188 protein-coding genes, 3 tRNA genes and 4 pseudogenes (1 of these 195 cut by a window edge) are annotated in these 230,686 nt (G+C 62.1%); 86 read left to right on the top strand and 109 right to left on the bottom strand.

Annotation, left to right across the window (positions count from 1 at the left end; all coding sequences use genetic code 11):
- Positions 1–28 precede the first annotated feature (28 nt).
- The 8 genes from F8N82_RS07305 (at position 29) to F8N82_RS07270 (ending at position 8,668) form a co-directional block, all read left to right on the top strand.
- Positions 29–991, top strand: a complete 963-nt coding sequence (locus tag F8N82_RS07305) for a bifunctional GNAT family N-acetyltransferase/nucleoside diphosphate kinase regulator (RefSeq protein WP_080764711.1) — start codon at positions 29–31, stop codon at positions 989–991.
- A gap of 208 nt (positions 992–1,199) precedes the next feature.
- On the top strand, positions 1,200–2,102 hold the full coding sequence (locus tag F8N82_RS07300; protein ID WP_052251418.1) for an HNH endonuclease: 903 nt from the start codon (positions 1,200–1,202) through the stop codon (positions 2,100–2,102).
- Between the two features lie 98 nt (positions 2,103–2,200).
- Positions 2,201–3,193 carry a restriction endonuclease gene (locus F8N82_RS07295; protein ID WP_038994587.1) on the top strand — a complete coding sequence of 331 codons (993 nt, stop codon included), beginning with the start codon at positions 2,201–2,203 and terminating at the stop codon, positions 3,191–3,193.
- 269 nt (positions 3,194–3,462) lie between these two features.
- Positions 3,463–4,719 carry an integrase domain-containing protein gene (locus F8N82_RS07290; RefSeq protein WP_150776913.1) on the top strand — a complete coding sequence of 419 codons (1,257 nt, stop codon included), beginning with the start codon at positions 3,463–3,465 and terminating at the stop codon, positions 4,717–4,719.
- 943 nt (positions 4,720–5,662) lie between these two features.
- The gene (locus F8N82_RS07285; RefSeq protein WP_150776914.1) at positions 5,663–6,643 is read left to right on the top strand and encodes an integrase domain-containing protein; all 981 of its coding nucleotides are present in this window, start codon (positions 5,663–5,665) and stop codon (positions 6,641–6,643) included.
- The gene (locus F8N82_RS07280) at positions 6,640–6,906 is read left to right on the top strand and encodes a hypothetical protein (RefSeq protein WP_103308917.1); all 267 of its coding nucleotides are present in this window, start codon (positions 6,640–6,642) and stop codon (positions 6,904–6,906) included. The genes F8N82_RS07285 and F8N82_RS07280 overlap by 4 nt, the downstream gene beginning before the upstream one ends.
- A gap of 106 nt (positions 6,907–7,012) precedes the next feature.
- Positions 7,013–7,948: a restriction endonuclease gene (locus F8N82_RS07275; protein WP_119371495.1), complete on the top strand. Its 936-nt coding sequence runs from the start codon at positions 7,013–7,015 to the stop codon at positions 7,946–7,948.
- Positions 7,949–8,056: 108 nt separating this feature from the next.
- Positions 8,057–8,668, top strand: coding sequence for a hypothetical protein (locus F8N82_RS07270; RefSeq protein ID WP_119371496.1), 612 nt, complete (start codon positions 8,057–8,059; stop codon positions 8,666–8,668).
- Positions 8,669–8,895: 227 nt separating this feature from the next.
- Here F8N82_RS07270 and F8N82_RS07265 read toward each other — a convergent pair whose 3' ends face one another.
- From F8N82_RS07265 to F8N82_RS07215, 11 genes are all read right to left on the bottom strand, one after another.
- Entirely contained in the window at positions 8,896–10,305 is a 1,410-nt protein-coding gene (locus F8N82_RS07265; RefSeq protein WP_224793777.1) for a serine/threonine-protein kinase, read from the bottom strand.
- Positions 10,306–10,364: 59 nt separating this feature from the next.
- Positions 10,365–10,943 carry a hypothetical protein gene (locus tag F8N82_RS07260; RefSeq protein WP_224793778.1) on the bottom strand — a complete coding sequence of 193 codons (579 nt, stop codon included), beginning with the start codon at positions 10,941–10,943 and terminating at the stop codon, positions 10,365–10,367.
- Complete coding sequence (locus F8N82_RS07255; RefSeq protein ID WP_150776916.1) at positions 10,936–12,621, bottom strand: ATP-binding protein; 1,686 nt, start codon at positions 12,619–12,621, stop codon at positions 10,936–10,938. The genes F8N82_RS07260 and F8N82_RS07255 overlap by 8 nt, the downstream gene beginning before the upstream one ends.
- On the bottom strand, positions 12,618–13,760 hold the full coding sequence (locus F8N82_RS07250) for a hypothetical protein (protein WP_150776917.1): 1,143 nt from the start codon (positions 13,758–13,760) through the stop codon (positions 12,618–12,620). The genes F8N82_RS07255 and F8N82_RS07250 overlap by 4 nt, the downstream gene beginning before the upstream one ends.
- 3 nt (positions 13,761–13,763) lie before the next feature.
- Complete coding sequence (locus F8N82_RS07245) at positions 13,764–14,591, bottom strand: hypothetical protein (RefSeq protein ID WP_338918665.1); 828 nt, start codon at positions 14,589–14,591, stop codon at positions 13,764–13,766.
- Positions 14,588–18,874, bottom strand: a complete 4,287-nt coding sequence (locus tag F8N82_RS07240; protein WP_150776918.1) for a hypothetical protein — start codon at positions 18,872–18,874, stop codon at positions 14,588–14,590. Before F8N82_RS07240 ends, F8N82_RS07245 begins: the two co-directional genes overlap by 4 nt.
- Positions 18,871–20,151 carry a hypothetical protein gene (locus F8N82_RS07235; RefSeq protein WP_150776919.1) on the bottom strand — a complete coding sequence of 427 codons (1,281 nt, stop codon included), beginning with the start codon at positions 20,149–20,151 and terminating at the stop codon, positions 18,871–18,873. The genes F8N82_RS07240 and F8N82_RS07235 overlap by 4 nt, the downstream gene beginning before the upstream one ends.
- 80 nt (positions 20,152–20,231) lie before the next feature.
- Positions 20,232–21,743, bottom strand: a complete 1,512-nt coding sequence (locus F8N82_RS07230) for a restriction endonuclease subunit S (protein WP_150776920.1) — start codon at positions 21,741–21,743, stop codon at positions 20,232–20,234.
- The gene (locus F8N82_RS07225; RefSeq protein ID WP_150776921.1) at positions 21,743–23,866 is read right to left on the bottom strand and encodes an HsdM family class I SAM-dependent methyltransferase; all 2,124 of its coding nucleotides are present in this window, start codon (positions 23,864–23,866) and stop codon (positions 21,743–21,745) included. The genes F8N82_RS07230 and F8N82_RS07225 overlap by 1 nt, the downstream gene beginning before the upstream one ends.
- Positions 23,867–23,890: 24 nt before the next feature.
- Positions 23,891–24,289 carry a hypothetical protein gene (locus F8N82_RS07220; protein WP_150776922.1) on the bottom strand — a complete coding sequence of 133 codons (399 nt, stop codon included), beginning with the start codon at positions 24,287–24,289 and terminating at the stop codon, positions 23,891–23,893.
- Complete coding sequence (locus tag F8N82_RS07215; protein WP_150776923.1) at positions 24,286–25,200, bottom strand: helix-turn-helix transcriptional regulator; 915 nt, start codon at positions 25,198–25,200, stop codon at positions 24,286–24,288. The genes F8N82_RS07220 and F8N82_RS07215 overlap by 4 nt, the downstream gene beginning before the upstream one ends.
- A 209-nt stretch (positions 25,201–25,409) precedes the next feature.
- Between F8N82_RS07215 and F8N82_RS07210 the strand changes: the two genes are divergently transcribed.
- The 8 genes and pseudogenes from F8N82_RS07210 (at position 25,410) to F8N82_RS07175 (ending at position 35,693) form a co-directional block, all read left to right on the top strand.
- Entirely contained in the window at positions 25,410–30,209 is a 4,800-nt protein-coding gene (locus F8N82_RS07210; RefSeq protein ID WP_224793779.1) for a DUF3883 domain-containing protein, read from the top strand.
- Positions 30,190–31,914 (top strand): DEAD/DEAH box helicase, encoded by a 1,725-nt coding sequence (locus tag F8N82_RS07205; protein WP_119371507.1) that lies wholly within the window; start codon positions 30,190–30,192, stop codon positions 31,912–31,914. The genes F8N82_RS07210 and F8N82_RS07205 overlap by 20 nt, the downstream gene beginning before the upstream one ends.
- A gap of 2 nt (positions 31,915–31,916) precedes the next feature.
- A pseudogene (locus F8N82_RS07200) lies at positions 31,917–32,102 on the top strand (DNA/RNA helicase domain-containing protein); the annotation flags it as partial.
- A 282-nt stretch (positions 32,103–32,384) separates the two neighbouring features.
- Positions 32,385–33,547, top strand: a protein-coding gene (locus F8N82_RS07195) for an IS3 family transposase (RefSeq protein WP_338918664.1) whose coding sequence is annotated in 2 segments (ribosomal slippage) — positions 32,385–32,640 and positions 32,640–33,547 — 1,164 coding nt in all. Because the reading frame shifts where the segments join, the coding sequence is not laid out codon by codon here.
- A gap of 26 nt (positions 33,548–33,573) precedes the next feature.
- The gene (locus tag F8N82_RS07190; protein WP_038994585.1) at positions 33,574–33,762 is read left to right on the top strand and encodes a hypothetical protein; all 189 of its coding nucleotides are present in this window, start codon (positions 33,574–33,576) and stop codon (positions 33,760–33,762) included.
- A gap of 52 nt (positions 33,763–33,814) precedes the next feature.
- Positions 33,815–34,195, top strand: coding sequence for a hypothetical protein (locus tag F8N82_RS07185; RefSeq protein ID WP_224793886.1), 381 nt, complete (start codon positions 33,815–33,817; stop codon positions 34,193–34,195).
- A gap of 44 nt (positions 34,196–34,239) precedes the next feature.
- Positions 34,240–34,644, top strand: coding sequence for a helix-turn-helix transcriptional regulator (locus F8N82_RS07180; protein ID WP_224793885.1), 405 nt, complete (start codon positions 34,240–34,242; stop codon positions 34,642–34,644).
- The gene (locus F8N82_RS07175) at positions 34,530–35,693 is read left to right on the top strand and encodes a tyrosine-type recombinase/integrase (RefSeq protein ID WP_224793887.1); all 1,164 of its coding nucleotides are present in this window, start codon (positions 34,530–34,532) and stop codon (positions 35,691–35,693) included. Before F8N82_RS07180 ends, F8N82_RS07175 begins: the two co-directional genes overlap by 115 nt.
- 79 nt (positions 35,694–35,772) lie before the next feature.
- Here the strand turns inward: F8N82_RS07175 and F8N82_RS07170 are convergent.
- The 9 genes from F8N82_RS07170 to thrS all read right to left on the bottom strand — a co-directional run bounded on the left by F8N82_RS07170 (position 35,773) and on the right by thrS (position 43,246).
- Positions 35,773–35,849, bottom strand: a tRNA-Pro gene (locus F8N82_RS07170).
- 106 nt (positions 35,850–35,955) lie between these two features.
- Positions 35,956–36,312 carry a MerR family transcriptional regulator gene (locus tag F8N82_RS07165; RefSeq protein WP_038994582.1) on the bottom strand — a complete coding sequence of 119 codons (357 nt, stop codon included), beginning with the start codon at positions 36,310–36,312 and terminating at the stop codon, positions 35,956–35,958.
- Entirely contained in the window at positions 36,293–36,595 is a 303-nt protein-coding gene (gene ihfA, locus F8N82_RS07160; protein ID WP_002553164.1) for an integration host factor subunit alpha, read from the bottom strand. The genes F8N82_RS07165 and ihfA overlap by 20 nt, the downstream gene beginning before the upstream one ends.
- 3 nt (positions 36,596–36,598) lie before the next feature.
- The gene (pheT, locus tag F8N82_RS07155; RefSeq protein WP_038994581.1) at positions 36,599–38,974 is read right to left on the bottom strand and encodes a phenylalanine--tRNA ligase subunit beta; all 2,376 of its coding nucleotides are present in this window, start codon (positions 38,972–38,974) and stop codon (positions 36,599–36,601) included.
- A gap of 36 nt (positions 38,975–39,010) precedes the next feature.
- The gene (pheS, locus tag F8N82_RS07150) at positions 39,011–40,027 is read right to left on the bottom strand and encodes a phenylalanine--tRNA ligase subunit alpha (protein ID WP_038994580.1); all 1,017 of its coding nucleotides are present in this window, start codon (positions 40,025–40,027) and stop codon (positions 39,011–39,013) included.
- Positions 40,028–40,131: 104 nt separating this feature from the next.
- On the bottom strand, positions 40,132–40,488 hold the full coding sequence (rplT, locus tag F8N82_RS07145) for a 50S ribosomal protein L20 (protein WP_010222414.1): 357 nt from the start codon (positions 40,486–40,488) through the stop codon (positions 40,132–40,134).
- 29 nt (positions 40,489–40,517) lie between these two features.
- A complete protein-coding gene (gene rpmI / locus F8N82_RS07140; protein WP_009394045.1) occupies positions 40,518–40,712 on the bottom strand; it encodes a 50S ribosomal protein L35 in 195 nt (64 codons plus the stop codon).
- A gap of 60 nt (positions 40,713–40,772) precedes the next feature.
- Positions 40,773–41,324, bottom strand: coding sequence for a translation initiation factor IF-3 (infC, locus tag F8N82_RS07135; RefSeq protein WP_174242331.1), 552 nt, complete (start codon positions 41,322–41,324; stop codon positions 40,773–40,775).
- Positions 41,324–43,246, bottom strand: coding sequence for a threonine--tRNA ligase (gene thrS / locus F8N82_RS07130; RefSeq protein ID WP_038994579.1), 1,923 nt, complete (start codon positions 43,244–43,246; stop codon positions 41,324–41,326). The genes infC and thrS overlap by 1 nt, the downstream gene beginning before the upstream one ends.
- Before the next feature lie 384 nt (positions 43,247–43,630).
- Here thrS and F8N82_RS07125 point away from each other — a divergent pair, with 384 nt between their 5' ends.
- On the top strand, positions 43,631–43,930 hold the full coding sequence (locus F8N82_RS07125; protein WP_038994578.1) for a hypothetical protein: 300 nt from the start codon (positions 43,631–43,633) through the stop codon (positions 43,928–43,930).
- A 160-nt stretch (positions 43,931–44,090) separates the two neighbouring features.
- The gene (locus F8N82_RS07120) at positions 44,091–44,303 is read left to right on the top strand and encodes a cold-shock protein (RefSeq protein ID WP_007956027.1); all 213 of its coding nucleotides are present in this window, start codon (positions 44,091–44,093) and stop codon (positions 44,301–44,303) included.
- A 170-nt stretch (positions 44,304–44,473) separates the two neighbouring features.
- Here the strand turns inward: F8N82_RS07120 and F8N82_RS07115 are convergent, their stop codons facing one another.
- Positions 44,474–44,791, bottom strand: coding sequence for an I78 family peptidase inhibitor (locus tag F8N82_RS07115; RefSeq protein WP_038994577.1), 318 nt, complete (start codon positions 44,789–44,791; stop codon positions 44,474–44,476).
- 130 nt (positions 44,792–44,921) lie between these two features.
- On the bottom strand, positions 44,922–45,224 hold the full coding sequence (locus F8N82_RS07110) for a hypothetical protein (protein ID WP_038994576.1): 303 nt from the start codon (positions 45,222–45,224) through the stop codon (positions 44,922–44,924).
- 191 nt (positions 45,225–45,415) lie between these two features.
- Here F8N82_RS07110 and F8N82_RS07105 point away from each other — a divergent pair, with 191 nt between their 5' ends.
- Entirely contained in the window at positions 45,416–45,628 is a 213-nt protein-coding gene (locus F8N82_RS07105) for a hypothetical protein (RefSeq protein ID WP_038994575.1), read from the top strand.
- Here the strand turns inward: F8N82_RS07105 and F8N82_RS07100 are convergent.
- From F8N82_RS07100 to F8N82_RS07070, 7 genes are all read right to left on the bottom strand, one after another.
- On the bottom strand, positions 45,600–46,571 hold the full coding sequence (locus tag F8N82_RS07100) for a nucleoside hydrolase (RefSeq protein WP_414602464.1): 972 nt from the start codon (positions 46,569–46,571) through the stop codon (positions 45,600–45,602). The two genes, F8N82_RS07105 and F8N82_RS07100, sit on opposite strands and share 29 nt — an antisense overlap.
- 72 nt (positions 46,572–46,643) lie before the next feature.
- Positions 46,644–47,048 (bottom strand): D-ribose pyranase, encoded by a 405-nt coding sequence (gene rbsD, locus F8N82_RS07095; protein WP_038994573.1) that lies wholly within the window; start codon positions 47,046–47,048, stop codon positions 46,644–46,646.
- A complete protein-coding gene (gene rbsK, locus F8N82_RS07090; RefSeq protein WP_038994572.1) occupies positions 47,045–47,953 on the bottom strand; it encodes a ribokinase in 909 nt (302 codons plus the stop codon). The genes rbsD and rbsK overlap by 4 nt, the downstream gene beginning before the upstream one ends.
- A gap of 14 nt (positions 47,954–47,967) precedes the next feature.
- Positions 47,968–48,990, bottom strand: a complete 1,023-nt coding sequence (locus F8N82_RS07085) for a LacI family DNA-binding transcriptional regulator (protein ID WP_038994571.1) — start codon at positions 48,988–48,990, stop codon at positions 47,968–47,970.
- A 4-nt stretch (positions 48,991–48,994) separates the two neighbouring features.
- Positions 48,995–49,987 (bottom strand): ABC transporter permease, encoded by a 993-nt coding sequence (locus F8N82_RS07080; protein WP_038994570.1) that lies wholly within the window; start codon positions 49,985–49,987, stop codon positions 48,995–48,997.
- A complete protein-coding gene (locus tag F8N82_RS07075; protein ID WP_038994569.1) occupies positions 49,984–51,534 on the bottom strand; it encodes a sugar ABC transporter ATP-binding protein in 1,551 nt (516 codons plus the stop codon). Before F8N82_RS07075 ends, F8N82_RS07080 begins: the two co-directional genes overlap by 4 nt.
- Before the next feature lie 18 nt (positions 51,535–51,552).
- Entirely contained in the window at positions 51,553–52,512 is a 960-nt protein-coding gene (locus F8N82_RS07070; RefSeq protein ID WP_038994568.1) for a sugar ABC transporter substrate-binding protein, read from the bottom strand.
- Positions 52,513–52,847: 335 nt separating this feature from the next.
- On the opposite strand from F8N82_RS07070, the gene F8N82_RS07065 reads away from it, so the two are divergent.
- The 3 genes from F8N82_RS07065 to F8N82_RS07055 all read left to right on the top strand — a co-directional run bounded on the left by F8N82_RS07065 (position 52,848) and on the right by F8N82_RS07055 (position 55,069).
- Positions 52,848–53,936 carry an asparaginase gene (locus F8N82_RS07065; RefSeq protein WP_038994567.1) on the top strand — a complete coding sequence of 363 codons (1,089 nt, stop codon included), beginning with the start codon at positions 52,848–52,850 and terminating at the stop codon, positions 53,934–53,936.
- 164 nt (positions 53,937–54,100) lie between these two features.
- Positions 54,101–54,370 carry a DUF1654 domain-containing protein gene (locus tag F8N82_RS07060; RefSeq protein WP_038994566.1) on the top strand — a complete coding sequence of 90 codons (270 nt, stop codon included), beginning with the start codon at positions 54,101–54,103 and terminating at the stop codon, positions 54,368–54,370.
- A gap of 6 nt (positions 54,371–54,376) precedes the next feature.
- Entirely contained in the window at positions 54,377–55,069 is a 693-nt protein-coding gene (locus tag F8N82_RS07055) for an endonuclease (protein WP_038994565.1), read from the top strand.
- A 3-nt stretch (positions 55,070–55,072) separates the two neighbouring features.
- On the opposite strand, the gene F8N82_RS07050 is transcribed toward F8N82_RS07055, so the two are convergent.
- From F8N82_RS07050 to F8N82_RS07030, 5 genes are all read right to left on the bottom strand, one after another.
- Positions 55,073–55,498, bottom strand: a complete 426-nt coding sequence (locus F8N82_RS07050) for a bifunctional (p)ppGpp synthetase/guanosine-3',5'-bis(diphosphate) 3'-pyrophosphohydrolase (protein ID WP_038994564.1) — start codon at positions 55,496–55,498, stop codon at positions 55,073–55,075.
- Between the two features lie 13 nt (positions 55,499–55,511).
- The gene (locus F8N82_RS07045) at positions 55,512–56,027 is read right to left on the bottom strand and encodes a GNAT family N-acetyltransferase (protein WP_038994563.1); all 516 of its coding nucleotides are present in this window, start codon (positions 56,025–56,027) and stop codon (positions 55,512–55,514) included.
- Between the two features lie 54 nt (positions 56,028–56,081).
- A complete protein-coding gene (locus F8N82_RS07040) occupies positions 56,082–56,654 on the bottom strand; it encodes an SPOR domain-containing protein (RefSeq protein WP_038994562.1) in 573 nt (190 codons plus the stop codon).
- A 226-nt stretch (positions 56,655–56,880) separates the two neighbouring features.
- Positions 56,881–56,957: transfer RNA gene (locus F8N82_RS07035), tRNA-Val, on the bottom strand.
- A 160-nt stretch (positions 56,958–57,117) separates the two neighbouring features.
- Positions 57,118–57,194, bottom strand: a tRNA-Val gene (locus F8N82_RS07030).
- A 186-nt stretch (positions 57,195–57,380) separates the two neighbouring features.
- Between F8N82_RS07030 and F8N82_RS07025 the strand changes: the two genes are divergently transcribed.
- Positions 57,381–58,664, top strand: coding sequence for an NAD(P)/FAD-dependent oxidoreductase (locus F8N82_RS07025; RefSeq protein WP_038994561.1), 1,284 nt, complete (start codon positions 57,381–57,383; stop codon positions 58,662–58,664).
- 22 nt (positions 58,665–58,686) lie between these two features.
- On the opposite strand, the gene F8N82_RS07020 is transcribed toward F8N82_RS07025, so the two are convergent.
- Entirely contained in the window at positions 58,687–59,370 is a 684-nt protein-coding gene (locus F8N82_RS07020; RefSeq protein WP_038994560.1) for a peptidase C39 family protein, read from the bottom strand.
- 217 nt (positions 59,371–59,587) lie between these two features.
- On the opposite strand from F8N82_RS07020, the gene F8N82_RS07015 reads away from it, so the two are divergent.
- Positions 59,588–59,764, top strand: coding sequence for a hypothetical protein (locus F8N82_RS07015; protein WP_167336587.1), 177 nt, complete (start codon positions 59,588–59,590; stop codon positions 59,762–59,764).
- A gap of 148 nt (positions 59,765–59,912) precedes the next feature.
- Here the strand turns inward: F8N82_RS07015 and F8N82_RS07010 are convergent, their stop codons facing one another.
- Together F8N82_RS07010 and F8N82_RS07005 are read right to left on the bottom strand one after the other, a co-directional pair.
- Complete coding sequence (locus F8N82_RS07010) at positions 59,913–60,812, bottom strand: DMT family transporter (protein ID WP_038994559.1); 900 nt, start codon at positions 60,810–60,812, stop codon at positions 59,913–59,915.
- 339 nt (positions 60,813–61,151) lie between these two features.
- Positions 61,152–62,222: an SDR family oxidoreductase gene (locus F8N82_RS07005; RefSeq protein WP_038994556.1), complete on the bottom strand. Its 1,071-nt coding sequence runs from the start codon at positions 62,220–62,222 to the stop codon at positions 61,152–61,154.
- 74 nt (positions 62,223–62,296) lie between these two features.
- On the opposite strand from F8N82_RS07005, the gene F8N82_RS07000 reads away from it, so the two are divergent.
- On the top strand, positions 62,297–62,686 hold the full coding sequence (locus tag F8N82_RS07000; protein ID WP_038994555.1) for a MerR family transcriptional regulator: 390 nt from the start codon (positions 62,297–62,299) through the stop codon (positions 62,684–62,686).
- A gap of 242 nt (positions 62,687–62,928) precedes the next feature.
- Here F8N82_RS07000 and F8N82_RS06995 read toward each other — a convergent pair.
- The 3 genes and pseudogenes from F8N82_RS06995 to F8N82_RS06985 all read right to left on the bottom strand — a co-directional run.
- Positions 62,929–63,120, bottom strand: a pseudogene (locus F8N82_RS06995) (bifunctional O-acetylhomoserine aminocarboxypropyltransferase/cysteine synthase); the annotation flags it as partial.
- 15 nt (positions 63,121–63,135) lie between these two features.
- Positions 63,136–63,885: a TerC family protein gene (locus F8N82_RS06990; protein WP_038994554.1), complete on the bottom strand. Its 750-nt coding sequence runs from the start codon at positions 63,883–63,885 to the stop codon at positions 63,136–63,138.
- A 31-nt stretch (positions 63,886–63,916) separates the two neighbouring features.
- Positions 63,917–64,159 carry a hypothetical protein gene (locus F8N82_RS06985; protein WP_038994553.1) on the bottom strand — a complete coding sequence of 81 codons (243 nt, stop codon included), beginning with the start codon at positions 64,157–64,159 and terminating at the stop codon, positions 63,917–63,919.
- Between the two features lie 135 nt (positions 64,160–64,294).
- On the opposite strand from F8N82_RS06985, the gene nhaR reads away from it, so the two are divergent.
- Positions 64,295–65,191 (top strand): transcriptional activator NhaR, encoded by an 897-nt coding sequence (gene nhaR / locus F8N82_RS06980; protein ID WP_038994552.1) that lies wholly within the window; start codon positions 64,295–64,297, stop codon positions 65,189–65,191.
- Here nhaR and F8N82_RS06975 read toward each other — a convergent pair.
- Positions 65,181–66,335 carry an MFS transporter gene (locus tag F8N82_RS06975; RefSeq protein ID WP_038994551.1) on the bottom strand — a complete coding sequence of 385 codons (1,155 nt, stop codon included), beginning with the start codon at positions 66,333–66,335 and terminating at the stop codon, positions 65,181–65,183. The two genes, nhaR and F8N82_RS06975, sit on opposite strands and share 11 nt — an antisense overlap.
- A gap of 215 nt (positions 66,336–66,550) precedes the next feature.
- On the opposite strand from F8N82_RS06975, the gene sstT reads away from it, so the two are divergent.
- Entirely contained in the window at positions 66,551–67,762 is a 1,212-nt protein-coding gene (gene sstT / locus F8N82_RS06970) for a serine/threonine transporter SstT (protein WP_095161754.1), read from the top strand.
- A gap of 96 nt (positions 67,763–67,858) precedes the next feature.
- Complete coding sequence (locus tag F8N82_RS06965) at positions 67,859–68,503, top strand: YceH family protein (protein ID WP_038994550.1); 645 nt, start codon at positions 67,859–67,861, stop codon at positions 68,501–68,503.
- An 89-nt stretch (positions 68,504–68,592) separates the two neighbouring features.
- Here F8N82_RS06965 and F8N82_RS06960 read toward each other — a convergent pair whose 3' ends face one another.
- Positions 68,593–69,411, bottom strand: a complete 819-nt coding sequence (locus F8N82_RS06960) for a shikimate 5-dehydrogenase (RefSeq protein WP_038994549.1) — start codon at positions 69,409–69,411, stop codon at positions 68,593–68,595.
- Positions 69,412–69,539: 128 nt separating this feature from the next.
- On the opposite strand from F8N82_RS06960, the gene F8N82_RS06955 reads away from it, so the two are divergent.
- The 3 genes from F8N82_RS06955 to pbpG all read left to right on the top strand — a co-directional run bounded on the left by F8N82_RS06955 (position 69,540) and on the right by pbpG (position 72,032).
- Positions 69,540–69,722, top strand: a complete 183-nt coding sequence (locus F8N82_RS06955) for a hypothetical protein (protein ID WP_038994548.1) — start codon at positions 69,540–69,542, stop codon at positions 69,720–69,722.
- Positions 69,723–69,869: 147 nt separating this feature from the next.
- Complete coding sequence (locus F8N82_RS06950; RefSeq protein WP_038994546.1) at positions 69,870–70,838, top strand: Gfo/Idh/MocA family protein; 969 nt, start codon at positions 69,870–69,872, stop codon at positions 70,836–70,838.
- A 270-nt stretch (positions 70,839–71,108) separates the two neighbouring features.
- Positions 71,109–72,032 carry a D-alanyl-D-alanine endopeptidase gene (gene pbpG, locus F8N82_RS06945; RefSeq protein ID WP_080764708.1) on the top strand — a complete coding sequence of 308 codons (924 nt, stop codon included), beginning with the start codon at positions 71,109–71,111 and terminating at the stop codon, positions 72,030–72,032.
- Positions 72,033–72,073: 41 nt separating this feature from the next.
- On the opposite strand, the gene F8N82_RS06940 is transcribed toward pbpG, so the two are convergent.
- Positions 72,074–72,523 carry a hypothetical protein gene (locus F8N82_RS06940; RefSeq protein WP_038994544.1) on the bottom strand — a complete coding sequence of 150 codons (450 nt, stop codon included), beginning with the start codon at positions 72,521–72,523 and terminating at the stop codon, positions 72,074–72,076.
- 186 nt (positions 72,524–72,709) lie between these two features.
- On the opposite strand from F8N82_RS06940, the gene pvdM reads away from it, so the two are divergent.
- From pvdM to F8N82_RS06910, 6 genes are all read left to right on the top strand, one after another.
- Positions 72,710–74,059, top strand: a complete 1,350-nt coding sequence (pvdM, locus tag F8N82_RS06935; RefSeq protein ID WP_038994543.1) for a pyoverdine-tailoring dipeptidase-like protein PvdM — start codon at positions 72,710–72,712, stop codon at positions 74,057–74,059.
- 16 nt (positions 74,060–74,075) lie between these two features.
- Positions 74,076–75,359 carry an aminotransferase class V-fold PLP-dependent enzyme gene (locus F8N82_RS06930; protein ID WP_038994542.1) on the top strand — a complete coding sequence of 428 codons (1,284 nt, stop codon included), beginning with the start codon at positions 74,076–74,078 and terminating at the stop codon, positions 75,357–75,359.
- 12 nt (positions 75,360–75,371) lie between these two features.
- Complete coding sequence (locus tag F8N82_RS06925; protein ID WP_038994541.1) at positions 75,372–76,235, top strand: formylglycine-generating enzyme family protein; 864 nt, start codon at positions 75,372–75,374, stop codon at positions 76,233–76,235.
- 113 nt (positions 76,236–76,348) lie between these two features.
- Entirely contained in the window at positions 76,349–77,692 is a 1,344-nt protein-coding gene (locus tag F8N82_RS06920; protein ID WP_038994540.1) for a lysine N(6)-hydroxylase/L-ornithine N(5)-oxygenase family protein, read from the top strand.
- 15 nt (positions 77,693–77,707) lie between these two features.
- Complete coding sequence (locus tag F8N82_RS06915) at positions 77,708–79,357, top strand: cyclic peptide export ABC transporter (RefSeq protein WP_038994539.1); 1,650 nt, start codon at positions 77,708–77,710, stop codon at positions 79,355–79,357.
- A 112-nt stretch (positions 79,358–79,469) separates the two neighbouring features.
- The gene (locus F8N82_RS06910) at positions 79,470–81,929 is read left to right on the top strand and encodes a TonB-dependent siderophore receptor (protein WP_052251417.1); all 2,460 of its coding nucleotides are present in this window, start codon (positions 79,470–79,472) and stop codon (positions 81,927–81,929) included.
- An 828-nt stretch (positions 81,930–82,757) separates the two neighbouring features.
- On the opposite strand, the gene F8N82_RS06905 is transcribed toward F8N82_RS06910, so the two are convergent.
- The 6 genes from F8N82_RS06905 to F8N82_RS06880 are packed head-to-tail and all read right to left on the bottom strand — an operon-like array spanning position 82,758 to position 121,323.
- The gene (locus tag F8N82_RS06905) at positions 82,758–83,720 is read right to left on the bottom strand and encodes an alpha/beta hydrolase (protein WP_038994537.1); all 963 of its coding nucleotides are present in this window, start codon (positions 83,718–83,720) and stop codon (positions 82,758–82,760) included.
- 56 nt (positions 83,721–83,776) lie between these two features.
- A complete protein-coding gene (locus F8N82_RS06900) occupies positions 83,777–99,964 on the bottom strand; it encodes a non-ribosomal peptide synthase/polyketide synthase (protein ID WP_338918662.1) in 16,188 nt (5,395 codons plus the stop codon).
- Between the two features lie 13 nt (positions 99,965–99,977).
- Positions 99,978–107,855, bottom strand: coding sequence for a non-ribosomal peptide synthetase (locus tag F8N82_RS06895; protein ID WP_052251416.1), 7,878 nt, complete (start codon positions 107,853–107,855; stop codon positions 99,978–99,980).
- Positions 107,852–110,914, bottom strand: a complete 3,063-nt coding sequence (locus F8N82_RS06890) for a non-ribosomal peptide synthetase (RefSeq protein ID WP_038994535.1) — start codon at positions 110,912–110,914, stop codon at positions 107,852–107,854. The genes F8N82_RS06895 and F8N82_RS06890 overlap by 4 nt, the downstream gene beginning before the upstream one ends.
- A 10-nt stretch (positions 110,915–110,924) precedes the next feature.
- Complete coding sequence (locus F8N82_RS06885) at positions 110,925–111,983, bottom strand: TauD/TfdA family dioxygenase (RefSeq protein ID WP_038994534.1); 1,059 nt, start codon at positions 111,981–111,983, stop codon at positions 110,925–110,927.
- Positions 111,984–112,041: 58 nt separating this feature from the next.
- Positions 112,042–121,323 carry a non-ribosomal peptide synthetase gene (locus tag F8N82_RS06880; protein WP_150777046.1) on the bottom strand — a complete coding sequence of 3,094 codons (9,282 nt, stop codon included), beginning with the start codon at positions 121,321–121,323 and terminating at the stop codon, positions 112,042–112,044.
- 224 nt (positions 121,324–121,547) lie between these two features.
- Between F8N82_RS06880 and F8N82_RS06875 the strand changes: the two genes are divergently transcribed.
- From F8N82_RS06875 to F8N82_RS06840, 8 genes are read left to right on the top strand one after another with little or no spacing between them, the layout of a single operon-like run.
- A complete protein-coding gene (locus tag F8N82_RS06875) occupies positions 121,548–122,750 on the top strand; it encodes a PepSY-associated TM helix domain-containing protein (RefSeq protein ID WP_038994531.1) in 1,203 nt (400 codons plus the stop codon).
- Entirely contained in the window at positions 122,747–123,283 is a 537-nt protein-coding gene (locus F8N82_RS06870) for a hypothetical protein (protein WP_038994530.1), read from the top strand. The genes F8N82_RS06875 and F8N82_RS06870 overlap by 4 nt, the downstream gene beginning before the upstream one ends.
- Positions 123,283–123,597: a hypothetical protein gene (locus F8N82_RS06865; RefSeq protein ID WP_038994528.1), complete on the top strand. Its 315-nt coding sequence runs from the start codon at positions 123,283–123,285 to the stop codon at positions 123,595–123,597. The genes F8N82_RS06870 and F8N82_RS06865 overlap by 1 nt, the downstream gene beginning before the upstream one ends.
- On the top strand, positions 123,594–124,163 hold the full coding sequence (locus F8N82_RS06860) for a DUF6162 family protein (RefSeq protein ID WP_038994527.1): 570 nt from the start codon (positions 123,594–123,596) through the stop codon (positions 124,161–124,163). The genes F8N82_RS06865 and F8N82_RS06860 overlap by 4 nt, the downstream gene beginning before the upstream one ends.
- A 14-nt stretch (positions 124,164–124,177) precedes the next feature.
- Complete coding sequence (locus tag F8N82_RS06855; RefSeq protein WP_038994526.1) at positions 124,178–125,095, top strand: metal ABC transporter substrate-binding protein; 918 nt, start codon at positions 124,178–124,180, stop codon at positions 125,093–125,095.
- Positions 125,092–125,841 (top strand): metal ABC transporter ATP-binding protein, encoded by a 750-nt coding sequence (locus F8N82_RS06850; RefSeq protein ID WP_038994525.1) that lies wholly within the window; start codon positions 125,092–125,094, stop codon positions 125,839–125,841. Before F8N82_RS06855 ends, F8N82_RS06850 begins: the two co-directional genes overlap by 4 nt.
- Complete coding sequence (locus F8N82_RS06845; protein ID WP_038994524.1) at positions 125,841–126,740, top strand: metal ABC transporter permease; 900 nt, start codon at positions 125,841–125,843, stop codon at positions 126,738–126,740. The genes F8N82_RS06850 and F8N82_RS06845 overlap by 1 nt, the downstream gene beginning before the upstream one ends.
- A complete protein-coding gene (locus F8N82_RS06840; RefSeq protein ID WP_038994523.1) occupies positions 126,737–127,654 on the top strand; it encodes a metal ABC transporter substrate-binding protein in 918 nt (305 codons plus the stop codon). The genes F8N82_RS06845 and F8N82_RS06840 overlap by 4 nt, the downstream gene beginning before the upstream one ends.
- A 62-nt stretch (positions 127,655–127,716) precedes the next feature.
- Here the strand turns inward: F8N82_RS06840 and F8N82_RS06835 are convergent, their stop codons facing one another.
- From F8N82_RS06835 to F8N82_RS06800, 8 genes are all read right to left on the bottom strand, one after another.
- Positions 127,717–128,796, bottom strand: coding sequence for a DUF1615 domain-containing protein (locus F8N82_RS06835; RefSeq protein WP_052251415.1), 1,080 nt, complete (start codon positions 128,794–128,796; stop codon positions 127,717–127,719).
- Between the two features lie 60 nt (positions 128,797–128,856).
- Entirely contained in the window at positions 128,857–129,525 is a 669-nt protein-coding gene (locus F8N82_RS06830) for a hypothetical protein (protein ID WP_038994522.1), read from the bottom strand.
- A gap of 83 nt (positions 129,526–129,608) precedes the next feature.
- Complete coding sequence (locus F8N82_RS06825; RefSeq protein ID WP_038994521.1) at positions 129,609–130,160, bottom strand: hydrolase; 552 nt, start codon at positions 130,158–130,160, stop codon at positions 129,609–129,611.
- Positions 130,161–130,223: 63 nt separating this feature from the next.
- Positions 130,224–130,943, bottom strand: a complete 720-nt coding sequence (locus tag F8N82_RS06820; protein ID WP_038994519.1) for a thioesterase II family protein — start codon at positions 130,941–130,943, stop codon at positions 130,224–130,226.
- A gap of 9 nt (positions 130,944–130,952) precedes the next feature.
- The gene (locus F8N82_RS06815; RefSeq protein ID WP_038994517.1) at positions 130,953–131,177 is read right to left on the bottom strand and encodes an MbtH family protein; all 225 of its coding nucleotides are present in this window, start codon (positions 131,175–131,177) and stop codon (positions 130,953–130,955) included.
- An 82-nt stretch (positions 131,178–131,259) separates the two neighbouring features.
- The gene (locus tag F8N82_RS06810; RefSeq protein WP_038994516.1) at positions 131,260–131,496 is read right to left on the bottom strand and encodes a Pathogenicity locus; all 237 of its coding nucleotides are present in this window, start codon (positions 131,494–131,496) and stop codon (positions 131,260–131,262) included.
- A gap of 77 nt (positions 131,497–131,573) precedes the next feature.
- Complete coding sequence (locus F8N82_RS06805; protein ID WP_038994515.1) at positions 131,574–132,662, bottom strand: polyamine ABC transporter substrate-binding protein; 1,089 nt, start codon at positions 132,660–132,662, stop codon at positions 131,574–131,576.
- A gap of 47 nt (positions 132,663–132,709) precedes the next feature.
- A complete protein-coding gene (locus tag F8N82_RS06800) occupies positions 132,710–134,011 on the bottom strand; it encodes an NAD(P)/FAD-dependent oxidoreductase (protein WP_095161724.1) in 1,302 nt (433 codons plus the stop codon).
- Positions 134,012–134,143: 132 nt separating this feature from the next.
- Between F8N82_RS06800 and F8N82_RS06795 the strand changes: the two genes are divergently transcribed.
- Positions 134,144–135,016, top strand: a complete 873-nt coding sequence (locus tag F8N82_RS06795) for a LysR substrate-binding domain-containing protein (RefSeq protein WP_038994513.1) — start codon at positions 134,144–134,146, stop codon at positions 135,014–135,016.
- A 43-nt stretch (positions 135,017–135,059) separates the two neighbouring features.
- Entirely contained in the window at positions 135,060–135,701 is a 642-nt protein-coding gene (locus tag F8N82_RS06790) for a LysE family translocator (RefSeq protein ID WP_038994512.1), read from the top strand.
- A gap of 155 nt (positions 135,702–135,856) precedes the next feature.
- Here F8N82_RS06790 and F8N82_RS06785 read toward each other — a convergent pair whose 3' ends face one another.
- Entirely contained in the window at positions 135,857–136,645 is a 789-nt protein-coding gene (locus tag F8N82_RS06785) for a suppressor of fused domain protein (RefSeq protein WP_038994511.1), read from the bottom strand.
- A gap of 127 nt (positions 136,646–136,772) precedes the next feature.
- On the opposite strand from F8N82_RS06785, the gene F8N82_RS06780 reads away from it, so the two are divergent.
- Positions 136,773–137,393 carry a hypothetical protein gene (locus F8N82_RS06780; RefSeq protein ID WP_052251414.1) on the top strand — a complete coding sequence of 207 codons (621 nt, stop codon included), beginning with the start codon at positions 136,773–136,775 and terminating at the stop codon, positions 137,391–137,393.
- 4 nt (positions 137,394–137,397) lie between these two features.
- Here F8N82_RS06780 and F8N82_RS06775 read toward each other — a convergent pair whose 3' ends face one another.
- Genes F8N82_RS06775 through F8N82_RS06765 form a run of 3 tightly spaced genes read right to left on the bottom strand, consistent with a single transcriptional unit; the run spans position 137,398 to position 139,157 of the window.
- A complete protein-coding gene (locus tag F8N82_RS06775; RefSeq protein ID WP_038994508.1) occupies positions 137,398–137,865 on the bottom strand; it encodes a GNAT family N-acetyltransferase in 468 nt (155 codons plus the stop codon).
- 24 nt (positions 137,866–137,889) lie between these two features.
- Positions 137,890–138,600, bottom strand: coding sequence for an NrtR DNA-binding winged helix domain-containing protein (locus F8N82_RS06770; RefSeq protein ID WP_038994507.1), 711 nt, complete (start codon positions 138,598–138,600; stop codon positions 137,890–137,892).
- Positions 138,597–139,157 carry an adenylyltransferase/cytidyltransferase family protein gene (locus F8N82_RS06765; RefSeq protein ID WP_038994506.1) on the bottom strand — a complete coding sequence of 187 codons (561 nt, stop codon included), beginning with the start codon at positions 139,155–139,157 and terminating at the stop codon, positions 138,597–138,599. Before F8N82_RS06765 ends, F8N82_RS06770 begins: the two co-directional genes overlap by 4 nt.
- Positions 139,158–139,256: 99 nt before the next feature.
- Here F8N82_RS06765 and F8N82_RS06760 point away from each other — a divergent pair, with 99 nt between their 5' ends.
- The 7 genes from F8N82_RS06760 (at position 139,257) to F8N82_RS06730 (ending at position 146,233) form a co-directional block, all read left to right on the top strand.
- Positions 139,257–139,901: a nicotinamidase gene (locus F8N82_RS06760; protein ID WP_038994505.1), complete on the top strand. Its 645-nt coding sequence runs from the start codon at positions 139,257–139,259 to the stop codon at positions 139,899–139,901.
- Between the two features lie 2 nt (positions 139,902–139,903).
- The gene (gene pncB / locus F8N82_RS06755; protein ID WP_038994504.1) at positions 139,904–141,109 is read left to right on the top strand and encodes a nicotinate phosphoribosyltransferase; all 1,206 of its coding nucleotides are present in this window, start codon (positions 139,904–139,906) and stop codon (positions 141,107–141,109) included.
- Positions 141,110–141,120: 11 nt separating this feature from the next.
- The gene (nadE, locus tag F8N82_RS06750) at positions 141,121–141,978 is read left to right on the top strand and encodes an ammonia-dependent NAD(+) synthetase (protein WP_038994503.1); all 858 of its coding nucleotides are present in this window, start codon (positions 141,121–141,123) and stop codon (positions 141,976–141,978) included.
- Between the two features lie 21 nt (positions 141,979–141,999).
- Positions 142,000–143,388, top strand: coding sequence for a hypothetical protein (locus F8N82_RS06745; protein ID WP_038999263.1), 1,389 nt, complete (start codon positions 142,000–142,002; stop codon positions 143,386–143,388).
- Between the two features lie 185 nt (positions 143,389–143,573).
- Positions 143,574–144,053 carry a hypothetical protein gene (locus tag F8N82_RS06740; RefSeq protein WP_038994502.1) on the top strand — a complete coding sequence of 160 codons (480 nt, stop codon included), beginning with the start codon at positions 143,574–143,576 and terminating at the stop codon, positions 144,051–144,053.
- A gap of 12 nt (positions 144,054–144,065) precedes the next feature.
- Positions 144,066–144,308 carry a hypothetical protein gene (locus tag F8N82_RS06735; RefSeq protein WP_038994501.1) on the top strand — a complete coding sequence of 81 codons (243 nt, stop codon included), beginning with the start codon at positions 144,066–144,068 and terminating at the stop codon, positions 144,306–144,308.
- Positions 144,309–144,625: 317 nt separating this feature from the next.
- Complete coding sequence (locus F8N82_RS06730; RefSeq protein WP_038994500.1) at positions 144,626–146,233, top strand: ABC-F family ATP-binding cassette domain-containing protein; 1,608 nt, start codon at positions 144,626–144,628, stop codon at positions 146,231–146,233.
- Here F8N82_RS06730 and F8N82_RS06725 read toward each other — a convergent pair.
- On the bottom strand, positions 146,210–146,740 hold the full coding sequence (locus F8N82_RS06725; RefSeq protein ID WP_371857224.1) for a cysteine hydrolase family protein: 531 nt from the start codon (positions 146,738–146,740) through the stop codon (positions 146,210–146,212). The genes F8N82_RS06730 and F8N82_RS06725 overlap by 24 nt on opposite strands.
- A gap of 354 nt (positions 146,741–147,094) precedes the next feature.
- Between F8N82_RS06725 and F8N82_RS06720 the strand changes: the two genes are divergently transcribed.
- From F8N82_RS06720 to F8N82_RS06710, 3 genes are all read left to right on the top strand, one after another.
- Complete coding sequence (locus F8N82_RS06720) at positions 147,095–148,114, top strand: branched-chain amino acid aminotransferase (protein WP_038994497.1); 1,020 nt, start codon at positions 147,095–147,097, stop codon at positions 148,112–148,114.
- A gap of 159 nt (positions 148,115–148,273) precedes the next feature.
- Positions 148,274–148,954 (top strand): response regulator transcription factor, encoded by a 681-nt coding sequence (locus F8N82_RS06715; RefSeq protein ID WP_095161721.1) that lies wholly within the window; start codon positions 148,274–148,276, stop codon positions 148,952–148,954.
- Positions 148,932–150,320, top strand: coding sequence for a sensor histidine kinase (locus F8N82_RS06710; RefSeq protein WP_095161719.1), 1,389 nt, complete (start codon positions 148,932–148,934; stop codon positions 150,318–150,320). The genes F8N82_RS06715 and F8N82_RS06710 overlap by 23 nt, the downstream gene beginning before the upstream one ends.
- A 75-nt stretch (positions 150,321–150,395) precedes the next feature.
- Here the strand turns inward: F8N82_RS06710 and cysS are convergent, their stop codons facing one another.
- On the bottom strand, positions 150,396–151,778 hold the full coding sequence (gene cysS, locus F8N82_RS06705; protein WP_038994494.1) for a cysteine--tRNA ligase: 1,383 nt from the start codon (positions 151,776–151,778) through the stop codon (positions 150,396–150,398).
- A 9-nt stretch (positions 151,779–151,787) separates the two neighbouring features.
- Positions 151,788–153,491, bottom strand: a complete 1,704-nt coding sequence (locus tag F8N82_RS06700) for a glutamine--tRNA ligase/YqeY domain fusion protein (protein ID WP_038994492.1) — start codon at positions 153,489–153,491, stop codon at positions 151,788–151,790.
- Positions 153,492–153,706: 215 nt separating this feature from the next.
- Here F8N82_RS06700 and F8N82_RS06695 point away from each other — a divergent pair, with 215 nt between their 5' ends.
- Together F8N82_RS06695 and lpxH are read left to right on the top strand one after the other, a co-directional pair.
- The gene (locus tag F8N82_RS06695; RefSeq protein ID WP_038994490.1) at positions 153,707–154,210 is read left to right on the top strand and encodes a peptidylprolyl isomerase; all 504 of its coding nucleotides are present in this window, start codon (positions 153,707–153,709) and stop codon (positions 154,208–154,210) included.
- Positions 154,207–154,929, top strand: a complete 723-nt coding sequence (gene lpxH, locus F8N82_RS06690) for a UDP-2,3-diacylglucosamine diphosphatase (protein ID WP_038994489.1) — start codon at positions 154,207–154,209, stop codon at positions 154,927–154,929. The genes F8N82_RS06695 and lpxH overlap by 4 nt, the downstream gene beginning before the upstream one ends.
- Positions 154,930–154,967: 38 nt before the next feature.
- On the opposite strand, the gene F8N82_RS06685 is transcribed toward lpxH, so the two are convergent.
- From F8N82_RS06685 to F8N82_RS06670, 4 genes are all read right to left on the bottom strand, one after another.
- Positions 154,968–156,500 carry a DHA2 family efflux MFS transporter permease subunit gene (locus F8N82_RS06685; protein WP_038994487.1) on the bottom strand — a complete coding sequence of 511 codons (1,533 nt, stop codon included), beginning with the start codon at positions 156,498–156,500 and terminating at the stop codon, positions 154,968–154,970.
- Positions 156,497–157,693, bottom strand: a complete 1,197-nt coding sequence (locus F8N82_RS06680; RefSeq protein WP_038994486.1) for an HlyD family efflux transporter periplasmic adaptor subunit — start codon at positions 157,691–157,693, stop codon at positions 156,497–156,499. The genes F8N82_RS06685 and F8N82_RS06680 overlap by 4 nt, the downstream gene beginning before the upstream one ends.
- A gap of 39 nt (positions 157,694–157,732) precedes the next feature.
- Positions 157,733–158,206: a MarR family winged helix-turn-helix transcriptional regulator gene (locus F8N82_RS06675; RefSeq protein ID WP_038994484.1), complete on the bottom strand. Its 474-nt coding sequence runs from the start codon at positions 158,204–158,206 to the stop codon at positions 157,733–157,735.
- Between the two features lie 161 nt (positions 158,207–158,367).
- Positions 158,368–158,973: a tRNA-(ms[2]io[6]A)-hydroxylase gene (locus F8N82_RS06670; RefSeq protein WP_038994483.1), complete on the bottom strand. Its 606-nt coding sequence runs from the start codon at positions 158,971–158,973 to the stop codon at positions 158,368–158,370.
- A 158-nt stretch (positions 158,974–159,131) separates the two neighbouring features.
- Between F8N82_RS06670 and F8N82_RS06665 the strand changes: the two genes are divergently transcribed.
- Positions 159,132–159,995: a universal stress protein gene (locus F8N82_RS06665; protein WP_038994482.1), complete on the top strand. Its 864-nt coding sequence runs from the start codon at positions 159,132–159,134 to the stop codon at positions 159,993–159,995.
- 65 nt (positions 159,996–160,060) lie between these two features.
- Here the strand turns inward: F8N82_RS06665 and F8N82_RS06660 are convergent, their stop codons facing one another.
- A complete protein-coding gene (locus F8N82_RS06660; RefSeq protein WP_038994480.1) occupies positions 160,061–160,528 on the bottom strand; it encodes a DUF1289 domain-containing protein in 468 nt (155 codons plus the stop codon).
- A gap of 406 nt (positions 160,529–160,934) precedes the next feature.
- Here F8N82_RS06660 and acnB point away from each other — a divergent pair, with 406 nt between their 5' ends.
- A complete protein-coding gene (gene acnB / locus F8N82_RS06655) occupies positions 160,935–163,544 on the top strand; it encodes a bifunctional aconitate hydratase 2/2-methylisocitrate dehydratase (protein WP_038994479.1) in 2,610 nt (869 codons plus the stop codon).
- An 89-nt stretch (positions 163,545–163,633) separates the two neighbouring features.
- Here the strand turns inward: acnB and prpD are convergent, their stop codons facing one another.
- The 6 genes from prpD to F8N82_RS06625 form a co-directional block, all read right to left on the bottom strand.
- A complete protein-coding gene (prpD, locus tag F8N82_RS06650) occupies positions 163,634–165,118 on the bottom strand; it encodes a 2-methylcitrate dehydratase (RefSeq protein ID WP_038994478.1) in 1,485 nt (494 codons plus the stop codon).
- Positions 165,119–165,169: 51 nt separating this feature from the next.
- On the bottom strand, positions 165,170–166,360 hold the full coding sequence (gene prpF / locus F8N82_RS06645; protein WP_038994477.1) for a 2-methylaconitate cis-trans isomerase PrpF: 1,191 nt from the start codon (positions 166,358–166,360) through the stop codon (positions 165,170–165,172).
- Between the two features lie 113 nt (positions 166,361–166,473).
- Positions 166,474–169,065: a Fe/S-dependent 2-methylisocitrate dehydratase AcnD gene (gene acnD, locus F8N82_RS06640; protein ID WP_038994476.1), complete on the bottom strand. Its 2,592-nt coding sequence runs from the start codon at positions 169,063–169,065 to the stop codon at positions 166,474–166,476.
- Positions 169,066–169,167: 102 nt separating this feature from the next.
- Positions 169,168–170,295 carry a bifunctional 2-methylcitrate synthase/citrate synthase gene (prpC, locus tag F8N82_RS06635; RefSeq protein WP_038994475.1) on the bottom strand — a complete coding sequence of 376 codons (1,128 nt, stop codon included), beginning with the start codon at positions 170,293–170,295 and terminating at the stop codon, positions 169,168–169,170.
- 74 nt (positions 170,296–170,369) lie between these two features.
- Positions 170,370–171,260 (bottom strand): methylisocitrate lyase, encoded by an 891-nt coding sequence (gene prpB, locus F8N82_RS06630; RefSeq protein ID WP_010222526.1) that lies wholly within the window; start codon positions 171,258–171,260, stop codon positions 170,370–170,372.
- Positions 171,257–171,967, bottom strand: coding sequence for a GntR family transcriptional regulator (locus tag F8N82_RS06625; RefSeq protein ID WP_038994474.1), 711 nt, complete (start codon positions 171,965–171,967; stop codon positions 171,257–171,259). The genes prpB and F8N82_RS06625 overlap by 4 nt, the downstream gene beginning before the upstream one ends.
- Positions 171,968–172,260: 293 nt before the next feature.
- On the opposite strand from F8N82_RS06625, the gene F8N82_RS06620 reads away from it, so the two are divergent.
- The 4 genes from F8N82_RS06620 to pabB all read left to right on the top strand — a co-directional run bounded on the left by F8N82_RS06620 (position 172,261) and on the right by pabB (position 176,783).
- The gene (locus F8N82_RS06620) at positions 172,261–172,797 is read left to right on the top strand and encodes an ATP-dependent zinc protease family protein (protein ID WP_026001282.1); all 537 of its coding nucleotides are present in this window, start codon (positions 172,261–172,263) and stop codon (positions 172,795–172,797) included.
- A 5-nt stretch (positions 172,798–172,802) separates the two neighbouring features.
- A complete protein-coding gene (locus F8N82_RS06615; RefSeq protein ID WP_038994473.1) occupies positions 172,803–174,335 on the top strand; it encodes an inactive transglutaminase family protein in 1,533 nt (510 codons plus the stop codon).
- Positions 174,335–175,312 carry an alpha-L-glutamate ligase-like protein gene (locus F8N82_RS06610; protein WP_038994472.1) on the top strand — a complete coding sequence of 326 codons (978 nt, stop codon included), beginning with the start codon at positions 174,335–174,337 and terminating at the stop codon, positions 175,310–175,312. The genes F8N82_RS06615 and F8N82_RS06610 overlap by 1 nt, the downstream gene beginning before the upstream one ends.
- Positions 175,313–175,439: 127 nt before the next feature.
- The gene (gene pabB, locus F8N82_RS06605) at positions 175,440–176,783 is read left to right on the top strand and encodes an aminodeoxychorismate synthase component I (RefSeq protein ID WP_038994471.1); all 1,344 of its coding nucleotides are present in this window, start codon (positions 175,440–175,442) and stop codon (positions 176,781–176,783) included.
- Positions 176,784–176,827: 44 nt separating this feature from the next.
- On the opposite strand, the gene thrH is transcribed toward pabB, so the two are convergent.
- Positions 176,828–177,445, bottom strand: coding sequence for a bifunctional phosphoserine phosphatase/homoserine phosphotransferase ThrH (gene thrH / locus F8N82_RS06600; RefSeq protein WP_038994468.1), 618 nt, complete (start codon positions 177,443–177,445; stop codon positions 176,828–176,830).
- Between the two features lie 129 nt (positions 177,446–177,574).
- On the opposite strand from thrH, the gene F8N82_RS06595 reads away from it, so the two are divergent.
- On the top strand, positions 177,575–178,309 hold the full coding sequence (locus tag F8N82_RS06595) for a phosphoadenylyl-sulfate reductase (protein WP_038999262.1): 735 nt from the start codon (positions 177,575–177,577) through the stop codon (positions 178,307–178,309).
- Here F8N82_RS06595 and F8N82_RS06590 read toward each other — a convergent pair.
- The 10 genes from F8N82_RS06590 to F8N82_RS06545 form a co-directional block, all read right to left on the bottom strand.
- On the bottom strand, positions 178,296–180,182 hold the full coding sequence (locus F8N82_RS06590; RefSeq protein WP_162195910.1) for an ATP-binding protein: 1,887 nt from the start codon (positions 180,180–180,182) through the stop codon (positions 178,296–178,298). The two genes, F8N82_RS06595 and F8N82_RS06590, sit on opposite strands and share 14 nt — an antisense overlap.
- A gap of 13 nt (positions 180,183–180,195) precedes the next feature.
- Positions 180,196–180,822 (bottom strand): response regulator transcription factor, encoded by a 627-nt coding sequence (locus F8N82_RS06585; RefSeq protein ID WP_038994466.1) that lies wholly within the window; start codon positions 180,820–180,822, stop codon positions 180,196–180,198.
- A 37-nt stretch (positions 180,823–180,859) separates the two neighbouring features.
- On the bottom strand, positions 180,860–181,594 hold the full coding sequence (locus F8N82_RS06580) for a pilus assembly protein (RefSeq protein ID WP_038994464.1): 735 nt from the start codon (positions 181,592–181,594) through the stop codon (positions 180,860–180,862).
- Between the two features lie 131 nt (positions 181,595–181,725).
- Positions 181,726–182,940: a hypothetical protein gene (locus tag F8N82_RS06575; RefSeq protein ID WP_141231032.1), complete on the bottom strand. Its 1,215-nt coding sequence runs from the start codon at positions 182,938–182,940 to the stop codon at positions 181,726–181,728.
- A complete protein-coding gene (locus F8N82_RS06570) occupies positions 182,940–185,471 on the bottom strand; it encodes a CS1-pili formation C-terminal domain-containing protein (protein ID WP_038999258.1) in 2,532 nt (843 codons plus the stop codon). Before F8N82_RS06570 ends, F8N82_RS06575 begins: the two co-directional genes overlap by 1 nt.
- Positions 185,472–185,566: 95 nt before the next feature.
- On the bottom strand, positions 185,567–186,046 hold the full coding sequence (locus F8N82_RS06565) for a CS1 type fimbrial major subunit (protein ID WP_038994460.1): 480 nt from the start codon (positions 186,044–186,046) through the stop codon (positions 185,567–185,569).
- A 503-nt stretch (positions 186,047–186,549) separates the two neighbouring features.
- Positions 186,550–187,524 (bottom strand): HTH-type transcriptional regulator CysB, encoded by a 975-nt coding sequence (gene cysB, locus F8N82_RS06560; RefSeq protein WP_010222540.1) that lies wholly within the window; start codon positions 187,522–187,524, stop codon positions 186,550–186,552.
- Positions 187,525–187,648: 124 nt separating this feature from the next.
- A complete protein-coding gene (locus F8N82_RS06555; protein WP_010222541.1) occupies positions 187,649–188,146 on the bottom strand; it encodes a universal stress protein in 498 nt (165 codons plus the stop codon).
- Between the two features lie 92 nt (positions 188,147–188,238).
- Entirely contained in the window at positions 188,239–189,147 is a 909-nt protein-coding gene (locus F8N82_RS06550; protein ID WP_038994458.1) for a 5'-nucleotidase, read from the bottom strand.
- 72 nt (positions 189,148–189,219) lie between these two features.
- Positions 189,220–190,173 (bottom strand): putative 2-dehydropantoate 2-reductase, encoded by a 954-nt coding sequence (locus F8N82_RS06545; protein WP_038994456.1) that lies wholly within the window; start codon positions 190,171–190,173, stop codon positions 189,220–189,222.
- Between the two features lie 116 nt (positions 190,174–190,289).
- On the opposite strand from F8N82_RS06545, the gene F8N82_RS06540 reads away from it, so the two are divergent.
- Positions 190,290–190,742, top strand: a complete 453-nt coding sequence (locus F8N82_RS06540; protein WP_038994455.1) for a PilZ domain-containing protein — start codon at positions 190,290–190,292, stop codon at positions 190,740–190,742.
- A 164-nt stretch (positions 190,743–190,906) separates the two neighbouring features.
- Positions 190,907–191,983, top strand: a complete 1,077-nt coding sequence (locus tag F8N82_RS06535; RefSeq protein WP_010222545.1) for a 3-deoxy-7-phosphoheptulonate synthase — start codon at positions 190,907–190,909, stop codon at positions 191,981–191,983.
- A gap of 86 nt (positions 191,984–192,069) precedes the next feature.
- Here the strand turns inward: F8N82_RS06535 and F8N82_RS06530 are convergent, their stop codons facing one another.
- Complete coding sequence (locus F8N82_RS06530; RefSeq protein ID WP_038994454.1) at positions 192,070–192,354, bottom strand: GNAT family N-acetyltransferase; 285 nt, start codon at positions 192,352–192,354, stop codon at positions 192,070–192,072.
- A gap of 505 nt (positions 192,355–192,859) precedes the next feature.
- Here F8N82_RS06530 and oprI point away from each other — a divergent pair.
- A complete protein-coding gene (gene oprI / locus F8N82_RS06525) occupies positions 192,860–193,111 on the top strand; it encodes an outer membrane lipoprotei OprI (protein ID WP_003259780.1) in 252 nt (83 codons plus the stop codon).
- Positions 193,112–193,240: 129 nt separating this feature from the next.
- On the opposite strand, the gene F8N82_RS06520 is transcribed toward oprI, so the two are convergent.
- The 3 genes from F8N82_RS06520 to F8N82_RS06510 form a co-directional block, all read right to left on the bottom strand.
- Positions 193,241–194,218, bottom strand: a complete 978-nt coding sequence (locus tag F8N82_RS06520; RefSeq protein WP_038994450.1) for a L,D-transpeptidase family protein — start codon at positions 194,216–194,218, stop codon at positions 193,241–193,243.
- 121 nt (positions 194,219–194,339) lie between these two features.
- Entirely contained in the window at positions 194,340–194,621 is a 282-nt protein-coding gene (locus F8N82_RS06515) for a hypothetical protein (RefSeq protein WP_038994449.1), read from the bottom strand.
- 56 nt (positions 194,622–194,677) lie between these two features.
- Positions 194,678–195,283, bottom strand: coding sequence for an arylesterase (locus F8N82_RS06510; protein WP_038994448.1), 606 nt, complete (start codon positions 195,281–195,283; stop codon positions 194,678–194,680).
- 10 nt (positions 195,284–195,293) lie between these two features.
- On the opposite strand from F8N82_RS06510, the gene F8N82_RS06505 reads away from it, so the two are divergent.
- Both F8N82_RS06505 and F8N82_RS06500 read left to right on the top strand, forming a co-directional pair.
- Positions 195,294–195,977: an ABC transporter ATP-binding protein gene (locus F8N82_RS06505; RefSeq protein WP_010222550.1), complete on the top strand. Its 684-nt coding sequence runs from the start codon at positions 195,294–195,296 to the stop codon at positions 195,975–195,977.
- Positions 195,977–198,475 (top strand): ABC transporter permease, encoded by a 2,499-nt coding sequence (locus F8N82_RS06500; RefSeq protein WP_038994447.1) that lies wholly within the window; start codon positions 195,977–195,979, stop codon positions 198,473–198,475. The genes F8N82_RS06505 and F8N82_RS06500 overlap by 1 nt, the downstream gene beginning before the upstream one ends.
- Here the strand turns inward: F8N82_RS06500 and greB are convergent, their stop codons facing one another.
- Positions 198,476–198,952 carry a transcription elongation factor GreB gene (gene greB / locus F8N82_RS06495; RefSeq protein WP_038999256.1) on the bottom strand — a complete coding sequence of 159 codons (477 nt, stop codon included), beginning with the start codon at positions 198,950–198,952 and terminating at the stop codon, positions 198,476–198,478.
- A gap of 152 nt (positions 198,953–199,104) precedes the next feature.
- On the opposite strand from greB, the gene F8N82_RS06490 reads away from it, so the two are divergent.
- On the top strand, positions 199,105–200,322 hold the full coding sequence (locus F8N82_RS06490) for a DUF3422 domain-containing protein (RefSeq protein ID WP_038994446.1): 1,218 nt from the start codon (positions 199,105–199,107) through the stop codon (positions 200,320–200,322).
- Positions 200,323–200,340: 18 nt separating this feature from the next.
- On the opposite strand, the gene F8N82_RS06485 is transcribed toward F8N82_RS06490, so the two are convergent.
- Both F8N82_RS06485 and F8N82_RS06480 read right to left on the bottom strand, forming a co-directional pair.
- A complete protein-coding gene (locus F8N82_RS06485; protein WP_038994444.1) occupies positions 200,341–200,649 on the bottom strand; it encodes a hypothetical protein in 309 nt (102 codons plus the stop codon).
- Positions 200,650–200,999: 350 nt separating this feature from the next.
- Complete coding sequence (locus tag F8N82_RS06480) at positions 201,000–202,424, bottom strand: transglycosylase SLT domain-containing protein (protein ID WP_038994443.1); 1,425 nt, start codon at positions 202,422–202,424, stop codon at positions 201,000–201,002.
- A 158-nt stretch (positions 202,425–202,582) separates the two neighbouring features.
- On the opposite strand from F8N82_RS06480, the gene F8N82_RS06475 reads away from it, so the two are divergent.
- The 3 genes from F8N82_RS06475 (at position 202,583) to F8N82_RS06465 (ending at position 205,393) form a co-directional block, all read left to right on the top strand.
- The gene (locus F8N82_RS06475) at positions 202,583–203,389 is read left to right on the top strand and encodes a TatD family hydrolase (RefSeq protein ID WP_038994442.1); all 807 of its coding nucleotides are present in this window, start codon (positions 202,583–202,585) and stop codon (positions 203,387–203,389) included.
- 86 nt (positions 203,390–203,475) lie between these two features.
- Positions 203,476–204,954, top strand: a complete 1,479-nt coding sequence (locus tag F8N82_RS06470) for a methyl-accepting chemotaxis protein (protein WP_038994440.1) — start codon at positions 203,476–203,478, stop codon at positions 204,952–204,954.
- Between the two features lie 76 nt (positions 204,955–205,030).
- Positions 205,031–205,393, top strand: a complete 363-nt coding sequence (locus F8N82_RS06465) for an Mpo1-like protein (RefSeq protein ID WP_038994438.1) — start codon at positions 205,031–205,033, stop codon at positions 205,391–205,393.
- Here F8N82_RS06465 and F8N82_RS06460 read toward each other — a convergent pair.
- The 3 genes from F8N82_RS06460 to F8N82_RS06450 form a co-directional block, all read right to left on the bottom strand.
- Entirely contained in the window at positions 205,390–206,190 is an 801-nt protein-coding gene (locus F8N82_RS06460; protein WP_038994437.1) for an acyl-CoA thioesterase, read from the bottom strand. The genes F8N82_RS06465 and F8N82_RS06460 overlap by 4 nt on opposite strands.
- Before the next feature lie 82 nt (positions 206,191–206,272).
- Positions 206,273–207,043, bottom strand: a complete 771-nt coding sequence (locus F8N82_RS06455) for a CHAD domain-containing protein (protein WP_080764706.1) — start codon at positions 207,041–207,043, stop codon at positions 206,273–206,275.
- A gap of 15 nt (positions 207,044–207,058) precedes the next feature.
- Complete coding sequence (locus F8N82_RS06450; RefSeq protein WP_028941416.1) at positions 207,059–207,337, bottom strand: hypothetical protein; 279 nt, start codon at positions 207,335–207,337, stop codon at positions 207,059–207,061.
- 159 nt (positions 207,338–207,496) lie between these two features.
- Here F8N82_RS06450 and F8N82_RS06445 point away from each other — a divergent pair, with 159 nt between their 5' ends.
- Entirely contained in the window at positions 207,497–208,537 is a 1,041-nt protein-coding gene (locus F8N82_RS06445) for a patatin-like phospholipase family protein (protein ID WP_038994436.1), read from the top strand.
- Positions 208,538–208,616: 79 nt separating this feature from the next.
- Here F8N82_RS06445 and F8N82_RS06440 read toward each other — a convergent pair whose 3' ends face one another.
- The 9 genes and pseudogenes from F8N82_RS06440 to F8N82_RS27550 form a co-directional block, all read right to left on the bottom strand.
- The gene (locus tag F8N82_RS06440; protein WP_038994434.1) at positions 208,617–209,309 is read right to left on the bottom strand and encodes a response regulator; all 693 of its coding nucleotides are present in this window, start codon (positions 209,307–209,309) and stop codon (positions 208,617–208,619) included.
- Positions 209,306–211,960, bottom strand: coding sequence for a sensor histidine kinase (locus F8N82_RS06435; protein WP_038994432.1), 2,655 nt, complete (start codon positions 211,958–211,960; stop codon positions 209,306–209,308). The genes F8N82_RS06440 and F8N82_RS06435 overlap by 4 nt, the downstream gene beginning before the upstream one ends.
- A gap of 15 nt (positions 211,961–211,975) precedes the next feature.
- Positions 211,976–212,536: a potassium-transporting ATPase subunit KdpC gene (gene kdpC, locus F8N82_RS06430; RefSeq protein ID WP_038994430.1), complete on the bottom strand. Its 561-nt coding sequence runs from the start codon at positions 212,534–212,536 to the stop codon at positions 211,976–211,978.
- A gap of 15 nt (positions 212,537–212,551) precedes the next feature.
- Positions 212,552–214,606, bottom strand: a complete 2,055-nt coding sequence (gene kdpB / locus F8N82_RS06425) for a potassium-transporting ATPase subunit KdpB (protein ID WP_038994427.1) — start codon at positions 214,604–214,606, stop codon at positions 212,552–212,554.
- 10 nt (positions 214,607–214,616) lie between these two features.
- Entirely contained in the window at positions 214,617–216,311 is a 1,695-nt protein-coding gene (gene kdpA, locus F8N82_RS06420) for a potassium-transporting ATPase subunit KdpA (protein ID WP_038994425.1), read from the bottom strand.
- A gap of 8 nt (positions 216,312–216,319) precedes the next feature.
- Positions 216,320–216,409 carry a K(+)-transporting ATPase subunit F gene (kdpF, locus tag F8N82_RS06415; protein WP_036996387.1) on the bottom strand — a complete coding sequence of 30 codons (90 nt, stop codon included), beginning with the start codon at positions 216,407–216,409 and terminating at the stop codon, positions 216,320–216,322.
- A 171-nt stretch (positions 216,410–216,580) separates the two neighbouring features.
- Entirely contained in the window at positions 216,581–218,269 is a 1,689-nt protein-coding gene (locus F8N82_RS06410) for a putative bifunctional diguanylate cyclase/phosphodiesterase (RefSeq protein WP_038994423.1), read from the bottom strand.
- 22 nt (positions 218,270–218,291) lie between these two features.
- Positions 218,292–219,401 carry a methyl-accepting chemotaxis protein gene (locus F8N82_RS06405; RefSeq protein ID WP_414602487.1) on the bottom strand — a complete coding sequence of 370 codons (1,110 nt, stop codon included), beginning with the start codon at positions 219,399–219,401 and terminating at the stop codon, positions 218,292–218,294.
- Positions 219,402–219,575: 174 nt separating this feature from the next.
- Positions 219,576–219,740 (bottom strand): annotated as a pseudogene (locus F8N82_RS27550) (PAS domain-containing protein); the annotation flags it as partial.
- 383 nt (positions 219,741–220,123) lie between these two features.
- Between F8N82_RS27550 and F8N82_RS06400 the strand changes: the two are divergent.
- From F8N82_RS06400 to F8N82_RS06375, 6 genes are all read left to right on the top strand, one after another.
- Entirely contained in the window at positions 220,124–220,438 is a 315-nt protein-coding gene (locus F8N82_RS06400) for a helix-turn-helix domain-containing protein (protein ID WP_038994420.1), read from the top strand.
- A 245-nt stretch (positions 220,439–220,683) separates the two neighbouring features.
- Positions 220,684–221,994: a C4-dicarboxylate transporter DctA gene (locus tag F8N82_RS06395; RefSeq protein ID WP_038994418.1), complete on the top strand. Its 1,311-nt coding sequence runs from the start codon at positions 220,684–220,686 to the stop codon at positions 221,992–221,994.
- A gap of 69 nt (positions 221,995–222,063) precedes the next feature.
- Positions 222,064–222,768, top strand: a complete 705-nt coding sequence (locus F8N82_RS06390; RefSeq protein ID WP_038994416.1) for a FadR/GntR family transcriptional regulator — start codon at positions 222,064–222,066, stop codon at positions 222,766–222,768.
- A gap of 16 nt (positions 222,769–222,784) precedes the next feature.
- Positions 222,785–223,471 (top strand): GntR family transcriptional regulator, encoded by a 687-nt coding sequence (locus tag F8N82_RS06385; protein ID WP_038994414.1) that lies wholly within the window; start codon positions 222,785–222,787, stop codon positions 223,469–223,471.
- Between the two features lie 109 nt (positions 223,472–223,580).
- Entirely contained in the window at positions 223,581–224,000 is a 420-nt protein-coding gene (locus F8N82_RS06380) for a DUF7079 family protein (RefSeq protein WP_052251409.1), read from the top strand.
- A 63-nt stretch (positions 224,001–224,063) separates the two neighbouring features.
- Positions 224,064–225,110, top strand: a complete 1,047-nt coding sequence (locus tag F8N82_RS06375; protein ID WP_052251643.1) for a hypothetical protein — start codon at positions 224,064–224,066, stop codon at positions 225,108–225,110.
- A 10-nt stretch (positions 225,111–225,120) separates the two neighbouring features.
- Here F8N82_RS06375 and F8N82_RS06370 read toward each other — a convergent pair whose 3' ends face one another.
- On the bottom strand, positions 225,121–225,567 hold the full coding sequence (locus F8N82_RS06370) for a PACE efflux transporter (protein ID WP_038994412.1): 447 nt from the start codon (positions 225,565–225,567) through the stop codon (positions 225,121–225,123).
- A 122-nt stretch (positions 225,568–225,689) separates the two neighbouring features.
- Between F8N82_RS06370 and F8N82_RS06365 the strand changes: the two genes are divergently transcribed.
- The 3 genes and pseudogenes from F8N82_RS06365 to F8N82_RS27540 all read left to right on the top strand — a co-directional run bounded on the left by F8N82_RS06365 (position 225,690) and on the right by F8N82_RS27540 (position 228,636).
- Complete coding sequence (locus tag F8N82_RS06365) at positions 225,690–226,574, top strand: LysR family transcriptional regulator (RefSeq protein ID WP_038994410.1); 885 nt, start codon at positions 225,690–225,692, stop codon at positions 226,572–226,574.
- 175 nt (positions 226,575–226,749) lie between these two features.
- Positions 226,750–227,733 (top strand): annotated as a pseudogene (locus F8N82_RS27545) (cache domain-containing protein); the annotation flags it as partial.
- A 117-nt stretch (positions 227,734–227,850) separates the two neighbouring features.
- On the top strand, positions 227,851–228,636 hold the full coding sequence (locus F8N82_RS27540; RefSeq protein WP_371857234.1) for a methyl-accepting chemotaxis protein: 786 nt from the start codon (positions 227,851–227,853) through the stop codon (positions 228,634–228,636).
- Between the two features lie 53 nt (positions 228,637–228,689).
- Here the strand turns inward: F8N82_RS27540 and F8N82_RS06355 are convergent, their stop codons facing one another.
- The 3 genes from F8N82_RS06355 to F8N82_RS06345 form a co-directional block, all read right to left on the bottom strand.
- Positions 228,690–229,754, bottom strand: coding sequence for a YkvI family membrane protein (locus tag F8N82_RS06355; protein WP_038994408.1), 1,065 nt, complete (start codon positions 229,752–229,754; stop codon positions 228,690–228,692).
- 69 nt (positions 229,755–229,823) lie between these two features.
- Positions 229,824–230,201, bottom strand: a complete 378-nt coding sequence (locus F8N82_RS06350) for a RidA family protein (protein ID WP_038994407.1) — start codon at positions 230,199–230,201, stop codon at positions 229,824–229,826.
- A 19-nt stretch (positions 230,202–230,220) separates the two neighbouring features.
- Positions 230,221–230,686, bottom strand: the 3' end of a protein-coding gene (locus F8N82_RS06345) for an NAD(P)/FAD-dependent oxidoreductase (RefSeq protein WP_038994406.1). The gene runs 665 nt beyond the window's last position; the window shows 466 of its 1,131 coding nt (coding positions 666–1,131); its start codon lies off the right edge, out of view; the stop codon is at positions 230,221–230,223.

Genomic DNA, 230,686 nt, shown 5'->3' with positions numbered 1-230,686 from the left:
AAAATGGCCGGTTGCCGAAAGAACCGTCATGGCCATAGCCATGAAGGGCTTTCATTCTTTACAAATAACTGTGGTGAAGATGAACAAGCCTTTCATTTCGCTGTGCCCGGAAATTACTCGGGCACACGCACTGACGCTCATGGATTGGTTGGAAGATGAGCGCGTTACCTGCTACTTGAGCGATTCGCGTCATGTCTCCCGCTCCATCGAGCAAGTCATCGATCGGACCCAATTGCCGATCCTGACCCATCTATTCAACCGGGGCGGCCGCTTCTTCATGGCCTACGACCGGCATGACGCCCCGGTGGGCTTTGTCCGCCTGATCAAGACCGGCTCCAATTGCGAGATCGTCCTGGTCATTGGAGACAGCGACAAATGGGGCCGAAACCTTGGTGCGCGCACGATCCGCGAAGGCATGAAACTGGCCTTCCTCGACATGCGCGCCGAGAAGCTCATCGCCAAGATCCACCCGGATAACACCCGCTCGCTGAAAGCCTTTGTGCGCAGCGGTTTTCTGCTTGAAAGCGAAACGCCGACATTAAAGTCATTTTCCATGACGGCGGCGCGCTATCTGCAGTTCTTGCGCGAAGGTGCCGTTGCCGACTCCACTGAGATCTACATCACCGAAATCGACAAGGCCAGGCTCGAGAGCCTGATCGCGCTCGAGCAAGGCCCGGCCGTTGTTGAACTCGAACATGAGCTTGAGCGAGCCATTGTCGTCACGCCGCAGCAGGTGGCACGCAATGTCGTCACGATGAACTCCAGGGCCTTGCTGCAGTTGGACGACGAAGAGATCGAAGTGGCCCTGGTCTACCCTGAAGACGCGGACAGCAGCGCCGGAAAGTATTCCGTGTGTTCCGACATCGGCGCCGCCATTCTGGGCTATCAGGAGGGGGACGCCATCGACTGGCGAGTTTCTGACCGCACCCGCCGGATCGGGATCAGGAAAGTGCTTTACCAGCCCGAGGCTGCGGGCGATTTCCACCTGTAGTTGAGCCTTTGGCTAAGTGCTCCATCAGGCACGAAGATCCCCCAGCGATTTCCGTGCCTGATGCAGACATGGTGGACAAGGTCAGGGCTTGGCCAGAGGACCTCCTTCCTGCGCTCAATTTGGTAAAAGCAAGTAGGACCAATCCTTCTTTTTCGTAGGATCTCGCGGTATGGTTGCTGGCGATATGCCAGACCGTTAAGGACGCGAGATGCAATTTTTCTGGGTGAACCTAGGTACGACGCACAAGGAGGCCAGGGCCGGCAATTTTCTCTGGGCCCCGCTGAGTTCGCGTACACAATCCGGCAAGGTGCAAACCCGTCGCCACTGGGACAACGTTGGTAAGGTTAAAGCCGGAGACTTGATCTTCTGTTACCACGACAACTACCTACGCGCGATTGCCAAAGCCGAGCGCGATGCCTACCAAGCCGAACGCCCTCCAACTCGCTCGTTCAACGAGTGGAGCAACCAAGGGTATCGAGTCGATATCAGCCTCACCGACCTCAAGCACCTCTTGCGCAGCGACGACATTGCACCCACCTACCAGGCGCAATTCGATGCCCGCACAGAGCCATCGTTGTTCAACAACAAAGGTAGTGTGAATCAGATCTACATGGCGCAGTTGCCTGCCGATGCTGCGCTGTATTTGTTGGAACAAGCCGAGGTTGTTGCTGACTACGAAGACCAGCTCGTAGATGCCGGATCGCCAGGAAAAAGCCCTTCCGTTACGACTCGAGAAGCGCTCGTAAAGGCTCGAGTTGGCCAGGGCGCGTTTCGAACAGGGCTGCTCAAACGCTGGGAGAAAAAATGCGCGTTGACCGGGCTAAAAAATCCCAACCTCCTCGTCGCCTCGCACATTCAAGCTTGGGCCTTAACCGACAACAAAGCCAGGTTGGATACAGACAACGGATTGCTGCTGGCCACCCACATTGATCGACTCTTCGACTGTGGATTGATTTCTTTTGGTGAGGATGGGCAACTGCTGATCAGCGACGAGTTGGCAGCGGAGGAACACAAAATTCTAGGGCTGGACCAGTACACATCGATTCCCACCTTGAGTGAGGGCAATCGCCGCTACCTTGAGAAGCACCGCAAGCGATTTAGTTTTGCGTAGGGGGGTGTTTTCCAGATCGAGTAAACTCCGCTCCATAGACTTCGGACCTACACGGCCCCATTGACCCGACATCAAAATCAACTGACAAGGCAAATGATATGACACGGATGTGGATGGTTCGCGGCGAAGGGGGAAGCTTGTACGACGCTTTTCGCGAAAGAGAAGTAGCGGCCATCGGATGGGTCCAGTTAGCGCCACATGCCAAACCAGGCGTCGGCCGCAAACAGTTAATGTCCTTGTATCAGTCAATTGAACCTCAGATGAAACAAGGCACCATTGTCTCAGGGGCATCTCAGGTTTGGCGTTTCGTGAACGAAATCCAAAGTGGTGATTGGGTCATAACCTACTCTCCTGCAAACCGGCTCTACCAGGTGGGCACATTTACCGGCGCGGCAGAACACCATCCGGAGTGGGCAGAACAAGGCATGGCGCTGGCTCGAAAAGTTCGATGGCAACCGCTAGAACTGTCACGCGAGAAACTGGGTGTAACCACCAAAAACAGCCTGGGTTCTACCCTGACCGTTTTCGAAGTGCCAGCCCAAGCTGCTGCAGAAGTCTTGGCTGCGTTAAAAGGTGGCCCAGCCCCTGAGCCCGATGACGTCACCGATGAGGCCATTGCCGACCCACTCGCTGACATTGAATCTCAAGCCATCGAGCGAATCAAAGACCGAGTGAGCGAGATTGATTGGGACGAAATGCAGCATCTGGTTGCGGGGATTCTGCGGGCGATGGGCTACAAAACTCAGGTTTCACCACCGGGTTCAGACCGTGGGAAAGATATCGTTGCTTCACCAGACGGATTTGGCTTTGAGAACCCTCGAATCGTTGTCGAGGTGAAACACCGCAAGGGACAGATGGGTAGTCAGGATATCCGTAGCTTCCTCGGTGGCCGGCATAAAGACGATCGAGGCTTGTACGTCAGTACAGGTGGTTTCAGTAAGGACGCACTTTACGAAGCGGATCGTGCTTCGATTCCTCTATCGCTGTGGACGCTGGATCATGTGGTTAGAGCGTTGATCGAGCACTACGATGCTACGGATGCTGAGACGAAGAGGATTGTTCCTTTGAAGAGGCTTTATTGGCCTGCATAAGCTCTGTGCGAGGAGTGGTTTGCTTGGGCTCTCGTATAGTAATTAGCTGAAGACGGGGGTTCAAATCCCCCCGGCTCCACCAAATGATCAAAAAAAGACGTCCACGGACGTCTTTTTTTGTGCCTGCAACCCAGAAAATACGCGGCTTCCAGCGCTTTTGCGGTCTTTTGAGGTTTTTTGAGTTCCAGCCGTTCGGGTATTCCAGACGGTATTCCAGTCCACCCGGTGCTAATCTTTGGAATACCGAATCAGTGCCTGAGGACAATCTCATGCCTGCTCAAAACCTCCGCCTCTCCGATCGACAGCTCAAGGGAGTCAAACCCGCGTCCAAGGATTATGTCCTCACGGACGGTGACGGTTTGCAGCTCCGAGTACGCAGCAATGGCTCGTTGCTGTGGAATTTCAACTACCGCGAACCGGTGACCAAGAAACGCATCAATATCGGCTTCGGGACCTACCCCGAACTGTCACTGGCGAATGCACGAAAGATGGCAGTCGATGCCCGCGAGCTGCTCGCCCAAGGCATCGATCCGAAGGTGCAGCGTAATACGCTGAATGAAGCCAAGCGTGCAGAAACGGAACATACCTTCGAGAACGTGGCCACCGCCTGGTTCGAGCTCAAGAAAGACTCGGTGACCCCGGCCTACGCCGAGGACATTTGGCGGTCGCTCACGCTGCACGTGTTCCCCGATTTGAAGACGACGCCACTGACGAAAATCACCGCGCCGATGGTGATCGCATTGCTTCGTCCAATCGAAGCGAAAGGCAGCCTGGAGACGGTCAAACGTCTTAGCCAGCGGCTAAACGAGATCATGACCTACGGCGTAAACTCCGGGCTGATATTCGCCAACCCGCTCAGCGGGATCAGGGCAGTCTTCAAGAAGCCCAAGAAAGAGAACATGGCTGCGCTTCCGCCCGAAGAGCTACCCGAGCTCATGATGGAGATCGCGAACGCCAGCATCAAACGCACTACCCGCTGCCTGATTGAATGGCAGTTGCACACGATGACGCGCCCTGCCGAGGCGGCAACTACTCGCTGGGCAGACATCGATTTTGAAAGGCGTGTCTGGACTATCCCTGCGGAGCGTATGAAGAAGCGCCGCCCACACAGCATTCCGTTGAGTGATCACGCTGTCGCGTTGTTGGAGTCACTGAAGACTCACAGCGGCCATCGCGAATACGTCTTCCCGGCTGACAGAAACCCGCGTACTCATGCCAATAGCCAAACGGCCAACATGGCATTGAAGCGCATGGGGTTCCAGGATCGGTTGGTTAGTCACGGCATGCGCTCAATGGCGAGCACCATCTTGAATGAACATGGGTGGGACCCGGAGCTCATCGAAGTGGCACTGGCGCACGTCGACAAAGATGAGGTGCGAAGCGCCTACAACCGAGCCGACTACATCGAACGCAGGCGACCGATGATGGCCTGGTGGAGCGAGTACATCCAGAAAGCCGCCACCGGCAGCCTGCTTGCCTCAGCCTACGGCCAAGTCAGAGACAAAAATGTGGTGCCGATTCGTTAGCACTGTGCAGGCGCAAGAATTGCGGTAACAACTGAACGTTCGTGACTCGGGGCAAGCAGCCTCGCTTATCCGCTTCTCAGCGCGGGTCCATCCAGACAGGGCTGCAAAGCCGCCCTGTTTGGATGGACCTTATTTTGAAGAGCTAAAAGCCACGACCGTGTCCAGGATTTACCACGGAATTCCACCGGTGGATAACCGCTTTTCACGCCCCCAAGAGCGCTGAGTTTCGGACCTTGACCGGGTTTATCCACAGGCGTAGAACTGCTCGTGCAAGCGCTGTCGATGACAGCAACCCAGGTGGCCCGAACCTTGAAGGTCACGCCGCTCCCGCGGTGGTTCAGCCCAAGTACGATTCGCATCCGGCAGCTCGTACGGTCACTACCCAGGTGATGGATGCTCTTACACATATAGCGCTCGTGCGCCAGATACACCGTACCTCGCTGCCCTGCAGCAACCTATCCGCTTGGCCGAATACTGCGCCAACCTGTGCCCGTCTCTTTCTTCTGGAAAGAGACGGGCACTTCTACCACTGCTGCAGCCCTGATCGCATAGGGCTTTGCGGCATTCCCCCTCGTGACAATCGGCGTGACAAACGCCGATGTCACCAGCAACAGCGCTGTAGATGATGGTGCCGCAGACCAAGGAATGGACTGCACCTGACTGACAGTCAGGTATGCCCCGGTCATCGCATTGCTGCTTGCACATGGCTCAGGATCTTCAGGCGCTGATCTCGTCAGCCAGTGCTGCCTCCACCCGCCCACCGGTAACGGTGCTCAGGAGGCCAGATCATGAGATGCCCTTGCTCCCGGTTGTAAGGAGCCGCCAGTCCCGCGTAGTGGACATTCCCCACAGGTCGCAGGGGCCTTGAACCCTGATAACACTCAGCATTCTTGGCGGGATGACGTGGGGCGAGGGTCGGAGATCGGAAGATGAGGTGACTGACATGGCATTGGTAGGTAAGCGGGATGGACGCAATTTTGGGTACGGCAGGCAACTGAGCTACGCAGGGCCACAAGCGCTGAAAGACATGTTCGGCGGTGGCCACTACGGCACGGTCAAGGCGCACTGTGATCGGTGGCAGGCATTCGCAAAGTGGTGCCGCTCCGAACAGGGGCCGGGTATCAATGATGCGCGGCAGATTGATCGTAAGGTGTTGGCCTATTACGCAGCGTATCTGCGCGACATGGTTAAGCGCGGTGATCTCGCCGTCAGCACCGCACAAAACCGGCTATCCAGCGTCAACAGGACCATGGCAGCGCTTCGCGGTGATCAGTACGTGAAATTGCCCAGCCCGAGCAAGGCGTTGGGAATGCAGCACACCAGGGTTCGGCAGTCGGTGCCGCAGGGTCAAGACCGCGATCAGGTTAAAGAGATCGTCAATGCGCTTTGCCGAAATCATCAACAACGGGCCGCCGCGATCGTTCTGTTGGCGCGAGCCACCGGCATGCGCTTGCGCGAGGCCATCTTGGCTGACCTGCCACGGTTAAGCCGTGAAGCTAACGATCTAGGTAGGGTTAACATTCAGGATGGCGCCAAGGGCGGCCGCGCTGGGGCCTCGGCGCCACGTTGGATTTCGATGGATGAGCATGCTCTGGGCGCACTTAGATTTGCACAGCAGGTGTCGCCTGCGGGCAGCCGCAACCTGATTGCTCCGCACGAAAGGTACCTTGACGTTCTCCAGGACATCGTCCGCCCGGCACGGGAGATCCTGCATGCACACAACCTTAAAGGCTTCCACGAGCTACGAGCGGCGTACGCATGTGACCGCTACGAGCAGATCACCCAACACCCCGCGCCAATCAACGGCGGCCAATGTTGCCAGGTAGACAGGAATCTTGATCGTGAGGCCCGAAGGCAAATCAGCTATGAGCTGGGGCACGGCCGGATCGACGTGGTCGCTGCCTACATTGGAGGGTGCGCATGAGCAAGTCATTCGACATGGAGCTGTTCTTGTCTGCGGTGTTGACGGGCTCGCACGCAACTCGACAACGCCATGTACGACAGGCGAAAATCATCCAGGCTGAGATTGCAGAGCGCTGGCAGCGAGAGACGCCTTGGACTTGGCAGCGGAAGCATGTGATTTGGTTTCTCGAAAAGCGTCTAGCCCGGCGCAGCAATGCAACGCGGTATTACTACCTCCTAACCCTGCGACTGCTCGCTCGTCGCTTAGAAAAGTCATGGGTATGAATATGGTAGGCAGCGCGTTGAGATCAGCAATTTGGCTCACTAAGACAAAGCGCAGTCGCTGAGCTGCTACGTTGGACTAAGCCTCTAATCAGGAATAGAAAGAGCCATGTCAGTCCCGACCTACGACCAGTTCATAGAGCCCATCCTACGTTTTCTCGCCACACATCCTGACGGTTCCACCGCGAGCGAGGCTCACGAAGCCGCCGCCATGTCTCTTGGCCTGAGCGAGTCACAGCGGCAGGAGACCATCGCAAGTGGTCAGGCCACCTACAAGAATCGATCAGGCTGGGCGCATGATCGGCTAAAGCGTGCTGGCTACTCCAGCAGCGCCAAGCGTGGCTATTGGCAGCTGACCGACACTGGCCGCGCGTTTGCCCAAGCCAACCCGAACCCGTTGAGCCCAGAGCAAGTCGAGCACCTGGCTGTGAACTTCATGAGTGTGAAGCTGAAGACAGCGCCGGATGCCGCCTCGCTGGATGGAAGCAGCGACACGTCAGAGCCTGTTGCCAAGACCGACCTCGCCACTAGCAGCCCGCAGGAGCGCCTAAATCAAGCCATCCTCGAGCTGCGCACCAGCGTCGCGGGTGACTTGCTGGACAACTTGCTGCAAGCCAGCCCGACGCGCTTCGAGCACATCGTTCTCGACGTGCTGCACAGTCTGGGCTACGGCGCGAACCGGCAGGCTCTGCAACAAGTCGGCGGCAGTGGCGACGGCGGCATCGACGGCGTGATCTCGCTGGACGCACTGGGGCTGGAAAAGGTTTACGTGCAGGCCAAGCGCTGGCAGAACACCGTCGGGCGTCCTGACCTGCAAGCGTTTTATGGCGCCCTGGCCGGGCAGAAAGCCAAACGCGGTGTATTCATCACTACCTCCGGCTTCACCGCCCAGGCAGTTGATTTCGCTCGCTCGGTCGAGGGACTGGTACTGGTCGACGGTAAACGCCTTGTAAACCTGATGCTCGACCACGAGGTGGGTGTCAGCTCGCAGCTTTACAAAGTGCCCAGGCTCGACAGTGACTACTTCGACGAATCGCTCGGCTGATCCGACGCTCGACAGCCCAATTCCATTTAGCCACTATGGCCTCGACAAGCCCGCAGGCCGTCGGCGCCCTGCGCCTTTCGAACGCCCATCCAATGCCAGTGAGGCCCTATGAACGCCCGAGAAGCCAACCTCATCGCCAAACGCTACCAAGCACGTAAACAAGCGTTCGACGATTTACACGTGCTATTGCTGCCTTTCTTCCGCCGCACCTACCTGGCGGACAGCATGAAAGAGATCAGTGGGTGCGTCTCCGAAGCCCGGCATGCCAATACCTTGTGCGGCTGGCTGTCGGATTACGGCGACTTCGATGAGCTGGATGCTCTGATTGGCGAGATACGTCGGGACGGAGGACGCAAGCGTTTTACCAGCCTGAACGACATCCCCGCCTCCCTGCGGGAGCACTTCGACGAGACCGACGCGGACTTTATCGAATTCGCCAACGAAATGCGCGAAGAGTGCCGCGAGGGTTATGACTCATTGCTCGAACAGCAAGAAATGCTAGACGAACAGTTTGAGTTCGCCCGATTCGATGAGGTGTTCGCGTTCAATGAAGATTACCTGGAAGTTGAAACCATAAGGCTGTTTAACCAGGTGTTCGACCACCTGCACACTCAATGGGTTGCATACGAAAAGCTGGCTCGCAGTCTAGTCGGCATGGCCCACCTCATCGATGAACCGGACCCTGACAAGGGGCTAACCGAGGCGCTACTGTTCGATTAGCCTCGTGTCACACTAACGACCTAGGCAGGATTAACATTCAGGATGGCACCAAAGGCGGTCGCCTCGGCCTTGGCACCACGTTGGACTGCGGTGGACTTGCATGTTCGAGGTGCATTTGAGTTTGCACGGCAAGTGTCGCCTGTGGGTCGCCGCGATCCTCTCACCAAAACGCCAACGTACTTATCGCTCCCTAGCAGCGCATACACAGCATCATGTCTAACGAATTTTCACCATAGTCCTAGCCCCTGGTAACGCTGTCGTTTCGCCACCAACTCGACAGAGTTATTTGATATGCGCAATGCGTGCTTTAAATACCCTACCGCGGCAGGGTAGTCACGCGCTTGCTCACAAACCTGAATCAAGCGAATTAAAACGTGAGGCTTACTTGGGCACTTTCTATTGATTCTCTCAAGCGCTTCGCGTGCCTCGGAAAAGTTAGCCTCCAAGCCAAATAAGGTCGCACGCAAAAAATCAAGCTCTAACGATTCTCCATCCTGTCTCTCGGCATCTTGAATGAGATCTTTCGCAAAACTTGTCTTACGAAGCGTCAGGCATGCCTTAATCCCAAGCAACCGGATCAGCCTTTGATCGTCGTCATGCAAGTCGCCCTTGTACTCTCGATGGAATACTTCTTCAAACTCGAAAAGCCTGTTTGCGCGATAGAGGGCATTAAGCTGTTGCAGCAACGCAGCGGAATCGTGGGTACGAGCGAACTCCTCTTCCGCAACTCTTGCCGCCTTTAGGTAGTCTTTTTTCTCCAGAGACTCGACAACTGCCGTCGACCAATCAACCGAAGCCTGCCCGCGAAATGGCGTTATGGAATATTGAGGCGCGTCTAATTGTTGCTGCCTCGCCAGCTCAAAAGCACTGCGAAGCGAAGCAATATCGTGATATCGAGCGGAGGGGACCCTTTCCATGCACCTAAGGATTAGGGCGTCAACCATGGGTACGATGTTGGCGTTGATTTCGCTGGGGCGCTTAAATGGCGCATGACGTCGCACTTGAGATGGCGTGTCGTGAGGGAGCTGTCCCGTTAGCAGTTGGTACAAGAGAACGCCGAGACTATAGATGTCGCCTCTCAGCAAGTCATCAAAAGTTCCCTTACGTGAGACACTGTCGGAAAATTCTGGCGCAGCGTACAGAACAGTGCCGCCGTTTTCCCTAGTTCGAACATAAATTTCTTCGGGCAGAGCGGAGCTCCCGAAGTCAGTCAACTTCACCAAATCTCCCACACCCACGAGAATATTGTGCGGCTTGATATCGCCGTGTGAAATAGGTGTCGGCAAGGTCGCCAAAAAACCAACAGCGTCGAGCACCTGCGCGTAGATGGCAAACAGGCGCTCAAACGTGTTTCCGAAATTCTGACCTCTCTGCTCAAGTTTTTGGGCAAGACTTTGGCTCGGGAAGTATTCCATTTCGATGAAGAACCATTCGTTCTCCGGCGGAATTCTCCCCATATCGCAAATCCGAACAATATTGGGATGTGGGTCTATTGTCAGTAGCTCTTTCCCTTCGGCCAGCAGACGATCATCCTTTGTCAGATCTTTAGGAATCTTCACTGCGACGATGGTACTGTCCGATAGCCTCTCCGCCCGCCATACCCAACCATGACTGCCGTCACCGAGGCATTCAAGCAAGAGATACCTATCCCCTAAGCGCTTATTAGTTCCCGGCAGAAAGTGTGCGGATTTTATATTCACAACAACCTCTCACAGCGCATTTGTTTGAGAAGCAGCGTTCCACTGCACTCAATCTCAAAAATAAACCGACTGAAAAGAACCGCTGTATTTCGAAGTGAAGGCACCTGCGCACCAACCGACGATTTGAAACCTTGCCGACATCGCAGTGCAAACACTTCTTTATTTGGCGCGGAGACAACTCCTTTGTTCCATGCCGAAAGGATTAGCACAGAGGGGGCATCGCCCCATCTCATCGATGCCTCCAGTAAATTACAAAGCTTCTCGTCAAGCTTCTTTTGTCCCCGGTCGGTACCATCGAACCGTTCAAACTCAATCAAGACATCAGGTGTGCGTTGCGTTCGACTAAACCAGGTTGAGTCGGCCCGAATGTCTGCCCCATGCGTCATCGGCACCGGACATTCCGCCACCGCCATATAGCCAAGCTCAGATCCAAGCTCATTCCAGGCACTGCAACCCAAGCTGTGCACCAATACATCCTCGTCACGAACGCCCCAGCTCGACAGCATGGGATAGCTGCGATCGACAAACTCCAGAGTGGACATTGCGGAACAAATTTGCGCTGGAAGGTCAGTCACCAAAACTCCCCCAAACGCGCAGCACTTCAGGCGACTCACCACCGTGTATCAGTGCCTTGCCACCAACTTTAACTAGTAACGATGCAGGAATAGATCGGCCACAGACCAAGGCCTCACCCGTTGATAAGTTTGGCAACTCATCCAGGTCGGCCTTACTTACCATGTCAGATGCTTTTGCAATAAATCGCTGGTCGTCCGGGTTCTTCAGGCGCATGGTGATCAAGGTATTGCACTGCGACGTCACGTCAGCATCGAGCTTCGATGGGCGCTGGCTAACGATGGCGAAACCAACACCGAACTTGCGACCTTCGCCGGCAATTTTCTTGATGATTCGATGGCTGACGGCATTTCCACCAACTGGCGCGAAATTATGTCCTTCCTCATAAACCAGGAAACAAGGACGTAGAGGATCTGTTTTGCTGGAGGCTGCGCGCAAGATTTCACTGGAAAGCAGTGCGCAGATTACCTGCTTGGCCGTATCACTCAGTCCTTGCAGATCGATCACAACGAGTCGCCCTTGCTTATTCGAAGGACGCCCGATCATTTTGTAGATGTCGGTTGGAGCGGACATGGCAGCAGAGTAAAAGCTTTGCGCTTCGTTGAGCACCCGCGACAGCTTCATGGATGTCACAGCGGCACTGCGTCCATTCAATGCTTTGCCTTCTGCCTCGGAAAGGTCATCCCATTCACGCAACTCTTCGATACCATCTCCGAGAAGATGCCGAAGGCGATTTATGTCCCTCGGCTCGGTCTTGTCGGCTGTCCGCCAATAGCGCAACGCAACATCAAGCACCCTCTGTTGAGGTTCGGTCAGCCCGGGCAGAATTTCTGCCACATCATCCATTTCAAAGTGATCGAACTGCAGCGCAAGCTGGACGTTTTTGCCTGCGTACTTGTGTTTGAACGATTCATTTTGTGGCGTGTAAACATGGATGCCTGCTCCGGCTTCCTGCAATCGTTCCAAGGTTTCGCGAATTTTGGGTAGTGCCGCACGATCGCGTCCGTCTTCGCTCTCCGCTAGATCGTCTGAGAAATTCAATTGCCCCTTCGCCAGAGCCTTTCCATACTCACCATGCGGATCAAAAACAACTACGGTTCCGTTGTTCAACGCTACCAATCGTTCAATGATGCGGCCAACGGTGTAGGACTTTCCCGATCCCGTCATCGCGAGTACGGCCATATGCTCAGTGACCAGTTTGTTTACGTCTAAAAAGACCGGCACTGTGTTATCGCCGCGCTCATAGCCAACCAGATTACCCAGGTGCAAACTGGTGTGTTCGTTGAACTCGTAGAAGTCGCTTAGAAATTGGAAATCCACCGTTTCAACGGCAGCACCTGGGTCTAGCGGGCGGCGTGGAATTTTTATCTGGCGAGAAACCGGATCGCGATAGCCGACCAGTTCGACATTTGCGTAGAGGTTCTCGCCTGTGACACTGGCACCGGGGAGCAACTCAAGTTCAGTTACTCCATCACCAAATCCAGCGTTAAACAGCATATTGGTTCGGGAAATCCTGGTGACTCGCCCAAGCACCGGCACCACGCTTTCATCCGCGCGTTCCTGATGCATGATGCGGACAAACTCTCCACGACGAACGGAAAAGGAATCCTGAACCACCATAGTCAGCTGTGCCGCGTCGCCGGTGTTACCGACCAGCTTTCCTAGTACCTTGTGTTTCATGATTCAAACCCCTCATCGAGACCGGATAACCACGTGCTTTCCACGTCGTTACTCCGTAATGCTTCATTTAGCCCCTGCCGGTAGTAGGCAGAGAACTTTTCGAGAATATTGAGTTGCTGCCGACTGAGTAGCTGCGGTAGTGGCATGGATTTTTTCTGGCTTTGCATGTCCAGAATCATCAATCGAGATGCCACGGTATCTAACAAGGCGGAATCCCAGTCCGACTCTTCGCCGGCCAATTGAGCCATCTTTATTTGACCTGCACGCGCACTGCGGAAGTGAAAGCCGATAACGCCTTGGTTTACTTCACTAGCAGGTTCCATTCGGGAGCGATTTTCAGTCATCCGAAAAGCAATAGTTCGGGTGAAGTTGCCCAATATTCCATTGATAAAACGCGTATCACCAATGCCGCTCAGTCGAGCCTCTAGGCCTTCGAGCATGGCGGCCGATTCCGGTGCAAAACCATCGTTGATCAAAATGTGCTTGCGGCCGTCTTCAGTTCGTAAGTCCTGGCGAGCGATACTGACAATGGCAGAGAATCGCTCAGCCAGAATGCTAACGAGCACAGGACCTTCCGGATTCCATGGAAATAAAGCTTTCCGGTTTTTCTGCCAAAATTGTTCAATTACATCTCTGGTCTTTTCAAACTCTGCCCAGTGCCGTGCATTCCGCTTCAGAGGCACCATTTCCCGGTCAATGAACAACGGGGTGTCGATCAAAATCAAGTTGGCAGAACCACCCTGTTTTAACAGTCGCTCGACAAGGGCATAGCAGTGCCTCATCTCCACCAAGTCCAAGCGCTTTCTCTGGGCTTCGAAATCTATGTCGTCTAACTCTGATACTGAATCGGATCCAGCTGTGCCAACCTTATTGTCCTGAATGGTGAGATCTGTCCGCACAGCTGCGGATGCGTAGATAAAGCCCCCCAGAGCACGGTGAATGCATGAGTGACTCGCAATACCTGAAACCGTGAGGTTGACAACAGCTGGCCGCTTGACACCCTTAATTAAGCCGGCATCCCGAAATATGGGGGCCACATGTTCAATATCACGAATCTGTTTGAGCAAACGCCCAGCACTACCCGGCAATCCCAGCTGACTATCAATAGCCAATGCTTGCGCAAGAGTTTTTGCTTTCATTGGCTAGGCCTCATTTCTCAAGCTTTCGGCAAATGCCCAGTATCTACACCCCATCAGATAGACTAATCCCTGCTCAGTTAATCCATGTTCATTGATCAGCCCGGCATTTCTAAGGCGAACCATGCTTTCCGGCAAATCGAAGCTGGCCAAGTTCAACAGCGGCACGGCATATGCCTTCAACCTGCTTAGCATGCCCTCGGCCGCCGCGACATTGAATCCGTAGCAGAACACCAACACGGTGACATCCTCCGGGCGTATCGCATCATTTTCTTGGGGCTTTATTTCTTCGGCACTAACAGAGGGTAACCCACAATGCCGCTCAATATTGGCCAGAAAGTCATGAACCAACGACGCCTGATCCAACAAACTGATGGACCAAAGCGGTAGCGTTGTGGCAGCGATCAGGCCGCTATTGGAGTGTGCCTTCCAATAGCGTGTATGGCCAGTCAGCTCCCCCGGCGTCATTTCCCCTGTACAAGCGCCATCTATCCCACGCAGATTGAACGCCACCTCGCCCTCTAGCATGCTCGCAAGCGATGCCTGTTTGGCGGCTAGTGAATTGGACTGGGCCAACTCAACCACCCAGTCCAGAAAATGAAAAATACTCCCTTCCTGGTATGGCGGTAGCAGCAGCAGTGAACAACCGGGTTGGCGTACCCAGGCAGCACATTCCTCCTGAGTCTCTCTCGAGGCTTGCAAAGCATCGCCTGTCATCAATACAAAACCGGTCTTCGGCAAGCCAAGCTGAGATGACCGAGGGATTCCCAGCAAGCTGGCCAAGAAACGCCCTCTGCGGTGTGCCTGCAATTCCGGAGTCAAATAAAGCTTCACGCTTCCCCCCCGAAATAGAGCTTCATTTTCAGGATGCCCTTGGCCACCAAAGCCTCTTGAGCGGGTTGCGACAGTACTGGGCTTTTGCCCTCGGCTATCGCCTTCGCCAAATCTTGCCAGCTCGAGAAGTCAAGACCTGTCCCGCTTAAAAACTGAGTCGCTTTGGCTTCCCACTGCAATTGCTGCACATCTATCGTCACATGCAGCTCATGCAAGGAGAGTGGAGATACGCTACTTAGGCTAATTGCAGCTGGCGCAGCTTCGTTGCAAGCACTGAACAGTGGCATCAGCACTGGAAGATAGCGCTCATTGGTCTGACTCACCAAGGTCTCGCGATGCGACAGGATCGTGTTTTCAACCTTGCTGATGGCGCCACCAACGCTGTGCAACTGAGAGTGAATGGGGTTGAGCAACCGGTCAGGGATGTCGCGGATGGCACTGAACTGCCCCTTGCGTGCTTGCTCGCGAAACTTTTCACGCTCGTTCTTGGCCAAGTCAGCCAAGTCCTCAAACGCATCGCCAATTAACACTAGTTTTTGAGCGAGCGTTGCTAGCTCTTGTGCGTGTTCTGGCGCCGAGTAATCCGCAGGCATGGGCTCCAAAACGCGTGCAGCTTCTGCACATCGTGTTTGCAATTCCGCGAGGTACCCGGTGATCTCAACAAATTTTTTCTTGCCTACTCGATAGCTACTGGCAATGCAGCCAAGGTTATCGGCAAGCCCCAAAGCCGTTCCATTGTCGATATTGACGCCCGCTTCCTCGGCGAGCAGGCGCAGGCGATCCGCCGCCTTGTCCAGTTGAAGTGAGCGCAGGTAATGCAGCAAGGTGTCTGAGCTCGCAGTACCCTCTGCCGCCGCAGTGCCGCTGGCGTTGTGTTGCTGCAAAGCCCCATCAAGAATGTTGGTCACCGTCTGTAGCGACAGGGTGAACAAGCTACGCGGGAAGAAAGCCAGATTCTTTGCATCGGCTTCGATGTCGGTGATCAGATGATCGATGCCTTGCTTGATTTGAGTAGCCGCCTTTTCCACATAATCTGCAAACAGCCGGGCCTGTTCAATGCGCTGATAGAGCGATTGGCTCTTATCGTCGAGGCGCAGGGTATTGATATTGCCCAAGGTAATTTCAGGCACGTGCTCAGGTTTGACACCCGCAACGCGCTGCAGCACCTCAAAGCGTCCGGCGAGCAGAGTGGGTATCTTGTCAGCAATAGCAGACAAAGCATCGGCACCATGCAAGGCGAGCGCTTCTTCGCCGACCTTCAGCGCGTCAAAGGCAGAGCGGGCCGCTTTGAGCAATTCGTGCGCTTCCACCGTTTCAGTGCCGGTGGGTGACTTGCCCAAGGGTGCGAAGAGCCCAGGGATGCGGTCATAGCCGAAAACACGTTCCAACTTGGCAACCACAGCCTTGTAGCCGTCAGCACCGTTGCCGTTAAACCAGTTCTGCGCCTCATTGATGGCGTTATCCAATTTGGCCCGTGGCAGGCTTTGCCATTTGGCTGTAGCAGCCGTGGCATCCTTCAGCTGCAACAAATGCAACTCCCCGCACCACCACATCCAGTCATCGAACACGTTCTTGGCTGTCACGCTGGCATGTTGCAGGTAGCCCCAGTACCAGTCGCGCTTGGCCTTCTCCAGTGTCCATTCCTGTGCGCTGGCAGGGTTTGCTATATGCGCCATGAAGAAGGGGAACTTTGCTTGCGCCTGCTGCGGATTGGCCAAATCGCTAAACAAGCCTGCATGCTCGTGCAAAGCAAAACCGAGACTGAGCAGCTTGCTTGGCAAAGCCAGGCGTTGCATCAGCGATGCCACTTCTTCGGCATCAATACCGTGCCTGGTTTCCAGATCATTCAGACCAGAAAGGGTCGGCTCCTTGAACACAAACAAGGTCCAGGCCTGCAGCAACAGATCGCGATCTTGCGCGTTGATCTTGCCGGTTGGCTTGAGCGGCCAAGCAATCAACCCGCGCTCATTCAAGCGGGCACGCCATTGATGGATCGCTTGATAGGCAAAGTCACGCAGGGCGTTGAGCTTGTTCTTGAACTTGCTGGTCAGTCGTGCCTCATCCAGTACCAAGCCCTTGCATTGCTCGGCCGAGAGGCCGATGCGTTCTAGCTGGTCCACTTCGCTGGGGTTCAGGTAATAGAGCAGTAGATGGTCTTTGAGCTTTTCACTGACATCGCCACGGTTGTACTGCTCCATCAAGTGGGTGGAAGCCGTGAAAGCCATCACAGGGAAGCGCCCTTCATCGGTATGGCGCATTGCCGCAAATTGATGCAGGCGCTCCAGCTCCTCACGGTTGTTCACCCAGGCAAACCAAGCCAGATTGTCCGGGTGCAGCTTCAACCCCTCGCAATACAACAAGCCACCACGCTGGCCTGCGCCTTGCCCACGTGGGCTGGTTTGAATGTGCAGATTCTCTTTGTTGGAGAGCCCCGTCCGTGCGTACTGCCAATTCTTGTCCAGCAAACGCATTAAACCCATCAGACGTGCCGTCCAGCGCAGGCCCGGGTTGTGGCCGCTGGCCTGCAAGAAGGTCTTCATCGCGGCTTCGTGCACAGCCGCATCCGCCGGGTCGCGGAAGATCATCGAATTGTGTTGCTGGTTGCTGTAGCGCAAGTCCAATCGCAGCAACATGGCCACGCTAGGGCCAATATGCGTGGCCTCTTCATTCGGAATGAACTGGTCGCCACCAATCAGCTTTTGCCACAGAGCGTCGGCGGCAAACTCCACCGCAGGGTGGTCGTAGAGCAAACTCAATAGATGCTTGAACTCCCCGCGCGACAGCGGCATCAGCAGCACATCTTTCTCGGCCTCATTGATGGCAAAGGTACGCAGGTTTTGCAGCAAGGCAGTGAGGCTGAGTGCCTGCTCGACAGCGGGGTACAGCCATTCGTCCTTTTCTCGTTTGAACTTGGCCTCTTCCAGCGCCTGGCGGCATTGGAGCGCGTCAAAAGGCATCTTGCGATACAGGCTGGCGACCGGTTCGCCATCCTCATTGGTCAGCTGCAACAGCTCTTTGCAGCGCGCGGATGCGGCATCCAGTGATACAGGCAGTTGGCCGTACAGCAACGACTGCGCGATGGCGCGCAGATCGTGATCACCAGTCTTGATGCCCTCGATGGCGTGCTTATCCAGCACATGCTCAGCGACACGGCCAGAGCTCTCAACCACCGCATCGAACAGCACGCCCATATCGGTGACTTGCTTACCCACTGCTGCGTACTGAGCCAGCACCGCATCCACATTGGCCATGATCACGTTGAACCAACCAAAGTTGGCTCCGCTCATGGCGTAGGCGGCTTCAACCAGCCCTGTGGGGTAGTCGTGTGCCAACTTGCGCTCGACCTTGAGCTGGACCACATAGTCAGACACATCGGCAAAGGCATTGTGCTCCAGCTCCACCAGCTCAAAACGGCGAGCGACGGATTGAATCTCCCGCAACTGCTGGCCCAGCAAGGGCGAGCACAAAGCCACATAACGCAGCCAAGGCAGCTTGCGTCGTGGGTCCTCCTCCTTGATGGCTTTGCCAATCAGGCGGATGGCTTGGCCATCGAGGCGCTTGGCGTCGTCTTGCTCCAATCCAAAGGTGGCCGCCTCGGCCACGGTTTCCAGCTCGTCCAGCACTACCAGCACATAGCCGATACCAAATTTTTCCAGATAGCTGTAGGCAGCCTGCACCAGGCGCACAACCAAGCCTTCTTCTTCGTAGAGTGACTCTTCAGAGTGGGCCTGATCCAGCTCTAGGCATTGCGCCAGCTGTTGAGAGTCGAAGCCCGCCGGATTTAAACGATGCAGTGCCTGCTCGGCAATTTTGCTTTGAATCGAACCATCAAACTTGCCTGTCGCCAGCGGAAGCAGCGCCCTATAAAGCCCAAAGCCAAACCAGTTGTCCGAGTTCTGGTAGTCAGAGGCGACTTGGGAGTATCGGATGTACAGCGCCAGGTACTTGTCTTGCGTGGCCTGATCAAACAGCTTTTTATCTTCAAGCTGCGCACCGTCTTCGCGTACAAACCAGCCTTTGGAACAATCGTTGATCTGGGCGATCAGCTCATGGCCCAGGCGCGATTTACCGCGCCCCCATTCCGCCTCCACCGCAAATACATGGGCAAAGTTGTCCGCATCCTGATCCACCGTGTGGATGAAGGTGCGATAGCGTTTGAAGAAGCGACTCTGACCAACCAAGGGATCACGCGGCGGATAATCAGAAACACCGGTGGCTGCCCAGCTATGGAGACGGGCCAGGTCGACAATATCGGCGGCGGTAAGCTGATCGGTTTTATTCATGCAGTAGGTTCCCCCTGAACCACATACGCCGCCTCCGGTTCGCGGACGGAACGGTGTTGATAGACTTTCTTGTAGTCCTGATACAGTGCCTCGGCAGCCAAGCGTGCGGCCTGCCACAGCAACTTGCCGGTGCGGTTGAACACCCGGCTCGCGGGCAGGCTGTAGCACTGATCAGAAAGCAGCGGATGAATCTGGAACTGGCCTAGTTGGCTACTGGCCCCGTCCTGATAACGCCAGACCGCGTGCTTGAGCAACAAGCCCACCAGCGGTGACAGTTGCGCATTCAATTCGGAAGCCGAGGGCTGCTGCGGAAAGCAGGCCACACCCAGCCTTGCCAGCATGCCCAACAGCAGGTCGGCCAGCGTGCCACAGCGCACCTCGTCGCCCTCAGTGCCAATTACTGTGACGGCAATTTCAGCAGGCGCAAAAGCGTTCTGACCTGCAGGCAGCTCCAGTAGTAAACCGCCGCGGTTTTCTGCGCGCCAGGCGTCCTGCGCAAACACCAGCATGGCTAGCAGCAGCGCCCAGGGCTGGGCCAACACCCAGTTCATGGTGGTTTGGCCTTCTGGTATTGCAGGCACCAAGCCACCCTGCAAGATCACGTGCGCATCGATGGCTGGCTTTTGATCGGCAAGGTCCAGTACAACGGGCAATGCCAACAGTCGTCCCAGTACCCAATTCTGCTGCGCATGGATGCCGCAGGCGTCCACTTTGGGTAAGGGAGGGAGCGCATCGGCAAACGCGGCCAACTGGGCGGCGACAGCCAAAATACGCACCAGTGCAGGCGTTGCTGCCGCCTGCTCAAAGCTCACGCCCAGCAAATCCCGCTCAAGCGCAGCGTAGGGGCTGGCAGTGAGTCGCGCGCTTTCCAAGGTCGCTTCCACCCAGGCAGCTGCTGGCCCCAAGCCAGATACTAATTCCACCAGCGGTGCGTTCCCCTGAGCCGCCGTTACGGCAGCCGATTGCGCAGCCATTTGCCCTGCCTCTTTACAGCGCGCAGCGGCAATCGCCAACCATGCATCGCGTACCTCGGACTGCTGTGCCAGGAGAGAGCAGAGCAGCTCGGCGTCAGACGCCAGGGCCGGGCGCACGGCCAGCAAGCGCTGGCTGATGATCCAACCCGTGCTAGGGTACTGATGATTCTGCGCGCCCGCGCCAGCTAAAGCGCCCCCAGCTACTTTGCCGTTACCTTGGTCGCCAGCCCCCTCTGTCTCTACCGGGTGAGCCAGGTTGCAGAGCAGCGCCGAGCCGTCGCACTCATAGTCAACGCCAGCCATACATCCCGTCGTGAGCAAGGCTCGTAAGCGCGGGATCAAGGCGGCTGTTTGCGTCAGGGATGTGGCATGGGGACTGGTCATCAATCCCCCTGGGCTTGTGTGAGCAAGTGGTAAAGCTCGTCCAGATCAGCAAACAGTGCAGGCCTTTGGCCGTCGATGCCATCGGTTTTCAGTCGATTCAGTATGCGACGATCAAGCTGGTCGTTACCGGCTTGCAGGGCTTGTTCGGCGGCTACCAGCTCGGTTTCAATGAGCTGGCCTTCGATTAAGGCTTCGACGAGAAGCTTGGCTGACTCTGTCAGCAGCTCTGAATTTTTCTTTGCCTTGTGCCGCAATTCGTGAAGTGAATTGAAGCCATCCAAGTCAACATCTGAAAAATCAGGAATTAGTATATTGCCCAAATTTTCTTGGTTAATTCCCGGCATGGTAGTGCCCGTAGAGAACTGCCAGAACTGCATATTCCCTGCTGGGGAGTTCAAAAACCAAGAAAGTATTGGCATGAACTCTGTTTTTTTCGGTTTACACGAAAAAACCTCGCTTGAGCACAGAAAATCAGTAGACTCCATCACCACAGCAGCGACCCCGAAAGTCCCCTTTCTGGTTAACAAAAGGTCTCCCTGTTTTGGCTTCTGCTTTGTGCTGGCATCATCCAGCGCCGAGATTCTGATTTTGGGTGCATTCTTCACATTGATGTACCCAGCATGGACATCTGCCACTTTCACATAGGGCAGACCCTCTGCCAATTCATCTCGCTCATCGAATCCATTTGTAACGCTTTGAAGAAAATGAGAGATGGATGTAGTTTTTGCTTTGGCACGTAGGTTTTTCTGATTCTTGATGTAATGATCGCGGTAAGTAGTCGCGGTGAGCATATCCGTCATCAGGTCAGGTGAGACCATCGATGCCAGACTTGAAGGTGTTTTTTGCTCTGGTTGATAACGCTGCGTGAACGAATCCAGTTTTATCTCTAGACTCTTTTCCCAAGCCCGCAGCCGCTCAGCTTGGCGGACTTTGTCGCCAATATATTTTTGGACAGTGCTATTTGGGCTTGGAGCAGGTAAGTCGCGAAGATCTTCTAAATTTATGCCGGCTTGAACCGTGCCAGACACGTATCTTGAAAAAATAGCTTCTGCAAATTTCGAGTTGAGATATGCAACCAAAAATCGTGAGTCTACGCCGACCTGCTCCGGCTCTGGCAGCACCGCGCTGTGCTGCCCTATAACTGCCTCGCATTGTTTTACCACCACTGCGGCGTTGCCAATATACCCGCCTATCGCGACAACAATGTCGTTAACTCTTAGCTTGCAGCGTCGATTCTCTTCAAACTGAATTTTTGAAATAGAGGCCGCATCATCAGAATTAACCATCCAATAATTGCAATCTTGCAGGCGGATTAACTTATATACAGAAATCGCCCACTCGGGACCGCGAACACCGTTGGTTATTTTTCTTTTTTTATCTACCAGCTCAAATATTTTTTTTACCTCTACACTGGAGTGCAGCTTTTCGGTAGCACTGAGCCCTACAGGATTATAGAAACCACAATCAAGTCGATGCTCGAGGATGTCAGGCTTAATTTTCACCGTATACATCACTCACCCCGCTTATAAGCGCCAACAATCTTATCGAGATCATTAGGCACGCCGGCCGAGTAGTCCTCGATATTGTTTTTCACCACATAGCCCAGTGTTTCTGCCACCGCCATGAACACATCACCTTGCGGCTCAGGCAGGAACTGCTCGGGATGCTCAGGGCTGGCGTGGCGCTTTTGCAGGTAGAGCACCGAGGTCTTGGCTCCAGTGCCGGAGAGCTTGAAGGTGTCCGCCGGGAGGGAGAGCACCGCCTTGACGATGGCCTTTCCACCGACAAACTGGCCGGTTATTTCATCCTTCTTGCCCATGATGTACTCACGCACATAGCGGTCGCCGGAGTTACACAGCACACCGTCGGGCAACACGATCAGCAGGCGGCCACCGGGGCGCAGTAATTGCAGGCAGCGATCGATAAACAGCACGGCAGGATCGATAGTGGCTCCAACTGGTTTCCAGTTGCCTTTGCCGTCTGGCTTGCTGCCCAGCGCCAGGCCACTGGTAGAGGGGAACAGGTTGTACACCGCCTTTTTTCCAGCGGAGACATTGCGCAAATCGGTGCGGTAGCCGGGCCACTTGGGGCTGCCGTCTTCATCTAGGTCGAGATTGCCTAGGTCTTGCCAGGTTTTCTTGACGTAATCGTAATAAGCAACGTACTCGGTTTCGAGTTTGGCCGGGCGGAAGCCGCCCAACACTTGCTCCATCTGGGCTTCGTAGCGCTCTTTGGATTCTTTGCCCTTCTTGTCGCTGGTGAACTTGGGCGTGCCAAACGGCGGGTTGGTGCAGATCAGGTCAAAGCTGTTGGGTTTGAACGCCTTGGCGGTGAGCGAGTTGTCGGTGTAGAAAATCTTGGCCTTGGGTGCCCCTTGCAGAGCCATGTTAACGCGGGCCAGCATCACCATGCGTGGGGCCGCATCGGCACCGGTGAAGGCGGTGTCGCGCAGGGTTTGCTGAAGCGCCTTTTTCTGAGCATCGCTCATGCCGCCCAGATGGTCGACCACGTTTTCGATGTGGCTGAGCGCCACCGAGCCAAAGCCAAACGAACCGCAGGTGGGGTCGCAAAAGCGGAAGGCACCAGCAGTGAGGCGTTCCATAGCGGCGTTGTCTTGCTGGATATCGTGCATGGCGATTTCCAGCATGGCCTGCTTGACCGGATTGGGCGTGAGGTACACGCCCAGGCCGCCTTTGGATTCAAAGTTAGCGCGCAGGAACACATCGAACACCCGGCCCAGCAGATCGCCCGCCACATCGGCCAGGGTGCCCACTTCTTTGCCTGCGATCATGCGGCCTTGGTTGTCCGTGACCGGCCCAAGGTCTTGCATGGCTTCCAGCAAGGTGCGGTAGTTTTCCGGCTGCGTCAGACGCAGGTGGGAGTCGCTCGGGAAGATGGCGTTGCGGGTACCGTCATCGCTGACCACCACGTAGTCTTCGTGCGCTTTAAAGGCTTCAAAGGCTGCCTTGATTTGCTCGACTGCCTTGGCACCGTGCTTGGCCACGTAGCGATGGTCAAACACCTCGCGAAAGCGCTGGGCCTTACCTTCGTGGTCGGTAAAGCTGAGTTCATCGCCATGATGAACGCGGAAGGTTTCAAGGAATAGCAGCTTGGCCACTTCCTCGATGATGTCGTTCTTGTCGTTGACGCGATCCTTGACGGTCTGGAAGACCTGCTCATGGAAGGCGTCAAAGCGGTGCATCAGGCGAGTGTAGATGCGCATCGACCAGCGGAAGGTCGAGTCTTTTTCCAGCTTTTCGTAATTGCGAATTAGCTCGATGGAAGGCACTTCGTCCACCGAGTGGGTGCCATCACTGCCATCGACACCAAACAGGCTGTAGCAGCGGGTGTTTTTGTCGTCTTGCAGATGGGCAAACACTGGCCAGTCACCACTGACGCTGGCCAGCAGTTCGTAAGCCAGTTGATCCAGCTTGTCTTCGCGGGAATAGTCCCAGTGCCCCGGTTCCAGGGCGATCAACAACACTGAGGGAGTCTGGTTGCCTTGGTCTTCTCCCCAGATCAGCCCGGTTTTGACGAAATCGTGATCGCTATTCAGCGGGGTGTGCTCGATGTAGTCGCTGTATTTGGTGCGGATGGCTTGGTAGCGTTGATCCAGTGTTTGTTCGGCTGCCATGGGTTCTTTTATCCTGCGTATCCGTTAAGCCAGCTTGAGTAGCGGGCCTTTTAATTCGAGTCGAGCATCTTGTTGTGCTGCACTGCGCAGCATCGGTTCGGTGACCACCAAGCCTGCCGGCAATTTGCTGATGAGCTGGGCCAAGGGCATAGGGCGGCCGGCCTTTTGCAGTAGCGCCACCATTTCGTCGGCCAGACTGGGGGCGGCATGACCTGACCCAGCATTGAGAGCCCACGCTAGTTCACCACTGGGCAATTCACTGCGCTGCAAGGACGGCGTACAAGCCAGCCATAGGCTCAACTGTGCACGACTCCATCCCAGCTGATGCCATTGCGTGCCATGGTCCACCCACAACTGGTCCAGTGTGACAGGGCCGGTTTTCATGCCCCGCCGAACGACGTCCAAAAGATCAAAGTGACTCATGCCGCTCCTCCGCCGATTGGGTGGGGTGTCGGGGCTCGATAACCTGGGGCAAGCGTTGCATTTGCAACGCCATAAAGCGCCAGAGGGTCCTTTAGCCAGAGCCGGTACTCATGCCCGCTCAGGCTGTGGTCAGGTGAGCAGTCCACACTCCATCTACGCAGAATGTATCCGGCTGTCGCGGCACGCAGCTTCATGCGCAGCACGCCACGATCCATGCTGTAGTCCATCTCGGTGATCTCCGGCCGGGGCCGGTCTGGATGTGGCACCAGCTCCAGTTCGACGATTCGGGTCCACTGAATGTCTTGATCGCTCAGCTCGTGGGCTGCAACTGGCTGCCCCTTGAGCACGACAGGGTTCTTGATCCGGGTGATGACGAAATCCCGGAACTCCTGTGACTTTCGGTCAAAGGCGCGGACGTGCCAGCGCTGGCCGTTGTCGATGAGCGCAAACGGGACGACCTCCCGCTCAGTGCGCCCACTGGAAATCGAGTGGTACTCGATGCTAAGTGGACATTCCTGGTGGATTGCCCGGGTCACGCACTCCAGCACATCCAGATCTGGGTAGGTGAGGCAAAACGGGCACTCGCTGATCACCCAGGCGCTGATATGCATGGGCTCGCCGTCGCCGAAACCTTGAGTCAGCCACGACATTACTCGCCCTAGGGGGAAATCAAAGACCGGCCGGAAAGTCGTGCCCAGACCGTAAGCCTTTGCTTTGGCGTCGTAGTCGATGTTGCCAGGAGCGATCTCTTTGTACAGAGCCAAGTCCCGTGTGGCGGCGGCAGATTGGATGCCAAACCGCGACACTAAGTCCTGACGGCGAATCTCCCCGATGAAGCGTATGCGCAACTCCACAAACGCGAGACGGTCGCGTTGCGGTTGGGTCAAGTCGGCAAGTTGTGTTATTGACATCCTGACTAGCTCATCCAGTTCGGCAATGGTTGGTTCAGCTTAATGCGAAGGCATATTAGTCACCCAATGGATCTAGTGTCGAGTCTTAATAATGCATATATTCGATGCATTGTGATTACCATTGCGTGGCTGGAATAGGCTAGATCATCCTCTTGCGGGGAGCCTGGGAGACGCGGTGAGTGCCAGTCAGGGACAAGATGGGGAAAGAAATGGATCAAATGGCCAGACCTCACATCAGCGGCTCGTACACCGCGAACCTGCTTGGAAACATCAGAAGCCACCTGGCGGGACTTCAAGGCTATGACGTCATGGCCCTTGAACTCATTCAGAACGCGGACGACGCGAAAGCGGAGTCGGTAGTTTTTGACGTCACCGATCAGGGGCTCGTTGTATTCAATAGCGGTCAGTTCACCTACTGTGGCGGCCTGGACAGGCCGTGCGCCTTTCTTGCCGAAGGTAATTATAAGTGTGACTACCACCGAATCACGGATGTTGGCAGCGGTGGAAAGCTCACTCGTGGTGAGAACATTGGCCGCTTTGGTATCGGCTTCGTCTCGACCTATCAGGTCACGGACCACCCAGAGATCCGATCCGCTGGGATCAAACTGACATTGCACCCCGAAAAAGGGCAATGGTTCATCGAACCACTCCAGCAGCCCGAGGGCACCACTTTCTTCTTGCCCTGGGCAGACGACCCGAATACTGATGCACGCTTGGCGCTCGGGGTGTCACACGTCAGCACCGCACACATTGATCAACTCGTAGACGATTTTCAAAAGGTCCTGCGCAAAAGCTTGCTGTTCCTGAGGCATGTTCGGACTGCAGAGCTGCGGCGAAATGGCGAACTGTTGTTGGCTTGCGATCTGGAGCGCGGGGATGGGTCGGATCTGATCGTTAGTTTTCACCCGAATGGTGAGGTGGAGCAGTGGTACATCTTGCGGGCTGATGCTGCGGAGTCTGCGGCTCGTCTGTATGCCTCACACCCCCGACTTGAATCCCTTGGTCGGGGCACCAAGATCAGCATTGGCTTGAGGATCGATCCCGAGCCGCTCGCCGAGGGACTGCTCTACGCGTTCCTGCCAACCGAACAGTCGACCGGTCTGCCTCTTCATATCAATGCAGACTTCTTTCCAGAGTCTGATCGAAAGGCCGTGATTTTTGCTGGGCACCAGCATGAACAGGCCTGGAATGAGATGCTCATTGACGTCGCGGCAACAGAGGTGGCCAGAGATCCCGAGGGTCTTCTCAGGATGCTCGGCGACGTTCAGTTTTGGCAGATCATGGCGCGAACGTTTGATTTGTCGAGACCGTCAAATCACCCGGCTTGCTTCAAGCGGTTTTGGGAGCGGATGCTGGCCACAGCCTCTCAAGCTCGCATTGCTCCTGCACAGGATGGGGGTGTTCACGTCCCCAGCGGCGTATTCTTCCCTGATAAAGCACTGAACTCTGCTCAAGTCAGTGCATTGAAGGAAGTTGGCGGGCAAGTCATCACCGAGGATTTGCGGCCGTTCAGAACCGCAGTCAATCAGTTGGGCTCCCCATTTCTGACGTTTGAACGCCTTGTTGGGCTGCTCGAGCAAGCCATGTCACCGCAGGCGGCTGGCGCAATACAGGTGGAAGAAGAACGCCTTGATGGCTTCTATCGTCCGCTATGGGGAATGATTAACGAGTTGTTCCCAGAGGCAATAACGCCCCCTCCAGCTACGAAGGCAGCCATTCAGCGGTTGCAGGCGATTCCCTTTGTTGTCACTGAAGACCTGTACGCCGTTACGATCAGTCAGTCCTTTGTCGCGCCCGCTGCGCTGGAAGCTAGGCGGGTAGCGTCGCTACTGCCAAGGCTGGCCATTGCATCGCGCCACGTCCTCGGACTCCCCAAGATCGCACGACAAATTCGACAACTTGAGCTCGGTGCTGTTGTCCGCCACATCGGCTCGTTATGCGCCACCAATGCCATCGAGGATGTCATCGGCGTTGAGCAACAAGAGTTGCGTGACCTGTATGCGATGTTTGCTGATCTGGATCGCTACGGCAATGTTGACGCAGCGGTGTATCAGTCTCTTCGAAATCTGCCAATCTGGCTTTCAAGCCGAGGTCTGATAAAAGCGTCACAAGCGCTATTACCGGGGAATTTCACCGATCCTACTGGCCAGGCCGATCTTCTAGAAACCTCTGTTCTATCTGCTTCCGCGAGAGAGTTCGTGTCAAGCAAACTCGGCGTTCAGACGCAGACTATTGAAGCGTTCGTGCAAAATGTCTTGCCGAGATTCTTCAATGAGGAAGGACCTCTGGATGCATCCAAGTACGTCCGCCTTATTGGCGAAATAGCCAACTATCCGGCGCTCGTGAATGATGAAAGCATCCGTCGGCTATTGGGTGCACTGCCGATCGTGCCGACGCAGGACGGGAATTGGTCGCGACCTACGGAAACCTACAGACGCACCGATGATTTGGTGAGGATCCTTGGCGATGCTACGAGTCTTTGGCTCGACACCAGTCGTGTGCCAAACACCCGGTCGGTCCACTCTTTCATTGAGAGCATTGGACTTCGTCGCTCCCCCATGGCAGAGCATCTGGTTGAGCGGATGCTTTTCATCGCAGAAAACTTCCTGCCGACCGAAGATGCAAAAAGAGCCAGCAGTGAGGCCTTCTATGTCCTGTGCGACCGGTTCGATGAATGGAAGGAACAGTCGTTTTTTCAGGACGCCATAAGCAGTCTCAAAAGATCGGCATGCCTCCCCGCGATTGATGACGCCGAGGACTGGTATCCCGCGAACTCTCTGTATGCGCCTTACCGTGCCGAAGCCTTCTCATCACAAGCGTCAGTGCTCGACTTTCGGAATATGGCAAGACTCAACCGGGACTTGCTGAAGAAACTGAACGTTGCGCTGGAGCCAGAAACTTCGCTGATCATCAATCACCTTCGGCATTGCGTAGCAAAAAAATCACCAGCACCTTTCACCACGTATCAGATACTCAACGAGAGATCGAAAGACGAAGGCTCTTCCATTTCGACGCTGTCCGGGGAACCGTTCATCTTCATCGAAAGCCAGAAAAGCTATGTGAGATCCAATCAGCTTTTCTGGATGCCTCAGCAGCTTGGGCGCTATGCGTTCACCATTCCAGGCAACCTCGAAGCGTTCAAGCCCTTGTTCAATGCGATCGGAGTAAAGAATGCCCCCGAAGGTCGGGACTACGTCGACATCCTGCTGGACATCGTTGCTGAGTATTTCGAGCAATCGAAGCCCATTACAGGGCCAGATCGGTCTGTTTACGAAGCCTGCCTTATCGGCATTGCTACCTCAGATGAACGCGAAGAACTGGGTACCTCGGACATTCGAAGACTGCAGGAAGCGCCGTCGATACTGAACCTGATGGGACAGCCAACGCACCCAGACGAAGTGCTTCTTCAAGACAGTGAATGGCACGCAGGTTTCTTCAACGGTGAGCTTGACTTGGCGCTGTGCAAACCCGCCCCGGAGCTGTGGCCGATCCTTGAGAAGATCGGCGTTAGGCGGCTCAGTGAGAGCGCTGAGGTCGCACTTGAGTTCGTTGATGGTCAAAAGGCAGAGGAACCGCAGCTTGCCGAGAAGCTGATGGAGCGTATCGGCATCCTTGCCCGATTGCTCCACGACAAACCGACCACGGTCCAGAAGAAGATTCGAGAAGCAATTTGGAAGCTGAAGGCCATAAGCCACGAAGTTGTCCGTGTTCAATCGTCTGTTTGCGTCGTTGGGGATGGGGACGCGGTTCCGCCGAGATTGTCGGAACCTAAACGCACCCAAGCGTTTTACGACATAGATACGCACCAGTTGATCGTGGAGCGGCCAGTGGTTGATCGGAGTTGGCCGCATGTTCTGAATGCCATCTTCCACCAGCTGATGCCGGAAGAGTCAGGCAATGAAATACTGAAACTCACTGGCATGGCGGGACCACGCATGCGGATGTCAGTCGAGGAGGCCCATCAAGATCTAACAGACTCGGGTTTTCCGCATCTCGAAGCAGAGGAGGACTCCAGTTCAGAATATGATTTGACCTCGTCGAGTTTGGACGATTTGGGAGGCACGACAGAGCCGGGGGGCCAGCCGGAGAGCAAACAAGATGGCGCGTCAGTCGATGTCACAAAAGGTGGAGAGCGCGCACCGAATCGGCCTGGTACGAGTGAGCCGACAGGTGATCCGAAGGCTCCTCCCAAGAATGTGTCGCCGCCCTTTATTGGGCGGCCTCAGACCGGTTCTAACGGCGCAAGAGAAATGGAGTTACCTGATGGTGACCGGACTACTGGGCACGACCACAGAACCGATTCGCCGTTTGGCAGCACTGAGCGCGCTAAGAGACCGCGTCCAAAGCACAAGGAGCAATGGGATCGACGACTGCTATCTTATGTTCGAAGAAAGCAGGTGGAGTTTCCCGATGCGGCCGAGCAGGAAGGCTCGTCTGAACACAACCTTGCAGTTGAGGTTGTAGCCCGAGCAGCTGTCTGCGCCTATGAGAGGTCCCGGGGACGTGTCGCTGAACAGATGCCCCAAACCCACCCGGGCTACGACATCATCAGCCGAAATCCGTTGACAGGCGAAGACCGTTTCATCGAGGTAAAGGGCGTCAACGGCGAGTGGAATCAGACAGGTGTGGGTTTGTCCAGGCTGCAGTTCAGCAACGCCCAAGACTACGGTGATCGTTACTGGTTGTACGTGGTTGAGTTTGTTTCTGACCCTGAGCACACTCGCGTTCACGCCATTCGCAGTCCTGCCACGCAGGTGACATCGTTCATGTTCGACGGCAATTGGCGCGATGCTGTTGCAGAGGAGCGCGACGACCCAGCACTTGCATTTATCGCGGGAGCAAGGGTCACACACCAGCACTTTGGCATTGGGCGAATTGAATCAATGGATTTGCGAGGTTCAACTCGTGTGATGTCCATTGAGTTTGAGACCAGCGGTCGACGCACGGTCACTTTAAATCTGCAGACGATGACGGTGGTTGAAGATACCGATGACAACGATCATTCCTGAGCTGACCGACGCCCAATTGGCGGAATTGCCATCCCAGGCGGAGGCGAAGGTCTATCGCGCGCTCAGGGACGGGCTTCCTCGAGACTTTGTTGTCTTCTTCCAGGTAGGGTGGATCTTGCGCCGAGAGGAAGAGCAAGCGAAAGATGGCGAAACCGACTTCGTCATCTGCCACCCGGATCTCGGGTACGTTTGCGTTGAAGTTAAGGGCGGCGGTGTCGGGTTCGACTCCAGCAGCGGGGACTGGTTTTCCGTTGACAGGCACCGTCATAAACACGCAATCAACAACCCTGTCAGTCAAGCGCTGAAAGCCAAGTATTCGATCCGGTCCAAGCTGTGTGAACATCAGCGATGGCGGAGTCTGTCCCTTGCCAACGTCCTCAGAGGCCATGCGGTGTTCTTTCCAGATGTTGGCGATGCGAATGCGCTCAGTCGCCCCGATATGCCAACCGCGCTGATCGGATGCGCCAAAGATCTTCATGACGCCAAAGCTTGGGTCGATACCGTGTTTACCTATTGGGGCAACAACGCATCGGGATTCACCCCCATGGGCAGGCGCGGTGTTGAAGTCTTCCGCGAAGTGTTCGCTCGATCATTCGAGGTCGCTCCGCTGATGTCTTCTCAATTAGCCGACCAGGAAGCGCGACGACTGATTCTCACGAAGGACCAGATTCGCGTGCTCGACTTCTTGCGTTCCCACCGAAGAGTTTCCGTTAGCGGTGGCGCGGGTACGGGCAAGACCGTCTTGGCGCTTGAAAAGGCACGTCGCCTTGCGTCCGAGGGGTTTAGAACGCTGCTCACTTGTTATAACCGGCAGCTTGCAGATCATCTTTCAAGCCTTTGCTCGGGTACCCAAAACCTCGATGTGATGAGTTTCCATCAGCTGTGCCACCGTCAAGTCGAGACAGCCAACCGTGCATCAGGGCGAGACCTTGTTGCTGAGGCAAAGATCACCTATCCGGGCAAGGACCTCTACGAGGTACAACTACCTAATGCGCTCGGATACTCCCTCGAAATCCTTCCGGATCGGTACGATGCCATCGTCTGCGATGAGGGTCAGGATTTCCGTGAGGAATTCTGGGTGCCTCTTGAGCTGCTTCTAAATGACTACGACACTAGTCCGCTGTACGTGTTCTACGACGACAACCAGAATTTGTATGCCCGCGCAGGGACTTTTCCAATCCGCGAGGAAGCATTCTCACTGACCACGAATTGCCGCAACACGGCACCTATTCACGAAGCTGCCTACAAGCACTACAAGGGCATTCCGGTAAGCCCACCTGATATCCAAGGTGACGATGTTCAGTTTGATGAGTCGCCAAACCGAGACGCTCAAGCTGGGAAGATCAATGCCCGCATCGTCGACTTGATAGCGAGGCAGGGCATCTCGCCAAGTGATATCACGGTGTTGGTGGCTGACGCCTTGCACAAGGCCGAGTACTACGAGGCCTTGCGAAGACTTCCGTTGCCAAAGCCGGCAACTTGGCTTGAAGAGGGCGTCAGAGGCAAGACCACGGTCCTGATCGATACCATTCAACGGTTCAAGGGACTCGAGTCGCCGATCGTCATCTTGTGGGGTTTGGACACCATCGATTTGTCACAGCGACAAGAGCTGCTGTATGTGGGGATAAGTCGTGCCAAATCGTTGCTGCTAATCTTAGGACGGAATACAACGTGCGTAGCGCTTAAAGCAGTGATAAATAGTTAGTAGAGCAACCTACACGCGCGAAAAGTGAAACAGACTTTATAATCAAAAACACATACCAAACCCTGATAACACGCGGGATGAAGGGTTGCTACCTGTACTGTACCGAAAAAGAGTCTGCGCAATACTTCGAGAGTCGGCTCAAGCCAACAAAAAAAATTATTTACGGTATCGTTTTCGGGAGCCCCTGAGCCTGCGAGTGGAGAGATCGTACGCGCTGGGGTAAAAATCAGCTCGACTATTTGCTTGATAGATTCGACCCTGATTCGTCTCGGGGGCGGAGCTCAAAAAGCACCGTCCATCGGAATCCAGACCTGACAGCGTTCCAACTGGTATTCCAAGCAGTTTTACCAATCAATTATTAACCAGCAAAAACAGATAGATACCAACTTATTTCAAATTACCCCGGTGTAGTGGTCTAATGATTCCGGACACCTATTTAGGCGAGAATGCTCGCCACAGAGAGGTGTCTGATGACCAAGCAACGCCGTACCTTTACGCCCGAGTTCAAGCGCGAAGCCGCCAGCCTGGTGCTCGATCAGGGCTACAGCCATATCGAAGCAGCTCGCTCACTAGGGTTGGTTGAGTCTGCCCTGCGCCGCTGGGTCAACCAGCTCCAGCAAGAACGAGGCGGTGTCACTCCGACCAGTAAGGCGCTCACGCCCGAGCAGCAAAAAATCCAGGAGCTGGAAGCTCGGATCAATCGGCTGGAACGGGAAAAATCTATATTAAAAAAGGCCACCGCGCTCTTGATGGCCGAGGAACACGAGCGTTCGCGTTAATCGATCAACTCCGTTCTGAGGAGCCTGTTGATCTGTTGTGCTCGGTATTTGAAGTCACCCGATCTTGCTACTACGCACACTGTCGAAAACGTCGAACTCCCGACGTTGAGCGGCTGGTTTTACGCAGCCGTGTAAACGAATTGTTCACCCAAAGCCGCAGTGCCGCAGGCAGTCGAAGCATCATGTTCATGATGCGCGAGGACGGCATAGAAATCGGGCGTTTCAAGGTGCGCAAGCTGATGAGCGAAATGAAGTTGATCAGCAAGCAACCCGGCTCACATGCCTACAAAAAGGCGACGGTCGAGCGGCCGGATATTCCGAACGTGCTGGATCGAGCGTTCAGCGTATCGGCACCCAATGAGGTCTGGTGTGGTGACATCACGTATGTCTGGGCTCAAGGTCGCTGGCACTATTTGGCGGCTGTGATTGATCTGTTCGCCCGCCGCGTGGTGGGCTGGGCGTTTTCATCGAAGCCCGATGCCGACCTGGTGATCAAGGCCTTGGACATGGCCTATGAGCAGCGTGATCGACCTCAGAATGTGCTGTTTCACAGCGACCAAGGAAGCCAATACGGCAGCCGAAGCTTCCGCCAGCGACTGTGGCGTTATCGTTTTAAGCAGAGCATGAGCCGGCGTGGAAGCTGCCACGACAACGCGCCGATGGAACGGTTGTTTCGCAGTTTGAAAACGGAATGGGTACCGAGCGTGGGCTACATGAGCGCTACGCTGGCACAGCAGGATATCGGCCGGTTTTTGATGCAGCGCTACAACTGGCAACGGCCACATCAATTTAACAGCGGGCTGGCGCCCGCTGTGGCCGAGGAGAAACTTAACGCAGTGTCCGGGATTAGTTGACCACTACACTGGAAGGGGCCGAGGCCATGATCCCGCGCAAGGGTTTTCTCCGGCGCAAGCTTGAGGCTGCACTGATCCGCCTGGCGATCAACATCTTGATGGACCGGAACGTCACCCGCTCCCTGGTCGTCAGTCGCCGCGACAACAACGACATGTGGCATATGGCCGAGAAGCTTGAAGGCATCGCCGACCGCATCGCCCGCGGCTACCCGTAACCCCTCCCCCTACAACAACTCAAGCCTGCCGGTAGGCGGGCAAGGATGAGTCATGCCTGAAATAACCTGTCACCAGGGCCACACCATGCGAGTCAGCACGGACCAGTGGGTTGAGACATTGACCCTGGACCAGATGCGCTACGCCCGCGACAAGATGGCCGAGAAGATCAAGGCGGCCGAGGCCCAGCCCAAGCGCTGCGTGTGGCGCGTGTGCCGTGGCGGTCTCGCCGAGGGTAACTACCGCGAGGAGGACTTCGAGAAGGCAGCAGACCACCTACTGCGCATCTTCAAAGGGCACTTCGCCGAAGAGGCAAAGGCTTTTGTTGATCGCCACTACGGCACCCTGCGCTTCGAGCGCGAGATCCCACACATCGCAGTCGAGCTGGTCAGCCAGTTCGAATATGACACCGAGTGGTTCCCGGCCAAGGCCTAACCCATCCCCACCTCTGCCGCCATGCGCGGCGTGGAGACACCAACATGGCTATTGCCAACGCGGCGCCCGCCGCACGCCTCCTGCCGCGCATCATTCGCGCCGGTGAGGCGCCGCAGTATCTCGGCATGTGCCGGGCTGAATTCAACAAGACCGTCAGGCCGCACGTCAGCGAGTTTCCAATTGGAGAGCGCGGCGTCGGCTTTGACCGGGAAGAGCTGGATGCCTGGGTAAACGACTACATCCAGGCCATGGCAATTGCGAAAGAAGGCGCTCAAGGACGACAATCATCCGGCAGCGAGCGCCAACCAGGAGATAAAGGATGGCGCGAAAAACGATCACGGGCCTTTCCCAGCGGAACGGCATCTGGCACATCGACAAAAAAATCAACGGAGAGAGACTTTACGAGAGCACTGGAGCTTGTGAGCGGGAAGAGGCAGAACGCTACCTGATTCACAGGCTTGAACAGATACGCCTGCGGAAGGTGTACGGGGTTCGCCAGGTTCGGACATTCAGGGAAGCCGCAACTCGCTACATCCTTGAGCATCGGGACCAGCCGTCGATACGACTGACGGCGTTGTGCCTTCAGCAGCTTGACCCCTACATCGGGGACCTGCCGCTGACACACATCGACGATCAAGCCCTGGAAGCCTTCATCGCGGAGCGACAGTCTGACCAGGTGCTGCCAGACGGCAAGGTAAAGCCCGCGGTAACCAATCGCACAGTGAACATCGCGATCGAGCGTGTGATCAGGGTTCTGTCGTTGTGCGCGAGGAAATGGCGAGACGAAGAGCGCAGGCCTTGGCTTGATAACGTGCCACTGCTGAGCAAGCTGGAAGAGAAGAGATCGAGCAGAAAGCCCTACCCATTGTCTTGGGAAGAGCAGTCGATCCTTTTTGGAGAGTTGCCGGCGCACCTGCAAACGATGGCCTTGTTCAAGGTGAACACAGGCTGCCGCGAGCAGGAGGTCTGCAAATTGAGGTGGGATTGGGAGATTTCAGTACCGGAACTGGGAACGAGCGTGTTCCTAATTCCCGCCGACTTCGGCGGCAGGCACGCCAACTCGGGTGTGAAAAACCGGGATGAGCGCCTGGTGGTGCTGAACAGCGTGGCCAAATCGATCATCGAGAAGCAGCGCGGCATCAGCAGGGAGTGGGTTTTCCCCTACAAGGACACTGCCGTGCACAGGATGAACGATTCGGCCTGGAAGAAAGCTCGGGTGAGAGCAGCGAAACTCTGGCAGGAGAAAAACCTTCGCCCTGCTCACCCTGGGTACGCTTCGATCAGGATTCACGATTTGAAGCACACGTTCGGTCGTCGCCTAAAGGCAGCCGGAGTAACTGAGGAGGACCGTAAGGCACTGCTCGGGCACAAGAACGGAAGCATAACCAGTCATTACTCGGGAGCCGAGCTTGGTCAGCTGATCGAGGCGGCAAACATGGTATCAGCCACTGATTCGCGAGGACCAGTGCTGACAATTTTGAAGAGGAGGCAGGCGTGAAAATTGGACAAGTCACGCAAAAGTCACGCACATGAAAAAGGCCAGCTCTCACGAAACTGGCCTAAGTCATTGAAATATATGGTCGGGACGGAGTGATTCGAACACTCGACCCCTTGCACCCCATGCAAGTGCGCTACCGGGCTGCGCTACGCCCCGACTGGGCTTGAAGCATGTTCCCCTGGTTGCTGAGAACGTTGAAGAATGTACCCTAACCTTTTGAATTATGGAAGCATTTTTTCCAAAATTCCGGGCCCGATAAGGGTTACTTCTTCAGCACCACCAACACGTCTTCCAACTCGGCAATCATCTGCCGGATCAGTTGTTTGTACTGGGTGGTGTCGTCCTTAGCTTCGTCGCCAGAGAGGCGCAAACGCGCCCCGCCGATGGTGAAGCCTTGGTCGTACAGCAGCGCGCGGATCTGGCGGATCATCAGCACGTCTTGGCGCTGATAGTACCGCCGGTTGCCGCGGCGCTTTACCGGGTTGAGTTGCGGGAATTCCTGCTCCCAGTAGCGGAGCACGTGCGGTTTTACCGCGCAAAGCTCGCTTACTTCACCGATGGTGAAGTAGCGCTTGCCTGGAATCGGCGGAAGCTCGTCGTTATGACTTGGTTCCAGCATAGGCCTCAACTCGGGCTTTCAACTTCTGCCCTGGACGAAAGGTGACGACCCGACGCGCTGTGATCGGGATTTCTTCCCCGGTCTTGGGGTTGCGGCCCGGCCGCTGGCGCTTGTCGCGCAGGTCGAAATTGCCGAATCCGGACAATTTGACCTGCTCGTTGTCTTCTAGAGCGTGCCTGATTTCCTCAAAGAACAGCTCGACCAATTCCTTGGCCTCGCGCTTGTTCAGGCCCAGCTCCTCGTACAGCCGTTCGGCCATCTCAGCTTTCGTCAGAGCACCCATACGCTATTTCCTTAACGTGGTGTTCAACCTTTGTTCGAGCGAGGTGAGGATGTTTTGTGTCGCGGTGTTCACCTCTTCATCATTAAGAGTGCGCGATGGATGCTGCCAGGTCAAGCCGACGGCCAGGCTTTTTCTATCAGGATCAATGCCTTTACCCTGATAAACATCAAACAGCCTGAGGTCTGTAAGCCATTCGCCTGCATTGTCACGAATTACTTCAAGCACCGAGCTCGAAGCAACATCACGTCCTGCCACCAAGGCCAGGTCACGACGCACTTCCGGGAATTTCGACAGTTCGCTGAACTTCGGCAGGCGGCCTTCGGCCACTTCACCCAGGACCAGCTCGAAGACGTACACCGGACGATCCAGGCCCAGGGTCTTGGCCAGCTCCGGGTGGATGGCACCCAGGTAGCCGACTTCGCGACCGTCACGCTCGATGCGTGCGGTTTGGCCCGGGTGCAGCGCCGGGTGTTTGCCCGCAACGAAGCTGAACTCGGCGAGCGAGCCGGAGAAGCCCAGTACCGCTTCAACGTCTGCTTTGACGTCGAAGAAGTCGATGCTGTCGCGGCCGTTGGCCCAGCCTTCCGGCAGGCGGCTACCGCACACCACACCGGCGAGCATTGGCTGCTGCTTGAGGTCGCCCAGCTGGCCGACGAAGCGCAGGCCGCTTTCGAACATGCGCACGCGGTCTTGCTGACGGTTGAGGTTATGCTGCAGCGACTTGACCAGGCCCGGCCACAGCGAGGCACGCATGGCCGCCATGTCGTTGGAGATCGGGTTGGCCAGCAGCAGCGGCTCGACGCCTGGGCTGAACAGTTCGAACAGTTTCGGGTCGATGAAGCTGTAGGTGATGGCTTCCTGGTAACCACGGGCTACCAGCAGGCGGCGCAGGGCCGGCAGTTCGCCACGGGCTTCGGCCTTGGCCTGCGGGGCCAGGCGCGCTTGCGGGTAACGCACTGGCAGGCGGTTGTAGCCATACAGGCGCGCCAGCTCTTCGATCAGGTCGACTTCCAGGCTGATATCGAAGCGATGGCTTGGCACTTCGACCTGCCACTGGCCTTCGCCGGCGGTGGTTTTCAGGCCCAGGCCGTTGAGCAGTTGCTCGACGTCGGCACTGGCCATTTCCATGCCCAGCATCTGGGTCAGGCGCTCGGCACGCAGGGTGACCGGGGCCACCTTGGGCAGGTGCGCTTCGCTGGTGACGTCAATCACCGGGCCTGCTTCGCCGCCGACGATCTCCAGCAGCAGGCCAGTGGCGCGCTCGATGGCTTCGCGCGCCAGCTGCGAGTCGACGCCACGCTCGTAGCGGTGCGAGGCATCGGTGTGCAGGCCGTAGGAACGGGCCTTGCCAGCGACGGAAATCGGCTCGAAGAAGGCGCTCTCAAGGAAGATGTCGCGGGTGCCCGCGGCAACGCCACTGTGCTCACCACCCATCACGCCGGCAATGGCCAGGGCGCGGCTGTGGTCGGCGATGACCAGGGTGTCGGGGCGCAGGGTGACTTCCTGGCCGTCGAGCAGTACCAGCTTCTCGCCCTCTTCTGCCATGCGCACGCGGATGCCGCCGTTGATTTCGGCGAGATCGAAGGCGTGCATCGGCTGGCCCAGCTCGAGCATCACGTAGTTGGTGATGTCGACGGCAGCGTCGATGCTGCGCACGTCGGAGCGACGCAGGCGCTCGACCATCCACAGCGGGGTCGGCCTGGTCAGGTCGACGTTACGGATAACCCGGCCCAGGTAGCGTGGGCAGGCCGCTGGGGCCAGCACTTCAACCGGACGCACTTCGTCGTGCACGGCCGCCACGGCCGGCACTTGCGGACGGGTAACCGGGACGTCGTACAGGGCGCCGACGTCGCGAGCCAGGCCCGCCACAGACAGGCAGTCGCCACGGTTCGGGGTCAGGCCGATCTCGATGCTGGCGTCGTCCAGGTCCAGGTACAGGCGAATGTCGGTGCCAACCGGGGCGTCGGCCGCCAGCTCCAGCAGGCCGTCGTTTTCTTCGCTGATCTGCAGCTCGGCCGCCGAGCAGAGCATGCCGTTGGATTCAACGCCACGCAGCTTGGCTTTCTTGATTTTGAAGTCGCCCGGCAGTTCGGCGCCGATCGTGGCGAACGGGATCTTCAGGCCAGGGCGCACGTTAGGCGCGCCGCACACTACCTGGAAGGTCTCGCTGCCATTGCTGACCTGGCACACGCGCAGCTTGTCGGCATCGGGGTGCTGTTCGGTGCTCAGCACCTCACCGACGATGATGCCGCTGAACTGGCCGGCGGCCGGGGTGACGCTGTCGACCTCAAGGCCGGCCATCGACAGACGGGCGACCAGATCGTCACGGGATACCTGCGGGTTGACCCAACCGCGCAGCCACTTTTCACTGAATTTCATCCTGCTCTCCTGAAAGATTCGTTACGGGTGCGCGACCTAGCGAAATTGCGCAAGGAACCGCAAGTCGTTGTCGAAGAACAGGCGCAAATCGTTGACGCCGTAACGCAGCATGGCCAGGCGCTCGGCGCCCATGCCGAAGGCAAAGCCCTGGAATTCTTCTGGGTCGATGCCCGACATGCGCAGCACGTTGGGGTGAACCATGCCGCAGCCCATGACTTCCAGCCAGCCGGTCTGCTTGCACACGCGGCAGCCTTTGCCGCTGCAGATCACGCACTGGATGTCGACTTCAGCCGAAGGCTCGGTGAAGGGGAAGAACGACGGACGGAAACGTACCGCCAGCTCTTTTTCGAAGAACACCCGCAGGAATTCTTCGATGGTGCCTTTGAGGTCGGCGAAATTGATGTCGCGATCGATCAGCAGGCCTTCGACCTGGTGGAACATCGGCGAGTGGGTCAGGTCCGAGTCGCAGCGGTAAACGCGGCCCGGGCAGACAATGCGGATGGGCGGCTGGGTGGACTCCATGGTCCGCACCTGCACCGGCGAGGTGTGGGTACGCAGCAGCATGTTGGCATTGAAATAGAAGGTGTCGTGCATTGCCCGGGCCGGGTGGTGGCCGGGAATGTTGAGCGCTTCGAAGTTGTGGTAGTCGTCTTCGACCTCAGGGCCTTCGGCGATGCCGTAGCCAATGTGGGTGAAGAACTGCTCGATGCGTTCCAGGGTACGGGTGATCGGATGCAGACCACCGGAGGTCTGGCCACGGCCCGGCAAGGTTACATCAATGCACTCGGCGGCCAGTCGGGCGCTGAGCTCGGCTTCTTCAAACGCCGCTTTGCGCGCGTTGAGGACCTCGGTGACGCGTTCCTTGGCGTCGTTGATCAGCGCACCGACTTTCGGCCGCTCTTCGGCAGGCAGGTTGCCCAGGGTCTTCATCACCTGGGTCAGTTCGCCTTTCTTGCCAAGGAATTGCACCCGGATCTGTTCCAGGGCATTGATGTCTTCAGCGCGTTCCACGGCCTCCAGGGCTTGGGAGACCAGCGCGTCCAGGTTTTCCATGTACAGACTCCAGATACGAAATAGGGGAAGAGCGCAGGCTCTTCCCCTATTAAGACGTTTAACACCAGGCGCCGGAAATGACGCCTGGTGATTGTCGGGGGTACTTAAGCCAGCGAGGCTTTAGCTTTCTCGACAATCGCAGCAAACGCCGCTTTTTCGTTCACTGCCAGATCGGCCAGAACCTTGCGGTCGATTTCGATCGACGCTTTTTTCAGGCCAGCGATCAGGCGGCTGTAGGACAGACCGTTGATACGCGCACCAGCGTTGATACGAGCGATCCACAGAGCGCGGAACTGACGTTTTTTCTGACGACGGTCGCGGTAGGCGTATTGGCCTGCCTTGATGACCGCTTGCTTGGCAACACGGAATACGCGCGAGCGAGCGCCGTAGTAGCCTTTAGCCAGTTTCAGAATTTTCTTGTGACGCTTACGAGCGATGACGCCACGCTTTACACGAGCCATGAGTAACTTCCTCTAATCTTTGACCGAAATTAACGTACGCGCAGCATGCGCTCGACTTTTGCAACGTCAGACGGGTGCAGCAAGCTGCTACCACGCAGTTGACGCTTACGCTTGGTCGACATTTTGGTCAGGATGTGGCTCTTGAAAGCGTGCTTGTGCTTGAAGCCCGAAGCAGTTTTCAAGAAACGCTTCGCTGCACCGCTTTTGGTTTTCATTTTTGGCATGTTCGGATACTCCGCATTCAGTTGATAAACATAACCGCAAGGCCTGCCGTGCCCTGGTGGTTATTTCTTTTTCTTGGGTGCGATGACCATGATTAGCTGGCGTCCTTCCATCTTAGGATGCTGTTCGACGGAACCGTATTCCAAAAGGTCAGTTTCGACCCGCTTCAACAGTTCCATACCCAGCTCCTGGTGGGCCATCTCACGACCGCGAAATCTCAAGGAAATCTTGGCCCTGTCCCCATCACTCAGGAAACGTACCAGGTTGCGTAGTTTTACCTGGTAATCCCCCTCCTCCGTCCCTGGACGAAACTTGATTTCTTTAATCTGGACCTGCTTCTGGTTCTTCTTGGCCTCGTTAGCTTGCTTCTTCTTTTCGAAGAGGTGCTTGCCGTAGTCCATGACCTTGCAGACAGGCGGTACTGCGTCGGCAGAAATTTCTACCAGGTCCAGCTTCGCTTCTTCAGCGATACGAAGCGCTTCATCAATCGAGACGATGCCAATCTGCTCGCCGTCAGCGCCAATTAACCGAACCTCGCGTGCCGAGATATTCTCGTTGATCGGGGCCTTCGGTGCAGCTCGTTTATCGTTTCTCATTTCACGCTTAATAGTAATTACTCCGATTCTTGGCGACCACGCCGGGAAACCGCTTGAGCGAGGAATTCAGCGAATTGAGCGACGGGCATCGAGCCCAGGTCAGCGCCTTCACGAGTACGCACAGCGACGGTTTGCGTTTCGACTTCGCGATCCCCTATAACCAAAAGGTAAGGGACCTTGAGCAAAGTATGCTCGCGGATTTTAAAGCCGATTTTCTCATTTCTCAAGTCGGACTTGGCACGGAACCCGCTTTCATTGAGAGTTTTTTCAACATTCTGGGCGAATTCGGCCTGTTTGTCGGTGATATTCATGATCACCGCCTGGGTTGGCGCGAGCCAGGCCGGGAATGCACCTTCGTAATGCTCGATGAGAATTCCGACGAAACGCTCGAACGAACCGAGGATTGCACGGTGCAGCATCACTGGATGCTTGCGGCCGTTGTCTTCGGAGACGAATTCGGCGCCCAGACGGATCGGCAGGTTGAAATCGAGCTGCAGGGTACCACACTGCCAGACACGGCCCAGGCAATCTTTCAGCGAGAACTCGATCTTCGGCCCGTAGAAGGCACCTTCGCCCGGCTGCAGGTCGTACGGCAGGCCGGCGCTGTCGAGGGCGGCGGCCAGTGCAGCTTCGGCGCGATCCCACAGCTCATCGGAACCGACGCGCTTTTCAGGGCGGGTCGAGAGCTTCATTTCGATGTCCTTGAAGCCGAAGTCGGCGTAGACATCCATGGTCAGCTTGATGAAGGCGGCGGACTCGGACTGCATCTGCTCTTCGGTACAGAAGATGTGCGCGTCGTCCTGGGTAAAGCCACGTACACGCATGATGCCGTGCAGCGCGCCCGACGGCTCGTTACGGTGGCAGGCACCGAACTCGGCCAGACGCAGCGGCAGCTCGCGGTAGCTCTTCAGGCCCTGGTTGAACACCTGCACGTGGCATGGGCAGTTCATCGGCTTGATGGCGTAGTCGCGGTTTTCCGACTGGGTGGTGAACATGTTGTCGGCGTAGTTGGCCCAGTGGCCAGACTTCTCCCACAGCGAACGGTCGACAACCTGCGGAGTCTTGATCTCCAGGTAGCCGTTGTCGCGCTGAACCTTGCGCATGTACTGCTCGAGTACCTGGTACAGGGTCCAGCCGTTGGGGTGCCAGAACACCATGCCCGGCGCTTCTTCCTGGAGGTGGAACAGGCCCAGGCGCTTGCCGATTTTACGGTGGTCGCGTTTTTCTGCTTCTTCGATGCGCTGAATATAAGCAGCCAGCTGCTTCTTGTCGGCCCAGGCGGTGCCGTAGACGCGCTGCAGCTGCTCGTTTTTAGCGTCGCCGCGCCAGTAGGCGCCGGACAGCTTGGTCAGCTTGAAGGATTTCAGGAAACGGGTGTTCGGCACGTGCGGGCCGCGGCACATGTCGACGTATTCTTCGTGGTAGTACAGGCCCATGGCCTGTTCATCCGGCATGTCCTCGACCAGGCGCAGCTTGTAGTCTTCGCCGCGGGCCTTGAACACTTCGATCACTTCGGCGCGCGGAGTGACCTTCTTGATGACGTCGTAGTCGGTGTCGATCAGCTGCTGCATGCGCTGCTCGATCGCCGCCATGTCTTCGGGCGTGAAAGGACGCTCGTAGGCGATGTCGTAATAGAAGCCTTCATCGATGACCGGACCGATGACCATGCGCGCAGTCGGGTACAGCTGCTTGACGGCGTGGCCGACCAGGTGGGCGCACGAGTGACGGATGATCTCCAGCCCCTCTTCGTCCTTGGGCGTGATGATTTGCAGGCTGGCATCGTTCTCGATCAGGTCGCAGGCGTCGACCAGCTTACCGTCGACCTTGCCGGCGACGGTGGCTTTGGCCAGGCCCGCACCAATGGATGCGGCGACTTCGGCAACGGAAACTGCCTTGTCGAATGAACGTTGACTGCCATCGGGAAGAGTAATAATGGGCATGGCGCCTCCTCTCCTAGTGGTGACCCCTACCAAAGGTCACGTGGGTTGGGATGAGCCAGTACGCGATCCGCCCCTGTCTTTGCACAAGCAAAGCCTGCCTCACAGTGGCAGAAGCCCGAAGGCCTGCCAGGGAACGAACCAGAGTGACTGGAATAGTAAAAAAACAGTTGGGAGCTGCAAGCCGCAAGCTGCAAGAAAAAGCCGGCGGCGAGCTCAAGCCACGCATGCTAGCACAAAGCTTTCGGGCGATTGCGGGCAGATTGACCGGCTGGGCAGAAATATTCGGAAATTAAGCCCTGGCGGTGAACTTGCGCGGATTTTTTCCGCTCAGAGTTTGTGAAGCGTCCTACTCTTGTGAGACTCGACCCCAAGGAGTGTTTGGTTATGCGACTTCAGTCTCTTCTGGCCCTGGCGGCTGCATCTGCCCTGCTGCTGCCGTTGGGCGCCCATGCCGGCAAACTACCCGCCAACTACCAGCCCACCTGTGTTGCTCAAGCGCAGCAGCAGAATCCAAAGCTGACCAAGGCCCAGGCCGAACAACACTGCAGTTGTGCCGGCAAGGTGCTTGAGAAGGAGTTCACCGATGCCGAAATCACGGATCTGGACAGTGCCGACGGCATAGATGCGAACACAATGAAGCGTGCCCAAGAAAAAGTTGCAGCGGCCTGCGCCCCGAAAAAATAGGCATTTGGCCATGTTATCCATCGCTAATTTGCTCCAGATCAGCAATCTGCGAAGGTAAAAGGGGCTACAAGCCCATAATTAGACTATGATGGTCGGCGTGCACCCTGTTGGCCTCGGCAACACCGCACTACTGAAAATCATGTTTCCTGGAGATACACCCATGTCTAATCGCCAAACCGGCACCGTAAAATGGTTCAACGATGAGAAAGGCTTCGGCTTCATCACTCCACAAGGTGGCGGCGACGACCTGTTCGTTCACTTCAAGGCTATCGAAACCGACGGTTTCAAAAGCCTGAAGGAAGGCCAGACTGTCTCCTTCGTTGCCGAAAAAGGCCAGAAGGGCATGCAGGCTGCACAAGTTCGTCCAGAGTAAGATCTGACGAATAAAAAAACCCGTCCTTGTGGCGGGTTTTTTTGTGCCTGAGATTTGGGTCTGCAGGGCTTTTCTCTGTGGGAGCGGGCCTTGCCCCGCGATCGCGCCACCTGATGTGCCAGTTGCGCTGTCTCATCGCAGGGCAAGCCCGCTCCTACAGGGGGGGCGTGTTAGCCGCAGTTCACGCGGGTGATCACGCCTTTTTCGTCGGCGTTGAGGTTCAGGCGCTCGGAGCGGTATTCCAGGGTCATGACGTCGTGAGGCTTGAGCACACGGGCCAGTTGCGAGCCGCTGGCTTTACGCGCCTGCTCGAGCAACTCGGGGGTGGCCGGCTTGCCGATGGTGAACTCGGCGCCGCTGGCCTGGCAACGGCCATCGGTGTTGACAGCAGCCTCAGGGGCTTTCGACGAAGAGCCGCCAGTGTTGCTGCAACCTGCCAATACGGCGATAGCCAACAGGCCTACCAATGATGCACGCGTGCGGAACATGAATCCTCCTTAAATACTTGGATGCTGCCTATATGACAGCATTCCTGGTTTTTCGTTGCAAAACCGGACCATTGTGCCCGAGCCAGAGCGGCCGGGGCCAAGGGCAATCGTGACCGGATTTTGCACACCCTCAATACAGGTCGATGTAATCGCTGGCCGGATTGGGCCAGTTGTTCTTCAGGGCGTTGTACACCTGCAGCACCCAGCGCTCATCGTCCGCCACCTGAAAACCGACGCAACCCGAGCCCGCCGCCCAGGTTTCCAGACGAAAGGACAGGCCGTCCACCTCACGGCCACCCGTGACCTGGGACAACCAGGCGATGCCGGCGCGATTGACCCGCAACTGGTTGTGAACCGCGCCGTTTCCGGCCACCAGCAGGGCCCGCACGTTGTCGAGGGTAAAGTCGTTGGGGTTGGTCAAATCGATCTGCACTGCACTGTCCCGGCAAGCTAAAACACCGTTAGTTTGCCACGCCCCTGCGCTTATGCCTAAGTCGCAGTGCGCTGCAGGCAGCGCCCATGATTAACTGCAGGCATCGGTGGAGTGCAGGCCAGCCTCCCCTTCAAACGCCAGGGCCCGGCATTTGAACCGACAGCGCGCGCAGGTTTCATTCGAGAATCTTCATGACTAGCCACACCATCGATGCCGACATCAAGGTCAAATGGCCTGAGGGTCAGAGCGCCTACAGCCCGGCCAGCGCCGAAGAGTTGCTGCTGATCGCCCTCGATTTACTGGTCAAGGACCTGGGCCCGGACGACGCACGTACCTACGTCGACCAGGTCTTTGAACGTTACAGCCAGCCGCCGGTTATGGCAGACGTGCCAGACGGGCACTGAGCAGATCAAAAAAGCCCTGGGCATCACCCTCTGTAATCCAGGTGACGTTGCCCGGCTGTTTCAGGGTGCCATACCAGTCGGTGATGGTCTGGCCGAAGGTCGGGCCGTCGCGGCTGTCGACCTGCATGAATACCTGCCGGCCAGTGAACAGCTCGGGCTTGAGCAGGTAGGCGATCACCGTGGTGTCATGCACCGGCCCGCCAGGGATGCCGTAGTGCTTCATGTCCTGCTTGACGTAGGCGTTGAGGATATCCACCACACGCTTGCTCGCCCCATTGTTCAGGTCGGCAATCTGTTTGAGCCGCGCCTCGCTGGTCAGCACCTTGTGGGTGACGTCCAGCGGCAGGTAGGTGAGCTTGACACCGCTGTTGAGCACCACTTCGGCCGCGTGAGGGTCGGCGAACAGGTTGAACTCGGCCACCGGGGTGATGTTGCCGCCATTGAAGTGAGCGCCGCCCATGACCACCACTTCCTTGATGCCATTGACGATCTGTGGCGCCTCGATCAGGGCCAGGGCCAGGTTGGTCTGCGGGCCGAGCATGGCCACGGTGATGCTGTGCGGCTTGGCGCTGCTCAAGGTGTCGATCAGGTAGCGTACCGCACTGCCACTGGCCAGGCCTTTCTGCGGCTCGCTGACGGTCACCCCGGGCAAGCCCTCCTCGCCATGGATGTCGGCGGCGTAGATCGGCGTGCGCACCAGCGGTTTCGGCGCGCCGGCGTACACCGGAATGTCTTCGCGCCCGGCCCATTCGCGGGCCAGTCGGGCGTTGCGTGAGGTCTTCTCCAGGCGCACGTTGCCGGCCACGGTGGTGATGGCGCGGATCTTCAGTTCATCCGGCGAGGCCATGGCCAGGAACAGCGCCACCACGTCATCGGCGCCAGGGTCGGTATCAATAATCAGGTCAATGGGCGCCGCCTGGGCGCCGGCCGACAGCAGGGACATCAGCAGTACTCCTTGGAGCAAACGTTTGGCACAGCTCAACATAAGACATGTCCTTATGATCAGATGGAAAAGCTAGAAGGTCACCCCGGCAACCAACGCGATATTGCTGTAAGGCCGGCATTCACCGGTGCGCACGATGGCGCGGGCGCTGCGGCTCAATTGCTTGAAGTCGTCATGACTGAGCAAGCGCCGGCTGCCCAGCTCGCCCTGGGCCGTCAACTGCTCGACCACTGTCAGGCCCGGCGGCTGATGCTGGAGGATTTCCTCCGCCAGCACGTGGCTTTCGACCTGCATTTCACTCAGCACGATGCGCAGGGTGCTGGCGAAATCAGGAATACCCGGGGTCAGCGCCAGGTCGATCAGCTCCACGCCCGGCGGCACCGGCAAACCGGCATCGCCGATCAGCAGGATGTCGCCGTGACCGAGTGAGGCAATCAGGCGCGACAGGGCGATATTGAGCAACGGCGTCTTCTTCATGGCTGCAGCTCGGCAAGGTGCGGAATCGACGGCTGCGCGCCGGCACGGGTGACCGACAGGGCCGCAGCCCGCTGACCCAAGGCAATCGCCGCGCCCTCCTCTTCGCCGCGCGCCAGGGCCGCAGCGAAACCGCCGACAAAGGTGTCGCCCGCCGCCGTGGTGTCTACTGCCTGCACCAACGGCGCCGGGAAATGCCTGAACGCCTGGCCATCGGCAAACAACGCGCCCTGGGCGCCCAGGGTGACGATGACCTTGCCAACGCCCATGGCCAGCAACCGGGTGGCGGCCGCCTTGGCGGTTTCCAGGTCGTTGACCGGCAGCCCGCTCAGGGCTTCGGCTTCGCTTTCGTTGGGGATCAGGTAGTCGATATTGGCGAACCACTCGGCCGGCAGCGGGCCGCTGACCGGCGCCGGGTTGAGGATCACCGTCTTGCCCAGCGCCCTGCCCCGCTCAAGAGTGTAGGCAACGGTGGCCATGGGCACTTCCAGCTGGCAGATGATCACCTCGGCGTTTTGCAGCAAGGCATCGAAGCGCTGCACCGACTCGGGCAACAGTTGGCCGTTACCACCGGCAATAATGACGATGGCGTTCTGGCTGGCGGCATCGACCACGATCAGCGCCACACCGCTGGACATCCCAGCAGCAATGCTCACCGCCTGGCAGTCGATCTGTTCAGCGGCCAGGGCCTGGCGCAGTTGCTGGCCGTAGGCATCGTCACCGACGCAACCGACCATCGCCACCTGCGCGCCCAGGCGCGCCGCCGCCACTGCCTGGTTGGCGCCCTTGCCGCCCGGCACCGTGGCGAAGGTTTCCCCCACCAGGGTCTCACCGCCACGGGGCAGGCGCTGGGCGCGGGTGACCAGGTCCATGTTCAGGCTACCTACCACTACTACATTGGCTTGCATGTGCGGGCTCGTTCTCAGCGGTAATCAGTGAAAAGGTCGGGGCGCGGCGCCGTGGACTCGCGCAGGACGATGCTCGGCGCGACGATGCGCTGCTCCGGGGCGCCGCGCAGGGGCTCGGCGATGCGCCGCAGCAGCAGTTCGGCGGCGCTCTCGCCCAGCTCGCGAATCGATTGGCCGACAGTGGTCAGGGCCGGGAACACGTACTGGCCGATCTGGATATCGTCGAAGCCGATCACCGACAGCTCGCTGGGCACGCAGATGTTGCGCTCGGCGGCGGCGCGCAATACGCCGATGCCGATCATGTCGTTGCCGGCGAAGATCGCCGTCGGCCGCTCGCCTTCGAGCAGCAGCGCCGCCGCGGCATATCCGCCGAGGCTGGTGAAGTCGCTGCTGAGCAGCCAGTCCTGGCGCGGGGTAACCCCGGCTTCGGCGAGCGCGCGATGGAAACCCTCCAGGCGCAACTGGGCAACGCTGGTAGTGGCCGGGCCGCCGATGCAGGCGATGTCGCGATGACCGAGTTCCAGCAGGTGGCGGGTCGCAAGATAAGCGCCCTGCTCGTGGTCGATGCGTACCAGGTCGGCGGCCACGCCCTCCAGGGCCCGGTCGACGATGACCATCGGCGTGCGCACGCAGGCCAGGCTGCCCTGCAAGTCGCTGTCTTCGCCGACCGAGGCGACGATCAGGCCGTCGATGCGTTTTTCCAGCAGCACGCGCAGGTAGCTGCGCTGCTTTTGCGGGTTGTCGTCGGAGTTGCAGAGGATCACGCAATAGCCGTTGCGCTCGCAGCCGTCCTCGATCCCCCGGGCCAGCTCGGCGAAGTACGGGTTGACGCTGTTGGGCACCAGCAGGCCAATGGTGGCGGTGCTGCGCGCCTTGAGCGAGCGGGCCACGGCGCTGGGCACATAGTCGAGCTCGGCAATCGCCGCTTCGACCTTCAGGCGCACCGGCTCGCTGACCGGGCGGGTCTTGTTCAGTACGTGGGACACGGTGGTGTAGGAAATCCCCGCCAGTGCCGCGACATCTTTGATGGTTGCCATTGTTTCAGTTCCGCCTGCGCGCGCGCCGGCTGCGGTAAGTGTCGAGGACCACGGCGATGACAATCACCGCCCCGGTGATAATGCGTTTGGTCGGCTCCGAGGCGCCGATCTGCGCCAGGCCTGCGGCCAGCACCGAGATGATCAGCACGCCGAAGAAGGTGCTGATCACCGAGCCGCGCCCGCCCATCAGGCTGGTGCCGCCGATGACCACGGCGGCGATCACTTGCAGCTCAAGGCCGGAGCCGGCATTGGGGTCGGCGGCTTCCAGGCGGGAAATCTGGAACAGCGCGGCAAGCCCGGCGAGCAGGCCCATCAGCGAGAACACCAGGATCTTGTACGGGCGCGGGTCGATACCGGCCAGGCGCACCGCCTCTTCGTTGGTGCCGATGCCGATCAGGTAGCGGCCGAACACCGTGCGCGTGAGTACCCACTGGGCGAGGATGATCACCAGCAAGGCGATCAGGAACGATGGCGATACGCCGAAGGCCAGGGGGTTGGACAGCCAGGCAAAGGCATCGCCGATGTAGGCGGTGCGCGAATCGGTCAGTTGATAGGCCATGCCCCGGGCCATTTCCAGCACCCCCAGCGACACAATGAACGACGGAATGCGCCAGGCCACGGTGATCGAGCCAGTGATGCTGCCGGCCAGCGCCGCCACGGCCATGCCGAGCAAGGCCGCCGGCATCACGCTCCAGCCCCAGCCGAGCATCGCCACGCTGACCGCGGAGCCGGCCAGGGCCAGCACTGACCCCACCGAGAGGTCGATGCCGCCGATGATCAGCACGAAGGTCATGCCCACGGCCAGCACCATCAAATCAGGGATCTGGTTGGCCAGGGTGCTGAAGGTGGCATAAGACAGAAAGTGGCTGCTCAGGAACGAGAACAGCACGATCATCGCCAGCAAGGCGCCGGCCAGGCCCAGGTAGGTACCCAGGCCGAAGTAGCTGCCGCTGCGCTTGGCGCTGGGGGCGGCGGTGTCCAGTTGCGTGGTTTTCATGGGGTTGTCCTGGGCGCCGCTTCATGCAGCAACGCATCACGTTTCTGATAGCCGGCAAAGGCTGCGGCCAGTAGTTGGTCCTGGGTCCAGCTGTCGCGCTCGAAGGTATCGATCAGGCGCCCGGCACTGAGTACGCCAATGCGGTCGCAAATCAGCATCAGCTCGCGCAGGTCGCTCGACACCACCACCAGCGCCTTGCCCTGACGCGCCAGTTCCGCCAGCAGGCCGTAGATATCGAACTTGGCACCGACGTCGATGCCACGGGTCGGCTCATCGAACAGCAGCACCGTGCAATCGCGCTCCAGCCAGCGGCCAATCACCACCTTCTGCTGGTTGCCACCCGACAACTCGCCGACCACTTGCTCGGGGCTGGAGCTGCGGATGCGCATGGCAGCGATCTGCCGTTCGGCCAGTTCGCGCTCGGCGCCGCTATTGACGATGCCGGCGCGGGAAATCGCCGGCAGGTTGCCCAGGGCGATATTGGCGCTGATCGACTGGCTCAGCAGCAGGCCTTCGCCCTTGCGGTCTTCGGTGATCAGGGCAATGCCCTGGCGTACCGCAGCCACGGGCGAATCGACCCGTACCGCACGCAAGGGATTGCCCAGTTCGATGCTCCCGCTGTCGGCGCTGTCGGCGCCGTAGATCAGCCGCAGCAGCTCGGTGCGCCCGGCGCCGATCAGCCCGGAAATGCCGAAGATCTCGCCGCTGCGTACCTCGAACGAGACGTCTTTGACCTTGTCGCTGCGGCTCAGGCCGTTGACCTTGAGGATCGGCGCGCCGATGTTGCGCACGCCCAAATCAATATGCTCGCCCAGCTCGCGGCCGACCATCAGGTTGACCAGTTGCTCGCTGTTGTAACGCTGCATCGGCTCGACACACACCAGCTTGCCGTCGCGCAGCACGGCAATGCGCTGGGCGATGCGCTTGAGCTCTTCCAGGCGATGGGAGATGTAGACGATGGCCACGCCGCGCTGCTGCAGGCGCTCGATCTGGGTGAACAGCAGCTCTACCTCGCGGGCGGTGAGCATCGCCGTGGGCTCATCGAAAATCAGCACATGGCAATCGCCGATCAGGTTGCGGGCGATCTCGACCATTTGCTGATGGCCGATGCCCAGCTCGCCGACCAGCGTATCAGGGTCGATGGCGTCCAGGCCAACCTGGGCCATGGCCGCCAGCGCCAGTTGGCGCAGGCGCTTGCGGTTGATCCAGCCAACGCGCCCGGGCAGGTTGTCGAGAAACAGGTTCTCGGCCACGGTCAGGGTCGGCAGCAGGTTGAGCTCCTGCATGACCATGCGCACGCCCAGCCGCTCGGCAGCGGCGCGGCTGCCCGGCTGGTAAGGCTGGCCTTGATAGCGCATGAGCCCGGTGGTGGGCACTTCGAGGCCGCCGATGATCTTCGACAGGGTACTTTTGCCCGCGCCGTTTTCACCGGTCAGGGCCAGCACCTCACCCCGGTGCAGGCTCAACTCGATATCGCCCAGCACCGGCTGGGCGTAGGTCTTGCCGATTGCGCTGACTGAAAGGACGACATCCGCAGTCGCTGACATTGCCTGTTCTCCTGGCGACTACGGTTTGGTAACCAATTTGACCGGGGTCTGAATGACGTTGTCGGCATCGACAGCGGTTTTCTCGCCCTTGAGCATCTTCAGTGCCGCCTCGATACCGAACACCGCCTGCTTGGCGGCGTACTGGTCGGCGGTGGCAAGCACGCGGCCGTCCTTGAGCATCGGTTTGATGGCGTTGATGTTGTCGTAGCCAACCACCTGCACCTGGCCGGCCTTGCCCGCCGCACGCACCGCCGAAACAGCGCCGAGGGCCATGCTGTCGTTGCCGGCCAGCAGTGCCTTGAGCTCGGGGTTGGCGTTGAGCAAGGAGGCGGCGACAGCGTTGCCCTTGGCAATTTCCCAGTCCCCCGACTGCACCGAGACCACCTTGATCTGCGCCGCGTCCATTGCATCCTTGAAGCCTGCGGTGCGCTGCTGGGCGTTGGTGGTGGTCGAGACGCCTTCGATAATTGCCACCTGGTCACCCGCCTTGAGCTTCTCTTTGGCCAGGTAATCACCCACCAGGCGCGCGCCCTTGCGGTTGTCGGGGCCTACGAACGGCACGCTGAGGTTCTTGCTCTTGAGCACGTCGGGGTCGAGGCGGTTGTCGATGTTGATCACGGTGATGCCGGCGTCCATGGCCTTCTTCACCACCGGCACCAGGGCCTTGGAATCGGCCGGGGCGATAACCAGGGCATTGACCCCGGAGACGATCATTTGCTCGACGATACGAATCTGGTTACTGGCGTCGGTCTCGTCCTTGATGCCGTTGGACACCAGGTCGAACTCTTTGGCATGGTCTTTCTGGTAGGCCTTGGCGCCGTCTTCCATAGTCCGGAAGAACTCGTTGGCGAGCGACTTCATCACCAGCGCGACTTTCGGCTTGGCTTCGTCGGCCAGGGCTTGGGAAAAGGAGGTAGCAAGGGACAGCGAGGAAAGTACGGCGACCGCCAGCAGGCGTCCAGCAAAGGGCAGCTTCATGGGTTTACTCCGGATTTTATGATTTTTATCGGGTCGCAAACGTTTGCGTTAACTCACTATGAGAACGTCACCAAGGTTTGTCAAATCCGCTGCCGGAGACTGTTTGGTCAGTGCTCGTAGGAACTATCCTAAAAATAGCCGGAAAACCGAACATCCCTTGTACACAATATTCGGAATTCCGAATAGAAAAATGCACGACTAGAGGTTCGAAAGACCTTCTAACCCCATGAAAATCAATAGATTCAAGATGAAAACCGACGAGCGGCGGTTCTGGTACGAAACCTGCTCCTCCAAGCGCGTTACACAGCGAACTCCAGACAGAAGAGAGATCAACGATGAAAGCTGCGCTTAATTCCTTCGTTCCGGGCGCTTTGGCCCTGCTGCTGTTAATGCCCGCAGGCGTCAATGCCAAGGAAGTCGAGAACCAACAGAAACTGGCCAACGTGGTGATCCTCGCCACCGGTGGCACCATCGCAGGCGCCGGCGCCAGCACCGCCAACAGTGCGACCTACCAGGCCGCCAAGGTCGGTGTCGACAAGCTGATCGCCGGCGTTCCGGAACTGGCCACCCTGGCCAATGTGCGCGGCGAACAAGTGCTGCAGATCGCCTCCGAAAGCATCAGCAACGAAAACCTGCTGCAACTGGGCAAGCGCGTCGCGGAACTTGCCGACAGCAAGGACGTCGACGGCATCGTCATCACCCACGGTACCGACACCCTGGAAGAGACCGCCTACTTCCTCAACCTGGTGGAAAAAACCGACAAGCCAATCGTCGTGGTCGGCTCCATGCGCCCAGGCACTGCCATGTCGGCTGACGGCATGCTCAACCTGTACAACGCGGTCGCGGTCGCCAGCAACAAGGATTCGCGCGGCAAAGGCGTACTGGTCACCATGAACGACGAGATCCAGTCGGGTCGCGACGTCAGCAAATCGGTGAACATCAAGACCGAAGCCTTCAAGAGCCAATGGGGCCCGCTGGGCATGGTCGTGGAAGGCAAGTCCTACTGGTTCCGCCTGCCGGCCAAGCGTCACACCGTTGACTCGGAATTCGACATCAAGAAAATCAGCAGCCTGCCTGCCGTGGACATCGCCTACGGTTACGGCAACGTCACCGACACCGCCTACAAGGCCCTGGCACAAAATGGCGCCAAGGCGATCATCCACGCCGGTACCGGCAATGGCTCGGTGTCTTCGAAGGTAGCCCCGACCCTGATCGACCTGCGCAAGCAAGGCGTGCAGATCATTCGTTCGTCCCACGTCAATGCCGGCGGCTTCGTGCTGCGCAACGCCGAGCAGCCTGACGACAAGAACGACTTCGTCGTTGCCCACGACCTGAACCCGCAAAAAGCCCGGATTCTGGCCATGGTCGCCATGACCAAGACCCAGGACAGCAAAGAGCTGCAGCGGATCTTCTGGGAATACTGATCGAGTAACACCCAGCGCTTGCCCGCCCTGTAGGACGGGCAAGCCTGCCTCCCCCACCCTCGCAAAAAATACTTTAAACAGACCGCAGCAAACCGCGCGGTTTGCGGTCACATGCGCTCTTTCACCGACGAGCTGTTGCGAAATTGCTTACAGTAAAATACTGTATGCGCATACAGCTAAAAAAGGAACGCTTCGTGGCCACCACTTCCGCCCCTGCCAGCAGTTACGAGCAACTGGGCACCCGCATCCAGAAAATCATCAATTCCCCCACCGCACAAAAAGCCCGGGCCGCGCTGATCTTCCGCCTGGAGCACGAATCGCCTGAAGACTGGGCCACCCTGCTCGACGAAATCGCCGAGAACGACAACGTCACCCTCGCCTACCGCGATGACGGTGGCGTGCAGATTTTCTGGGTTGTGCCGAAGGAAGATTGAAAGCGCATGAGATTTCCGGTTTTTGCAGTAGCTTGTTTGTTGTTCAGTGTCACCACCGCCCACGCCGATGCACCGCGCACCTTCAACGAAGCCAAGAAGGTCGCCTGGCGCCTGTATGCGCCGCAGTCCACCGAGTTCTACTGTGGCTGCAAGTACAACGGCAACAAGGTCGATTTGCAGGCCTGCGGGTATGTGCCGCGCAAAAATGCCAACCGCGCCTCGCGCATCGAGTGGGAGCATATCGTCCCGGCCTGGCAGATCGGCCACCAGCGCCAGTGCTGGCAAAGCGGCGGGCGCAAGAACTGCACGCGCAATGACAAGGTTTACCAGCGCGCCGAGGCCGACCTGCACAACCTGGTGCCGAGCATTGGCGAGGTCAATGGCGATCGCAGCAACTTCAGTTTCGGCTGGCTGCCCGAGCAGCGTGGGCAATATGGCTCATGCCTGACCCAGGTGGACTTCAAGGCCAAGAAGGTCATGCCGCGACCGTCCATTCGCGGGATGATCGCGCGCACCTACTTCTATATGAGCAAGCAGTACAACCTCAAGCTGTCGAAACAGGACCGCCAGTTGTACGAAGCCTGGAACAAGACCTACCCGCCGCAGCCCTGGGAACGCCAGCGCAACCAGCGGGTCGCCTGTGTGATGGGCCATGGCAACGAGTTCGTCGGCCCGGTGAACCTCAGCGCCTGCGGTTGAGGCTCAGGCCAGCGCCTGCAGGTAGGCGCTGGCCTGCTGGTAACGGGCCAGGCGGGCCATGTCATCGGGGCCGGGCATGGCAATGCGCGACAGGTCGCTGTTGTCGGCAAGATCGGCCAGCTTGACCACCCGCGCCAGCGGATCATCGCCCACACGCACAACAAAAGCCTCGTAGCTTTCGTCATCGCGCCGGCTTAGCGCCTGTACGGCGGCCAGGATCTTCAGGGCGAAACCTTCGCGAGCAAGATCGGAGAGCGTCATCGGTGAATCTTCGAGCACGTCGTGCAGCACCGCGACAATGCGCTGTTCGGGCGTCGTCACCCTCAGCATCACCCGCAACGGGTGGAGGATATAGGCAGCCCCACCTTTGTCGCGCTGCCCCTCATGTGCCCTCGCCGCAACCGCAATGGCCCGCTCCAGCGTAGACATATGGCCCTCCTGCTCAGCGCGGCTGTCGTCGTAGACGCGCCATGCTGTAGACATCGATCAACTCACCGTCACGCATAGCATAGTCAATCAATTGACCTTCAACCGCAAAGCCGAAGCGTTTGTACAAGGCCAGCGCCGGTTGATTGTCGGTGTACACGGTCAGCTCGACGCGCTGCAGGCCCATCCAGTTGTCCGCCACCTCCAGTACCGCCTCAAGCAAGCGACTGCCAACACCCTTGCGTTGCCAGTCCGGCGCCACGCCCATGCCGATACCGCCACAGTGGGCACGGCGGATACGCGCGTATTGTTCCAGCGAGCAACTGCCGATGACTTCACCCTGGTGCAACGCCACCAGAAACAGCATCCGCTCGCTGTCCAGGCTCAGCCGCTTGCGCCAGATCTCGGGCGACTGATAAGGCATCTGCAGCACCTGGCGCGCCACCCGCGGATCGTTGTAGAGGGCGGTCAGGCCCTCGACATGCTGCTCGGTACAACGTTGCAGGGTAATGGCGGCGGATGAATCACTCATGACGGCTCTCCTTGCGTATGAGCCGTGAGTGTACGAGGAGCGCGAAGCCCCTGGCTAGCGCGGGGCGTCGTGCTGGATGACGATCGAGTCGGTGCCCAGGCGCGCCATGACATCGGCTTGCTGCGCCTCGGCCTGCGCCTTGTCGGGATAAGGGCCGAGCAGCACCACCGGCTTGCCGTTGCGGTAGACCACCGAGGACGGGATCTGCTTTTCGATCAGGCGGGCGGTCATGTCGCTCAGGGCACCCATGTTCGCACCCTGGACGATCTCGACATCCCAGCCTTGTGGCGCTGGCTGATCAGCCGCAGCATCGGCGGCGCGCTGCAGGTCGGCACCGCCGCAGCGCTCGCGAATGGCCAGGCTGCTGCCCTGGTCGGCAATAATGATCTGATAGTCGCCGCCGGCCTGCTTGATCGCCACGTAACTGCGATACGGCACAAAAGCGCCGGCGTCGTCCTTGCCGCGCACCTGGCCGCAGATAATGCCTTGCTGGTCGAATCGCACGTTGGCGAACTTGGCCGTCTTGGGGTTCTGCAGGTTTTCGGCTACCTGCTTGTGCACGCCCTCGACTTCGTTTTCGCAACCGGCCAGAGCCAGCACCGCCATTACCACCGCCACTTTGCGCACGCGTCTATCTCCTGAATGCAAGCGGCGGATTTTAGCATTCTTGGCTGGCCTTTAGGGCCCTATCGCGGAACGGGTGTAGGAGCGGGCTTGACCCGCGATAAGACTCCACAGACAACAGATGAGGTGTTGGCTGGATTACGATCGCGGGGCAAGCCCGCTCCAACAGCAAAAAGGGCGACCCTTGTGGATCGCCCTTTTTGTTACCACACAGCAGTGTGGATTTGTTTGGTAGGCACAATTGGATTCGAACCAACGACCCCCACCATGTCAAGGTGGTGCTCTAACCAACTGAGCTATGTGCCTGCTGTGGGGCGCATAATACGCAGGTCTTTAACCTTCGTAAAGCGAAATTTCATAAAAAAATCAGCAGCTTTGCTTTGCCGGCAAAAAATACCCACAAACAAAGAAGGCGACCCTCGCGGATCGCCTTTTTTGTGTACCGCCAGCAGGGGCGGATTTGATTTGGTAGGCACAATTGGATTCGAACCAACGACCCCCACCATGTCAAGGTGGTGCTCTAACCAACTGAGCTATGTGCCTGCTGTGGGGCGCATTCTACGCAATCGCCGAACAGTGTCAACTCTTTTTTTAACGCTAAGCCACTGAATAACAAAAGTATTTGTGAAAACCCGGGGTAAAGGATTTTCAACACACGACTAGCGGGTGTTTATTATTATTGATAGCATCGGTACAGTCGTAAAAAATATAAAACAGAGGTTTCGCAGCATGGCCAATACCCCCTACCCTCAGTCCTACTACGCCGCATCGGCCAATCCGGTTCCGCCGCGCCCGGCGCTGCAGGAAGAGGTACAGACCGATGTCTGCGTGATCGGCGCCGGCTACACCGGCTTGTCCAGCGCCCTGTTCCTGCTTGAAAGCGGCTTCAAGGTCACCGTACTGGAAGCCGCCAAGGTCGGCTTCGGCGCCTCGGGCCGTAACGGCGGGCAGATCGTCAACAGCTATAGCCGCGACATCGATGTCATCGAACGCACCGTCGGCCCCAAGCAGGCGCAACTGCTGGGTCACATGGCGTTTGAAGGCGGGCGCATCATCCGTGAGCGCGTGGCCAAATACAACATCCAGTGCGACCTTAAAGACGGTGGCGTGTTCGCCGCCCTGACGCCCAAGCAGATGGGCCACCTGGAATCGCAAAAGCGCCTGTGGGAACGCTTCGGCCACACCCAGCTGGAGCTGATGGACCAGAAGCGCATCCGTGAAGTGGTCAACTGCGATCAGTACATCGGCGGCATGCTCGACATGAGCGGCGGTCACATCCACCCGCTGAACCTGGCCCTGGGCGAAGCCGCCGCGGTCGAGTCGCTGGGCGGCAAGATCTACGAGCAATCGCCGGCCATCCGCATCGAGCGCGGTGCCAACCCGGTGGTGCATACCCCACAAGGTAAAGTGCGCGCCAAGTTCATCATCGTTGCCGGTAACGCCTACCTCGGCGGCCTGGTGCCGGAGCTGGCGGCCAAGTCGATGCCGTGCGGCACCCAGGTGATCACCACCGAGCCACTGAGCGAAGACCTGGCGCGCAGCCTGCTGCCGCAAGACTACTGCGTCGAAGACTGCAACTACCTGCTCGACTACTACCGCCTGACCGGCGACAAGCGCCTGATCTTCGGCGGTGGCGTGGTCTACGGTGCGCGCGACCCGGCCAACATCGAAGCGATCATCCGCCCGAAAATGCTCAAGGCCTTCCCGCAGCTCAAGGACGTGAAGATCGACTACGCCTGGACCGGCAACTTCCTGCTGACCCTGTCGCGCCTGCCGCAAGTGGGTCGCCTGGGCGACAACATCTATTACTCCCAGGGTTGCAGTGGCCACGGCGTCACCTACACCCACCTGGCGGGCAAGGTGCTGGCCGAGGCCCTGCGTGGCCAGGCCGAGCGCTTCGATGCCTTCGCCGAGCTGCCGCACTACCCGTTCCCGGGTGGCCAGCTGCTGCGTGTACCGTTCAGCGCCCTGGGCGCCTGGTACTACAGCCTGCGCGATCGTCTGGGCTTCTAAGCCCCCTGCCCGGCTTGCGCCGTCACTGCCCCAGGGCGCTGACGGCCTGCCGGGCCGCTTGTTCCTGGCCCGCCTGGGCCAGGTCATTGGCCGCTTTCAGCCAGCGCTGGCGGTCAACCTGGGCCGGCAATTGGCCTGGCTGCTGAACCAGCACCGCCCAACTCCCCTGCTTTTGCCAGGCTGATTCGAAGTCATCGAACTCCATCAGCAGGCGCCGGTTCATCCCCGCCCGCAACAATACCCGCTGCTTGTACCGGTCATAGCCGACCAGCAAGGCATAGCGCGGCTCGCTCCAGAACGCCGAACCTTGCTGAAAGCGCAGCAACACCGGGTTGCCCGCCGCCACCTGCGCCAGCAAGGCGTCCAGGCGTGGCTCGAGCGGGTAGACGACCATGCCGTATTCGCGGCCCACCCGCTGGATCGAGCCTTCAAGCTTGTCGAGGTTTTCCGGCAGGCCCAACGGCTTGTCGAGCAAGCCCGGGGTGACGCGTACACCCTGTTGCGACAGCAATGCCGCAAGCGCCATCGATGCGCTCTGGTTGGCTTCGCCACGGTAGAAAGGCACCGAGCCGATCTCGACCCGTTGCGGCAGGTTTTTAAGCTGGGACGGCGGCTGGCTGGCACACCCGGCCAGGGCCAGGCTGACCACGCAGGCCACCAGCAGGCGGCGTGGGGTGAAGCCGGTTAGGGAAGTCAGTGCAGGCATGAACACTCGCTCGATGACGGCCGGCAGCCACTGCCCGGCCCTGAGCGCTGATCATAGGCTGGCGCGCGCCTGGGGTATAGCCCGCAGCGGGCTTAGAACAAAGCGGCCCAAGCCGCTAGACCATCGGTCAATAGCCTGCAACATGCAAAGGGCTAGACTGAACAGGTGTCCGCGTGGCGAGCCTTTGTTGCCTTGGCGCGGATTTGAGGAGGCACACATGAGCCTGACAATGGCAATCCTGATGCTGGTCGGCGCCTGGTTGAGCGTCGCTGCTGCCATGCTCTGGGGGGTGTTGCGCATCGCCCGGCGTCATCATCCGCATCATCGTATTCAGCCTGAAGGCAAAGAAGCGCTGCCGGTGCGGCGTAGTCGCCGGCATGCGGGGGCGCATTAGGAATCTTTGAAAAGCATCGCAGGGCAAGCTGAAGAAACCTTCCGCCAACGGCAGCTTCTGGCCAAGGGCAGTAATCGGCCAGAAGCGGTCAGTAGCTCAAAACACTTGAAAACACTGGTTGCTAAAGTAATCAGGATCCGAAAATAGCTCACTCGGCCGAAGGTACCGATGCTTTGCTGCCCAAGCGGATTAGTTCATTGGAGAAACACAGGCCGACGATGATCAGTGCCGCTCCCGCGTACAGGCTTTCGCGCGGTACTTCATTGAGCGCCACAAACGCCAGCAGGGCGGCGAACAGCGGTTCGGTCAGTTCCAGCGCCTGCACTTGGGATGGCTTGAGATACTCGATGGCCTTGGTGGTGCAGAAGAAGCCAAGGATTGTCGGCAGCGCGGCCAGCGCTAACAGTGCGGCGATCGCCAGCGGCGACAGCTCGCCGATCACGAAATCATCGGCCGCGGCCGGCATCAGCAGGTAAAGGCTGCCAAAGAACAGCAATTGCCGGGTGAAGTGCAGCCCCCCCGACACGCCCATCCGCTTCATGGCAACCGAAAACGCCCCATAGCCGCAGCCGGCCGTGGAGGCTAGCGCAGCACCTTGCAGGGTAAAGCCCTGCTGCAGGTCGGCGCCGAAGATCACCGCGATCCCGGCGATAGCCAGTGCGGCGCCCATGGTCGCGTTCGCGGTGATAGCATCCTTGAGAAAAATGCGCCCCAGAATGATCGAGGAAATTGACGCACTGGCCATCAGCACCACCACCACACCTGCTGCAGCGTAATGTCGATAGGCGGACGTTTCGAAGTGGAACAGCACAAAGATGCCAAGGAACGCGCAGATAGCCGCCTGAGTCCATTTGGTCGTCGACGTCGGGCGCTTGAGGAAAAGCAGTAAGATCGAGAGAAGCATGCAACCCAGTACGGTTTTGATGACGGCGACACTGCTGGCGGTGAAGCCATGACTCATGAGTACTTTGCTGAGTACACCGATCGTTGCGTTCAGTGCCGCAGCGGAGAGTGCAAATATGACGCCTTTGCTGAAAGTAGATTGCATTGATGACGATCCCTGTCGCTGAATTGTCGTTCGATAGAATGCCGCCCTACATCGACGGCGCAAAGTTTGAGGATACGAAGATCCCACCAACCCCAGTATTGATTGTGGGATACGCTGGATCGCCCAGTAGGATGCTGTCGACCTTCTTGAAATTCCCGTACGAAATGGCGGAAATATGCACCCTGCTCTCCCAGCACAGGATCAACATGACTCGACACGGGCCGATTTCAAGCACGGTGGTTGCACTTCTCAGTTGATGAACCCGCATTACTTACCTTAGGAAGCTCCATTTAATCGGGGCTAACGACGTTGTCGCCGCCAAGGGAGAAGCCAGAGGGCTTAGCCCTTGGCTATGCAATATGAGTTGACGAACGTTGCCGTGTGCTGCAACGACTGACGTATATCCGGTTTGGCTATTCCATACCTGTTGGCAAATTGCTCGACCGCCGCTGTATCAAAACGAGTGGTCTGGATAAAATCCAAGGCTTCGGGTTTTGTATTCAAAATCCGCGCGACGGGAGGAATACTCAATAGCAACTTCAGCAATCGGAGTGAAATGTAATGCTTGGGAGACTTTAAGCCCAAAGGTTGTGCCACCTGTACCAAGAGTTCTCGCAAATTGGGAGTTTGGTCATCAAGCACCAGCAGTTCCTGACCCACCATGGCAGGATCAAAAGCACAAACCGCCACCAGTTCAACCAGGTAATCCACGGTGACCAGTGGCAGCCAGTGCTTGGCGGTACCAGGCACTGCAGTCAGCTTTCCCTGCACAAGGTTGCGTATCAGCTCCACTAGCGGCTGACCGTCAACAATATGCCCCGTGCGGCTGTGGCCACAGACCGTCGCGGGGTGGACAACGGTAATCTCCCCACCCTTGGCGGACATGACCTCTAGGGTCGCAAAATGCGCCTCCAGCTTGCTCGCCTCGTAACCACCGACATGCCGGTAGACGGCAGGCCAATGCGTCCGCTCCGGATAACGAGGATCAATTCCGATGCGTTGCAGATGTTCATGGTTTTTCAGCATGTAGCCGCCGATCATCACTAACCGGCTTTTTTGCTCAGCCGCCAGCAGCGCCACGCGCTTTGCCCCTTCTACGTTCACCGCACGAGAGTGCTCCACTGAAAGTCCCCAGGCGAAGTGGGCGCCCAGGTGGAATACGACGCGGGCGTGCCTTAGCACTTCTCGATCAGCAAGACTCAGCCCCAGGTTGTCCCGTTCCAGATCGCCAGCTACGGCAAATACCCGGGTTGCGCACCCGCCCAAATTGTCGATTTGCTCCCGCAGTTCAGCTAGTCGCTCCGGGCGACGCATCAACACCCGAATGGTGTGACCTTTGGCACTCAGGTACGCCACCAGATGTTGACCGATGAAACCGGTCCCCCCGGTGACAAAGCACTCCACGCTCATTTCCCTGTTCCTTGTTTAAGGTGAGAAACCAAGCGTAAACTATCGAGCCAACTCTATGGTCAAGCGGTGTTTTCATGAAAATCGGCGAACTCGAGGCCCGCAGCGGTGCCAGCCGCCATACGCTACGTTACTACGAGCAAATCGGCCTGATCTCACCGCAGCGGCGAACTAACAACTATCGCGATTACACAGCGCAAACCCTGCAGGATCTGGACTTTATCCAGCGCGCGCAAAGCATGGGGTTTTCCCTGGGGGAAATAGGCGAGATTCTGGATGCGCAGCGGAACAAGCTGATCGATTGTGCTGACGGCGCCAAGCTAATTGAAAAGAAGATGGCAGAAGTCCAACAGAAAATCGCCAACCTCCAAAATATTTATCGGTATCTGGATGAAGAGCGTGCAAACTTCGAAGCCAGTGCTGCCAAACAACTTGCGCTTCAGCAGTTGAACAACGCTTCCAACTGAACGGTCAGCATCTAGAGAGCGGAAGCTGCAGCCTGCTTCAAGTTTCAAGCCCCCTTATGCATTTTCTTAAGCCTTCTGGCCAGGCCCTGGACAGCAAACGTCGGCGAAACAGAGTGACTCGTCTTCTCACCTGCTACACCGGAGCACGCTAAACCCAGGTCAGATTCAACCCAGTGCGTTTTCACACCCGGAGTGATATTGCGTACATAACTCGTTCGCAGTACTGCGTATGCATTCCGCGAGGCGATCTCCAATTCCTGGTAGTTGAACTGGTCGTGAGTGGTAGTGGCCGGGTGGGAGGCCAGTGACTTTGCATCGCAAATGTCAACCAAGCGCAGCTTCAGTGCATCGATGCAGCGTACACCGGCCTGCTGGCCGCCCTTGATGCCCTTGCCCGCCCTAGGCGCGCCCGCTCGTACAGGAGCGGGCTTGCCCCGCGATGAGTTTTATCAGCCCTCAACCGCCTCGCGCTTCAAGCGCGCCCGGCGCGACATGATGTTGAGCACTTCGATCGCCGTCGAGAAGGCCATCGCCGCATACACATAACCCTTAGGCACATGAGCGCCGAAACCTTCAGCGATCAGGGTCATGCCGATCATGATCAAGAAGCCCAGGGCCAGCATTACCACGGTCGGGTTGTCGTTGATGAAGCGGGCCAGCGGGTCGGCCGCCACCAGCATCACGATCACGGCACTGATCACGGCAATGATCATGATCGGCAGGTGCTCGGTCATGCCCACGGCGGTGATGATGCTGTCGATCGAGAAGACGATGTCCAACACCAGGATCTGACCAATCGCCGCGGCAAAGCCCAGGGTGATGGTCGAGGACGCCTTGGCTTGCGCTTGCGCGCTCGGGTCGACGCTCTCGTGGATTTCCTTGGTCGCTTTCCACAGCAGGAACAGGCCACCGGCGATGAGGATCATGTCCTTCCAGGAGAAGGTATGACCGAACACATCGACAACCGGCTCGGTGAGCTGGACGATCCAGGCCACGGTGCTGAGCAGGCCCAGGCGCATCACCAGCGCCATGCTGATACCAATGCGCCGCGCCTTGGAGCGAAACTCTTCAGGCAACTTGTTGGTCAGGATCGAGATGAAGATCAGGTTATCGATACCCAGGACGATCTCCATGGCCACCAGGGTGGCCAGGGCGACCCAGGCGGTCGGGCTTGCAGCGAGTTCCAACAAGTATTCCATGTATCAATCCTGCACAAGGCTAAAGGGTGGGTCAGATTTCCTGGGCGCTTTTATCGCTTTGCGGCTTGTCAGCCTTGTCACCGCCCTCGGTGCCAGTGGCTTCGCTCAACGCCTGCTGGGCGGCTTCGTTGGTCTTGTCGATGGCCTCCTTGGCCGACTCCGCTGCCTGGTTGAGCATCTGCTGGGCGGACTTTTCCGCCTGCTCGCAACCGCTCATGGCCATCAGGGCCAGCAGCAACACCAGGGGTGTACCGATGGATTTGAAGTGAAGCATCTGTGGTTCTCCGTGCAATAAATCGGTGCTCATTCAGGGGCACCGTGATGGCAAGGGATTCTAAAGAGACAGATACATCAGGAAAATTCGTATTTTTAGCGGTTATACTTCGGTTTTTACGAATCGGGAATCGGCATGCTCAATTACCGCCAACTGCATTACTTCTGGGTAGTGGCCAAGACCGGCAGCATCGTGCGCGCTTGCGAGCAACTGAACCTGACCCCGCAGACCATCAGCGGGCAGATCACCCTGCTTGAACAAACCTATGGTATCGAGCTGTTTCGCCGGGTCGGGCGCCAGCTGGAACTGACCGAGAGCGGCCGGCAAACCCTGACCTATGCCGAGCAGATGTTCCAGATTGGCGGTGAGCTGGAGGCGATGCTGCGGGCCCGGCCGGATGAACAGCAGATCCTGTTCCGGGTCGGGGTGGCGGATGTGGTGCCCAAGTCCATCGTCTACCGCTTGCTGGCGCCGACCATGGACATGGAAGATGCCCTGCGCCTGAGTTGTCGCGAAGACAAACTCGAACGGCTGCTGGCGGACCTGGCGATCCAGCGCCTGGACCTGGTGATTTCCGACAGCCCGATGCCCGGCCACCTGGACATCAAGGGCTACAGCCAGAAGCTTGGTGAATGCGGCATCAGCTTTTTTGCCACGCAGGCGCTGGCCGAGCAGTATGGGCGCAACTTTCCGGCCTGCCTGCAACATGCGCCGCTGTTGATCCCCGGCCAGGAAACCGTGGTGCGCAGCCGCCTGCTGCGCTGGTTCGCCGAGCAGCAACTGCAGCCGCGGATCGTCGGCGAGTTCGACGACAGCGCCTTGATGCAGGCCTTCGGCCAATCCGGCAGCGGTATCTTTATCGCCCCCAGCGTGATTGCCGATGAGGTATGCAAACAGTACGGCGTCGAGCTGATCGGCCAGACCGACGCGGTCAATGAGTCGTTCTATGCCATTTCGGTGGAGCGCAAGGTCAAGCATCCGGGCATCGTCGCTATCACCGAAGGCGCCCGCCGCGAGCTGTTCAACTGGTAGCCGGCTGCCGGCGCGGGCTCATCAGCGCCAGTGCCAGCAGCACTGACAGGCCAATGAGGATAGCGGCGGCGTAACCGAGGTTGGCCAGGCCCAGGGTGTCGATCACCCGCCCGCCAATCACCGCGCCCAGGCCAATACCCAGGTTGGCCCCGGCGATGTTCAGCGACGCGGCAAAGGCCGGGGCCTGGGGTGCGGCCTTGATCAGCCGCACATGGCTGACCAGGAACAGCGCCGCCTGGGTCATGCCCCAGATCGCCAGGGCCAGGCCCAAGCCGTATACCGTATGGATCGCCGGCACCACGGCAATCATGCCGACCATCATCAATGCACAGAAGGCCGCCGAAGCTTTCAACGGATGCCGATCCACCGCACGGCCACCCAGGCTATTGCCGATCAAACCGACCGCGCCAAAGCCCATCAGGCACCAGCCCACCAGCGCGCCGTCAAAGCCGGCCAGGCGTTCGAGCATGTCGGCCAGGTAGGTATAGGCGGTGAACATTCCGCTGAACACCAACACCGAGAGCAGCACATGGCCTTGCAACAAGCGGCTGCGCAAGATTCCGAACTGGCCGAGCAGCGATGTGGCCTGGTTGTGCCGGGGCGTGCGGGGCAGGTACAGGAACAGCAGCAAGGCCTTGGCCAGGGCCAGCAGCGCCAGCACGGCAAAGGCCGCGCGCCAACCCAAGGCGTCGCCGATCAGGGTGCCGACCGGAATGCCGAACACCGTGGCACACACCACACCGAAGCTGATCTTGGAGATGGCCCGGCCGGCATAGGCCGGGCCGACGATGTCGACCGCCGTTTCACTGGCCAGGGCCCAGAACACCGGCAAGCCCAGTGCCGGGATCAGCCGCGCCACGCCCATCACATAAATGTTGTCGGCCATCGCCGCCAGGGCGTTGGAGGCGGCGAACACCAGCAAAATGCCGACAAACAGGCGCTTGCGCTCGAAGCGCGCGGCCCAGGCGGTGAGGAACGGGCCAAAGCAGGCCACGGTGAAAGCGAATAGAGTCACCAACAGGCCCGCCTGGGACACGCTGACCGCAAGGTCGCGGGCAATGCCCGGCAGTAGGCCGACGATGACGAACTCGGTGGTCAAGACAGTGAAGCCGGCCGCAGCCAGCAACAGGATGGGCAATAACATCTACACTCCGAAACCAAACCAAAAACGGCCATGGCCGTTTACAAAGGGCGCGCATACTACACGCCCGCCCTACCGTCTGACACAGCGCAAACACTAAATGTGCCCTGCTGTGCTAAAGTCGCGCCCTTTTTCTTGGCCCTGCCCTGCCAGGTGCCCCATGCTCCAGCGTCGTGGCTCGCCCACTGCGCCCTGAACAAGACAGAGAAACACCTGACATGACCCCTGTTCTAAACCTGTTGAACCGCACCAGTCTGGTGGTCCAGATCATGATCGGCCTCGTCGCCGGTATCGCCCTGGCGGTGTTCGCCCCCGACACCGCCGCCAGCCTCGGCTTCATCGGCAAGGTCTTTGTTTGTGCACTCAAGGCGGTTGCACCGATCCTGGTGTTCATCCTGGTGATGGCCTCCATTGCCAACCACCGCCATGGCACTGAAACCCATATCCGCCCGATCCTCGTCCTGTACCTGTTCGGCACCTTCGCCGCCGCCGTGGTCGCGGTGATCGCCAGCATGGCCTTCCCCTCCAACCTGGCGCTGAGCACTGCGGACGTAACGCTGAGCGCCCCGGGTGGCATCACTGAAGTGCTGCAGAGTTTGCTGCTGAGCGTGGTCGACAACCCGGTGAGCGCGCTGATGAACGCCAACTTCATCGGCATCCTGGCCTGGGCCATCGGCCTGGGTGTGGCGATTCGGCATGCGGGGGAAACCACGCGGACAGTGGTCGCCGACCTGTCCAACGGGGTGACGCTGATCGTGCGCGTAGTGATTCGCTTCGCGCCGCTGGGGATTTTCGGCCTGGTCGCCTCGACCCTGGCGCAGTCCGGGCTGGACGCCCTGCTCGGTTACCTGCACCTGCTGGCCGTACTGATCGGCTGCATGCTGTTCGTGGCGCTGGTGGTCAACCCGATCATCGTCTTCTGGAAGATTCGCCGCAACCCTTTTCCGCTGGTGCTGCTGTGCCTGCGTGAAAGCGGCCTCACCGCGTTCTTCACCCGCAGCTCGGCGGCCAACATCCCGGTGAACATGGCCTTGAGCGAAAAACTCGGCCTGCATGAAGACACCTACTCGGTGTCGATCCCGCTGGGCGCGACCATCAACATGGCCGGCGCGGCAATCACCATCACCGTGCTGACCCTGGCCGCCGTGCATACCCTGGGCATTGCCGTGGATATCCCGACTGCGATCCTGCTCAGCGTCGTTGCCGCCGTGTGCGCCTGTGGCGCCTCGGGTGTGGCCGGTGGTTCGCTGCTGCTGATCCCGCTGGCCTGCAGCCTGTTCGGCATCCCCAGCGAAATCGCCATGCAGGTGGTAGCGGTCGGCTTCATTATTGGCGTGTTGCAGGACTCGGCGGAAACCGCGCTGAACTCCTCCACCGACGTCTTGTTTACTGCCGCGGCCTGCCTGGCCGAGGAGCGTCAGGCCGCCTGAGCCTGACCTGCAGCCGGTGCGTCCTGCACCGGCTGCTTGTGTTTTACCCTGTTGCGCACCTAGGCTAGAGGCCTTTCTTCGCATAGAGACAGGGCCATGTCCGCCGAACACGAAACCCCTTCCGACGCCCGCTTCACCAGCACCGAGATCCGCGTGCTCGGTTCGCTGATCGAAAAACAGGCCACCAGCCCGGAAACCTATCCACTGACCCTCAACGCCCTGGTGCTGGCCTGCAACCAGAAGACCAGCCGTGAACCGGTGATGAACCTCAGCCAGGGCCAGGTCGGCCAGGCCCTGCGCGCCCTGGAAGGCCAGGGCCTGACCCGCCTGCAGATGGGCAGCCGCGCCGACCGCTGGGAGCAGCGCGTGGACAAGGCCCTGGAGCTGGTACCGGCACAGGTGACCCTGCTCGGGCTGATGTTCCTGCGCGGCCCGCAGACCGTTAATGAGCTGATGACCCGCAGCAGCCGCATGCATGAGTTCGAAGATGCCGAGCAGGTCGTGCACCAGCTCGAGCGCCTGATCGCCCGTGGTTTTGCCCTGCACCTGCCGCGTCAGGCCGGGCAGCGGGAGGATCGGTACACCCATGCGCTGGGGGATCCGGCGGAAATCGAGACGATTCTGGCGGCGCGTCAACAAGGGCCGGAGCGCTCGGCCGGGGGCGCAGTATCAGTAGAGCGGATCGAAGCGCTGGAGGCGCGGATTGCGGCGCTGGAAGAGCGCTTGGCGCAGTTCGAGTAACAGCATCGCGGGGCAAGCCCGCTCCCACAGAGTGGACTGCCCTCAGATCCACTGTGGGAGCGGGCTTGCCCCGCGATAGGTTTTACCCTTCAGCCGCGGGCAAACGCCACCGCCCGCGCCACCTGCTCCGCTGTCGGCCGCACCCCGGTGTACAGCACAAACTGCTCCAGCGCCTGCACGGCAATCACCTCCAGCCCGGTAATCACCGGCTTGCCCAAGCGCTGGGCCTCGACAATCAACGGCGTCTGCGCCGGCATCGCCACCACATCGAACACTTGCTGGGCTGCCGCAATCGCCTCGGGCGTGAACGCCAGCTGATCCGCCTCGACCCCACCGGCCATACCGATCGGCGTGACGTTCACCAGCATCGGCGGGCACAGGTCGCCCAACTGCGCCTGCCAGCGATACCCACAACTGTCGGCCAACTGCCGGCCGGCCTGCTCGTTGCGGGCAACGATGATGCCCTGGGTAAAACCGGCATCGCGCAAGGCGCTGGCCACCGCCTTGGCCATACCACCGCTGCCGCGCAGGGCGAAGGCGGTAGAAGGATCGATCTGGTGCTGCGCCAGCAACTGACGCACGGCCAGGTAATCGGTGTTGTAGGCCTTCAGATGGCCGTCGGTGTTGACGAGGGTGTTGATCGACTCAATAGCCGCCGCCGACGGGTCGATTTCATCGACCAGCGCCATGCAGGCTTCCTTGTACGGCATCGACACGCCGCAGCCGCGAATACCCAGGGCACGAATACCCGCGACCGCCGCCGGCAGGTCCTGGGTGGTCATGGCCTTGTAGTAGTAATCGAGCCCCAACTGCTGATACAGATGGTTGTGAAAGCGCACGCCAAAAGTGCCCGGACGCCCGGCCAGCGAGATGCACAGCACGGTGTCTTTGCCTGGAACAGTAGCCATTGAATTCTCCCCTTCTAGCGAGCCGGCATTATGCGGTAATGCCGATGATGTTCACTATCAAGCAGGTTGATTTCAAGCGCCGCCGACGGGCCGTTAAGGTAGGCCCATGATTCGCAGGAGGAACCCTCATGGCCCCCATCAACATCATGTCCGTCATCGGCAGTGCCGTTCCCGCCTCGCTCAGGGAGCTGGGCCTGCTGGCCTGCTGGTACCTGGTGCGCAACGGCGAAGCGATTTCCGGACCGTTGACCTCGCTGCCCGCCGCCCAGGCCCTCGCCGACTGCCTCGAAGGCCCAGGTCTGCAAGCCTGAGGCCAGTCACCGTTTTATCGTGCGTTGCTCCGCACAGCCCCTTGCCCCGCCTTTTGGCGGGGCTTTTTATGGCCGGTCGATCGTCTCGGCCGGGGTTGTTATCATCGCCCGGGTTTTCATCGGTCAAGCGCGTTTAGGGAAGTCGTCATGCAGGTAATCAACTGGGGAATGATCGGCTGTGGCAGCGTCGCCGAACGCAAGAGTGGCCCGGCGTTCTACAAGGCGCCAGGTTCGGCACTGGTAGCGGTAATGGGCCGGCGCCCGGCCACCGCCCAGGACTATGCCGTGCGCCATGGCATCGGCAAAGTCTACAGCGATGCGGCGCAGCTGATCGCCGACCCGCAGGTCGATGCCGTGTACATCGCCACCCCGCCCGACAGTCACTATGCCTATAGCCTGCAGGTGGCAGCGGCTGGCAAGCACTGCTGTGTGGAAAAACCGATGTCGCTCAACGCCACCAGCAGCCAGCTGATGCAACAAGCCTTCGCCGATGCAGGGCGGCACTTGTTCGTGTCCTACTATCGACGTTCATTACCGCGCTTCCAGCAAGTTCGCCAATGGCTGCAGGACGGCAGGATTGGCGAGGTCCGGCACCTCAGCTGGACCCTGACCAAACCGCCTACCGATAGCGACCGCAGCGCCAGCCCCAACTGGCGCACCGATCCACAAATTGCCGGTGGCGGCTACTTCGCCGACCTGGCCAGCCATGGCCTGGACCTGTTCCAGTACCTGCTCGGTGACATTGTCGAGGTTACCGGCTACACCGCCCGCCAGGCCGGCCTGTATGCGGCCGAAGATGCCGTGGCCGCCAGTTGGCGGTTCGCCAGTGGCGCCTTGGGCATGGGCTGCTGGAACTTCGTTGCCGACCGCCGCGAAGACCGCGTGGATATCATCGGCAGCCAAGGCCGGATCGGCTTCTCGGTGTTCGACGAATACCCGGTGCGCCTGGACGCCGACGAGCAGCTCAGCCTGCAGATTGCCAACCCCGAACACATCCAGTGGCATCACGTACTGGGCATGAATGCGCATATTCGCGGTGAGGCCGAGCATCCGGCGGTCGCCGCCCAAGCGCTGAAAACCGACTGGGTGATGGACCGGATCCTCGGCCGACAATGATCGTTGCTCGCCTTGTTCAGAACAGCTTTCGCATGAAGTAACGAGTATGCCCCGGCGGATACTCGGCGAGCTCACCGAAGACGGTAAAACCGAGCCTGATCGAGCAGATTTGCAAGCCGCTGACGGGGCCGTGATTAAATCTTTTTCATGATCCGCCCAACGGTTGCAGGGCAATCGACAGCAACTAGGCCATACTCCTAGAATGCAGCGGTTTTTTGGGGGAAAACCCTTGCACAGCCAACGACATAACAACTTTTAGTGAGCCTCATCGTGAAAACTTCCCTTTCGATTCTAAGCCTGCTGCTGTTGCTCACAGGTACTGCGACTGTCACGTCGACCGCTGCTGCTCAACCCCCGGCCCAACAACAACGCGATCCCGCGAAATTGCGCCTGGCCTCCGGCAGCGCCTTGCTGATCGATCTGCAAACCAACAAGGTGCTCTACGCCAACAACCCTGACCGGGTGGTGCCGATTGCCTCGGTGACCAAGCTGATGACCGGTATGGTGGTGCTAGACGCCAAGCAGAACATGGACGAGATGCTCACCGTCACCATCGCCCAGAACAAGGAAATGAAAGGGGTGTACTCGCGGGTCAAGCTGGGCAGCCAGCTCAACCGCAAGGACATGCTGCTGATCACCCTGATGTCGTCGGAAAACCGCGCCGCCTCGACCCTGGCGCACAACTACCCGGGCGGCTATAACGCGTTCATCAAGGCGATGAACGCCAAGGCCAGGGCCCTGGGCATGAGCCACACCCGCTATGTGGAGCCCACTGGCCTGTCGACCAGCAACGTCTCCACGGCACGCGACCTCAGCAAGCTGTTGATGGCGGCGCGCCACTACCCGCTGCTGAGCAGTTTGAGCACCACCCGCGAGCAGACCGTGGCGTTCAAAAAACCCAACTACACCCTGGGCTTTCGCAACACCGACCACCTGGTCAACAAGAGCAATTGGGATATCAAGCTGACCAAGACCGGCTTCACCAACGATGCCGGCCACTGCCTGGTGCTGTTGACCAAGATGGACAACCGCCCGGTGGCCATGGTGATCCTCGATGCCTTCGGCAAGTACACCCACTTTGCCGACGCCAGCCGCATGCGCCAGTGGCTGGAGACCGGCAGCACCAAGCCGGCTCCGGCGGTGGCCATGCGCTACAAGTCCGAGCGCACGCAGAACCGTCAGTTGGCTGACTGAAAGCAACAGGGCCTGTGCATGCACAGGCCCTGTTGTTTGCTTCAGGCGTTGGTACTGACCAACGAACCCGAGCTGCTGCCACCGGCTTCGGTCAGCGCCTTGAGCAGCGCCGCCGTGGCGCTTGCGATCGACGCCGTAGTCGCGCCCACTGCCGATTGCGCGGCAGCGACGGCCGTAGCCTTGAGGATCGGCTCCATGTCGCTGGCCATGACTTCCTGCAAGCGCTTCTGCTGCTCGGCCAATTGCTTCTGCAGTTTTTTGATCATCTCGCGCATTTGCTTGATGTGTGCCGGTTCTTCGCCGGCACTGGCGCTTTCCTTTTCCTTGGCCTCTTCGGCCTTGCCGCTATCACGCACCTTGGACATGTCAATGCTGACAGCGCCCGTCGCTTCCAGCCCGGCCTGCTTTTCCTGGCCGGTGATGGTGATGCCGGTGTTGATGCCGCTGTTCAATGGGGTCCCGTTGATTGATACGGCGCTAAAACCTGCCATTTTTCTATCGTCCTGATGGTATTGGGGTTAACCCGGCTATCGGCCGCACAGGCCAAAACTTGAGCCAGGCGGGCCTCTGGATAAATTTGCCGGACCGCCATTCGTCCCTCCTGATACCCGCGCTTTGCCCCCGGCACGCCTGTGCAACGGGCGAGCCGGTCCGATCAGCCCAGTGTCGAGATGGCAATGACCAAATCCCGTTTCCGCAAAGTCTTCTACATCGGCCTGCCCCTGGCCCTGACAGTGGCCGCTGCCACCGCCGGCTACCTGTACTTCAAAGTGCAGCACGGTTACCCGCGCCAGATCGTCGAGCAGGCCAATGCCTTGCATGAACACATGCTGTCGTTCGACAGCCATGTCACCGTGCCGCTGAACCTGGGTAGCGCCGGCAACGAGATCGACAAGGACGGCCACGGCCAGTTCGACCTGGTCAAGGCCGGGCAAGGACGTTTGTCTGGCGCAGCGCTGACCATCTTCGGCTGGCCGGAACTGTGGAACGGCGCCAACGCGCCGCACCGCCCTACCCCAGGTTTTGTCGATGAAGCCCGGCACCAGCAGGAAGTGCGCTACAAGATCATCAGCAACATGGTCCGCGACTTCCCCAACCAGGTCGGCATCGCCTACACCCCGGATGATTTCCGCCGCCTCAACGGCGAAGGCAAATTCGCCGTGTTCATCAGCATGCTCAATGCCTACCCGCTGGGCCACGACCTGTCGCAACTGGACCTGTGGACCCAGCGCGGCATGCGCATGTTCGGCTTCAGCTACACCGGCAACAACGACTGGGCCGACTCGTCGCGGCCACTGCCGTTCTTCAATGACACCGCCGACGCCCTTGGCGGTCTGTCGCCGCTGGGCGAGCAAGCAGTCAAGCGCCTCAACGAACTGGGGGTGATCATCGACGTGTCGCAGATGTCGACCCTGGCCCTGGAAGATGTCGCACGCCTGAGCCGTGCGCCGTTCGTGGCCTCGCACTCGGCGCCGCGGGCCCTGGTGGATATTCCGCGCAACCTCAGCGACAAAGAGCTGCAACTGATCAAGGACAGCGGCGGCGTGATCCAGGTGGTCGGTTTCGGCCAATACCTCAAGCCGCTGACCAAGCCGACCCTGGACAAGCTCGAAGCCCTGCGCGTGCGCTTTGACCTGCAACCCTTGCAGGGCCTGGCCAACGCGCTGATGCCGGGCGATGCGGTGATTGCCATCTGGCCAGAGGCGCGCTTTGGTGAATACGCCAACAGCCTGTACGGCATCCTCGACCAAGAGCCCAAAGCCACGCTCAAGGACTTTGTCGACGCCATCGACTACACAGTGAAAAAGGTTGGCATCGACCATGTCGGCATCAGCTCCGACTTCAACGACGGTGGCGGCCTGGAGGGCTTCAAGGATGTCAGCGAGATCCGCAACGTCACCGCCGAACTGCTGAGCCGTGGGTACTCCGAGGCCGATATCGGCAAGCTCTGGGCCGGCAACTTCCTGCGGGTGTGGGAGCAGGTGCAAAAAAGCGCCCAGCCCGTTGCCGCCACTGCCACCCCTTGAGCGGAAAGCGCCCGACATGACTGACCGCCGTACCTTTCTCAAGCAGGCCGGGGTGCTCGCCGCCAGCCTGCCACTCGCCGGCTCGCTGCTGCCCGATGCCCTGGCTGCGGGCGCACCGCCGCTGAGCGACAAGGACAAATGGCAGCAACTGCGCCAGCTGTTTCCGCTGGACCCGAGCTATGCCCACTTTGCCAACTTCCTGGTTACCGCCCACCCCAAGCCGGTGCAGGACGCCATCGACTACTACCGCGCGCAGATCGACCGCCACCCCGCCAGCTGGGTCGACTGGGAGACGCAAAGCGAGTGGAAGCGCGAAGGCGAAGTGCGCGACTGGGCTGCGCGTTACCTGCAGGTCAAACCCCGGCAGATCGCCCTGACCGGCAGCACCACCGAAGGCCTGGGGATGATCTACGGCGGCCTGAAGGTGCGCGCCGACCAGGAGATCCTGACCACCGAGCACGAGCACTACTCAACCAACAGGATCCTCGGCTTTCGCCAGCAGCGCCAGGGCACCCAGGTGCGCAAGCTGCGCCTGTTCAACCAGCCGCGGGAGCTGTCCACCGACCAGTTGCTGAGCACGCTCGACCAGGCCATCAAGCCCAACACCCGGGTGCTCGGCATGACCTGGGTGCACTCTGGCAGCGGGGTCAAGTTGCCGGTCGGCGAGATCGGCAAGCTGGTCCGCCAGCACAACCGTGATCGTGATGAAAACGAGCGCATTCTGTATGTGATCGACGGTGTGCACGGCTTCGGCGTAGAGAACCAGAACTTCGCCGACTTCAACTGCGACTACTTTATCGCCGGCACCCACAAGTGGATGTTCGGCCCGCGCGGCACCGGGATCATCTGCGCCGCCTCAGAGAAAATGCAGCACCTGGTGCCAACCTTCGCGACCTTCTCCGAAGACGAAGACTTCGCCACCATCATGACCCCCGGCGGCTACCACGCCTTCGAACACCGCTGGGCGCTGGGCAAGGCCTTCGAGTTGCACCTGCAACTGGGCAAGGCCGATGTCGAGCAACGCATCCATCAACTCAACGACTACCTCAAGGCGCAGCTCAAGGAGCACAGCGCCATCGAACTGGTGACGCCGCAGAGCCGCGAATTTTCTGCCGGTTTCACCTTCCTGCGCATCAAGGATCGTGACCCGGACGCCATCGCCGCCTACCTCAACGAACAACGCGTTGTCGTCGATGCCGTGCACCGCGATGTCGGCCCGGTGCTGCGCATGGCGCCGGGCCTGCTCAACAACGAGCAGGAAATTGATCGGGCCATGGCCCTGCTGGTTAAAAAACTCTGAAAAGGCTTTCCCATGTCCTCATCCCTGCGCTTCCCGTTGTCCCTGCTCGCCCTGGTGGCCAGCATCGCTACCGCACACGCCGCCGAGGCGCCGCAGCCCGGCAAAGTGTTTCGCGACTGCAAAAGTAGCTGCCCGGAAATGCTCGTACTGCCGGCCGGCAGCTTCACCATGGGCACCCCGGAAAACGAACCCGGCCGCCAGGCCGATGAAGGCCCGCAACACCGCGTGACCTTCGCCAAGCCGTTCGCCATCAGCCGCTACCAGGTCACGGCCGGTGAATGGGACGCCTACCTGCGCGAGTCCGGCGTCAAGATCGCCGACGGCGACAGCCGTCCGGGTCGCGAGTGCAAGGCCAGCAAGCCGCGCTATCAACAAGGCCCGCGGCAACCGGCGGTGTGCATGAGCTACCACGACGTCCAGGCCTATGCCGACTGGCTGACGAAAAAGACCGGCAAGCACTACCGGATGATCAGCGAAGCCGAGCGCGAGTACGCCGCCCGCGCCGGCAGCAGCGGGCCGTTCCCGTTCGAGCTGGACCCGGATGGCGACTACCAGATCAGCCGTAACGCCAACGTGTACGGGCCCAAGGATGGCTTCAGTTTCAGCTCGCCAGTGGGCAGTTACCCGGCCAATGCGTTGGGTGTGTATGACATGCACGGCAACGTCTACGAGTGGGTCGCCGACTGTTATCACGACAGCTACGAAGGCGCCCCGAATGACGGCAGCGCCTGGCAACAAGCCGAGTGCAAGGTGGTGGTGATCCGCGGCAACGACTGGGGCGAGGCGCCGATTTTCTCGCGTTCGGGGAACCGTAACGCCAGTGTCCCGGACAACCGTGGCGACTGGATCGGGGTACGCCTGGTACGCGAACTCTAAGCCGCCGCGCTGGCTAAATTGTGCCCCGCCCTGCTCGTCCTATCGATGTACTCCCGCAGGCCCTGGGGCCGCCTCCTCGATGCGCCCGCCTCGACACTTCAAGGAATCACAGCATGAGCCAGACCCTTACCTCCAAGAAGGTCCACGACCTCATCGGCGTGGGCTTCGGCCCTTCCAACCTGGCCCTGGCCATTGCCCTGGAAGAGCTCGCCGAGACCAATGGCTACGCCCTCGATGCGCTGTTCATCGACAAACAGGTCGATTACCGCTGGCACGGCAATACCCTGGCGACCCAGAGCGAACTGCAGATCTCTTTCCTCAAGGACCTGGTGTCGCTGCGCAACCCCACCAGCCCCTACAGCTTCGTCAATTACCTGCACCAGAAGCAGCGCCTGGTCGATTTCATCAACCTGGGCACCTTCTATCCTTGCCGCCTGGAGTACAACGACTACTTGCGCTGGGCCGCCGAGCACTTTGCCAACCAGGCGCAGTACGGCGAGGAAGTAGCGCGGATCGAACCGGTGCTGGAGGCCGGCAAGGTGCAACACCTGAACGTGATTTCCCGCGATGCTCACGGCCACGAACACAGCCGCCTGGCGCACGCCGTGGTGGTCGGCACCGGCGGTACGCCGAAGGTGCCGGCAACCTTCACCGCATTCAAGGATGACCCGCGGGTGTTTCACCATTCGCGCTACCTGAGCAGCCTTGAGGCACTGCCCTGCGCCCAGGGCAAGCCGATGCGCATCGCCATCATCGGTTCGGGACAAAGCGCCGCCGAAGCCTTCATCGACCTCAATGACAGCTACCCGTCGGTCAAGGTCGATATGATCGTGCGTGCCTCGGCCCTCAAGCCGGCCGACGACAGTCCGTTCGTCAACGAGATCTTCGCGCCGATGTACACCGACCTGGTGTTCAACCAGAGCCATCCCGAGCGCAAGAAGCTCATCGACGAGTATCACAACACCAACTATTCGGTGGTCGATGTCGATCTGCTCGAGCGCATCTACGGCATCCTCTACCGGCAGAAAGTCGCGCACCAGTTCCGCCATGCCGTGCTGTGCCGGCGCCAGGTTGAGTGTGCCACCGCCACCGCCGAGGGCATCGAGCTGACCCTGCAGGACCTGGCCACCCACCAGCAACAGACCCACCGCTATGACGCAGTGATCCTGGCGACCGGCTACGAGCGCCGCTCTCATCGCGAACTGCTGGCGCCACTGCAAGGTTACCTGGAAGACTTCAGCGTTGATCGCGACTATCGCGCCCTGGCCAGCCCCGACCTGCAGGCGGCGGTCTACCTGCAGGGTTTCTGCGAAGCGTCCCATGGCTTGAGCGATACCTTGCTTTCGGTGCTGCCTGCCCGTGCAGCGGAAATCGGCCAGTCGCTGTATCACAGCCTGGCGCACAAAGCGCAGCCCGTCCCCCTGCAGGCCGACATCGTCGCCCTCTCCCGCGCCTGAAACAGGAACCGCGTCATGAGCAATCACCCACCCGGCGCGATCCGCCAACTCTTTGCCCTGCTCAAGCCATTCTGGCCGACCGTTGGCCTTGCCACCTTGCTGGGAATGCTCGGCGGCCTGTCGGTCACGGCCCTGCTGGCGACCATCAACAATGGCCTGCACGCCGAAAACGGCCTCAGCCAGGGCGTGGTGCTGGCTTTTTGCGGACTCTGCGTGGTGGCGTTGCTGAGTAGTATCTGTTCGGACATCGGCACCAACTATGTCGGTCAGCATGTCATTGCCGCGCTGCGCAAGAACCTCGGTGAGAAGGTCTTGTCGGCGCCCATCGAGCAAATTGAGCGCTACCGCAGCCACCGCCTGATCCCGGTGCTGACTCATGACGTCGACACCGTCAGCGATTTTGCCTATGCCTTTGCCCCGCTGGCCATTTCCCTGACGGTAACCCTGGGTTGCCTGGGCTATCTGGCCTGGCTGTCGCTGCCGATGTTCCTGCTGATCCTGGTTGCCATCGGCCTGGGCACGGCCATCCAGTACGTGGCCCGGGCACGCGGCATCCGTGGCTTCGTGGCGGCGCGCGAAGCCGAGGACCAGTTGCAGAAGCATTATCATGCGGTTGCCGAGGGCGCCAAGGAACTGCGCATGCACCGCCCCCGGCGCCAACGCATGCTGATCGATGGCATTCGTCGCACCGCTGACAGCATCTGCAATACCCAGGTGCGTTCGATCAACACCTTTGTCATTGCCAAAAGCCTTGGCTCGATGCTGTTCTTTGTCGTGATCGGCCTGGCGCTGACGCTGCAATCCCTCTGGCCGAGCAACGACAAGACGGTGATGAGCGGTTTCGTGCTGGTATTGCTGTACATGAAAGGGCCGCTGGAACACTTGATCACCACCCTGCCGATTGTCAGCCGCGCACAGATTGCCTTCAGGCGTATCGCCGAGCTGTCCGAGCAGTTCTCGTCGCCCGAGCCGCACCTGCTGCTCGATGCTGCAGCACCTGCCGCAACGACGTTGCACAGCCTGGAACTGGTCGATGTGCGTTACACCTACCCCGCCAGCCCTGGCGTCGAACCGTTCAGTGTCGGCCCGATAAACCTGCAGTTGGCGCCCGGAGAGATCGTGTTCATCGTCGGCGAAAACGGCTGCGGCAAGACAACCCTGATCAAGCTGCTGCTGGGCTTGTACGAACCGCAACAAGGGCATATCGCGGTCAACGGCGAGGCCGTGGTGGCGGCAACCCGGGATGACTACCGCCAGTTGTTCACGACCATCTTCGCCGACTACTACCTGTTCGACGAGCTGGTCGAGGGCACGCAGAGCGTCCCCAAGGATGCCGACAAGTACCTTCAGCGGCTTGAAATTGCCCACAAGGTCAGTATCCACAATGGCGCCTTCAGCACCACCGACCTGTCCACCGGACAACGCAAGCGCCTGGCCCTGCTCAATGCCTGGCTGGAGGGGCGGCCCGTTCTGGTGTTCGACGAATGGGCCGCCGACCAGGACCCGACCTTCCGCCGCATCTTCTATACCGAGCTGCTGCCCGACCTCAAGCGTCTGGGTAAAACCATCATCGTCATCTCCCACGACGATCGCTATTTCGGCGTTGCCGACCAACTGGTGCGCATGGAGCGCGGCCACGTCAGCACGGCGCTCGAGCCCGTCTGACCGGAGCGGGGCAAACTCCCGGAAAAATATTTGTACGGTTTTGCCCCGCTCGTGCGTTTCATTGAAAGTTAATAAAAATTATTACCACTTGCCACCTTGGGAGCATTCATTCGTGCAGGTTCGCCATTCACTTACACCCCTCACCCACGCCTTGCTGCTGAGGCATTACCTCAAGGCGCCGGTTGCCGCAGTGGTCCTGGGGATGACCGTCGCTGCACCGGTACAAGCTCAGGCGCAGACCCAGCAATACGAGTTCAACATTGCTGCCCAGTCGATGACGGCGGCGCTCAACCAACTGGCCGAACAGACCAACCTGCAGGTGCTCTACAGCCCTGATTCGGTCCAGGGCCTGCGTACCCAGGGGGTACAGGGGCGCTTGAGCGTGGCCCAGGCAGTCCAGCAACTGTTCAACGGCACGTCGCTGCGCTACTCCCTCGATGGCAACACCCTGACCCTGCTGGCCAAGACCGACGATGGCGCGCTGAACCTGGATGCCAGTGTCATCTCCTCGACCCTGGTCTCCGACTCACCCTACGGTGAAACTCCCGGCTATATCGCCCGCCGTACCCTGACCGGCACCAAGACCGATACGCCGATCCTGGAAAACCCGCAGGCCATCTCGGTCATTACCCGCGAACGCATGGACGACCTCGGTGCCCAGCGCCTGTCCCAGGCCCTGAGCTATACCTCCGGCGTGCGTGCCGACTCTGGTGGTGCGAGCAACGCAGCCGACAACATCTTCCTGCGCGGTTACGCCATCTCGTTCACCTACCGCGATGGCTTGCGCCTGCGCCCCCTGGGTTTCTTCGGCATGATCGGCGAAGAACCCTACGGCATGGAGCGGGTCGAGGTACTCAAGGGCCCGACCTCGATCCTCTTCGGGCAGAACGAGCCCGGCGGCATGGTCAACTCGATCTCCAAGCGCCCGACCGACTATGAGCGTGGCGAAGTCGCCATTTCCGGCGGTAGCGGTCATCGTCGCCAGGCCAACTTTGACATCAGCGGCCCGCTCAACGAAGACAAGACCCTGTCGTATCGCCTGGTCGGCCTTGGCCGCGAAGCCGATGGCGTCTACGACCATACCGACGACGACCGTGCCTACGTGGCGCCGAGCCTGACCTGGCGGCCGAACGAGCAGACCAGCCTGACCGTGCTCACGGCCTACCAGAAGAACAAGGCCCTGGCCCCGACCACCATTCCCTGGGCCGCCGTCAACGGCAGCAGCCCGTACGGCAAGGTGCCCATGGATCGCTTCATCGGTGAACCCAGCTTTGACACCGAAGAAGTCGAAAGCACCTCGCTGGGCTACGAGTTCAGCCACGAGTTCAACGACACCTGGACGGTCCGCCAGAACCTGCGCTGGAGTACCTTCGACAACCAGGAAAACTACCTGGCCCGGGTCAGCGGGCTGGTCACCGGCCCCGACGGCGTACCCAACGCTTCGGTAAACCGCGACTACCAGATCCGCCATGCCTATGGCGATCTGTTCACGGTCGACAACCAGCTGCAGGCACGCTTCGACACCGGCCCGATCGCGCACACCACCCTGATGGGCGTGGACTACAGCTGGAGCAAGTCGATCCGTAACGAACGCTGGGGACGCGCCACGCCGATCAACGTGTTCGATCCCAGCTACGGTGCCCCGGTCGACACCTCGGTCTACACCGCCTGGGTCAATACCGTGCAGCGCAATACCCAGGTCGGTTACTACTTCCAGGACCAGATGAAATGGGATCGCTGGGTGCTGACCCTCGGCGGTCGCCAGGACTACGCACGCAACCGCACCGAAGACCGCTTCACCGACGTCGAAACTGCTGACCAGGACTGGGATGCCTTCACCGGCCGCGCCGGCCTGGTGTACCTGTTCGACAACGGCTTCGCCCCCTATGTGAGCTATTCCGAATCGTTCAACCCGATCGCCGGCACCGGAGCGCCGCAACGCGGCAGCAAGACCTTCGAACCGGAAACCGGCAAGCAGTACGAAGCGGGCATTCGTTACCAGCCACCGGGCACCGAGACGCAACTGACCTTGTCGGTGTACGACCTGACCAAACAGAATGCCCTGACGCCGGACGCCGAGTTCATCGGCTACAGCATCCAGACCGGCGAAGTGCGTTCCAAAGGTGTCGAGTTCGAAGCCATCACCACCGTCGCCGAGGACCTCAAGCTCACCGGCTCGTTCTCCTACAGCGACGTGGAAGTGACCAAGAGCAACAGCGGCAACGAAGGCAAGCAGCCGTTCAAGGTGCCGGCCAAGCTGGCCTCGGTCTGGGCCGACTACAGCTTCCCCTTCGATCCGCTGCAAGGCCTGAGCATCGGTGTCGGCGCCCGGTACACCGGTTCCACCTACGGCGATGCCATGAACACCTTCAAGGTGCCCTCCTACACCTTGTATGACGCCGCCGTGCGTTACGACCTGGGCAAGCTCGACCCGAGCCTGCGCGGGGCCCAGGCCAGCGTCAACGTCAACAACCTGACCGACAAGTACTATGTCGCCTCGTGCTTCTTCTCGCTGGCGTGCAACATGGGTGAAGGCCGTTCGGTCGTCGCCGAAGTCAGCTACAAGTGGTGAAGTCCTGACAGACAAAAGCCCCCTGTACAGGGGGCTTTTTTTGGGGTTCTTCACGGGTTGCCGGGGGCTATGATCCTTGGGTTGGGTTGGGTTGTTGAAGCTACGGCTGTGGGCTTATCCATTCGATGTGGCGCCGCTACCGGCCCCTTCCGCCCTTACGGCGGGTCCCTTTTGTCTTGGCAAAAGGAACCAGAACCGCTCGCTCCAGCATACGGCCCTACGCTGCGCTCCGGGTTCCTTCGCTACGGTGCCTTCCAGGGGCATCGCGGCCTACGACTTGCTTCGCCAAGTCTACGTCTCGCGACTTCGGCCTGGGCCGAAGGGTGCTACGCACCAGCCCCCTCCAGACACCTACGCTCAGCCTCCTGAAGTCGCGAAGTTACGGGCGGCGCCTGCACTGACGTATCTGCGAAAGCAGATTATGGCGGCGCCAAGCTGACGCTGAAGCGAGGACCGACTGCTTCATCTTGATGTTGATCTTGATCTTCATGCGCGTAATTCCCGGCGCCGCCAAAAGCGACTTCAGGAGGCCGAGCGGAGGTGCCTGGAGGGGCGGTGCGCAGCACCTTCGGCGTCAGCCGAAGACGCGAGACGTAGACTTGACGCAGCAAGTCGTAGGCCGCGATGCCCCGGAAGGTGCCGTAGCGAGGGGACCCGAAGCGCAGCGTAGGGCCGTATGCAGGAGCAAGCGGTTTTGCCTACCTTTTCCCAAGAGAAAAGTAGGCCGCCGTAAAGGCGGAAGGGGCCAGCAGCAGCCCCACACCGAATGGATAAACTCGCGCCCCCCCAACCCAGGATTCCATGAACAACCTTTTTTTGCCCGCACCTTCAGCCCAACTGGTTCAGCGCCCAGTTCTCAAGCTCGGCGTAAATAGCCTCGACGTCCGCCACCATCCCTGACATGCGCAGGTAGTCATGGGTCATGTCCTCGACCCGGCGCAGGGTCAGCGCAACCCCGGCCTGCTCCAGAGCCTGGGCATAGGCCAGACCTTCATCGTGCAACGGGTCGAAACCCGCCACCGCCAGGTAGGTGGGCGGCAAGCCGCGCGGGTCCGGGTGCAGCAGCGGTGAAACCCGCCAGTCCGTCGCCGAGCCATGCGCCCCCAGGTACTGGCGATAGAACCAGCGCAAGGTGGCGGTTTCCAGCAAGTAGCCTTCAGCGTAGGTGCGGTGCGAGTCACGCTCACGGGACAGGTCGGTCACCGGGTACAGGAGCATCTGCGCCCGCGGTGCAAGGTTCAATTGATCACGGTGGTGCACGGCGGTCAGGCTCAGCACGCTGGCCAGCGAGGCGCCAACGCTGTCGCCGATGAAGATCACCTGCTGGCTGTCCAGTTGCAGCGCAGCGGCTTGCGTCGCCAGCCAGTTGGCCGCGTCGAGCGTATCGTTGAGCGGTACCGGAAACCCATGTTCCGGCGCGCGCCGATAGGATGGCGCGAACACCGCGAAGCGGCCGCTGGCCGCCAGGCGCCGGCACACCGAATCATGGGAGTCGAGGCTGCCGACCACGTAACCACCGCCATGCAGGTAAAACAGCACCGGTAACGGCTTGCTGTCGCTGCCCGGCCGGCGGTACAGGCGCGCCGGCAACAACACCCCATCCCGCGCCGGCAGGGTCAGTTCGCTGACAGTCAGTAGCGCCGGCGGCGTCGGGTCGAGCACCGCCGAAGCCTGTTCGAACACTTCGCGGGCCTGGGTCACCGGCAATTCATGCAGAGGCCGGTTGCTCCCGGCCAGCCGGCCCAGCTCGGCCAGTTCGAGAAACGCCGCCAGGTCAGGATGCACATGCATCATCGTATCCTTCAATAAAGTGAAAAACGGGCCCTGCAAGCAGGGCCCGGGAAGACTCAGCCGTCGATTGCTTCAAGGCTGCACAATTGATCGCGCAGAGACTGCAACAAGGCCGGATGACGTGGAATCTCATCGTGACGGGTAGCCAGCACTTGCCGCTCTTGCCGGTTCGTCAGGCCCTGCTCGAAGCGCTCGACATCGGTGCCCTGCGGCTCGCCCGCCCACCAGCAATGGACCGGGGCGCTCACCTCAGGCAGCGTCTGCAGTTGCTCGCTCAAGGCCTTCAAGCGCATGGCGACTATGAAGCCATGGGCCAGGTCCTGTGCATCAAAGCCCATTCCAGGTTCAGCGCCTTGCTGCAAGCTGCCGACCAGCTCCAGCAACGCCGGGTACTGCAACGGGGCCTGGCAGGTCAGCGCGGGCAGGCTGTGCACCTCGCGCTGCAAGGCCACGGCCAGGAAGGCCTGCAGCTCGCCGGTGTAATCGCTGGTGGGCGCGACCGGTTGCGCCGATGGGATGAAGCTGTCGACCAGGGTAACGAACGCTACCTGCTGGCCCTGGCGTACCAGTTCATCGGCCACCAGCAACGCCAGGGCGCCACCCAACGACCAACCCAGCAAGCGGTAAGGGCCTTGCGGCTGTTTCTGGCGAATGTACTGGGCGTATTCGATGGCCATGGCCGGCAGCGATTCGTCCTGCCAGTCCCGGTCCAGCAACATTCGGCATTGCAGACCATAGACACTGCATTGCCCATCCAGCTGACGGGCCAGCGGCTCGTAGTCGAACACCGTGCCGAAACCGGCATGCAGGCAGAACAACGGCGGCACCTGCGGGCAGCGAGCATTGAGCAACAGCAACGGATCGAGCCCTTGCTCCTGCGCCGGTTCATAGCCGCTGAGCTGAGCAATGGTCGGGCTGTTCATCATGTCCCGCAGCTTGAGCTCGAAACCCAGCGCGGGACGACTACGGACCTTGCTCAAGACCTTGAGAATACGCAGCGAATCACCACCGAGCTCGAAGAAGTTGTCGGTGATACCGAGCTGTTCGACCTCCAGGACTTCCTGCCAAATCTGCACCAGCGCCTGTTCCAGCTCGTTGCGCGGCGCCACGTGTTTGCGTTCGATGGCCTCCGGGGCCGGCAGCGCCTTGCGCTCGACCTTGCCATTGGGGCTCAGCGGCAAGGCATCGAGCACCAGGATCCGGCTTGGCACCATATAGTCCGGCAGCACCTGCTGCAGCGCACCGCGCAAGCGCTTCTCTAGCCCGGCCACGCTGTTGGCCACCACATAGGCGATCAACTGGTTGCCATGGGCATTGCGGCGCGCAACCACGACCGCATCGCGGACACTCTCCTGCTCACGCAGACGCGCCTCGATTTCACCCAGCTCGATGCGAAAGCCGCGGATCTTCACTTGATGGTCAAGACGCCCGAGGTAATCGAACGCGCCGTCCTCGCGTTGGCGCACCAGGTCGCCGGTGCGGTAGAGGCGGCCACCCTCGCTGCTGAACGGATCGGCGACGAAGCGCTCGGCACTCAGCCCCGGGCGTGCATGGTAGCCACGGGCAAGCCCTTGACCACCGATGTACAGCTCACCGGCGGCGCCCACCGGCAGCGGGTTGAGCTGGCTGTCGAGCACATACAGGGTGCGGTCGCCGACCCGTGTGCCGATCGGCGCGTAGGCGGCGTTGCACTGGGCGTTGGCGTCGACTTTCCACAGCAGTGGTGTGACCACGGTCTCGGTCGGGCCGTAGCCGTTGGTCAGGTAGCGCGGTTTGAGCGTGCGTTTGACCCGCTCGAAATTGGCCTCGGCCACCGCATCCCCCCCAAAGCAGTAGACCTGCACCGCCGGCGGCACGCGGCCTTCGGCATACTCGGCAAGTTGCTGCAGGTAAGCCGGCGGGAAACAGGCGATAGTGATCGCCTGCTCGTGCAGGGCATTGAAGGTTTGTTCGGCTGTCCACAGCTGATTGTCGCGCACGATCAGGCACCCGCCGCACAGCAGGGTCGACAGCCAGCGCTCCTGGGCACCGTCAAAGGCGAACGACATGAACAACAGCTCGCGTGTTTGCGTGTTCATGGCGTAACGCTCGGCAATGGCCCGGCAATGCATGGCAATCGGGCCGCGGGCCACGGCAACGCCCTTGGGCTTGCCGGTAGAGCCGGAGGTATAGATCAGGTACGCCAGGTTGTCGGCCTCGGCGCGTGGCCATGGCCGTTGCGGCGCATCGGGTTGCAGGGTCAGTTGGTCCAGTTCCAGCAGCACCGGCACCCGGGCATCCCCCAGGCGCTCACGGACGCTGCGCTGGGTGATGAGCACGGCCATGGCCGAGTCCTCGATGATCCAGTCGAAGCGTTCGCGCGGGTAGTCGATGTCCAACGGCACATAGGCGCCGCCGGCCTTCATCACGGCATAGAATGCCACGATCACCTCGACCGAACGCTCCAGCGCCACGCCGACAAAGACTTCCGGCCCCACCCCCTGGGCCATCAGGTGCTGGGCCAGCAGCGAGGCACGTTGTTCCAGCTCGGCATAGGTCAGTTGCTGATCGGCGCAGACCACCGCCACGGCATCCGGACGCAGCCGGGCCTGGGTGGCAATCGCCTCGCTCAGGGCCTGGGCCTGGCCCGCCTGCGGCAGGGCATTGCGCTGTTGCAGGGCATGCAGCCCGGCATCGTCAAGCAGGCCAAGACTGCCGACTGTCGCGTGCGGCTGGTCGAGCAAGGCCCGCAGCAGGTTCTCGAAGCCTTGCATGAGTTGTGCGCAGGCTTGCGGCGTAAAACGCTCGCGCAGGTAGAGGAACTCGATCGACAGCGTGGCATTGAGGCTGACGGCCAGGTCCATGGCGTAGTTGGTGACATCGCGGCCACTGGTCTTGCCAAAGCGCAAGCCGGTCTCGCTGCCTTGTTGCAAGCGCTCGTCCACCGGGTAGTTTTCAAACACGATGATGCTATCGAACAGGGCCTGCCCCCCCTGCCCGGCCCAGCGCTGGATATCGGCCAGCGCCGTCTGTTCATGGTCACGGGCTTCCAGGTTGTAGGCCTGCAGCTGCGTCAGCCACTGGTGGACACTGACTTCAGGTTGCACGGTCTGGATGATCGGCAAGGTGTTGATGAACAAGCCGAGCATTTCGTTGGCCCCGGCCAGGGAGGCCGGTCGACCGGCGACCACCGCACCGAAACTGACCGTCTGCTGGCCGCTGTAACGCTGCAGCAGCAACAGCCAGGCGGCCTGTACCAGGGTGTTGGGGGTAACGCGCAGGCGCTGTGCAGCGGCCTTGAATGCCTGGGTCTGCGCTTCGTCCCATTTCAGGTACAACGCATCATGGCCCTGCAAGCCGGGCGCCGGTTGCGGGCCGATACTGCTGGCCAGCAGGGTTGGCCCTTCAAGTTCGCGCAGGCGCTCCTGCCAGAACGCCTGGCGGCTGACCGCTGACTGGCGCTGCAGCCAGTCGATATAGTCGCGGTAGCGCCCTTGGCGCATGGGCAGTGCCTGCCCGGCATAGGCCTGCAGCACTTCACCGAGCAAGCGCGAATTGCTCCAGCCGTCCATCAAGATGTGGTGGCTGGTCCAGATCAACTGGTGCTGGTCGGCGCCGGTCTGTACCAGGGCCAGGCGCGTCAATGGCGCGCTCGGCAGGTCGAAGCCTTTGGCGCATTCGGCGGCCGCCAGGGCCTGCAGTTGCTCCTGGGTCACCTCGCGGTCACGCCAGTCCAGGCAGTTGATCGGCATACGCGCCTGCTTGTAGACCAACTGCAAGGGCTGCTCAAGGGTTGCGCTATTGCAGAAGCCAGTGCGCAGGATCTCGTGCCGTTCGATCACCTGGTTCCAGGCCGCTTCGAAGCGAGCGCTGTCGAGGCCTTCGACCTGGACACTGATCTGGTTGATATACAGGTCGGCACCATTGCCTTCCTGGGTATGGAACAGCATGCCCTGCTGCATCGGCGACAGCGGGTAGATATCCTCGACCTGCTCCAGTTCCACCGGCAGTTGCTCAAGCTGGGCCTGGCTGAGCCCGGCCAGGGGGAAGTCCGACGGTGTCGCCGAGCGCTCTTTCAGTTCACAGCAGTGCTCGATCAGTGCCTGCAGTTCGGCGACATAATCGTCGGCCAGGCGCTGCACCGTGGCTTCGTCGAACATCTCCCGGCTGAAGCGCCAGCCCAGGCTGAACTCGCCGGCATACACCCGGCCGTTCAGGCTCAGCCAGTTGCCCAGGTTGGCTTGCGGGCTCTGGTCCGGACCCACCGCTTCGGCGGCCGGCACGAACAGCGCCCCCTCTTCGGCATCGAAGCTGGCATCGAACTGGCCCAGGTAGTTGAAGGTGATCCGTGGCACCGGCAGCGCCGCCAGGCTCTCGCGGCTGGCGCTGTCACCCAGGTAGCGCAAGGCGCCCCAGCCCAGGCCCTTGTCCGGGATCGCGCGCAGCTGTTCCTTGACCTGCTGGATGCTGCTGCCCAGTGCGTCGCTGGCGCTGATGCGCAGTGGGAACAAGCTGGTGAACCAGCCCACGGTGCGGGTCAGGTCGAGGCCGTCAAACAGCTCTTCACGGCCATGGCCTTCGAGCTGGATCAGGGTATCGGCCTGCCCGCTCCAGCGCCCGATCACCCGCGCCAGGGCGCTGAGCAACAGGTCGTTGACCTGGGTGCGGTAGGCCGCCGGGGCTTCCTGCAGCAGGCGCCGGGTCAGCTCCGGCGACAAGCGGCTGTGCACCGAGCGAGCATGCCGGTTGGCCAGGCTGGCGTCCGCGCGGGCGCCCGGCAGCGCCGTCTGCACCCCGGCCAGTTGCCCCTGCCAGTAGCTGCGCTGGGCCTGGACTTCAGTGTTCAGGGCATAGGCCTGCAGGCGCTGGGCCCAGTCACGCACGCTGTGGGTGCGGGCCGGCAGTTGCACCACCTGGCCCTCGCGCAGTTGCTCGTAGGCCTGCTGCAGGTCTTCGAAAATGATCCGCCACGACACGCCGTCCACCGCCAGGTGATGGATCACCAGCAGCAGGCGTTGCTCGCCATTGCCCAGGGTCGCCAGCACCGCACGCAGCAGCGGGCCATTGTTCAGGTCAAGGCTGCGCTGGGCCTGTTGGCCGAGGTGTTCCAGCGCCTCGGCATCGGCGACCTCGCGCTGCCACAGCACGCTGTGGCGCGGCAGGCCATGGTAAGTCGCCTGCCACTCGTCGTGATTTTCGACAAAGCCCAGGCGCAGCGCGTCATGCTGCTCCAGCAACGCCTGCAAGGCCTGATCCAGCACCGCGCCGTCCAGCAGCTGGTGCGGTTTGAGCAGCACCGACTGGTTCCAGTGATGGCGCTCGACCTGCACTTCGTCGAAGAACACCCGGTGGATCGGCAGCAGCGTGCTCGCCCCTTCGACCCGGTTCTGGTCAACCGCAAGGCCGCTGGCCCCAAGGCTTGCCACCGTCGCCAGGCCCTGTACGGTCTGGTGCTGGAACAGCGCCTTGGGGGTGAAATGAATGCCCGCTTGCCGCGCCCGGCTGACCACCTGGATCGAGATGATCGAGTCGCCGCCCAGTTCGAAGAAGTTGTCGCTCAGGCCGACCCGTTCCAGCTTGAGCACGTCCTGCCAGATGGCGGCGATGCGCTGCTCCAGGTCGCTGTGCGGGGCCACGTAGGCGGCTTGCAGCTGGCTCAGGTCCGGCATCGGCAGGGCCTTGCGGTCGAGCTTGCCGTTGGGGGTCAGTGGCAGTTGTTCAAGCTGCAGCAGGTGCACCGGCACCATGTAGTCCGGCAGGTGCTGGCGCAGGCCGGCCTTGAGCTGCTCGGCATCGAGCGCCTGGCTGGCCACCACGTAGCCCACCAGTTGCTGGCCGCTGGCGCCGTCGACCGCCAGCACCACCGCTTCGCGCACCGCCGGTTGCTGGTGCAGGCGCGCTTCGATCTCGCCCAGCTCGATACGAAAACCACGGACCTTGACCTGGTGGTCGATGCGGCCGATGTACTCCAGCACGCCGTCGGCGCGATAGCGGGTCAGGTCGCCGCTGCGGTACATGCGCTCGCCCGGCGGCCCGTACGGGTTGGGCACGAACTTCTCGGCGGTCAGCCCCGGGCGCAGCAGGTAGCCGCGGGTCAGGCCGTCGCCGGCCAGGTACAGCTCGGCGGCCACGCCTTGCGGCACCGCTTGCAGCTGGGCGTCGAGCAGGTAGCTGGCGGTGTTGAACAATGGCCGGCCGATGTTGGCCTGGCCCCCGGCCTGGCGGCGGCTGAAGGTCGAATAGGTGGTGTCTTCCGACGGCCCGTACAGGTCGTAGACCTGCTCCACCGCGGTCTCGGCGTACAGTGCTTCGACCAGCGCCTGCTTGAGCGGCTCGCCGGCCAGATTGATGATTTTAACGCTCGCCGGGATTTCGCCGGCACGCTGCAAGGCGGCAATCGCCGACGGCACGGTGTTGATCAGGCGTACCTGCTCGCGGGCCGGCAACTGTGGCAGTTCCAGGGCGTTGCGGGCCATGACCAGGAAACCGCCATTGGCCAGGGTGACGAAGATTTCCCAGACCGACAGGTCGAAGCACACCGAGGTCGAGGCCAGCACGCCCTGGATGTCTTCAGCGCGGTACACCTGCTGCGACCAGTGCGCCAGGGCCGCGACGTTGCGGTGGGCGATGGCCACGCCCTTGGGCTGGCCGGTGGAGCCGGAGGTGTAGATCACATAGGCCAGGTTCTGCGCCGTGGCACGCGGTGCCGGCGCACTGTCCGGGTAGCCGGCATCGTCTTCGACCAGCACGGTAACGATGTCGTCCGGCCAGGCCTCGAGCACCCCGGCCTGGGTCAGCAGCACTTGCGCCTGGCTGTCTTCGAGCATGTAGCTGAGCCGTTCGCGCGGGTAGTCCGGGTCCAGTGGCACATAGGTGCCACCGGCCTTGAGCACCGCCAGCAGGGCCACCACCAGCTCGGCGCTGCGCGCCATGGCCACACCGACCCGCACCTCGGGGCCAACGCCCAGTTCGATCAGGCGGTGGGCCAGGCGGTTGGCGCGGCTTTGCAGCCAGGCGTGGGAATAGGACTGTTCGCCATCAATCAGGGCCAGGGCTTGCGGTGCAACCTGGGCACGCTGCGCGATCAGCTGGTCGATGCAACGGTCACTGGCAAAAGCTGCGGCCGGCGGATTCCAGCCATGCAACTGCAATTGCTGCTCGTCATCGCCCAGTATCTGCAACTCACCCAAGGGCTGCCCGGCCTGGGCAATCATTCGCTCCAGCAACTGCAGCACCTGCACGCCGAAGCGTTGTACCTGGGCCGCGCTGAACAGCGCCGTGTCATAGCTCAGGTGCAGTACCAGGCTCTGGGCATGAACCACCGCCAGGGTCAGCGGGAAACTGGTCTGCTCCTGGTTACGCACCTCACTGAAGCGCAGGCCCTCTGGCGCACCTTGTTGCAAGGCTTCGGAAATCGGGAAGTTCTCGAACACCAGGAGTGTGTCGAACAGGCCCTCGCCCAGACCGGCCCAGCGCTGCACGTCAAACAAAGCGGTGTGTTCGTGTTCACGCAGCGCAAGGTTCTGTTGCTGCAACTGTTGCAGCCACTGCGCCAGCGGCTGCCCGGCATCCAGGTGGGTCACCACCGGCAAGGTGTTGATGAACAGGCCCAACTGCTGCTCCACCCCTTTGAGCTCAGCCGGACGCCCCGACACCGTGGCACCGAAGGCGACCGTCTGCTGGCCGCTGTAGCGTGCCAGCAGCAAGGCCCAGGCGGCCTGCACCAGGGTGTTCATGGTGACCTTCTGCTGGCGGGCGAAATCACTCAGACGGCGAGTCGCTTGCGGCGCCAGTTCGGCGAAGTGCTCGGCCTGGCCTGCGGCACCTTCGGCCTGGTGTGGCAAGGCCTGGGCCAGGCGGGTCGGCACCTGCAGTTCACGCACCTGGGCGGTCCAGAATTGCTCGCTGAGCGCTGCGTCCTGTGCCTGCAACCAGCCGATGTAATCGCGGTAACGACCGGCCGGGCGGCTCACCGGCTGCTGGCGATAGCGCTGCAGCACTTCCCCCATCAGCCGTGAGTTGCTCCAGCCATCCATCAGGATGTGGTGGCTGGTATAGATCAGGTGGTAGTGCTGCGCACTCAGTTGTACCAGCAACAGCCGCAGCAGCGGCGGCTCGGCCAGATCAAAACCACGTTGGCGTTCGGCTTTGGCCAGCGCGTCGAGGGCCTCTGGCACACCCGCGCGCGCCTGCCAGTCCTGCACCTCGAAGGCCAGGGGCAAGGACTTGCGAATCACCTGGAGCGGGCGCTCCAGCTCACCTTGCCAAACAAAGCCGCTGCGCAGAATGTCATGGGCATCGACGCTTGCCTGCCAGGCGCTACGGAAGCGCTCGACATCCAGCCCTTCCACGTCCAGACGCATCTGGTTGATGTAGTCACCGCGCTGTTCATACAAGGTATGAAAGAGCATGCCCTGCTGCATCGGCGACAGCGGGTAGATATCTTCGACCTGCTCCAGTTCCACCGGCAGTTGCTCAAGCTGGGCCTGGCTGAGCCCGGCCAGGGGGAAGTCCGACGGCGTCGCCGAGCGCTCTTTCAGTTCACAGCAGTGCTCGATCAGTGCCTGCAGTTCGGCGACATAATCGTCGGCCAGGCGCTGCACCGTGGCTTCGTCGAACATCTCCCGGCTGAAGCGCCAGCCCAGGCTGAACTCGCCGGCATACACCCGGCCGTTCAGGCTCAGCCAGTTGCCCAGGTTGGCTTGCGGGCTCTGGTCCGGGCCCACCGCTTCGGCGGCCGGCACGAACAGCGCCCCCTCTTCGGCATCGAAGCTGGCATCGAACTGGCCCAGGTAGTTGAAGGTGATCCGTGGCACCGGCAGCGCCGCCAGGCTCTCGCGGCTGGCGCTGTCACCCAGGTAGCGCAAGGCGCCCCAGCCCAGGCCCTTGTCCGGGATCGCGCGCAGCTGTTCCTTGACCTGCTGGATGCTGCTGCCCAGTGCGTCGCTGGCGCTGATGCGCAGTGGGAACAAGCTGGTGAACCAGCCCACGGTGCGGGTCAGGTCGAGGCCGTCAAACAGCTCTTCACGGCCATGGCCTTCGAGCTGGATCAGGGTATCGGCCTGCCCGCTCCAGCGCCCGATCACCCGCGCCAGGGCGCTGAGCAACAGGTCGTTGACCTGGGTGCGGTAGGCCGCCGGGGCTTCCTGCAGCAGGCGCCGGGTCAGCTCCGGCGACAAGCGGCTGTGCACCGAGCGAGCATGCCGGTTGGCCAGGCTGGCATCCGCGCGGGCGCCCGGCAGCACCGTCTGCACCCCGGCCAGTTGCGCCTGCCAATAGCTGCGCTGGGCCTGGACTTCAGTGCTCAGGGCATAGGCCTGCAGGCGCTGGGCCCAGTCACGCACGCTGTGGGTGCGGGCCGGCAATTGCACCACCTGGCCCTCGCGCAGTTGCTCGTAGGCCTGCTGCAGGTCTTCGAAAATGATCCGCCACGACACGCCGTCCACCGCCAGGTGATGGATCACCAGCAGCAGGCGTTGCTCGCCGTTGCCCAGGGTCGCCAGCACCGCACGCAGCAGCGGGCCGTTGTTCAGGTCAAGGCTGCGCTGCGCCTGCTGGCCGAGGTGTTCCAGCGCCTCAGCATCGGCGACCTCGCGCTGCCACAGCACGCTGTGGCGCGGCAGGCCATGGTAAGTCGCCTGCCACTCGTCGTGATTTTCGACAAAGCCCAGGCGCAGCGCGTCATGCTGCTCCAGCAACGCCTGCAAGGCCTGCTCCAGCACCGCGCCGTCCAGCAGCTGGTGCGGTTTGAGCAGCACCGACTGGTTCCAGTGATGGCGCTCGACCTGCACTTCGTCGAAGAACACCCGGTGGATCGGCAGCAGCGTGCTCGCCCCTTCGACCCGGTTCTGGTCAACCGCAAGGCCGCTGGCCCCAAGGCTTGCCACCGTCGCCAGGCCCTGTACGGTCTGGTGCTGGAACAGCGCCTTGGGGGTGAAATGAATGCCCGCTTGCCGCGCCCGGCTGACCACCTGGATCGAGATGATCGAGTCGCCGCCCAGTTCGAAGAAGTTGTCGCTCAGGCCGACCCGTTCCAGCTTCAGCACGTCCTGCCAGATGGCGGCAATGCGCTGCTCCAGGTCGCTGTGCGGGGCCACGTAGGCGGCTTGCAGCTGGCTCAGGTCCGGCATCGGCAAGGCCTTGCGGTCGAGCTTGCCGTTGGGGGTCAGTGGCAGTTGTTCAAGCTGCAGCAGGTGCACCGGCACCATGTAGTCCGGCAGGTGCTGGCGCAGGCCGGCCTTGAGCTGCTCGGCATCGAGCGCCTGGCTGGCCACCACGTAGCCCACCAGTTGCTGGCCGCTGGCGCCGTCGACCGCCAGCACCACCGCTTCGCGCACCGCCGGTTGCTGGTGCAGGCGCGCTTCGATCTCGCCCAGCTCGATGCGAAAACCGCGAACCTTGACCTGGTGGTCGATACGGCCTATGTACTCCAGCACGCCGTCGGCGCGGTAGCGGGTCAGGTCGCCGCTGCGGTACATGCGCTCGCCCGGCGGCCCGTACGGGTTGGGCACGAACTTCTCGGCGGTCAGCCCCGGGCGCAGCAGGTAGCCGCGAGTCAGGCCGTCGCCGGCCAGGTACAGCTCGGCGGCCACGCCTTGCGGCACCGCTTGCAGCTGGGCGTCGAGCAGGTAGCTGGCGGTGTTGAACAATGGCCGGCCGATGTTGGCCTGGCCACCGGCCTGGCGGCGGCTGAAGGTCGAATAGGTGGTGTCTTCCGACGGCCCGTACAGGTCGTAGACCTGCTCCACCGCGGTCTCGGCGTACAGTGCTTCGACCAGCGCCTGCTTGAGCGGCTCGCCGGCCAGATTGATGATTTTAACGCTCGCCGGGATTTCGCCGGCACGCTGCAAGGCGGCAATCGCCGACGGCACGGTGTTGATCAGGCGTACCTGCTCGCGGGCCGGCAACTGTGGCAGTTCCAGGGCGTTGCGGGCCATGACCAGGAAACCGCCATTGGCCAGGGTGACGAAGATTTCCCAGACCGACAGGTCGAAGCACACCGAGGTCGAGGCCAGCACGCCCTGGATGTCTTCAGCGCGGTACACCTGCTGCGACCAGTGCGCCAGGGCCGCGACGTTGCGGTGGGCGATGGCCACGCCCTTGGGCTGGCCGGTGGAGCCGGAGGTGTAGATCACATAGGCGAGGTTCTGCGCCGTGGCACGCGGTGCCGGCGCACTGTCCGGGTAGCCGGCATCGTCTTCGACCAGCACGGTGACAATGTCATCCGGCCAGGCCTCAAGCACCCCGGCCTGGGTCAGCAGCACCCGCGCCTGGCTGTCTTCGAGCATGTAGCTGAGCCGTTCGCGCGGGTAGTCCGGGTCCAGTGGCACATAGGTGCCACCGGCCTTGAGCACCGCCAGCAGGGCCACCACCAGCTCGGCGCTGCGCGCCATGGCCACACCGACCCGCACCTCGGGGCCAACGCCCAGTTCGATCAGGCGGTGGGCCAGGCGGTTGGCGCGGCTTTGCAGCCAGGCATGGGTAAAGGACTGTTCGCCATCGATCAGGGCCAGGGCTTGCGGTGCGGCCTGGGCACGTTGCGCGATCAACTGGTCGATGCAGCTATCGGCATCGAAGGGTTCACGCGCCGGGTTCAGGGCAAACAGCTGTTCACGCTCGTGAACGGCGAGCAATGGCAGCTCACCCAGGGCCTGTGCCGGTGCCTGGACAATGGCCTGCAACAGGCGCAGCCAATGGTCTGCCATACGCTGGACAGTACCGGCTTCGAACAGGTCGGTGGCATAGGTGAACGAAGCCGCCAGGCTATCGGCACTCTCGTGCGTGCTCAGGGTCAGGTCGAACTGGGCATTCTCGCCCGACCAACCGAGGCTGGTGATCTGCAGGTCGAGCGGGACACCGCCACGCTGCGCACCTGCAGCCTGCTCGGCCTGGTGGTTATACATCACCTGGAACAACGGGCTATAGCTGAGGCTGCGCTCCGGCTGCAGGGCATCGACCAGTTGTTCGAACGGCAAGTCCTGATGTTCCTGGGCTTGCAAGGTGACCTGACGCACTTGCTTGAGCAATGCGTCGAAGCCTTGCTGACCATCAAGGTCGGCTTGCAACACCTGGGTGTTGACGAAAAAGCCGATCAGGCGCTCGGTTTCCAGGCGGTTACGGTTGGCGATCGGCACCCCGACGCGAATGCGCGACTGCCCGCTGTAACGGAACAACAGTGTCTGGTAGGCGGCAAGCAGCAGCATGAACAGGGTCACCCCCTGCTGCTCGGCCAACTGGCGCAACGCTCGATGCAACTGACTACTGATCGGCAACTCCAGTCGCGCACCGCGCAAGCTTTGCTGTACCGGCCGGACATGATCGGCGGGCAGCTCCAGGACCACACTCTGACGCCCGAGCTGCTCTTGCCAGTAGTCGAGTTGCCGCTCACGCTCACCCGCATCCATCCACTGGCGCTGCCAGGCGGCGTAGTCGGCGTACTGGATTGGCAGAGGCGGCAACTGCGGCACCTGGCCCTTGCACAGCGCGGCGTAGCACTGCAGCAACTCGTCGATCATCACCTGCATCGACCAGCCATCCGACACGATATGGTGCTGAGTCACCACCAGCACGTGGCGCTGTGGGCCGACGCCAAGCAGGTCGGCGCGCAGCAACAGGTCGTGCTGCAGGTCAAAGGGCTTGCACACCGCCTGGCGTACGAAACTGTCGCTGAGCGCTGCTGCATCGCCGTCTTGCGCCAGGGTATGGCGCCGCACCTGGAAATCCACCTGGTCACGGATCAACTGCACGCACTGGCCATCGCGCTCGGCAAATCCGGTACGCAGGCTTTCATGCCGTTCGAGCAAGGTCACGAACGCTTGCTCAAGCGCCTCGCCATCGAGCTCGCCATCGAGCTGCAGGACCATGGGAATCACATACGCGGTACTGTGCGGATCGAGCTGCCAGAGAAACCACTGACGCTCCTGGGCATAGGACAACGGCACGCCCGCCCTGCGATCGACGGCCTGCATCGGCAGCTGATTGCTGCTCGGCGCCTGGCACAGTGCGGCAACGAAGGCCTGCAAACGGCTGTGCTCGAACACCGTGCGCAGCGCCACCTCCACCGCCAGTGCCTGACGCACCCGTGAGACCAGCTGGGTAGCCAGCAAGGAGTGGCCACCCAGGGCAAAGAAGTCGTCGTCCAGGCCAACCTGCTCGCACTTGAGCAATTGCCGCCAGATTTCGGCCACGGCCTGTTCCTGGGCGCTGACCGGCGCCCGGTACACCGCCTGTACGCTATTCAGATCAGGTGCAGGCAAGGCCTTGCGGTCAAGCTTGCCGTTGGGCGACAGCGGCATGGCCGGCAAAAAGATCATCTGCGTCGGCACCATGTAGTCTGGCAGGCCCCGGCCCAGCTCAGCCTTGAGCTGATCGGCCAGGGCTTGCTGGCTGGCCTGGTCGGCCATGGCCACAGCGCCATCGCTGGCCACCACATAGGCCAGCAACTGCACCCCCGCCGCGCCTTGCCCGGCAATGACCACGCACTCGCTGACGGCGGCTTGCTCCTGCAAGCGCGCCTCGATTTCGCCGAGTTCGATGCGCAGGCCACGAATCTTCACCTGATGATCGATGCGCCCGGCATATTCGATCACCCCATCCTCGCGCTGACGCGCCAGGTCGCCGGTGCGATACAGCCGTTGCCCACTGGCGAACGGGTTGGCGATGAAGCGCTCGGCCGTCAGCCCCGGGCGGCGGTGATAGCCGCGAGCCAGGCCTTCGCCACCCAGGTACAGCTCACCGATCACCCCCGCCGGCACCGGGTTGAACCCGGCGTCGAGGATAAAAGTACTGAGGTTGGCAATCGGCTGGCCGATCGGCACGCTGTGGTGCTCCTGGGCCTGGCAGGTCCAGTGGGTGACGTCGATTGCCGCCTCGGTCGGCCCGTAGAGGTTGTACAGTTTCGCCTGGGCCAGCTGGGTCAGCACCTGCTGCTGGACCTCCAGCGGCAGCGCTTCACCACTGCAGATGATCCGTTGCAGGCTGGTGCAGGTAGCGGCCTCGCTATCGAGCATGAACGCCTGCAGCATCGACGGAACGAAATGCACGGTGGTGACCCGGGACTCGCGAATCAGCCGAGCCAGGCGGGACGGATCACGGTGATCCCCCGGCTGGGCCACGACCAGGCGCGCGCCGCTCATCAGCGGCCAGAAAAACTCCCACACCGATACATCGAAACTGAACGGGGTCTTTTGCAGGACGGTGTCACCGGCATCGAGGCTGTACGCCTGCTGCATCCAGTACAGGCGGTTGCTCAAGGCCCGATGGCGGTTGGCAGCCCCTTTCGGCCGGCCGGTAGAACCCGAAGTGTAGATCATGTACGCCAGGTGCTCGCCATCGTTGACGATGTCCAGATCACCCTGCGCCTCGCCTGCCAGGTCCAGCTCATCGACCGCCAGGGCATGCACAGCCGCAGGCAATGGCAACCCCGGCATCAAGGCAGCACTGGTCAGCACCAGGCTGACGGCGCTGTCTTCGATCATGTACGCCAGGCGTTCGCCGGGATACTCAGGATCCAGCGGTACATAAGCGCCGCCGGCCTTGAGCACCGCGAGCAAGGCAACCACCATCTCCACGCTGCGTTCGAGGGCGATCCCGACCAGTTGATCGGGACCGACACCGGCACTGACCAGCCGCCGCGCCAGCTGGTTGGCCCGGGCGTTGAGCTGCGCATAACTGAGCGCCTGGCCGGCAAACTGCAGCGCCGGCGCCTGCGGTGTACGCCGCACCTGGGCCTCGATCAGGCGATGGATGCACACCTCTTGCGGATAGTCGACGCCGGTCGCATTCCAATCACCGGTGATGCGCTGGCGCTCGTTTGCATCGAGCATGCCCAGTTCACCGACCACCTGTTGTGGGTTGGCAACGATGGCGCGCAACAGATTGCGCCAGTGGCCGGCCATTTTTTCTGCGCTGGCGGCACTGAACAGATCGGTCGCATAGGTCAGTGCCGCCGTCAGGCCCTGGGCGTGCTCTTCGGTGGCCAACGTCAGGTCGACCTGGGCCGTGCTGGCCTCCCGCGCCAGGGGCTGCACCTGCAAACCCAGCCCGTCGTTGCCTGGCGCAGGGCGTTGAAGCGCACTGCCCTGGTGGTTGAACATGGCCTGGAACAACGGGTTGTGACTGAGTGAGCGCTCCGGCGCCAGGGCTTCGACCAGTTTCTCGAACGGCAGATCCTGGTGCGACTGTGCACCCAGCACCCGCTGTTTGACCTGCTGCAGCAGGGAGGCAAAAGACAGCAATGGGTCAAACTGCGCAGCCAGTACCTGGGTGTTGGCGAAAAAGCCGATCAGGCCTTCGGTCTCGACCCGGGTACGGTTGGCCACCGGCACGCCGACACGCACAGCCTGCTGGCCGCTGTAGCGGTGCAACAGGGTCTGGAATGATGCCAGCAACAACATGAACACGGTGACATTGTGCTGTTGCGCCAGCCGCTTGAGCCCTGCCGCCAGCGCCGGATCGATATCGATCTCCAGGCGCGCACCGCGAAAACTCTGGCGCAGCGGCCGCGGATGATCGGTGGGCAGTTCGAGCACCAACGGCTCACGCCCGAGTTCGCCGACCCAGTAGCCGAGTTGCCGCTCACGCTCCCCGGCTTCCATCCATTCACGTTGCCACAGGGCATAGTCAGCGTAGTCGACAGGCAACTCGGCCAGCTGCACCGGCACCCCACGAACCTGCCCGGCATACACCTGCATCAGTTCGCGGACCAGCACCTGCATCGACCAGCCATCGGCAATGATGTGATGCAAGGCCAGCGCCAGCACATGCTCATCTTCTGCCACCTGCAATACCGCCGCGCGCAGCAGTGGTTGCAGTTCCAGATCAAAGGGCTCGCCCAACTGCGCCGCAAGGAAGGCCTCGATGGCAGTCTCGGTCTCCACGCCTTCGCCGAGAGGCTGGATCGCCAGCTTGAAATCACCTGGCTGACGAATCACCTGCAGGGTCTGCTCGCCTTGCTGGACGAAGCCGGTGCGCAAGGCTGCGTGACGGGCGATCAGCACCTCGAAAGCGGCCTGCAAGGCAGGCAGGTCCAGGGCCCCGCGCAAGCGCAAGGCAGCCGGGATGTTGTACGCCGCGCTCTGCGGCTCCAGTTGCCAGAGAAACCACTGGCGCTGCTGGGCGTAGGACAGCAACAACGGTGCGCCAGCCTCCCGCTTGAAGATCGGTGCAACAGCAAAGAGATTGATACCTTTCTCTTTGAGCATGATGGCCAGGGCCTTGCGCTCTTTTGCCGACAATGCCCCAACCGCACCGATCAATTCTTGCACGTCAAAAACTCCTTTAGGAAATCAGCTTTTCAAGCTCTGCGCTTGATAAACGTTTGAGAGCCTCCAAAGATTTAGCCAATTCGTCTTCAAGGGGTTTTGCCTCGTTTCGCAGCCCGCGCGCCTGGCTGCAGAACGCTGCCAGGTCGCTGGCCAGGAACAGATTTTCCAGGGGCACCTCCAGCCCCATCTGCCCGCGCAGACGAACAATGACCTGGGTCGCCAGCAACGAATGCCCACCCAACTCGAAGAAGTTGTCCGCCAGCCCGACCTGTTCGACGTGCAGAACCTGTTGCCAGATCAGCGCCACCTGTTGCTCGAACTCATCGCGAGGTGCCTGGTAGGCCGCAACGGCCTGGTTCAGGTCCGGCAGCGGCAGCGACTGCCGGTCAAGCTTGCCGTTGGGGCTGAGCGGCAGGCGCTCGAGCATGACCCAGTGGGCCGGCACCATATAGGCAGGCAGCGCTGCGGCGACCCAGGCCTTGCAGGCATCGAGCGCAAGCCGGGCTTGCCCGCTAGCTGGCACAAGGTAGGCCACCAGTTGCGCGCCGGTTGCCCCCTGATGCACCTGCACCAGCGCCTCGCCTACCTGCGGGTGCTCAAGCAGGCGGGCTTCGATTTCACCGGGCTCGATCCGATAACCCCGCACCTTGACCTGTTGGTCGAGCCGGCCAAGGTAACCCAGCACCTGGTCCGCGCCTGCCCAGACCAGGTCACCGGTGCGGTACTGGCGCGCCCCCGGCCCGGCAAAGGGATCGGGGATGAAGCGCTCGGCCGTCAAGCCCGGGCGCCCGTAGTACCCACGGGCAAGCAACTCGCCGCCGATACTCAGCTCGGCGGCGACTGCGGCCGCCGCTGGTTGTCCCTGACTGTCGAGCAGGTACAGCCTGCGCCCGGCCAGGGGCCGGCCGATAGGCAGCACACTCGGTACCGCCTGCTGCGGGTCGAGGTAGACGCTGCAGTCATGCGCGCTGGCGGTCACCGTCGCCTCGGTGGGGCCATAGGCATTGAGCAGTTTTACCGGCGTGGCGAGGGCCTGGCGCCAATCGGCCAGGGCGGCGGCCGACATGGCCTCGCCACCGCAGATCATCAGGCGCAGCGCGGCCATGTCCTGCGGCCCGCCGTGGGCCAGATCACGGGCAATGGTCGCCCAATAGGCGGTGCTCAGGTTGGCCACGGTAATCCCCTGGCCACGGACCTCCTGCAGCCAGCGCTCACTGCTCCACAGCTGGTCGCCGCGCATGATCACCGTCGCGCCGACCGTGAGGCTGGCAAACAGCTGTTCAACGAACGGGTCGAAGTTGAACGTGGCGAACTGCAGCACCCGGTCCCGGGCACTGAGCTGCAACATCTCGATTGCCGCTTGCGTGTGGCGGGCCAGCGCCGCATGACTTACCGCCACACCCTTGGGCCTGCCGGTCGAACCGGAAGTGAAGATCACGTAGGCCAGGTTATCGGCCAACAGCGGTGTTTGCGGATCATCGCTGGCAAAGCCTTGCAGATCGTCATCCAGACTCAACACCTGCAAACCGGCCAGCGCCGGCAGGCGTTGCAGCAAGGCATTGCGGGTCAGCAGCAATCGGGCGCCGCTGTCGGCGACCATGGCACTCAGGCGCTCCACCGGGTACTCGGGGTCCAGCGGCACATAGGCCGCCCCGGACTTGAGCACCGCCAGCACCGCTACCACCAGGTCGCTGCAACGCTCGATGGCGATCCCCACCAGGGTTTCCGGCCCGGCGCCTTCGCCGCGCAATCGGTGGGCGAGCTGGTTGGCCCGGGCATTGAGCTCGCCATAGCGCAAGTGCTGGCCTTCACAAATCAGCGCAATGGCCTCGGGAGTGCGCGCGGCATTGGCGGCAAAGGCCTCATGTACCAGCGGGCCAAGGGCGCCGTCCTCGAGCAGGCGCTGCTGCAGATGCTCGGCGTCCAGCAGCGACAACCGTCCAAGGGCTTGGCCGGGATCCTGGGCAAGCCCCATGAGCAGGGTGTGCAAATGACCGGCCAGGCCCGCTACGGCGGACGCAGAAAGCGCGGCACGGTCGTAGCTGAACTGGAACTGCAAGGTGTCGCCCAGCCCTGCAGCCAGGGTCAACGGGTAATTGGTACGTTCGTGTTGGTGCACCCCGTCAAATTGCAGGGCCTGGTCACCCACCTGCTGCAAGGCCTCGGCGATCGGGAAGTTCTCGAACACCAGAATATGGTCGAACAAGGCCTCGCCACCGCGCCCGGCCCAGCGCTGAATTTCGTACAGCGGCGTGTGCTCATATTCGCGCAAGGCCAGGTTGAGCGCTTGCAGCTGTTGCAGCCATGCACCTACAGGTTGTTGCGGGTCCGGGCTGACGATCACCGGCAAGGTGTTGATGAACAGCCCCACCTGTTGCTCGATACCGGGCAATTGCGCCGGACGCCCCGATACCGTGGCACCAAAGCACACACTGTCTTGCCCTGTGTAGCGTTGCAGCAACAAGGCCCAGGCAGCCTGCACGAGGGTATTCAACGTCAGTCTCTGGCTACGGGCAAAGCCCTTCAACCGCTCGCTGTCGTCGGCGCTCAGGCAGCTGTCGAAGTGACCGATGCCCGAGGCTTGCTCGGGCTTGCTGACAATCGCATCGAGCAACCGCGTGGGCGCTTGCAGGCCAGCCAGCTGCGTCTCCCAGAACGCCTGCGCGGCTGCCGGATCCTGCTCCTGCAGCCAGCCGATGTACTCGCGAATCGAGCGCGCCGGGCGCCCCGGGTCCTGGCCCTGATAGCGCTGCATCACCTCCCCCATCAGGCGCGAGCTGCTCCAGCCGTCCATGAGGATGTGGTGGTGGGTGTAGATCAACTGGTAGGACGATTGCGCGCATCGCACCAGTGCCACGCGCATCAGCGGTGCCTGGGCCAGCTCAAAAGCGCGGGCCCGCTCGCTTGCTGCCAGTTCCTGCAAGGCGGCCTGCAAGTCAGGGCGGCTGCGCCAGTCCAGCAGTTGGAATTCCAGCTCGGCGTGCCGATAGACCGCTTGCAGCGGCTGCGCCTGCTCACCCTGCCAGATGAACCCGGTGCGCAGGATATCGTGCGCATCGACCGTGGCTTGCCAGGCGTGGTGCAGGCGCTCGGGGTCCAGGCCGCGCACGGTACAGTCGAGCTGGTTGATGTAAGCCCCGGTCTCGGTCTGGTAGAGCGAGTGGAACAGCATGCCCTGTTGCATCGGCGACAGCGGGTAGAGGTCCGCCAGCAGATGGCTGGCCACCGGCAAGGCGTCCAGCGCGGCCTGGTCAAGCCCGGCCAGCGGCGCATCCGAGGGCGTCAGGCCACCCTGCCCGGGCACCAGGCAATGGCCGACCAGGGCATTCAACTCGGCGCCATAGTCATCGGCCAGGCACTGGATCTGCGCCGGCTCGAACATCGCGTCGCTAAAGGTCCAGTCCAGGCTCAAGCGTCCCTGGTAGACCTGGCCGCTGACCGTCAGCCAGTTGCCCAGCGGCGCCTCCGGGCTGCGTTCGTCACCCTTGGACTCGGTGGCGGGCAGCAACAGCGCCTGGGCATTGAAGGCCCCGTCGACCTGGCCCAGGTAGTTGAAGGTGATACGCGGCGTCGGCAACCCCTGCAAGCGCTCACGGGCAGCTTGCGGGCCGAGGTATTTGAGCGCCCCGAAGCCGATACCACGCTGTGGCACTGCGCGCAGTTGCTCCTTGATCTGCTTGATCGAGTCGGCCAGCGTCGACGCAGGGGCCAGGCGCAGCGGAAACAGGCTGGTGAACCAGCCCACCGTGCGCGAAAGGTCAACATCGTCGAACAGCTCCTCACGGCCATGGCCTTCAAGCTGGACGTTGATCGCCGCCTGGCCGGTCCAGCGGCACAGCACCCGGCTCAGGGCCGTCAGCAGCAGGTCATTGATCTGCGTGCGGTAGGCGCCATTGGCCTGCTGCAACAACCGGCTAGTGGTTTCAGCGTCCAGGCGGGTGACGCGCACCTGTTTGCTGGCGCTGCTGGCCGCCTGTGCGAAACGCATGCCTGGCAGCGAAGCGGGAACATCTGCCAACTGCGCCTGCCAGTAATCCAGGCGCGCCTGCTGGGCAGGCGCATGCGCCCATTGCGCCAGGCGCTGCGCCCACTCGCGCAGCGAACTGGTGCGCGGCGGCAATTGCAGCGGCTGCCCGGCCAGGCATTGGCCATAGGCACTTTGCAAATCTTCCAGCAGGATTCGCCAGGACACGCCGTCGACCACCAGATGATGGGCCGCCAGCAGCAGACGCTGGCTGCCGTCTTCAAGGTTCACCAGCAAGGCGCGCAGCAAGCTGCCGCCGTCCAGGCGCAGGCTGCGCTGCGCCTGGTTGACCAGGCTATCGAGGTCGGCGGCACTCACCTGATGCCGCTGCCACAGTAGTTCGGCTACCGGCGCCGGCGCCTGCAGGTGGCAGTGCCAGCCAGCGGCGCCAGGCTCGAAGCGGGCACGCAGGGCATCATGCTGATCCAGCAGGGCCTGCAAGGCTTGCTCCAGCACCGGCCCCTGCAGCGCCACCTGCGGGCGCAGCAGAATCGACTGGTTCCAGTGCTGGTGCTGGGGAATGTCGGTGGCGAAAAAGCCCTGCTGGATCGGCAACAGCTGACATACGCCTTGCTCGGCCCCGCGCTCGACCACCTGCCGGGCAGCGCCCTGGGTCGCCTGGGCGGCCAGGCTGCGCACGGTCTGGTGCTGGAAGATATCCCGGGCGCTGAAATGGATGCCGGCGCTACGGGCACGGCTGACCAGTTGAATGGAAACGATGGAGTCGCCACCCAGCTCGAAGAAGTTATCGTCCAGCCCCACCTGCGGGCAGCGCAACACCTCTTGCCACACACTCGCCAAACGCAGTTCCAGGGCCGTCCCGACGCCTTGGCTGGAGGCCACCGACACAGGTGTGACAGGCGCGGGCAAAGCCTTGCGATCAAGCTTGCCGTTGGCGGTCAGCGGCAAGCGTTCGAGAACCACCCAGCGGCTGGGCAGCATATAGGCCGGCAGGCGTTCGCGCAGTGCATCAGCCACTTGTGCACTCAACTCGGCAGGCGCTGCAGCGGGGTCGACGGGCACCAGATAAGCCAGCAAGTGCTGTTGCTCGCCTTCCTGCCAGGCCATCACCAGGGCCTCGGCCAGCGCCGGATGACGCCGTAGGCACGCCTCGATCTCGCCGGTTTCGATCCGGTAGCCTCGAATCTTCAACTGCTGGTCAGCCCGACCGATAAACACCAGCTGGCCATCGCCGCCACGACGCACCCGATCACCGCTGCGGTACATCCTGGCACCGGGCTGGGCGGCGAATGGGTCCGGCACGAAACGCTCGGCAGTCAGCCCGGGCTGTTCATGATAACCGCGGGCAATACCCGCGCCGCCCAGGTACAGCTCGCCCGGGCAAGTGCTGGCCATCAATTGCAACCCGCCATCGAGCACCAGCGCCTGACGGTTTTGCAGCGCACGGCCAAGGTGGATGGCCGTGTCACCCTCAAGCTCACCGGCCAGCGCACCGACGGTACATTCGGTCGGGCCATAGTGGTTGAACACCCGGCAATCCGGTGCCAGGCGCTTGATACGCTCGAGCAACCCGGGTGTCGGCGACTCGCCGCCGAGGATCAGGCAACGCTGGGGAATGACCGCCTGGTTATCCTGGCCCAGCAGCGCGGCAAAATGCGAAGGCACCACTTTCAGGGCATCGATGCGCTGCTGCTGCAGGTACTGGCCAAAGCCGTGGCCATCGAGTGCCAGGTCACTGTCGATCAGGTGCAGGGTCCGCCCCTGGCACAAGGCCCCGAACACCACGGTATGGCCGAGGTCGGCTGCCAGGGTCGAGACCAGGGCCAGCCGCTGCACATCAGCCAGCGGCAGGCGCGCTTCCAGGCCCTGCAGGTAATGCAGCAGCGCCCCATGACTGACCATCACCCCTTTGGGCTGGCCAGTGGAGCCGGAGGTGTGAATCACATAGGCCAGTGCCTCAAGCTCGCTCCGGCATTGCGGGTCGTGCTGCGCCGGGGCATAGGCCTGCGCATCATCAAGGGCCAGGGTCGCCAGTTGCGCGCACGGCGCCAGCGCTTGCAGCGCGCCGGCGCGCCCGAGCACCAGGCTACAGCGACTGGCCTCGACCATCTGCTGCAGGCGCCGTGGTGCCAGCTGGGGATCGAGCGGCACATAGGCCGCCCCACTCTTGAGCGTTGCCAGCAGCGCGACCAGCGATTCCAGCGAGCGCTCGGCAAGTATCGCGACCGTGTCCTGCGCACCGACTCCCAGCGCGATCATGCGGTGCGCCAGCTGGTTGGCGCGGGTGTTGAGCGCGGCGTAGCTCAGTTGTCGTTCGCCCTCCACCAGCGCCAGGCGCTCGGGATGCAACCTGGCCTGTTGCTCGATCTGCCCGTGCACACTGCCCTGCAGCGTCAGCGCTTGGGCTGGCGCCGCGCTGGCCAATAGCGCCTGCTGTTGCTGCGGCGCGAGCAGTGCCAGTTCACCCAATGGCCGCTGCGGTTCGGCCAGCGCTGCACGCAACAGGTTAAGCCAGTGCCCGGCCATCTGTTCGATGGTTGCCGCGTCGAACACATCCTCAGCGTAGACCAGCGATGCCTGCAGCTGGCTACCCAGCTCATGGGTGTTGAAGGTCAGGTCGAAACGGGCCGATTCGCTGCCGCTGTCCAGTGCCTGCAGGCGCAAGCCCGGCAGGTTCCGCTCGGTTGCTGGCGCAGCACTGGCCTGGTGATTGAACAACACCTGAAACAGCGGCGTCTGGTTAAGGCTGCGATCAGGCTGCAGGGCATCGACCAGTTGCTCGAACGGCAGGTCCTGATTGGCCTGGGCCTCCTGCGCCCGTTCCCGGACCTGGGCAAGCAGTTGCTCGAAGCTCATCCACGGTTCAATCTCGGCCTGCAACACCTGGGTGTTGACGAAGAAACCGATCAGGTGCTGGACCTCGGCACGGCCGCGGTTTGCCACCGGGGTGCCGACCCGCACCGTGCCTGCGGCGCTGTAGCGATGCAACAAGGCCTGGATGCCGGCCAGCAGCACCATGAACAGGGTCGCCCCCTGGCCACTGGCGAAGCGCCGCAAGTCCTGCCCCAGGCCCGGCTCCAGCGCCAGCGTGTAGCGGGCGCCGCGCTGCTCGCGCAGCATCGGCCGCGGGCGATCCAACGGCAACGCCAACGACACCGGTTCGCTGCCCAGCCGTGCCTGCCAGTAGGCCAGTTGCCGATCGGCTTCCCCGGCCTGCAACCACAGACGCTGCCACTTGGCATAGTCGGCATAGTGCACGCCCAAGGCCGCGGGTTGCGCGCCCGCCTGGCCCTGACTGATACGCGCATAGTGACCGCTTACTTCATCGACCAGAATCGGCATCGACCAGGCATCGGTAACGATATGGTGCGTACAGAACACCAGCACATGCTCGTCCTGCCCCAGACGAATCAGCGTGGCACGCAGCAACAGATCGGTTGCCAGGTCAAAGGGCTGCGCAATCAAGGCGGCCAGTTCGGTCTGCAGAGCCGACTCATCCAGGCCGCTGCGATCCAGCACCTGCAAGCTCAACGAGCGGTCAGCGTGACAGCGCTGCACGACCCTGTCGTCGATCAGTTCGAAGTTGGTGCGCAAGGCTTCATGGCGGTTGATCAGCGCCTGCAGGCTAGCGCCCAGCGCCGCGCAGTCCAGTGCGCCTTGCAGGCGCAACACGGCCGGTTGATTGTAGGCACTCGATTGCGGATCAAGTTGCCAGAGAAACCACAGCCGTTGCTGGGCATAGGAGGCCTGGATGAGTTCGTCGGCCTGCTGGCGCGGCGGGATCGGCAGCATCTCCAGCGACAACCCCTGCTCGATCATTCGCGCCTGCAGTGCTTTCTGCTCCAACGGCCCCAGCGCGGCAAAGCGCTTGGCCAGGGTGAGCATGCGTTCGTTCAGCTGGCTCATACCTGCTCCGCCGCGTCGAACAGGGCTTCGAGGGCATCGACCTTGCTTTCACTCAGGCCGCAATCGCGATACTGCGCCACTTGCTCCGCCAGCAAGGCGACGGTTTCACCCTCGAAGAACACCCGCAGCGGCAGGTTAAGGTTCAGGCGCGCCTGGACTTCGGAGCGGATACGCGTCGCCAACAGCGAATGGCCGCCCAGGGCAAAGAAGTTGTCATGGATACCCACCTGCTCCAGGTGCAGCGCCTCCTGCCAGATTGCTGCCAGGGTTGCTTCCAGCTCATTACGCGGCGCCACGAACTCGTGGCTCTGCGGCTGCAGCGCCGCCAGGGCATTGCGGTCGAGCTTACCATTGGGGGTCAGCGGGAAACGCTCGAGCACGCGCACGAAGGCCGGCACCATGTACTCGGGCAGTTGTTCGCGCAAGGCATCGAGCAAGGATTGTTCGGTACTCGCTGCGCTCTGCCCGTCTGTGTGCAGCACATAGGCCGCCAATTGCGCCCCGGCAGCGCTTTCGCGCACGACCACCGCCGCTTCGCGGACACCCGGCAACTGCGCCAGGCGCGATTCAATCTCGCCCAGTTCGATACGAAAACCGCGAATCTTCAGCTGGAAATCCAGGCGCCCAAGGTAGTCAATGCAACCATCGACCCCGGCGCTGACCCGATCCCCGGTACGGTACAGGCGCTGCCCGGGCTCCTTGGCAAAGGGATCGGGAACAAAACGGCTGGCGGTCAGCCCCGGACGCTGCAGGTAACCCCGCGCAAGCCCCGGGCCACCGACGTACAACTCACCTTCACAACCGAAGCCGGCCATTTCGCCAGCCTCATCCAGGGCCAGCAGGCGGGCGCCAGCGATCGGTGCGCCGATGGGCACCCGCTCGCCTTGCGGATCCTGTTCCAGGGCATGGGCCGAGCACCACACGGCACTTTCCGACGGCCCGTATTCATTGACCAGCAGGGTCTGCACCAGGCGCTGGCGGTGACGCACGGCGAGCTCCGGCGGACAGGCCTCGCCAGCGACGATCACACAACTCAGCGCCGGCTGTTCCAGGTGTTCGAGGATCTGCGCATAGAACGAGGGCAGCGCGAGGAAGTGGGAAATCTGCTCGCGCTCGATCAGTGCGCCAAGGCGTTGCGGATCCTTGTGCTCCTCTTCGCCAGGCAGGCACAGGGTGCCGCCCTGGGCCAGGCTCCAGAAAATCCCGGCAACCGAACTGTCGAAGGAAAACGACGAAAGCATCAGGAAGCGCAACAGCGGCTGGCGATAGAACAGGCCGCGGGCGCGGGTCGAGGCACAGGCATTGGCGTGGCTGATCATCACGCCCTTGGGCTTGCCGGTTGAGCCGGAGGTGTAGATGACGTAAGCCAGGCTCGCCGCAGAATGGCGCTTGCGCAAAGGCAGCAGGTCGCTGGGCGGCAAGGCATCCAGCTGCAAGCGCTGGACCCCGGGCGCCACCTCGATGTCGTCGGCCAGCGGCTGCAGGCTGATCAGGCACTGTGCCCGGGCATCATGCAGCATGAACGACAGGCGCTCGGCCGGATAGCCAGGATCCAGCGGCAGGTAGGCGCCACCCGCCTTGAGAATACCCAGCAAGGCCACGACGATTTCCACCGAGCGCGAACCATACACCGCCACCACGCTGTCGCCACCCACACCGCATGCCTGCAGGGCGCGCGCCAGTTCATCCGCCCGGCGGTCCAGTTCGGCATAGCTCAGGCGCTGATCGCCAATCTGCAAGGCGATGCGTTGCGGATGCAAGGCCGCCATCTGCTCGAACAGACCATGCAGGGCATCATCGGCGGCAGCCGGCAGCGCCAGGCTGCGGTCAAAACGCGCCAGCAAGGCTGCGGCCTGCTCGGCATCGACAGTGTTCATCTGCTCAGGCGCACAGCCAAGATCAGCCGCCGCGTTGAGCGCAAAGGTGTCAAATTGCGCCAGCCAGGCCTGCAATTGAGCAGGTGCGAACCCTTGCCCAGGCGCAGACAGTTGCAGGCAGACGCCATCCGCTTGCGCCCGCGCACTCAGGAAAAGCTTGTCGTTGCGATAGTCATCCAGTTCGACCCGCCACTGTTCAGCCGCTGGCGACTGGGTGTAGGCGCAGGCAAACACTGGCAGCGCCCCGGCAGCGCTCATGTCCGGTTCATTCAGGCAATCGAGCCAGGATCGGCCCTCGGCCAGTTGCACGGCGAACGCTGCCAGCTGCTCGCGCAACGCCAGGCCAGGCTGCAGGTTGAATGCCTGCGGCAGGCGTCGGGCAAAATGGCCAAGCGTGTGCTGCAGCTGGTCATTGCGTCCGTCGACCTCCAGCGCTACCAGCAGCGGCTGTTGCCGGGTCAGCACGCTGAGGAAACTGCCCCAGAGAAACAGCAGCGCCTCTGGCGGTGCAAGCCCGGCCTCGGCCTGCATTACGGCCAATGCCGAGTTCAGGCCAGGGCTCAAGCGTTGACACTGGTTGCGCTCCCCTGCGCCCTGTTCGATCGCTTCGAAGGGCAAGCGCCGCCCAGGGGCCTGTGCTGCTGCCAGGCCACGCCAGTAGGCTTTGCCCTGGCGAGCGAACGCCTCTTCATCAAGATCGGCCTGCCAGGCGGCGTAGTCGGCATACTGCAAGGCCTCGAAGGGCGCCAGGGTGTCACCCCGGTACAACGCCAGGATCTCTTCTGCCAGTTGCCCGAGCGCTTGCTCGTCGGCGCTGGCCAGGGCCACGCCGACCAGCACCTGCGCGCCTGCCACGCAGGCCACCAGAGGCGCTTGCTCAAGCAACGCATTCAACTGCGCCCGCGCCTGGGCTTCGGTGTGCACAAGGGCAATGCTCACGCGAACCTGCTCGGCGATTTCCTGCACCGGCAGCTTGAGCCCCGCGACCTGGGTGTAACGGGTGCGCAGAATCTCGTGGCGCTGGCCCAGTTCACTCAACACCGCCTCAAGCCGCCCTGGCTCGACCGGCTCGGCAAAATTCAGCCACAGCCGGGCAATGCGCGGTTGTTCACTCTGGGCCTGGAGAATCAACGCCTGCTGCGCCGAAGTCTGGAAAATCTCTGCTGGGTTCGCGTCTGTCATGGGGTCTTCCTTAGCCGATCGCCACTTCGCTGCTTTTGAGCGGGATGGCCATTGCCGTGAGTATTTTTCGCGGGCCGGCATAACCGTTGCGCGCATGAATAGTGAAAATGTTGTCGAGGATCACCACGTCGCCCTTCTGCCAGGGGAACTCGACCATGACCTCGCGGTAGAGCTGCTGAAGATGGCGCACGTAGTCCTCGGGAATCGGGCTGCCGTCACCAAAGAAGGTGTTTTGCGGCAGGTCGTCGTCGGCGAACTCGGCACGCAGGCTGTCGCGAATGCTCTCGGGTAAGGTCAGGGCGTTGAAGAAGGTCGCGTGGTTGAACCACACCGTTTCGCCGGTACGCGGGTGGCGCACCATCGCCGGGCCTTTTTGCCGGGTGCGCAGGCGATTACCGGGCTTCCATTCGGGGGTGATGCCGATCTTCGCGCAGTAGGCTTCGACCTCGGCGCGATCCTCGGTCTGGAACACCGTCTGCCAGGGCAGGCCCATGCCGTCGCCATAGTTGCGCACGTAGAGCACGCCTTGGCGCTGGAAGGCCTCGCGCACCTGCGGGTCGATACGCGGCAGAATCAGCCGGGTATCGCCAAACGGCGTCTCGCCACCGCTGGCCGATGGCAGGTCGCAATAGAAGTACAGGTGCAACGGGAATACCGGCGAGTAGGAGTGCTCGTTGTGCGGGAAGATCTTCTGCGCCGAGGGGTAGTCGGTCGAGCTGTAGACATTGTGTTTGCGGCTGATCTGGGTCCGCGGCGAGGCTCGGAACAGGTACTCCAGCGCCCCGCCGGAGATCGCATCGACGCACTGGTTGAATTCGCCGATATCCTCTACTGCAAACCCCCGAAACAGGATGGTCGCGTGCTGGTCGAGCTTGCGTTCGATCAGTTCACGGTTCTGACCGGCCCACTCGGCCAGGTTCACCCCGGCCACCCGCGGGGTGCACAGCAGCGGAATGCTGCTGCCTTCGAACAACGGCGAGAAACTCACCAGGCTGTCCTGGTCCATGTTCAGACTCTTTCGCCGCCCCTTGGCCAGCACCGGTATGGCTTGCGGCTCGCACTTGGACATTTCCCTCTCCCCGTTCGGTAAGGCCGGCAAGCCCCTGGGCCCACCGGCGTGACTATGTCTATTGCACTTGCAGGCGGCTGGCCCGACGCCGAATCGGGTGGTGCGCCTGCAGTTGCGCCTGGCGCGCCGCGACGCGTGCCTGCTCGGCTGCCGCACGAATGTTTGCGGCCTCGGCCAGCACCGCTGCCAGGGTGGCCTGTGGCGCACTCAGCAACTGCTGGAAAATCCCTTGCAACTGAGCGAACAGATCGTCCATGTCGGTGGCCGTATACAGGCTGCTATCGCACTTGAACGCGACCCGAATGGCGCTGGCGTCGTTGACGAACTCGGCGATCAGGTCCAGCTCCGTCGCCGCCTGCCCCGCCTCGCAACTCTCTACTCGCAGCCCTTGAGGGTGCGGCATGGCCGCACTGCCCTCCTGGTAGATGAACTTGATTGCAAACAGCGGCGAGCGCCCCGCCTGGCGCGGTAAGCGCAAGGCCTCGACCAGACGATCGAATGGCAGGTCCTGATGGTCCGAAGCCTCGATCACCGTGGTCCGGCAACGGCTCAGCCATTGCTCGACCGTGGCTTGTTCGTTCACCTCTAGTTGCAGTACCAGTTGGTTAACGAAGAAGCCGACCATTTCTTCAATGCCGGCATGGTTGCGGTTGGCGATATCGGTACCCAGGCGCACGCGCTGGCTGTCGCTGCGCTGGGCCACGGCCAGGGCAAAGCCCGACAGCAGGAGCATGTACAGGGTCAACCCCCGGTCCTTGGCATGGGCGCGCAAGGCTTCGCTCATGGATGCGCTGAAAGCGAACCCGTGAACCTGGCAGCCGCCCTCGCCGGTGATTGCCAAGGGCAACTGCGAGCCCGGCAAGCGGGTCAGCGCATGCTGGTCACCGAGGGTGCTGCGCCAGTAGTCGAGCTGTCGCTGCATTTCGCCAGCAGCCAGCCACTGACGCTGCCAGACGGCAAAGTCCACGTAGCCCAGTTCAACCGTCGGCAGCGGCGCGGCCTGGTGTTGCGCGAAGGCGTCATAGAGGGTGACAAACTCACGCAGCAGGATGGCGAAGGACCAGTGGTCGGCGACGATATGGTGCAAAGTCACCAGCAGGTAATGCTGCTCGGACGCCACCTGCACCAGCGCAACCCGCAGCAATGGCCCCTTGACCAGGTCGAACGGCGCGTTGGCTTCGCGCTCCAGCACCTGCTCCAGCCTGGCCTGGCGTTGCTCGGCGCACAGCTCGCGCAGGTCGATCCGCTGCAGCGCCAGCGGCATGCTCGCGTGTTGCAACTGCCAGCTGTCCCCGCCTTCCTGCAGGTAAGTGGTGCGCAGCACCGCATGGCGTTGAATCAGCCCCTGGAACGCCTGTTCGATAGCGCCGACGTCAAGCACACCGTCGAGCCTGAGGGCGCGAGGAATGTTGTACATCGAGCTTTCCGGCGCCAGCTGCCAAAGGAACCAGAGCCGCTGCTGGGCATAGGACAACGGCTGAAGCGGCTGCTGTGGTGCTCGCTGCAACGGCGGGGCAACGCCCACTGGCTGCTGGTCGAGGCTTTGCAGGGCCTGGGCAAAAGCGCCCAGGTCGGCAGCTTCGAACAGTAGCCGCAACGGAACATCCAGCCCCAGGGCATGACGCACCCGGCTGATGACCTGGGTGGCCAGCAACGAATGGCCGCCGAGGTCGAAGAAGTTGTCGCGCAAGCCGACCCGGGCAACCTCCAGCACGTCAGTCCAGTACTGCGCCAGCTGGCGCTCCAGGGCCGTGACCGGCGGCACATGATGGTGCTGCAGCAAACTGGCATCCGGCGCCGGCAAGGCCTTGCGATCCACCTTGCCGTTGGGCGTCAGCGGCAGTCGCTCGAGAATCTGCCAGTGCGCCGGCAGCATGTAATCGGGCAACCCCTGGCTCAGCGCCTGACGCAAATGGTCGCGCAAGGCCATGCGTGTGGCGACTTCTTCAGCGGCCAGTGGCTGCTCCGGCACCACGTAGGCCACCAGTTGCTGCCCGCTCGCGGCCGGCACGGCCAGCACCACCGCCTGGGCGACTTGCGCCTGTTCCAGCAGCCGCGCCTCGATCTCGCCGATCTCGACGCGAAAGCCGCGAATTTTCACTTGATGATCGATCCGCCCGATGTACTCCAGCGCACCGTCGTCCAGGCAGCGCACCAGATCGCCGCTGCGATACAGGCGGGCCCCGGGCGAGACGGCAAAGGGGTCAGGTACGAAACGCTCGGCGGTCAACGCCGGCCGACCGTGATAACCGCGGGCCAGGCAGGTGCCGCCGATATACAACTCACCCACCGCCGCGCGCGGCTGCAGGCTCAGATCCTCGGCCAGCACGTAGGCACTGCGCTGGGCAACCGGGCGACCGATCGGTGCGTAAACCGAATCGATGCCGGTGTGCGTGTCAGCTTCCCACAGAAACGGCGTGATCACGGTTTCGGTCGGGCCGTAGCCGTTGACGATGTACTGGGGTTGCAACACCGCCTGAATCTGCTCGAAGCCCTCTTTCGGGAACGCCTCGCCGGCAACGTTGAACGAGCGCACTTTCACCCGACGCTCAGAGGTTGCGGCCCAGGCAGCCAGCTGGCAGGCATACTGGGTCGGGAAATAGACGATGCTGGCCTGCTCGGTCTCGATCACCTGCAGCGCCTCTTCGGCGCTCCAGAGCCCCTCGCCGCGCAAGATACAGCGGGCACCACTGACCAGCGGCAACAGCCACTGCTCGGTGCCCCAGTCGAAATTCAGCGAAGCGAAATGCAGGAACCGGTCATCCGGCGAAACCCGGTAGCAGTCCTGCATGGTCCGAATATGGGTGAGCAAGGCCCCCTGCTCCAGGGCCACGCCCTTGGGCTGACCGGTCGAGCCGGAGGTGTAGATCAGGCACGCCAGGTTGTGCGCCGACAGTTCGACCTGCGGGTTGCTGTCCTCAGCGGCCAGCTCCAGGCTGGCGTAGTCCAGCACCCGGACGTTGTCGGTGCCGACCAGCCCGGCACACTGCGCCTCGGCCAGGATCAGCCTGACACCGCTATCGGCGATCATGTAGGCCAGGCGCTCGGCAGGGTACTCAGGGTCCAGCGGCACATAGGCGCCACCGGCCTTGAGAATTGCCAGCAAGCCGACGATCAGCGCCTCGCTGCGGTGCATGCAGATCCCCACCAGCACATCCGGGCCAACGCCGTCGCTGATCAGCCGCCGGGCCAGGCGATTAGCCCGGGCATTGAGCGCCTGGTAGCTCAATTGCCGTTCCCCGACCACCAGCGCCACAGCCTGTGGCCGGGAGTGGGCCTGGGCCGCAATCATCTGCGCCAGCCCGAGCGGCGGCTCGGCAACAACCCGGGCTTGCGGCCAGGCCAGCAGCGCCTGACGCTCAGCGGCCGTCACCAGGTCGAAATCAGCCAGCACCCGGTCACCACCCTCAATGAACTGTTCGAGCAGGCCGTGCAACTGGGCCGCCAGCCCGTCAATGGCCGGGGCAGCAAACGCCGCCTGCTGATAGCTGTAGTGCAGGTCCAGGGTCTGGCCCAGGGTCACGGCGATGGTCAAGGGATAGTTGGTGCGTTCAAGGTTACTGACGGCACCGAACTGCACACCCAGCCCTTGCCCTTCGGCCAGGGCAGCGTCCAGCGGGTAGTTCTCGAACACCAGCAAGGTATCGAACAGCGCATCGCTGCCGTGCCCCGACCAGCGCTGGATATCGAACAACGGCGTGTGCTCGTGCTCGCGCAGGGCCAGGTTGGTCTGCTGTACCTCCTGCAACCAGCGACTGAGGGTGTGCCCGGACTGCGGCCGGGTAATCACCGGCAGGGTGTTGATGAACAGGCCAATCTGTTGCTCGATGCCGCGAATCTGCATCGGCCGCCCAGCCACGGTAGCCCCGAAGGCCACCGTGTCCTGCCCGGTGTAGCGTTGCAACAACAGCAACCAGGCCGCCTGCACCAGCGTATTGAGGGTGACTTTCTGCTGGCGGGCAAAACCGCTCAGGCGCTCGGTCATCTCGCTGCCCAGGTGCTGATAATGATCGCCATGGGCACAACGCTCGGCGACGGCCGCGGGAGCCCGCAGGGCATTGGCCAGGCGTGTTGGCAGGGCCAGGTTGGCCAATTGCGTACGCCAGAACGCTTCACTGGCCTGCGCATCCTGATGCTGCAGCCACTCGATGTAGTCCCGGTACCGACCCGCTACCACCGGCACCGCCTGGCCGCTGTAGCGCTGGAGGACTTCGCCGAGCAGGCGAGCGTTGCTCCAGCCATCGAGCAACAGGTGATGGCTGGTCTGGATCAGGTGGTAGCGCGCTGCTTCGGTGCGTACCAGGGTCAGGCGCAGCAAGGGCGCCCGGCTGAGCGCGAAGCCATCCAGGCGTTGCTGCTCGGCCAGTTGCCCAAGGGCCTGTTCAAGGTCGTCGCGATCACGCCAGTCCAGTACCTGCCACGGCAGCTCGACCTGCTTGTAGACCATCTGCAGCGGGCGCTCCAGCTCACCTTCCCAGACGAACCCGCTGCGCAGAATATCGTGGGCCTGCACCGCACCTTGCCAGGCAGCGTGCAAGCGCTGTGGGTCAAGGCCATCAACATCGACGCGCATCTGGTTGATGTAATCGCTGCCACCTTGCTCGTACAGGCTGTGGAACAGCATGCCCTGCTGCATCGGTGACAACGGGTAGATGTCTTGCAGTTCGCGACTGCACACCGGCAGACGGTCAAGGGCGCCTTGATCCAGGCGTGCCAGGGCAAAGTCCGAGGCAGTGGCCTGGCCCGGCGCCTGCCGGCAGCAATGGGCAATCAGTTCGCGCAGCTCGTCGCTGAAGGCGTCGACCTGCGCCTGGATGCTGTCGGCAGCGAACATCTGCTGGCTGAAACCCCAGCGCAAGGCCAGCTCGCCGCCGTACACCTGCCCTTCCACAGTCAACCAGTTGGCCAACGGCGCCTGCGGGTCCTGGGCCCGGCCGCCGCTAGCGCTAGCCGGGACGAACAGCGCCTGCTCGTCGAACTGGCGATCGAACTGGCCCAGGTAGTTGAAGGTCACCCTTGGCTTTGGCAGCACAGCCAGGCGCGCAGCCAGCTGCGGCTCCCCCAGGTAACGCAGCAAGCCATGACCGATACCCTTGCCGGGGACGCCGCGCAATTGCTCCTTGACGCCCTTGATGGCCTCGCCGATCTCGGTTGCCGGCACCAGTAGCAGCGGATACAGGCTGGTAAACCAGCCGATGCTGCGCGACAGGTCGAGGTCATCGAACACATCCTCGCGGCCATGGCCTTCAAGCTCGATCAACACCCCCGGAGCCTTTGTCCAGCGGCTCAGCACCCGCGCCAGAGCCGTCAGCAACAAGTCATTGACCTGGGTGCGGTAGGCCGCTGGCGCCACTTGTAGCAACTGCCGGGTGGTGTCGGCATCGAAGCGGCACTCGATCTTCAGTTCGTGGCGGTTTTCCAGGCTGGCCCCAGGGTCGGTGGCAGGCAACTCGGCAACGCTGCAGGCCTGCAGTTGCGATTCCCAGTAATCCACCTCGTCGCCGCGCCGCTGCGCTTCCTGCTCAAGCTGCAACGCCCAGTCCTGGTAGGCGCTGGTGCGAGGTGCCAGGGTGGGCACTTGCCCCTGCTGGACCTGGCGGTACAGCGCTTGCAGGTCTTCCAGCAGAATCCGCCACGACACCCCGTCGACCACCAGGTGATGAAGCACCAGCAGCAGTTGCTGGGTCCCGTCAGCCAGGTCCAGCAGCAACACCCGCAGCAATGGGCCGTGCTGCAGATCCAGGCTGCGCTGCGCTTGTTCGCAGCATGCCAGCGCCTGCTGCGCGTCACTGGCCTGGCGCACCCAGAGCACTGCGCCCGGCTGCGCCGCGTACTGTTGCTGCCAGCCACCGGCCTGCGGGGTAAAACGCAAGCGCAAGCTGTCGTGATGACCCAGCAGGTGGTCCAGCGCCTGTTGCAGGTGCTGCGCATCCACCGGCTCACGCGGGGTCAGGAGCAACGACTGGTTCCAGTGCTGGCGCTGCTCGATCACCTGGTCGAAGAACCAGCGCTGGATCGGCGTCAGGACGACATCGCCACTGGCCGCCGACCGCGCCACCACAGCCTGGCCGCGACCGGCCACCTGGGCCAGGCTGCGCACCGTCTGGAACTGGAAAATGTCCTTGGGACTGAGGACCAGACCTACCTGGCGAGCGCGGCTGACGACTTGCATGGAGACGATGGAGTCGCCGCCCAGCTCGAAGAAGTTGTCCAGCACACTGACCTGCTCAAGCCCCAGCAGGTCCTGCCAGATCGCCACCAGCACCTGTTCGTGTTCATCGGCGGCGTCCACGTGCTCGCGCGCCACCAGGAGCGTATCGGCCGCCGGCAGCGCCTTGCGATCGAGCTTGCCGTTGGGCGTCAGCGGTAACTGCGCCAGGAATATCAGCGCCGCAGGCACCATGTAGTCCGGCAGGTGCTCGGCCAGTGCGGCCTTGAGCTGTTCGCGCAGGGCAATCTGCCGGGCAGCCTGGGCATCAACGATCGTCGAGTCGACGGGCACCCCGTAGGCGACCAACTGCTGGCTGGCCGGTCCTTCCTGCACCAGCACCGCCACTTCCCGTAGCAACCGGGTGCCCAGCAGGCGGGTTTCGATCTCGCCCAGCTCGATCCGAAAACCGCGGACCTTGACCTGGTGATCGATACGCCCGACATATTGGATTTCGCCGCCGTCGCGGTACCGCACCAGGTCGCCGGTGCGGTACAGGCGTTGACCTTCGCCGGCAAACGGATTGGGCAGGAACTTCTCGGCGGTCAGCCCCGGCCGGCCCAGATAGCCGCGCGTGATGCCGGCCCCCGCCAGGTACAGCTCGGCAGCCCGCCCCTGGGCTACCGGTTGCAACTCGGCATCGAGCAGATAACTGGCGGTATGCGGCAACGGGCGCCCGATACTGGCCCGCCCACCGGCCTGGCGACGGGTCCAGGTCGAATAGGTGGTGTCTTCGGACGGCCCGTACAAGTCGTAGACATGCTCCAGGCCTGGGAGTTGATAGAGGCTGTCGACCAGGCTCTGTTTCAGCGGCTCGCCTGCCAGGTTGATAATCCGCACGCCCGGCGGGATCTGTCCGCTGCGCTGCAATGCGCCAATCGCCGACGGCACGGTGTTGATCAGGCGCACCTGATCACGCCCAGGGAGTTCGGGCAACGCCAGGGCATTGCGCGCCAGCACGATGAAGCCACCACCGGCCAGGGTCACGAACAATTCCCAGACTGACAAGTCGAAACAGATCGACGTGGACGCCAGCACGCCCTGAATGTCTTCTGGGCGATAGACCTGCTGCGACCAATGCACCAAGGCCAGGACATTGCGATGAGTAATCGCAACCCCCTTCGGACGCCCGGTGGAACCGGAGGTATAAATGACATAGGCGAGGTTGCTGGCGCTGCCGCGCAGGCCGGGGGCAGTGGGTGGCCAGCTGCTCAGCGCCGACTCTTGAGGTTCGACCAGCATTACCTGTGCACGGGTTTGCAAGGCCAGTTGCTCGACCACCCCGGCATCACTGAGCAGCACCCTCGCGCCGCTGTCCTCAAGCATGTACGCCACCCGCTCGGGCGGGTAATCCGGATCCAGCGGCACATAGGCACCGCCGGCCTTGAACACTGCCAGCAACGCCACCAGCAGGTGTGGGCTGCGCGGCAAGGCGATGCCCACTCGCACCTCCGGGCCAACCCCGGCGGCGATCAGGCGATGGGCCAGGCGGTTGGACCAACGCTCGAGCTCAAGGTAGCTGTAGCCCTCGTGGCCGTGCAGCAACGCCAGCGCATCGGGCTGTGCGGCGGCCTGCTCAGCGATCAGCTGGTGCACACACAGGTCCTGACGGTAGCCTGGGCCGACCGGGTTCCAGTCATGAACCATGCGCTGGAATTCAGCAGGGTCGAGCAGGCTCAGTTGGCCGATGCTTTGCTGGGGCGAGGCGACCATTGCACGCAGCAGGTTCAACCAGTGCCCGGCCATGCGCTGGATCGTTTCCAGCGTGAACAGGTCTTCGGCAAAGGTCAGTGCCGCCTGCAACTGCCCGGCCTTTTCCCAGGTGTCCAGGCTCAGGTCGAACTGAGTGGTGCGCCCCTGCTGTTCGATCAAGCCCAGGCTCAGGCCCGAAGCAGTCTTCACCGAGGTAATGTCGATGACCACTGGCTGGTGGTTGTACATCACCTGAAACAGCGGGTTATGGCTCAGGCTGCGCTCCAGCTTGAGCGCTTCCACCAGGCGCTCGAACGGCAGCTCCTGATGTGCCTGCGCCCCAAGCGAGGCCTCGCGCACCCTGGTCAGCAGTTCGCTCACGCACGTCTGGCTGTCGACCTGGCAACGCAATACCTGGGTGTTGACGAAAAAGCCGATCAGGCCCTCGACCTCATTACGATTGCGGTTGGCAATCGGCACGCCGACGCGCAGGTCGGTCTGCCCGCTGTAGCGATGCAACAGGCATTGGAATCCGGCCAACAGGACCATGAACAAGGTCGATTGATGGGCCTGGGCCAAACCCCGCAGTTGCTCGGCCAGCGCCGTATCGACCGTGAAGGTGTAGCGCTTGCCTCGGTGGCTCGGCAACGCCGGCCGGGGGAAATCACAGGGCAGCTCCAGCACCGGATGCTCGTCGCCCAGCACCGATTGCCAGTACTGCAGTTGGCGCTCCTGTTCTCCGGCTTGCAGCCAGCAACGCTGCCACAGCGCGTAGTCGCTGTACTGGATCGGCAGCGCTGGAAGCTCGGGAGCCTGGCCGCGCTCATGGGCGTCGTAACAGCGAACGAACTCATCGATCAGCACGTTCATCGACCAGCCGTCGGAGACAATATGGTGCAAGGTCAACAGCAGTACGTGGCGCTCGGGGTCAAGCTGCAGCACGGCCACCCGCCACAAGGGGCCCTGCTCAAGATCAAAAGGCCGCAGCGCCTGTTGTTGCGCATGTTCACGGACGGCGGCGTCCTGCTGCGCCGGGCGCAGTGCACTGAGGTCGATGCATTCTATCTGCAGCGCTTGCGGCGCCGGCACTTGCAGCAGGCTCCCGTCGTCCTGCCGGGCGAATGCGGTACGCAGGGTCTCGTGCCGCTCACTGAGGCTGATGAATGCTTTTCGCAGGGCCTGTTCATCCAGGCGGCCCTGCAAGCTGACCGCACCCGGCAGGTTGTAGGCGGCGCCTTGCGGCTCCAGTTGCCAGAGAAACCACATGCGCTGCTGCGCATAGGACGGCAGACCGCGCTCGGCTGCCTGAACCTGGGCGGGAATGGGAAAGAGCGCGAAATCGACTCCTTCACGGACCAGTGCTTGCAGAAAGATCCGGCGCTTTTCCGGCGGCAATTCTAGGAATCGGCTGGCAAGTTTACGGGAGTCTTGTGCATTCATCGGCGTTCATCCATCCAGTGGGGCAGCGAGCCGGGCAGCTCGGTATCCATGGGAAACGGATGGCCAACGGGGAAAATTAACCGTTGTAGCGGGGCGCCACCGGTCGGCTGAAACATTTGCTTTCAACTAACCCTGCGGGTTTTACGATTCTCGTTCGTCTTATCTATTGCAGTCCCAAGGCTGAGCATCGGCTCGACCTCAATTTCTCTGAAAAGACACCTGCAATGTCCCAGAAAGCGAAAAAGTCCAAATCCAGGCTGTGGTTCCTGGTCCATAGCTGGCTCGCCCTGCCGATCTGGTTTTTCGTCCTGATCGTCTGCGTCACCGGCACCCTGGCGGTGGTCAGCCAGGAAATCGTCTGGCTGGCCAACCCCGATGTGCGCGCCAGCAAGCCTGATGGCGACGCCGAGCGGCTGAGCTTCCAGCAGGTGCTCGATGCCCTGCACAAGGCCGAGCCGGACATGGCCGTGAACTTCATCAGCCAGCCGGATGGCTCGCACTTCGCCCTCACCGCCTCCGTGGTATTCCCGGACGGCAGCGCGCCGACCCTGTACGTCAACCCCTACACCGGGGCGATCCAGGGCAAGAGCCCGTCGTTCAGCTTCGAGGCCTTCACCCGTGCCCTGCACGGCTGGTGGCTGGTGCCGTTCACCAATGGCTACAGCTGGGGCTGGTACCTGGTGTCGCTGCTCGGCCTGCCGATGCTGGCCTCGCTGGTCACCGGGCTGGTGGTCTATAAACGGTTCTGGAAAGGTTTCTTTAAGCCGACCTTGCGCTTCAACCATGGCGCGCGGATCTTCTGGGGCGACTTCCACCGCCTGAGCGGCATCTGGTCGATCTGGTTCATTGCGGTGATTTCCATCACCGGCACCTGGTTCCTGATCCAGGCGATCCTGGGTGACAACCACATCACCCTCTCCACGGAACCGGTGGTGCCGGTGATTGCCCGTGAAGACGTGCCACGCACCGATTCGGGTGCACCGGCCCCGCGCATCAGCCTGGATGACGCCACGCGCATCGCCAAGGAGCAGATCCCTGGCCTGGACGTGAGCTTCGTCTCCCTGCCCGGCAATGCCTATGCCCACGTCTACCTGGGCGGACGCGGCTGGTACCCGTTGATGTTCCAGACCGTCAACGTCAACCCGTACAACAGCAAGATCGAGTCGCAGTTCCTGATCGACGACCGCTCGACCCTGGAGTTCGTCACCGAATCCATGCGCCCGCTGCACACCGGCGACTTCGGCGGCCTGGCGATCAAGCTGATCTGGGCCTTCTTCGGCCTGGTGCTGTCGATGATGGTCTTGAGCGGCCTGCTGATCTGGACCAAGCGTACCGCCCAGGCCACCGCCGCCGCCCTCAAGCGTGAGCAAAAGCCGCGCAAGCAAACCGCCAGCGCTACCGATACCGCCACGGAGGCCAGCCTATGAGCAAGGCAGCAGTTGCGCCGCAAAGCCCGTTGAGCCGCTTCTGGCACAAATGGCGTTTTCACCTGAACGTGCTGTTGTTGCTGATCCCGCTCGGCTTCATGCCCAAGTACTTTGCCGATGCGGCGTTGTTTCGCGGTGACAGCGGCCTGGGCGAGCGTGAACTGGGCGAGATCAAGGTCGGCCCGTGGAGCGTGCAACTGGCCGAGTTGCGCGATGAAGCACCGCGCGCCGATGGCCCCGCCGGTTACTTCAAGGCCTTCAACCTCGCCCTGTGCCAGGCCTGCATTCCCGAGGTCAAGGCAGCTTACCTGCGCATCGGCAAGCCGCGCAGCCTGCGTGCCGCCGGGACCATCTTCTTCGGTACTCCGTACCGCATGAGCACCAGCCTGCCGGTTCCGGCCAAGACCCGCGCCGACGCCGAAATCTGGATCACCCTCGAAGGCTGGGACGGCAGCATGCAGCAGGCCGCCGTGCCGCTGAGCAAGGCGTCGCCGGCCACCGTCGCCTGGCTGAACACACAAGGAGGCAAATGATGAAGTCGCTTAAGCTGCTCCTGCCGTTGCTGCTGCTCGGCGCTGCCGGCCAGGCGCTGGCCCACAACCCGATGTGCGAATGCAAGCCGATCGATGGCGAGCAGATCGAATGCACCGGCGGCTTTTCCGACGGTAGTGGCGCACCCGGGGTAACCCTCGACGTGATCGGCTATAACGAAGAGATCCTCGTGCCGGGCAAGCTGGGTGAAAACTCCAAGCTGACCTTCAAGCGCCCTGACGGCGAGTTCTACGTACTGTTCGACGCCGGCCCTGGCCATGTGGTGGAAATCGACTACGCAGATATCGAGCAATGAGCCGCGTCCAGGTGGTGCGCCCGGCTGGTGCCGGGCATGAAACCCTGTATGTGCTGCTGGTCAGCCTGCTGATCCTGGCGGTAGCCGCCGGCATCGTCGCCCTGCGTGGCGAACGCCATGACGAGGTCAGCATCGAGGCCCACCAACTGGATGCCCGCCGTGACCTCAATGCCGCCGAACAAGGCGTGTACGCCGACCTGCGGGTGGCCTTCGACGAAATCCAGGCGCGCCGCGAAGAGGAGCCACAACTGCTGGCCGTCGAGGTCCTGGCCGAAGAAGGCTTCCCGCCCTTCGTCGCCGATGCCAGCGCCGCCAACCGCGGCCAGCACCAGTGGCAGTTGCTGGCACAGCGTGCCTACCTGGGCCTGAGCCAGGCCAGCACGGTGGCCGGCAGCTTCCTGCTATTGGTACCCGAGGCCCACGATGGCGCTGCTGACGTCTGGCTGCAGCGCAGCCCTTCTGCCGCCGCGCCTGCCGACTTCAGCCAGGCCGCACTGATCGCCGCCGGCTGGCAACAGATCGCCGCCCACTACGACGCCGGCGTCACCCGCCAGCATCGTCACTGACACAAGGACGCCCCATGTTTCGCGCCACCCTCGCCCGTCGCCTTCTAAGTGTGTTCCTCGCCTGCGCCCTGCCTGCCCTGGCTCTGGCCGATAACGGCAAGCCGCTGCGCATCGGCATCACCCTGCACCCGTACTACAGCTACGTGAGCAATATCGTCGGGGACAAAGCCGAGGTGGTGCCGCTGATTCCGGCTGGTTTCAACCCCCATGCCTACGAGCCACGGGCCGAGGACATCAAGCGCATCGGTACCCTCGACGTGATCGTGCTCAACGGTGTCGGCCATGACGATTTTGCCGACCGGATGATCGCCGCCAGCGAAAAACCCGACATCGCCACCATCGAGTCCAACAGCAACGTCCCGCTGCTGGCCGCCACCGGCGTGGCCGCGCGTGGCGCCGGCAAGGTAGTCAACCCGCACACCTTCCTGTCGATCAGCGCCAGCATCGCCCAGGTCAACAACATCGCCCGCGAACTGGGCAAGCTCGACCCGGACAACGCCAAGTACTACAGCCAGAACGCCCGCGCCTACGCCAAGCGCCTGCGCAAGCTGCGCGCCGAAGCCCTGGCCCAGGTCACCGAAGCACCGGGCGCCGAATTTCGCGTGGCGACCATCCACGCCGCCTACGACTACCTGGTGCGCGAGTTCGGCCTGGAAGTCACCGCGGTGGTAGAGCCGGCCCATGGCATCGAGCCAAGCCCGAGCCAGCTGAAAAAGACCATTGACCAGCTCAAGGCCCTGGACGTGAAGGTGATCTTCTCGGAGATGGACTTCCCTTCGGCCTACGTCGAAACCATCCAGCGTGAATCGGGGGTGAAGATCTACCCGCTGACGCACATCTCCTACGGCGACTACAGCAAAGAGAAGTATGAAGTCGAGATGAAGCGCAACCTCGACACCGTGGTGCGGGCGATCAAGGAGTCCCAGGCATGACTGTGGCCCAGCCGCTGATCAACCGTGCCTGCGGGCCGGACATCGCCTTTAGTGAGGTCGACCTGACCCTGGGCCGCACGCGAATCCTCGACAAGGTCAGCTTCAACGTCGTCGCCGGCAGCGTGCATGCGCTGGTCGGGCCCAATGGCGGCGGCAAGAGCTCGCTGATCAAGACCCTGCTCGGGCAGATGCCGCACCAGGGCCAGTTGACCCTGACCTGGCCAGGTGAGGAACAGATCATCGGCTACGTGCCCCAGGCCCTGGAATTCGACCGCGGCCTGCCGATGACCGTGGATGATTTCATGGCCGCCATGTGCCAGCGCCGCCCGGCCTTTCTCGGCCTGTCACGCAAGGTGGCGCCGGCGATTGACGCGGCGTTGGAACGGGTCGGCATGCTCGACAAGCGCAAACGGCGCATGGGCGCTCTCTCCGGTGGCGAGCGCCAGCGCGTGCTGCTGGCCCAGGGGCTGATCCCGGCGCCGCAACTGCTGGTGCTCGATGAGCCGATGTCGGCGCTGGATGAGGCCGGTATCCAGGTGTTCGAACGCCTGCTGCACGACTGGCGCGCTGCCGGCACCACGGTGCTGTGGATCGAGCATGACCTGGAAGCGGTGGCGCGCCTGGCCGACCGCGTCACCGGTTTAAGCCGCCGGGTGCTGTTCGATGCGCCACCGAAACAGGCGCTGACCCCGGACCGTCTGCTCAGCCTGTTCTCCATCCACCCGCGCAGCGAGAGCGTCGCCTGATGAACTACGAAGAATTTCGCCTGCTGATCCAGGGCTGGGCCACCGCCGGCTACCTGCCCGAAGCCCTGGCCTACGGCTTTGTGGTCAACGCCCTGCTCGCCGGCCTGATGATCGGCCCGGTGCTCGGCGGCCTCGGGACCCTGGTGGTGGTCAAGCGCTTTGCCTTCTTCTCCGAAGCCGTCGGCCATGCGGCGCTGACCGGTGTAGCCATCGGCATTTTGCTCGGCGAACCCTACACCGGCCCCTATGGCAGCCTGTTCGGCTACTGCCTGCTGTTCGGCATCCTGCTGAACTTTCTGCGCAACCGCACCGGCCTGTCGCCCGACACCCTGATCGGCGTGTTCCTCTCGGTGTCCCTGGCCCTGGGCGCCAGCCTGCTGCTGATGCTGGCCGGCAAGATCAACGTGCACATCCTCGAAAACGTGCTGTTCGGCTCGGTGCTGACCGTCAGCGGCCAGGACCTGCTGGTGCTCGGCATCGTCGCCAGCCTGGTGCTGGCCCTGGCCCTGCCGCTGTACAACCGCATCATGCTGGCCAGCTTCAACCCGCAACTGGCAGCGGTACGCGGTGTTGCAGTGAAGAGCCTGGACTACCTGTTCGTGGTGCTGGTGACCCTGGTCACCGTGGCGGCGGTAAAAGTCATCGGCGCGATCCTGGTGGGTGCCCTGCTGGTGATTCCGGCAGCCGCGGCGCGCTTGATCAGCCAGTCGCTCAAGGGCTTTTTCTGGGCCTCGGTGCTGATCGCCACGCTAAGCACCCTGGTGGGTATTCTGCTGCCGATCGTCTTCGACCTGCCGGTGCCTTCGGGTGCGGCGATCATCCTTGTCGCCGGCTGCTGCTTCGCCCTCGCCGCCCTCGCCCGCGGCCTTGTTCCACGCCTGCAAGGAAACCCGGCATGACCTTCAAACTCCAGCACCTGTGCCTGGCCCTGGCCCTGGCCGGCCTGCCCACCCTGAGCCTGGCCCAGAGCGCCCCGGCGACCAAACAACAAGCAGCCGGGGTGACCGTCCTGGCCTCGCTGCCGGTGACCAACACCCTGGCCAGCGCCCTGCTCGACGGTACGTCGGTCAAGCTGCAGCGTGCAGCGCCGGCGAATATCCCGGCCTCGCGCCAGCCGTCGTACTTCAGTGGCCGCGGTGGCGCCAGCTTGCAAAAGGCCGCGAGCGGCGCCGACGCGGTAATCGGCCTGCGCTCGATCTGGAGCGACGACCCGCTGTACCCGGTCGCCCGGCGCAGCAATATCCGCATTGTCGAGATCGACGCCGCGCGCCCGGTGGATGGCGCCCTGCCGGGCATCGCCGTGCAGGGCAACAATGCCTTTGCCGGCTACCCATGGCTGAACCCGAGCAACCTCGGGCGCATGGCTGATGTGCTGGCCAACGACCTGGGGCGTTTGAGCCCGGCAGACCAACCGAAGATCCAGAGCAACCTGGCCGCCCTCAAGCGCCAGCTGCTGGAGCTCAGTGCCAGCAGCGAAGCGCGCCTGGCCGAAGCGGACAACCTCAGTGTGGTCAACCTCTCGGATCGCCTGGATTACCTGGTCAGCGGCCTGAACCTGGACCTGATCGATCACCCGCAGGTGGCCGATGACCAGTGGGATGTGGCGGCGCTCAAGCGCCTTGGCGATGAGCTCAAGGGCCAGGACGTTGCGCTGGTGCTGCATCACAAGCAGCCGAGCAAGGAAGTGGCCGAGGTGATCGCCGCTTCCGGTGCCAAGCTGCTGGTGGTGGAGACCGATGCGCAGGATTCTTTGGCGGGGTTGAAGGCCAGTGTCGAGCAGGTGGTGGGGGCGTTGGTGGCGGGTAACAGCTGAGGGCCTCATCGCGGGTCCGGTGTACGCAGATCTACTGTAGGAGCGGGCTTGACCCGCGATGCTCAACGTTTCATACAGCGCTGATAACGCTCATCCACCCGCTTGGCAAACCAGGCCGTGGTCAGTTTGCGGGTGATCTTCGGGCTTTTCAGTTCGATCCCCGGTAGCTGCGCCCGTGGCACGGCCTTGCCCGCCGCACCGTCGGCCAGGGCATAAACGCCCTTGTACAGGCGGGTGTCTTCGAACTCCAGGCTGTCGCCCTGCTCCAGCTGGTTGCGGATGCTGACGTTGCGCAAGTCCAGCTTCACCCCCAGGCGCCTTGCCGCCTGCTCGGTGGTACCGGGCATGATCGCCCCCGGCGCGATCAGGTCGCCATCCAGCGCCAGCTTCACCCCCGTCGCCCGGCTCAAGGCGCTCTGGAACGCCGCGTTGCGGCTGGCGTACCAGCCGGCATTGAAGTCGCCGAAGCGATACAGCTGGCGGTCATAGTGGGTGGGGTAACCAAGCAGGTGGGCGATGCCGAAATACATACCGCCACGCCGACTGAAGACTTCCTGGCGAATGGACCCGCCATAGGGATAGGGATAACCCTGGGCATGCTGTTCGGCAAAATCGATGCTGACCTGCATCGGCCCACCGGTGCGCACCGGGTTCAAACCGCCGAGCAGGGTCTTGCCCATGGGCAAGGCACCGATCAACTCATCGAACAGGTCGCTGAGCTGTTTTTCGCTGCGCACCGCATCCAGGCGCTGACCATAGGTTTTGCCGGTCGGCGAGCGGGTCTGCAGGGTGGCGTCGATCAACAGTTGGGGAATATGCAGGCTGGCCGCGCGGCGGTCGATCTCTTGCCGGGCGATGCGGCCCAGGCCCGGCACTTTCGGGTCGGCCTGGAAGGTCGACTCCTGTTCGGTGACCGCCAGCACCGCGCACAGGTTGCTCTTGCTGGCGCTGATCTTCTGCGCGGCGAAGGCGCTCTGGATATCCCGCGCCCAGCCTTCACGGTCGTTGGCGCTGGCCGGCAGCAGGCGCACGATCTGCGCGCGCACCTTGGCCGGGGCCTGCTCAGGGGCTTCACGCTGGGTGACGCAGCCCTGAACCGCCAGCAGCACGCTGATCACAACCAGCCAACCGGGTACTTGCATGGGCTCTCCCGCCGCATCTGGCAATAGCTGCACAGTAGCGGCGAGCGGGCACGACTGCAATCAGCAGCCCGGTTTGGTCAATTGCGTGCCGATGGTCACTGCGGTGATGGCCACCGGCTTGAAGCTCTGCAGGGCAACCGGGTCGAAGCTGCGTTCGCAGTTGTATTTGGTTTCCATGACATAGTCTTCGCCCTTGTGCTTCTTCATCTCGTCCGCCCATTTGTTCGAGGCGGCGATGGCCGCGTCGTCGGTGAGCATGACTTCGGCCAGGACCTGGGTGAAGCCGACCGCATGAGGACCTTCCCACAGGGCATACACCGACGGGTCGGCGGCGTTGCCGCACATCTCCAGGCAGTCGGCGTAGAACTCCAGCGGGCCACCGGTGGATGCATGCAGGGCAGCGAAGGTCAGCGGTTGGTTGGCTGGCGGGGCGAAGCTGCCGATGAACGAGCTGAGGTCGGCCTTGCAGGTCGGCGACAGCTCCAGGCGCAGGTCGTTGATGCTGCCGCCGGCGGCGTCGGCAGTAATTTCGCAGCCCTGTACCTTATAGGTGTGCTTGTCACCGAAGCTGGTGCGGGCGATGCCGGCGACCGACTCGAAGTACTTGAGGTTGGTGCCGAGCATTTCACCATTGAAGACCTGGGCAACGGTGGCCTGGGCCTGGGCGAACAACGGCAGGCAGGCCAGGGTCAGGGTCGAGCCGATAGTCAGCAGTGCACGCGGTTTCATCTGAACATCCTGTAAGCAATGAAATAAAGTGGCGCGCACTTTAATCCAGCGTCGCGCACAACACCACCGGCCTGTACCGACGCTTACGGCTGCTCGCCAACCATGTAGGTCTTGCTGATATGGCGAAATTGCTCATGGGCCGAGCTGCCCATCAGTTCGAACACCACCATTTCGCGAGTGACGATCTGCGCCCCGGCGGCGCGCATGCGGGCAATGCCGGCGTCGCGGTTGTGGACACCGCGACAATCGCAGGCATCCTCGACCACGAACACCTGCTTGCCCAACGCCAACAGGCCGAGCACGCTTTGCAATACGCAGATATGGGTTTCCATGCCGCAGACAATCACCTGTTCGCGGGCCAGCAGCGCTGCCGGCAGGCACTCGCCAGCGACGCAGGAAAAGTGCAGCTTCTCGACCACCTCGGCGCCTGGCGAGGCCTCCTTGAGCTGCGCCACGGTCGGCCCCAGGCCCTTGGGGTACTGCTCGGAAAACACCGTCGGCAAGCCCAGGGTAGCGGTCGCGGCCAACAGCCAACGGGTGCGCGCCAAGGTGCCGGCCGGGTCGCTGACCGCGCCAATGAGTTTTTCCTGGACATCGATGACCAGCAAGCTGGCCTGGTTCGGCTTGATCAACATCGTGCGCACCTATGCTTCACGTAAACCCCAAGGCTCGCCCATTCAGCGCCGCTGCGTCAATGTTCACGCCGACAGGCGATGGGGCTCCAGGGCGGCGCTGAGCACACCGAGGACGCGCTCTTCATGCTCGTGAATGAAGAAGTGGCCACCAGGGAAAATCTCCAGCGAGAAGTCGCCGACACTCTCATGACGCCAGGCCAGCAACTGCGCCTCGCTGGCCTTGTCGTCTTCCCCGCCCAGTACATGCACAGGGCAACGCAGCGGCGCACGCTGGCGGTAGACATAGCGCCCGCACAGCAGAAAATCGGCACGCAGCACCGGCAGGGTCAGGCTCATCAGCTCCTGGTTAGCCAGCACTTCTTCCGGCGTGCCCTGCAACGTGCGCAGCTCGTCGATCAATACCGCATCGCTCTTGGGTTCACGCCACTTGCCGCCGTCATAGTCTTCACGCCGGGTGGGCGCGGCCGTGCCACAGGCAAACAACGCCACCGGCGGCGGGCAGCCCAGCGCCTGCAGCTCGTGCGCGAGCTCGAAGGCGAGCAAGGCGCCCAGGCTGTGGCCGAGCAAGGCATAGGGTTGGCTGGCCGCCAGGCGCTGCTCGCTGGCCAGTTGCCGCGCCAACACCTGCATGTCGGTCAGCAGCGGCTCGCCCAGGCGCGCGCCGCGCCCGGGCAGTTCCACCGGGCGCACGCTCAGCCAGGCCGGCAGCTTGCGCCGCCAGCGGCTGTAGACCATGGCACTGGCACCGGAATACGGCAGGCACAGCAGGGTCAATGCAGACACAGGCGCCCCTTACTGCGCCGCAGCGGTTTCGGCCATCTTCTGGCGCAGGCTCAAGGGGCGCATGTCGGTCCAGACTTCATCGATGTACGCCAGGCATTCCTTTTTCAGGCCACTCTTGCCAACCGTGCGCCAGCCCGCCGGAATCGCCTTGTAGTCGGGCCAGATGGAATACTGCTCTTCGTGGTTGACCACTACCTGGAACACGATGTCTTCGCGGTCGAATACGGATGTCATTGCCTGTCTCCTCGATTGATTGGGCCCGTCACACCAGTGGCGTACGGTGGCTTTCTAGAGAACGAACGACAGGCGCAACAAATTAATCCGCGCTGCGCGCCCGGGCGATCGCCGCCTGGATCGCGGCCCGTGCCTGGGGGCTGTTCTTCCAGCAACTGGAACCGACCAGCGCGGCGGCCTGGGTGACAATGTCCAGGGCGTCGGCCTGGCTCAATTGCGCCAATGAGTGAAAGCCCAGTTGCTCGAGGCGATCGACCACGGTGGGGCCAACGCCTTTGACAGCCAGCAGCGCTACGCGCTCGGCGGGGGAAAATGCCACGGTGACATCCTTGTACCTGTAAATGGAGGTCAAGCAAGCCACACTGCAAGCGGTACTGCAACCGCTTCGCCCTGTCCTCAGGTATTGGACTTAAGCTTGGTCCACAGCCGCGTGCTCAGGCGGGCGATGGCCGGTGGCAGGTCTTCGACGATGAAGAGTTTTTCCATCACGGGCTTGGGCGGGTAGATCGCCGCATCGTCCTTGACCGCCGGCGCCAGGAACGCATCCGCAGCGCTGTTGGGGTTGGCGTAGTGGATGCTGTTGCTGATGTTGGCGATCACTTCAGGGCTGAGCAGGTAGTTGAGATAGGTGTAGGCGTTCTTCTCGTGCGGCGCGCTTTTGGGGATGACCAGCATGTCCATCCACAGCGTCGAGCCCTCCTCCGGGATCGAGTAGGCGATATCGATGCCGTTGTTGGCTTCCCTGGCACTGGCCGCCGCCTGGACCACGTCGCCGTTGAAGCCGATCACTGCGCAGATGTTGCCGTTGGCGAGATCACTGATGTACTTGGAGGCATGGAAGTACTGCACATAAGGGCGGATTTTGAGCAACGCCTGCTCGGCCTGCTTGTAGTGCGCAGGCGTGTGGCTGTGGTGCGGCAGGCCCAGGTAGTTGAGGGTGATCGGCAGGACCTGCGTCGGGTTGTCGATGATCGCCACGCCACACTGGCTGAGCTTCTTGATGCTCTGCTCGTCGAAGAACAGCTTCCACGAACGGGTCACATCGGTGCTGCCGAAGATCGCCTTGATCTTCTCGACGTTGTAGCCGATGCCGGCGGTGCCCCACATGTACGGGAAGCCGTACTGGTTGCCCGGGTCGTTGACTTCGAGCTTTTTCATCAGCACGGGGTCGAGGTTCTTCCAGTTGGGCAACTGGCTGCGGTCCAGGGGCTGGATCGCCCCGGCCTTGATCAGTCGCGACATAAAGTGGTTGGAGGGACTGACCACGTCATAGCCGGTGTTGCCGGTCATCAACTTGGATTCGAGCACCTCGTTGCTGTCGTGGATGTCGTAGGTGGCTATTATGCCGGTCGCCTTGGTGAAGCTTGGCAAGGTGTCGTCGGCGATATAGCCGTTCCAGTTGGAGATGTTCACTTCCTCCACCGCCTGGGCGGCAGTGGCACACGTGGCGAGCAAGGCAACCAGGGGCAGTGCTTTGAATGACATGATCAATCACCTTTAGAGGAGCTTTGTTTTTGTTGGGCTAGGTGGGGTCAGATTTCAGTCCGGGCTCGCAGCGCCTCCACGCGCATACGCAGCATGGCACCGATGTCGAGCAGCGGCTTGGGCGGCAGCCAGCCGGGCTGCGCACGGGCCATGACCGAGGTCAGCAGCGGCGAGGTTTGCCCGCTGGCAAATTCCGCCAGCAAGCGCCCCCACAGGGTGCCGCGGGCAACGCCGGAGCCATTGCAACCGGCCACGGCGAACACGCCCTCCTCGACCCTGGCGAAAAACGGCTGGCCGGAGCGCGAGGCGCTGAGGTGGCCGGTCCAGGTGAACTGGATGTCGTGGGCGCCGAACCACGGAAAGCGCCGCTGCAAGCCGCGCAGATGGTGCTGCTGGCGTTGCGCCAATTCACTCGGGCCCAAGTCCCGCGCGCGGTATTCAGCAGTGTTGCGGATCATCACCCGGCGGTCCGGGGTCAGCCGCACCGTGGCGCCCAGCGGCCGGGTCGACAGCACGCCCCAGGGCTCGACGTTGCCGATGGCGCGAAACTCGGCGTCGGTCATCGGCCGGGTAAGGCTGGCACTCAGTTCCATGGCGAAGGTGCCGCTGTCGTCAATGCCGGCCCGTGGAACAAAGGCATTCAGGCACACCAGCACCTGGCTGGCCTCGATGCTGCCATCAGCGCAATTGGCGCGAACACGGCCATGGCCGAGGCGCTCAAGGCGGGTGATATCGGTGTGTTCATAGAGGGTGACACTGGCTGGCAACACATCGAGCAAGCCCTTCACGTACCTGGCCGGTTGCAGCAAGGCATTGCCGTTGCCGCACCAGATCGCCGCCTGGTAATGGCGGGTGCCAAGCTTGCGTTTGAGTGCCTGGCCCTGGAGGAACTGCGCCTCGGCGCCGACGGCACGCAGGGTCGCCAGCTTGGCTTCAACCTGGCTGAGCTTGTCCGGGTCGTTGACCGCAAAAAAGTAGCCGTCATCGCGAAACTCGCAGTCGATGTTGTGGCGCACGATGCGCTGACGCACTTCGTTGCTGGCAGCCTGGCCGATGGCGGTATCGGTTTCGTAGTCGGCAAAGCCTGCGTGCCCCAGCAGCTCGCTATCGGCCGGGTGTTCATGGGCGACGACAAAACCGGAGTTGCGCGCAGACGCGCCTTGCGCAGCGCTCTGGCGCTCAATCACGACAATCCGCGCCTGCGGGTGCATGTCAGCCAGGGCATGGGCGGCGCTGAGCCCGGTGATGCCGGCGCCGATCACCAGCCAGTCGGCTTTTTGCGCGCCACTCAGGCGGGCGCGCGCCGGTGAACTGCCCGCCAGGGCAATCCAGCCACAGTGGTTTTTCATGCAACACCTCTCGACCTGTATGCACACAGCGCATGGACGTTTTATGCTGGTGGCGGTTGCCATGGCCAGAATCTAAAAGGTCTTTGCTGATTCAACCAACGTTATAATTTCATCGGGGCATTCGAAAAACGCATGGATAAAGTTCGCCACCTGCCTTCGCTGCAAGCCTTGCAGGCACTGGTCGAAGTCGCCGACGCCGGCAGCTTCACCCAGGCCGCGCACAGCCTGTGCCTGACCCAGAGCGCGGTGAGCCGCAAAATCCAGTTGCTGGAAAGTCATTTTGGCCTGGCGATGTTCGTGCGCAGCAGCCGCAGCCTGCAGCTCACCGCCGAGGGCGAGCAGGTGCTGGCCAGCGCGCGGAGCATTCTTGAGCAACTGCACACTCTTGAAGAACGCCTGTCGCCGCAACAGCGCCCATTTCGCATCCGCATGCACGTGTCGTTGGCGGTGCGCTGGTTGCTGCCCCGGCTCAGCGAGTTCTACCGCCTGCACCCGGACATCTCGCTGTCGATCGAGACCGTGGCCACGGAGCTGGTGGAACCGGCCAGTGACAGTGATGCGTACATCCTCTACCTGCCCGCGCCCTCCAGCAATTCGGCCTGCTCGACCTTGTTCGAGGAAACCCTGGTGCCGGTGTGCACACCCGGGCTCGGATTGGACTCAGAGGCCGACCTGGTGCGCTTTGCCCTGCTGCATGGCTCCACCGACCAGCAGACCTGGAACCAGTGGCTGGCGGCGCGGGGTGGCAAGGCGCTGGAGGATTACCGGCATATACCGTTCAACCTGGATGAGTTGGCGCTGGATGCGGCGGCGCGCGGCTTGGGGGTGGCGATGACCGACCTGACCCTGGCGGCGGAGTCGATTGATCGCGGCGTGCTGGTCGTGCCGTTCGGGCAGCCATTGAAAACTGGAGGGGTCTATTCGTTGTGCCTGCAGCCTGCAGGGGCCGGGCATCCGGCGTGTACAGTGGTGATGCAGTGGTTTGCCGAGCAGAGCGGTGGCTGATCCTGTTACATTTAGCGCCTAACCCACCGTCTAGAGCCTGAAAATGGATCTTCATGCACTGCTCGCCTTCACCCTGGTTGCCGCCATTGCCATCGCCAGCCCCGGCCCCGCCACCTTGATGGCAATCAACAACAGCCTGGCCTATGGGCCGCGTTATGCAGTGTGGTCTTCGCTGGGCAATGCCAGCGGGCTGTTCTGCCTGTCGGCAGCGGCCATGCTCGGGTTGGGTGCCCTGCTCGCCAGCTCCGAGTGGTTGTTCAACGCGGTGAAGATCCTCGGTGCTGGCTACCTGTTCTACCTCGGCGCCAAACAGCTGATGAAAAAGAGCCCGATGCTGGCGAGCGACATTGCCGCAGGCCAGGTACAGGTCAAGCCCTCGCGCTTGAAGCTGTACAAATCGGCGTTCCTCACCGCCGCCACCAACCCCAAGGCGACGATGTTCTTTACCGCCCTGTTCCCGCAATTCATCGACCAGAGCGCCGCGCTGCTGCCGCAGTTCCTGATCCTCACGGCGATTTTCATGGCCCTGTCGCTGACCTCGCTGAGCCTGTACGCCGCCCTCGCCTCGCGGGCCAAGGGCGTACTGACCCGACCGGCGTTCTCGCGCTGGGTGAGCCGGGTGGTGGGTTCGACGTTTATCTGCTTTGGGGCGGCGATACTGACCATGCGCCGTCAGGGGGCTTGATCCAGAGAGCAGTGCAAATCCTGTGGAGCGCTGGCCTTGCCAGCGATCGAGCGCGTAGCGGTCGCAATTCAGGCAAAACCTGATGTGTTGGCTGTACGACCCCATCGCGGGTCAAGCCCGCTCCCACAGGGGCGTCCCCACGGGAGCGTCTCAGCTCATACCACGCTGGCTCGCTGCAGGCTGCTGACATGCCCAACACCGGCCGCCTGCAAACGGCTGACCAGATCGCTACGCGCCTCGCCGCCACCTGTGCGGATGTATTCAAGTTCGGCCGCGGTGATCAATACCACCGGCACCAGAGTCACCGGCGACAGCGGCATGCCGTCCAGACGGGTCGGGAAGTCTGGCGCCGGGCCGCCCAGCAGTACGCCGATGCTGTCGTCGTCGGTGACGAAGTGCTTGGGCAACTGGCTGCTGAGGTGGTGCGATTCGCTAAAGCCAGGCAGCTCCAGAGACAACGCGCCGTACCTTTCCAACTGCTGGGTGATGCCACCGGCATCGGCCACGGTCTTGGCTATGTTCTCGATCAACTCGAATACCCAACTACGCTTGAACGGATCGACCTCGCCCAGCGGCCCCCGGGCATGCTCGGGGATATTCGGCGTCTCGACGAACAACTCCATCTCAAAACCATTACCCAGCCCTTCGGCATCATCGAAGGGGTCGGACAAGCCTTCGGTCGCCAGGATAATCGTGTCGCCACGGCGCACCACGCGATAGGCCTGACGGGTCGAGGGCCAGTGCGGGCCACCGGAAAAACTCGGACTGATGAGGTAGGCCAGGACATCGCGTTCCACTGTACCGACGCTGCTCCAGTGACGATCCAGACAGGCTTCGCTGGCAAGCCTCGCGGCCTGGTTGGCAGCTTCGGCTTGCGTGATGGGCGGCTCTTCCTGGGGCGCTGGCTTTTTAAGTGCGCCGAGTAGCTTTTTGAAGATGTTCATTTGCAATCCCTGCGAAGTGGACAGCAATGCTAACCACTCATTAGCATCGGCACTACCCCTGGCAAACCGACATATCGATCCAATGCCTACTCCGCTGAAAACCTGTTGGCCCTCAGGCTGGCGCAACGTGCCCGGTATCGACTACAGCGCGCCGACCATCGACCTGCAGGCCATTGTGCCGAAAGCCGGCGAGAAGACCTGGGCGCAGTTCGACAGGCACGACCGTGTGCAGGCTGGCGAGACTGTGCAACTGATATGGTGCCCGCCGCTGTCCGTAGTCAATGGCTGGAGCGAACAGCCTTCGGAAATTGCCCAAAGCCACCTGCTGAAGGCACACATGGTCAGCAGCATGGGCGACAGCTATGAACTCGACATCCTTGGCAGCGAACGGCTATTGCCAATGCTCAAGTCCCTGCCACGCGATCAGAGCGCCTGGGCGCTGCAGCAAATCGCTACTGAACAAGGGCCGATCATTGCTCTGGAGGAAGCCTGCTGGAGTGCCAGCGCGGTGGTCGAGGGGCTGACCTACCTGAGTGCATGCACGCCGTTTGAAGCGCATATGGAGCTGCTGCTCGAGGTGACAGGCGATGAGGTTTTCGGGCTGTTTTCGGCGCACGTTGATCCGGGCGGGGCTTTTTATTCGTTTGCTCGGCGCACGCTGGAAGGTCGGGAGCTGAAGGCGGTTGAGCAGGCGCTGAAGGTTGCTCGACCACTCAAAGACCTACACGACAACTACCTGCGAAGCTAAGGGCCTATTGGCCAAGCAGCTCCCGAGACATCAACCACTGCGCCTTGCCCCACGCCTCGAACCGTTCGCGCACACTCCAGCCACGCTTGGCGTAATACGCACTCTGGTCATGGGTGTGCAGGTACAAGGTGGCCACGCCGCGTTCCCGGGCTTGCTGACAGATCCCTTCAATCAGCTTTTCCGCCAGCCCCTGCCCGCGCGCCTGCGGCTCGACCAGCACACACGCAAGCCAGGGCCCAAGCTCCGGGCGCCCGGGCAAGTCATCGCGGGCCAGCGCCGCACCACCGAGCAAGCGGCCGTCTTCCAGCGCAACCAGGCATTGCCAGTCGCCGTTGCGCTGGCCTTCGGCAAACTCTCGCTGCCACTCTTCCAGCGAGATATCGGCATACTCATAGCTGAATTGCCGATACAGCCGTTCGGCGAAGCTGTCGCAGTGCTGCATATGGTGTTCAAGCCACTCCAGGTTCGGCATGTGCAGTCCTTTTTGTCTGCTGGCTCAGGTGCCCGAGCGCTCGGGCAACAGACTACGGTCAAACACGAACGGCGTCTGGGCTTTCGGCGTGTGTTCGAACAGCTGCTGGGGCCTGCCCATTTTCGGGAAGTTCTTTTCGCCGGTGTCGCGAATCCAGCCCTCGTCCTTCATGCGCTCCAGGCGCTTGCGCAGGGAGGTATTGTTGACCGGATGCCCCAGGCAGGCCTGCACGGCATTCAAGGCATCGAGCACGGTGAAACGCTCCGGCGCCAGGTACAGCGGCAGGTTGGTATAAACCGCCTTGGAGGCCAGGCGCTCGCACGCCAGTTGCACCAGCAGGTTATGGTCGAACGGCAGCACCCGCTTGCGCCCGATGACGCTGGCGACCTCGACAAAGCACAGTTGCTCAGTGCCGGCCTCGACCTCGGGGCCGAGCAACGCCAGGTAGTAGGTACTCATCGACCAGCCACGCGGGTCGCGAAAGGCGTTGCCTTCGGTCCCCACCTGCTCCAGGTGACGCGGCAAAATCCGGGCTTTTTCGCTCATCGCCCGGTCAGCTGCGGCCGCCAGGGTGTTGTCCGGGGTGCGGCCGTTGACGATCACCCCCGGCAGCGCCCATTCACCTTCGTGGGGCGCGCGCTCGCGCCGGTACAGCAGCACTTGCAGCTGCTTGCTCTCGGGGTTCAGGCGCAACGCGACGATGTCGACGCTGGCCAGTACTTCTGCAGCACTCACTGTGGACTCCTATACACCTCAAATTCTTCAACGATGTCGGGCAGGCACCAGGCTGCCGGCAGCGCCTGGCCACTGCGCAGGCCGGCGCGGATCGCCGAGCTGTGCACGCCCAGTTGCTCCTCGGCCACCAGCAGGCCGAAGTCATCCAGCAGCGCCTGGCCTCGGTAGAAACCAGCGACATTGGCCTGGTTGTCTTCGCCGATGACCAGAGCGATATCAGCGCGGGCAATGCCACTGCGCTCGCTCAACGCGCACAGCAGATCATAGCTGTACACCGCCCCGCCCTCGCCGCCCAGTTCACGCTCCAGCGCCGAGCAACTGACCCGCGGGTTGTCCAGGCGCGCGATCAGCCGCTGCAACCAGCGACAGCGCAGGTCGAAGTCAACCATGCGCTTGCCATGGGCATGCCGGTAACTGGGCACCACGACCACCTGGTCGGCCCACTCCAGCGCCCGGGTGATGACGCTCAAATGACCTGGGTGCGGCGGGTCGAAGGCTCCGCCATAGACTGCCAGACGAAACCCTGACCGACCCGATTCATATATTTCACTATGCATACTATATCCACCGTAGCTGCTTCTGAAAAAGAAAAAGCGGTTGACACACATATTACACCTAGTGAATTATATGTCCACACCCAGCGCAGGAGGCACCGTATGAAAATCGCCAGCTTCGATGTCGACGCCCAGAACGGCTTCACCGACAACACCCCCGATGAGTTGCCCGTACCCGGCGGCGCCGAGATCGCCCCGGCCCTCAATGCCATGGCCGAACGCGCCAGCCTGCGCATCGGCAGCAAGGATGCCCACACGCCGAAAGCCGCCTGGGTGGTCGGTAGCCACGCCGAGATGCTGCAGCCGCTGCAGATGGCCAACGCCGACCTGACCTGGGTCAGCCACTGCGTGCCGGGCACGCCAGGCTTCGAGTTGCTGACCGGCCTGCCCGCGCCGATCGACTACGACTTCTTCGTCTGGAAAGGCATCGAGCCCGACCTGCACCCCTACGGCGCCTGCTACCACGACCTGGCCAACCGCCGCTCCACCGGGGTCATCGAGTACCTCAAGGTGCAAGGCGTAGAGGCGGTGATCGTCGGCGGCCTGGCCCTGGATTTCTGCGTCAAGAACACCGCCCTGCAACTGCAGGCCGCAGGCTTGCAGGTGTTTCTCTACCAACCGGCCTGCCGGGCGATTTCCGCCCAGGGCGCCACAGTGGCGATGGCCGAGATGACCGGGCAAGGCGTGATCGCCTGCGCCGACCTCGCCAGCCTCGACCAGCAACTGAACGCATTCAAGGGAGCATGAACATGAGCGAGAGCGTCTTCGGCCCAAGCATCATCCAGAACCTGCTGGACACCGACTTCTACAAGATCACCATGATGCAGGCGGTGCTGCACAACTACCCCAACGCCGAGGTGGAATGGGAATTTCGCTGCCGCAACAGCGAAGACCTGACCCCGTACCTGGCCGAGATCCGCTACCAGATCGAACAACTGGCCGAGGTCTCGATCACCCAGGATCAACTGGCGTACCTGGGGCGTATCCCTTTCATCAAACCGGACTTCATCCGTTTCTTGAGCCTGTTCCGCTTCAACCTGCGCTACGTGCACGTTGGTGTCGATGACGCCGGACAACTGGCAATCCGCCTGCGCGGGCCCTGGCTGCACGTGATCCTTTACGAGATCCCGCTGCTGGCAATCGTCTCGGAAGTGCGCAACCGCTACCGCTATCGCGAAGTGGTGATGGAGCAAGTCGGTGAGCGCCTGTACGAAAAGCTCGACTGGCTCAAAGCCGAGGCCTCGCCAGCAGAACTGGCCGGCCTGCAACTGGCTGATTTCGGTACCCGCCGGCGCTTCTCCTACCGGGTCCAGGAGCACGTGGTGCACACCCTCAAGCAGGACTTCCCCGGGCGCTTTGTCGGCACCAGCAACGTGCACCTGGCCCGCGAACTGGACATCAAGCCGATCGGCACCATGGCCCACGAGTGGTTCATGGCCCACCAGCAACTGGGCCCGCGCCTGATCGACAGCCAGGTCGCCGCGCTGGAATGCTGGGTCAAGGAATACCGCGGCCTGCTGGGGATCGCCCTGACCGACTGCATCGGCATGGACGCCTTCCTCAAGGACTGCGACCTGTACTTCGCCAAGCTGTTCGACGGCCTGCGCCACGACTCCGGTGACCCGCTACTGTGGGCCAACAAGGCCATCGCCCACTACGAAAAACTCGGCATCGACCCGAAGAGCAAAACCCTGGTGTTCTCCGACGGCCTGAACTTCGCCAAGACCCTGCACCTGTACCGCGAGCTCAGCCCACGAATCAACGTCAGTTTCGGCATCGGCACCAACCTGACCTGCGATATTCCCGGCGTGGAGCCGATGAACATCGTGATCAAGATGACTGCCTGCAACGGCGCACCGGTGGCGAAGATCTCCGACAGCCCGGGCAAGACCCAATGCCGCGACGAGAACTTCGTCAGCTACCTCAAACACGTGTTCAAGGTCCAGGACCAGTAAAGGAGCAGCACATGAACAGTCGTCAGATCGAGATTGCCAAGGCCCTGGAGGTGGTGGCGCCCTTCACGGATCACGCAGCGGTTGAAGAGCAGATCCGCCAGCGCATCGACTTCATCAAACAAACCCTGCTCGAGGCGCAACTGAAGGTGCTGGTGCTGGGCATCAGCGGCGGCGTCGACTCGTCCACCGCCGGGCGCCTGGCGCAGTTGGCGGTCGAGCAATTACGTGCCGAACACGCCGACGGCGGCTATCGCTTCATCGCCATGCGCCTGCCGCACAACACCCAGCATGACGAACCCGATGCCCAGGCGGCGCTGGCTTTCGTGGGTGCCGATGAGTGCGTCACGGTGAACATTGCAGACGGCGTCAACGGCCTTGCCGGGCAACTGCCACAATTGGCCGGGCTGGCTGACGGGCAACGGGATTTCGTCCTCGGCAACGTCAAGGCGCGCCTGCGCATGCTGGCCCAATACACCCTGGCCAACGCCCGCAATGGCCTGGTGATCGGCACCGACCATGCCGCCGAAGCGGTGATGGGTTTCTTTACCAAATTCGGCGACGGCGCCTGCGACCTGGCGCCTCTGAGCGGGCTGTGCAAGGGCCAGGTGCGGGCCATCGCCGCCGCGCTGGGTGCGCCTGAGCACCTGGTGCACAAAGTGCCGACCGCCGACCTCGAAGAGCTGCGCCCGGGCCTGGCCGACGAACAGGTATACGGCGTCAGCTACGCGCAGATCGATGCCTTTCTGCAGGGCGAAGACATCGAACAAGCCGTGGCGACGACCATCATCAATGCCTACGACAAGACCCGGCACAAACGCGAATTGCCCAAGGCACCCGCGACGCGATTCGCTACAATGCCGCCTTCCTGAATGGACTCACTGGAGATTGTTGTGCAACGTCTGATCATCACCGCGCTGGCAGCGGCTACCCTCACTGGCTGCGCGACGCCCTCCAAGGAAAACCTCGACCAGTACATCGCCAGCATGCTCGCCCAGCCGCTGTCGACCAACAGCCTGTTTCGAGAAGGCGATGTGCTAAGTTTCCAGGTCAACGTACCGGCCAACAACAGTTTGATTGATCACGGCTTCCAGCTTGAAGCCTCCTGCATTGAGCCGAACGTGGCGATCATGTACCTGGATGCCGACAAGCGCGCGTACTTCCAGAGCACCAGCGGCTACGCCCCGCCGCAACCAATGCCCGAACGCTTCCATGCCATCCTGCTGAAGAACCCAAGCTTCACCGAGGCCTGCAAGACTCAAGCAAAGCCGGACTGGCGCAAGCTCAAAGGTGAAGAGGGCGAGCCATGGGTGCTGGTCGACCGCAGCAGCATCAACAAGATGGGCAACGAAGTCAGCCTGTGGGCCGCCTTCGACCAGCCGAGCATCCTCCTCGACCTGCCGTACAACGCGCCCTACGCGCAAAAGCGTGAGCATCACCGTTTCAACTGCAGCACCGGTACCTACACCCTGCTCGCCGGCTATGATGTCGACGCCAACAACCGGGTCACCGACGGCATGGTCCCGTCACTGCCCAAGCCTGAGCCGGTGGCCGGCAGCAACGCCGATTACCAGGCGCTGTTCGCCCTGGCCTGTGCCACGCCGGATAACGTCGCGCAGCTGGCGCCATTCAGCCCGCGCGTCAAGACACCGATCGTCACCGCTGTGTTGCCGCCGGTCAGCCCCTCGGTGATGGTCGCCCTCGAACGCCTGCAACTGCCCAAGCCAGCGCAGCCACTCAAATACCTGGAAGCCGTCGGCACCTCGACCATAAAAGGCAAGACGTCACCCATGCGTGAGGAGCATTTCCTGTCCGTGGATACCAACAGCCAGCAGTTGCTGGTGATCCTGCGCGGCAAGGGCTATGAAACACAGAAGGTCACCTGGCGCGGATTGATCCCGCTGGTGAGCAAGACCGACCTCACCCACCTGAACGAAAGCAGCGCGCTGACCAGCCTGAGTTTCAAGGGTGACTGGAAGACCATGGTGGTGGGCAGCAAGCTTAGCTATTCACAGCAAGGTGCGACCAACAACAGCGTGATTGGCCAGTACGGCAAGGAGCTGAAGATCACTGATTGCACGGTGGAACGCGAGTTGCCGGCCAACACCCTCAACGCCAGCTTGAGCGGCAATGCCAAGGCACTGGATTGCAGCTTGCAGGGTGACGAAGACAAACGCGTCCATCACCTGGTCTATCTGGAAGACTACGGCTACTTCTTCAGTACCAGCATCGACAAGAACACGTTCTACTACAACGATCTGCGCCTGCAGACGGTGAAGTAGACTCCGCACATCAGTGGGTGCCTGGCTTGCGACCGCTTCGCGCTCGATCGCGGGGCAAGGCCCGCTCCCACACGTTCGGCGCCTGGCCGCCGATGCGCTGTAGATCACAACCCCTGGCGGAATGATTTGCACCCACGGCGATCCTTGGAGAGAATCGCCGCCTTTGCCTCGAAAGGATGCGTGCAATGAAGTTCGAAGGGACTTTCCAATACATGGGCCAACACGGGATCGTCTTCAACGTCTCGCAGATCACCCTCACCGACAGCGAACGCGGGCGCCTGCGCGAGCTGCATTTTGGCGAAGCGAAAAGCGCCCATTACGAGGTCAACAGCAAGGTGGTCGAGGTCTATGACAAGATGCTCGCCAAGAACCTGCCGTGCACCATGATGATCGGCATCTCCAAGCCGCTGACCCGCCAGCAGGGCGACGTGCTCAACGCCCAGCGCACCAAGGTCGCCAACCTTGCCGCCTCGGCCTTCGCCGGTGCCACCAGCTCCGTTGCCTCGCCTTATGTCGGTGCGCCGGTGGGCGCCGGGGTACGCATGTATGCCAACGAAATCCTGCCCACCTATCATGCCGGCGACGTGCTGGTCAGCATCGAGGCGCGGGTCAATGGCGGCATCGGCCCGCAGAGCACTATCTCGACCCTGATCATCAAGACCTGAGTGGAGCCGCGCATGTCCGAGATAACCCAGCTGGTTTTGGCCCTGGTGCTGTTCTTTTTGCTCGACCGCTTTCTCAAGCCCTACCCGCTGCGCAAGTGGCTGGGGGTGGCGCTGGTCGCGGCAGGTGCGGTCGGCTGCATAGCGGCAAGCCCGGCCCGCTGGCTGGGGGCGGACCTGGGGCTGTTGTCGATCTTCGCCGTTGCCCTGGGTGTGGGACTGTTCCTCAAACGCCGTCGGTTTGAACAGGCTGGCTGAGTTTTTCCAGGGGCTGATCGCTAATTTGCGATCAGTCCTACTTTCTTGCCGGATCGGTGCGACATACACCCGAAGTTGATTTGGACATCTTTCCCTGCACGTCGATGAGGTGGCCGGTGGGGCGCTGTTCATGACCCGGGTAAATATCCTGATCATGACTGCCCCCCTTTACCCGGTTCCCACCCAGGTCTAAGCTGTCCCCTCACCCATCACTCCGAGGTATTGGTCCAATGCGCCATTAATGCCGCCGTCTTTGCGACGGCCAGACTTCTGCCCCTTTTCCCAGGGGACGTCGCGCGCATTTCATGGAGCATTGTATGACGAATACGTCGATCCTGACGCTGGACAGCGTCACCCTGGCCTTGCCGGATGGCAGGCTGTTGTTTTCCGATCTTAGCGAGACTTTCGACCAGCGCCGCACCGGCCTGGTCGGGCGTAATGGTGTAGGCAAGTCGTTGCTGGCGCAGGTATTGGCCGGGCGTTTGCTGCCCAGCGAAGGGCGCTGCCTGCGCAGTGGCCGGGTGCACTATGTGGGCCAGCAACTGATCGATGCCGATGCCACGGTGGCAGACCTGGCCCAGGTGCGCGAGGTGATTGATGCCCTGCTGCGCATCGAGGCCGGCAGCACCCAAGCCGCCGATTTCGATAGCGTTGGCGAGCGCTGGGACATGCGCGAACGCCTGCAGGCGCAGCTTGATCGCCATGGCCTGGCACAGCTGAGCTGGGAGCATCGCGCACAAGCGCTGAGCGGCGGTCAGGCCATGCGCGTGGCGCTGCTCGGGGCGTTTGTCAGTGATGCCGATTACCTGATCCTCGACGAACCCAGCAACCACCTGGACATCGCCAGCCGCGAGACGCTGATGACCCTGTTCGAGGGCTGGAGCAAGGGCCTGCTGGTGATCAGTCATGACCGCGCGCTGCTTGAGCGCATGGAGCGCATCGTCGAGCTCTCGCCCCTGGGCCTGAGCAGTTACGGCGGCAATTACAGCTTCTATGCCCAGCGCAAAAGCGAGCAGACCGAGCAGGCCGAACGCACGCTGGAGCGCCTCAAACTCGAACGCCAACGCCAGGCCCGAGAGCTGCAGCAACAGCGCGAGCGCCTGGAGCGCCAGCAGTCGCGCGCCAGCAAGGCCGCGCGCTCGGCCAACCAGGCAAAGATCCTTATCGACCGCAAACAGGAGCGCAGCGAAACCACTGCCGGTAAACAGCAACGCGATCATCAGGCGGCGCGCCAGGCCCTGAATGCACAGGTGCGCGATGCGGCGCAGCAGGTTGAAAACTGCAGCGCGGTCGTGATCCATGCCCCCGCGCCACAGCGGCCGCTCGGTAGCCAGGTAGTGATGCTCAAGAACCTGCAGTTGCCCTTTGCGCGCCAAGGGCTGCTCAATACCAGCCTGTACAGCGGTGATCGCCTGGGCCTGATCGGCAGCAATGGCAGCGGCAAATCCACCCTGCTCAAGGTATTGGCCGGCCATTTGCCGCCGGCCGCTGGTCAGTGTGAGGTACGCGCTGAAGTCGCCCTGCTCGACCAGCACTGCAGCCTGCTGCCCGCTGAACAATCGGTGCTCGACTACCTGCGCAGCGCCAGCGGCAATCCGGATGAGAGCCTCCTGCGCACACGCCTGGCGCAACTGGGCCTGGGCGCTGAGCGCATCACCTTGCCCAGCGGCGCGCTCAGCGGCGGCGAACGGCTCAAGGCAACCCTGGCCGGGGTGCTGTACCGCGACACCGCAGTGCAGTTGTTGTTACTCGACGAGCCGAGCAACCATCTCGACCTGCCCTCCCTCGGCGCCCTGGAAGCCATGCTGCGCCAGTATCGCGGGACCTTGCTGGTAGCGTCCCACGACCGGGTATTCATGCAGCAACTGGCGCTGGACGGCTACCTGCAATTGGACGAAGGCTCAGAACTGCACATCCGCAGTTGATTGCAGGCGGGCAAAGGCGCCGCCCAGGGTCAGGTTGTGATGAGCAATGATCGCCTCGGCAGGCAAGCCGGGGGTGTCCATGCAGGTGTGGGCATCGCTGACCAGCACCACGTTGAAACCCAACTCGCGGGCAACCCGGCAGTTGGTGTCGACGCAGTACTGGGTCTTGAGGCCACAGATCACCAGCTCATCAATACCGGCCTCGCGCAGTTGGTCGGCCAGCGACGTGGCAAAGAAGGCACTGGGGCGGGTTTTATCGAAGACGATGTCGCGCGCGGGGTCGATCGCCAGCGCTGGCAACAATTGCCACGCAGGGTTGCCGGCGGCAATCGGCGAGCCTTCGGGGCCAGTGTGGCGAACCACAAAAACCGGCGTTTTGGCGGCATGGGCAGCGCCGATCAGGGTGTTGACCCTGCTCAGTACCTGCTCACCCTGCCAGGGCTTTTCGGGGCCGTGGAACAAACCTACTTGCATATCCAGGACCAGCAGTGCGCGTTTTGCTTGCATCTTCATCTCTCCGTGATTGGCCAGCCAGGACGGAGAAAAGACAAGGCCCCGTCCATTGCTGGCGGGGCCTTGGATTACCTGCTGCCTAAGGTTAAGCAGCCGTACCCGCCCCGCGTATGGCGGTGGTAGTGGTACGCGACGAGGTCAGCAGGCAAATCTTCATATTTCGATAATGCGCCCAGGTTACGGCCAGGTCAACGCCCGTTGCGATGGGCGGCGCTGAAGATTTTCACTGCGACCATGGTCCAATCTATGACTGGGCGTTCCCGATCTGCACGGGATGTATTATCGTGGCCGAGTGCGCAATAAGAACCGCCTGTTCAAACAGGCATCTGCAACCGAATCGAGGGTGCCATGAGTAACGAAAGCATTAACTGGGACAAGCTGGGCTTCGACTACATCAAGACCGACAAGCGCTACCTGTCCTATTTCCGTAACGGCGAGTGGGACAAGGGCACCCTGACCGAAGACAACCAGCTGCACATCAGCGAAGGCTCGACCGCGCTGCATTATGGCCAGCAATGCTTCGAGGGGATGAAGGCCTACCGCTGCAAGGACGGCTCGATCAACCTGTTCCGCCCGGACCAGAACGCCCTGCGCATGCAGCGCAGCTGCGACCGCCTGCTGATGCCGCAGGTGCCGACCGAACAGTTCATCGACGCCTGCAAGCAGGTGGTCAAGGCCAACGAGCGTTTCATTCCGCCGTACGGCAAGGGTGCGCTGTACCTGCGTCCGTTCGTCATTGGCGTGGGTGACAACATCGGCGTGCGGACCGCGCCGGAGTTCATCTTCTCGATCTTCGCCATCCCGGTCGGCTCGTACTTCAAAGGCGGCATGACCCCGCACAAGTTCCTGATTTCCGACTACGACCGCGCCGCGCCGCAAGGCACCGGTGCTGCCAAAGTCGGCGGCAACTACGCAGCCAGCCTGCAACCGGGCTACAAGGCCAAGCAGGCCGGCTTTGCCGACTGCATCTACCTTGACCCGCTGACCCACACCAAGATCGAGGAAGTCGGCTCGGCCAACTTCTTCGGCATTACTGCCAACAACGAGTTCATCACGCCGAAGTCCGCTTCCGTGCTGCCGGGCATCACCCGCCTGTCGCTGATGGAACTGGCACAATCGCGCCTGGGCCTGAAGGTCATCGAAGGCGACGTGCTGATCGACAACCTGGACCGCTTCGTCGAGGCTGGCGCCTGCGGTACCGCCGCGGTGATCACCCCGATCGGCGGTATCCAGTACGGCGACAAGCTGCATGTGTTCTACAGCGAAACCGAGGTTGGCCCGGTCACCCAGAAACTCTACAACGAGCTGACCGGCATCCAGAGCGGCGACATCGAAGGCCCGGCGGGCTGGGTTGTGAAAGTCGCCTGATGCGCTGAACAGCCATCGCGGGGCTAGCCCGCTCCCAGCACACCTGTGGGAGCGGGCTAGCCCCGCGATGCCCTCCCCCTCTAGATGAATTTTTCTTTAACCCGGGCACCGCCTATTCTTTGGCACAATCAAGTCTCTACCCGCCGCCCAGGTAAAAGCATGCCCCGCGTACTGACTATCGAAGACGACGCTGTCACCGCCCAGGAAATCGTCGCCGAACTTTCCAGCCATGGCCTGGAAGTGGAGTGGACCGATAACGGCCGTGAAGGCCTGGCCAAGGCCATTGCCGGCGGTTACGACCTGATCACCCTCGACCGGATGCTCCCGGAAGTCGACGGCCTGACCATCGTCACCACCCTGCGCACCCTGAAGATCGCCACACCGATCCTGATGATCAGCGCCCTGTCGGATGTCGACGAACGGGTCCGCGGCCTGCGCGCCGGCGGTGATGACTACCTGACCAAACCGTTCGCCTCCGACGAAATGGCCGCCCGCGTCGAGGTGCTGCTGCGCCGTAACAGTGTACCGCTGGCACAGACCCGCCTGCAGGTCGCCGACCTTGAGCTGGACCTGATCAGCCACGAGGCCAAGCGCGGCGAACAGACCCTCAACCTGCTGCCCACCGAGTACAAGCTGCTGGAATTCCTTATGCGTCATGCCGGCCAGGTGATTACCCGGATGATGATTTTCGAGGAAGTCTGGGGCTATCACTTCGACCCGGGCACCAACCTGATCGACGTGCACATCGGACGCTTGCGCAAGAAGATCGATGCCGCTGGCCAGTCACCGCTGATTCGCACCGTGCGGGGCTCGGGCTATGCCATTGCCGAACCCGTCTAAGGGCTGGAGCTCGTCCACCAGCCGCCTGCTGGCGCTGTACAGTTTCCTGTTCGTAGCCTGGAGCAGCATCCTCATGGGGGTGCTGTACTTCGAGGTGTCGGGCTACCTGAACAAGCTCACCCGCCACTCCCTGCTGCAGCGCCAGCACCTGTTCGCGCACATGAGCGGCAAGCAGCTCGATGACGCGCTGGTTGCAAGCCAAGCCTTCGAAGAGCGCAGTTTCGATGCCTACGGCCTGTTCGACGCCCAGTTCAATGCGCTCGGCGGGCAAATCCGCCAAGTGCCGCCGGAGCTCGGCCTGGATGGCAAGATCCATGAACTGAGCCGCTGCCTGGACGCCGACGATCCGCACCTGCCTCGCGACAGCTGCGATGCGGTAGCGATCAAGGTCCGCGACGGCCGCTGGCTGCTGCTGGTGCGCGACAACGGCTCGTTGTTCGTGGTCACCCGGATCATCCTCCATGCCCTGCTCTGGGGCCTGTCGCTGACCATCATCCCCGGCATCGCCGGCTGGTACTTGCTGCGGCGCAGGCCGCTCAAACGTATCCGCGCGATCCAGGCCAGTGCCGAGCAGATCGTCTCCGGCGACCTCACCCGGCGCCTGCCGCTGTCGGCGCGGCGCGACGAACTGGACATGCTGGCGGCCATCGTCAACGCCATGCTCGACCGCATCGAACGGCTGATGCATGAGGTCAAAGGCGTGTGCGACAACATTGCCCACGACCTGCGCACCCCGCTGACCCGCCTGCGCGCCCAGCTCTACCGCATTCGCCAGCAGGCCGGCGATGACTCGCCGCAGGCCGAAGCGCTGGAGCAGGCGATTGGCGAGACCGACACGCTGATGGCGCGCTTTCGCGGTTTGCTGCGCATCAGTGAGCTGGAAGACCGCCAGCGCCGTGCCGGCTTCGTCGAGCTTGATCCGCACGGGCTGCTGCAGGAACTGCATGACTTCTACCTGCCGCTGGCCGAAGACGGCGAGATTGGCCTGACCCTGGAGATGCCCGAGCAACTTCCGGCGCTGCATGGCGACCGCGAGCTGCTGTTCGAGGCGCTGGCCAACTTGCTGGGCAATGCCATCAAGTTCACCCCGGCCCAGGGCCAGGTGCTGATGCGGGCGATCAGCGATGCCACGGGTTTGCATATTGAAGTGCACGACAGCGGCCCGGGGATTCCCGAGGACGAGCGTGGGGCGGTGTTGAAGCGTTTCTATCGCAGTGAGGAAGGCCAGCGCCACCCGGGGTTCGGGCTGGGCCTGTCGATCGTTGCGGCGATCGTTGACCTGCATGGCGTTGAGCTTGAGGTCGGGGGGAGTGAACTGGGTGGGGCGAAACTGGTGTTGCACTGCAGGACGGGTGTCGTCAGTTAGGGGCTCATCGCGGGGCAAGCCCGCTCCCACAGAGGATTGCAGTCTTCTGTGGGAGCGGGCTTGCCCCGCGATTGCTTAGTCAGCCAAGCGCCAGGTGGTGCCGCCCTTGCCGTCTTCCAGCACCACGCCCATGGCGGTCAGCTGGTCGCGGATGCGGTCGGATTCGGCCCAGTTCTTGTCGGCACGCGCTTGCAGGCGCGCCTGGATCAAGGCTTCAACCTCGACAGCATCGACCTTGCCTTCGGCACCGGCACGCAGGAAGTCATCGGCTTCCAGCTGCAGCACACCGAGCAGATCACCCAGCTCGCGCAGACGACCGGCCAGGCCCGCAGCACCCTGTGGATCGCTCTCGCGCAGGCGGTTGATCTCGCGCACCAGGTCGAACAGCACGGCGCAGGCTTCAGGGGTACCGAAGTCGTCGTTCATCGCCGCGGTGAAGCGCTCGACATACTCCTCGCCACCTGCCGCTGCCACCCGCGGCAGGCCGCGCAGGGCGTGGTAGAAACGCTCCAGGGCACCCTTGGACTCGCGCAGGCTGTCTTCGGAGTAGTTGATCGAACTGCGGTAGTGGCTCGACACCAGCAGGTAGCGCACCACCTCCGGGTGATACTTGTCGAGCACGTCGCGAATGGTGAAGAAGTTGTTCAAGGACTTGGACATCTTCTCGCCATTGATGCGGATCATGCCGCAGTGCATCCACGAATTGGCGTACTGCTTGCCGGTAGCGGCCTCGCTCTGGGCAATTTCGTTCTCGTGGTGCGGGAACTCCAGGTCGTTGCCACCGCCGTGGATGTCGAAGCTCTCGCCCAGGCAGCAGGTTGACATCACCGAGCACTCGATGTGCCAGCCCGGACGGCCCGGGCCCCATGGCGATTCCCAGCTCGGCTCGCCGGGCTTTACGCCCTTCCAGAGGACGAAGTCGAGCGGGTCCTGCTTGGCTTCGTCGACCTCGATGCGCGCACCGATGCGCAGGTCTTCGATCTTCTTGCGCGACAGCTTGCCGTAGCCGACGAACTTGCCGACCCGGTAGTACACGTCGCCGTTGCCCGGCGCGTAGGCATAGCCCTTGTCGATCAGGGTCTGGATCATCGCGTGCATGCCGGCGATATGGTCGGTGGCACGCGGCTCCTGGTCCGGCGGCAGGATGTTCAGGCGGCGCTCGTCTTCGTGCATCGCGTCGATCATGCGGGCGGTCAGGGCGTCGAAGGTTTCGCCGTTCTCGTTGGCCCGGTTGATGATCTTGTCATCGATGTCGGTGATGTTGCGCACATAGGTCAGGTCGTAGCCGCTGTAACGCAGCCAGCGGGTCACCAGGTCGAAGGCGACCATGCTGCGGCCGTGGCCAAGGTGGCAGAAGTCGTAGACGGTCATGCCGCAGACGTACATCCGCACCTTGTTGCCTTCAAGCGGTTTGAAGACTTCCTTGGTCTTGCTGAGCGTGTTGTAGATGGTAAGCACGAGAGTTCCTTAGCTGCCCCACGAATCGCGCAGGGTCACGGTGCGGTTGAACACCGGGCGACCCGGCTGGGAGTCTTTCAGGTCGGCGCAGAAGTAGCCTTCGCGCTCGAACTGGAAGCGGTCTTCTGGCTGGGCCTGGCCCAGGGAAGGTTCCGCACGACAACCGGTCAGCACCTGCAGCGAATCAGGATTGATGTTGTCAAGGAAGTTGCCGCCATCGTCGGTCTTCTCGGGATTGGCCGAGCGGAACAGGCGGTCGTACAGACGCACTTCGCATTCGACGCTGGCGTCGGCCGGCACCCAGTGGATCACGCCCTTGACCTTGCGGCCCTCGGGGTTCTTGCCCAGGGTGTCCGGGTCGTACGAGCAGCGCAGCTCGACGATGTTGCCGTCAGCGTCCTTGATCGCCTCGTCGGCGCGGATCACATAGCTGCCGCGCAGGCGCACTTCACCGGCCGGCTCCAGGCGCTTGTAGCCCTTTGGCGGCTCTTCCATGAAGTCGTCGCGGTCGATGTAGATCTCGCGGGCGAATGGCAGTGCGCGCACGCCCATGTCTTCTTTCGGGTGGCGCGGCAGTTCGAGGTTCTCGACCTGGCCTTCAGGGTAGTTGGTAATGACCACTTTCAGCGGGCGCAGCACGCACATGGCACGTGGTGCGGTGCGGTCGAGGTCGTCACGGATGCTGAACTCGAGCATCGACATGTCGACCACGCCGTCGGAACGGTTGGTACCGACCATTTCGCAGAAGTTGCGGATCGACGCTGGGGTGTAGCCACGACGACGGAAGCCCGACAGGGTCGACATGCGCGGGTCGTCCCAGCCGCTGACGTGTTGCTCGTCGACCAGTTGCTTGAGCTTGCGCTTGCTGGTGATGGTGTAGTTCAGGTTCAGGCGGCTGAACTCGTACTGACGCGGCTTGGCCGGCACCGGCAGGTTGTCGAGGAACCATTCGTACAGCGGGCGATGGCCTTCGAACTCCAGGGTGCAGATCGAGTGGGTGATGCCTTCGATGGCGTCCGACTGACCGTGGGTGAAGTCGTAGTTCGGGTAGATGCACCAGGCGTCACCGGTCTGGTGATGGTGGGCATGACGGATGCGGTAGAGGATCGGGTCACGCAGGTTCATGTTCGGCGAGGCCATGTCGATCTTGGCCCGCAGCACGCGCTCGCCATCCTTGAACTCGCCGGCTTTCATGCGCGCGAACAGGTCGAGGTTGTCGTCAACCGAACGCTCGCGGAACGGGCTGTTCTGGCCCGGCGTGGTCAGGTTGCCACGGTATTCCTTGGCCTGCTCCGGGGTCAGGTCGCAGACGTAGGCCTTGCCGGCCTTGATCAGGTCGACAGCCCAGTCGTGCAGCTGGTCGAAGTATTGCGAAGCGTAGCGCACCGGGCCGGTCCACTCGAAGCCCAGCCACTTGATGTCGCTCTGGATCGCGTCGATGTACTCCTGGTCCTCTTTGGCCGGGTTGGTGTCATCGAAACGCAGGTGACAGGCCCCACCGAATTCCTGGGCCAGGCCGAAGTTCACGCAGATCGACTTGGCATGGCCGATGTGCAGGTAACCGTTGGGCTCTGGCGGGAAGCGGGTGACGATGCTGCTGTGCTTGCCCGAGTCCAGGTCTGCCTGCACGATCGGACGCAGGAAGTTCGCAGGGATGGCGGGAGCGCCTTTGGCAGCGGCGTTGGGAGCGGTGTCGGCAGTGGGCTTGCTCATAGGATCCTTGAATACGGGTGCACGGCCTGGGTAGGCCGACTGAATCAAAGCGCTTATCATAGCCGAAGCGGTCGAGCTGCCGACAGGTCAAATAGCAGCTTCAAGCTACAAGCAACAAGCAACAAGACGAACGCGGTGCGCTTTTTCTTGCAGCTTGCCACTTGAAGCTTGAAGCTACACCACCGCAAAACCCCCGAACAGAGCGAATTTTAAGCATGTCCAAAGTCAAACTGAGCACCAACCACGGCGACATCGTCATCGAACTGAACGCCGAGAAAGCCCCGATCACCGTGGCCAACTTCATCGAATACGTTAAGGCTGGCCACTACAGCAACACCGTGTTCCACCGTGTGATCAAGGGTTTCATGATCCAGGGCGGCGGTTTCGAGCCAGGCATGAACGAGAAGCGTGACAAGCGTGCCAGCATCCAGAACGAGGCCGACAACGGCCTGAAGAACGACAAGTACAGCATCGCCATGGCCCGTACCATGGAGCCGCATTCGGCTTCTGCACAGTTCTTCATCAATGCCTCGAACAACGACTTCCTCAACCACAGCGGCAAGAACGTGCAGGGTTGGGGTTACGCGGTATTCGGCAAAGTGACCGAAGGTACCGACGTCGTCGACAAGATCGAAGCCGTTGCCACCGGTTCCAAGTCCGGTCACCAGGACGTGCCGAAAGACGACGTGATCATCGAGAAAGCCGAGATCATTGAGTGATACTGCTGATCTCCGATCTGCACCTGCAAGAAGAACGCCCGGACATTACCCGGGCGTTTGTTGATCTGCTCGACGGTCGTGCGCGGCACGCCGAGGCACTGTACATCCTCGGTGACTTCTTCGAGGCCTGGATCGGCGACGACGCCATGACGCCCTTCCAGACCTCGATCTGCCAGGCCCTGCGCGCCTTGAGCGACAGCGGCACGCAGGTCTTTTTGATGCACGGCAACCGCGACTTCCTGCTCGGCCAGGCCTTTTGCCAGGCCGCTGGCTGTACCCTGCTGGCCGACCCCAGCGTGGTCGAGATGGGCGGTGAGCCGGTGTTGCTGATGCACGGCGACAGCCTGTGCACCCGCGACCTGGCCTACATGAAGATGCGCCGCTACCTGCGCAACCCGCTGAGCCTGTGGATTCTACGGCACTTGCCGCTGAGCACCCGGCAGAAGCTTGCACGCAAGCTGCGTAGCGAAAGCCGGGCACAGACGCGGATGAAGGCCAACGACATTGTCGATGTGACCGCCGAGGAAGTGCCGCGGATCATGCAACAATACGGTGTACACACCCTGGTGCATGGCCACACCCATCGACCGGCGATTCACAAGCTGGTGGTCGGCGATCAACCGGCGCGGCGTATCGTGCTGGGGGATTGGGACCGGCAAGGCTGGGCGCTGGAGGTGGATGAGCAAGGGTTTCAACTGCAGCCTTTTGCTTTTCCCTGAAGACTGATCGCGGGGCGACCCGACTTGCCCCGCGATTATCAATGCCCTGCCGACGCCGGCCCGGCCTTGGCCGAAAACGGTGGCTTGGCCAGCCACACCAGCAGTATCAAGCCCGCAAAAATCCAGCCCATCAGGGTGAAGTAATCCACCGTCGACATCATGTATGCCTGACTGTTGAGCATCTGTTCCAACTGCGCATACGACTGCCCGCTCGCCCCGCCCAACTGGTTCAACGCCTCGCGGGTGGCCGGATCAAAGGTGCTGATGTTCTCGCTGAGGTAGGCATGGTGCTGGTCCGCCCGGCGAATCCAGATCCAGGTGGTCAGCGATGCGGCAAAACTGCCGCCCAGGGTGCGCAGGAAAGTCGCCAGCCCCGAGCCGTCGGCGATCTGCTGTGGCGGCAGGTCGGAGAGCAGGATGCTCAAGGTCGGCATGAAGAACAGCGCCACGCCGATGCCCATGAACAGCTGCACCAGGGCGATGTGCTGGAAGTCGACTTCGTTGGTGAAACCGGCGCGCATGAAGCAGCTGGTGCCAATCGCCAGGAACGCCACCCCTGCCAGCAAACGCAGGTCGAACTTGTGCGCGTACTTGCCGACAAACGGTGACATCAGCACCGGCAACAGGCCGATCGGCGCCACCGCCAGGCCCGCCCAGGTGGCGGTGTAGCCCATCTGTGTCTGCAGCCACTGCGGCAGGATCAGGTTGATGCCGAAGAACCCGGCATAACCACCGACCAGCACGATGGTGCCGATGCGAAAGTTGCGGTGCACGAACAGGCGCAGGTTGACCACCGGGTGCTTGTCGGTCAGCTCCCAGATGATGAACACCGCCAGGAACACCACCGAGATCAGGCTGCCGATGACGATGAAATTGGACTCGAACCAGTCTAGGTCATTGCCTTTGTCCAGCACGATCTGCAAGGCGCCGACGCCGATGATCAGGCTCAGCAGGCCGATGTAGTCCATCGGCTGGCGGCTGGTGCTGACCGGGCGGCTGCGCATCTGCTGGCGCACCACGGCAGCGGCGAACAGGCCGATCGGCACGTTGATGAAGAAGATCCACGGCCAGCTGTAGCTGTCGGTGATCCAGCCACCGAGAATCGGCCCGGCAATCGGCGCCACCACCGTGACCATCGCCAATAGCGCCAGGGCCATGCCGCGCTTGGCCGGCGGATAGACCGCGATCAGCAGGGTTTGAGTCATCGGGTACAGCGGCCCGGCAACGATGCCCTGCAGCACGCGAAAGCCCACCAGTTCGGGCATCGACTGGGCGATACCGCAGAGGAACGAGGCCAGCACGAACAGCAGCGTGGCCCAGATGAACAGCTTGACCTCGCCGAAGCGCCGGCTCAGCCAGCCGGTCAGCGGCAAGGCAATGGCGTTGCTCACCGCAAACGAGGTGATGACCCAGGTGCCCTGCTCCGAGCTCACGCCGAGGTTGCCGGAAATAGTCGGCAACGCCACGTTGGCGATGGTGGTGTCGAGCACCTGCATGAAGGTCGCCAGCGACAGGCCGATGGTGGTCAGCAACAGGCTCGGCGGTGTAAAGGAAGCCTGATTGCCGCTCATCGCTGCGCCGTCTTGCTGGAGCCTGCACTGTTGTCATGGATCAGCCTGGTAATCAGGCGATCGGCCTCGACCAGTTGCCGGTCGTACACCTGGGTGGCGAACGAGGCCTTCTGCGGCGGCTGCTGGGCCAGGACCGGGCCACTCTGGTCGTGCAAATCGACTTCGACCTGGGTCGACAGGCCGATGCGCAGCGGGTGCTTGGCCAGTTGTTCGGCGTTGATATGAATACGCACCGGCACCCGCTGGACGATCTTGATCCAGTTGCCGGTGGCGTTCTGCGCCGGCAGCAGGGCGAAGGCGCTGCCGGTACCGGCGCCGAGGCTGTCGATGGTGCCGCTGTATTTGACGTCACTGCCGTACAGGTCGGCAACGATGTCTACTGGCTGGCCGATACGCATGTTGCGCAGCTGGGTTTCCTTGAAGTTGGCGTCGATCCACAGTTGATTCAGCGGGATTACCGCCATGGTCGCGGTGCCCGGCTGCAGGCGCTGGCCCAGTTGCACAGTACGCTTGGCCACGTAGCCGGTGACTGGCGCCACCAGGGTGGTACGCGCGTTGTTCAGGTAGGCCTGGCGCAGCTCGGCGGCTGCCGCCATCACCTCGGGATGCGAGGACACCACGGTGTCATCGACCAGCGCCGCTGTGGTGTTGAGTTGCTGCTTGGCATCATTCAAGGCGCCCTGCGCCGAAGACAGGTCGTCGCGGGCGTGGGACAGCTCTTCCTTAGAGATCGCCCCACCGGCGGCCAGGGTTTGGCGACGATTGAAGTTCTCCTGGGCTTTTTTCAGCTCGGCCTGGCGCGTGGCCACCTGGGCCTTCTTGCCATCGACGTTGCTGTACAAGCCGCGCACCTGGCGCACCGCACGCGCCAGCTTGGCCTCGGCTGCCTGCAAGCCGACCTCGGCATCGCTGGGGTCGAATTCGAGCAGCATCTGGCCTTCGTGTACCAGGTCGCCATCGTCAGCGCCGATGCTGACCACGGTGCCGGTGACCAGCGGGGTGATTTCCACCACGTTGCCGTTGACATAGGCATCGTCGGTCTCTTCGCTCCAGCGCCCGTAGAGCTCATGCCAGGCCCAGACCGCGCCGCCGGCGACGACGATCAGCAACGCCAGGCCCAGGAGCCAGGTCTTGCGCTTGCGCTGGTTGTTGAGGTCCTGCGTGGTGTCATCCGCAGAGGAAGTAGTGGCCATTGCTAATACCTTGGCTGAGTGAATAGGTGAAATTGGCGGTCATTTAGCGCCTAGGCGCATGGCCGCCAGGGTGTCGCCGGAGGCCAGCAGCACCTTGCTCAGAATCGCTTCGAGGGTGGCCAGTTCGCTGGGGTCGAGCACGCCAAGCAGTTCGTTCATCGCCGCGGCGCCGATCTCTGGCAAGCGGTCGGCCAGTTTCTGGCCCTCCTCGCTCAGCCCCAGGCGAATCTGCCGGCGGTCATCGGGGCAACGGCGGCGAATGAGCAGGTCTTTCTGCTCGAGACGGTCGAGCATGCGCGTCATCGACCCGCTGTCCAGCGACAGGTAGCGGCACAGCTCGGCCGGGGTGTCGACGCCGTACTGGGCGACGATGATCAGCACCTTGAACTGCGCGGCGGTCACGCCGTAGGGCTGCATGTGGCTGTCGATGATGCGGTCTTTGACCAGCGCAGTGCGGCCCAGAAGCATGCCGAGGGTGCAGTTCTGGAAGTTTTCCGGGGTGTAATGCTGCATGGACGGAGATACCTGCTTAGGCAGTAAGTTACACAATGTTACTGTCTAGGCAGCTAACGTCAAGGCATTAATTAGCTAGCTTATTATTTGGCCGATAGAACGCAATCGCGGGGCAAGTCGGGTCGCCGCACCGCGATCAGGCATTCAATAGAAGTGATTAATCAGGCCGGCACGCCACTATGAAAACGGAACTCTTCATCCGGGCTGCTGATCAGTTCGGCCTCGACCGCCCTGACCGTCTCCACCACCCGCTCGATATCCGCTGCTTCCCCGTACTGGTGCGCAAGCTTCAGGTAACCCTGGTAATGCCGCGCTTCGCTGTTGAGCAGGCCGTGATAAAACTTGCCCAGCTCTTCATCCAGATGCGGTACCAGCGCGGCAAAACGCTCGCAACTGCGCGCCTCGATAAAGGCGCCGACCACCAGGGTGTCGACCAGCTTCACCGGCTCATGGGTGCGCACCACCCGGCGCAGGCCCGAGGCATAGCGCCCGGCCGACAACGGTCGCAGGGCGATCTTGCGCCGCTTCATCAGGCGCAGCACCTGCTCATGGTGTACCAGCTCTTCACGGGCCAGGCGCGACATCATGTTGATCAGGTCCAGGTGCGTGTTGTACTTGGCCATCAGGCTCAGCGCGGTGCTGGCGGCCTTGAACTCGCAGTTCTTGTGATCGATCAGCAGGGTTTCCTGGTCGCCAAGCGCGGCCTGGACCCAGGCGTCAGGGGTACGGCAGCCAAGGAAGGCTTCGATTTCGGGAATAAGGGACATAGGCTCACAAACAGGCAGGGCAATCGGCAAGACCGGCGATTATACCGGCAGCAGCGCCGATCACCAGTGAACTATGCTTGATACATATCAACGCCCGTTGCAGTTGGCGCCGACTATAGTCAGGCATTGGCCGCCATTTATGAAGGGAGTTCACGCTCATGCAAGAAGTACGCAGCATCCTGGTGGTACTCGATCCCGATCATGCCCACAGCCGGGCGCTGACCCGGGCCAAACTGATTGCCGGCACCACCGGCGCCCGCCTGCACCTGCTGATGTGCGACAAGAAGCAGGACCACAGCGCCCTGCTTAGCCTGCTGGCCAGCCAGTTGCATGACGATGGCTACGACAATGTCACTCACGAGCAGGCCTGGCACGACACCTTGCACGAGTCGATCGTCGCTGTGCAGCAAGCTGAAGGCTGCGACCTGGTGATCAAGGAGCATCGCCCGGACAACCCGCTCAAGCGCGCCCTGCTCACCCCCAGTGACTGGAAGCTGCTGCGCCAGTGCCCGTGCGCGGTGCTGATGGTCAAGAGCGAGCGTCCATGGACCGGCGGCGTAATCCTCGCTGCGGTGGATGTCGGCAACCACGACGAGGACCATCGCCTGCTGCACAAGAACATCGTCGATCACGGTTACGAGATCGCCAATCTGGCCAAGGGCAACCTACATGTAATCAGCGCCCATCCGTCGCCGATGCTGTCGGCGGCCGACCCGGTGTACCAGCTCAAGGACACCATCGAGCGCAAGTACCGCGAGGAATGCGCGGCGTTCCAGGCCGAGTTCGATATCAAGGACGAGCGCTTGCATGTCGCCGAAGGGCCGGCCGATGTACTGATTCCGTATACGGCAAACAAGTACGATGCGGTGGTGACGGTGATTGGCACCGTGGCCCGCACCGGGATTTCCGGGGCGTTGATCGGCAACACCGCGGAAGTGGTGCTCGATGCGCTGGAGTGTGATGTGCTGGTGCTCAAGACCGAGGAAGCGAAGGTGCACCTGACGGAACTGGCACAAGGCTGAGGGTCTCATCGCGGGGCAAGCCCGCTCCTACAAACCTGTGGGAGCGGGCTTGCCCCGCGATGGCTTCAACCCAAGGCATCCTTGAGAAACCCCGGCGCGATGTAGCGCTGGTAATGGGCTTCCGACAGCAAGAAGAATTCCCGATCAATGGCATCGCGCAACTCGGGCAACTCCCAGTCGCGAAACTCCGGCAGCAACACCATGCCGTACGCCTCCAGCTCACGGATCACCCGCGCCCCGCGGGCAATCAATTGATAAGCCCAGCAATATTCGGACTGGTGCGGCACGAAGCGGATCTTGCGCAGCTCCAGTTGCTGGCGCAGGCGCGTGGCATCAAAGACTTCAAGTTTGGCCACCATGACTTGCACCAGCAATTGCTCAAGGCGCAGCCACACCGCACGCTTTTCATCTTCGTTGTAGCCGTTCCAGTTGATCACTTCATGGTGAAAACGCTTGCAGCCACGGCACACCAAGTCCCCGTAAACCGTGGAGCAGAGGCCGACACAAGGCGTTTTAATTGACTGATTGGACATGAAAAAATCGACAGTTTGGCGGTGGAACAGGCTGCCATGTTAGCCCTTTGTCTAACGAGGGTCACCCGCTAAAGTCATCCTTCGCGCCTTACCTTTATCCACTTTTTACCGTAGAATCATCCGGCCTTTTTAAGGCAGCAATGTCCGTTAGAAGCTGTTTTCAAAGCGTCACGAGCACAGTTCATCCGGTAGAACGGCGTTGGCCCGGGATATTCGCTTCGCGCATGTCCCGCGCCAGCCCTCATCAGCCTCCGTTCTACAGGCGTAAAACTTTGAAAGCAGCTTCTGTAAGGATTTCCTGCAACCCTGGCTACGCGGCCCAAGAAGCCGTATTGCGCATGGGTGCCGGAATTTCTGGATGAGCGTCCCGGACACCCATTTGGGACCACTGATGAGGGTAATAACTGTGCTTGAAGCCTACCGCAAACACATCGAAGAGCGTGCCGCCCAGGGTATCGTGCCCCAGCCGCTTAACGCCGAACAAACCGCAGGCCTGGTCGAGCTGCTGAAGAATCCCCCTGCTGGCGAAGAAGCAGTCCTCGTCGACCTGATCACCAATCGCGTTCCACCAGGAGTGGACGAAGCCGCCTACGTCAAGGCCGGTTTCCTTTCCGCTATTGCCAAGGGCGAAGCCACTTCCCCGCTGATCGACAAGAAGCGCGCCGTTGAGCTGCTGGGCACCATGCAGGGCGGCTACAACATCGCCACCATGGTCGAGCTGCTGGACAACGCCGAACTGGCCCCTGTCGCCGCCGAACAGCTCAAGCACACCCTGCTGATGTTCGATGCGTTCCACGACGTCGCCGAAAAAGCCAAGGCGGGCAATGCCCACGCCAAGGGCGTGCTGGAATCCTGGGCTGCCGGCGAGTGGTTCACCAACAAGCCAGCCATCGCTGACAAGTACAGCCTGACCGTGTTCAAGGTCCCTGGCGAAACCAACACCGACGACCTGTCCCCTGCCCCGGACGCCTGGTCGCGCCCTGACATCCCGCTGCACGCCCTGGCCATGCTGAAAATGGCCCGTGACGGCATCGTGCCTGAGCAACAAGGCGCCATCGGCCCGCTCAAGCAGATCGAAGAAGTCAAAGCCAAAGGCTTCCCGGTTGCCTACGTCGGTGACGTGGTCGGTACCGGTTCTTCGCGTAAATCCGCGACCAACTCGGTGCTGTGGTTCTTCGGCGACGACATCCCGTACGTGCCGAACAAGCGCGCCGGTGGCTTCTGCTTCGGCTCGAAAATCGCGCCGATCTTCTACAACACCATGGAAGACGCCGGCGCCCTGCCGATCGAGTTCGACGTGTCGAACCTGAACATGGGCGACGTCATCGACGTGTACCCGCACGCTGGCAAGGTCTGCAAGCACGGCACCGAAGAGGTCATCACCACCTTCGAACTGAAGACCCCGGTGCTGCTCGACGAAGTCCGCGCTGGCGGCCGTATCCCACTGATCGTCGGCCGTGGCCTGACCGAGAAAGCCCGTGCCGAGCTGGGCCTGGGCCCAACCGACCTGTTCAAGCTGCCTGAAGCACCTGTCGACACCGGCAAGGGCTACACCCTGGCACAGAAGATGGTCGGCAAGGCGTGCGGCCTGCCAGAAGGCAAAGGCGTGCGTCCAGGCACCTACTGCGAACCGAAGATGACCACCGTCGGCTCCCAGGACACCACTGGCCCGATGACCCGTGACGAGCTCAAAGACCTGGCGTGCCTGGGCTTCTCCGCCGACCTGGTCATGCAGTCGTTCTGCCACACCGCGGCCTATCCGAAGCCGATCGACGTCACCACCCACCACACCCTGCCGGATTTCATCCGCACCCGTGGCGGCGTGTCCCTGCGTCCAGGCGACGGCATCATTCACAGCTGGCTGAACCGCATGCTGCTGCCGGACACCGTCGGTACCGGTGGTGACTCGCACACCCGCTTCCCGATCGGCATCTCGTTCCCGGCCGGTTCCGGCCTGGTCGCCTTCGCCGCTGCCACCGGCGTCATGCCGCTGGACATGCCGGAGTCGGTACTGGTGCGTTTCAAGGGCAAACTGCAACCGGGCATCACCCTGCGCGACCTGGTTCACGCCATCCCTTACTACGGCATCCAGAAAGGCCTGCTGACCGTCGAGAAGAAAGGCAAGATCAACGCCTTCTCCGGCCGCATCCTGGAAATCGAAGGCCTGGACGAACTGACCGTCGAGCAAGCGTTCGAACTGTCCGACGCCTCGGCTGAACGTTCGGCTGCCGGTTGCACCATCAAGCTGCCAGAAAAAGCCGTTGCCGAGTACCTGAAGTCGAACATCACCCTGCTGCGCTGGATGATCAGCGAAGGCTACGGCGATGCCCGCACCATGGAACGCCGCGCGCAAGCGATGGAAGCCTGGTTGGCCAACCCGCAACTGCTGGCTGCCGACAAGGACGCCGAATACGCCGAGATCATCGAGATCGACCTGGCCGACGTCAAAGAGCCTGTGCTCTGCGCCCCGAACGACCCGGACGACGCCCGTCTGCTCTCCTCCGTACAGGGCGAGAAGATCGACGAAGTGTTCATCGGTTCGTGCATGACCAACATCGGCCACTTCCGCGCTGCCGGTAAACTGCTGGACAAGGTCAAAGGCTCGATTCCGACCCGCCTGTGGCTGTCGCCGCCAACCAAGATGGACGCTCACCAGCTGACCGAAGAAGGCTACTACGGCATCTACGGCAAGGCTGGCGCGCGCATGGAAATGCCGGGCTGCTCGCTGTGCATGGGTAACCAGGCACGTGTTGCTGCGAACTCGACCGTTGTGTCGACTTCGACCCGTAACTTCCCGAACCGTCTGGGTGATGGCGCCAACGTCTACCTGGCCTCTGCCGAGCTGGCCGCTGTTGCCTCGATCCTGGGCAAGCTGCCAACCGTCGAAGAGTACATGGAGTACGCGAAGAACATCGACAGCATGGCTGCCGACGTTTACCGCTACCTGAGCTTCGACCAGATCGCCGAGTTCCGTGAAGCTGCTGCGAACGCCAAGATCCCGGTTGTTCAAGCCTGAGCTGACTTAGCGTAAAAAAACCCCGCCACTCGGCGGGGTTTTTTATCGCCCTTTGAAAAGCATCGCTGGCAAGCCAGCGATGAGGCCCTTCAGATCACAAACAGATCCACAAACCGATGCACCGCCGTCGCTTCAAGCGCCGCCTGATCCTTGCACAGGGCAAAAATCTCCCCGCTGCGCTGCCCGGTAAAACGCGTCGCCAGGTTGGCCTTGAACTTCTCTTCCAGCAGTGGAACCCCCTCGGCCCGGCGCCGGCGATGACCGATCGGATACTCCACCACCACCTGCTCGGTGCTCGAACCATCATTGAAAAACACCTGCACGGCATTGGCGATCGAGCGCTTGTCGGCCTCCAGGTACTCACGGGTAAACCGCGGCTCTTCGACGATCTCCATCTTCTCGCGCAAGCGGTCGATGATCGGGTGTGCGGCATGGAAATCAGCCTCGTACTGCTCGGCCACCAGGTTGCCGAAAATCAGCGGTACGGCGGTCATATACTGGATGCAGTGGTCGCGGTCGGCGGCATTGGCCAGGGTGCCGACCTTGGAGATGATGCGGATCGCCGACTCATGGGTGGTAATGACGATGCGCTCGATTTCATGCAGGCGATTGCGCACTTGCGGGTGCAAGGTCACCGCCGCTTCGCAGGCGGTCTGGGCATGGAATTCGGCCGGGAAGCTGATCTTGAACAGCACGTTTTCCATCACGTAGCTGGCGTACTTCTGACTCAGGCTGAAAGCGCGTTTGTCTTGCGTCTTGAGCGCCAGGTCCTTGTTGGTGTGGCTGAACAGCACATCGTAAAAACCCCACTGCGGCGCCGTCAGCACCCCCGGGATACCCATCTCGCCACGCAGGGCAATATCGGCCAGGCGCACGCCACGGCTGGAGGCATCGCCCGCCGCCCAGGACTTGCGCGAGCCGGCATTCGGCGCATGGCGGTAGGTGCGCAGGGCCTGGCCGTCGACGAAGGCGTGGGACAGTGCCGAAAGAAGCTGTTCGCGATTGGCGCCCATGAGCTTGGCGCACACGGCGGTCGAGGCAACCTTGACCAGCAGCACATGGTCCAGGCCAACGCGGTTGAAGGCGTTTTCCAGGGCAATCACACCCTGGATCTCGTGGGCCATGACCATCGCTTCAAGCACCACGCGCATGCTCAACGGCGCCTCGCCATTGGCCACGCGCTTTTGCGAAAGGTGGTCGGCCACCGCCAGGATGCCGCCGAGGTTGTCCGAGGGATGCCCCCACTCAGCGGCCAGCCAGGTGTCGTTGTAGTCGAGCCAACGGACGATACAACCGATGTCCCAGGCGGCCTTGACCGGGTCCAGCCGGTAGCGGGTACCCGGCACTCGCGCGCCGAACGGCACCACCGTGCCCTCCACCAGCGGCCCCAGGTGCTTGGTGCATTCCGGGAAGCGCAGGGCCAGCAGGCCGCAGCCCAGGGTGTCCATCAGGCAGTTGCGCGCCGTGTCCAGCGCCTCCTGCGACTCGACCTTGTAGCTGAGGACGTAATCGGCGATGTCCTGCAGCACCCGGTCGTAGTCGGGACGGTTGTTCAGATCAACGTTGGCACTCATTTCACATCTCTCTGTTGACGTAGGTAACAGGGAGCCAAGCGCCGCTACTGGCTAGAAGGCATCACCGGGTACCCGCACCCAGCCCTCCATCAGTACGCGAGCGCTACGGCTCATGATTGCTTTGGTGACAGTCCACTCACCGTTCACCTGCCGGGCCTCGGCGCCAACGCGCAGGGTGCCCGAGGGGTGACCGAAACGTACCGCTGTGCGCTCGCCACCACCGGCGGCGAGGTTGACCAGGGTGCCGGGCACTGCCGCGGCAGTACCGATGGCGACAGCGGCGGTGCCCATCATGGCGTGGTGCAACTTGCCCATCGACAGCGCACGCACCAATAGATCAACGTCGCCGGCGGCCACGGCTTTACCGCTGGATGACTGATAGGCCGTCGCTGGCGCGACGAAGGCGACTTTCGGCGTGTGCTGGCGCTTGGCGGCTTCGTCGATATGCTCGATCAAGCCCATGCGCACCGCGCCATAGGCCCGGATGGTTTCGAAACGGGCCAGGGCTTGCGAATCGCTGTTGATCGCGTCCTGCAACTCGGTACCGGTGTAGCCAAGGGCCTCGGCCTGGATGAAGATGGTCGGGATGCCGGCATTGATCAGCGTGGCCTTCAGGGTGCCGACACCGGGTACCACTAGGTCGTCGACCAGGTTGCCGGTGGGGAACATCGAGCCGCCCTCGCCGTCTTCGTCGGCGGCCGGGTCCATGAACTCAAGCCGCACTTCGGCGGCCGGGAAGGTCACGCCGTCCAGTTCGAAATCACCGGTTTCCTGAACTTCGCCATTGGTGATCGGTACATGGGCAATGATGGTCTTGCCGATATTGGCCTGCCAGATGCGCACCACGGCCACGCCGTTGAGCGGAATGCGGCTGCTGTCGACCAGGCCGGCGCTGATGGCGAACGAGCCGACCGCTGCCGAGAGGTTGCCGCAGTTGCCGCTCCAGTCGACGAACGCGGTGTCGATCGAGACCTGGCCGAACAGGTAGTCGACATCGTGCTCGGGCTTGATGCTGCGCGAGAGGATCACGGTTTTACTGGTGCTCGACGTCGCGCCGCCCATGCCGTCGATCTGCTTGCCGTAGGGGTCGGGACTGCCAATCACCCGCAGCAGCAGTGCATCACGGGCCGGGCCTGGGATCTGCGCGCTTTGCGGAAGGTCGTCGAGGCGAAAGAACACGCCCTTGCTGGTGCCGCCACGGATGTAGGTGGCGGGGATTTTGATTTGCGCTACGTGAGCCATGGGGGTCTTGTCCTGTAATTGTCATCGCCACCTGTAGGAGCGGGCTTGCCCCGCGATAGCGATCGTTCAGTCACATCGCATCGCGGGTCAAGCCCGCTCCTACAGGGCGTTCATCAAACCGCTACCGCCGATTCGAGGAAGTCCTGGGCAAAGCGCTGCAGCACCCCGCCCGCTTCGTAGATCGACACTTCTTCAGCGGTATCCAGGCGGCAGGTCACCGGCACCTCGACGCACTCGCCATTGGCCCGGGTGATGACCAGGGTCAGGGTCGCCCGCGGGGTGCGCTCGCCGAGCACGTCGAAGGTTTCGGTGCCGTCGATGCCCAGGGTCTTGCGGTTGACGCCCGGTTTGAACTCCAGCGGCAACACGCCCATGCCCACCAGGTTGGTGCGGTGGATACGCTCGAAGCCTTCGGCAACGATGGCCTCGACACCGGCCAGGCGCACGCCCTTGGCCGCCCAGTCGCGGGACGAGCCCTGGCCGTAGTCGGCACCGGCCACGATGATCAGCGGCTGCTTGCGCTCCATATAGGTTTCGATCGCTTCCCACATCCGCGTGACCTTGCCTTCCGGCTCGATGCGCGCCAGCGAACCCTGCTTGACCTTGCCGTTCTCTTGCACCATTTCGTTGAACAGTTTCGGGTTGGCAAAGGTTGCGCGCTGCGCGGTCAGGTGGTCGCCACGGTGGGTTGCGTAGGAGTTGAAGTCTTCCTCCGGCAGGCCCATTTTCGCCAGGTACTCGCCCGCGGCGCTGTCGAGCATGATGGCGTTGGACGGCGACAGGTGGTCGGTGGTGATGTTGTCCGGCAGCACCGCCAGCGGGCGCATGCCCGTGAGCGTGCGCTCGCCGGCCAGGGCGCCTTCCCAGTACGGTGGACGGCGGATGTAGGTGCTCATCTCGCGCCAGTCGTACAACGGGGTGACCTTCGGCCCGGTGTCTTCCTGCACAGCGAACATCGGGATATAGACCTGACGGAACTGCTCGGGCTTGACCGCCGCCTTGACCACCGCGTCGATCTCTTCGTCGCTTGGCCAGATGTCCTTGAGGCGGATTTCCTTGCCGTCGACCACACCGAGCACGTCCTTCTCGATGTCGAAGCGGATGGTGCCGGCAATCGCGTAGGCCACCACCAGCGGCGGCGACGCCAGGAACGCCTGCTTGGCGTACGGGTGGATGCGGCCGTCAAAGTTGCGGTTGCCCGAGAGCACCGCGGTGGCGTACAGGTCGCGGTCTATGATCTCTTGCTGGATGACCGGATCAAGCGCGCCGGACATGCCGTTGCAGGTGGTGCAGGCAAAGGCGACGATGCCAAAACCGAGCTGCTCCAGCTCATCGTCCAGGCCCGCCTCTTTCAGGTACAGGGCCACGGTTTTCGAGCCTGGCGCCAGCGAAGACTTGACCCATGGCTTGCGCGCCAGTCCCAGCTTGTTGGCGTTGCGCGCGAGCAATCCGGCGGCAATCACGTTGCGCGGGTTGCTGGTGTTGGTGCAACTGGTGATGGCGGCAATGATCACCGCGCCGTCAGGCATTTGCCCCGGCACTTCGTCCCACTGGCCGGCAATGCCCTTGCTCGCCAGGTCGCTGGTGGCGACCCGGGCGTGCGGGTTGGACGGCCCGGCCATGTTGCGCACGACGCTGGACAGGTCAAAGCGCAGCACCCGCTCGTACTCGGCGTTGGCCAGGCTATCGGACCACAGACCGGCGACCTTGGCGTAGGTTTCCACCAGCTTGACCTGCTCGTCTTCGCGGCCGGTGAGCTTGAGGTAGTCGATGGTCTGCTGGTCGATGGAGAACATTGCCGCAGTGGCGCCGTATTCCGGGGCCATGTTGGAGATGGTCGCGCGGTCGCCCAGGGTCAAGGCGCGGGCGCCCTCGCCGTAGAATTCCAGGTAGGCGCCAACGACCTTTTCCTTGCGCAGGAACTCGGTCAGGGCCAGGACCACGTCGGTTGCGGTGATGCCCGGTTGCGGCTTGCCCGAGAGCTCGACGCCGACGATTTCCGGCAGACGCATCCACGAGGCGCGGCCAAGCATGACGTTCTCGGCTTCAAGGCCGCCGACGCCGATGGCGATCACGCCCAGGGCATCGACGTGGGGGGTGTGGCTGTCGGTGCCGACGCAGGTATCGGGATAGGCCACGCCGCGCTCGGCATGGATCACCGGCGACATCTTCTCCAGGTTGATCTGGTGCATGATGCCGTTGCCCGGCTGGATCACGTCGACGTTCTTGAACGCCTTCTTGGTCCAGTTGATGAAGTGGAAACGGTCTTCGTTGCGGCGGTCTTCGATGGCGCGGTTCTTCTCGAACGCCTGCGGGTCGAAACCACCGCATTCCACGGCCAGGGAGTGGTCGACGATCAGTTGCACCGGCACCACCGGATTGACCTGGGCCGGGTCACCGCCGCCTTCGGCGATGGCGTCACGCAGGCCGGCGAGGTCCACCAGGGCGGTCTGACCGAGAATGTCGTGGCACACCACGCGGGCCGGGAACCAGGGAAAATCGAGGTCGCGCTTGCGCTCGATCAGCTGGCCCAGCGAGGCATTGAGGCTGGCCGGGTCGCAGCGGCGCACGAGGTTTTCCGCCAGGACGCGTGAGGTATAAGGAAGACGGTCATAGGCGCCGGGCTTGATCGCATCAACGGCCGCGCGGGCGTCGAAATAATCCAGGCCAGTGCCCGGCAGGTTCTTGCGAAATTCACTATTCATGGCACAGGGACTCAATCACGGTAGGGTCGGGAGGCAATCCGACTAGCCCCTTCTTGCTACTGTGGGAGCGGGAAGGGAGCGTAAGCCGTTTGCCCACCAGTCTCAGCGTTGCTCGATTGGCACGAACTTGCGCTGTTCGACGCCGGTGTACTCGGCGCTCGGGCGGATGATGCGGTTGTTGGCACGCTGCTCGAACACATGCGCCGCCCAGCCGGTCAGGCGCGAGCAGACGAAGATCGGGGTGAACAGCTTGGTCGGGATGCCCATGAAGTGGTACGCCGAGGCATGGTAGAAGTCGGCGTTGGGGAACAGCTTCTTTTGCTCCCACATGGTCTTGTCGATGGCTTCGGACACCGGGTACAGCACGCTGTCGCCCACTTCATCGGCCAGCTTCTTCGACCAGGCCTTGATCACCTCGTTACGCGGATCGGACTCTTTGTAGATGGCATGGCCAAAGCCCATGATCTTGTCCTTGCGCGCCAGCATCTGCAGCAACTCGGTGACCGCTTCCTGCGGGCTCTGGAAGCGCTCAATCAGCTCCATCGCCGCTTCGTTGGCACCGCCATGCAGCGGGCCGCGCAGCGAGCCGATGGCGGCGGTGACGCAGGAGTACAGGTCGGACAGGGTCGAGGCGCAGACCCGGGCAGTGAAGGTCGAAGCGTTGAATTCGTGCTCGGCGTAGAGGATCAGCGAGACGTTCATCACCTTGACGTGCAACTCGCTCGGCTTCTTGCCGTGCAGCAGGTGCAGGAAGTGACCGCCAATGGTGTCTTCATCGCTGGTGCAGTCGATGCGCACGCCATGGTGGGTGAAGCGATACCAGTAGCACATCACGGCCGGGAACAGCGCCAGCAGGCGGTCGGTCTTGTCGTGCTGCTGCTCGAAGGTCAGTTCCGGCTCCAGGGTGCCCAGCACCGAGCAACCTGTGCGCATCACGTCCATCGGGTGGGCGTCGGCGGGGATGCGCTCGAGCACTTCCTTGAGCGCCTGCGGCAGGTCACGCAGGGTTTTCAGCTTTTGCTGGTATTCGGCCAGCTCTGCCTTGCTCGGCAGCTCACCGTACAGCAGCAGGTAGGCGACTTCTTCAAACAGCGCGTGCTCGGCCAGGTCGCGCACGTCGTAACCACGATAGGTCAGGCCGGCTCCGGCCAGGCCCACGGTCGACAGTGCGGTTTGCCCGGCCACTTGACCACGCAGGCCGGCACCACTGAGTACTTTTGCTTCGGCCATTGTCTTTCTCCTTTCTTGAATTTGTTATGGAATCTCAGGCTGATCGCGGGGCAAGCCCGCTCCTACAGAGGACCTCAGCCCTTTTTCTGGGCGAACAGTGCATCGAGCTTCTGCTCGAACACGTGGTAGTTGATGGCGTCGTACAGCTCCATGCGAGTCTGCATGGTGTCGATGACGTTTTTCTGGGTGCCGTCGCGACGCAGCGCGGTGTAGACGTTTTCCGCGGCCTTGTTCATGGCGCGGAAAGCCGACAGCGGGTACAGCACCAGCGAGACATCGACCGACGCCAGCTCTTCGGTGGTGTACAGCGGCGTAGCGCCGAATTCGGTGATGTTGGCCAGGATCGGGGCTTTGACCCGGTCGGCGAAGGTCTTGTACATCGAAAGCTCGGTGATGGCTTCCGGGAAGACCATGTCGGCGCCGGCTTCTATGCAGGCGGCAGCGCGGTCCAGGGCCGCTTCCAGGCCTTCGACGGCCAGGGCGTCGGTACGCGCCATGATCACGAAGCTGTCGTCGGTACGGGCGTCAACGGCGGCCTTGATGCGGTCGACCATCTCCTGCTGGGAGACGATCTCCTTGTTCGGGCGGTGGCCGCAGCGCTTGGCGCCGACCTGGTCTTCGATATGGATGGCGGCAGCGCCGAACTTGATCATCGACTTGACCGTACGCGCAACGTTGAACGCCGAGGAGCCGAAACCGGTATCGACGTCCACCAGCAGCGGCAGGTCGCAGACATCGGTGATGCGCCGTACGTCGGTCAGCACGTCGTCCAGGCCGCTGATACCCAGGTCAGGCAGGCCCAGGGAGCCTGCGGCAACACCGCCACCGGACAGGTAGATGGCCTTGAAACCGGCACGCTGGGCCAGCAGCGCGTGGTTGGCATTGATCGCACCGACCACCTGCAACGGGTGTTCGGCGGCAACTGCATCGCGAAAGCGCTGGCCGGGACTGCTTTTCTGACTCATGACTCACCTCGTGGGCTGGAAGCGTCCAGATAGTGACGCTCGATGTTGCGTTTGGAGGCGCCGATGTGGCGGCGCATCAAGAGCTCGGCCAGTTCACCGTCACGGTCGGCAATGGCATCGAGAATCCGGTGGTGTTCGGCGAACGCCTGGCGTGGCCGGTTGGGCGTGGCCGAGAACTGGATGCGGTACATGCGCACCAGTTGATACAGCTCGCCGCAGAGCATCTGCACCAGGGTGCGGTTGCCGCTGCCCTGGATGATCCGGTAGTGAAAGTCGAAATCGCCTTCCTGCTGGTAGTAGCCGAGGCCGGCCTGGAAGGTGGCGTCGCGCTCATGGGTGTCGAGCACCCGGCGCAGCTCGTCGATCTCGGCTACGCTCATACGCTCGGCGGCCAGGCGGCAGGCCATGCCTTCGAGGGACTCGCGAATCTCGTACAGCTCGATCAGTTCGCCATGGCTGAGCGACACCACCCGCGCCCCGACATGGGGCACGCGCACCAGCAGGCGCTGGCCTTCCAGGCGGTGGATCGCCTCGCGCAGCGGCCCGCGGCTGATGCCGTAGGTGCGCGCCAGCTCAGGCTCGGAAATCTTGCTGCCGGGGGCGATCTCGCCTTTGACGATGGCCGCCTGGATACGCCGGAAGACGTTTTCCGAGAGGGTTTCGCTGTCGTCTGCCACTGCGCCGGGGGCTTGGGCTGTGTCCAGCATATTGTCGACACCTCATAAATCAATGAAGGCAAAACTAGCCAAATTGGCACGCATAGTCAAAGACAAAATGAACATTGTCGACAATCGTCTAAGAACGAACTTCAAGGCCCCCGCTGTTGTCTGAGTGCAGCCGCTGGCGCCAGCACACCAGCGTGATAGAATGCCGCGCCTCCCGACGGGGCACGAATAGTGTGTCTGTCATCTGTTTATGCAGGTGGCAGGTTAACGAGGAAGCTTGCGCAGTACTGCCAGTGGCCTTGACCCGAACATCGCACAGCACCGCGCCAGGATTTATGAGACTTACGCCCCTCCCACTGTTGTTCAGCCTCTGTCTGTTGCCGGCCCTTGGCCAGGCGGCGGAAAAGACCGTGTACGGCCTTAATGAATACGCCCGCCTGGCCGATATCGACCTGGAAGTGGCGGCCAAACTCGACACCGGGGCCAAGACCGCCTCGCTCAGTGCCCGCGACATCAAGCGCTTCAAGCGCAACGGTGAATCCTGGGTACGCTTCTACCTGGCAATTGACGCTGCCCATTCGCATCCGATAGAACGACCATTGGCCCGCGTCAGCAAGATCAAGCGACGCGCCGGTGATTACGACCCGGACGAAGGCAAGGCCTATACCGCCCGCCCGGTGATTGCCATGAACATCTGCATGGGTACGGCCCTGCGCAGCATCGAAGTGAACCTGACCGACCGCAGCGCGTTCCAGTATCCGCTGCTGATCGGTTCCGAGGCCCTCAAGCACTTCGACGCGCTGGTCGATCCAAGCCTTAAATACGCTGCCGGCAAACCCGCCTGCGCCACTGACGCTCACACCGCAGAGTAATCCTGATGCGCTCTCTTACCCTCCATCTGAAAGTCCTGATTACCGTCCTGGTGCTACTGGGCATCCTGGTCACGGCCTATCAGATCTTCTTTCTCGGCATTCCGGTGACCGAGGATGAAACCGATGACCTGTGGAACATCGACGCCAAGGTCGAGTTCGTCGCCAGCCCCAAGGATCCGGTCAAGGTGCAGATGTTCGTGCCGCCGCTGAGCCGCGACTATGTGAGCCTCAACGAGAGCTTCATCTCCAACAACTACGGCGTCAGCGTCAACCGCGTTGACGGTAACCGCAAGGTGACCTGGTCGGCGCGCCGCGCCAGCGGTAACCAGACCCTCTACTACCGTCTGGTGCTGACCAAGCGCTACAGCACCGAAAAGGCCAAGATCAAAGGCCCGACCTTCCGTGACAGCCTGGCGGTGGAAGGCCCCGAGAAGATCGCTGCCGAAGCCCTGATGGCACCTATTCGCCAGCACTCGGCCGACGTCGAAACCTTTGTCGGCGAGACCATCAAGCGGGTCAACAACCTCAACGACGACAACGTCAAGCTGCTGCTGGCCGGCGACACCTCGTCGCTGAACAAGGCCAAGGTCATCGACCTGCTGCTGTCGATTGCCCACGTACCGATCGAGAAAGTCCACACCATCCGCCTGGTTGCCGACCAACCGCAAACCCCGGAACTGTGGCTGCGCAGCTTCAACGGCACCGACTGGCTGTACTTCAACCCGGACACCGGTGAGCAAGGCCTGCCAGCCGACCGCCTGCTGTGGTGGACCGGTGATGACAACCTGATCACCGTCGACGGCGGCAAGAAAGCCAACGTCAGCTTCAGCCTCAACAACAGCGAAATGAACGCCATTCGCCTGGCCAAGCTGACCGACGAGAACACCGACGCGGACTTCCTCGAATACTCGCTGTACGGCCTGCCGCTGCAGACCCAGCAGACCTTCATGATCATGGTGATGATCCCGATCGGCGTGCTGGTGATCCTGGTACTGCGCAACCTGATCGGCATCCAGACCCTGGGTACCTTCACCCCGGTACTGATCGCCCTGGCCTTCCGCGAAACCCAACTGGGCTTCGGCATCATCCTGTTCACGGTGATTACCGCGCTCGGCTTGTCACTACGCTCCTACCTTGAACACCTGAAATTGCAGATGCTGCCGCGCCTGTCGGTGGTGCTGACCTTCGTCGTGGTGCTGATCGCCGCCATCAGCCTGTTCAGCCACAAGCTGGGCCTGGAACGCGGCCTGTCGGTAGCGCTGTTCCCGATGGTGATCCTGACCATGACCATCGAACGCCTGTCGATCACCTGGGAAGAGCGTGGCGGTGGCCATGCCATGAAAGTGGCGATCGGCACCCTGTTCGCAGCTTCCCTCGCACACCTGCTGATGAGCGTGCCGGAGCTGGTGTACTTCGTCTTCACCTTCCCGGCAGTGTTGCTGGTACTGGTCGGCTTCATGCTGGCGATGGGTCGCTACCGCGGCTACCGCCTGACGGAGCTGGTGCGTTTCAAGGCTTTCGTGAAGGCTGACGCCTGATGTTCGGTCTCTGGAAAACCTGGAAAGCCCTGGAGGCCCGGGGCATCATGGGTATCAACCGGCGCAATGCGGACTACGTCCTCAAGTACAACAAGCGCCACTTGTACCCGATCGTCGACGACAAGATCATCACCAAGGAGCGTGCGATCCAGGCCGGCATCCATGTGCCGGAAATGTACGGGATCATCTCCACCGAGAAAGAGATCGACAAGCTCGGGGAAATCATCGGCGGGCGTAGCGACTTCGTCGTCAAACCTGCCCAGGGTGCCGGCGGTGATGGCATCCTGGTGGTTGCCGATCGCTTCGAAGACCGTTACCGCACGGTCTCGGGCAAGATCATCAGCCACGAAGAAATCGAGCACCAGATCTCCAGTATCCTCACAGGCCTCTACTCCCTGGGCGGTCACCGCGACCGCGCGCTGATCGAGTACCGGGTCACCCCGGACCAGATCTTCAAGAGCATCAGCTACGAAGGCGTGCCGGACATCCGCATCATCGTGCTGATGGGCTACCCGGTCATGGCCATGCTGCGTTTGCCGACCCGCCAGTCCGGCGGCAAGGCTAACCTGCACCAGGGCGCCATCGGCGTCGGCGTCGACCTTGCCACCGGCGTGACCCTGCGCGGCACCTGGCTGAACAACATCATCAGCAAGCACCCGGACACCACCAACGCGGTGGACGGCGTGCAACTGCCGAACTGGGACGGCTTCATGAAGCTCGCTGCCGGCTGCTATGAGCTGTGCGGCCTGGGCTACATCGGTGTCGACATGGTGCTGGACCAGGACAAGGGCCCGTTGATCCTCGAGCTTAACGCCCGCCCTGGCCTGAACATCCAGATCGCCAACGACTGCGGCCTGACCCTGCGTACCCACGCGGTCGAGGCGCACCTGGAGCAACTGGCCAAAGACGGCCGCCAGGAAAGCGCCGAAGAGCGCGTGCGCTTCGCCCAGGAGCTGTTCGGCCACGTGCCGAGCTGAGTCAACATCCTGTTCGCGTCAGCCTGCCCGGCTGACGCGGGCTGGAGACTCAATGACGTAGTCAGCGCTAGGAGCATTTCCTACAGAGGACTACAATCGCCTCCCCGCATTCATAGCTGTTACTTGCATGCCGACCTGTACGCTCCACCCCCTGCCCTACCAGCCCGACCCTGCGGCCTACTTTGCACGTATCCGCAAGGCGCCAGGCGCCGTGCTGCTCGACAGCGCCAGACCGACCGCCGAGCGCGGTCGTTTTGACCTGCTCAGCGCCTGGCCGCTACAGACCTTGGCGCCCGCTGTGGATGAGAGCGGCAGTGCCTACCTGCAGCGCCTGCGCAGCAGCCTGGTGCAGCTAGGCCAGGCGCAGGTACCGGAGGGCATCGAGTTGCCGTTTGCCGGCGGCCTGATCGGCTATCTGAGTTACGACTTTGGCCGGCGTCTGGAGCAACTGCCGAGCATCGCCGTCGATGACCTGGGCCTGGCCGATGCCAGCCTTGGCCTGTATGCCTGGGCGCTGATCAGCGATCATCGCCTGCAACGCAGCCAGCTGCTGTTTCATCCGAGCCTGGCAGAAGCCGAGCGCCAGCGCCTGATCGCGCTGTTCGAGGCGCCGCCAGCTACCGACACCGCCCGCTTCGCCCTGCAAGCGCCAATGCGCGGCGATATCAGCGCACAACGCTACCAGCAGGCGTTCGATCGGGTGCAGCAGTACATCCATGCCGGCGACTGCTACCAGATCAACCTCACCCAGCGCTTTCGCGCACCCTGCCAGGGCGACCCCTGGCGCGCCTACCAGGCCCTGCGCCAGGCGTGCCCGACGCCATACTCGGGGTTCCAGTTGCTGGCCGATGGCAGCGCACTGCTGAGCTTCTCGCCGGAACGTTTCATCCAGGTCAGCAATGGCCAGGTGGAGACCCGGCCGATCAAGGGCACTCGTCCGCGCAGCAGTGATGCTGACGAAGATGCACGCAACGCCGCCGAACTGCTGGCCAGCAGCAAGGATCGCGCCGAGAACCTGATGATCGTCGACCTGCTGCGCAACGACCTCGGGCGTACCTGCGAAGTCGGCTCGGTGAAGGTCCCGGAGCTGTTCAGCCTGGAGAGCTACCCCAACGTCCATCACCTGGTCAGCAGCGTCACCGGGCGCCTGGCGGCCGGCAAGGACGCCCTGGACCTGATCGCCGACAGCTTCCCCGGCGGCTCGATCACCGGCGCACCGAAAATCCGCGCCATGCAGATCATCGACGAACTGGAACCCAGCCGCCGGGCGCTGTACTGCGGGTCACTGCTGTATGTGGATGTACGCGGCGAGATGGACAGCTCGATCGCCATCCGCAGCCTGCTGGTCAAGGACGGCCAGGTGTGCTGTTGGGGCGGTGGCGCGGTGGTGGCGGACTCGGACTGCCAGGCGGAGTACGACGAGTCGATCACCAAGGTCAAGGTGTTGCTCGAGACCTTGCAAAGCCTCTGAAAAGCATCGCGGGGCAAGTCGAGGCGTCGCACCGCGATGAGACCCTACAGGCTCAACGACCGCTTCGAAGCCTTGATGAACTCCTGCTTCAACGCCGTAAAATCATGCACCGCCGGGAACTGCGGAAACTCGCGAATCACGTTCTGCGGGGCATGGAACAGAATCCCGGCATCTGCCTCGCCAAGCATGGTGGTGTCGTTGTACGAATCGCCTGCGGCAATCACCCGGTAGTACAGGCTCTTGAAGGCCAGCACCGACTGGCGCTTGGGATCTTTCTGGCGCAGCTGGTAGCCGGTCACCCGGTCGTTTTCGTCGGTGATCAGGCGATGGCACAACAGCGTCGGGAAGCCCAGCTGGCGCATCAGCGGCTGGGAGAATTCGTAGAAGGTGTCGGAAAGGATCACCACCTGGAAGCGCTCGCGCAGCCAGTCGACGAACTCGATGGCGCCGTCCAGCGGCTTGAGCGTGGCGATCACCGCCTGGATATCGGAAAGCTTCAGGCCGTGCTCATCGAGGATGCGCAGGCGCTGTTTCATCAGCACGTCGTAATCAGGAATGTCACGGGTGGTGGCCCGCAGCGATTCGATTCCGGTTTTTTCCGCAAAGGCGATCCAGATTTCCGGGACCAATACGCCTTCCAGGTCGAGACAGGCAATTTCCACAGCACACTCCTCGAACAACGCCAAAAATGGGAAGCCGCACTCTACATGCGCGGCGTCTACCCCGGCAATTTTTGTTAAGATCAGGGTATTACGAGCGCCAAGCGCCATTCAATGACCGGAAGCCGCCTGATGAGCCAACCCTTCGACGTCGCCGCCCTGGCCGCGACCTACGCCAACAAGTCCCCGCAAGACATCCTCAAGCTGGCCTTCGAGCACTTTGGCGATGACCTGTGGATTTCCTTCAGCGGCGCCGAGGATGTGGTGCTGGTGGACATGGCCTGGAAGCTGAACAAGAACGTCAAGGTGTTCAGCCTCGACACCGGTCGCCTGCACCCGGAAACCTACCGGTTCATCGACCAGGTGCGCGAACAGTACAAGCTGCCGATCGAGATCCTCTCCCCCGACCACAGCAAGCTTGAGCCGCTGGTCAAAGAAAAAGGCCTGTTCAGCTTCTACAAGGACGGCCATGGCGAGTGCTGCGGCATCCGCAAGATCGAACCGCTGCGGCGCAAACTGAGCACGGTCAGCGCCTGGGCCACCGGCCAGCGCCGCGACCAGAGCCCGGGCACCCGCAGCCAGGTGGCCGCGCTGGAAATCGACAGCGCCTTCTCCACCCCCGAGCACACCCTGTACAAGTTCAACCCGCTGGCGCAGATGAGCAGCGAAGAAGTCTGGGGTTACATCCGCATGCTCGAGCTGCCGTACAACAGCCTGCACGAGCGCGGCTTCATCAGCATCGGCTGCGAACCCTGCACCCGCCCGGTACTGCCGAACCAGCACGAACGCGAAGGCCGCTGGTGGTGGGAGGAAGCCACTCAAAAGGAATGCGGGCTGCACGCCGGCAACCTGATCACCAAGGGCTGATTTCCTCGTACGCACAATAGCGCTCCAGGTGCTGCTCAAGATCGACGATGGCCTGGCGCAGCATTTCCACCAACTGGCTGACCCGGTGCGCCGGGGCACGCGAGGCGCAGGCGTGTTCGAGCTGGGCGCAGATCGCCAGCAGATCATGTGCGCGGATCATCCGCGCACCGCCCTTGAGGCGGTGCACCAGGTCGGCCAGGCCCACCAGGTCCTTGCCATCATGCAGGCGGTCGAGGCGGTGCAGATCCTGGCGATTACTGCTCAGCAGATCACCGAGCAACGACCTGACCCTGCCCTCGTCGCCTGCGGCCAGTACTCTCAGGCTGGAAATATCCACGCCCGGCGGGACCGGCGGCTGCTCGGGCTCAGCCACGGCAAGTGCAAGGCCAGGCGTCACCCCCAGGGCCAGCGCCAGATCATCAATGCTCAACGGTTTGAACAGGCAGGCATCCATCCCGGCAGCCTGGCAGCGGGCGCGCTCGGCAGCCTGAGCATTGGCAGTCACCGCCAGCACCCGACAGGCAGCGTTGCCTGTTCGCCGCTCATGCTCACGGATCGCCCTGGCCAACCGATAGCCATCGAATATCGGCATATTGCAGTCGGCGATGACTACATCGAAAGGCTCTTTCAGCCAGCAGCGCAAACCTTCGCCACCGTGTTCGCAGACGCGCACGCGATGGCCCAGGTAGCTGAGCTGGTGCATTAACAGGATGCGATTGGCAGGATAGTCATCCACCACCAGCACCCTCAACGCCTGCGCCCCGCCGCTGCCCTGCCGGCGCCTGCCCGGTGCATCGGCCGCCGTCGAAGAAGGCAGGCAGGCCAGGCTCACCTGCACCTCAACCCGTGTACCGACACCGACGCTGCTGTCCAGCAGCATGCGCCCGCCCATCAGTTCGCACAGCATCCGGCAGATGCTCAGCCCCAACCCGGCACCGTTGCGCCCAGCCTGGCGGTTATTGCTGGCTTGACTGTAGGGCATGCCCATGCGTGACAGGTCAGCCATGGGAATGCCTACACCGGTATCTTCCACCACCAGCGTAACCGCCACCCGCTGGGCCTTGCGCCGGGCGTCCAGGCGCACCCGCACCACGCCTTCGCGGGTAAACTTGATGGCATTGCTGATCAGATTGGAGAGGATCTGCTTGAAGCGCGGAGCATCGAGCAATACGTCGCAGTCCAGCGTGCCGGCAACCTCCAGGCACAGGCGCAAGCCCTTGCTCGCAGCCTGCTGGTCGAACATGCGTACCACCCCTTCCACCTGCGGGCGCAGCTGAGTGCGGCGAGGCTCGAGCACCAGGTGCCCGGATTCGATGCGAGTGACATCCAGCACATCGCCCAGCAGTTCGAGCAAACCGCGCGCCGAACTCGATGCCACCTCGATCGCCAGGCGATCCAGCACGCCCTGATCGGCCTTTTCCTGGGCCAACTCGAGCATGCCCAGCAGGGCATTCATCGGCGTACGGATCTCGTGGCTCATGGTTGCCAGAAACGTCGTCTTGGCCTGATTGGCCGCCTCTGCCTGCTCCTTGGCCGTTTGCAACTCGGCGTACATCTCGGTCAAGGCTCGCTCGGCCCGCTCACACTTGCGAATCGACTGGCGCAGGTAGTGAATCCACACCAGCGCCAAAGCCAGCAAACTGCCAACCACGGCGCATACCTGGGCAATCAGGCGCCCATTCTTGTGCCAGAAGCTGTCGACTATCGCCAACGCGGGATTTTGCACCACCACCGTGTGGGCATGAGCTTCGAAGGCTTGCAAGCCGCGAATCGCATCCGGCCAGATACCTTGCGGCAGCTCCTGGGCCGTAGCGCCCAGGGCCGGGCACAAGCAGGCCAGCAGCAACAGCACGTGCAGCAATCGCGAAGGCACAAAATCCGGCAACCTAAACGAGCAGATTGCGCTTGGCGACATCCGCCAGGTCCACCAGCGATTTGACCCTCAACTTCTCGATCAGTCGAGTCTTGTAGGTACTGATGGTTTTATTGCTCAGCAGCATCGCCTCACCAATGGCCTTGTTGCTCAAGCCACGCGCCAACTGCTGCAACACCAGCAGCTCGCGATTGGTCAGGCTGGCGATGCACTCGGCCTCGGTGGTGCGAACATCGATTTTGCTCACCGAGCTGAGCGCCACTTCAGGGAAATAGGTGTAGCCGGACATCACCGCATGCACCGCCTTGCTCAGCTCGCACAGGTCATCGGTTTTCGACACATAGCCGACCGCCCCCGCCTTCATGCAGCGCAAGGAAAAGTATTCCGCCTGCTGGGAGGTCAATATCAGAATCTTCACTGCCAGTTTCATGGCCTTTACCCGTGCGATGACCTCCAGGCCATCCAGCCCCGGAATGCTGATATCAAGGATCATCAGATCCGGGCTCAAGTCACGGGCCAGGCGCACGGCGTCAACGCCGTTATCGGTCTGGCCGACCACGGTGAAGCGCTCGCTGACCAGCAACAGGTTGACGCTGGAGCGAATGAACGGATGATCATCCACGATCAGGACACTACTCATGCTTTCCCTCATACCATGACGTTGACGGGCCCCGGTTTCACCCCTTGAAAGTAATTTCACGGCGCTGGTCGCCTTCTACCAGTTCAAAGCGGTACAAGCGCCCGGCCTTTTTCTCGAATGCTCGCGTGTTGCCCGGCAATACATGGTGCTTGGTGGCAGGAGCGCAATCCTGGTTGCCTGCTGCACAGTCATTGAAATGATCGAGAACGATGGTGGTGTTGCCCTGGTTGGGAATCAGAAAGCGCTCGGCCTCATGCACCACCTCGGTCTGGTAGCGGGCAGCCAACGGCCTTACGAACAGAATCGAGCCGTAGCCGGCGAGGATATTGACACCGACTTTGAGTGCGCTTTCATAACGCTCGGCTTCATCTTCGGTAACCGCAAAACCATCGTTGACCTCCGGCAGCACCGGGATAAAGCGCAGCCTGAAGTAGCGCTCGTTGTCACGCTCACCACGATAGAGCAGGCGCACCGCCTGCATGCCACTGGCGGGGATGATCAGCCGCGCCGGGCTCACCACCAGGCCACGCTCCAAGGCCTCGCGGCCATCCATCTCGACCTCACGCGTTCGGCCCTGCTCGTCGTAGACCAGCTCGACGACGCTGACCTTGACGAAGGCGGTGGTATCGCCGCTATTGCGCACGCGTTTGAGCAGCGTGCTCTTGTCGCTGTCGAGGTAGTCGTAGAGCGTACCGATGTTGAGTTCAGGACCGGCGAACGCGGTTGTGGCCATTAGCAACAGCAGAGGTACTACTGCCAGCATTCCCTTCATAACTTTAGCTCCCAGCAAACTGGCTAATTAATATCATTCTCAGGCACTCAACCGAGGCGAGCAACCCGCATGACCGTAGGAAACTTCCTTAACTGATAGCGAAATTTCCATTAGTACAGACTAGTAGTGGCCTACAGCGCAGCATCCAGCACCAGCGTCACATCCCCTTGAAAGGTCTCGCCCGGGTACATAAGCATCGAGGCGGTATCTGCCTGATTCACTTCGAACAGCAGGCGCGCCTGGCGGTCGAGCGTGGCCTCGACGGTTTCGATGGTGAGCGAGGCGGGAGCGCCAACCGGCAACACCAGGTTGTCCACCGGCGCACCCAGGTGCCTCATACTGGCCGGCAGGGTCAGGGCGACTTTCAGTGGAACCTGATGGCCGCCGCGACCGCGAATGCCACAGCGCCCACCGAGGTCGTATTCGCAACGGGTATGCACGCTGATCGCACCCGTGGTCCAGATTCGAAACGGCACCACCCGGTACAGCCGCTGGGGTGGGGAGCCCCGATTGATCCAGCCCGCCCAGCCACCGGGCGGTTCAAGCACCGCGCGCTCGGAACCGGCGGGAAACTCAATTTTCAAGGGGTGCTTGACGGTGAATTCGAAATTCAGGGTAAGCAAGTCGGTGCTGACGCTGGTCAGTCGGTTCCCCAGATCTAAGTCGGCGCCATTGCCGCCGACGCTCAATTGCAACTGGGCCCGGTAGAGGCCGTTCTTCAGCGTGATGGGCGAAGGCAATTGCAGTTCGAAAGCTAGGCCCTGAACAGTGCTGTCGACATTCACCACGGCCCCAGCACTGCCGCTGCGCGCGTTCATGTAGCAGCCGCCAAGCACCTGCGGATTCACTCGGCCGACATACTGAGTGGCGGTTCGATCTTCAATCAGCCCCACATTTTCGCAAGCGCCGCTGGTACCCCCTGCCACATGAACTGTAAGGCCCGGCACAATCCTCAAGCCGAAATGCGTGGGCCGGAACTGGGCAGAGAAAGATTCTCCATGCTCATTGACCAGATTCAGGGTCCTGGTCGACGGCAGCCGAAAGAAATAGGTGTCGCGCGGATTCGGTGCCCGGTGAATAAACGCCGTAGAGAAGCTCAGCGGCAAATTGACCGTGTATCGATACTCACTGGCGGCACAAACCACTAACCCCGAACAGAAAGCTGCCTGCGGTGTAGTGTTGACGAAGCCACTGGGAGGCCTGCCTGAATGGCTGGGTATGTATTCGGCCGTAATGTCCACCACGCTGGCCTGGGCAACGCCGGTGAACGGCCCCAAGTGCAGCGCCGCCAATAATGTGATGAGTGCGCCAAGGGCTGCACACCGAGGTTTTTCCAGCCAATGCATCACGCATCCTCCTTCATTTGCTTCAACTCGGCTTGAGCCACGTTGGCCCCAGTGCAGGTCAGGTCACCCACCAGCAGAACGTCGTTCTCGCGGGTGTGTTTGTCCTGGTCGAAACTGACCAGGCACAAGGCATCACCGCCGCGACGGATTTCCAGGGTCGGCGTCGACTCGCTCATCTCGATGGCAAAGAAGCCGTCCGCTTCGCTGACGCTGCGGCTGGCGTGGTTGATGACCAGCGCACCGCGAAGCGGCTGGCCCTTGCCGTCGACCAGGCGGCCGATCACCGTGAGGGTCTGCATCACGCGAATCTGGTGATAATCGACGCCGCCACGGTTGAGGTGATATTCGACCGTCGCTGGCTGAATGACTGCCGCATGGGCTTCTTTGCCTTCGAAATCGAAGTGCACCTGGCCGGCCTTGTAGGCGCTGACCGGAATCACATTGCGCCCCGGGCGCAGCACGGCGCTGTGGCCATGGTGGTCATCGGCACGCATGCGCACACCTTGCAGGTCCGAGTCCACATCGACGATCAAACCGGCTTCATGGGGCAGGTACTGGCCGGACATCGCCACTTTGCCAGCACCGATGGCCACCACGCTGTCCAGGTTCAGGCCGGCGGTCAGCTCACCGTTATAGGAAGAGTTTTGCGCATAGGCGTCGCCGTGCAGCAGCGGGCTTTCGAACAAGGCACTGCCACCAAAACCTGCGCCGTAGCGGTCCAGCGAAACACTGCCGGCCACGCTCTGCAAAGCGCCATAGTCGATATCCTGCTGGTAGGTCAGCGAGGCATTCTGGTCACGCCCGCCGTCGCGCGACGTGCGGCTGCCAAGGGTCGCCGAAACCCTGCGCCCCGGCCCGCCGAGGCTCATGCTCATGCTCAAGGTCACACCGCGATTGCGCGCTTCTGCGGAGCTGCTGGTACCGGGCCGGTCAAACAGCGACAGACGCCAGTTGGTGTCGGAGTTCAGCAGCTTGCCGAAGTATCCCCAGCCGACATCGAAGCCCATGCCATCAGCCCCTGTACCGCTGCTGTGGGATACCCGCAATGTCGCGGTGCTGTGTCGATCGACCCGATGGCTCAGCGACAGCGCGCTCTGGCGCACCTCGCGAACGCGAAAGTCCCGATAGGCGGCGGGCTGATCGTCTTCGAAGCGGCGGCTGTCCAGCCATGAGCGGCTCTGACTGAACACCAGCGAACCTGACGCATAGCTGTAGATGCCTTGCAGGTCATAACCGTTGCCCTGGTCTTCAGTGTGAAAAATACTGCCATACACCTTGAGCGGATCGAGCACATCCCAGTCCAGCGAACCACCGTACTGCATGAGTTCGTCGATGCGTTGGGCAGAGAGCCCGAGCACCGCCCGCGGGTGCACCAGATAGTTGGTGAACAGGCCAGCGGCCAGGCTGTTGTCATGGTCCTTGTCCCAATTGCTCCACAGGCTGCTCTGCTGACCAAGATAAACGTTGTAGCGCCAGGGTGACTCGGCGTTGTTCCAGTTGCTGGGCTTGTAGATGAAGGCTTCGCTGCGGGAAGTTTCCTGATTGTCTTCAATCAGGCGCACTTCCACTTCATAGATACCCCCTGGCAGCACCCGAGTATCCAGAGCCTGCAGGCCGGCCTGTACCGCCTGGCTGTTGATCAGCACGCCATCGCGGTAGATTTCGGCGATGCCCGAACGGTTCGGGGTGACATAGATGGGCGTGGCACTGGCCTGGCCATTGTTGACCGCCAGGCTGTCGCTGCTGCCCAGCATCAGGCCGCGCGTGGTATCAGGCAGGTTGCCGAGCAAGCGCGGCTGACGGGTCAGGCCCTGGGCGCCCGGGGTGAAATAGCCCAGGCGAAAGAAATGCTGGTCGTGCAAACGCTCGGCATAGAGCTGGTCCACACGATGCCGGGTGTGCTCGTCATAGTCGCTGTTGCGGTCGAACTGCGCCTCGCCCACTGTAGTCCAGTTGCCGAAGCTGCCCTGCCCCTGCACGGCGTAACGACCAGTGGTTTCCAGATCACCCCCCACCAGGTTCAACTGATTGCGCAGCAGCAAGCCATGACTGCCACGTTCGGGCAACTGATGATAAAGCGCCGGCTGATCGCTGCGTTCGGCTGACGTAGTGAGGATCGAGAGCTGAGAGTTCACCAGACTGTAGTGCAACGCTACCAGCCCCAGCGGGCAACTGGACAGGCAGTTGCCCAGCGACCTTGGTTCCTTGAGCTGTTCGCGCCAACGTGAGCGCTCGGTCTCGCCGGCCTGGCTCTCGAAGGTGTCGGTGAAGTCGAGCAGTTGCACCTGCTCATCGCGCGACAGCACCACCAAGGCATCGCCCAGGTAGCGCCCGTCGAGGTCAACCCGAACGGCCAGAGGCACATCAAAGAAGTGCTCGCCAAATTCTTGCGGCAAGCCTTGGGCCTGGCTCAGAACCCCCAAGGGTCCGGCTCGGCCCTGAGCATCGGCCCAGACGCAGGCGGTACCTGAGAGCGCGAGGCACCCCAGGACCAGTCGAATGGATGCAGCGAGAGACAAGTAATTGGCCATGTCCATTTTTCACAGGCAATACTCACCCCGCACTCGTTCGAACGAATGAGCAGCGGGGTGAATAGAAGGGGACGGAAAATCGCCAGGCTGGCGACTTACGGCGAAACGGTCTCGAACAGCATGTTGACGATGCCCTGATAGTTGCCGGGTGCGTAGCCACTTGGGCCGGCTGCCTGGGCGGCAACGTCGAAGCCGACCAGGGTGCCGGCCGCGGCGGCTGCCGCCGGGACGACCGGAACCGAAGTGGTGGTCAGGCCGGTGCCGTTGACGGCAACGTCCAGGCCGATGCTGTTGGCGCCACTGCTGATCACTGCCGGGCTGAGCAGACGGGCAGAAATTGCCCCGGTGGTGCTTTTCACCTGCAATTGCTTGCGAATCGGTTCAAGCGACTCGCGCAGCGGGTTCCAGGCCATGCTCTGGGGTTCGTTCATCCAGTTGCCGCCCACCGGCTCGACATAGAAGTTCTCAGTGGGAATGGTCGCCACAACAGTAACCTGCTTTTCGAGCGGGTCGGATGCAAACACATTGCCAACAGCCAGCAGAGCAAGAGGCAGGGCCAGAAAAGTGCGTTTCATAAAATTATCTCCTCGAATAGACCTGTGAAGTCGTCACAGATGACATGCCAACGGCCGGTACGTCCGCCGGCGGGTGCCACACCGCACTGGGCAGTTGGCGAGGAGGATTATTCGGTAGATGTCTGACGCAAAAAGCCGGACCACTCCCAGGTAAATTGGGAAATTTCCTAAAGAGGATCAATGTTCTATCGCACAAAAAAAAAGGTTCTTCACGGAATCCCGGGGGCTATGATTCTTGGGTTGGGTTGCGGGCTTATCCATTCGGTGTGGCGCCGCTGTTGGCCCCTTCCGCCCTTACGGCGGGTCCCTTTTGTTCTTGGCAAAAGGAACCATTGCTACCTTTTCCCAAGAGAAAAGTAGGCCGCCGTAAAGGCGGAAGGGGCCAACAGCAGCCCCACACTGAATGGATAAACTCGCAGCCTCAACATCCCAACCCTGGATTCCGTGAAGAGCCAAAAAAGCCCTTGACAGGCCGTTGCTGAACGAGGGCAAGCAGGCGCGATTTAGTGCACCGGCAGCTCGACACCTTCGAACAGCTCTTCGAGCTCTTGCTTGTTGTGGCAGGCGATAGCCTTGGCCATCACTTCGCGGGTCAGGTGCGGGGCGAACTTCTCGATGAAGTCGCACATAAAGCCACGCAGGAAGGTGCCACGGCGAAAACCAATCTTGGTCACGCTGGACTCGAACAGTTCGCTGGCATCGAGCACCACCAGGTCATTGTCGAGCTTGGTGTCGACCGCCATCTTGGCGACGATGCCAACGCCCAGGCCCAGGCGCACGTAGGTCTTGATCACGTCGGCGTCGGCAGCGGTGAACACTACTTTCGGGGTCAGGCCGCGATGACTGAAGGCCTCGTCGAGCTTGGAACGGCCGGTAAAACCGAACACGTAGGTGACGATCGGGTATTCGGCCAGGGCTTCGAGGGTGAGCTTTGGCAGCTTGGTCAGCGGGTGGCCTTGGGGCACCACTACACAGCGATTCCAGCGGTAGCACGGCATCATCACCAGGTCGCCGAACAGCTCCAGGGCTTCGGTGGCGATGGCGAAATCGACGGTGCCGTCAGCGGCCATTTCGGCGATCTGCATCGGCGAGCCCTGATGCATGTGCAGGGCCACTTCCGGGTACTGCTTGATAAAGCTGCTGATCACCGGTGGCAGGGCATACCGCGCCTGGGTGTGGGTGGTGGCGATCGACAGGGTGCCCTTCTTCTCGTTGGAGAATTCCTGGGCGATCTGCTTGATGCTTTCGACCTTGCGCAAGATCTCGCCGGCGGTGGTGATGATGCGCTCACCGGCCGGGGTCACACGGGTCAGGTGCTTGCCGCTGCGGGCGAACACTTCAACGCCCAGTTCGTCTTCGAGCAGGCGGATCTGCTTACTGATGCCCGGCTGGGACGTGTACAGGCTCTGCGCTGTCGCGGAGACGTTGAGGTCGTGGTGCGCCACTTCCCAGATGTAGCGCAATTGTTGAAGCTTCATAGGTATCCCTCAAATCAGCTGGGCGTCACCGGCAGCAGCGACGATTTATAACTATATTAGTGGTTTGAAGAATAAATCTAGAACTATTTTAGCAGTCTTTCAGGAACCTACCTACGTCGCGCAGCTATGACTTCCTACGCCCCAGGTGTTGCGCGAGCGGCACCATGTATACCGGCACTGGCGACAGCTGCAGCAAGCGCACGGCGGTGCGTCCGATCGGGATATCGACGCCAGCGCCCTGGCTGTGGCTGCCGAAGATCAGCAGGTCGACACTCAGGCGCTGGGCCTGCTCCAGAATCACTTGCGCCGGATCGCCCTGGCGCACACGCACGGCCTTGATCAGGGCCAGGTCGGCCTCCTCGCCTAATTCGTCACGAAAGTTTTCCAGCACCCGTTGTTCGATATTGGCCATCACCGTGGTGACGCCTTCGCTGTGCAGTTCATCGAGGGTCTGCTCGTCCAGGTAGCTTTGCAGCAGCGACTCGGCAAACTGGCCCATGGGCTCGACCGCATGAATGACGTAGAGCTCTGCGTTGAAGGTCCGCGCCAGCGCCAGCGCGTGTTGCATGACAAAAGGCGCGTAAACACCGAGGTCAGTGGCATACAGCATGGAATGGATCATTCGACCTCCTCGACTGCCATGACGGCAGAGCAAGCTTCAGCTTAGCAGCGCCAAGATCAGCCGCAGGGCCGTCCGGCGCAGAGGTTTGCCGGTCAGCCCAGGGTCGGTTCGTTGCTGATGCCATGGGGCACATGGCCAGTGGCGACGACGCTGCGGGCCCGTTCGCAATGGCCGGCCTGGTCGTCGAAAAACACATCGGCGGCAAAGGCTTCAAGGAACGCCGATTTGTCCAGGCCGCCGAGAAACAGCGACTCGTCCAGGCGAATATCCCACTCGCGCAAGGTGCGAATCACCCGCTCGTGGGCCGGTGCCGAACGGGCGGTGACCAGCGCTGTGCGGATCGGACAGGCACCTTCCGGGAACTCCTTCTGCAACAGGTTGAGCGCCGCCAGAAATGGTTTGAACGGCCCGCCGCGCAAGGGCTCACGGGCCGACTGGCGCTCGCTGGCCTGAAAGGCTTCGAGACCGCCAAGCTGGTAGACCCGCTCGGACTCATCGGAAAACAGCACCGCATCGCCATCAAAGGCAATGCGCAATTCATCACTGGCGGCACGCCGGGCGCCACCGGAGAGAATGGTGGCTGCGGCAAAGCCAGCCTCCAGGGCCCTGCGTACATCATCGGCATCGGTGGACAGGAACAGGTGGCAGCCAAACGCCGCCAAATATGGATAAGGACTGCGACCACCAACGAAGGCTGCGCGGTAGATGCCCAGGCCGTGATGCTCGATCGAATTGAATACCCGCAAGCCCGTGTCGGCGCTGTTGCGCGACACCAGCACCACCTCGACCCGCGCCTGGCCCAGATTGGCATTCAAGCCCAGGAGTTTTTGCACCAGAGGGAAGGCATCGCCGGGTTCGAGCACTTCGTCTTCGTGTTCGATCTGGTACTGGCGGTAGGCTTCAACGCCCTCGGCCAGATACAGGCGGTGGCTCTCGCTGAGGTCGAACAGCGCCCGGGAAGAGATGGCGACGACCAGTTTGTCGCCGAGGCTTTTGCTCATGTGCTGTTCCTCCTACATACCCTGTGGTAGCCGGCTTGCCAGCGATGGGCTGCGCAGCAGCCCCGGCGATTGTCAGTCCGGCAGATTATGCCGATCAATAAACGCCAGCGCCTGATACAGCGCCTGCATCTTGGGCAACTCACAGCCCGCCGCCCTCGCCTGCGCCAACGGCTCGGCATAGATCGCCGCCAGCTCCAGTGGCCGCTGCTGGGTAAAATCGTGGTACATGCTCGGCCAGTAGTCGGGCATCTTTTCCGTCACCGCAAACAGGTGCTCGGCATAGCCTTGCGGCAGTTCATGAGCGCAGGCCCGCGCGCCCTGCACCACCTCGGCCATCAGCGCCTGAATCAAGGCGCGGCTGTCGGCATCGGCCATCAGTGGCGTGGTGCTGGCCTTGAGCAGCACTGACAAACCATTGTAGGGCACATTCCACACCAGCTTCTGCCAGCGCGCCTGGGCCAGGTTGGTCATGGCCTGGGAGTCGATGCCGGCACCATGGAACAGCGCTGCCCCGGCCTCGACAATCTGTAGACGGCTGTCTTCATCCAGCGCCGGGCCACTGTGATAGCCCAGGTTCACCGCACCCAGCGACTGATGACGGATCACCCCCGGCGCTTCGCGGTTGACGCAGATAAAGCACAAGCCGCCGAGCAGGTGCAGGTTGGCCGGCAGCAATGGCCGCAACTGCTCTTCGACCCCCAGGCCGTTCTGCAGCAGCACCACCTTGGCATCCGGCGCCGCCGCTTTGACGATCAATGGCGCAAGCTCGGCGTTGCTGGTGGTCTTGGCACCGACCAGCAGCCAGTCGCAGGGCGGCATGTCGGCGGCGTCGGCATAGGCCGAAACCCGCATCTGCACCGTGCCATGCACGGCGCTGTCGAGGCGCAAGCCGTTGTGCTGAACGACGTCGAACTCGCTGCGCAAGAGAAAGTGCACGTCGAACCCGGCACGCGCCAGCATCAGGCCATAAAAGCCACCAATGGCGCCGGTTCCGATCACGCCGATACGCGGGTTGCTCGTGTTCATCCTGCTCTCCTCAAGCGTTCATTTTTTGTCCAATTTTTTTACACGCAAATCAACCGCTTTACCAACCTTCACTATACTGAAGCGAACAAGGTCAAAAAAACGACACGGAGTCGAGCATGCGTGGCTTCCTGCTGCACCCGGACGATGTACCGGTGGAGCTGACCCTGCGTCAGTCGCCCAAACTGTTCCGCCAACGGCTGCACACTATCAGCCTGGGCGGAATCGCCTGCAACCACCCTCGAGCCTACCGCCGCGGCATGGCGGTGGAAATGATCATCCCCTCCCTCGGCGCCGAAGCGCGTTATCCCGGTTACGTAGCCTGGTGCCAGAAGCACCAGGACGGCTATCGGGTGGGCATTGCCTTCATTGACGAGCAGGCGTTGTTTGGCGCACGCATGAGCGAACAGGTGTGCCAGATCCAGCACTTCTGCCAGGCACAGGCCCAGAGCGAAAACGCCGATGCCGACCTCGAAGCCCTCGCCCAGCAGTGGGTCAGCCTGCACGCCGGCGAGTTCTCTGAGGCCAGCCTTGAGGCAAGCCATACCCGGGAAATCCTCCTTCAGGGGTAAAAACCCCGTGCCCGTGGGCTTTTCCTTGCAGGAAAGCCACCCTTGCCCATTGTCGAGCCACGGTGTAACGCGCTAAGGTTCGGCTCCCCGCTGCGTACAATTTTCGCTGCTCCGCCGCACGGGGATCGCTGGCGGCCGGCACCCGTGACCTGACGAGTAACACGATGGCTGATTTACCGATCGATGACCTAAACGTTGCCTCCAACGAGACCTTGATCACCCCCGATCAGCTCAAGAAGGAAATCCCCCTCAGCGCTACCGCCCTGCAGACCGTGACTGCCGGTCGCGAAGTGGTGCGCAATATCCTCGACGGCAAGGACCACCGCCTGTTCGTGGTGATCGGCCCCTGCTCGATCCACGACATCAAGGCTGCCCACGAATATGCCGAGCGCCTGAAGGTGCTGGCGGCAGAAGTGTCCGACACCCTGTACCTGGTCATGCGCGTGTATTTCGAGAAGCCACGGACTACCGTCGGCTGGAAAGGCCTGATCAACGACCCGTACCTGGACGACTCGTTCAAGATCCAGGACGGCCTGCACATCGGTCGCCAGCTGCTCCTGGACCTGGCGGAAATGGGCCTGCCTACCGCTACCGAAGCCCTCGACCCGATCTCCCCGCAGTACCTGCAGGACCTGATCAGCTGGTCGGCGATCGGTGCGCGCACCACCGAATCCCAGACCCACCGCGAAATGGCCTCGGGCCTGTCCTCGGCGGTCGGCTTCAAGAACGGCACCGACGGCGGCCTGACCGTCGCCATCAACGCCCTGCAGTCGGTTTCCAGCCCGCACCGCTTCCTTGGCATCAACCAGGAAGGTGGCGTGTCCATCGTCACCACCAAGGGCAACGCCTACGGCCACGTGGTGCTGCGTGGCGGCAACGGCAAGCCCAACTATGACTCGGTCAGCGTCGCCCTGTGCGAACAGGCCCTGGCCAAGGCCAAGATCAAACCGAACATCATGGTCGACTGCAGCCACGCCAACTCCAACAAAGACCCGGCCCTGCAGCCGCTGGTAATGGAGAACGTCGCCAACCAGATCCTCGAAGGCAACCAGTCGATCATCGGCCTGATGGTCGAGAGCCACCTGAACTGGGGCTGCCAGGCGATCCCGAAAGACCTCAACGACCTGCAGTACGGCGTGTCCATCACCGACGCCTGCATCGACTGGGAGTCCACCGAGAAGACCCTGCGCAGCATGCACGCCAAGCTCAAGGACGTACTGCCCAAACGCCAGCGCGGCTGACAGGCAGATACAAAAACGCCGGGCAATTGCCCGGCGTTTTTGTGGGTGCATTGAACAGCAGCACGGATGGCTGCCCTTCGTGTTCTTCAGGCCTTGTTGGTGGCGTGCTTTTGCTGACGCTCCATGTAACGCTCGACATAAGAGCACGACGGGATCACGGTATAGCCCATGTCTGCGGCGTACTGGAGCGCCTGTTCGGTGAGTGCCGCAGCGATACCCCGGCCACGCAGCGCGTTCGGCACGAACGTGCGGTAGATATCCAGGGTCTGCTTACCCAGGTCCATGTAAGTCAGGTAAGCACGATGACCGTCCACATTGGTCTCGAACTGATGACCAGCCTGGTCATGGTGGATGGACAACGCCTCGCTCATCACTACTCCTCGCGGGTCTTGTGCTATGACCCTACCTTACCGATGTTTATCCGGCGAAGGAACCTCTACGCCACCCCGTGCCCCATTGGACAGCGAGAAGAGCATGGCTGTTCTCTGGCAAATGAGCACGTACAAATAGTAGGCGCCCCCTACCCAGATGCTCAAGGTGGCTGGTCGCAAATTTCTTCCACTTGTGCAAGCGCAGACGCAGCGAGCATCGGCCTGAACAGTTGCCGGATGTTGTAGTGCTATGACGAAGGATGACACTTTAAGTCACTTTTAGTTCAACAAAATACACACTTGCTACACTTGTTAGCACCCGCGCATGCGGCGCCTTCACAGTTTTTCTACATAAGGCTGTGGCGGACCCCGGACAGGCGCATTTTTTTGCAGTTCTTGCGCTCTGTCAGTTTACTTACTACAAGTAATGGGTACTATGTACGCCGGCCAGTTTCTCTTTCTTGAGAGATGGCTATTTAATAGAAAGTCCTTGAAGGGGAACACGATGAACAACGTTCTGAAATTTTCTGCTCTGGCTCTGGCCGCAGTCCTGGCTACCGGTTGCAGCAGCGTATCCAAAGAAACCGAAGCTCGTCTGACCGCTACCGAAGACGCAGCTGCTCGTGCACAAGCTCGTGCCGATGAAGCCTATCGCAAAGCTGACGACGCTCTGGCTGCTGCTCAAAAAGCACAACAGACCGCCGACGAAGCTAACGAGCGCGCTCTGCGTATGCTGGACAAAGCCAGCCGCAAGTAATAGTCCTTCGGGATTGTTATTGGAAGCCGACCCACTTGTGGGTCGGCTTTTTTGTTGCCGCCAATAAAGTGCATCGCCAGAAACGACGAGGCCTGCACGATGGCAGGCCTCGGGTATAGCAGCAATGGCTTACTGCATGTCGTAAGGCACGCTGGAAACCATCGGTGCCTGGCCACCCGCACCATTGGGCACGGCGATTTCTACCGGCATGCCGTCTTCGGTGGCGACCACGTCACGGACCATGTCCCAGTTCATGCGCAAGTTATTGGCCAGGTCTTCACGCTTGAGCAAGGCATTGATGACCGCAGTGTGCTTGTCGACCACCGACGGGTCGCCCTTGTCGTCCAGCGGCGTGTGCGCCTCGAGGTAGACCTTGCCGGCACTGATACCGAACTTGTACGGCTCGTTGATGATACGGACCGGTACACCGACCGGTGCCATCTTGGCCAGTTCCAGCACGTTATTGTTGAACATGCGGAAGCAGCCGTGGCTGGTGCGCATGCCGATGCCGAACTTCTTGTTCGAACCGTGGATCAGGTAGCCCGGCACGCCCAGGGTGAACTTGAACGGCCCCAGCGGGTTGTCCGGGCCTGCCGGCACCACGGTTGGCAGGATGTCGCCGTCTTCGGCGTGTTCCTTGCGGATCGAGGCTGGCGGTGTCCAGGTCGGGTTCGGCGTCTTGGCCGTGACCCTGGTATTGGCAATCGGCGAGCCCCAGCCTTCACGGCCAATGCCCAGCGGGTAGGTGTGCACTACGTTCTGCCCTTTCGGGTAGTAGTACATGCGGTACTCGGCCAGGTTGATGACGATGCCTTCGCGCGGGCCCGGCGGCAGGATGAAGCGGGTCGGCAGGATGATCTCGGTGCCGGCGCCCGGCAGCCATGGGTCGACGCCCGGGTTGGCGGCGATCATTTCCAGGTAGCCAAGGTCGTTGGCGGTGCCGATGTCGGCAAAGGTGTCTTCGTACTTGGCCTTGATCACCTGGACCTGGCCGATGACGTCTTCACCGGGAGGCGGCAGGGGGAACTCCAGCGCAGCAGCGGGACCTGCCGCCAGCAGGGCGGCCAGGGACAGGCAACGGGTGACGGCGGGAAAGCGCGGCAACATCCGGGAAATCCTTCGCTAATTCAATTGAGTCAAGCAATCGATTGTACACCGCCCCCTGCATAATCGGGAGATGTCCCGGGCGCAGTTGGCCGTACAGGGGATGAAAGGTTATATCAGCGCGTTACAGCTGGGGCCATACCGGCCGCGTGCCCCGGCGCTGGGCATCGAGAATCGCCCTGCACAGCGAGCACAGGCGGCGGTCACGGTAGATGCTGCGTTCGGCCTGCGACCAGCGCGGTTGCGCCGGCAGCAGCGTGCCGCACAGGGTACGGTCGGCCGAGCCGCCAAGCTCGAGCTGGCGGGCTACCAGATGGACGCGGATCTCCTGGCAGGCGAACAGGTCAAGCTGTTCGTCAGGCTCGATCAATTGATAGGCATACAGGGACCAGGCGGGACGCGGCATCGGGGGCTCCAAATCGGGGGCGCAACATTAGCCGAAAGCCGGTCACTATAAAAGCGTCAAAGCAGCGGTTTTAGTTGCGGCCAGGCATTTTCCAGCAACCTGGCCTGGGCGCCCTGCCCCGGATGAATGCCATCGGCCTGCATCAGCTCGGGCACACCGCCCACCCCTTCGAGGAAAAACGGCACCAGCGGCACCTGTTTTTCCGACGCCAGGTTTTCATACACCTTGGCGAAGGCCTCGGTATAACGCTTGCCATAGTTGGGTGGCAGGCGCATGCCCAGCAGCAATACCTTGGCACCGGCGTTGCGCGAGCTGTCGATCATCGAGGCAAGATTTTGTTGCAATTGCGTTGGCAACTGCCCGCGCAGGCCATCGTTGCCACCCAATTCCAGCACCACCAGCTCCGGCTTGTGCTCTGCAAGCAGCGCCGGCAGCCGCGCCTGGCCTCCGGCACTGGTGTCGCCGCTGATCGAGGCGTTGATCACTTTAGCGTCGAAACCCTCGGTCTTCAGGCGTTGCTCCAGCAAGGCAACCCAGCCCTGGCGGGTATCCAGGCCGAAAGCGGCACTGATACTATCGCCGACAATCAGCACGGTCCCCGCTGCTGCGCCCTGGGCCATGCACATCAAGGCCAGGCCAGCACTCAATAACCACACTCGCATCGGATTCTCCATGGGCCCCAGCATTCTCAGTGCGCGCAACCTTAGCAAAGTGGTCCCCAGCGCGGAAGGCGACCTGACCATCCTGCACGAACTCTCGCTGGAATTGAAACAAGGCGACAGCCTGGCCATCGTCGGCGCCTCGGGTTCGGGCAAATCGACCCTGCTCGGCCTGCTGGCCGGCCTCGACCTGCCCAGCGCAGGCTCCGTGACCCTGGCCGGCCATGACCTCGGCCCGCTGGATGAAGACCAGCGCGCGCGGGTACGGGCCGAGCATGTCGGCTTTGTGTTCCAGTCGTTCCAGTTGCTCGACAGCCTCAACGCCCTGGAAAACGTCATGCTGCCGCTGGAACTGGACGGTCGCCGCGATGCCCGCGAGCACGCCCGCAGCCTGCTCGAGCGGGTCGGCCTGGGCCAGCGCCTGAGCCACTCGCCGCGCCAGCTGTCCGGTGGCGAACAGCAACGGGTGGCCATCGCCCGCGCTTTTGCTGCCGAGCCCGCGGTGCTGTTTGCCGACGAGCCCACCGGCAACCTCGACAGCCACACCGGCGAGCGCATCAGCGACCTTTTGTTCGACCTGAACAAGGAACGCGGCACCACCTTGGTACTGGTTACCCATGACGAACGCCTGGCTCAGCGCTGCCGTCGCCTGATCCGCCTGGACGCCGGCCACCTGGTCGCGCCGCTGGAGCCCTGATGAAGCGCTTGCCGTTGTTCCCCCTGGCCCTGCGCCAGTTGCTGCGCGACGCCCGCGCCGGCGAGTTGCGCGTGCTGTTCTTCGCCCTGCTGGTGGCAGTGGCGGCCAGCACCGCGATCGGCTATTTCGGCGCGCGCCTCAATGGCGCCATGCTGTTGCGCGCCACCGAGTTCCTCGGCGCCGACCTGGTGTTGCAAGGCAGCTCGCCTGCCGAGCCCGAGCAGATCAGCCATGGCACCGCCCTGGGCCTGCAACATGCCCAGGTGGTCGAGTTTTCCAGCGTGATCGCCACCGACAACGGCATCCAGCTATCGAGCATCAAGGCAGCCAACGCGGCTTATCCGCTGCGCGGTGCACTGCGCAGCGCCGCCGAGCCCTATGGTGTCGAAACCGCTGGTGGCGGCCCGGCACCCGGCGAAGCCTGGGTCGAACCGCGGCTGCTGGCGGCGCTGGAGCTGAAAATCGGCGACAGCATCGATGTCGGCATGAAGACCCTGCGCATGAGCCGGGTACTGACCTACGAGCCCGACCGCGCCGGCAACTTCTATAGCCTGACCCCGCGGGTGCTGATCAACCTCGCCGACCTTGAGGCCACCGGGGTGGTGCAACCGGGTAGCCGGGTCAGCTATCGCGAACTCTGGCGCGGCGAGCCCCAAGCCCTGGCCGGCTACCGCGATGCCGTCAGCAAAAACCTCGCCGCCAACCAGCGCCTGCAGGACTCGCGGGATGGCAACCAGCAGATCGGCGGCGCCCTGGGCAAGGCCGAGCGCTACCTGAACATGGCCAGCCTGGTGGCGGTACTGCTCGCCGGTGTTGCCGTGGCCCTGTCGGCCAGCCGTTTTGCCACCCGGCGCTTCGATGCCAGCGCCCTGCTGCGCTGCCTGGGCTTGTCGCGGCGCCAGGCGCTGAGCCTGTTCTGCCTGCAACTGGCGATTCTGGGCAGCATCGCCGCGGTGTGTGGCGCGGCGCTCGGCTGGCTGGCCCAGCTGGGCCTGTTCCAGTTGCTGCAAGGGCTGATGCCGGCGCAGATCCCACCCGGCGGTATAGGCCCGGCCCTGGCCGGCATTGCCACCGGCCTGGTGGCCCTGGCCGGCTTCGCCCTGCCGCCACTGGCGGCCCTTGGCCGGGTGCCACCGCTACGGGTACTGCGCCGCGACCTGCTGCCGGTACCGGCCAGCAGTTGGCTGGTGTATGGCGCCGCGCTGTTCGCCCTGGGCCTGATCATGTGGCGCCTGAGCCTCGACCTGCTGCTGACCTTCGCCCTGCTCGGCGGCGGCCTGGTCGCCGCCTTGCTGCTGGGCGGCCTGTTGTTGCTCGGCCTGCGCAGCCTGCGCCGCCTGCTCGCCGACAGCCCGCTGGCCTGGCGCCTGGGCCTTGGCCAGTTGTTGCGCCATCCGCTGGCCGCCGCCGGGCAATCCCTGGCCTTCGGCCTGATCCTGCTGGCCATGGCCCTGATTGCCCTGTTGCGCGCCGAACTGCTCGACACCTGGCAGAACCAGCTGCCCAAGGACGCCCCCAACTACTTTGCCCTGAACATCCTGCCCGACGACAAGAACAGCTTCGCCCAGCGCCTGAGCGAGTTCTCTGCCGAAGCCGCGCCGCTGTACCCGGTCATACCCGGGCGCCTGACCGCGATCAACGGCGAGCCGGTGCAGCAGATCGTCAGCAAGGAATCCACCGGTGATCGCGCCGTGCAGCGCGACCTGAGCCTGACCTGGGCCGCCGACCTGCCCCAGGGCAACACCCTGAGCGAAGGCCAATGGTGGCAGGCCCAACCGCCAGCCGATGCCCTGCCCGGCGTATCGGTGGAGGCCGAACTGGCCCTGAGCCTCAAGCTCAAACTCGGTGACAAGCTGACCTTCACCATTGGCGGCCTGCAACGCCAGGTACAGGTCAGCAGCCTGCGCACGGTCAACTGGGACAGCTTCCAGCCCAACTTCTACATGATCTTCCAGCCGCAAACCCTGCAGGACCTGCCGACCACCTACCTGACCAGCTTCTACCTGGCGCCGGGGCATGACCAGCAGGTGGTGGCGCTGTCGCGGGCGTTCCCGGCGGTGACCATCCTCCAGGTCGACGCCCTGCTCGAACAGCTGCGCAGCATCCTCGCCCAGGTCACCCTGGCCGTGGAGTACGTACTGTTGTTCGTGCTGGCGGCGGGCCTGGCGGTGCTGTTCGCCGGCTTGCAGGCGACCCTCGATGAGCGCATTCGCCAGGGCGCCCTGCTGCGCGCCCTGGGCGCCGGGCGCGGATTGCTGGTCAAGGCCCGGCGTATTGAGTTCGGTTTGCTCGGGGCAGCCAGCGGACTGCTGGCGGCGATCGGGTGCGAGCTGATCACCCTGGTGCTGTACCGTTTTGCCTTCGACCTGCACTGGAGCCCGCACCCATGGCTGCTGTTGCTGCCGGTCATCGGCGCCCTGCTGGTGGGCGGTGCCGGGGTCTACGGCACGCGCCGGGCGCTCAATGCCAGCCCGCTGGCGGTGCTGCGCGAAGGCTGATCAGGGTTTGACATAGTCGATGGCGTTGACCCACCAGCACATCTCGCCGGAAGGGGTCTGGACGATGACTTCATCGCCGACCTCTTTTTTCAGCAAGGCGCGGGCCATGGGCGAGTCGATCGAGATGTAGTCCATGCGCCCGTAGATCTCGTCGTAGCCGACGATGCGAAAGCGCTTGGTCTCGCCCTCCTCGTTCTCGATCTCGACCCACGCACCGAAAAACACCCGGCCTTCCTGCTCCGGCGAATACTCCACCACGCGCATGTCTTCCAGGCGCTTGCGCAGGTAGCGCACGCGGCGGTCAATCTCGCGCAACAGTTTTTTGTTGTACTGGTAATCGGCGTTTTCGCTGCGGTCGCCCAGGGACGCCGCCCAGGTGACTTTTTGGGTGGTATCGGGACGCTTTACCCGCCACAGATGGTCCAGCTCCTGCTTGAGCGCTTCGTGACCTTCCTTCGTGATGATTTGCGTACTCAACAAAAATTCTCGCTTCCAGGCTGACTGAATGGCTTGCAGGGCCTGATCATCAACCCTGTCGAGACGCGGCGCAACTGCACGTGACTTGTGCCTGCCGGCTCCAGTCCCAAGAGTGAAACCGCAGACAACCACAACAATACGGTCTGACCCGCATGCACGCCCAACGCACTGCCTTGCACAACGAACTGCACGCCCGCCCGTCGCTGTACTTCGACGAGCCGGCGCATGTCTTCCACCTGGCGTTTCTCGGCACCGATGCCGACTGCAATACGCTGCTGCAGCATTGCTGCCCGGACGCCTTCGAGCCCGATGCCGCACAGGGCATCACCCAGCTGGACGGCCATCCGTTCAAATGGGAGCGCCATTCCGAGTTCTTCACCCTGACACTGGTAGTGCCCGCCGCCAGCGGCGAGCTGCACTGGACCAGCCTGCCCACCGCCCTGGCGGCAGGCGTGGAGCCCTATCGCGAGCAGATGATCAACGCGGTACAGGTGCTGGTACGCGACGAACAGGACCTGGACCTGAGCCGCTATGGCTTCAAGGACCCCAGCGGCTCTTGCGTGGGCGGCGGCGATGCCGTGGTGTGGAGCGATTTTCGCCTGACCGCCGATGGCACCAACCGCTTCCTGTTCGTCAACCGCAGGCTCAATGCCTATCGCCAGGGGCGAATGATCCGCCGTCTGCTGGAGATCGAAACCTACCGGATGATGGCGTCATTGTCGCTGACCGCCGCCAAGGCCCTGAGCCCGCAACTGGATGCCTATGACCGCAAGCTGGTCAGCCTGTCGGAGCGCAACGTCAGCAGCGACGGCGGCAATGCCAAGGCCCTGCTCGCCGACATCGCCCAGCTGTCGCGCCAGGTGGTCGGCAGCACGGTCAAACACCGCCATCGCTTCAGCGCCACCCAGGCCTATGCGCAACTGGTGTTCGAACGATTGGGCGAGCTACGGGAAAGCCATGTCGGCGATTGCCAGCGCCTGGGCGTGTTCATCGAGCGGCGCTTCAAGCCTACCGTGCGTTACTGCGCGGTCACCGAGCAACGCCTGGAGCACCTGGCCGAAAGCGTGGCCAACCTCGGTGACCTGCTGCAGGCGCGAGTGCAGGTCGAGATGGAAGAACAGAACGCCGAGATCCTGCGCAGCCTCAACGCCCGCGCCGACACCCAGATCAAGATCCAGCGGGCCGTGGAAGGCCTGTCGATCATCGCGATCAGCTACTACCTGCTGAGCCTGTTCAAGCTCTTCTACGCCGGCCTGCACACCCTGGGCGCGCAGATCACCGCACGCGAGGCATTGCTGGGCATGGCGCCGGTGGTGATGTTGATCATGCTGGTGATCCTGTTACGGATCAGGAAAGCCAAGGCGCATTGACGCACAGGCCCGGGCACTTCAAGCCCGGGTGATCAAACCCTGGCGGGCGACGCGGGTCAGGTGAGCGATGACTTCGGCAGCGTCGTCGGCACTGGGCGACTGGATCACGGCGAGATCGAAGCGGTCGTTGGCAAACTGGCCAAGGGAATCGCGGCTATCGGCGAACTGGATAAGGAAGGCAGTGTTGCGGCTGTTGCGCCGCGGCCAGCCGTCGAGATACCGCAGAAGGGTTGGCTGGTGGCTACCGCCCAGAAGAATACGCGGTGTGCGCGTGCCTTGGCTGGCGGGCAACGGGGTCAGGCAAACACTGGAACGTGGACAACTCATGGTTAGATCTCCGCCTCGCAAAACCCGCTGGGCTGCGGTGGGAGGCGTCACCGAACCAGCGTTTTAGCGGTATTTGGTGAAACCCCCGAAGAGGTAACCCTGCGCCCCGCAAGTAGCTGTTTAAATCGGCGCAAGTCAGCATCCTAGAGGCGCTGCAGGTGGGATGTCAACGGCCTTGGGACTAAAAAACCCCGGAAATCCGACATCAAAACGCAGGAGCGAAGCGAATTGTGCTCTTGATGAAGCGAATTGTGCTCTTGATCTTGACCTGTAAGGGCGCAAAGGTGAGTCAGCATCCCCGCCCCATCCGGATCTCCCTGAACTTTAATGAGCAACATCAAACAACATCACTATTTGCGCCCACTACCTTTCCCCCCGTTGGGCTCCAGCGACGCCCGCTCACGATCAAACGCCAGGAAGTATTTGTTGACGCTGTTGACATAGCTCACCGGCCCCATGCCCACCTGCTCCATGGCAATGCGTTCGGTCTGGAAGAACCACTGATTGCCATTGAGCCCACGCCGCCGCGCTTCGGCCCGCATCGCCTGAACCCGCTCCGGCCCCAGGTTATAGGCCGCCAGGGTAAAGGCCATACGCTCCCGCTCGTTGAGCTGGTTGCTGGAAAAGAACTTGCGCCGGATCAGCGCCATATAACGGGCGCTGGCCTGAACATTGCCATCGACATTGGAAATATTGCTCACCCCCACCCGCTGGGCAGCGCTGGGGGTGATCTGCATCAGCCCGTGGGCGCCACCTGCGCCGCGCGCGGTCGGGTCAAGGGACGACTCCTTGAAGGCCACCGCCGCCAGGTTCAGCCAGTCGATGTTCTGTGCACTGGCATGGCGCTGCAGCACCGGCCGCAGGGCCTCCAGGCGCTTGCGATCGGTACGCGCCAGCGGATTGTGAACCCGGTACAGGCGTCGGTAGATCCGCTCGAACGCTGCATCCTGGTTGGCCGGCGCCTTGTAACCCTGCAGAAAACGGTCGACGCTGGCGTGCAGCATCACCGCGTCACGGCGTACGTACCAGCGCATGGCCTCGGGGCTGGCGACATGCAATTTGCGCTCGACCCGCAGCTTGGGCATGACCTTGGCCCAGCGTTCGGCAATCGGCTGTTCGACCACGGTCAGGTGAAAGATCCCGGCCTGCACCATCTCCAGCACATCTTCCACCGCCAGGGTCGGGTCGACCCACTCGACCTTGATCGGCGCCAGCTTGCGCAAAGCCAGCTTCTGGTTGATCTCGTGCAGGGTGTCGCCGGCCGCGCTGGAACTGGTCAGCGCCAGGGTGCGCCCGGACAACTGCTCGACACGCTGAAAGCTGCGCTCGCCCTTGCGCCCGACCAGCACCAGCGGCACCTTGTCGACCACCGGGTCGCTGGCGCTGAGACCACGGGTAGAGGTCGGATCGACCAACTCGCCAGGCGCCACCAGGTCGGCTTCGCCGCGCTGCAGGGCGGCCAGAAGCTGCTCCTTGGCACGAGGGATGATCTTCAGGCGGATTTCTTCGCCATCGCGGGCGCGGGCGTTGAGGTAATGCTCGAAGGCGCGCAGGCGGTGATACTCGACACCGACCGGTTCGCCCTTGACTTCGCCAGAGCTGTTGCGGCTCTGGTTGACCAGCACCTTCAACACCCGACTGCTGCGGATCTGCGCAAGGTCGCGGGCCTGGGTCTTGGGCACCGCCTGTTGCGGCCCGGCCAGACGCGCGCTGGCCGGCCCTGGGGTCAGCAGCAAGAAGCTCAGCACGATCAACAAAAACAGCGCTCGGGTCATCCGTTTACAGGTCCGCGCGTGTGGGGTTGGCGCCATAGTTTGCAGTCGTTCCATGACAATTGACCGCAAAAGACCACGACAACTCGTTGAAGTTCTTGGCTTTATCGATTTTCGTCGAGCTTTGTTATGCTGGCCGGCTTCCGGCCTGAGGTAGCACCATGCAACTCATCGACATCGGCGTCAATCTGACCAACCCAAGTTTTGCCGACAAACACCAGGCAGTTCTCGAACGCGCCCTGGCCGCCGGGGTGGTACAGATGATGGTCACCGGCACCAGCCTTGAGGGCAGCGAACAGGCCCTGGAGCTCTGCCAGCAACTCGATGAAAGCGCCCAGCACCTGTTCAGCACCGCCGGTGTACACCCGCATGATGCCAGCAGCTGGAGCACCGACAGCAGCCGCCAGTTGCGCGCCATGCTTGAGCAACCGCGGGTGCAGGCCGTGGGTGAGTGCGGGCTGGACTTCAACCGCGATTTCTCGCCGCGCCCGCAGCAGGAAAAGGCCCTGGAAGAACAGCTGGCCCTGGCGGTGGAACTGCAGATGCCGGTGTTCCTTCACGAGCGCGATGCCAGCGAACGCCTGCTGGCGATCCTCAAGGATTTTCGCGACCGCCTGCCCGCGGCCGTGGTGCACTGCTTTACCGGCGAGCGCACGGCGTTGTTCGGCTACCTCGACCTGGACCTGCACATCGGCATCACCGGCTGGATCTGCGACGAGCGCCGCGGCACCCACCTGCACCCGCTGGTCAACAGCATCCCCCGGGGCCGCCTGATGCTCGAAAGCGACGCGCCCTACCTGCTGCCGCGCAGCCTGCGGCCCAAGCCGAAGAGCGGGCGCAACGAGCCGGCTTTCCTCACCGAAGTGCTGCGTGAAGTGGCCCTGCACCGGGGTGAAAGCGCCGAGCAGTTGGCGGCCCACAGCACCGCCACTGCCCGCGCCTTCTTTAACCTGCCCGCGATTATTTGACGCATATCAAAACGTCTTGATGATCGAGCCGGCACAATGATGGCACCTTGCCAACAATGTTTCCGCTCAATCAGAGAAGACCTACCATGGGTGCCTGGCTTAGCAATATCTCCCTGAAATACAAGTTCTGGGCCGTGAACGCGGTCGCTTTCGTCACCACGCTGTTCCTGGTGCTGTATGCCGTGCACCTGGAGCAGCAGGCGCGAGCCCAGAGTGCCCAAAGCAAAGCCCAGGCCCAGGCCCAACTGCTGGCGGCCTGGCCCGCCGGGCAAGCCCTGCCGCAAGATGCCCTGTGGCTGACTTACAGCCCCGGCCAGGCGCCGCAATTCGAGGGGCAAAGCCTCGATGCGCTGGCCACGGCCCAAGGCTGGATCGAACTCGAAGGCTTGCCGGTGCTGGGTGAAAACCCGCTGACCGGTGCCCAGGTCATCAATCGCGGTGACCAGCAAATCGCCGTGCTCGCCCCCTCCCCCAGCCTGATCCAGGTGTTCACCGATCGTTTCACCAACTACGCGGTGTGCGTCTTGATTCTGATGCTGGCGATGCTCTGCGCCTCGCAGTTGCTGATCCGCTTTCTGCTCAGCCAGCTCAACACCCTCAAGGACGTGATGCTGCACGTGGAAAAAACCGGCGATCTGTCGGCCCGCGTGCCGCTGGCCTGTGGTGATGAAGTGGGGCAGATGGCCAGCGCCTTCAATGCCATGCAGACCACTTACCACCGGGTGGTCAACACCGTAGCGCGCACCGCCGCGCAACTGGATTCCGGTGCCGCGCGCCTGGCCTCGAGCATGAACGATGTGCGCCACGGCATGCTCGGCCAGCAGAGCGAAACCGACCAGGCCGCCACCGCCATCAACGAAATGACCGCCACGGTCTATCACATCGCCCAACACGCCGGCGCCACCCGCGACCTCTCACAAAGCGCCGACACCCTGGCCGGCAGCGGCCAGGAAGTGGTCAGCCGGGTGCAGACCTCGATTGCCGGGCTGTCCAGCGGCGTGCAGCAGACCGCCGAAATGATTCGCCAACTGGCCGACGACAGCCAGAAGATCAACGGCGTGGTCGGGGTGATCCACAGCATTGCCGAACAGACCAACCTGCTGGCCCTCAACGCCGCCATCGAGGCCGCCCGTGCCGGTGACCTGGGCCGTGGCTTTGCCGTAGTCGCCGACGAGGTGCGCAACCTGGCCAAACGCGTGCAGGCCTCCACCGACGAGATCACCACCATGGTCTCGGCGCTACAGGCCGGGACCCGCGACGCCGTGGACTTCATGCAGGAAAGCTCGTTCAAGGCCGACGACTGCGTGCAGCAGGCTCAGGAGGCCGGCGCCGCCCTGGCGCAAATCACCAGCGCGGTGGCGCAGATGCGCGAAAGCAACACGCAGATCGCCGTGGCGGCCGAGCAGCAGAGCCAGGTGGCCGAAGAAATGAACCGCGCGGTGGTGAGCATCCGCGACGTGACCGAAGAGACCGTGCAGCAGACCGTCGATTCGGCCACCACCAGCAGCGAACTGGCGACCCTGGCCGGCGAGCTGAACAAGGCCATCGGCCAGCTCAAGCTATAGGCGTCATAGCCGCCATCGATTGGCCCCTTCACCGGGGCCGCACTATTCTTCAGGCAAGCCCCTGAGGAAAATCTCCATGAGCAAACGTCTGCCCAACCTGCCCGCCTGGCAATGGCGTGGCTACCACCACAACCACCGCAACCCGACCAACCTGGTGTTGCACCTGATCGCTGTGCCGTTGTTCATCCTCGGCGTGCTGCTGGTGCTTTCCGGGCTGTTCTCGCTGGACCTGGGGCAACTGGCGGTGGGCATCATCGCCCTGGTCGCCGGGCTCGGCCTGCAGCGCCAGGGGCACCGCCTGGAAGCCGAACAACCGGAACCGTTCGCCAACCGCAAGGACGCCATTGGTCGCTTGCTGGTCGAGCAGTTCATCACCTTCCCGCGCTTTGTGCTCAGCGGTGCCTGGTGGCGTGCCTGGCGCCAGCGCCATCGCCGTTAAGCGAATACCGTCACGGTTTGACGACTGATCGCCAGCAACTCGCCAGAGGCTGTCCACAATGCCGCCGAGGCATGCCCGTAACCGTCGCGAGCGTGGTCGATATGGGCACAGTACTGGCACCAGTCCAGGGTGCTCAGGCTCGGCACCGGCTGCACGAACTCAATGGTCCAGGTCAGGGTGCTGCCCGGCGCCGGCTTGCTCAGGTGGGGCATGAGGATCGGTGGCCAGGCATCGACCAGCGCCAGCAGGTGCGCTTCGCTGACTGGCTCATCCTTGACGTCGCCACGCAGGCGCACCCAACCGCCCATGCTGCGCGATGGCGTGTTGCTGAACGGCAAGCCGCCCACCGTCCAGCGCATGGCCAGGTGGCGCATGAACTCCGGGGTTACCCCCTTGATGTACGGCAGTTCGGGCGCAGCCTCCTGCAGGCTTTTCATTTCGACTGCAGGCAAGGCTGGAACATCGACAACCGAATCGCGCCCGGCGCCGAAGCTGCCCTGCACCAGGGTCACCACTTGACCGTTCTGGGTCGCCCGACCCAGCAGGGAACTGACCGCCTTGCCCTCGCGCAACAGCTCGACCTCGAAGCTGATCGGCACGTCGGGCTCGGCCGGGCCGACAAAGGTGATTGCCAGGGAGCGCACCGGACGCCCCGGTGAAGTCTTGGCCAGCATGGCCTCGTACACCAGGGCGGCCATCAGCCCGCCAAAACAGGCACGGCCCTGGGCCCAGCTGGAGTCAATGGTAACCGCCTGGGGATGCTGGCGGACCGCCGTGAGCAATTGTGAGAAGTTCATGCCAACCTCAGCGATCTGTAAAAAACTGATCTTAACCAGCCAGCAAGCGGTCTACAGCACGCATTTCGGCCATTTCAGCGGGTTATCGCTGCGCAAGCTGCGCCTGCAAGCGATCAAGCGTGGCATCGGCGCATTGTTCGGCCTTGGCCAGCTGTGTTTGCCAATGGCTGACACAGGGGGCCAGGTCTGATTGTTGCTCGGCTTGCAGTAGCCATTGCAGCAGGTCGTGCCAGGTACCCAGGTCGCCCTGGGCGCGCTTGAGGGCTTTTTGCAGGCGTGGATTGGAATGTTGCAACTGCGGATAAGCATCGGCCGCATAACGCACCCGCTTGATCAGCAGACGCAAGCGATGGCGGTCGTGAGCAGGATCGTCGAGAGCCTGGCGCAGTTGCTTCCACTGTTTTTGCAGACGCTTGTCGATGCGCTGATGCAGACGGCGGACCAGCCCTTCACGCTGCGCCGCGCGCAGAAACACCGGGAAGGCATCGATGATCGCCAGCAGGCGCGCCAGCTCGGGGCTGCCAGCGACACTGGCGAAGGTCTGGGCCCTGTGCGCCAGACGCCACTGGGCGGCCGCCCGTTGCTGACGCGCAAGCAACTGCGCGGCCAGCACTTCACGGTCGCGCATTGGCGTGGTCAGGGCACCCAGCGCCTGGGCAGCCGCTTCCAGCTGCTCGACTCCGGGCAGGTCACGTAGCGGGCGCAGCAGGCTGCGCAAGCGCCGCACGCCGATACGCAGGTCGTGCAGCGCCTCCCCATCGGTATCGGCAGCCAGGCGCGCCTGACACGCCAACAAGCGCACCTGCAGGCTCAATACCTGAGCAATGACGTGGTCGAGCATGGCCGACGACATGGTCTACTCCTGTAATCAGCGCCCGGCGCGGGATTCACGAATGTAGAAGCGGGCCTTCTCGGCTTTCTTGCTGCAGCCCTCGAACGCTTCGAACTGCTGCTGGGTCTTGGCTCCGGTCAACAGCGACAGCGCCTTGGAGTAACTGACGGTACCGGCGAAGCCTTCGGCCTTGGCCAGGTCGAGCTCCTTCCAGGCCGAGTCCAGCTGATTGGCACAGCTGTCGCGGTAGGCCGTTTTGCCAGCGCAACCGGTCAGAACCAGAGCAATCAGGGGCAGGCAAATCCAGGCTTTCATCGGCAATACCTCAAAAGAAAAAGTTCAGGGTGGCGACTTCGACGGCAAACAGTGAGAAAAGTGCCCTTGTTCAGCGTAGCGCAGCGCCAACGACGATTGAAGCACAGACACAATTGGGCGCATTGTTAGACCATGGAAGCAGAACACCGGGGAAGCATCATGAAAAAACGCGTCGCACTGGTTCTGGGCTCAGGCGGGGCCCGGGGCTACGCACACATCGGTGTGATCGAGGAAATCGAGCGCCGGGGCTATGACATCGCCTGTATTGCCGGGTGTTCCATGGGCGCGGTGATTGGCGGTATCTATGCCGCCGGCAAGCTCGATGAGTACCGCAACTGGATCGAGAGCCTGGACTACCTCGACGTCCTGCGCCTGGTGGACGTGAGTTTTCGCCTGGGGGCAATTCGCGGAGAAAAAGTCTTCGGCCAGATCCGCAAGATTGTCGGCGAGATCAACATCGAAGACCTGCGCATTCCCTACACAGCAGTGGCTACCGACCTCACCAACCAGCAGGAAATCTGGTTTCAGGAGGGTTGCCTGCACCAGGCCATGCGCGCCTCGGCAGCAATTCCCAGCCTGTTCACGCCGGTGGTGCAAGGCAACCGCATGCTGGTCGACGGCGGCATCCTCAACCCCTTGCCGATCATCCCGGTAGTATCGAGCCACTGCGACCTGATCATTGCCGTCAACCTCAACTCGACCAACCAGAAGCAGTACCAGTTGCCGGTGATCGAACGCCCGGCGGCATTCAAGCTGCGTTTTGACAACCTGATCAACTCCCTGGGCTCGCACTTGCCGTTCCGCCGCAAACCAGCCGAGCAATTGATGCGCATCGAGCAAGGGCTGCAACCTGAGGCGGCGCAGATTCCCAACCCCTGGCTGAGCGATGCCGCCGCCCCCGAAGCCCAGCAGCCGGCCGCGGCGCCAGAAAGCGACGGCGCGCCGAAATCGGCGACCGGCTCGTTCATCATCGACAACGTCGGGCCGGCGTCGCTGCTGGATCTGATCAACCAGAGTTTCGAGGTAATGCAGACGTCGCTGGCGCAGTACAAGATTGCCGGTTATCCGCCGGATGTACTGATCAACGTGCCCAAGCGGGTGTGCCGGTTCTTCGAGTTCTACAAGGCGCCGGAACTGATCGCCCTGGGGCGCGAGATTGCGCGCGATACGATGGATAACTATGAGGCAGAGCGGCGTTGATGGCTAAAAGCATCGCGGGGCAAGCCCGCTCCTACTCTTGCTGTGGGAGCGGGCTTGCCCCGCGATAGGGCCCTTGGCTCTACTCCGGTCCGATCAGCCTGTACCCCACCCCGGGCTCAGTCACGATAAACCGCGGCGCCGTCGGATCATCACCGAGCTTCTGCCGCACATGCGCCACGACAATACGCAGGTAATGGCTGTCATCGACATGGGTCGGCCCCCAGATATCCTTGAGCAATTGCTGCTGGGTAATCACCCGCCCCGGATGGCTGGCAAGCTGTGCCAACAGCGCATACTCCTTGCGGGTCAGCGCCACTTCGATACCGTCCAGGGTCACCTTGCGAAACGCCAGGTCAACGGTCAAGGGCCCAAAGCTCAGCGCCGAGACGGTGGCTGAAGGCTGCGGCGCCTGACGCAGCAAGGCGCGCACCCGGGCCAGAAACTCCTGAATGCCGAAAGGCTTGGTCACGTAGTCGTTGGCGCCGTTGTCCAGCGCCTCGACCTTCTGGATTTCGCTGGCCCGCACCGACAGCACCAGCACCGGCACCGCACTCCACTCGCGCAGCTCACGCAGCACCTGCTGGCCGTCCATGTCCGGCAGGCCCAGATCAAGCACCACCAGGTCGGGGCGTGCCAGTGCCGCCTGGGTCAAGCCTTCGGCGCCGCTGCCGGCCTCGACCACCTTGTAGCCCTGAGAGCTCAGGCTGATACGCAGGAACTTGCGGATTTGCGGTTCGTCATCGATGACCAGCAGGGTCGCGCTCTGGCTCATGGGGCTTCGCTTTCAGGCTCGGGTTGGGTCGGCAGCGGCAAGCATAGAGTGATGCAGGTGCCCTTGCCATCGATACCGTCGGCCACGCGGATGTGCCCGCCGTGGGCGCCGATCATGCCCTGGCAGATCGCCAGGCCCAGCCCCGTGCCCTGCCCGCCCCGATCACCACGAGCGGCGGTGTAGAACATGTCGAAAATACGCTCGCGGTCGGCCTCGGGAATCCCCGGCCCTTCATCGCTGACGGCAAAACACAGCAACTCGCCTTCAACCCTGACCTGCAGGTCCAGCCGGCCCGCCGGCGGAGAAAATCGCGCAGCGTTTTCCAGCACATTGATCAGCGCTTGCTCGATCAAGGCGGCATGCACGAATAATAACGGCAAGTCGGCGGGTACCTCGGTGCGCAGCTGCAACGGCGCCAGCACCACCCGCAAGCGATTCAGGGAACTGCCGACGATGTCGGTGGGCGCCACCCAGTCGCGCGCCAGCTTCAAGCCGCCATGGCCCAGGCGGGTCATGTCGAGCAGATTCTGGATATAGCGGTCCAGGCGCTCGGCTTCGTTACGGGTGCCTTCGAGCAACTCCTGGCGATCGGCCTTGGGGATCGCCTCGCCCAGGGCCAGCAGGCTGTCGATGCTACCGCGCATGGCGGTCAGCGGCGTGCGCAGGTCGTGGGACACCGAGGCCAGCAAGGCGCTGCGCAGTTGCTCGGTTTCGCCATGCAAACGCGCCGATTCGAGCTGCTCGGCCAACCGCGCCCGGGCCAGGGCCTGGGCCAGCGGCTGGCTCAGGGCCTTGAGCAGGCGCCGATGCTGGGCCGTGAGTTGCTCGCCCTTGTGCGGGCGCACCCCGAGCAACGCCAGGCGTGCATCGTCCACCGACAGCGGCCACCACCACCAGCGCCCGTTGGGCAAGGTGTCGCTGCCCAGGCCCGCCGCCTGGTCGTGCTGCCAGGCCCAGTCGGCGGCGGCGCGTTCGTTGTCGCTGAACTGCAGGCTGCCGCCGCTGGCCACCTGCAGGCGGCCTTCGGCGTCGCGCTCCAGCAGGCACACCTGCAAGTCCTGCCAGCCATCCAGGTGCTGGCCAGCGGCGGTGAACACGGCCTGGCGGTCGGTAGCGGCGGTGAGCTTGCGCGACAGGTCGAGCAGTTGGCTGGTCTGCTCCTGGGTTTCGCGCAGGGCTTGCAACTGTCGGCGCTGACGTGCAGCGAGGTTGCCGGTGAGCGCCGCCATCAACAGGAAGAACAGCGAGGTCAGGACGTCTTCTTCACGCTGGATGCTGAAGGAGAAATTCGGCGGAATGAACAGAAAGTCATAGGCCAGGAACGACATCACCGCGCAGGCCAATGCCGGGCCCAGGCTGCTGCGCACCGCCACCAGCAGCACCGCAGCAAGGAACACCAGGGAGATGTTCGGCAAGGCCAGCACGCTGGCCACCGCCCAGGCAAGGCCAGTGGCCAGGACCGTGGCGGCGAAGGCCAACAGGTAGTGACGCCAGACCCAGACCTTTTTCACCGCCGCGCTCGGCGGCTCGGGCTGGGTGTCGCGGTCAAGCACGTTGATTTCCAGGCCATGGGCATCTCGCAGCAAACGCGTCGCCACCCCGGCGCCGAACAGCCGCCGGCGCAGGCGATCGCGTGACTGGCCAACCAACACCAGGCTGGCGCGGCGCTCCAGGGCATGCTGGACCAGGGTCCTGGCCACCTCACCGGCGCGCAGCAGCACCACTTCGCCGCCCAGCCGCTCAGCCAGTTGCTGGGCCGCCTGCAAGCGCTGGCGTGCGGCTTCGTCACGCAGCCGGCCGTTGTCCACGTGCACCAAGGTCCAGGGCAGGTGGCGGCGCTGCGCCACGCGGCTGGCGTGCCGCACCAGGCGCTCGGCCTGGGCATCGCCATCGACGCCGACCAGCAAACGCCCGCGCAAGGTCGGGGCGTCCTGGCCAAGCTGGCGGTAGCCGTGGGCCAGGTCGGCATCGACCTGGGCCGCAGCCGTCTGCATGGCCAGCTCGCGCAAGGCGGTAAGGTTGGTCTGGGTGAAGAACGCATCGATCGCCGCCCGTGCCTGCTCCGGCACGTACACCTTGCCCTCGCGCAAGCGCTCGAGCAGTTCGCGCGGCGGCAGGTCGATCAGCACCAGCTCGAAGGCTTCCTGCAGGACCCAGTCCGGTAGGGTTTCGCGCACCTGCACACCAGTGATGCCGCGCACCTGGTCATTGAGGCTTTCCAGGTGCTGGACGTTGACCGTGGTGTAGACGTCGATGCCGGCGGCCAGCAGCTCCTGGACATCCTGCCAGCGCTTGGCGTGGCGGCTGCCGGGAGCGTTGCTGTGGGCCAGTTCGTCGACCAGCACCAGTTGCGGGCGGGCCTTGAGCAGACCGTCGAGGTCCATTTCTTCCAGCAGCATGCCGCGGTATTCGCTGCGCAGCAGTGGCTGCTGGGGCAAGCCGCCGAGCAGCGCCTCGGTTTCGGCGCGGCCATGGGTCTCGACCACCGCCGCCAGCAGCGCCACGCCTTGGCGCAGCTGGGCGTGAGCGGCCTGGAGCATGGCGTAGGTCTTGCCCACCCCAGGTGCCGCGCCCAGAAATACCTTGAGCCGACCGCGCCCTTCGCGCGGCAGCCCGGCCAACAACGCATCAGCGCGTTCGGAATTGCTCATGCTCACTGCCTGTCCTTATTTCGACGCCGGCGACAGCCGCTCAAGGGCGCTGTTCAGGGCCAGTACATTGACCACCGGCGGGCCGATCAAGGGGTGCAGGGTGGACTGCTCGACCAGGAGTTGCAAGGCTTCGGGCGCAACCTGGCGCGCCGCCGCCACCCGCGGCAGCTGATAGGCCACCGCCGCCGGCGACAGGTGCGGGTCCAGGCCGCTGCCGGAGGTGGTCAGCAAGGCCAGCGGCACCGGCCCCTGTGCTTCGATGTACAACTGCGCGGCGCTGCTCTTGACCCGCTCGGCCAGCGCCGGATTGCTCGGCGCCAGGTTGCTGGCGCTGCTCGATACCGTGGCGTAGTCGCCCGCCGACGGCCGCGAGTGGAACCAGGCGTCGCCCTCGAAACGTTGCGCGATCAGTTGCGAGCCGCGTACCTGGCCCTGCTCGTCGCGCAGCAGGCTGCCATTGGCCTGCCCAGGGAAGGCGACTTGGGCGATGCCGGTGACCACCAGCGGGTACACCGCGCCCGTGATCAGGGTCATCAACAAGATCAGGCTCAGGGCCGGACGAATATGGCTTGTCATGGTCATCTCCTTGGTTCAGACCAGCTTCAGGGCGGTGAGCAACAGGTCGATCAGCTTGATCCCGGCGAACGGCACGATCAGCCCGCCGAGGCCGTAGATCAACAGGTTGCGGCGCAGCAGATGGGCAGCGCTGGCGGCCTGCACCCGCACCCCGCGCAGGGCCAGCGGGATCAGCACGACGATGATCAGGGCGTTGAAGACAATCGCCGAGAGGATCGCGCTCTGCGGGCTGCTCAGGTGCATCAGGTTGAGCACGCCCAGTTGCGGGTAGATCGCCGCGAACAGCGCCGGGAGGATGGCGAAGTATTTGGCCACGTCGTTGGCAATCGAGAAGGTAGTCAGCGCGCCACGGGTCACCAGCAGCTCCTTGCCGACCTGGACCACATCCAGCAGCTTGGTCGGGTCGCTGTCCAGGTCGACCATGTTGGCCGCCTCGCGCGCGGCCTGGGTGCCGTCGTTCATGGCCATGCCGACATCCGCCTGGGCCAGCGCCGGAGCGTCGTTGGCGCCATCGCCGCACATCGCCACCAGGCGGCCGTCGTTCTGCTCCTGGCGAATACGCGCCAGCTTCTTCTCCGGGGTGGCTTCGGCGAGCACGTCATCGACCCCGGCTTCGGCGGCAATCGCGGCAGCGGTCAGCGGGTTGTCGCCGGTGACCATCACCGTGCGAATGCCCAGCTTGCGCAGTTCGGCAAAGCGCTCGCGGATGCCCGGTTTGACCACGTCCTTGAGGTGAATCACCCCCAGCAGGCGCTTGTCGACACACACCAGCAACGGCGTGCCGCCGCTCTGGGCGATCTTGTCCACTTCGCGGGCCAGTGGCGCCGGCATTTCCAGGCGCTGCATGGCGACGAATGCCAGCACCGAATCCACCGCGCCCTTGCGGTAGCGACGCTGCTGATAGTCGATGCCGGACAGCCGGGTTTCGGCGCTGAAGGCTACCGGTGTGAACTGGTCGGCCGCCGGTTCGTTGAAGTCATGCAACTGGCGCAGGTATTCAACGATCGACTTGCCTTCGGCGGTATCGTCGGCCAGCGATGCCAGCAAGGCGCCCTCGCCCAGCTCCCGCGCAGTGACGCCCGGTGCCGCATGCAGGGCGCTGCAGCGGCGGTTGCCGAAGGTGATGGTGCCGGTCTTGTCGAGCATCAGCACATGCACGTCGCCTGCCGCTTCTACCGCACGGCCGGAGCGGGCGATCACATTGAGGCGCACCAGGCGGTCCATGCCGGCGATGCCGATGGCCGACAGCAGGCCGCCGATGGTGGTCGGAATCAGCGTGACCAGCAGCGCCACGAGGAACACCAACGGGATGCTGCCACCGGCAAAATGGGCGAATGGCTGCAGGGTCACCACGACCACCAGGAAGATCAGGGTCAGGCCGATCAGCAGGATGTCCAGGGCGATTTCGTTGGGTGTCTTCTGCCGTTTGGCGCCTTCGACCAGGGCAATCATGCGGTCCAGGGTCGACTCACCGGGGTTGCTGGTGATGCTGATCAGCAACCAGTCGGAAACCAGCCGGGTGTTGCCGGTCACCGCCGAGCGATCACCGCCGGACTCACGGATCACCGGCGCGGACTCACCGGTAATCGCCGCCTCGTTGACCGCCGCGATGCCTTCGAGCACCTCGCCGTCACCGGGGATCATTTCCCCAGCCGAGACCTTGACCACATCGCCCTTGCGCAGGCTGGTGGCAGGGACCACCTCAAAGCTGCCCGAGGCCGTACGGCGACGGGCACTGAGGCCCTGGCTGCCGGCCTTGAGGCTGTCGGCGCGGGCTTTGCCACGGCCTTCGGCGAGGGCTTCGGCGAAGTTGGCAAACAGCACGGTGAACCACAGCCACAGGGCGATCTGCACGGCGACGCCAGTCGGCACGCGGCTGTCGGGCAGCAGGCACAGCAAGGTAGTGAAGATCGCGGTCAGTTCCACCACCAGCATCACCGGCGAGCGCTTGAGCTGACGCGGGTCGAGCTTGACGAAGGCCTGCACCAGCGCCGGGCGCCACAGGGCGGCAAAGGTGGTGCGCGCAGCTTCTGGGGCCTGCGCCTTTACTTCAGGAATCGGCATGTTCATCAGTGGTTCCTCACAAGCCCAAGCTCAGGTATTCGGTCACCGGCCCCAGGGCCAGGGCCGGCAGGAAGGTCAGGCCGCCAACCAGCAGGATGGTCACCACCAGCAAGGTGACGAACAGCGGGCCGTGGGTCGGGAAGCTGTTTTGCCCAACCGGAGCGGATTTTTTCAGCGCCAGGCTGCCGGCCAGGGCCAGCACCGGCAGGATGTAACCGAAGCGGCCGATGAGCATGCCCAGGCCGATCATCAGGTTATGGAACGTGGTGTTGGCACCCAGCCCAGCGAAGGCCGAACCGTTGTTGGCGCTGGCCGAGGTGTAGGCGTACAGCAGTTGGCTGAAGCCATGGGCACCGGGGTTGCTGATCGCTGCCGCAGGTCCCGGCAAGCTGGCGGCCAGGGCACCGAGTACCAGCACGCCGACCGGCATCACCAGCAAGGTCGCCACCAGCAATTGCACTTCCCGCGCCTGCAGCTTCTTGCCCAGGTATTCCGGGGTACGGCCGATCATCAAACCGGCGAGGAACACCGCGATCAGCACGTTCAGCAGCATGCCGTAGAGGCCGGCACCGACCCCGCCGAAGATCACTTCGCCAACCATCATGTTGACCAGCGCGACCATGCCGCTGAGCGGGTTGAGGCTGTCGTGCATATTGTTCACCGAGCCGTTGGAGGCGGCGGTGGTGGTCACCGTCCAGAGCACGCTGGCGGTGGTGCCTAAACGGCTTTCCTTGCCTTCGAGCGGCGCGGTCTGTTCAACCAGCGGGCTGCTCAGGGTCGGGTTGGCCTGGGACTCGCTCCACAGCGCGGTGCCGCCACCGATCAGGAACAGCGCGAGCATGCCGGCGATGATCGCCCGGCTCTGGCGCATGTCCTTGACGTAATGGCCGAAGGTGAACACCAGGGCCACCGGAATGAGGATGATCGAGGCCACCTCGAACAGGTTGCTCCAGGCCGTCGGGTTCTCGAATGGGTGCGCCGAGTTGACCCCGAAAAAGCCACCGCCGTTGGTACCCAGCTGCTTGATCGCAATCTGGCTGGCGGCCGGACCCAGCGGGATGGTCTGGTCGGCGCCTTGCAGGGTCAACGCATGTACATAGTCAGCGAAGGTTTGCGGCACGCCCTGCCACACCAGCAGCAAGGCCAGCACCAGGCACAGCGGCAGCAGGCCGTAGAGGGTGGCGCGGGTCATGTCGACCCAGAAGTTGCCCAGGGTCTTGGCCGAACGGCGAGCGATGCCACGGCACAAGGCAACCAGCACGGCGAGGCCGGTGGCGGCGCTGACGAAGTTCTGCACGGTCAAGCCGAGCATCTGGCTCAGGTAGCTGACCGAGGCTTCACCGCTATAGGACTGCCAGTTGGTATTGGTGACAAAGCTCACTGCGGTGTTGAACGCCAGCGACCACTCCTGCCCCGCCAGGTGCTGTGGATTAAGCGGCAGGTAGCCCTGCAACAACAGCACAGTGAACACCAGCACAAAGCCTGCGAGGTTGAAGGCGAGCAAGGCCAGGGTGTATTGCTGCCAGCTCTGCTCCTTGCTGGCATCGACCCCGGCCAGTCGAAAGCAGCCCCGCTCGACCGGCCCGAGCAGCGGCGAAAGCCAAGTGCGCTGGCCCTCCATCACCTTGAAATAGAACCGCCCGAGCAAGGGTGCCGGGAGCAGTACCAGCGCAAAGAACGCCAGCAGCAACGCGTAATCGTAACTGTGCATGGTCGCTCCTAACCCCGATCGGCGCGCAGCAGCGCGACCAGCAGGTAGATCATCAACGCCACTGCCAACAGCAGTGACACCCCGTCCAGAATGCTCATGAAAACTCTCCGTCCTTACGGCACGTGCCGCTGACGGTCATTGTCGGTAGAGAGGCTGTAAAGGGGCGAGATCGAGAGCCCGGGGCGGGCATAAAGAATGCGTAAATAACGCGAGCCGGTGTCGCCGGGATTGCGAGCGCTACGCGCTCGATCGCGGGGCAAGGCCCGCTCCTACAGGGCTTTCCACTGCAGCGGCTGCTGGTAATCGGCCACCCACCCGATCACCTGCTCGGCCGGCATCGGTCGGGCGATGCAGTAGCCCTGGGCGATGTCGCAACCCAGGCCCATCAGTAGCTGGCCATGCTCGACCGTCTCCAGGCCTTCGGCGATCACCTGGCGGCCAAAGGCCCGGGCCAGGCCGATCACGGCGCGGGTCAGGGCCAGGTCGTCCTGGTCGTGGAGGATGTCGCGTACGAACGACTTGTCGATCTTGATGGTCCGCGTCGGCAGGCGCTTGAGGTAGCTGAGCGACGAATAACCGGTGCCGAAATCGTCCAGGGAGAACTGCACGCCCAGGCGCTGGCAAGCCTCCAGGCACTGGCTGACGCGCTGGATGTTTTCGATCGCTACCGACTCGACGATTTCCAGGTCGAGCATCGCCGGCGCCACGTCCGGATGACGCCCCAGCAGCAACTGCAGGCGCTCGACAAAGTCATCACGCTGCACATGCCGGGCGGCGATATTGACGCTGACCGGCCACTGATGACCCAACGCCTGCCAGCACTGCATCTGGCTCATGGCCTGATCCATTACCCACTCGCCAATCTCGACGATCAGGTCGGTCTGTTCGACCTGCGGCAGAAAATCGCCGGGCAGCACCAGCCCCTTGCTTGGATGCTGCCAACGTAGCAGCGCCTCGAAGCCGATCACCTCACCAGTGTGCATGTTGACCTTGGGTTGGTAATGCAGGCACAGCTCACCCTTGTGCAAGGCCTGGCGCAGGCGCGCCACGGTCTGGTGGGTGGCTTTGACCTCCTGGTCCAGCGACACGTCGAACAGGTGGAAGCGGTTGCGCCCGCTCTGTTTGGCCACATACAGGGCCTGGTCGGCGTGGCGCACCAGGGTGTCGGTGTCTTCGTTGTCCTGAGGGAACAGGGTTACGCCGATACTGGCGCTGACGCGGATCTCCTGGCTGCGGATCTGGTACGGCGCGGCAATCGCCGTCAGCACCCGATCGAGCGCCGCCTGCAAATGTGTCGGGTCCTGCACATGGCGCAAAATCAGCACGAACTCGTCGCCCGACAGCCGTGCCACGGCATCGCCACCGCGCAGGATGCCCTTGAGGCGCGTGGCCACTTCGACCAGCAGCAGATCGCCGCTGGCATGGCCGTAGCCGTCGTTTACTGCCTTGAAACCGTCCAGGTCGAGCATGCACACCGCCAGCGGAATGTCCTCGCTGCGCGAGAACTCCAGGGCCTGGTTGAGCAGGTCGGACAGATAGGCACGATTGGGCAGGCCGGTGAGCACATCGTGGCCCACCCGCCATTGCAGGGTATGCAGCAGCTGGCGCTTCTCGGTGACGTCGAAGCGGATCGAGACGTACTTGCGCACCTTGCCGCTGGCCGGGTCGATCAGCGGCACCATGGTGCTGTCGACCCAGTACAACGAACCGTCCTTGGCGCGGTTGCAGATCTCGCCTTTCCACACCCGCCCGGCCACCAGCGCGCGCCACATGCCCAAGAAGAACTCCGGCCCGTGCAGGCCGGAGTTGAGGATGCGGTGATTGGCCCCCAGCAGTTCTTCGCGGCTGTAGCCGGAGATGCTGCAGAACTGCTCGTTGACGTAAGTGATCCGGCCACTGAGGTCGGTTTCGGAAAAGATCGCGGCGGCATCGACAGCCGCGCGGTAGTTATCGTCCATGAATTCCTCTGCACCCTGGTGGCTAGCGATTGAAACGCTCGACCAGGGCCCGCAGGCCCGAAGAAATGCTTTCCAGTTCGGCACCGCGGCTGGCCGCGGCATTGGCGTTGTGCGCGGTGGCCTGCACCGTGCTGGCAACGTTGTTGATCTGCTCGGAGACTTCTTCGGCCACCAAGGATTGCTCTTGCGAGGCGGCGGCCATCTGCTGGCTCATGTCGCTGATGCGCTCGACGGCGGCGCGAATGCCCTGCAAGGCGCGCTGCGCCTCCAGCACCCGGGCCACGCCCTGCTCAGCCTCGTTGATACCGAGGCTGGCGATACTCACCGCCTCGTCGGCGCCGCTGCGCAGGTTCTCGATGATGCCCTGGATCTGCACGGTCGATTGCCGGGTCTTGGCCGCCAAGGCCCGAACCTCGTCGGCGACCACAGCAAAACCACGGCCCTGCTCGCCGGCGCGGGCCGCTTCAATGGCGGCGTTGAGCGCCAGCAGGTTGGTCTGCTCGGCAATCGCGCGGATCACTTCGGCGGCGAGCATGATGTCCTGGGTCTGCCCGGCCAGGTGGCTGACCGCCTGGTTGATCTGGCTGACGGTAGAGGCCAGCAACTGGATCGCTTCGCGGCTGGTGCCGGCAACCTGGCTACCCTGCTCGGCCAGTTGGTTGGCGGTCTGTGCCTGGACGGCGGTCTGCTGCACATGCTCGGCCACCTCGCCGATGGACGCAGCCATTTGCGTCATGGCGGTGGCGGTCATGTCGGTTTCGGCGCGCTGTTCGAGCAGCGCGGTTTCGGTGCTGCAGGACAGACGGCTGGAGTCGCTGGCGGCTTCGGCCATCTGCGTGGCCAAGTCGCTCAAGCGGGTGAGCGCGGTCTTGAGCCGCGCTTCTTCACTGATCAGGATCATCTGCAACTGCGCCGCCGGGCCCAGTTGATCGCTATACGTCAGGGCGCTGATCTGATCGGCAAAGGTCTGCGTCGAACACGCGACGATCTGCCCGAGCTGGCGGCCCAGACGGCTGTGGGCCCAGAGGCCGAGCAGCGCGAACAGGCCAAGGGTAATGCCCTGGCCCGGCCAACCCGGCAGCACCTGATTGGCCGCCACCGCCAGTGCACCGGCAGCCAGGGGCAGGCTCATCACCTGGCTCAACTGGGCCAGACGGCGCCCGGCCGACACCGCCGGCTTGCCTTCACGCAAGCGTGCATACAGCTCCTCGGCCCGGCGTACCTGCTCGCGGGTCGGCTTGACCCGCACCGACTCGTAGCCGACCAGACGACCGTCTTCGAGGATTGGCGTGACATAGGCGCTGACCCAGTAGAAGTTACCGTTCTTGCAGCGGTTCTTGACGATGCCCATCCAGCTCTGGCCGGCCTTGAGGTACTGCCACATCAGGGCAAACACCGCCGGCGGCATGTCCGGGTGGCGAACCAGGTTGTGCGGGCTACCGATCAGCTCGGCCTGGCTGAACCCGCTCATGGCGGCGAATTCGGCATTGCAGTAGGTGATGTTGCTGGCGGTGTCGGTGGCGGAAATAAGCCGCTGATCCTCGCCGAAAGTCTGTTCGACCGAGGTGACCGGCATGTTGAGACGCACGATAAAGCTCCATTTGCAGTGCTCTGCCAGGGTGTCCTGCGCAGCGCACAAACCATTCGTCCGACACCGAGATGAGCCTTCTGCCGGGATGCTTTGCTGAATAGTCTCAGCCTGCTGACCCCGGTTGAAACTCGATGGCTTTTGACCTGTCCAAACCGACAATTCTACGAATTACATCACATTATGCAAATAAAGGTGATGAATCGTGGCGTTGCCTATTGCACATAGATATCGTTAAGTTCTTGATTCTAAATGGGAATTAAGCGATGACAATTTCAAGTTTGGGTTCGGCCATCAGACGTTACCGCAAGGTAGCCGGGCTCACTCAGGCTGAACTTGGCGAGAAAACCGGTTTTGACCCCAAGACCATCAGTCGCTTTGAAACCGGCACCTACACCCCCAGCGTGGAAGCCCTGTCGACCTTCTCCGAGGTGCTGGGGATCAAGCTCAAAGCCTTCTTCGCCGACGAGGACGACGAAGACGAGCAGCGTGCCTACCTCTTCGGCGTCATTCACAAAGCGCCTTCCCAAGACTTGGGAAAGCTGATCGCAGCGGTAGAGCTGGCCTTGTCCAAGCCTTAGCCCCGGCAACACCGAAAAAGCGGCAGGCTGACCCTGCCGCTTTTTTTGCCCGGGCATTGCACCGCAACTGGTCAGACCGGTAAAGCCTATTCTTTCCCGTTTAGCCGAAAACCCCTTGCAAAGCCGAAAAAACCGCGCCTACACTGCCCACGCACTGGACATACCGGTAAGACCACAATAATTAAGTCCTCCGCTCTTTCGCCCCCGTGGCATCGAAGCAGGGACACCGACCAGAGATCCCTCCCATGCTCAAATGGTGCTCGCGTTCGATCTTCCTCCAAGTGGTGTTGGGCCTTGTGCTAGGCATAGCCTGCGGCCTGAGCTTTCCTGAAGTTTCCCTGCAACTCAAACCCCTCGGTGACGGCTTCATCAAGCTGATCAAGATGTTGATCGGGCTGATCGTGTTCTGCGTGGTGGTCAGCGGTATCTCCGGTGCCGGCGACCTGAAAAAGGTCGGGCGCATCGGCCTCAAATCGGTGATCTACTTCGAAATCCTGACCACCATCGCCCTGGTGATCGGCCTGGTGTTCGCCTTTACCTCCGGCATCGGCAGCGGCGCCAACATTCACCTGGACCAGTTGGCCAGCAGCGAAGCCAGCAACCTGGCCGAACGCGGCCAGCACATCCATGGCACCGCAGCGTTCCTCATGGACCTGATTCCGACCTCGGTGGTCGGCGCCTTTGCCGACAACAACATCCTCCAGGTCCTGCTGTTTTCGGTGCTGTTCGGCAGTGCCCTGAACCTGGTGGGTGAAGCGGCCTCGGGCATTTCGCGGCTGATCAACGAACTGAGCCACATCATTTTCCGCATCATGGGCATGATCGTGCGTCTGGCGCCGATCGGCGTGTTCGGCGCCATCGCCTTCACCACCAGCAAATATGGCCTGGAGTCGCTGCAGCACCTGGGCGGCCTGGTGGCCTTGTTCTACCTGACCTGCACCGGTTTCGTGCTGTTGATCCTGGGCACCGTGATGCGCCTGTCGGGGTTGAAGATCCTGCCGTTCATCAAGTACCTGCGCGAAGAGCTGACCATCGTCCTCGGCACCGCTTCCTCCGACGCCGTGCTGCCGCAGATCATGCGCAAGCTCGAGCACCTGGGCATTGGCAGCTCGACGGTCGGCCTGGTGATTCCAACCGGTTACTCGTTCAACCTCGACGGCTTCTCGATCTACCTGACCCTGGCGATCGTGTTCATCGCCAACGCTACCGGGACGCCGCTGGCAATGACCGACCTGCTGACCATCCTGCTGGTGTCGCTGATCACCTCCAAGGGCGCCCACGGCATCCCCGGCTCCGCCCTGGTGATCCTCGCTGCAACCCTGACTGCCATCCCGGCAATCCCGGTAGTCGGCCTGGTGCTGGTGCTGGCGGTGGACTGGTTCATGGGTATCGGCCGGGCGCTGACCAACCTGATCGGCAACTGCGTGGCCACGGTGGCCATCGGCCGCTGGGAAGGCGATATCGACATGGAGCGGGCCAACAATGTGCTGTCGGGCAAACAGGGCTTCGGCTTTGCCCAACGCAAGACCCCGAACGCCCATCAACAAGAGTTCTGAGTAAAAAGGCCGGCAGTCCCACTGCCGGCCACAGGAGCAAACCATGCAAGTGTTCTCATGGAGTGAACAATGATTACTTCATCGACCGTCGTGAACTCGGTGGTGGAAAAACTCCGCCAGGCACTGGCTCGCGGCCAGTGGCGTTCCGGTGACATGCTGCCGGGCCAGCGTGAACTGGCCGAGCAGCTGGGCATCAGCCGGCCGAGCCTGCGTGAAGCGGTGACCGTGCTGGAAACCCTCGGCCTGGTGCGCTCGATGCCGGGCAAGGGCGTGCTGGTGCTGGACGCCGATGCGGCGCCTGTCACCTCGCCCCAGAGCGGCGTCGCCGAGGCCAGCCTGGAGGATGTGCTGCAACTGCGCTACACCCTCGAACCCTTCATCGTTGGCCTGGTGGCGCAGTCGATCAGCAGCAAGGAAATCGGCCAGTTGCGCCTGACCCTGATGGACATGCGCGAAGCCCTCGAGGCCGAAGACAGCGAAGCCGGCGTCAACGCCTACATCGCCTTTCACGAAGAGCTGTTCACCCTGACCGCCAACCCGATCTTCCAGAGCGTGGTGCAGCAGACCAGCAATGCCCTCAAGCAAAGCGCTGCGGTGCTGCGCAATTCGCCCGAGCACCTGGCGGCGCGGCTTGAGGAAAACGAAGCGGTGGTGCGCGCCATCCGCAACAAGAACAGCGCCCAGGCCAGCGCGCAGATGCGCCACCATATCCTCCAGGAAGGCCGGCGCATGGGTATCGAACTGAACATCCCGGACGATCATCCGGGCAACTGACCCCAGGAGTGCGACCATGAATGCCAGCGCCCACGCCCATGACACCGCCCTGCCCTCGTTGCTCGCCCAGGGTGAGCGCCGGTTGTCGGCCGAGCAGATCTACCCGCGATTGTTCGACGCCATCCTCGAACAGCGCCTGGCCCCTGGCAGCGCCTTGACCGAGCAGGCCCTGGGCGATGCCTTCGGGGTCAGCCGCACGGTGATCCGCCGGGTGCTCGGGCGCCTGTCGGATCAACAGGTAATCGTCCAGCGACCGAGCCACACCGCACGCCTGGCCGCACCCGATCCGCAGCATGCACGGCAGATCCTCAGCGCCCGGCGCCTGGCCGAAACCACCCTGATCAGCCTCGCCGCCAAGCGCTCACGGCCGGCCAAGATCCGTCAGTTGCGTGAACTGGTAGCCCGCGAACGCCAGCACCATGAACAGGGCCAACGCTGCACGGCGATTCGCCTGGGTGGCGAGTTTCACCTCAAGCTTGCGGAAATGGCCGACAACGTACCGCTGGCACGCTTTCTCAACGGCCTGGTGCCACAAACCTCGCTGATCATCGCCCAGTACGAAACGCGACCGTGCAGCCATTGCGCCTGGCAGGAGCATGCGGCGATCATCGATGCGCTGGAGAAGGGGGACGGCGAGGCGGCGTTGGCGTTGATGCATGAGCATCTGGACCATATCGAGGCCAAGCTGGACCTTGAGGATTGAGCATTTTCGCCGGGAACAGCAGTCTGCTGTAGGAGCGGGCCTTGCCCCGCGATACGATGTGGCCGACAGGACGCTATCGCGGGTCAAGCCCGCTCCTACCGATGGACCGATGACCGCCTTGGAGGGCACGCTGATGACACCTGCGCCGCACATGACGCCGCAACAGCTCCAGCAGGTGCGCGTGGCGATGTCCGATGCCTTCGTCGACACCCACATCGAATACCTGTGGATCGCCCGCCACCTGGTGGGCTTTGACCGCGAGCTGCTGAAGGAAATCTTCTACAGCGAAGTCGCCCCCGCCTGCTACGGCAATATCATGACGCCGGTACCGCCGATCTGGACCGGTTTCGACGAAACCTGGCTGCACGAAGAGATCGAAGAAATCCTCCAAGCTCGCCGCGACAGCTGGTGGCGGCGCCATATCGACCGTGCACTGAACGCCACCTGGGTGTGGTTTTTCTGCCGGGAAATCTGGGCCGAGATCATCGAGGCCCTGGATCAGGCCGAAGCCGAACAGCAGCCCGAGTGACGGCACCTATACTCAAGTAACCACCACGCTCGACCTTCCCTAGCCACAGGGGGCTGCGCTGTGATCCCGCGTTCCCCGCTCATCGCCCTGCTGCTCGCCTTGTTCCTGGCGCTGGGCGGCTGCGGCTCACGGCAAAAGGTCAGCGAGCCGCCGCCAATCCCGGTCAGCGCAGCGACCTGGCAGCAGATCGACCGCGAGATCATCGACGCTTCATTGGCCGCCACAAGTTCAGTCAACGACTATGCCCGGCGTTCCATGCGGGTGTGGAAGGAGCGCGTGCAGCAGTACACCGAAAGCGATTTCATCCCCTGGTTCACCGGCTACTGGACCCAGCAATGGCTGACCATGAAAGTGGCCTGGTACAAGATGAACAGTGGCGACGGCAGCGAAACGCCCGAAAAGCGCCTGGCCCTGTATCTGCAGGAGCAGTATCACGAACGGGTGCTGGACCCGGTGGCCAAGGAAATCGACCCCGAGGCCATTCGCGACCGGGCCATGGAGCTGTATATCCAGCTGCTCGGCCAGCAGCTGCAGCAGATTGCCCAGCGCTACCGGGCGCCGCCGGAGCAATTCAACCTGCACTTGACGCGCATCCAGGCCATCGGCCTTGGGCCGCCGGCCAATAACAACGCCTCGCTCCACCAACTGCTGTTCAGCAAGCCGCTGGAACAACAGCCCGCCTACGCCGCACTGGTCAAACGCCTGCACAGCGCCGTACGTGCCGGCACCCAGCGCTCGGACATCGGCCTGTCATCGGTCGCCCAGCAGGCCAGTGAAAAACTCGGTGCCACCCTGGCGCCACGGGGCATCGCCAGCGCCGTGGCGGCGGCCGTCGGGCGTGCGGCGGGCACGGTGATTTCCCTGGCGGCTACCGGTATCGGCGTGATGACCCATAACCGCGAGCAACCGGCAATGATCGAGCAGTTGCGGGTAATCCTCAACGTCGCGTTGAACGAGGAATGGCGCGAACTGATGGAGAACCGCAAGACCGGCGCCATGGCCGGGGTCTACTACCTGTCGGGGGAAATCGAGGACAGCCTGCTGGCCGCCGAAGGCCCCGAGCGCGAGCCGCAGCCCGCGGCCCAGGTGATCACCCTGCCCGCCCAGTAAGGGCCGCAGCTTATGCGGCGACGCGGCTGTCCGGTTGCGCCTGGGCCGAGGTTGGCAAGCCGAAAATGCGGTCGAACAGCCAGTTGTAGATGAAGGTGTAGCACGGGATGAGAATGATGAAGGCCAGGTCCACCACAAAGGCCTCAAGCAGGCTCATGTCCAACCACCAGGCAATCAGCGGGATCAGGTAGACCACCAGGGTCAGTTGAAAACCGATGGCATGCGCCAGCCGCCGACCCACACTGCGGCCGCGCTTGGCCTGGCGGCTTTCCCAGTACTCGAACAGGGTGTTGTAGATGAAGTTCCAGGCCATGGCGATGGTAGTGATCATCACCGCCAGCGGCCCGGTGTTGCTTGGCGCACTGTCGGCCAGGTAGGCCAGGCCCAGGGTCGACATGCACAGGCCGATCAGTTCATAGGCGGTCACGTAGACCAGTTTGCGTTTGACACCTTGCACGTTGCTAACCTCGGTTTTGCAAAAAAACGCTGCCCTTCTGGGCAACTGAGGCGGGCAAGCATGCGTCAATCTTCTTGACAGCCAAAGTCAGCAGCTATCAGATTGCCTGACAGGAGATTGCCATGAATTTTTCCAGCGACAACATCGAACTGTTTCTTGCCGTGCTTGACCGAGGCTCGTTTTCCGCTGCCGCGCGGGCCTTGGGCCGGGTGCCTTCGGCAGTGAGCATGGCGATCGGCAATCTGGAAGCGGAACTGGGCTTCACCCTGTTCGAACGCACTCACCGGGAAACCCGCCCCACCGCCATGGCCCAAGCCCTGGAACCCCATGCACGGATGATCGCCAATCAGTTGGGGCAGTTGCAGGTGCATGCCCTGGAGCTGTCCCAGGGGCTGGAGAGCACCCTGAGCATCAGCGTGGTGCCGGACATCGACCACACGCGCCTGCTGGCCGCGATCAGAACCATCAGCGAGCGTCACCCGTTGCTGGATATCGAGGTGCTGACCGCCCCTCAGGAAGATGCCCTGCAACTGCTGCACGACGGCCGCGTCAGCCTGTGCCTGGCCTTTGCCGGGCTTGCGGTAGACGCCCGCCAGCGCTTTCAGAACATCGGCATGGAGTCGCTGGTGGCCTGCATCGGCCCACAGCATCCGGCCCTGCAGCAGCGCCCACGGCAGATCGTCTACCTTGAAGACCTGGCCAACGTCCGGCAGATCCTGGTGGCCAGCCGCGACCTGCCGCTGAGCGACACCCGCGCCCTGATCGGCAAGGCGCACTGGCGCACCGACAACCTGGCCATGGCCATCGAGATGGTCGAAGCCGGCCTTGGCTGGGGCGACTTTCCGTTGTCGCGGGTAGCCCCCTTGCTGGACGCCGGGCGCCTGGTGCGCCTGGACTTCAGCAACACCCGCAACGAGCTGCAGCTGCCGGTGCATGCCTTCTGGCGCCAGCACCAGCCGCTGCAAAAAGCGGCTCAAGAGCTTGTGCGTTTACTGGGGGTGCAGTAAGGCGCCTGGTTGAAACACCCACGCCAGAGCAGGCTGTAGGAAAATCCTGTCAGCCCCTGCGGCAAAACTACCTATCAATTTTTTCGTTTCGCGGCCGATACCCGTCTGGATAGGTACGAGCACACGCCAAAAGCGCCGCTCGGCACTCCTCTTTACTGGCACAAGGTCTCGGAACATGAACCTGAAATTTCGCCACAAGATCCTGCTGTGCGCCTGCGGCGTCGTGGTTCTGGCATTTGCACTGTTCACCCTTTACAACGATTACCTGCAACGCAACACCATCCGACAGAACATCGACTCGTCGGTCAAACAGGCCGGCGCGCTGGCGGCCAGCAGTGTGCAGAACTGGATGAGCGGGCGCATTCTGGTCCTGGAAAACCTCGCCCAGGACGTCGCCCAGCAAGGCGCCAACGCCGACCTTCCGGGTCTGGTCGACCAGCCTTCGTACACCAACAACTTCCAGTTCACCTACGTCGGCCAGTCCAACGGTGTGTTCACCCAGCGCCCGGACGCGAAGATGCCTGACGGCTACGACCCGCGCCAGCGTCCGTGGTACACCGCTGCCGTCGCCGCCAACCAGACCATGCTGACCCCGCCGTACATGGCCGCAGTCGGCGGCCTGGTGGTGACCATCGGCATGCCGGTGAAAAGCAAGGCCAATGGCGAGCTGCTCGGCGTGGTCGGTGGCGACCTGAGCCTGGCGACCCTGGTGGACATCATCAACGCCGTGGACTTCGGCGGTATCGGCCATGCATTCCTGGTCGACCGTAACGGCCAGGTGATCGTCAGCCCGGACAAAGACCAGGTGATGAAGAACCTCAAGGACATCTACCCGGGCAGCAACCTGCATATCGCCCCGGGTACCCATGAGGTGACCCTGAACAAGCAGGAGCGGATCATCTCCTTCGCTCCGGTCAGCGGCCTGCCAACGGCCGACTGGTACATCGGCCTGTCCATCGACCGCGACAAAGCCTATGCCGGCCTGAGCCAGTTCCGTACCTCGGCCATCATCGCCATGCTCATTGCCGTGGCTGCCATCGCTGGCCTGCTGAGCCTGCTGATCCCGGTGCTGATGCGTCCGCTGACCACCATGGGCCGCGCCATGCAGGACATCGCCCAGGGCGAAGGCGACCTGACCCGCCGCCTGGTCGTCGAGAACAAGGACGAATTCGGCGAACTGGCCGGTGCCTTCAACCAGTTCGTCGAGCGCATTCATGCCTCGATTGCCGAAGTGTCCTCGGCTACCCGCCAGGTGCATGACCTGTCCGAGCGGGTGATGAGCGCCTCCAACGCCTCGATCATCGGCTCCGAAGAACAAAGCATGCGCACCAACAGCGTTGCTGCTGCAATCAACGAGCTGGGCGCCGCCACCCAGGAAATCGCCCGCAACGCCGCCGACGCCTCGCAACACGCCAGCGGCGCCAGCGAGCAGGCCAACGACGGTCGTCAGGTGGTGCAAGAAACCATCTCGGCGATGACCTCGCTGTCGCAGAAGATCAGCGAATCCTGCGAGCAGATCGAAACCCTCAACGCCAGCACCGACGACATCGGCCAGATCCTCGACGTGATCAAGGGCATCTCCCAGCAGACCAACCTGCTGGCGCTCAACGCCGCCATCGAAGCGGCCCGTGCCGGCGAAGCAGGGCGTGGTTTTGCCGTGGTGGCCGACGAGGTCCGCAACCTGGCGCACCGCACCCAGGAGTCGGCCGAAGAGATCCACAAGATGATCACCACCCTGCAGGTCGGTTCGCGCGAGGCGGTGCACAACATGAACGCCAGCCAGGTCTCCAGTGAAGAGAGCGTGCTGGTCGCCAACCAGGCCGGCGAGCGCCTGAGCAGCGTGACCCAGCGCATCGGCGAAATCGACGGCATGAACCAGTCGGTGGCCGCCGCGACCGAAGAGCAGACCGCCGTGGTTGAAAGCCTGAACCTGGACATCACCCAGATCAACGTGCTCAACCAGCAAGGCGTGGCCAACCTCAATGACACCCTGCGTCATTGCGATGCCCTGGCCCAGCAGGCCGGGCGCCTCAAGCAACTGGTCGGCAGCTTCAAGATCTAACCGCTGTAAAAAACAAAGGGGTCGCTTGCGGCCCCTTTGTTCATCCCCTCGCACTACACCGCCAGCACCCGCTTGGCCCGCCCCAGGCGCAGCCAGCCGATCAATACCGCCAGCATCAGCACGAAGCCCAGGTAACCGAAGAACGGATACACCTGGCCCACCAGGCTGATAAAGCCGATCAGGCTGCAGACAAACGCCGCCAGCCCCGCCGCCACCGAGCCCAGACGAAAACTGCGTGTCCCTGCCGGCAACAGCCGCGCCAGGAACGAATACAGCGTGCCCACGGCGGTGTTGACGATCATGCCGAAGATGATCACGCACATGATCACGCCCAGCGCCGGGGAAATTTCGCTGGCAATGGACAGCATCGGCATCGGCAGATCGGCGACGGTGTCCAGGCGTGACAGCAAGCCTGCGCTCATCACCAGCATCAAACCGCCGAGGGCTGCGCCACCGAGAATCCCGCCCCAGATCGCGGTCTTTTCCAAACGTGCCGAGCCGCCAAGAATCGCCAGGATCGGTGCCCCGGCAACGATGTTGTACGACACATACAAGAACGCACCGAGCAGCCAATGGCTGGTGCCCGCCTGCTGCTGGCTGGCCACCTGGTCAAGGGCGGCAAAGCTCAGCTCGCGGGTGAACACCGCGTACAGGGCAATGGCCGTGGCGATGAGGATCAAAAACGGCGTCACCGCACCGATCAGCAGGATCACCTTTTGCACATCCAGGCACACCACCGCCACCACCAGCACAGTCACCAGCACGCTACCGGTGAGCGCCGGGATGGCGAACTGCTGCTCAAGCAACGCGCCACCGCCGGCCAGCATCACCACGGTGACCGCGAACATGAAGAAGGTGATCATCAGGTCAACGAACAAGCCCAGGTAGCGCCCGCAAATGGCGTACACCACGTCCTTGTGCGAGGCGGCCTGCAAGCGATTGCCCAGCCCGGCCAGGGCCATGCCGAGAAAGGTGAACAACGCCGCGCTGACCAGCGCCCCGAGCAGGCCCCAGAGGCCGAAGTCGACAAAGAACAGCAACAGCTCGCGCCCCGAGGCGAAACCCGCGCCGACGATCACGCCGATAAAGGCGCCTGCAATTTTCAGCTGCTCTTTCATTTCCAACCCTCTGGTATCGATGGCCCTTGGGGCCTTGTTGTTGTTTTTACCCAGTGTTGCCTTGCTGACTCAGTCGTTGCCGATCCACGCTTGCACTTCGATCTCGACATCCACCCCCAGGGCCAGGCCGGCGCTGACGGTGGAGCGCACCGGGTAACCGTTGGCGAAGAAGCTTTTGTACACCTCGTTGAAGCCAGCGAAATGGGCCATGTCGGACAGCCACACGGCGGCCTTGATCACCTGGTCAAAACCGACGCCGCATTCGGCCAGGGTTTCGCCGATACGCTCCAGAGCGGCCTGGGTCTGAACCTGAATGTCGCCACGCACCACTTCACCGTCGGCGCCCATGGGGATCTGCCCGGAAAGAAACACAAAGCCGCCGACCTTGACCGCCTTGGAAAACGGATACGGCAGGTGGCTGGGGATACGCTGGATAGTCGAGCTCATGGAAAATCTCCTTGGGGAGTTAACGAAAACGCGCCGGGGACAAGCGTTGCGGCTCAACACCTTCGGCGGTCAGGGATGCTGGAAGCGGCTGCTCAAGCAGCAGCGCGCAGGCCAGTTGCGAAGCGCCAGCCGCGGACTGGATACCGTAACCGCCTTGCGCCGCCAGCCAGAAAAACGCCGGATTCTGCGGGTCGTGGCCGATCACCAGGTCGCCATCGGCAACGAACGAACGCAGCCCGGCCCAGGTATGGCTGGGCCGGCGAATCGCCAGGGTGGTGATGGCTTCGATGTTGTAGATACCGATGGCCACGTCGAGCTCTTCGGGCATCACGTCCTGGGGCTCGACCGGGTCGGCGTTGGCCGGCGAGCCGAGCAACTGCCCGGCATCGGGTTTGAAATAGAAACTCTCATCGACGCCGATCACCGCAGGCCACCGGCTAAACGCCTGGTCTGCTGGGCCTTCGAAGGTAAACGCCGAGCGTCGG

The sequence above is a fragment of the Pseudomonas fluorescens genome, from assembly GCF_902497775.2.
Lineage (GTDB): Bacteria > Pseudomonadota > Gammaproteobacteria > Pseudomonadales > Pseudomonadaceae > Aquipseudomonas > Aquipseudomonas putida_F.
Note: the sequence above shows the minus strand (reverse complement) of the source record. Positions and strands in the feature narration are given on the sequence as shown.

What these genes read in the sequence shown, in the direction of transcription:
- F8N82_RS07305 (WP_080764711.1), top strand. Translation starts at nt 29, where the DNA reads ATGGCCATAGCCATGAAGGGCTTTCATTCTTTACAAATAACTGTGGTG.
- F8N82_RS07300 (WP_052251418.1), top strand. Translation starts at nt 1,200, where the DNA reads ATGCAATTTTTCTGGGTGAACCTAGGTACGACGCACAAGGAGGCCAGG.
- F8N82_RS07295 (WP_038994587.1), top strand. Translation starts at nt 2,201, where the DNA reads ATGACACGGATGTGGATGGTTCGCGGCGAAGGGGGAAGCTTGTACGAC.
- F8N82_RS07290 (WP_150776913.1), top strand. Translation starts at nt 3,463, where the DNA reads ATGCCTGCTCAAAACCTCCGCCTCTCCGATCGACAGCTCAAGGGAGTC.
- F8N82_RS07285 (WP_150776914.1), top strand. Translation starts at nt 5,663, where the DNA reads ATGGCATTGGTAGGTAAGCGGGATGGACGCAATTTTGGGTACGGCAGG.
- F8N82_RS07280 (WP_103308917.1), top strand. Translation starts at nt 6,640, where the DNA reads ATGAGCAAGTCATTCGACATGGAGCTGTTCTTGTCTGCGGTGTTGACG.
- F8N82_RS07275 (WP_119371495.1), top strand. Translation starts at nt 7,013, where the DNA reads ATGTCAGTCCCGACCTACGACCAGTTCATAGAGCCCATCCTACGTTTT.
- F8N82_RS07270 (WP_119371496.1), top strand. Translation starts at nt 8,057, where the DNA reads ATGAACGCCCGAGAAGCCAACCTCATCGCCAAACGCTACCAAGCACGT.
- F8N82_RS07255 (WP_150776916.1), bottom strand. Translation starts at nt 12,621, where the DNA reads ATGAAACACAAGGTACTAGGAAAGCTGGTCGGTAACACCGGCGACGCG.
- F8N82_RS07250 (WP_150776917.1), bottom strand. Translation starts at nt 13,760, where the DNA reads ATGAAAGCAAAAACTCTTGCGCAAGCATTGGCTATTGATAGTCAGCTG.
- F8N82_RS07240 (WP_150776918.1), bottom strand. Translation starts at nt 18,874, where the DNA reads ATGAATAAAACCGATCAGCTTACCGCCGCCGATATTGTCGACCTGGCC.
- F8N82_RS07235 (WP_150776919.1), bottom strand. Translation starts at nt 20,151, where the DNA reads ATGGCTGGCGTTGACTATGAGTGCGACGGCTCGGCGCTGCTCTGCAAC.
- F8N82_RS07230 (WP_150776920.1), bottom strand. Translation starts at nt 21,743, where the DNA reads ATGTATACGGTGAAAATTAAGCCTGACATCCTCGAGCATCGACTTGAT.
- F8N82_RS07225 (WP_150776921.1), bottom strand. Translation starts at nt 23,866, where the DNA reads ATGGCAGCCGAACAAACACTGGATCAACGCTACCAAGCCATCCGCACC.
- F8N82_RS07220 (WP_150776922.1), bottom strand. Translation starts at nt 24,289, where the DNA reads ATGAGTCACTTTGATCTTTTGGACGTCGTTCGGCGGGGCATGAAAACC.
- F8N82_RS07215 (WP_150776923.1), bottom strand. Translation starts at nt 25,200, where the DNA reads ATGTCAATAACACAACTTGCCGACTTGACCCAACCGCAACGCGACCGT.
- F8N82_RS07210 (WP_224793779.1), top strand. Translation starts at nt 25,410, where the DNA reads ATGGATCAAATGGCCAGACCTCACATCAGCGGCTCGTACACCGCGAAC.
- F8N82_RS07205 (WP_119371507.1), top strand. Translation starts at nt 30,190, where the DNA reads ATGACAACGATCATTCCTGAGCTGACCGACGCCCAATTGGCGGAATTG.
- F8N82_RS07190 (WP_038994585.1), top strand. Translation starts at nt 33,574, where the DNA reads ATGATCCCGCGCAAGGGTTTTCTCCGGCGCAAGCTTGAGGCTGCACTG.
- F8N82_RS07185 (WP_224793886.1), top strand. Translation starts at nt 33,815, where the DNA reads ATGCCTGAAATAACCTGTCACCAGGGCCACACCATGCGAGTCAGCACG.
- F8N82_RS07180 (WP_224793885.1), top strand. Translation starts at nt 34,240, where the DNA reads ATGGCTATTGCCAACGCGGCGCCCGCCGCACGCCTCCTGCCGCGCATC.
- F8N82_RS07165 (WP_038994582.1), bottom strand. Translation starts at nt 36,312, where the DNA reads ATGCTGGAACCAAGTCATAACGACGAGCTTCCGCCGATTCCAGGCAAG.
- ihfA (WP_002553164.1), bottom strand. Translation starts at nt 36,595, where the DNA reads ATGGGTGCTCTGACGAAAGCTGAGATGGCCGAACGGCTGTACGAGGAG.
- pheT (WP_038994581.1), bottom strand. Translation starts at nt 38,974, where the DNA reads ATGAAATTCAGTGAAAAGTGGCTGCGCGGTTGGGTCAACCCGCAGGTA.
- pheS (WP_038994580.1), bottom strand. Translation starts at nt 40,027, where the DNA reads ATGGAAAACCTGGACGCGCTGGTCTCCCAAGCCCTGGAGGCCGTGGAA.
- rplT (WP_010222414.1), bottom strand. Translation starts at nt 40,488, where the DNA reads ATGGCTCGTGTAAAGCGTGGCGTCATCGCTCGTAAGCGTCACAAGAAA.
- rpmI (WP_009394045.1), bottom strand. Translation starts at nt 40,712, where the DNA reads ATGCCAAAAATGAAAACCAAAAGCGGTGCAGCGAAGCGTTTCTTGAAA.
- thrS (WP_038994579.1), bottom strand. Translation starts at nt 43,246, where the DNA reads ATGCCCATTATTACTCTTCCCGATGGCAGTCAACGTTCATTCGACAAG.
- F8N82_RS07125 (WP_038994578.1), top strand. Translation starts at nt 43,631, where the DNA reads ATGCGACTTCAGTCTCTTCTGGCCCTGGCGGCTGCATCTGCCCTGCTG.
- F8N82_RS07120 (WP_007956027.1), top strand. Translation starts at nt 44,091, where the DNA reads ATGTCTAATCGCCAAACCGGCACCGTAAAATGGTTCAACGATGAGAAA.
- F8N82_RS07115 (WP_038994577.1), bottom strand. Translation starts at nt 44,791, where the DNA reads ATGTTCCGCACGCGTGCATCATTGGTAGGCCTGTTGGCTATCGCCGTA.
- F8N82_RS07105 (WP_038994575.1), top strand. Translation starts at nt 45,416, where the DNA reads ATGACTAGCCACACCATCGATGCCGACATCAAGGTCAAATGGCCTGAG.
- F8N82_RS07100 (WP_414602464.1), bottom strand. Translation starts at nt 46,571, where the DNA reads ATGTCCCTGCTGTCGGCCGGCGCCCAGGCGGCGCCCATTGACCTGATT.
- rbsD (WP_038994573.1), bottom strand. Translation starts at nt 47,048, where the DNA reads ATGAAGAAGACGCCGTTGCTCAATATCGCCCTGTCGCGCCTGATTGCC.
- rbsK (WP_038994572.1), bottom strand. Translation starts at nt 47,953, where the DNA reads ATGCAAGCCAATGTAGTAGTGGTAGGTAGCCTGAACATGGACCTGGTC.
- F8N82_RS07085 (WP_038994571.1), bottom strand. Translation starts at nt 48,990, where the DNA reads ATGGCAACCATCAAAGATGTCGCGGCACTGGCGGGGATTTCCTACACC.
- F8N82_RS07080 (WP_038994570.1), bottom strand. Translation starts at nt 49,987, where the DNA reads ATGAAAACCACGCAACTGGACACCGCCGCCCCCAGCGCCAAGCGCAGC.
- F8N82_RS07075 (WP_038994569.1), bottom strand. Translation starts at nt 51,534, where the DNA reads ATGTCAGCGACTGCGGATGTCGTCCTTTCAGTCAGCGCAATCGGCAAG.
- F8N82_RS07070 (WP_038994568.1), bottom strand. Translation starts at nt 52,512, where the DNA reads ATGAAGCTGCCCTTTGCTGGACGCCTGCTGGCGGTCGCCGTACTTTCC.
- F8N82_RS07065 (WP_038994567.1), top strand. Translation starts at nt 52,848, where the DNA reads ATGAAAGCTGCGCTTAATTCCTTCGTTCCGGGCGCTTTGGCCCTGCTG.
- F8N82_RS07060 (WP_038994566.1), top strand. Translation starts at nt 54,101, where the DNA reads ATGCGCATACAGCTAAAAAAGGAACGCTTCGTGGCCACCACTTCCGCC.
- F8N82_RS07055 (WP_038994565.1), top strand. Translation starts at nt 54,377, where the DNA reads ATGAGATTTCCGGTTTTTGCAGTAGCTTGTTTGTTGTTCAGTGTCACC.
- F8N82_RS07050 (WP_038994564.1), bottom strand. Translation starts at nt 55,498, where the DNA reads ATGTCTACGCTGGAGCGGGCCATTGCGGTTGCGGCGAGGGCACATGAG.
- F8N82_RS07045 (WP_038994563.1), bottom strand. Translation starts at nt 56,027, where the DNA reads ATGAGTGATTCATCCGCCGCCATTACCCTGCAACGTTGTACCGAGCAG.
- F8N82_RS07025 (WP_038994561.1), top strand. Translation starts at nt 57,381, where the DNA reads ATGGCCAATACCCCCTACCCTCAGTCCTACTACGCCGCATCGGCCAAT.
- F8N82_RS07020 (WP_038994560.1), bottom strand. Translation starts at nt 59,370, where the DNA reads ATGCCTGCACTGACTTCCCTAACCGGCTTCACCCCACGCCGCCTGCTG.
- F8N82_RS07015 (WP_167336587.1), top strand. Translation starts at nt 59,588, where the DNA reads ATGAGCCTGACAATGGCAATCCTGATGCTGGTCGGCGCCTGGTTGAGC.
- F8N82_RS07010 (WP_038994559.1), bottom strand. Translation starts at nt 60,812, where the DNA reads ATGCAATCTACTTTCAGCAAAGGCGTCATATTTGCACTCTCCGCTGCG.
- F8N82_RS07005 (WP_038994556.1), bottom strand. Translation starts at nt 62,222, where the DNA reads ATGAGCGTGGAGTGCTTTGTCACCGGGGGGACCGGTTTCATCGGTCAA.
- F8N82_RS07000 (WP_038994555.1), top strand. Translation starts at nt 62,297, where the DNA reads ATGAAAATCGGCGAACTCGAGGCCCGCAGCGGTGCCAGCCGCCATACG.
- F8N82_RS06990 (WP_038994554.1), bottom strand. Translation starts at nt 63,885, where the DNA reads ATGGAATACTTGTTGGAACTCGCTGCAAGCCCGACCGCCTGGGTCGCC.
- F8N82_RS06985 (WP_038994553.1), bottom strand. Translation starts at nt 64,159, where the DNA reads ATGCTTCACTTCAAATCCATCGGTACACCCCTGGTGTTGCTGCTGGCC.
- nhaR (WP_038994552.1), top strand. Translation starts at nt 64,295, where the DNA reads ATGCTCAATTACCGCCAACTGCATTACTTCTGGGTAGTGGCCAAGACC.
- F8N82_RS06975 (WP_038994551.1), bottom strand. Translation starts at nt 66,335, where the DNA reads ATGTTATTGCCCATCCTGTTGCTGGCTGCGGCCGGCTTCACTGTCTTG.
- sstT (WP_095161754.1), top strand. Translation starts at nt 66,551, where the DNA reads ATGACCCCTGTTCTAAACCTGTTGAACCGCACCAGTCTGGTGGTCCAG.
- F8N82_RS06965 (WP_038994550.1), top strand. Translation starts at nt 67,859, where the DNA reads ATGTCCGCCGAACACGAAACCCCTTCCGACGCCCGCTTCACCAGCACC.
- F8N82_RS06960 (WP_038994549.1), bottom strand. Translation starts at nt 69,411, where the DNA reads ATGGCTACTGTTCCAGGCAAAGACACCGTGCTGTGCATCTCGCTGGCC.
- F8N82_RS06955 (WP_038994548.1), top strand. Translation starts at nt 69,540, where the DNA reads ATGGCCCCCATCAACATCATGTCCGTCATCGGCAGTGCCGTTCCCGCC.
- F8N82_RS06950 (WP_038994546.1), top strand. Translation starts at nt 69,870, where the DNA reads ATGCAGGTAATCAACTGGGGAATGATCGGCTGTGGCAGCGTCGCCGAA.
- F8N82_RS06940 (WP_038994544.1), bottom strand. Translation starts at nt 72,523, where the DNA reads ATGGCAGGTTTTAGCGCCGTATCAATCAACGGGACCCCATTGAACAGC.
- pvdM (WP_038994543.1), top strand. Translation starts at nt 72,710, where the DNA reads ATGACCAAATCCCGTTTCCGCAAAGTCTTCTACATCGGCCTGCCCCTG.
- F8N82_RS06930 (WP_038994542.1), top strand. Translation starts at nt 74,076, where the DNA reads ATGACTGACCGCCGTACCTTTCTCAAGCAGGCCGGGGTGCTCGCCGCC.
- F8N82_RS06925 (WP_038994541.1), top strand. Translation starts at nt 75,372, where the DNA reads ATGTCCTCATCCCTGCGCTTCCCGTTGTCCCTGCTCGCCCTGGTGGCC.
- F8N82_RS06920 (WP_038994540.1), top strand. Translation starts at nt 76,349, where the DNA reads ATGAGCCAGACCCTTACCTCCAAGAAGGTCCACGACCTCATCGGCGTG.
- F8N82_RS06915 (WP_038994539.1), top strand. Translation starts at nt 77,708, where the DNA reads ATGAGCAATCACCCACCCGGCGCGATCCGCCAACTCTTTGCCCTGCTC.
- F8N82_RS06905 (WP_038994537.1), bottom strand. Translation starts at nt 83,720, where the DNA reads ATGCATGTGCATCCTGACCTGGCGGCGTTTCTCGAACTGGCCGAGCTG.
- F8N82_RS06895 (WP_052251416.1), bottom strand. Translation starts at nt 107,855, where the DNA reads ATGAGCCAGCTGAACGAACGCATGCTCACCCTGGCCAAGCGCTTTGCC.
- F8N82_RS06890 (WP_038994535.1), bottom strand. Translation starts at nt 110,914, where the DNA reads ATGACAGACGCGAACCCAGCAGAGATTTTCCAGACTTCGGCGCAGCAG.
- F8N82_RS06885 (WP_038994534.1), bottom strand. Translation starts at nt 111,983, where the DNA reads ATGTCCAAGTGCGAGCCGCAAGCCATACCGGTGCTGGCCAAGGGGCGG.
- F8N82_RS06880 (WP_150777046.1), bottom strand. Translation starts at nt 121,323, where the DNA reads ATGAATGCACAAGACTCCCGTAAACTTGCCAGCCGATTCCTAGAATTG.
- F8N82_RS06875 (WP_038994531.1), top strand. Translation starts at nt 121,548, where the DNA reads ATGTCCCAGAAAGCGAAAAAGTCCAAATCCAGGCTGTGGTTCCTGGTC.
- F8N82_RS06870 (WP_038994530.1), top strand. Translation starts at nt 122,747, where the DNA reads ATGAGCAAGGCAGCAGTTGCGCCGCAAAGCCCGTTGAGCCGCTTCTGG.
- F8N82_RS06865 (WP_038994528.1), top strand. Translation starts at nt 123,283, where the DNA reads ATGAAGTCGCTTAAGCTGCTCCTGCCGTTGCTGCTGCTCGGCGCTGCC.
- F8N82_RS06860 (WP_038994527.1), top strand. Translation starts at nt 123,594, where the DNA reads ATGAGCCGCGTCCAGGTGGTGCGCCCGGCTGGTGCCGGGCATGAAACC.
- F8N82_RS06855 (WP_038994526.1), top strand. Translation starts at nt 124,178, where the DNA reads ATGTTTCGCGCCACCCTCGCCCGTCGCCTTCTAAGTGTGTTCCTCGCC.
- F8N82_RS06850 (WP_038994525.1), top strand. Translation starts at nt 125,092, where the DNA reads ATGACTGTGGCCCAGCCGCTGATCAACCGTGCCTGCGGGCCGGACATC.
- F8N82_RS06845 (WP_038994524.1), top strand. Translation starts at nt 125,841, where the DNA reads ATGAACTACGAAGAATTTCGCCTGCTGATCCAGGGCTGGGCCACCGCC.
- F8N82_RS06840 (WP_038994523.1), top strand. Translation starts at nt 126,737, where the DNA reads ATGACCTTCAAACTCCAGCACCTGTGCCTGGCCCTGGCCCTGGCCGGC.
- F8N82_RS06835 (WP_052251415.1), bottom strand. Translation starts at nt 128,796, where the DNA reads ATGCAAGTACCCGGTTGGCTGGTTGTGATCAGCGTGCTGCTGGCGGTT.
- F8N82_RS06830 (WP_038994522.1), bottom strand. Translation starts at nt 129,525, where the DNA reads ATGAAACCGCGTGCACTGCTGACTATCGGCTCGACCCTGACCCTGGCC.
- F8N82_RS06825 (WP_038994521.1), bottom strand. Translation starts at nt 130,160, where the DNA reads ATGTTGATCAAGCCGAACCAGGCCAGCTTGCTGGTCATCGATGTCCAG.
- F8N82_RS06815 (WP_038994517.1), bottom strand. Translation starts at nt 131,177, where the DNA reads ATGACATCCGTATTCGACCGCGAAGACATCGTGTTCCAGGTAGTGGTC.
- F8N82_RS06805 (WP_038994515.1), bottom strand. Translation starts at nt 132,662, where the DNA reads ATGTCATTCAAAGCACTGCCCCTGGTTGCCTTGCTCGCCACGTGTGCC.
- F8N82_RS06800 (WP_095161724.1), bottom strand. Translation starts at nt 134,011, where the DNA reads ATGAAAAACCACTGTGGCTGGATTGCCCTGGCGGGCAGTTCACCGGCG.
- F8N82_RS06795 (WP_038994513.1), top strand. Translation starts at nt 134,144, where the DNA reads ATGGATAAAGTTCGCCACCTGCCTTCGCTGCAAGCCTTGCAGGCACTG.
- F8N82_RS06790 (WP_038994512.1), top strand. Translation starts at nt 135,060, where the DNA reads ATGGATCTTCATGCACTGCTCGCCTTCACCCTGGTTGCCGCCATTGCC.
- F8N82_RS06785 (WP_038994511.1), bottom strand. Translation starts at nt 136,645, where the DNA reads ATGAACATCTTCAAAAAGCTACTCGGCGCACTTAAAAAGCCAGCGCCC.
- F8N82_RS06775 (WP_038994508.1), bottom strand. Translation starts at nt 137,865, where the DNA reads ATGCCGAACCTGGAGTGGCTTGAACACCATATGCAGCACTGCGACAGC.
- F8N82_RS06765 (WP_038994506.1), bottom strand. Translation starts at nt 139,157, where the DNA reads ATGCATAGTGAAATATATGAATCGGGTCGGTCAGGGTTTCGTCTGGCA.
- F8N82_RS06760 (WP_038994505.1), top strand. Translation starts at nt 139,257, where the DNA reads ATGAAAATCGCCAGCTTCGATGTCGACGCCCAGAACGGCTTCACCGAC.
- pncB (WP_038994504.1), top strand. Translation starts at nt 139,904, where the DNA reads ATGAGCGAGAGCGTCTTCGGCCCAAGCATCATCCAGAACCTGCTGGAC.
- nadE (WP_038994503.1), top strand. Translation starts at nt 141,121, where the DNA reads ATGAACAGTCGTCAGATCGAGATTGCCAAGGCCCTGGAGGTGGTGGCG.
- F8N82_RS06740 (WP_038994502.1), top strand. Translation starts at nt 143,574, where the DNA reads ATGAAGTTCGAAGGGACTTTCCAATACATGGGCCAACACGGGATCGTC.
- F8N82_RS06735 (WP_038994501.1), top strand. Translation starts at nt 144,066, where the DNA reads ATGTCCGAGATAACCCAGCTGGTTTTGGCCCTGGTGCTGTTCTTTTTG.
- F8N82_RS06730 (WP_038994500.1), top strand. Translation starts at nt 144,626, where the DNA reads ATGACGAATACGTCGATCCTGACGCTGGACAGCGTCACCCTGGCCTTG.
- F8N82_RS06725 (WP_371857224.1), bottom strand. Translation starts at nt 146,740, where the DNA reads ATGCAAGCAAAACGCGCACTGCTGGTCCTGGATATGCAAGTAGGTTTG.
- F8N82_RS06720 (WP_038994497.1), top strand. Translation starts at nt 147,095, where the DNA reads ATGAGTAACGAAAGCATTAACTGGGACAAGCTGGGCTTCGACTACATC.
- F8N82_RS06715 (WP_095161721.1), top strand. Translation starts at nt 148,274, where the DNA reads ATGCCCCGCGTACTGACTATCGAAGACGACGCTGTCACCGCCCAGGAA.
- F8N82_RS06710 (WP_095161719.1), top strand. Translation starts at nt 148,932, where the DNA reads ATGCCATTGCCGAACCCGTCTAAGGGCTGGAGCTCGTCCACCAGCCGC.
- F8N82_RS06700 (WP_038994492.1), bottom strand. Translation starts at nt 153,491, where the DNA reads ATGAGCAAGCCCACTGCCGACACCGCTCCCAACGCCGCTGCCAAAGGC.
- F8N82_RS06695 (WP_038994490.1), top strand. Translation starts at nt 153,707, where the DNA reads ATGTCCAAAGTCAAACTGAGCACCAACCACGGCGACATCGTCATCGAA.
- F8N82_RS06685 (WP_038994487.1), bottom strand. Translation starts at nt 156,500, where the DNA reads ATGAGCGGCAATCAGGCTTCCTTTACACCGCCGAGCCTGTTGCTGACC.
- F8N82_RS06680 (WP_038994486.1), bottom strand. Translation starts at nt 157,693, where the DNA reads ATGGCCACTACTTCCTCTGCGGATGACACCACGCAGGACCTCAACAAC.
- F8N82_RS06675 (WP_038994484.1), bottom strand. Translation starts at nt 158,206, where the DNA reads ATGCAGCATTACACCCCGGAAAACTTCCAGAACTGCACCCTCGGCATG.
- F8N82_RS06670 (WP_038994483.1), bottom strand. Translation starts at nt 158,973, where the DNA reads ATGTCCCTTATTCCCGAAATCGAAGCCTTCCTTGGCTGCCGTACCCCT.
- F8N82_RS06665 (WP_038994482.1), top strand. Translation starts at nt 159,132, where the DNA reads ATGCAAGAAGTACGCAGCATCCTGGTGGTACTCGATCCCGATCATGCC.
- F8N82_RS06660 (WP_038994480.1), bottom strand. Translation starts at nt 160,528, where the DNA reads ATGTCCAATCAGTCAATTAAAACGCCTTGTGTCGGCCTCTGCTCCACG.
- prpD (WP_038994478.1), bottom strand. Translation starts at nt 165,118, where the DNA reads ATGAGTGCCAACGTTGATCTGAACAACCGTCCCGACTACGACCGGGTG.
- prpF (WP_038994477.1), bottom strand. Translation starts at nt 166,360, where the DNA reads ATGGCTCACGTAGCGCAAATCAAAATCCCCGCCACCTACATCCGTGGC.
- acnD (WP_038994476.1), bottom strand. Translation starts at nt 169,065, where the DNA reads ATGAATAGTGAATTTCGCAAGAACCTGCCGGGCACTGGCCTGGATTAT.
- prpC (WP_038994475.1), bottom strand. Translation starts at nt 170,295, where the DNA reads ATGGCCGAAGCAAAAGTACTCAGTGGTGCCGGCCTGCGTGGTCAAGTG.
- prpB (WP_010222526.1), bottom strand. Translation starts at nt 171,260, where the DNA reads ATGAGTCAGAAAAGCAGTCCCGGCCAGCGCTTTCGCGATGCAGTTGCC.
- F8N82_RS06625 (WP_038994474.1), bottom strand. Translation starts at nt 171,967, where the DNA reads ATGCTGGACACAGCCCAAGCCCCCGGCGCAGTGGCAGACGACAGCGAA.
- F8N82_RS06620 (WP_026001282.1), top strand. Translation starts at nt 172,261, where the DNA reads ATGAGACTTACGCCCCTCCCACTGTTGTTCAGCCTCTGTCTGTTGCCG.
- F8N82_RS06615 (WP_038994473.1), top strand. Translation starts at nt 172,803, where the DNA reads ATGCGCTCTCTTACCCTCCATCTGAAAGTCCTGATTACCGTCCTGGTG.
- F8N82_RS06610 (WP_038994472.1), top strand. Translation starts at nt 174,335, where the DNA reads ATGTTCGGTCTCTGGAAAACCTGGAAAGCCCTGGAGGCCCGGGGCATC.
- pabB (WP_038994471.1), top strand. Translation starts at nt 175,440, where the DNA reads ATGCCGACCTGTACGCTCCACCCCCTGCCCTACCAGCCCGACCCTGCG.
- F8N82_RS06595 (WP_038999262.1), top strand. Translation starts at nt 177,575, where the DNA reads ATGAGCCAACCCTTCGACGTCGCCGCCCTGGCCGCGACCTACGCCAAC.
- F8N82_RS06585 (WP_038994466.1), bottom strand. Translation starts at nt 180,822, where the DNA reads ATGAGTAGTGTCCTGATCGTGGATGATCATCCGTTCATTCGCTCCAGC.
- F8N82_RS06580 (WP_038994464.1), bottom strand. Translation starts at nt 181,594, where the DNA reads ATGAAGGGAATGCTGGCAGTAGTACCTCTGCTGTTGCTAATGGCCACA.
- F8N82_RS06575 (WP_141231032.1), bottom strand. Translation starts at nt 182,940, where the DNA reads ATGCATTGGCTGGAAAAACCTCGGTGTGCAGCCCTTGGCGCACTCATC.
- F8N82_RS06570 (WP_038999258.1), bottom strand. Translation starts at nt 185,471, where the DNA reads ATGGCCAATTACTTGTCTCTCGCTGCATCCATTCGACTGGTCCTGGGG.
- F8N82_RS06565 (WP_038994460.1), bottom strand. Translation starts at nt 186,046, where the DNA reads ATGAAACGCACTTTTCTGGCCCTGCCTCTTGCTCTGCTGGCTGTTGGC.
- cysB (WP_010222540.1), bottom strand. Translation starts at nt 187,524, where the DNA reads ATGAAGCTTCAACAATTGCGCTACATCTGGGAAGTGGCGCACCACGAC.
- F8N82_RS06555 (WP_010222541.1), bottom strand. Translation starts at nt 188,146, where the DNA reads ATGATCCATTCCATGCTGTATGCCACTGACCTCGGTGTTTACGCGCCT.
- F8N82_RS06550 (WP_038994458.1), bottom strand. Translation starts at nt 189,147, where the DNA reads ATGAGCAAAAGCCTCGGCGACAAACTGGTCGTCGCCATCTCTTCCCGG.
- F8N82_RS06545 (WP_038994456.1), bottom strand. Translation starts at nt 190,173, where the DNA reads ATGAACACGAGCAACCCGCGTATCGGCGTGATCGGAACCGGCGCCATT.
- F8N82_RS06540 (WP_038994455.1), top strand. Translation starts at nt 190,290, where the DNA reads ATGCGTGGCTTCCTGCTGCACCCGGACGATGTACCGGTGGAGCTGACC.
- F8N82_RS06535 (WP_010222545.1), top strand. Translation starts at nt 190,907, where the DNA reads ATGGCTGATTTACCGATCGATGACCTAAACGTTGCCTCCAACGAGACC.
- F8N82_RS06530 (WP_038994454.1), bottom strand. Translation starts at nt 192,354, where the DNA reads ATGAGCGAGGCGTTGTCCATCCACCATGACCAGGCTGGTCATCAGTTC.
- oprI (WP_003259780.1), top strand. Translation starts at nt 192,860, where the DNA reads ATGAACAACGTTCTGAAATTTTCTGCTCTGGCTCTGGCCGCAGTCCTG.
- F8N82_RS06520 (WP_038994450.1), bottom strand. Translation starts at nt 194,218, where the DNA reads ATGTTGCCGCGCTTTCCCGCCGTCACCCGTTGCCTGTCCCTGGCCGCC.
- F8N82_RS06515 (WP_038994449.1), bottom strand. Translation starts at nt 194,621, where the DNA reads ATGCCGCGTCCCGCCTGGTCCCTGTATGCCTATCAATTGATCGAGCCT.
- F8N82_RS06510 (WP_038994448.1), bottom strand. Translation starts at nt 195,283, where the DNA reads ATGCGAGTGTGGTTATTGAGTGCTGGCCTGGCCTTGATGTGCATGGCC.
- F8N82_RS06505 (WP_010222550.1), top strand. Translation starts at nt 195,294, where the DNA reads ATGGGCCCCAGCATTCTCAGTGCGCGCAACCTTAGCAAAGTGGTCCCC.
- F8N82_RS06500 (WP_038994447.1), top strand. Translation starts at nt 195,977, where the DNA reads ATGAAGCGCTTGCCGTTGTTCCCCCTGGCCCTGCGCCAGTTGCTGCGC.
- F8N82_RS06490 (WP_038994446.1), top strand. Translation starts at nt 199,105, where the DNA reads ATGCACGCCCAACGCACTGCCTTGCACAACGAACTGCACGCCCGCCCG.
- F8N82_RS06485 (WP_038994444.1), bottom strand. Translation starts at nt 200,649, where the DNA reads ATGAGTTGTCCACGTTCCAGTGTTTGCCTGACCCCGTTGCCCGCCAGC.
- F8N82_RS06480 (WP_038994443.1), bottom strand. Translation starts at nt 202,424, where the DNA reads ATGACCCGAGCGCTGTTTTTGTTGATCGTGCTGAGCTTCTTGCTGCTG.
- F8N82_RS06475 (WP_038994442.1), top strand. Translation starts at nt 202,583, where the DNA reads ATGCAACTCATCGACATCGGCGTCAATCTGACCAACCCAAGTTTTGCC.
- F8N82_RS06470 (WP_038994440.1), top strand. Translation starts at nt 203,476, where the DNA reads ATGGGTGCCTGGCTTAGCAATATCTCCCTGAAATACAAGTTCTGGGCC.
- F8N82_RS06465 (WP_038994438.1), top strand. Translation starts at nt 205,031, where the DNA reads ATGAGCAAACGTCTGCCCAACCTGCCCGCCTGGCAATGGCGTGGCTAC.
- F8N82_RS06460 (WP_038994437.1), bottom strand. Translation starts at nt 206,190, where the DNA reads ATGAACTTCTCACAATTGCTCACGGCGGTCCGCCAGCATCCCCAGGCG.
- F8N82_RS06455 (WP_080764706.1), bottom strand. Translation starts at nt 207,043, where the DNA reads ATGTCGTCGGCCATGCTCGACCACGTCATTGCTCAGGTATTGAGCCTG.
- F8N82_RS06450 (WP_028941416.1), bottom strand. Translation starts at nt 207,337, where the DNA reads ATGAAAGCCTGGATTTGCCTGCCCCTGATTGCTCTGGTTCTGACCGGT.
- F8N82_RS06445 (WP_038994436.1), top strand. Translation starts at nt 207,497, where the DNA reads ATGAAAAAACGCGTCGCACTGGTTCTGGGCTCAGGCGGGGCCCGGGGC.
- F8N82_RS06440 (WP_038994434.1), bottom strand. Translation starts at nt 209,309, where the DNA reads ATGAGCCAGAGCGCGACCCTGCTGGTCATCGATGACGAACCGCAAATC.
- F8N82_RS06435 (WP_038994432.1), bottom strand. Translation starts at nt 211,960, where the DNA reads ATGAGCAATTCCGAACGCGCTGATGCGTTGTTGGCCGGGCTGCCGCGC.
- kdpC (WP_038994430.1), bottom strand. Translation starts at nt 212,536, where the DNA reads ATGACAAGCCATATTCGTCCGGCCCTGAGCCTGATCTTGTTGATGACC.
- kdpB (WP_038994427.1), bottom strand. Translation starts at nt 214,606, where the DNA reads ATGAACATGCCGATTCCTGAAGTAAAGGCGCAGGCCCCAGAAGCTGCG.
- kdpA (WP_038994425.1), bottom strand. Translation starts at nt 216,311, where the DNA reads ATGCACAGTTACGATTACGCGTTGCTGCTGGCGTTCTTTGCGCTGGTA.
- kdpF (WP_036996387.1), bottom strand. Translation starts at nt 216,409, where the DNA reads ATGAGCATTCTGGACGGGGTGTCACTGCTGTTGGCAGTGGCGTTGATG.
- F8N82_RS06410 (WP_038994423.1), bottom strand. Translation starts at nt 218,269, where the DNA reads ATGGACGATAACTACCGCGCGGCTGTCGATGCCGCCGCGATCTTTTCC.
- F8N82_RS06405 (WP_414602487.1), bottom strand. Translation starts at nt 219,401, where the DNA reads ATGAGCCTGCCCCTGGCTGCCGGTGCACTGGCGGTGGCGGCCAATCAG.
- F8N82_RS06400 (WP_038994420.1), top strand. Translation starts at nt 220,124, where the DNA reads ATGACAATTTCAAGTTTGGGTTCGGCCATCAGACGTTACCGCAAGGTA.
- F8N82_RS06395 (WP_038994418.1), top strand. Translation starts at nt 220,684, where the DNA reads ATGCTCAAATGGTGCTCGCGTTCGATCTTCCTCCAAGTGGTGTTGGGC.
- F8N82_RS06390 (WP_038994416.1), top strand. Translation starts at nt 222,064, where the DNA reads ATGATTACTTCATCGACCGTCGTGAACTCGGTGGTGGAAAAACTCCGC.
- F8N82_RS06385 (WP_038994414.1), top strand. Translation starts at nt 222,785, where the DNA reads ATGAATGCCAGCGCCCACGCCCATGACACCGCCCTGCCCTCGTTGCTC.
- F8N82_RS06380 (WP_052251409.1), top strand. Translation starts at nt 223,581, where the DNA reads ATGACCGCCTTGGAGGGCACGCTGATGACACCTGCGCCGCACATGACG.
- F8N82_RS06365 (WP_038994410.1), top strand. Translation starts at nt 225,690, where the DNA reads ATGAATTTTTCCAGCGACAACATCGAACTGTTTCTTGCCGTGCTTGAC.
- F8N82_RS27540 (WP_371857234.1), top strand. Translation starts at nt 227,851, where the DNA reads ATGAGCGCCTCCAACGCCTCGATCATCGGCTCCGAAGAACAAAGCATG.
- F8N82_RS06355 (WP_038994408.1), bottom strand. Translation starts at nt 229,754, where the DNA reads ATGAAAGAGCAGCTGAAAATTGCAGGCGCCTTTATCGGCGTGATCGTC.
- F8N82_RS06350 (WP_038994407.1), bottom strand. Translation starts at nt 230,201, where the DNA reads ATGAGCTCGACTATCCAGCGTATCCCCAGCCACCTGCCGTATCCGTTT.